Annotated in this window: 196 protein-coding genes, 4 tRNA genes, 2 pseudogenes and 1 riboswitch (2 of these 203 only partly in view); of the genes and pseudogenes, 57 read left to right on the forward strand and 145 right to left on the reverse strand. The window is 73.1% G+C overall.

Going from position 1 to position 226,410, the window contains the following annotated elements; translation table 11 throughout:
- Positions 1–500, reverse strand: partial view of a GNAT family N-acetyltransferase gene (locus AC3X7Z_RS01125; protein WP_489974722.1) — the 5' portion only. 154 nt of this gene lie to the left of the window's left edge; 500 of the gene's 654 nt are visible here — the first part of the coding sequence; it begins with the start codon at positions 498–500; its stop codon lies off the left edge, out of view.
- 82 nt (positions 501–582) lie between these two features.
- Between AC3X7Z_RS01125 and AC3X7Z_RS01130 the strand changes: the two genes are divergently transcribed.
- Entirely contained in the window at positions 583–1,482 is a 900-nt protein-coding gene (locus AC3X7Z_RS01130; RefSeq protein WP_489974723.1) for a VanW family protein, read from the forward strand.
- Here the strand turns inward: AC3X7Z_RS01130 and AC3X7Z_RS01135 are convergent.
- From AC3X7Z_RS01135 to AC3X7Z_RS01160, 6 genes are all read right to left on the reverse strand, one after another.
- Positions 1,466–2,554 carry an amidohydrolase family protein gene (locus AC3X7Z_RS01135; RefSeq protein WP_489974724.1) on the reverse strand — a complete coding sequence of 363 codons (1,089 nt, stop codon included), beginning with the start codon at positions 2,552–2,554 and terminating at the stop codon, positions 1,466–1,468. The two genes, AC3X7Z_RS01130 and AC3X7Z_RS01135, sit on opposite strands and share 17 nt — an antisense overlap.
- Before the next feature lie 10 nt (positions 2,555–2,564).
- Positions 2,565–2,924 carry a hypothetical protein gene (locus AC3X7Z_RS01140; protein ID WP_489974725.1) on the reverse strand — a complete coding sequence of 120 codons (360 nt, stop codon included), beginning with the start codon at positions 2,922–2,924 and terminating at the stop codon, positions 2,565–2,567.
- Positions 2,921–4,498 carry a signal recognition particle protein gene (gene ffh, locus AC3X7Z_RS01145; protein ID WP_186340925.1) on the reverse strand — a complete coding sequence of 526 codons (1,578 nt, stop codon included), beginning with the start codon at positions 4,496–4,498 and terminating at the stop codon, positions 2,921–2,923. The genes AC3X7Z_RS01140 and ffh overlap by 4 nt, the downstream gene beginning before the upstream one ends.
- 91 nt (positions 4,499–4,589) lie before the next feature.
- Positions 4,590–6,812 carry a [protein-PII] uridylyltransferase gene (locus AC3X7Z_RS01150; protein WP_489974726.1) on the reverse strand — a complete coding sequence of 741 codons (2,223 nt, stop codon included), beginning with the start codon at positions 6,810–6,812 and terminating at the stop codon, positions 4,590–4,592.
- A gap of 28 nt (positions 6,813–6,840) precedes the next feature.
- The gene (locus AC3X7Z_RS01155) at positions 6,841–7,179 is read right to left on the reverse strand and encodes a P-II family nitrogen regulator (protein WP_489974727.1); all 339 of its coding nucleotides are present in this window, start codon (positions 7,177–7,179) and stop codon (positions 6,841–6,843) included.
- Positions 7,176–8,465 carry an ammonium transporter gene (locus AC3X7Z_RS01160; RefSeq protein ID WP_186340922.1) on the reverse strand — a complete coding sequence of 430 codons (1,290 nt, stop codon included), beginning with the start codon at positions 8,463–8,465 and terminating at the stop codon, positions 7,176–7,178. The genes AC3X7Z_RS01155 and AC3X7Z_RS01160 overlap by 4 nt, the downstream gene beginning before the upstream one ends.
- A 233-nt stretch (positions 8,466–8,698) precedes the next feature.
- Here AC3X7Z_RS01160 and AC3X7Z_RS01165 point away from each other — a divergent pair, with 233 nt between their 5' ends.
- Together AC3X7Z_RS01165 and AC3X7Z_RS01170 are read left to right on the forward strand one after the other, a co-directional pair.
- Complete coding sequence (locus AC3X7Z_RS01165; protein WP_186340921.1) at positions 8,699–9,643, forward strand: rhamnan synthesis F family protein; 945 nt, start codon at positions 8,699–8,701, stop codon at positions 9,641–9,643.
- A complete protein-coding gene (locus tag AC3X7Z_RS01170; protein ID WP_489974728.1) occupies positions 9,633–12,623 on the forward strand; it encodes a glycosyltransferase family protein in 2,991 nt (996 codons plus the stop codon). Before AC3X7Z_RS01165 ends, AC3X7Z_RS01170 begins: the two co-directional genes overlap by 11 nt.
- A gap of 224 nt (positions 12,624–12,847) precedes the next feature.
- Here the strand turns inward: AC3X7Z_RS01170 and ftsY are convergent, their stop codons facing one another.
- The 6 genes from ftsY to AC3X7Z_RS01200 form a co-directional block, all read right to left on the reverse strand.
- Positions 12,848–14,011 (reverse strand): signal recognition particle-docking protein FtsY, encoded by a 1,164-nt coding sequence (gene ftsY, locus AC3X7Z_RS01175; protein WP_489974729.1) that lies wholly within the window; start codon positions 14,009–14,011, stop codon positions 12,848–12,850.
- Positions 14,012–14,083: 72 nt separating this feature from the next.
- Entirely contained in the window at positions 14,084–14,260 is a 177-nt protein-coding gene (locus AC3X7Z_RS01180; RefSeq protein ID WP_186340918.1) for a hypothetical protein, read from the reverse strand.
- A 106-nt stretch (positions 14,261–14,366) separates the two neighbouring features.
- Positions 14,367–14,870 carry an acyl-CoA thioesterase gene (locus tag AC3X7Z_RS01185; protein WP_186340917.1) on the reverse strand — a complete coding sequence of 168 codons (504 nt, stop codon included), beginning with the start codon at positions 14,868–14,870 and terminating at the stop codon, positions 14,367–14,369.
- The gene (gene smc, locus AC3X7Z_RS01190; protein WP_489974730.1) at positions 14,867–18,421 is read right to left on the reverse strand and encodes a chromosome segregation protein SMC; all 3,555 of its coding nucleotides are present in this window, start codon (positions 18,419–18,421) and stop codon (positions 14,867–14,869) included. Before smc ends, AC3X7Z_RS01185 begins: the two co-directional genes overlap by 4 nt.
- 145 nt (positions 18,422–18,566) lie before the next feature.
- The gene (locus tag AC3X7Z_RS01195; RefSeq protein ID WP_489974731.1) at positions 18,567–19,658 is read right to left on the reverse strand and encodes a pyridoxal-phosphate-dependent aminotransferase family protein; all 1,092 of its coding nucleotides are present in this window, start codon (positions 19,656–19,658) and stop codon (positions 18,567–18,569) included.
- Positions 19,659–19,686: 28 nt separating this feature from the next.
- Positions 19,687–21,048, reverse strand: a complete 1,362-nt coding sequence (locus AC3X7Z_RS01200) for an FAD-binding oxidoreductase (protein ID WP_489974732.1) — start codon at positions 21,046–21,048, stop codon at positions 19,687–19,689.
- Between the two features lie 88 nt (positions 21,049–21,136).
- On the opposite strand from AC3X7Z_RS01200, the gene AC3X7Z_RS01205 reads away from it, so the two are divergent.
- Complete coding sequence (locus AC3X7Z_RS01205; protein ID WP_489974733.1) at positions 21,137–22,396, forward strand: class I SAM-dependent methyltransferase; 1,260 nt, start codon at positions 21,137–21,139, stop codon at positions 22,394–22,396.
- Between the two features lies 1 nt (position 22,397).
- Here AC3X7Z_RS01205 and AC3X7Z_RS01210 read toward each other — a convergent pair whose 3' ends face one another.
- From AC3X7Z_RS01210 to AC3X7Z_RS01245, 8 genes are all read right to left on the reverse strand, one after another.
- Entirely contained in the window at positions 22,398–23,642 is a 1,245-nt protein-coding gene (locus AC3X7Z_RS01210; RefSeq protein WP_186340913.1) for an MFS transporter, read from the reverse strand.
- Positions 23,643–23,688: 46 nt separating this feature from the next.
- Complete coding sequence (locus AC3X7Z_RS01215; protein WP_186340912.1) at positions 23,689–23,883, reverse strand: hypothetical protein; 195 nt, start codon at positions 23,881–23,883, stop codon at positions 23,689–23,691.
- A gap of 77 nt (positions 23,884–23,960) precedes the next feature.
- Positions 23,961–24,833, reverse strand: coding sequence for a bifunctional DNA-formamidopyrimidine glycosylase/DNA-(apurinic or apyrimidinic site) lyase (mutM, locus tag AC3X7Z_RS01220; RefSeq protein WP_489974734.1), 873 nt, complete (start codon positions 24,831–24,833; stop codon positions 23,961–23,963).
- A 3-nt stretch (positions 24,834–24,836) separates the two neighbouring features.
- Positions 24,837–25,601, reverse strand: a complete 765-nt coding sequence (gene rnc / locus AC3X7Z_RS01225) for a ribonuclease III (RefSeq protein WP_489974735.1) — start codon at positions 25,599–25,601, stop codon at positions 24,837–24,839.
- Positions 25,556–25,741 (reverse strand): 50S ribosomal protein L32, encoded by a 186-nt coding sequence (gene rpmF / locus AC3X7Z_RS01230; protein WP_056906555.1) that lies wholly within the window; start codon positions 25,739–25,741, stop codon positions 25,556–25,558. The genes rnc and rpmF overlap by 46 nt, the downstream gene beginning before the upstream one ends.
- A gap of 52 nt (positions 25,742–25,793) precedes the next feature.
- Entirely contained in the window at positions 25,794–26,393 is a 600-nt protein-coding gene (locus AC3X7Z_RS01235; protein ID WP_489974736.1) for a YceD family protein, read from the reverse strand.
- 113 nt (positions 26,394–26,506) lie between these two features.
- Complete coding sequence (locus tag AC3X7Z_RS01240; RefSeq protein ID WP_489974737.1) at positions 26,507–27,214, reverse strand: response regulator; 708 nt, start codon at positions 27,212–27,214, stop codon at positions 26,507–26,509.
- Complete coding sequence (locus tag AC3X7Z_RS01245; RefSeq protein ID WP_206054387.1) at positions 27,211–28,365, reverse strand: sensor histidine kinase; 1,155 nt, start codon at positions 28,363–28,365, stop codon at positions 27,211–27,213. Before AC3X7Z_RS01245 ends, AC3X7Z_RS01240 begins: the two co-directional genes overlap by 4 nt.
- Before the next feature lie 156 nt (positions 28,366–28,521).
- On the opposite strand from AC3X7Z_RS01245, the gene AC3X7Z_RS01250 reads away from it, so the two are divergent.
- Entirely contained in the window at positions 28,522–29,190 is a 669-nt protein-coding gene (locus AC3X7Z_RS01250) for a hypothetical protein (RefSeq protein WP_186340908.1), read from the forward strand.
- 26 nt (positions 29,191–29,216) lie between these two features.
- On the opposite strand, the gene coaD is transcribed toward AC3X7Z_RS01250, so the two are convergent.
- Genes coaD through AC3X7Z_RS01270 form a run of 4 tightly spaced genes read right to left on the reverse strand, consistent with a single transcriptional unit; the run spans position 29,217 to position 34,211 of the window.
- Positions 29,217–29,705, reverse strand: coding sequence for a pantetheine-phosphate adenylyltransferase (gene coaD / locus AC3X7Z_RS01255; RefSeq protein ID WP_489974738.1), 489 nt, complete (start codon positions 29,703–29,705; stop codon positions 29,217–29,219).
- A gap of 52 nt (positions 29,706–29,757) precedes the next feature.
- Positions 29,758–30,327, reverse strand: coding sequence for a 16S rRNA (guanine(966)-N(2))-methyltransferase RsmD (gene rsmD, locus AC3X7Z_RS01260; RefSeq protein WP_186340906.1), 570 nt, complete (start codon positions 30,325–30,327; stop codon positions 29,758–29,760).
- 10 nt (positions 30,328–30,337) lie between these two features.
- Positions 30,338–32,545, reverse strand: coding sequence for an ATP-dependent DNA helicase RecG (locus AC3X7Z_RS01265; protein WP_489974739.1), 2,208 nt, complete (start codon positions 32,543–32,545; stop codon positions 30,338–30,340).
- A 16-nt stretch (positions 32,546–32,561) separates the two neighbouring features.
- On the reverse strand, positions 32,562–34,211 hold the full coding sequence (locus AC3X7Z_RS01270; RefSeq protein ID WP_489974740.1) for a DAK2 domain-containing protein: 1,650 nt from the start codon (positions 34,209–34,211) through the stop codon (positions 32,562–32,564).
- 232 nt (positions 34,212–34,443) lie between these two features.
- Between AC3X7Z_RS01270 and rpmB the strand changes: the two genes are divergently transcribed.
- Positions 34,444–34,629, forward strand: coding sequence for a 50S ribosomal protein L28 (gene rpmB, locus AC3X7Z_RS01275; RefSeq protein WP_056602600.1), 186 nt, complete (start codon positions 34,444–34,446; stop codon positions 34,627–34,629).
- Between the two features lie 258 nt (positions 34,630–34,887).
- Here the strand turns inward: rpmB and AC3X7Z_RS01280 are convergent, their stop codons facing one another.
- Entirely contained in the window at positions 34,888–35,850 is a 963-nt protein-coding gene (locus tag AC3X7Z_RS01280; protein WP_489974741.1) for a thiamine-phosphate kinase, read from the reverse strand.
- A gap of 117 nt (positions 35,851–35,967) precedes the next feature.
- Here AC3X7Z_RS01280 and AC3X7Z_RS01285 point away from each other — a divergent pair, with 117 nt between their 5' ends.
- Positions 35,968–36,204 (forward strand): Lrp/AsnC family transcriptional regulator, encoded by a 237-nt coding sequence (locus AC3X7Z_RS01285; protein WP_090972075.1) that lies wholly within the window; start codon positions 35,968–35,970, stop codon positions 36,202–36,204.
- Positions 36,205–36,218: 14 nt separating this feature from the next.
- The gene (locus AC3X7Z_RS01290) at positions 36,219–36,734 is read left to right on the forward strand and encodes a DUF3515 domain-containing protein (protein WP_489974742.1); all 516 of its coding nucleotides are present in this window, start codon (positions 36,219–36,221) and stop codon (positions 36,732–36,734) included.
- A 40-nt stretch (positions 36,735–36,774) separates the two neighbouring features.
- On the opposite strand, the gene AC3X7Z_RS01295 is transcribed toward AC3X7Z_RS01290, so the two are convergent.
- Complete coding sequence (locus AC3X7Z_RS01295) at positions 36,775–37,968, reverse strand: D-alanine--D-alanine ligase family protein (RefSeq protein WP_489974743.1); 1,194 nt, start codon at positions 37,966–37,968, stop codon at positions 36,775–36,777.
- Between the two features lie 32 nt (positions 37,969–38,000).
- Here AC3X7Z_RS01295 and AC3X7Z_RS01300 point away from each other — a divergent pair, with 32 nt between their 5' ends.
- From AC3X7Z_RS01300 to AC3X7Z_RS01310, 3 genes are read left to right on the forward strand one after another with little or no spacing between them, the layout of a single operon-like run.
- Entirely contained in the window at positions 38,001–39,074 is a 1,074-nt protein-coding gene (locus AC3X7Z_RS01300; RefSeq protein WP_489974744.1) for a trans-sulfuration enzyme family protein, read from the forward strand.
- A gap of 52 nt (positions 39,075–39,126) precedes the next feature.
- On the forward strand, positions 39,127–39,693 hold the full coding sequence (locus AC3X7Z_RS01305; RefSeq protein WP_489974745.1) for an RNA polymerase sigma factor: 567 nt from the start codon (positions 39,127–39,129) through the stop codon (positions 39,691–39,693).
- On the forward strand, positions 39,690–40,307 hold the full coding sequence (locus tag AC3X7Z_RS01310; protein WP_489974746.1) for a hypothetical protein: 618 nt from the start codon (positions 39,690–39,692) through the stop codon (positions 40,305–40,307). Before AC3X7Z_RS01305 ends, AC3X7Z_RS01310 begins: the two co-directional genes overlap by 4 nt.
- 180 nt (positions 40,308–40,487) lie before the next feature.
- On the opposite strand, the gene AC3X7Z_RS01315 is transcribed toward AC3X7Z_RS01310, so the two are convergent.
- On the reverse strand, positions 40,488–41,489 hold the full coding sequence (locus AC3X7Z_RS01315) for an NAD(P)H-dependent glycerol-3-phosphate dehydrogenase (protein ID WP_489974747.1): 1,002 nt from the start codon (positions 41,487–41,489) through the stop codon (positions 40,488–40,490).
- Positions 41,486–42,283 (reverse strand): lysophospholipid acyltransferase family protein, encoded by a 798-nt coding sequence (locus tag AC3X7Z_RS01320; protein ID WP_489974748.1) that lies wholly within the window; start codon positions 42,281–42,283, stop codon positions 41,486–41,488. Before AC3X7Z_RS01320 ends, AC3X7Z_RS01315 begins: the two co-directional genes overlap by 4 nt.
- A gap of 125 nt (positions 42,284–42,408) precedes the next feature.
- On the opposite strand from AC3X7Z_RS01320, the gene cofC reads away from it, so the two are divergent.
- Positions 42,409–43,071, forward strand: a complete 663-nt coding sequence (gene cofC / locus AC3X7Z_RS01325; RefSeq protein WP_489974749.1) for a 2-phospho-L-lactate guanylyltransferase — start codon at positions 42,409–42,411, stop codon at positions 43,069–43,071.
- 35 nt (positions 43,072–43,106) lie between these two features.
- Here cofC and AC3X7Z_RS01330 read toward each other — a convergent pair whose 3' ends face one another.
- From AC3X7Z_RS01330 to leuC, 3 genes are all read right to left on the reverse strand, one after another.
- On the reverse strand, positions 43,107–43,781 hold the full coding sequence (locus tag AC3X7Z_RS01330) for an HU family DNA-binding protein (RefSeq protein ID WP_489974750.1): 675 nt from the start codon (positions 43,779–43,781) through the stop codon (positions 43,107–43,109).
- Positions 43,782–43,895: 114 nt separating this feature from the next.
- Positions 43,896–44,495, reverse strand: coding sequence for a 3-isopropylmalate dehydratase small subunit (leuD, locus tag AC3X7Z_RS01335; RefSeq protein WP_186340897.1), 600 nt, complete (start codon positions 44,493–44,495; stop codon positions 43,896–43,898).
- A 3-nt stretch (positions 44,496–44,498) separates the two neighbouring features.
- The gene (gene leuC / locus AC3X7Z_RS01340; protein ID WP_186340896.1) at positions 44,499–45,923 is read right to left on the reverse strand and encodes a 3-isopropylmalate dehydratase large subunit; all 1,425 of its coding nucleotides are present in this window, start codon (positions 45,921–45,923) and stop codon (positions 44,499–44,501) included.
- A 78-nt stretch (positions 45,924–46,001) separates the two neighbouring features.
- Here leuC and AC3X7Z_RS01345 point away from each other — a divergent pair, with 78 nt between their 5' ends.
- Positions 46,002–46,724: an IclR family transcriptional regulator gene (locus AC3X7Z_RS01345; protein WP_186340895.1), complete on the forward strand. Its 723-nt coding sequence runs from the start codon at positions 46,002–46,004 to the stop codon at positions 46,722–46,724.
- Positions 46,725–46,807: 83 nt separating this feature from the next.
- On the forward strand, positions 46,808–47,392 hold the full coding sequence (locus AC3X7Z_RS01350) for a TIGR03086 family metal-binding protein (RefSeq protein ID WP_489974751.1): 585 nt from the start codon (positions 46,808–46,810) through the stop codon (positions 47,390–47,392).
- Between the two features lie 57 nt (positions 47,393–47,449).
- On the opposite strand, the pseudogene AC3X7Z_RS01355 reads toward AC3X7Z_RS01350, so the two are convergent.
- The 5 genes and pseudogenes from AC3X7Z_RS01355 to AC3X7Z_RS01375 all read right to left on the reverse strand — a co-directional run.
- A pseudogene (locus AC3X7Z_RS01355) lies at positions 47,450–47,698 on the reverse strand (alpha/beta fold hydrolase); the annotation flags it as partial.
- A gap of 44 nt (positions 47,699–47,742) precedes the next feature.
- Complete coding sequence (locus tag AC3X7Z_RS01360; RefSeq protein ID WP_186340893.1) at positions 47,743–48,225, reverse strand: methylated-DNA--[protein]-cysteine S-methyltransferase; 483 nt, start codon at positions 48,223–48,225, stop codon at positions 47,743–47,745.
- A gap of 1 nt (position 48,226) precedes the next feature.
- A complete protein-coding gene (locus AC3X7Z_RS01365) occupies positions 48,227–49,732 on the reverse strand; it encodes an AlkA N-terminal domain-containing protein (RefSeq protein ID WP_489974752.1) in 1,506 nt (501 codons plus the stop codon).
- 74 nt (positions 49,733–49,806) lie between these two features.
- Positions 49,807–50,529: a response regulator gene (locus tag AC3X7Z_RS01370; protein WP_489974753.1), complete on the reverse strand. Its 723-nt coding sequence runs from the start codon at positions 50,527–50,529 to the stop codon at positions 49,807–49,809.
- Positions 50,526–52,130: a sensor histidine kinase gene (locus AC3X7Z_RS01375; protein WP_489974754.1), complete on the reverse strand. Its 1,605-nt coding sequence runs from the start codon at positions 52,128–52,130 to the stop codon at positions 50,526–50,528. The genes AC3X7Z_RS01370 and AC3X7Z_RS01375 overlap by 4 nt, the downstream gene beginning before the upstream one ends.
- Positions 52,131–52,223: 93 nt before the next feature.
- On the opposite strand from AC3X7Z_RS01375, the gene AC3X7Z_RS01380 reads away from it, so the two are divergent.
- From AC3X7Z_RS01380 to AC3X7Z_RS01395, 4 genes are read left to right on the forward strand one after another with little or no spacing between them, the layout of a single operon-like run.
- Positions 52,224–53,219 carry a Bug family tripartite tricarboxylate transporter substrate binding protein gene (locus AC3X7Z_RS01380; protein ID WP_186340889.1) on the forward strand — a complete coding sequence of 332 codons (996 nt, stop codon included), beginning with the start codon at positions 52,224–52,226 and terminating at the stop codon, positions 53,217–53,219.
- A complete protein-coding gene (locus AC3X7Z_RS01385) occupies positions 53,216–53,752 on the forward strand; it encodes a tripartite tricarboxylate transporter TctB family protein (RefSeq protein WP_489974755.1) in 537 nt (178 codons plus the stop codon). Before AC3X7Z_RS01380 ends, AC3X7Z_RS01385 begins: the two co-directional genes overlap by 4 nt.
- Positions 53,752–55,311 (forward strand): tripartite tricarboxylate transporter permease, encoded by a 1,560-nt coding sequence (locus AC3X7Z_RS01390; RefSeq protein WP_186340887.1) that lies wholly within the window; start codon positions 53,752–53,754, stop codon positions 55,309–55,311. The genes AC3X7Z_RS01385 and AC3X7Z_RS01390 overlap by 1 nt, the downstream gene beginning before the upstream one ends.
- Positions 55,308–55,703 carry a universal stress protein gene (locus tag AC3X7Z_RS01395; protein WP_186340886.1) on the forward strand — a complete coding sequence of 132 codons (396 nt, stop codon included), beginning with the start codon at positions 55,308–55,310 and terminating at the stop codon, positions 55,701–55,703. Before AC3X7Z_RS01390 ends, AC3X7Z_RS01395 begins: the two co-directional genes overlap by 4 nt.
- On the opposite strand, the gene AC3X7Z_RS01400 is transcribed toward AC3X7Z_RS01395, so the two are convergent.
- From AC3X7Z_RS01400 to AC3X7Z_RS01475, 16 genes are all read right to left on the reverse strand, one after another.
- Positions 55,700–56,239: a copper resistance CopC family protein gene (locus AC3X7Z_RS01400; RefSeq protein ID WP_489974756.1), complete on the reverse strand. Its 540-nt coding sequence runs from the start codon at positions 56,237–56,239 to the stop codon at positions 55,700–55,702. The two genes, AC3X7Z_RS01395 and AC3X7Z_RS01400, sit on opposite strands and share 4 nt — an antisense overlap.
- Positions 56,240–56,395: 156 nt before the next feature.
- Positions 56,396–57,403 (reverse strand): sugar phosphate isomerase/epimerase family protein, encoded by a 1,008-nt coding sequence (locus AC3X7Z_RS01405; RefSeq protein WP_489974757.1) that lies wholly within the window; start codon positions 57,401–57,403, stop codon positions 56,396–56,398.
- 355 nt (positions 57,404–57,758) lie between these two features.
- The gene (locus AC3X7Z_RS01410) at positions 57,759–64,094 is read right to left on the reverse strand and encodes a ThuA domain-containing protein (protein ID WP_489974758.1); all 6,336 of its coding nucleotides are present in this window, start codon (positions 64,092–64,094) and stop codon (positions 57,759–57,761) included.
- Between the two features lie 168 nt (positions 64,095–64,262).
- Positions 64,263–65,423, reverse strand: coding sequence for a xylose isomerase (gene xylA / locus AC3X7Z_RS01415; RefSeq protein ID WP_186340881.1), 1,161 nt, complete (start codon positions 65,421–65,423; stop codon positions 64,263–64,265).
- A complete protein-coding gene (locus tag AC3X7Z_RS01420; RefSeq protein ID WP_489974759.1) occupies positions 65,420–66,613 on the reverse strand; it encodes a Gfo/Idh/MocA family protein in 1,194 nt (397 codons plus the stop codon). Before AC3X7Z_RS01420 ends, xylA begins: the two co-directional genes overlap by 4 nt.
- A gap of 163 nt (positions 66,614–66,776) precedes the next feature.
- The gene (locus AC3X7Z_RS01425) at positions 66,777–67,856 is read right to left on the reverse strand and encodes a substrate-binding domain-containing protein (RefSeq protein WP_489974760.1); all 1,080 of its coding nucleotides are present in this window, start codon (positions 67,854–67,856) and stop codon (positions 66,777–66,779) included.
- Between the two features lie 140 nt (positions 67,857–67,996).
- Positions 67,997–69,073: an ABC transporter permease gene (locus tag AC3X7Z_RS01430; RefSeq protein WP_489974761.1), complete on the reverse strand. Its 1,077-nt coding sequence runs from the start codon at positions 69,071–69,073 to the stop codon at positions 67,997–67,999.
- Positions 69,070–70,581 carry a sugar ABC transporter ATP-binding protein gene (locus AC3X7Z_RS01435; RefSeq protein WP_489974762.1) on the reverse strand — a complete coding sequence of 504 codons (1,512 nt, stop codon included), beginning with the start codon at positions 70,579–70,581 and terminating at the stop codon, positions 69,070–69,072. The genes AC3X7Z_RS01430 and AC3X7Z_RS01435 overlap by 4 nt, the downstream gene beginning before the upstream one ends.
- Positions 70,578–71,882 (reverse strand): ROK family transcriptional regulator, encoded by a 1,305-nt coding sequence (locus tag AC3X7Z_RS01440; protein WP_489974763.1) that lies wholly within the window; start codon positions 71,880–71,882, stop codon positions 70,578–70,580. The genes AC3X7Z_RS01435 and AC3X7Z_RS01440 overlap by 4 nt, the downstream gene beginning before the upstream one ends.
- 70 nt (positions 71,883–71,952) lie before the next feature.
- Positions 71,953–73,392 (reverse strand): xylulokinase, encoded by a 1,440-nt coding sequence (gene xylB, locus AC3X7Z_RS01445; protein WP_489974764.1) that lies wholly within the window; start codon positions 73,390–73,392, stop codon positions 71,953–71,955.
- Between the two features lie 99 nt (positions 73,393–73,491).
- Positions 73,492–73,564, reverse strand: a tRNA-Glu gene (locus tag AC3X7Z_RS01450).
- An 89-nt stretch (positions 73,565–73,653) separates the two neighbouring features.
- Positions 73,654–73,725, reverse strand: a tRNA-Gln gene (locus AC3X7Z_RS01455).
- 85 nt (positions 73,726–73,810) lie between these two features.
- Positions 73,811–74,818, reverse strand: coding sequence for a CPBP family intramembrane glutamic endopeptidase (locus tag AC3X7Z_RS01460; protein WP_489974765.1), 1,008 nt, complete (start codon positions 74,816–74,818; stop codon positions 73,811–73,813).
- 4 nt (positions 74,819–74,822) lie between these two features.
- Positions 74,823–76,292, reverse strand: a complete 1,470-nt coding sequence (gene gltX / locus AC3X7Z_RS01465; protein ID WP_186340875.1) for a glutamate--tRNA ligase — start codon at positions 76,290–76,292, stop codon at positions 74,823–74,825.
- 25 nt (positions 76,293–76,317) lie between these two features.
- Positions 76,318–77,130, reverse strand: a complete 813-nt coding sequence (locus tag AC3X7Z_RS01470; protein WP_186340874.1) for a fumarylacetoacetate hydrolase family protein — start codon at positions 77,128–77,130, stop codon at positions 76,318–76,320.
- A gap of 99 nt (positions 77,131–77,229) precedes the next feature.
- Positions 77,230–78,591, reverse strand: coding sequence for a pyridoxal phosphate-dependent decarboxylase family protein (locus AC3X7Z_RS01475; RefSeq protein ID WP_489974766.1), 1,362 nt, complete (start codon positions 78,589–78,591; stop codon positions 77,230–77,232).
- Positions 78,592–78,674: 83 nt separating this feature from the next.
- Here AC3X7Z_RS01475 and AC3X7Z_RS01480 point away from each other — a divergent pair, with 83 nt between their 5' ends.
- Positions 78,675–79,544: a 3-methyladenine DNA glycosylase gene (locus AC3X7Z_RS01480; RefSeq protein ID WP_489974767.1), complete on the forward strand. Its 870-nt coding sequence runs from the start codon at positions 78,675–78,677 to the stop codon at positions 79,542–79,544.
- A gap of 10 nt (positions 79,545–79,554) precedes the next feature.
- Here the strand turns inward: AC3X7Z_RS01480 and AC3X7Z_RS01485 are convergent, their stop codons facing one another.
- Both AC3X7Z_RS01485 and AC3X7Z_RS01490 read right to left on the reverse strand, forming a co-directional pair.
- A complete protein-coding gene (locus AC3X7Z_RS01485) occupies positions 79,555–79,989 on the reverse strand; it encodes a hypothetical protein (protein ID WP_489974768.1) in 435 nt (144 codons plus the stop codon).
- A gap of 8 nt (positions 79,990–79,997) precedes the next feature.
- Positions 79,998–80,639: a sulfotransferase family 2 domain-containing protein gene (locus AC3X7Z_RS01490; protein WP_186340870.1), complete on the reverse strand. Its 642-nt coding sequence runs from the start codon at positions 80,637–80,639 to the stop codon at positions 79,998–80,000.
- 90 nt (positions 80,640–80,729) lie between these two features.
- On the opposite strand from AC3X7Z_RS01490, the gene AC3X7Z_RS01495 reads away from it, so the two are divergent.
- Positions 80,730–81,338 carry a pentapeptide repeat-containing protein gene (locus tag AC3X7Z_RS01495; protein WP_489974769.1) on the forward strand — a complete coding sequence of 203 codons (609 nt, stop codon included), beginning with the start codon at positions 80,730–80,732 and terminating at the stop codon, positions 81,336–81,338.
- Positions 81,339–81,549: 211 nt separating this feature from the next.
- Here AC3X7Z_RS01495 and AC3X7Z_RS01500 read toward each other — a convergent pair whose 3' ends face one another.
- Entirely contained in the window at positions 81,550–82,110 is a 561-nt protein-coding gene (locus tag AC3X7Z_RS01500; RefSeq protein WP_186340868.1) for a TetR/AcrR family transcriptional regulator, read from the reverse strand.
- A gap of 110 nt (positions 82,111–82,220) precedes the next feature.
- Between AC3X7Z_RS01500 and AC3X7Z_RS01505 the strand changes: the two genes are divergently transcribed.
- Genes AC3X7Z_RS01505 through AC3X7Z_RS01515 form a run of 3 tightly spaced genes read left to right on the forward strand, consistent with a single transcriptional unit; the run spans position 82,221 to position 84,197 of the window.
- A complete protein-coding gene (locus AC3X7Z_RS01505; RefSeq protein ID WP_489974770.1) occupies positions 82,221–82,850 on the forward strand; it encodes a biotin transporter BioY in 630 nt (209 codons plus the stop codon).
- Positions 82,851–82,884: 34 nt separating this feature from the next.
- Positions 82,885–83,583 carry an energy-coupling factor ABC transporter ATP-binding protein gene (locus AC3X7Z_RS01510; protein WP_489974771.1) on the forward strand — a complete coding sequence of 233 codons (699 nt, stop codon included), beginning with the start codon at positions 82,885–82,887 and terminating at the stop codon, positions 83,581–83,583.
- On the forward strand, positions 83,580–84,197 hold the full coding sequence (locus tag AC3X7Z_RS01515; RefSeq protein ID WP_241005144.1) for an energy-coupling factor transporter transmembrane component T family protein: 618 nt from the start codon (positions 83,580–83,582) through the stop codon (positions 84,195–84,197). The genes AC3X7Z_RS01510 and AC3X7Z_RS01515 overlap by 4 nt, the downstream gene beginning before the upstream one ends.
- Here the strand turns inward: AC3X7Z_RS01515 and AC3X7Z_RS01520 are convergent, their stop codons facing one another.
- The 3 genes from AC3X7Z_RS01520 to AC3X7Z_RS01530 are packed head-to-tail and all read right to left on the reverse strand — an operon-like array spanning position 84,198 to position 86,574.
- The gene (locus AC3X7Z_RS01520; protein ID WP_489974772.1) at positions 84,198–84,581 is read right to left on the reverse strand and encodes a VOC family protein; all 384 of its coding nucleotides are present in this window, start codon (positions 84,579–84,581) and stop codon (positions 84,198–84,200) included.
- A 10-nt stretch (positions 84,582–84,591) separates the two neighbouring features.
- Positions 84,592–85,983, reverse strand: a complete 1,392-nt coding sequence (locus AC3X7Z_RS01525; protein WP_489974773.1) for an amidase — start codon at positions 85,981–85,983, stop codon at positions 84,592–84,594.
- Between the two features lie 33 nt (positions 85,984–86,016).
- Positions 86,017–86,574, reverse strand: a complete 558-nt coding sequence (locus AC3X7Z_RS01530) for an NAD(P)H-dependent oxidoreductase (protein ID WP_186340864.1) — start codon at positions 86,572–86,574, stop codon at positions 86,017–86,019.
- Between the two features lie 72 nt (positions 86,575–86,646).
- Here AC3X7Z_RS01530 and AC3X7Z_RS01535 point away from each other — a divergent pair, with 72 nt between their 5' ends.
- Positions 86,647–87,234: a TetR/AcrR family transcriptional regulator gene (locus AC3X7Z_RS01535; protein ID WP_241005145.1), complete on the forward strand. Its 588-nt coding sequence runs from the start codon at positions 86,647–86,649 to the stop codon at positions 87,232–87,234.
- Positions 87,235–87,253: 19 nt separating this feature from the next.
- On the opposite strand, the gene AC3X7Z_RS01540 is transcribed toward AC3X7Z_RS01535, so the two are convergent.
- Positions 87,254–87,976 (reverse strand): DUF305 domain-containing protein, encoded by a 723-nt coding sequence (locus tag AC3X7Z_RS01540; protein ID WP_489974774.1) that lies wholly within the window; start codon positions 87,974–87,976, stop codon positions 87,254–87,256.
- Positions 87,977–88,126: 150 nt separating this feature from the next.
- Between AC3X7Z_RS01540 and AC3X7Z_RS01545 the strand changes: the two genes are divergently transcribed.
- A complete protein-coding gene (locus AC3X7Z_RS01545; protein WP_489974775.1) occupies positions 88,127–90,556 on the forward strand; it encodes an Ig-like domain repeat protein in 2,430 nt (809 codons plus the stop codon).
- 89 nt (positions 90,557–90,645) lie between these two features.
- On the opposite strand, the gene cimA is transcribed toward AC3X7Z_RS01545, so the two are convergent.
- From cimA to AC3X7Z_RS01560, 3 genes are all read right to left on the reverse strand, one after another.
- The gene (gene cimA / locus AC3X7Z_RS01550) at positions 90,646–92,238 is read right to left on the reverse strand and encodes a citramalate synthase (protein ID WP_489974776.1); all 1,593 of its coding nucleotides are present in this window, start codon (positions 92,236–92,238) and stop codon (positions 90,646–90,648) included.
- 269 nt (positions 92,239–92,507) lie between these two features.
- Positions 92,508–93,131, reverse strand: a complete 624-nt coding sequence (locus AC3X7Z_RS01555; protein ID WP_489974777.1) for a DUF5709 domain-containing protein — start codon at positions 93,129–93,131, stop codon at positions 92,508–92,510.
- Between the two features lie 70 nt (positions 93,132–93,201).
- Entirely contained in the window at positions 93,202–94,947 is a 1,746-nt protein-coding gene (locus AC3X7Z_RS01560; RefSeq protein WP_489974778.1) for a serine/threonine-protein kinase, read from the reverse strand.
- Between the two features lie 108 nt (positions 94,948–95,055).
- Between AC3X7Z_RS01560 and AC3X7Z_RS01565 the strand changes: the two genes are divergently transcribed.
- Positions 95,056–95,409, forward strand: a complete 354-nt coding sequence (locus tag AC3X7Z_RS01565) for a TraR/DksA family transcriptional regulator (RefSeq protein ID WP_186340858.1) — start codon at positions 95,056–95,058, stop codon at positions 95,407–95,409.
- Positions 95,410–95,902: 493 nt separating this feature from the next.
- Here the strand turns inward: AC3X7Z_RS01565 and nhaA are convergent, their stop codons facing one another.
- The 4 genes from nhaA to AC3X7Z_RS01585 are packed head-to-tail and all read right to left on the reverse strand — an operon-like array spanning position 95,903 to position 100,174.
- The gene (gene nhaA, locus AC3X7Z_RS01570) at positions 95,903–97,789 is read right to left on the reverse strand and encodes a Na+/H+ antiporter NhaA (protein ID WP_489974779.1); all 1,887 of its coding nucleotides are present in this window, start codon (positions 97,787–97,789) and stop codon (positions 95,903–95,905) included.
- A gap of 37 nt (positions 97,790–97,826) precedes the next feature.
- Positions 97,827–98,900 (reverse strand): branched-chain amino acid aminotransferase, encoded by a 1,074-nt coding sequence (locus AC3X7Z_RS01575; RefSeq protein WP_186340857.1) that lies wholly within the window; start codon positions 98,898–98,900, stop codon positions 97,827–97,829.
- A gap of 25 nt (positions 98,901–98,925) precedes the next feature.
- Complete coding sequence (locus AC3X7Z_RS01580; protein ID WP_186340856.1) at positions 98,926–100,014, reverse strand: 3-isopropylmalate dehydrogenase; 1,089 nt, start codon at positions 100,012–100,014, stop codon at positions 98,926–98,928.
- Between the two features lie 10 nt (positions 100,015–100,024).
- The gene (locus AC3X7Z_RS01585; RefSeq protein ID WP_186340855.1) at positions 100,025–100,174 is read right to left on the reverse strand and encodes a hypothetical protein; all 150 of its coding nucleotides are present in this window, start codon (positions 100,172–100,174) and stop codon (positions 100,025–100,027) included.
- Positions 100,175–100,593: 419 nt separating this feature from the next.
- On the opposite strand from AC3X7Z_RS01585, the gene AC3X7Z_RS01590 reads away from it, so the two are divergent.
- Complete coding sequence (locus AC3X7Z_RS01590; protein WP_186340854.1) at positions 100,594–101,160, forward strand: O-methyltransferase; 567 nt, start codon at positions 100,594–100,596, stop codon at positions 101,158–101,160.
- 30 nt (positions 101,161–101,190) lie between these two features.
- Here the strand turns inward: AC3X7Z_RS01590 and AC3X7Z_RS01595 are convergent, their stop codons facing one another.
- Positions 101,191–102,822, reverse strand: a complete 1,632-nt coding sequence (locus tag AC3X7Z_RS01595; protein WP_186340853.1) for a hypothetical protein — start codon at positions 102,820–102,822, stop codon at positions 101,191–101,193.
- A gap of 93 nt (positions 102,823–102,915) precedes the next feature.
- Between AC3X7Z_RS01595 and AC3X7Z_RS01600 the strand changes: the two genes are divergently transcribed.
- Both AC3X7Z_RS01600 and AC3X7Z_RS01605 read left to right on the forward strand, forming a co-directional pair.
- Positions 102,916–103,584: an ABC transporter ATP-binding protein gene (locus AC3X7Z_RS01600; protein WP_489974780.1), complete on the forward strand. Its 669-nt coding sequence runs from the start codon at positions 102,916–102,918 to the stop codon at positions 103,582–103,584.
- Entirely contained in the window at positions 103,574–105,067 is a 1,494-nt protein-coding gene (locus AC3X7Z_RS01605) for a DUF6297 family protein (RefSeq protein WP_489974781.1), read from the forward strand. Before AC3X7Z_RS01600 ends, AC3X7Z_RS01605 begins: the two co-directional genes overlap by 11 nt.
- Positions 105,068–105,076: 9 nt before the next feature.
- Here the strand turns inward: AC3X7Z_RS01605 and yczE are convergent, their stop codons facing one another.
- Positions 105,077–105,793, reverse strand: a complete 717-nt coding sequence (yczE, locus tag AC3X7Z_RS01610; protein ID WP_489974782.1) for a membrane protein YczE — start codon at positions 105,791–105,793, stop codon at positions 105,077–105,079.
- A 61-nt stretch (positions 105,794–105,854) separates the two neighbouring features.
- Here yczE and yczR point away from each other — a divergent pair, with 61 nt between their 5' ends.
- Positions 105,855–107,306, forward strand: coding sequence for a MocR-like transcription factor YczR (gene yczR / locus AC3X7Z_RS01615; RefSeq protein WP_489974783.1), 1,452 nt, complete (start codon positions 105,855–105,857; stop codon positions 107,304–107,306).
- Positions 107,307–107,393: 87 nt separating this feature from the next.
- Here the strand turns inward: yczR and serA are convergent, their stop codons facing one another.
- A complete protein-coding gene (serA, locus tag AC3X7Z_RS01620; protein ID WP_186340849.1) occupies positions 107,394–108,989 on the reverse strand; it encodes a phosphoglycerate dehydrogenase in 1,596 nt (531 codons plus the stop codon).
- A 135-nt stretch (positions 108,990–109,124) separates the two neighbouring features.
- Here serA and AC3X7Z_RS01625 point away from each other — a divergent pair, with 135 nt between their 5' ends.
- Positions 109,125–109,697, forward strand: a complete 573-nt coding sequence (locus tag AC3X7Z_RS01625) for a YdeI/OmpD-associated family protein (protein ID WP_186340848.1) — start codon at positions 109,125–109,127, stop codon at positions 109,695–109,697.
- Positions 109,698–109,712: 15 nt separating this feature from the next.
- On the opposite strand, the gene AC3X7Z_RS01630 is transcribed toward AC3X7Z_RS01625, so the two are convergent.
- The 8 genes from AC3X7Z_RS01630 to AC3X7Z_RS01665 all read right to left on the reverse strand — a co-directional run bounded on the left by AC3X7Z_RS01630 (position 109,713) and on the right by AC3X7Z_RS01665 (position 118,262).
- Positions 109,713–110,426: a DsbA family oxidoreductase gene (locus tag AC3X7Z_RS01630; RefSeq protein ID WP_489974784.1), complete on the reverse strand. Its 714-nt coding sequence runs from the start codon at positions 110,424–110,426 to the stop codon at positions 109,713–109,715.
- A gap of 37 nt (positions 110,427–110,463) precedes the next feature.
- Entirely contained in the window at positions 110,464–111,984 is a 1,521-nt protein-coding gene (locus tag AC3X7Z_RS01635) for a purine-cytosine permease family protein (protein ID WP_489974785.1), read from the reverse strand.
- 48 nt (positions 111,985–112,032) lie between these two features.
- On the reverse strand, positions 112,033–112,833 hold the full coding sequence (locus tag AC3X7Z_RS01640; RefSeq protein ID WP_489974786.1) for a class I SAM-dependent methyltransferase: 801 nt from the start codon (positions 112,831–112,833) through the stop codon (positions 112,033–112,035).
- Between the two features lie 19 nt (positions 112,834–112,852).
- On the reverse strand, positions 112,853–113,881 hold the full coding sequence (ilvC, locus tag AC3X7Z_RS01645) for a ketol-acid reductoisomerase (protein ID WP_277395297.1): 1,029 nt from the start codon (positions 113,879–113,881) through the stop codon (positions 112,853–112,855).
- Positions 113,882–113,949: 68 nt separating this feature from the next.
- On the reverse strand, positions 113,950–114,504 hold the full coding sequence (gene ilvN, locus AC3X7Z_RS01650) for an acetolactate synthase small subunit (RefSeq protein WP_186340844.1): 555 nt from the start codon (positions 114,502–114,504) through the stop codon (positions 113,950–113,952).
- Positions 114,501–116,318, reverse strand: a complete 1,818-nt coding sequence (locus AC3X7Z_RS01655) for an acetolactate synthase large subunit (protein ID WP_489974787.1) — start codon at positions 116,316–116,318, stop codon at positions 114,501–114,503. The genes ilvN and AC3X7Z_RS01655 overlap by 4 nt, the downstream gene beginning before the upstream one ends.
- A 205-nt stretch (positions 116,319–116,523) precedes the next feature.
- The gene (locus tag AC3X7Z_RS01660; RefSeq protein ID WP_489974788.1) at positions 116,524–117,198 is read right to left on the reverse strand and encodes a 4a-hydroxytetrahydrobiopterin dehydratase; all 675 of its coding nucleotides are present in this window, start codon (positions 117,196–117,198) and stop codon (positions 116,524–116,526) included.
- Positions 117,199–117,245: 47 nt separating this feature from the next.
- Positions 117,246–118,262, reverse strand: coding sequence for a S66 family peptidase (locus AC3X7Z_RS01665; RefSeq protein WP_489974789.1), 1,017 nt, complete (start codon positions 118,260–118,262; stop codon positions 117,246–117,248).
- A gap of 25 nt (positions 118,263–118,287) precedes the next feature.
- Between AC3X7Z_RS01665 and AC3X7Z_RS01670 the strand changes: the two genes are divergently transcribed.
- Positions 118,288–118,728: a DUF6973 domain-containing protein gene (locus AC3X7Z_RS01670; RefSeq protein ID WP_186340840.1), complete on the forward strand. Its 441-nt coding sequence runs from the start codon at positions 118,288–118,290 to the stop codon at positions 118,726–118,728.
- Here the strand turns inward: AC3X7Z_RS01670 and AC3X7Z_RS01675 are convergent.
- Entirely contained in the window at positions 118,715–119,332 is a 618-nt protein-coding gene (locus AC3X7Z_RS01675) for a TetR/AcrR family transcriptional regulator (protein ID WP_489974790.1), read from the reverse strand. The genes AC3X7Z_RS01670 and AC3X7Z_RS01675 overlap by 14 nt on opposite strands.
- A gap of 47 nt (positions 119,333–119,379) precedes the next feature.
- Here AC3X7Z_RS01675 and AC3X7Z_RS01680 point away from each other — a divergent pair, with 47 nt between their 5' ends.
- Entirely contained in the window at positions 119,380–120,159 is a 780-nt protein-coding gene (locus AC3X7Z_RS01680) for a hypothetical protein (protein ID WP_489974791.1), read from the forward strand.
- Here the strand turns inward: AC3X7Z_RS01680 and AC3X7Z_RS01685 are convergent.
- The 7 genes from AC3X7Z_RS01685 to AC3X7Z_RS01715 form a co-directional block, all read right to left on the reverse strand.
- The gene (locus AC3X7Z_RS01685) at positions 120,140–120,604 is read right to left on the reverse strand and encodes a deoxycytidylate deaminase (RefSeq protein WP_186340838.1); all 465 of its coding nucleotides are present in this window, start codon (positions 120,602–120,604) and stop codon (positions 120,140–120,142) included. The two genes, AC3X7Z_RS01680 and AC3X7Z_RS01685, sit on opposite strands and share 20 nt — an antisense overlap.
- On the reverse strand, positions 120,601–121,017 hold the full coding sequence (locus AC3X7Z_RS01690; protein ID WP_186340837.1) for a VOC family protein: 417 nt from the start codon (positions 121,015–121,017) through the stop codon (positions 120,601–120,603). The genes AC3X7Z_RS01685 and AC3X7Z_RS01690 overlap by 4 nt, the downstream gene beginning before the upstream one ends.
- Position 121,018: 1 nt before the next feature.
- The gene (locus AC3X7Z_RS01695) at positions 121,019–121,753 is read right to left on the reverse strand and encodes a GNAT family N-acetyltransferase (RefSeq protein ID WP_489974792.1); all 735 of its coding nucleotides are present in this window, start codon (positions 121,751–121,753) and stop codon (positions 121,019–121,021) included.
- Positions 121,750–122,964, reverse strand: a complete 1,215-nt coding sequence (kynU, locus tag AC3X7Z_RS01700) for a kynureninase (protein WP_186341238.1) — start codon at positions 122,962–122,964, stop codon at positions 121,750–121,752. The genes AC3X7Z_RS01695 and kynU overlap by 4 nt, the downstream gene beginning before the upstream one ends.
- A 40-nt stretch (positions 122,965–123,004) precedes the next feature.
- Positions 123,005–124,696: a dihydroxy-acid dehydratase gene (gene ilvD / locus AC3X7Z_RS01705; RefSeq protein ID WP_186340835.1), complete on the reverse strand. Its 1,692-nt coding sequence runs from the start codon at positions 124,694–124,696 to the stop codon at positions 123,005–123,007.
- Positions 124,693–125,361 carry a helix-turn-helix domain-containing protein gene (locus AC3X7Z_RS01710; RefSeq protein WP_186340834.1) on the reverse strand — a complete coding sequence of 223 codons (669 nt, stop codon included), beginning with the start codon at positions 125,359–125,361 and terminating at the stop codon, positions 124,693–124,695. Before AC3X7Z_RS01710 ends, ilvD begins: the two co-directional genes overlap by 4 nt.
- 339 nt (positions 125,362–125,700) lie before the next feature.
- Positions 125,701–126,804, reverse strand: a complete 1,104-nt coding sequence (locus tag AC3X7Z_RS01715) for a WD40/YVTN/BNR-like repeat-containing protein (protein ID WP_489974793.1) — start codon at positions 126,802–126,804, stop codon at positions 125,701–125,703.
- A 61-nt stretch (positions 126,805–126,865) separates the two neighbouring features.
- Between AC3X7Z_RS01715 and AC3X7Z_RS01720 the strand changes: the two genes are divergently transcribed.
- Genes AC3X7Z_RS01720 through AC3X7Z_RS01730 form a run of 3 tightly spaced genes read left to right on the forward strand, consistent with a single transcriptional unit; the run spans position 126,866 to position 129,527 of the window.
- Positions 126,866–127,432 carry a PadR family transcriptional regulator gene (locus tag AC3X7Z_RS01720; protein WP_489974794.1) on the forward strand — a complete coding sequence of 189 codons (567 nt, stop codon included), beginning with the start codon at positions 126,866–126,868 and terminating at the stop codon, positions 127,430–127,432.
- A 23-nt stretch (positions 127,433–127,455) separates the two neighbouring features.
- The gene (locus AC3X7Z_RS01725; RefSeq protein WP_489974795.1) at positions 127,456–128,376 is read left to right on the forward strand and encodes an EamA family transporter; all 921 of its coding nucleotides are present in this window, start codon (positions 127,456–127,458) and stop codon (positions 128,374–128,376) included.
- Entirely contained in the window at positions 128,373–129,527 is a 1,155-nt protein-coding gene (locus AC3X7Z_RS01730) for a PQQ-dependent sugar dehydrogenase (RefSeq protein ID WP_489974796.1), read from the forward strand. Before AC3X7Z_RS01725 ends, AC3X7Z_RS01730 begins: the two co-directional genes overlap by 4 nt.
- Positions 129,528–129,563: 36 nt before the next feature.
- Here AC3X7Z_RS01730 and AC3X7Z_RS01735 read toward each other — a convergent pair whose 3' ends face one another.
- From AC3X7Z_RS01735 to ligA, 11 genes are all read right to left on the reverse strand, one after another.
- The gene (locus AC3X7Z_RS01735) at positions 129,564–130,388 is read right to left on the reverse strand and encodes an ECF transporter S component family protein (RefSeq protein ID WP_241005150.1); all 825 of its coding nucleotides are present in this window, start codon (positions 130,386–130,388) and stop codon (positions 129,564–129,566) included.
- Positions 130,385–132,034, reverse strand: a complete 1,650-nt coding sequence (locus AC3X7Z_RS01740) for an ABC transporter ATP-binding protein (RefSeq protein WP_489974797.1) — start codon at positions 132,032–132,034, stop codon at positions 130,385–130,387. The genes AC3X7Z_RS01735 and AC3X7Z_RS01740 overlap by 4 nt, the downstream gene beginning before the upstream one ends.
- Positions 132,031–133,131 carry an energy-coupling factor transporter transmembrane component T gene (locus AC3X7Z_RS01745; protein ID WP_489974798.1) on the reverse strand — a complete coding sequence of 367 codons (1,101 nt, stop codon included), beginning with the start codon at positions 133,129–133,131 and terminating at the stop codon, positions 132,031–132,033. The genes AC3X7Z_RS01740 and AC3X7Z_RS01745 overlap by 4 nt, the downstream gene beginning before the upstream one ends.
- A 5-nt stretch (positions 133,132–133,136) precedes the next feature.
- Positions 133,137–134,243 (reverse strand): hypothetical protein, encoded by a 1,107-nt coding sequence (locus tag AC3X7Z_RS01750; protein ID WP_489974799.1) that lies wholly within the window; start codon positions 134,241–134,243, stop codon positions 133,137–133,139.
- On the reverse strand, positions 134,240–136,114 hold the full coding sequence (locus AC3X7Z_RS01755) for a prenyltransferase/squalene oxidase repeat-containing protein (protein WP_489974800.1): 1,875 nt from the start codon (positions 136,112–136,114) through the stop codon (positions 134,240–134,242). The genes AC3X7Z_RS01750 and AC3X7Z_RS01755 overlap by 4 nt, the downstream gene beginning before the upstream one ends.
- Before the next feature lie 77 nt (positions 136,115–136,191).
- Positions 136,192–136,330, reverse strand: a riboswitch (cobalamin riboswitch).
- 103 nt (positions 136,331–136,433) lie between these two features.
- A complete protein-coding gene (locus AC3X7Z_RS01760) occupies positions 136,434–137,843 on the reverse strand; it encodes a prenyltransferase/squalene oxidase repeat-containing protein (RefSeq protein WP_489974801.1) in 1,410 nt (469 codons plus the stop codon).
- A gap of 162 nt (positions 137,844–138,005) precedes the next feature.
- Positions 138,006–139,514, reverse strand: coding sequence for an Asp-tRNA(Asn)/Glu-tRNA(Gln) amidotransferase subunit GatB (gatB, locus tag AC3X7Z_RS01765; protein ID WP_489974802.1), 1,509 nt, complete (start codon positions 139,512–139,514; stop codon positions 138,006–138,008).
- A gap of 1 nt (position 139,515) precedes the next feature.
- Entirely contained in the window at positions 139,516–141,060 is a 1,545-nt protein-coding gene (gatA, locus tag AC3X7Z_RS01770; RefSeq protein ID WP_489974803.1) for an Asp-tRNA(Asn)/Glu-tRNA(Gln) amidotransferase subunit GatA, read from the reverse strand.
- Positions 141,060–141,359, reverse strand: coding sequence for an Asp-tRNA(Asn)/Glu-tRNA(Gln) amidotransferase subunit GatC (gene gatC, locus AC3X7Z_RS01775; protein WP_489974804.1), 300 nt, complete (start codon positions 141,357–141,359; stop codon positions 141,060–141,062). The genes gatA and gatC overlap by 1 nt, the downstream gene beginning before the upstream one ends.
- Before the next feature lie 117 nt (positions 141,360–141,476).
- Positions 141,477–142,724 (reverse strand): calcium-binding protein, encoded by a 1,248-nt coding sequence (locus AC3X7Z_RS01780; RefSeq protein WP_489974805.1) that lies wholly within the window; start codon positions 142,722–142,724, stop codon positions 141,477–141,479.
- A gap of 80 nt (positions 142,725–142,804) precedes the next feature.
- Positions 142,805–144,946, reverse strand: a complete 2,142-nt coding sequence (gene ligA / locus AC3X7Z_RS01785; RefSeq protein WP_489974806.1) for an NAD-dependent DNA ligase LigA — start codon at positions 144,944–144,946, stop codon at positions 142,805–142,807.
- A gap of 180 nt (positions 144,947–145,126) precedes the next feature.
- On the opposite strand from ligA, the gene AC3X7Z_RS01790 reads away from it, so the two are divergent.
- A complete protein-coding gene (locus AC3X7Z_RS01790; RefSeq protein WP_489974807.1) occupies positions 145,127–145,729 on the forward strand; it encodes a TetR/AcrR family transcriptional regulator in 603 nt (200 codons plus the stop codon).
- 90 nt (positions 145,730–145,819) lie between these two features.
- A complete protein-coding gene (locus AC3X7Z_RS01795) occupies positions 145,820–147,439 on the forward strand; it encodes an MFS transporter (RefSeq protein ID WP_489974808.1) in 1,620 nt (539 codons plus the stop codon).
- Positions 147,440–147,448: 9 nt separating this feature from the next.
- Here the strand turns inward: AC3X7Z_RS01795 and AC3X7Z_RS01800 are convergent, their stop codons facing one another.
- From AC3X7Z_RS01800 to AC3X7Z_RS01845, 10 genes and pseudogenes are all read right to left on the reverse strand, one after another.
- Entirely contained in the window at positions 147,449–148,438 is a 990-nt protein-coding gene (locus AC3X7Z_RS01800) for a uroporphyrinogen decarboxylase/cobalamine-independent methonine synthase family protein (protein ID WP_489974809.1), read from the reverse strand.
- A complete protein-coding gene (locus tag AC3X7Z_RS01805) occupies positions 148,435–149,388 on the reverse strand; it encodes a serine hydrolase domain-containing protein (RefSeq protein WP_489974810.1) in 954 nt (317 codons plus the stop codon). Before AC3X7Z_RS01805 ends, AC3X7Z_RS01800 begins: the two co-directional genes overlap by 4 nt.
- Positions 149,385–150,512 carry a tRNA 2-thiouridine(34) synthase MnmA gene (mnmA, locus tag AC3X7Z_RS01810; RefSeq protein ID WP_489974811.1) on the reverse strand — a complete coding sequence of 376 codons (1,128 nt, stop codon included), beginning with the start codon at positions 150,510–150,512 and terminating at the stop codon, positions 149,385–149,387. The genes AC3X7Z_RS01805 and mnmA overlap by 4 nt, the downstream gene beginning before the upstream one ends.
- Positions 150,509–151,690: a cysteine desulfurase family protein gene (locus tag AC3X7Z_RS01815; RefSeq protein WP_489974812.1), complete on the reverse strand. Its 1,182-nt coding sequence runs from the start codon at positions 151,688–151,690 to the stop codon at positions 150,509–150,511. The genes mnmA and AC3X7Z_RS01815 overlap by 4 nt, the downstream gene beginning before the upstream one ends.
- A gap of 144 nt (positions 151,691–151,834) precedes the next feature.
- Positions 151,835–152,956, reverse strand: coding sequence for a glutamate 5-kinase (proB, locus tag AC3X7Z_RS01820; RefSeq protein WP_489974813.1), 1,122 nt, complete (start codon positions 152,954–152,956; stop codon positions 151,835–151,837).
- Entirely contained in the window at positions 152,946–154,514 is a 1,569-nt protein-coding gene (gene obgE / locus AC3X7Z_RS01825; RefSeq protein ID WP_489974814.1) for a GTPase ObgE, read from the reverse strand. The genes proB and obgE overlap by 11 nt, the downstream gene beginning before the upstream one ends.
- 86 nt (positions 154,515–154,600) lie before the next feature.
- Positions 154,601–154,855 (reverse strand): 50S ribosomal protein L27, encoded by a 255-nt coding sequence (gene rpmA / locus AC3X7Z_RS01830; RefSeq protein WP_135840891.1) that lies wholly within the window; start codon positions 154,853–154,855, stop codon positions 154,601–154,603.
- 45 nt (positions 154,856–154,900) lie between these two features.
- Complete coding sequence (gene rplU, locus AC3X7Z_RS01835; protein WP_056908626.1) at positions 154,901–155,200, reverse strand: 50S ribosomal protein L21; 300 nt, start codon at positions 155,198–155,200, stop codon at positions 154,901–154,903.
- A 776-nt stretch (positions 155,201–155,976) separates the two neighbouring features.
- A pseudogene (locus tag AC3X7Z_RS01840) lies at positions 155,977–158,856 on the reverse strand (Rne/Rng family ribonuclease); the annotation flags it as partial.
- A 322-nt stretch (positions 158,857–159,178) separates the two neighbouring features.
- A complete protein-coding gene (locus tag AC3X7Z_RS01845) occupies positions 159,179–159,901 on the reverse strand; it encodes a TIGR03936 family radical SAM-associated protein (protein ID WP_489974815.1) in 723 nt (240 codons plus the stop codon).
- Positions 159,902–159,964: 63 nt separating this feature from the next.
- Here AC3X7Z_RS01845 and AC3X7Z_RS01850 point away from each other — a divergent pair, with 63 nt between their 5' ends.
- The 4 genes from AC3X7Z_RS01850 to AC3X7Z_RS01865 are packed head-to-tail and all read left to right on the forward strand — an operon-like array spanning position 159,965 to position 164,004.
- Positions 159,965–161,887, forward strand: a complete 1,923-nt coding sequence (locus AC3X7Z_RS01850) for a DUF7657 domain-containing protein (RefSeq protein ID WP_489974816.1) — start codon at positions 159,965–159,967, stop codon at positions 161,885–161,887.
- Between the two features lie 10 nt (positions 161,888–161,897).
- Positions 161,898–162,743, forward strand: a complete 846-nt coding sequence (locus AC3X7Z_RS01855) for a glycosyltransferase family 2 protein (protein ID WP_489974817.1) — start codon at positions 161,898–161,900, stop codon at positions 162,741–162,743.
- Positions 162,740–163,117 (forward strand): DUF2304 domain-containing protein, encoded by a 378-nt coding sequence (locus AC3X7Z_RS01860; protein ID WP_489974818.1) that lies wholly within the window; start codon positions 162,740–162,742, stop codon positions 163,115–163,117. Before AC3X7Z_RS01855 ends, AC3X7Z_RS01860 begins: the two co-directional genes overlap by 4 nt.
- Positions 163,114–164,004 carry a glycosyltransferase gene (locus AC3X7Z_RS01865; RefSeq protein ID WP_489974819.1) on the forward strand — a complete coding sequence of 297 codons (891 nt, stop codon included), beginning with the start codon at positions 163,114–163,116 and terminating at the stop codon, positions 164,002–164,004. The genes AC3X7Z_RS01860 and AC3X7Z_RS01865 overlap by 4 nt, the downstream gene beginning before the upstream one ends.
- A gap of 7 nt (positions 164,005–164,011) precedes the next feature.
- Here the strand turns inward: AC3X7Z_RS01865 and AC3X7Z_RS01870 are convergent, their stop codons facing one another.
- Positions 164,012–164,785 carry a glycosyltransferase gene (locus AC3X7Z_RS01870; protein ID WP_489974820.1) on the reverse strand — a complete coding sequence of 258 codons (774 nt, stop codon included), beginning with the start codon at positions 164,783–164,785 and terminating at the stop codon, positions 164,012–164,014.
- Entirely contained in the window at positions 164,772–166,067 is a 1,296-nt protein-coding gene (locus tag AC3X7Z_RS01875; protein ID WP_489974821.1) for a polysaccharide biosynthesis protein, read from the reverse strand. Before AC3X7Z_RS01875 ends, AC3X7Z_RS01870 begins: the two co-directional genes overlap by 14 nt.
- A 22-nt stretch (positions 166,068–166,089) precedes the next feature.
- On the opposite strand from AC3X7Z_RS01875, the gene AC3X7Z_RS01880 reads away from it, so the two are divergent.
- Positions 166,090–166,989 carry a glycosyltransferase gene (locus tag AC3X7Z_RS01880; protein WP_489974822.1) on the forward strand — a complete coding sequence of 300 codons (900 nt, stop codon included), beginning with the start codon at positions 166,090–166,092 and terminating at the stop codon, positions 166,987–166,989.
- On the opposite strand, the gene AC3X7Z_RS01885 is transcribed toward AC3X7Z_RS01880, so the two are convergent.
- From AC3X7Z_RS01885 to AC3X7Z_RS01950, 14 genes are all read right to left on the reverse strand, one after another.
- Positions 166,986–168,650 (reverse strand): glycosyltransferase family 2 protein, encoded by a 1,665-nt coding sequence (locus AC3X7Z_RS01885; protein ID WP_489974823.1) that lies wholly within the window; start codon positions 168,648–168,650, stop codon positions 166,986–166,988. The two genes, AC3X7Z_RS01880 and AC3X7Z_RS01885, sit on opposite strands and share 4 nt — an antisense overlap.
- Positions 168,647–169,771 (reverse strand): class I SAM-dependent methyltransferase, encoded by a 1,125-nt coding sequence (locus AC3X7Z_RS01890; RefSeq protein ID WP_489974824.1) that lies wholly within the window; start codon positions 169,769–169,771, stop codon positions 168,647–168,649. The genes AC3X7Z_RS01885 and AC3X7Z_RS01890 overlap by 4 nt, the downstream gene beginning before the upstream one ends.
- A 102-nt stretch (positions 169,772–169,873) precedes the next feature.
- Positions 169,874–170,926 carry a glycosyltransferase domain-containing protein gene (locus tag AC3X7Z_RS01895; RefSeq protein WP_489974825.1) on the reverse strand — a complete coding sequence of 351 codons (1,053 nt, stop codon included), beginning with the start codon at positions 170,924–170,926 and terminating at the stop codon, positions 169,874–169,876.
- Entirely contained in the window at positions 170,923–171,672 is a 750-nt protein-coding gene (locus AC3X7Z_RS01900) for an FkbM family methyltransferase (protein WP_489974826.1), read from the reverse strand. The genes AC3X7Z_RS01895 and AC3X7Z_RS01900 overlap by 4 nt, the downstream gene beginning before the upstream one ends.
- 253 nt (positions 171,673–171,925) lie before the next feature.
- Positions 171,926–173,899 (reverse strand): TIGR03960 family B12-binding radical SAM protein, encoded by a 1,974-nt coding sequence (locus AC3X7Z_RS01905; RefSeq protein ID WP_489974827.1) that lies wholly within the window; start codon positions 173,897–173,899, stop codon positions 171,926–171,928.
- A 132-nt stretch (positions 173,900–174,031) separates the two neighbouring features.
- Positions 174,032–175,216: a rod shape-determining protein RodA gene (rodA, locus tag AC3X7Z_RS01910; protein WP_186340794.1), complete on the reverse strand. Its 1,185-nt coding sequence runs from the start codon at positions 175,214–175,216 to the stop codon at positions 174,032–174,034.
- Between the two features lie 4 nt (positions 175,217–175,220).
- Positions 175,221–177,353, reverse strand: a complete 2,133-nt coding sequence (gene mrdA / locus AC3X7Z_RS01915) for a penicillin-binding protein 2 (protein ID WP_186340793.1) — start codon at positions 177,351–177,353, stop codon at positions 175,221–175,223.
- The gene (gene mreD / locus AC3X7Z_RS01920; protein ID WP_489974828.1) at positions 177,350–177,862 is read right to left on the reverse strand and encodes a rod shape-determining protein MreD; all 513 of its coding nucleotides are present in this window, start codon (positions 177,860–177,862) and stop codon (positions 177,350–177,352) included. Before mreD ends, mrdA begins: the two co-directional genes overlap by 4 nt.
- Positions 177,859–178,797, reverse strand: coding sequence for a rod shape-determining protein MreC (gene mreC / locus AC3X7Z_RS01925; RefSeq protein WP_186340791.1), 939 nt, complete (start codon positions 178,795–178,797; stop codon positions 177,859–177,861). The genes mreD and mreC overlap by 4 nt, the downstream gene beginning before the upstream one ends.
- The gene (locus tag AC3X7Z_RS01930; protein WP_186340790.1) at positions 178,797–179,825 is read right to left on the reverse strand and encodes a rod shape-determining protein; all 1,029 of its coding nucleotides are present in this window, start codon (positions 179,823–179,825) and stop codon (positions 178,797–178,799) included. Before AC3X7Z_RS01930 ends, mreC begins: the two co-directional genes overlap by 1 nt.
- A 466-nt stretch (positions 179,826–180,291) precedes the next feature.
- Positions 180,292–180,723, reverse strand: a complete 432-nt coding sequence (gene ndk, locus AC3X7Z_RS01935) for a nucleoside-diphosphate kinase (RefSeq protein WP_186340789.1) — start codon at positions 180,721–180,723, stop codon at positions 180,292–180,294.
- 22 nt (positions 180,724–180,745) lie between these two features.
- On the reverse strand, positions 180,746–181,144 hold the full coding sequence (locus tag AC3X7Z_RS01940; protein WP_489974829.1) for a DUF4233 domain-containing protein: 399 nt from the start codon (positions 181,142–181,144) through the stop codon (positions 180,746–180,748).
- Positions 181,141–182,508 (reverse strand): bifunctional tetrahydrofolate synthase/dihydrofolate synthase, encoded by a 1,368-nt coding sequence (gene folC / locus AC3X7Z_RS01945; protein WP_489974830.1) that lies wholly within the window; start codon positions 182,506–182,508, stop codon positions 181,141–181,143. The genes AC3X7Z_RS01940 and folC overlap by 4 nt, the downstream gene beginning before the upstream one ends.
- 12 nt (positions 182,509–182,520) lie before the next feature.
- Entirely contained in the window at positions 182,521–183,474 is a 954-nt protein-coding gene (locus tag AC3X7Z_RS01950; protein WP_489974831.1) for a GNAT family N-acetyltransferase, read from the reverse strand.
- Positions 183,475–183,550: 76 nt separating this feature from the next.
- Between AC3X7Z_RS01950 and valS the strand changes: the two genes are divergently transcribed.
- Entirely contained in the window at positions 183,551–186,184 is a 2,634-nt protein-coding gene (gene valS / locus AC3X7Z_RS01955) for a valine--tRNA ligase (RefSeq protein ID WP_489974832.1), read from the forward strand.
- Positions 186,185–186,422: 238 nt separating this feature from the next.
- Here valS and clpX read toward each other — a convergent pair whose 3' ends face one another.
- The 3 genes from clpX to AC3X7Z_RS01970 form a co-directional block, all read right to left on the reverse strand.
- Complete coding sequence (clpX, locus tag AC3X7Z_RS01960) at positions 186,423–187,703, reverse strand: ATP-dependent Clp protease ATP-binding subunit ClpX (protein ID WP_489974833.1); 1,281 nt, start codon at positions 187,701–187,703, stop codon at positions 186,423–186,425.
- Positions 187,704–187,858: 155 nt separating this feature from the next.
- Positions 187,859–188,467: an ATP-dependent Clp protease proteolytic subunit gene (locus AC3X7Z_RS01965; RefSeq protein ID WP_186340784.1), complete on the reverse strand. Its 609-nt coding sequence runs from the start codon at positions 188,465–188,467 to the stop codon at positions 187,859–187,861.
- 5 nt (positions 188,468–188,472) lie between these two features.
- A complete protein-coding gene (locus tag AC3X7Z_RS01970) occupies positions 188,473–189,078 on the reverse strand; it encodes an ATP-dependent Clp protease proteolytic subunit (protein ID WP_056908601.1) in 606 nt (201 codons plus the stop codon).
- A gap of 147 nt (positions 189,079–189,225) precedes the next feature.
- Between AC3X7Z_RS01970 and AC3X7Z_RS01975 the strand changes: the two genes are divergently transcribed.
- The 5 genes from AC3X7Z_RS01975 (at position 189,226) to AC3X7Z_RS01995 (ending at position 197,276) form a co-directional block, all read left to right on the forward strand.
- Positions 189,226–190,077, forward strand: coding sequence for a hypothetical protein (locus tag AC3X7Z_RS01975; protein ID WP_489974834.1), 852 nt, complete (start codon positions 189,226–189,228; stop codon positions 190,075–190,077).
- Positions 190,078–190,193: 116 nt separating this feature from the next.
- Positions 190,194–192,890 carry a fibronectin type III domain-containing protein gene (locus AC3X7Z_RS01980; protein ID WP_489974835.1) on the forward strand — a complete coding sequence of 899 codons (2,697 nt, stop codon included), beginning with the start codon at positions 190,194–190,196 and terminating at the stop codon, positions 192,888–192,890.
- Positions 192,891–192,956: 66 nt separating this feature from the next.
- The gene (locus AC3X7Z_RS01985; RefSeq protein ID WP_489974836.1) at positions 192,957–193,946 is read left to right on the forward strand and encodes an AAA family ATPase; all 990 of its coding nucleotides are present in this window, start codon (positions 192,957–192,959) and stop codon (positions 193,944–193,946) included.
- A gap of 10 nt (positions 193,947–193,956) precedes the next feature.
- Positions 193,957–195,099, forward strand: a complete 1,143-nt coding sequence (locus AC3X7Z_RS01990; protein ID WP_489974837.1) for a DUF58 domain-containing protein — start codon at positions 193,957–193,959, stop codon at positions 195,097–195,099.
- Between the two features lie 119 nt (positions 195,100–195,218).
- Complete coding sequence (locus AC3X7Z_RS01995) at positions 195,219–197,276, forward strand: transglutaminase TgpA family protein (RefSeq protein WP_489974838.1); 2,058 nt, start codon at positions 195,219–195,221, stop codon at positions 197,274–197,276.
- Here AC3X7Z_RS01995 and AC3X7Z_RS02000 read toward each other — a convergent pair.
- From AC3X7Z_RS02000 to AC3X7Z_RS02050, 11 genes are all read right to left on the reverse strand, one after another.
- Complete coding sequence (locus tag AC3X7Z_RS02000; RefSeq protein ID WP_489974839.1) at positions 197,263–198,870, reverse strand: serine/threonine-protein kinase; 1,608 nt, start codon at positions 198,868–198,870, stop codon at positions 197,263–197,265. The two genes, AC3X7Z_RS01995 and AC3X7Z_RS02000, sit on opposite strands and share 14 nt — an antisense overlap.
- Before the next feature lie 138 nt (positions 198,871–199,008).
- Positions 199,009–200,427 carry a trigger factor gene (gene tig, locus AC3X7Z_RS02005; protein WP_489974840.1) on the reverse strand — a complete coding sequence of 473 codons (1,419 nt, stop codon included), beginning with the start codon at positions 200,425–200,427 and terminating at the stop codon, positions 199,009–199,011.
- A gap of 129 nt (positions 200,428–200,556) precedes the next feature.
- Positions 200,557–200,629, reverse strand: a tRNA-Pro gene (locus tag AC3X7Z_RS02010).
- Between the two features lie 46 nt (positions 200,630–200,675).
- Positions 200,676–200,749, reverse strand: a tRNA-Gly gene (locus AC3X7Z_RS02015).
- A gap of 93 nt (positions 200,750–200,842) precedes the next feature.
- Positions 200,843–201,898, reverse strand: coding sequence for a PP2C family protein-serine/threonine phosphatase (locus tag AC3X7Z_RS02020; RefSeq protein ID WP_489974841.1), 1,056 nt, complete (start codon positions 201,896–201,898; stop codon positions 200,843–200,845).
- On the reverse strand, positions 201,895–202,830 hold the full coding sequence (locus AC3X7Z_RS02025) for an Fpg/Nei family DNA glycosylase (RefSeq protein ID WP_489974842.1): 936 nt from the start codon (positions 202,828–202,830) through the stop codon (positions 201,895–201,897). Before AC3X7Z_RS02025 ends, AC3X7Z_RS02020 begins: the two co-directional genes overlap by 4 nt.
- Positions 202,823–203,356, reverse strand: a complete 534-nt coding sequence (locus tag AC3X7Z_RS02030; protein WP_489974843.1) for a ribose-5-phosphate isomerase — start codon at positions 203,354–203,356, stop codon at positions 202,823–202,825. The genes AC3X7Z_RS02025 and AC3X7Z_RS02030 overlap by 8 nt, the downstream gene beginning before the upstream one ends.
- A 70-nt stretch (positions 203,357–203,426) precedes the next feature.
- The gene (locus AC3X7Z_RS02035) at positions 203,427–204,296 is read right to left on the reverse strand and encodes an alpha/beta hydrolase (RefSeq protein WP_489975375.1); all 870 of its coding nucleotides are present in this window, start codon (positions 204,294–204,296) and stop codon (positions 203,427–203,429) included.
- Positions 204,297–204,340: 44 nt separating this feature from the next.
- The gene (locus AC3X7Z_RS02040; RefSeq protein WP_241005157.1) at positions 204,341–204,916 is read right to left on the reverse strand and encodes an LURP-one-related family protein; all 576 of its coding nucleotides are present in this window, start codon (positions 204,914–204,916) and stop codon (positions 204,341–204,343) included.
- Positions 204,917–204,926: 10 nt separating this feature from the next.
- Positions 204,927–206,729, reverse strand: a complete 1,803-nt coding sequence (gene metG, locus AC3X7Z_RS02045; RefSeq protein WP_186340773.1) for a methionine--tRNA ligase — start codon at positions 206,727–206,729, stop codon at positions 204,927–204,929.
- Positions 206,730–206,807: 78 nt separating this feature from the next.
- Entirely contained in the window at positions 206,808–207,407 is a 600-nt protein-coding gene (locus AC3X7Z_RS02050; RefSeq protein WP_489974844.1) for a mycothiol-dependent nitroreductase Rv2466c family protein, read from the reverse strand.
- A gap of 133 nt (positions 207,408–207,540) precedes the next feature.
- On the opposite strand from AC3X7Z_RS02050, the gene pepN reads away from it, so the two are divergent.
- Positions 207,541–210,108, forward strand: a complete 2,568-nt coding sequence (gene pepN / locus AC3X7Z_RS02055; RefSeq protein ID WP_186340771.1) for an aminopeptidase N — start codon at positions 207,541–207,543, stop codon at positions 210,106–210,108.
- A gap of 229 nt (positions 210,109–210,337) precedes the next feature.
- Here the strand turns inward: pepN and AC3X7Z_RS02060 are convergent, their stop codons facing one another.
- Both AC3X7Z_RS02060 and AC3X7Z_RS02065 read right to left on the reverse strand, forming a co-directional pair.
- Positions 210,338–210,721, reverse strand: coding sequence for a DUF5130 family protein (locus tag AC3X7Z_RS02060; RefSeq protein WP_186340770.1), 384 nt, complete (start codon positions 210,719–210,721; stop codon positions 210,338–210,340).
- Complete coding sequence (locus AC3X7Z_RS02065; protein ID WP_186340769.1) at positions 210,708–211,097, reverse strand: hypothetical protein; 390 nt, start codon at positions 211,095–211,097, stop codon at positions 210,708–210,710. Before AC3X7Z_RS02065 ends, AC3X7Z_RS02060 begins: the two co-directional genes overlap by 14 nt.
- A gap of 31 nt (positions 211,098–211,128) precedes the next feature.
- On the opposite strand from AC3X7Z_RS02065, the gene AC3X7Z_RS02070 reads away from it, so the two are divergent.
- Together AC3X7Z_RS02070 and AC3X7Z_RS02075 are read left to right on the forward strand one after the other, a co-directional pair.
- Positions 211,129–212,250, forward strand: coding sequence for a mechanosensitive ion channel family protein (locus AC3X7Z_RS02070; protein ID WP_241005158.1), 1,122 nt, complete (start codon positions 211,129–211,131; stop codon positions 212,248–212,250).
- Between the two features lie 31 nt (positions 212,251–212,281).
- Complete coding sequence (locus AC3X7Z_RS02075) at positions 212,282–212,659, forward strand: globin (protein WP_186340768.1); 378 nt, start codon at positions 212,282–212,284, stop codon at positions 212,657–212,659.
- Here the strand turns inward: AC3X7Z_RS02075 and AC3X7Z_RS02080 are convergent.
- Entirely contained in the window at positions 212,643–213,503 is an 861-nt protein-coding gene (locus AC3X7Z_RS02080) for an acyl-CoA thioesterase (RefSeq protein ID WP_489974845.1), read from the reverse strand. The two genes, AC3X7Z_RS02075 and AC3X7Z_RS02080, sit on opposite strands and share 17 nt — an antisense overlap.
- 119 nt (positions 213,504–213,622) lie before the next feature.
- Here AC3X7Z_RS02080 and AC3X7Z_RS02085 point away from each other — a divergent pair, with 119 nt between their 5' ends.
- Together AC3X7Z_RS02085 and AC3X7Z_RS02090 are read left to right on the forward strand one after the other, a co-directional pair.
- On the forward strand, positions 213,623–214,837 hold the full coding sequence (locus AC3X7Z_RS02085) for an acetyl-CoA C-acetyltransferase (RefSeq protein ID WP_489974846.1): 1,215 nt from the start codon (positions 213,623–213,625) through the stop codon (positions 214,835–214,837).
- A 35-nt stretch (positions 214,838–214,872) separates the two neighbouring features.
- Positions 214,873–215,367: a MarR family winged helix-turn-helix transcriptional regulator gene (locus tag AC3X7Z_RS02090; RefSeq protein ID WP_186340765.1), complete on the forward strand. Its 495-nt coding sequence runs from the start codon at positions 214,873–214,875 to the stop codon at positions 215,365–215,367.
- A 90-nt stretch (positions 215,368–215,457) separates the two neighbouring features.
- Here the strand turns inward: AC3X7Z_RS02090 and ettA are convergent, their stop codons facing one another.
- From ettA to AC3X7Z_RS02115, 5 genes are all read right to left on the reverse strand, one after another.
- Positions 215,458–217,140 (reverse strand): energy-dependent translational throttle protein EttA, encoded by a 1,683-nt coding sequence (gene ettA, locus AC3X7Z_RS02095; RefSeq protein ID WP_186340764.1) that lies wholly within the window; start codon positions 217,138–217,140, stop codon positions 215,458–215,460.
- 63 nt (positions 217,141–217,203) lie between these two features.
- A complete protein-coding gene (locus AC3X7Z_RS02100; RefSeq protein WP_489974847.1) occupies positions 217,204–217,677 on the reverse strand; it encodes a single-stranded DNA-binding protein in 474 nt (157 codons plus the stop codon).
- 146 nt (positions 217,678–217,823) lie between these two features.
- Positions 217,824–219,479 (reverse strand): YfjP family GTPase, encoded by a 1,656-nt coding sequence (locus AC3X7Z_RS02105; protein ID WP_489974848.1) that lies wholly within the window; start codon positions 219,477–219,479, stop codon positions 217,824–217,826.
- Positions 219,480–219,521: 42 nt separating this feature from the next.
- Entirely contained in the window at positions 219,522–221,345 is a 1,824-nt protein-coding gene (locus AC3X7Z_RS02110; RefSeq protein WP_489974849.1) for a dynamin family protein, read from the reverse strand.
- Positions 221,342–222,460, reverse strand: a complete 1,119-nt coding sequence (locus AC3X7Z_RS02115) for a PrsW family intramembrane metalloprotease (protein WP_186340761.1) — start codon at positions 222,458–222,460, stop codon at positions 221,342–221,344. Before AC3X7Z_RS02115 ends, AC3X7Z_RS02110 begins: the two co-directional genes overlap by 4 nt.
- A gap of 106 nt (positions 222,461–222,566) precedes the next feature.
- Between AC3X7Z_RS02115 and AC3X7Z_RS02120 the strand changes: the two genes are divergently transcribed.
- The 3 genes from AC3X7Z_RS02120 to AC3X7Z_RS02130 all read left to right on the forward strand — a co-directional run.
- Positions 222,567–223,973 (forward strand): aminopeptidase P family protein, encoded by a 1,407-nt coding sequence (locus AC3X7Z_RS02120; protein WP_489974850.1) that lies wholly within the window; start codon positions 222,567–222,569, stop codon positions 223,971–223,973.
- Positions 223,966–225,129 carry a 23S rRNA (uracil(747)-C(5))-methyltransferase RlmC gene (gene rlmC, locus AC3X7Z_RS02125; protein WP_489974851.1) on the forward strand — a complete coding sequence of 388 codons (1,164 nt, stop codon included), beginning with the start codon at positions 223,966–223,968 and terminating at the stop codon, positions 225,127–225,129. Before AC3X7Z_RS02120 ends, rlmC begins: the two co-directional genes overlap by 8 nt.
- A 265-nt stretch (positions 225,130–225,394) precedes the next feature.
- Positions 225,395–226,410, forward strand: the 5' portion of a protein-coding gene (locus tag AC3X7Z_RS02130; RefSeq protein ID WP_489974852.1) for a dicarboxylate/amino acid:cation symporter. The gene runs 379 nt beyond the window's last position; the window shows 1,016 of its 1,395 coding nt (coding positions 1–1,016); the start codon lies at positions 225,395–225,397; its stop codon lies off the right edge, out of view.

Consider the following 226,410-nt stretch of genomic DNA (forward strand, 5'->3'; position numbering starts at 1 on the left):
CGGTAGCCGACCTTGCGCGAGACGCCCAGCGAGGCGGGGTTGTCGAGGAACGCCGCGGAGGTGATCTCCTCGAACCCGAGGTGGTCGAAGAGCAGGGCGCACATCGCCTGCCGCATGGCGGTGCCCAGGCCGCGACCCTGGTGCTCGCGCCCCAGCCACGAGCCGGTCTCACCGGTCCGGGTCACCGGGAAGTGCTTCGCGGCGACGCCCTGGCAGCCGATCACCCGGCCGTCGAGCAGCACGGCGAGGTCGAGGCAGAAGTCGTCCGGGGAGAACGTCGCCCGCTTGCCCCAGTGGTAGGCGGCGGTGTTGCGGGCCAGCTGGCCCGGAGGGGCGGCCGTCCACGGGAAGTAGAACGGCATCTCCTCGGGGTCGTGGATGCCGGCCTCGGCGAGGTCGCACACCTCGAGGATCAGCTCGTCGGTGAGTCCGCGCAGCTCGAGCGGGCCGGCCACCACGTGGAGGCCGAGGGGCGGGAAGAGGTCGACGAGGGTGCTCACGAGCCCGATCCTCGCCGAGCCGTCGCGGCGGGCACAAACCAGTTCCCGGCAACCTCCTCGCCCCCTGGTGCGTCTACCTGGCATGACCAGCGCGCACGCCGGGCACCTGCAGCCGCCCGAGCCGCTCGACCTCCCCGCGCGGTTGACCGCTCCCCCACGCCTGACGCAGCGTCACCCCTGGCTGCTTCCCGCCGCGATGGCGGTGCACCGCGCCCGCCGGCGTACGCGCTGGGTGCGGGACGCGTGGTCGGGCCGGGTCGTGTGGGCGCGTACGCGCGACGCGGTCGACCTGCCGGTGCGGCTCGAGCAGCACGGGTCGCTGCTGCTGCGCGAGCTCGACCCCGACCAGATGCACCTGCAGCACAACAAGGTGACCAACCTCCGGCTCGCGGCCGAGCGGATGGACGGGACGCTCATCCGGCCCGGCGAGAGCGTGTCGTTCAACCGCGTCGTGGGCAACTGCACCCGCCGCAAGGGGTACGTCGACGGGATGCGGCTGTCGAACGGGGCGGCCGAGGCAGGCGTCGGTGGCGGGATCTGCCAGCTGGCCAACCTCGTGCACTGGATGGTGCTGCACTCGCCGCTGACCGTCGTGGAGCGCTCGGAGCACTCCTTCGACCCGTTCCCCGACCGCGGGCGGGTGCTGCCGTGGGGCGTGGGGTGCTCGATCGTCTACAACTACGTCGACCTCGTGGTGCGCAACGACACGGCGTACACCTTCCAGCTCCGGACGTGGGTCGGCGAGCGCTTCCTGCACGGCCAGCTGCGCACCGACGAGCGCCCGGACCACTCCTACCGGGTCGAGGCCCGGCACGAGCAGTTCCTGCGCCGCGACGGTGACGTGTTCCGCCGCAACCAGATCTGGCGCCGGGTCATCGACCGCCGCACCGGCGAGCAGGTCGGCGAGGAGCTGGTGAAGCGCAACTGCGCGCTCGTGGTCTACGAGCCCGGCCCGGACGTGCAGGTCATCGACCTGGACTGACCAGCGCGCCGCGGAGCACGACCGCGGTCGGGGTGCGGAGCACCGACAGGTCCTCGACCGGGTTGCGGTCGTAGACGACGAAGTCGGCCGACGCGCCCTCGACGAGGCCGTCGACCCCGAGCCACTCCCGGGCGCTCCAGCTCGCCGCACCCAGCGCGTCGTGGGCGGGCATCCCGATGCGCACGAGGGCCTCGACCTCGCCGGCGATGTTGCCGTGGCGGCTGATGCCACCGCCGTCGGAGCCGGCGTAGATCGGCACGCCCGCCTCCCAGGCCGCCATGATCGTCGCGGGCATCCGGGCGTAGAGGTCGGTCATCGTCGCGGCGTAGGCGGGGAACCTCTCCTGCCCGGCCGCCGCGTGCTGGGGGAACTTGTCGAGCTGCATGACGGTCGGCACCAGCCGGGTGCCGTGCTCGACCATCGCGTCGATCAGGTCCTCGGTGAGCCCGGTGCCGTGCTCGATGCAGTCGATGCCCGCCTCGATCAGGCCGGGCAGGACGCCGTGGCCGAAGCAGTGGGCGGTCACCTTGGCGCCCTCGGCGTGCGCGGCGGCGATCGCGTCGGCGAAGGCCTCCGCGGGGAACGACGGCGCGAGGTCGCCCTCCTCGCGGGAGATCCAGTCGCCCACGAGCTTGATCCACCCGTCGCCGTTGCGGGCCTCCTGGGCGGCGTAGGTCGCCAGGTCGGCGGGCTCGACCTCGTGGGCGTAGCCGCGGATGTAGCGCCGGGTCGCCGCGATGTGGCGCCCGCACCGGATCAGGCGGGGCAGGTCGTCGCGGTCGTGGATCCAGCGCGTGTCGGAGGCCGAGCCGGCGTCGCGGATGAGCAGCGCCCCGCCGTCGCGGTCGGCGATCGCCTGCTGCTCGGTGGCCTCGTCGTCGGTGGCGCCGAAGTCGTCGAGCCCGAGGTGGCAGTGGGCGTCGACGAGGCCCGGCACGATCCAGCCCTCGGCGACCGTGTCGGCGCCGGCCTGCGGCTCGAACGTGATCCGGCCGTCGACGACGTAGAGGTCAGTGGGCTCGCCGTCGGGGAGGACGGGCCCGCGGAAGCGCTGCGCTGGCTCAGGTGGCATGCGGCGGAGGCTACAGGCGCTCGAGCAGCCACGACGGACTGACCACCTGGGCGGGCGAGACGTTGGCCGCCAGCGCCCGGTCGGCGGTCGCCACCGTCACCTGCGCGCCCGCCTCCGCGGCACGACGGGCCTGCTCGCGGATCGCGGCGTCGCCGTCACGTGGCGCGTGGACGGTGCGTACGTGGGCGTCCCGGCCCGCGGGCACGCCGGCCTTGGCCTGGCCCTCCAGCACGAGGACGACCTCGTCGAAGGACGTGTCGGCGACCAGCAGCCGCTCGTGGAGCCGGCGCGCCGCCCCCGCACGGTCCTTCCACCAGCCGTCGGGCACGGACCCGACGACGTTGGCGCCGTCGACGACGAGGACCCTCACTTGAGGAACTGCGAGAAGTCCTTGGGGAGGTTGAGCTGCTCGGCCGCCTTCTCGTAGTCGATGTCGGCGCCGTCGGGGTTGCCGAAGGGGTTGGCGCCCTTGTCGGCCGCGGCGGCCTTCTGCTGGGCCTTCTGCTGGGCGGCCTTGGCGGGGTTGCCCGAGACCCGCTTCTTGCCCTTCTTGCCCTTCGCCTGGGCCTGCCGCGCACCCGCGCGCTTGCCCCCGCCCAGCCCCGGCATGCCGGGCATCCCGGGCATCCCGGGCACGCCGCCCCCGCGGGCCATCTGCTCCATCATCTTGCGCGCCTCGAAGAAGCGGTCGACGAGCTGGTTGACGTCGGAGACCTGGCGCCCGGAGCCGGCGGCGATGCGGGCGCGGCGCGAGCCGTCGATGATCTTGGGGTTGTCGCGCTCGGCGGGCGTCATCGACTGGATGATCGCCTGGATGCGGTCGATCTCGCGCTCGTCGAAGTTCTCGAGCTGGTCGCGGAACTGCCCCATGCCGGGGAGCATCCCCATGATCTTGGTCATCGAGCCGAGCTTGCGGATCTGCATCATCTGCTGGAGGAAGTCCTCCAGCGTGAAGCCGCCCTTGGTGGCGAGCTTCTCGGCCGCCTTGAGCGACTGCTCGGAGTCGAAGGCCTTCTCGGCCTGCTCGATCAGGGTGAGCATGTCGCCCATGTCGAGGATGCGCGAGGCCATCCGGTCGGGGTGGAAGAGGTCGAAGTCGGTCATCTTCTCGCCGCTGGAGGCGAACATGACCGGCTTGCCCGTGATCGAGCGGATCGAGAGGGCCGCACCACCGCGGGCGTCGCCGTCGAGCTTGGTGAGCACCACGCCGTCGTAGCCGACGCCGTCGAGGAAGGCCTGCGCGGTGGTCACGGCGTCCTGGCCGATCATCGCGTCGACCACGAACAGCACCTCGTCGGGCTGCACGGCGTCGCGGATGTCGGCGGCCTGCCGCATGAGGGTCTCGTCGACACCGAGGCGGCCGGCCGTGTCGATGATGACGACGTCGTGCACCTTGCGCCGGGCCTCCTCGAGGGAGGCGCGGGCGACGTCGACCGGGTCGCCGGTGCCGTTGCCGGGCTCGGGGGCGAAGACGGGCACGCCGACCCGCTCGCCGTTGACCTGGAGCTGCTGGACCGCGTTGGGCCGCTGCAGGTCGGCCGCGACGAGCATGGGCGTCTTGCCCTGCTCCTTCAGCCACAGGGCGAGCTTGGCCGCCAGCGTGGTCTTGCCGGCGCCCTGGAGGCCGGCGAGCATGATGACGGTCGGCCCGCTCTTGGCGTAGCGCAGGCGGCGGGTCTCGCCGCCGAGGATCGTGACGAGCTCCTCGTGGACGATCTTGATGATCTGCTGGGCCGGGTTGAGCGCACCGCTGACCTCCTCGGAGCGGGCGCGCTCCTTGACCGCGCCGACGAACTCCTTGACGACCGGCAGGGCGACGTCGGCCTCGAGCAGCGCGATGCGGATCTCGCGCGCGGTGGCGTCGATGTCGGCCTCGGAGAGCCGACCCTTGCCCCGCAGGTTCTTGAAGGTGTCGGCAAGGCGGTCGGAGAGTGTGGCGAACACGGTGTGGGTCTGTCCCTCGCATCGGTGGTGGATCAGGGGCGGATCGGTGGTGGTACGACGCCCAAGACTAGCCGCCGGACCCGCGCGAGGCTCAGCCGCCGAGCGCGGTGCGCACCGCGTGTGCCGCCGCGGCCGCACGCTCGTCGGTCGGGCGCACCCCGCCGAGCTCCTGCACGTAGAACACGTCGACGGCCTGCGGACCCAGGGTCGAGACGTGGGCCGAGGCCACTGTCAGCCCGAGCCGGGCGAGGGTGGTGAGGACGCGGTGGACGACCCCGGGCCGGTCGGACGTGCGGATCTCCAGCACCAGCGACGCGCGTGAGGCGTCGGGGCGCACCTCCACGATGGGCGGCAGCTCGCCGTCGGGGCGGGCCGGCAGGTCGGGCAGCCGCTCGGTGCCCTCGACGACCCGACGGATCCGCTCGCGGACGACGGCGGGGTCGAGGTAGGCGTCGGGGACCTCCCACGCGCTGATGCCCCACTCGCCGTCGGCGTCGACCTGTCCCCAGGCGCGGGCCGCGTGCACGGGCGCGCGCAGCGCCGCGAGCCCCCCGGCCACGTCGGCGAGCAGGCCGACCCGGTCGGCGGCGATCACGGTGACGGTGGCGCCGACCTCGTGCGGGGCGACCTCCACCGACACGGCGCTCGGGTCACGTCGTACGACGTCGGGCACCGGCACCGTCCCGGGGGCGGCGACGTCGGCGACCTGCGCGCCCAGCGCGTGCCGGGCCCGCGAGACCAGTCGGTCGACCAGCGAGGCGCGCCACGTCGTCCACGCGGCCGGGGAGGCGGCGCGGGCGTCGGCCTCGGTGAGGGCGCGCAGCAGCTCGAGGCTCGCCGCGTCGGGGACGTGGGCGAGCAGCTCGGCGGTGGTGGCCGGGTCGTCGGGGTCGCGGGTGGTCGCGAGGTCGGCCAGCAGCAGGTGCCAGCGCACCAGCGAGGCGACCACCTCGGCGTCGAGGTCGGTGAAGCCCATGCGGGCCACGACCTTGCGCGCCAGCGGCTCGCCGGCGACGGAGTGGTCGTGCAGCGAGCCCTTGCCGATGTCGTGCAGGAGCGCCGCCACCAGCAGCAGGTCGGGACGCCGGACGGTGCGGATCAGCGCCGCCGCCTCCGCGCAGGTCTCCACGACGTGTCGGTCGACGGTGAAGCGGTGGATGGCCGAGGCGTGCGGCAGCAGCCGGATCTGCTCCCACTCGGGGAGGAACGTGTCGATGCCCTCGACCTCGTCGAGGGTCTCCCACACCGGCAGCAGGCCCGGCCCGCTCGCCAGCAGGCGGACCAGGGCGTCACGGGCCGCGGCCGGCCACGGCACCGGGAGGACGACCCCCTCCCGCACCAGCCGGGCGGCGGTGGTGGGCGCGAGCACGGCGTCGCGGCTCGCTGCCTCCGCCGCCGCGCGCAGCAGGAGGGTGGGGTCGTCGGCGGGACGGGTGCCCGCGTCGAGGACGACCTCGCCGCGCGAGAGCGCGATGCCGGGCGCGATGCGCTCCAGCGCGGGCGTCCGACGGCTGCGCTCCCCCGTCGGGCGCGCCGTCACGGCGTCGGCGCGGCGCCACGCCAGGCGGGACAGGTGCGCGATGCGCCGGCCGAGCGCGCGGACGTGGCGCTGGGCGGCCTCGGCGTCGTCGAGACCGAGCCGGTCCGCGAGCGGGCCCCACGCCTCGGGGGCGATGCGGTCGCTGGGGCGCCCGGCCAGGTCCTGCACCTCGTCGCGGACGTCGAGGAGCATCTGCCGCGCCGCCTCCAGCGCCGGGGTCGACGCGTCGACCAGCCAGGTGGCCTCGATCGCGCGCAGCACGCCGGCGTCGCGCAGGCCGCCCTCCGCCTCCTTGACGTCGGGGACCGAGACGTGGGCGAGCTCGCCGGTGACGCCGTGCCGCCTGAGCGTCATCGCCTTCAGCTCCGGCAGCCGGATCCGGGCCCGGCGCCGCCAGTCGGCGAGCATCGTCGTGCGCAGCCGCAGGCTCAGGCCCGGGTCGCCGGCGAGGTGCCGGACGTCGAGCAGCCCGAGCGCGACCCGCAGGTCGCACGCGGCCTCGAGGACCTCGCCCATCGACCGGACCGCGTGGTCCAGGCGCCTCCCGGAGTCCCACAGCGGGTACCACAGGGCCGTGCCGAGGTCGCCCAGGTCGACCCCGTCGTCGTGGACGAGGACGACGTCGAGGTCGGAGTGGGGGGCCAGCTCGCCCCGCCCGTAGCCCCCGACCGCGACCAGGGCCACCCCCGTGGCGGGCCCTGCCGAGGCGGCGTACGCCTCCCGGCAGAGCTCGTCGGCGGAGGTGGTCCTGGTGCGTCGGTCTGCTGCGCTCATGCGGTCACGTCCCGAGAAGCCGGATCCATCAGAGAGCGGACGCGTCCTGCTCGCCGGTCCGGACGCGGACGACGCTCTCGACCGGGCTCACCCAGACCTTGCCGTCGCCGATCCTGCCGGTCTGCGCGGTCTTGACGACGATCCCGACGACGTCCTCGGCGTCGGCGTCGTCGACCACGATCTCGATGCGGATCTTGGGCACGAGCGCGATGTCGTACTCCGCGCCCCGGTAGACCTCGGTGTGGCCCTTCTGGCGGCCGTAGCCGCTGACCTCGGACACCGTCATCCCGGCGACCCCGAAGGTCTCGAGGGCCTCGCGGACGTCCTCCCACTTGTGCGGCTTGATCACCGCGGTCACGAGCTTCATGCGCTTGCTCCTTCGGTCTTGGTGGTGGCGGCCGGGGCCGCGGTGGACGAGGCGAGGACACTGCTCGCGCCGCCGCTGGTGCCGCTGTGCAGGTCGTACGCCGACTCGCCGTGGGCGGCCAGGTCGATGCCGTTGACCTCGTCCTCCTCGTCGAGGCGCAGACCCATCGTGTACTTGATCGCGAGGGCGATGACCGCGGTCAGCACGCCGGAGTAGATGACCGCCACGACGACGCCCAGGGACTGGTCGGCCAGCGAGCCGAAGCCACCGCCGTAGAGGAGGCCGTCGATCCCGCCGGCGCCCTCGGCCGTGGAGAACACGCCGATCAGGACGGTGCCGATGATGCCGCCGACCAGGTGCACGCCGACCACGTCGAGCGAGTCGTCGTAGCCGAGCTTGTACTTCAGGCCGACGGCCCAGGCGCAGACGCCACCGGCGACGAGGCCGATCGCGACCGCACCGGAGAGGTTGACCGCACCGGCGGCGGGGGTGATCGCGACCAGGCCGGCGACGATGCCCGAGGCGGCACCGAGGGAGGTGGCCTTCTTGTGGATCAGGCGCTCGACGGCGAGCCAGCCGAGGATGGCCGCCATGGTGGCCAGCGTGGTGTTGGCGAAGGTGCGGCCGGTCTCGAGCGGGAACTGGGTCGCCGGGTCGTCGCCGAAGACGATCGAGCCGACGTTGAAGCCGTACCAGCCCATCCAGAGCAGGCCGGCGCCGAGCATGGTGAGCGTCAGGTTGTGCGGGCGCATCTGCTCGCGCGGCCAGCCGATCCGCTTGCCGAGCAGCACCACGAGCACGAGGGCCGCGACGCCGGCGTTGATGTGGACGGCGGTGCCGCCGGCGTAGTCCTGGGCGCCGATCCGACCGCAGATGAGCGAGTCGTCGGTGCAGCTGAAGACCATGTGGGCCATCGGGAAGTAGACGATGAGGGCCCACAGCGGCACGAAGACGACCCAGGCGGAGAACTTGAGCCGGTCGGCGACGGCGCCGCTGATCAGCGCGGCGGTGATGATCGCGAAGGTCATCTGGAACATCACGAAGATGTAGTCGCCGGTCGAGACACCGTCGAGCCAGAGCAGCTCGAAGGGGTTGGCGAAGAACGTGCCGTCACCTCCGAAGCCCATCGACCAGCCGACGGCGACGTAGAGGATGCCGACGATGGCGGCAGCCACGTAGGACATCATCATCATGTTGAGCACGGACTTCGAGCGCGACATGCCGCCGTAGAACAGCGCCAGCGCGGGCACCGTCATCATCAGGACGAAGGCAGTCGCCACCAGCATGAAGGCGTAATAGCCGTCCACAGGACCTCCAGGAGTTGAGCGCGTACGGAACGGGGTTGGTCACCCGGGCCATGACGCCGCTGTCATGCCGGTGCCCACGTGATGACCCGCAGCCTGCGCTGACGACGTTTCACCGGGCCGCGACGGATGTTGCGCGCACGCAACGGAATGGGTGCCCGTGTTACGGGTGTGTGAACGGATCGACGTCCGGCACCACCTTGTAGTGTTCGGCCGTGTCCAGACTGGCCGTGATGGCGCACTACGACGTCGCCGGGGAGCTGCGGCCCCACGTGCGGGGCCAGGTCGAGGCGCTGGCCGCGTCGGTCGACACGCTCCTGGTGTGCACCACGGCCAGCCTGCAGGACTCCGCGCGCGCCTGGCTCAGCGAGCGGTCCGTGCTCGTCGAGCGGGCCAACTACGGCTACGACTTCTTCAGCTACAAGGTCGGCCTCGACGCCGCCGGTGACCTCACGGCCTACGACGAGGTGGTGGTCTGCAACGACACCTACGTCTTCGCCCTCGACTCCTACGACCCGGTCTTCGACGAGATGGCCACGAGGCCGTGCGACTTCTGGGGCCTGACCGGGGCCGAGCGCGTCGCGCCGCACATCCAGTCGTTCTTCATCGCCTTCCGCCCGTGGGTGGTCGGCTCCCGGGCGTTCACGACGTTCTGGGAGGAGATGGAGCCGATCTCCAAGCGGCGCCAGGTCATCCGCCGCTACGAGGTGGGCATGTCGCGACGGCTCTACGACGCGGGGTTCGCCTCCGACACCTACTTCGTGGAGACGCCCGAGGACCGCCGCATCGCCCGCGAGCGGATGCGTTGGTGGGCCGCCCACCGCTCCCACTTCCCCCGCACCCGCGCCGAGATCCGGGAGTGGCGCGAGCGCGCCAACGAGCCGTGGAACCCCGCCCGCAGCCTCGCCGACCGGGTGCTCGACGACGCCCGCCTCCCCTACGTCAAGATCGACACCCTGCGCTACGACCCCTACAACCTCGACGCCCGGCGCCTGCTCGAGCTGTGCGAGCGCCGCTTCCCCCAGCGCTTCGAGGGGGTGCGCGAGTTCCTCGAGGAGACCGCCCAGTACTACCCGCTGCGCGACACCGAGCGGCTGCTGCCCACCCCGCTCGCCCTCGAGCCCCTCTTCCCGCGGGTGAGGTACTCCGATGCGCGGTGACCGCCGCCGGCACCAGGTGAGGCTCGACGACGCCGCCGACGTGATGGTCGACTCGGGCCTCGTCGACGTCGACTACGTCGCCGCCCAGCTCGGCACGACGTTCGACTCCCCCGCGGAGGCCGCGCGCGCGGTCGTCGAGGCGGGCGACGTCTCCCCCCACCCGCTCTTCGAGGCGCAGTGGATCGGGCGCCGCCGCTCGTGGCAGCGCGCCGGCCAGCACCCCGTGCTCTGGTACGTCTCCGAGCGCCGGCGCCGCAACCGGATCGCCCCGCACCCCCTGGTCGACCCGCGCATCGTCTTCGCCGCCTACCCCGAGGCCCGGCACCACCCCTACGGCGCGCTGTCCTACTGGCTGTCGGTCTCCGGGCCGGCCACCCCGCTGCCCACGCGCACCCTTCCCCGCAAGGTCTCCTGGTCCACCTACCGCGCGGCCGCCATCGCCGCCGCTGCCCAGTGGCGCGACGAGGTCGTGCGCGAGCGCCCCCCGCTGGTCGGGCCGACACCCGAGCTCCCGGCCCTGACGGGCGCCTCCCCCGCCGTGACCGTCGTGATGGCGGCCCAGGACGACGGGCCGCTGGTGCGTCGGACGGTGGCGTCGCTGCAGGCGCAGTCGTTCACCGACTGGCACCTCGTCGCGGTCGACCGGGGGTCCCTCGACGACACGGCGGCGGTGCTCCAGGGCGTGGCGGCCTTCGACGACCGGATCACGCTCGTGCGCGAGTCGCGGTGCAGCCGCGCCCGGGCGCTCAACGTGGCCCTCGAGCACGGCACCGCCGAGCACGTCGCCTTCCTCCCGCTCGGGCGCGAGTGGCTCCCCGACATGCTCCGCGACCTGCTCACCCACGCCCACGCGAGCGGCGCGGCCGCCGTGCTGGCCGGCGCCGGTGCCGTCGGCCGCTCGCGGCACGAGCTCCTCGCGGGACGCCCGGTCGACCTCGCCACCGCCCTGCTGCGGCGCGACGCCGTCAAGGACGTCGGGGGCTTCGACGAGGGCCTCGGCGGCGCGGTCGAGCGCGACCTGGTGCTCCGGCTCACCCGCGACCACGAGCCGCTCGCCGTCGACGTACCCGTGCTCCGGCGACCCGAGGCACCGCCGGCCGGCTTCGCCGACGACTGGGACTCCGCGGTCCTCGAGCGCCAGCTCGTCGACTGGGAGGAGGCCGCGGCGCGCGAGACCGACGAGGCGCTGGTCAGCCACGTCATGCCCGTCGGCCCGGAGCCTCGTCGCACCGTCGAGTGGCTGGGCTCGGTGCCGCGCGAGGGCTCCGAGCTCGTGCTCGTCGGCGTCCGCCTGCGCCGCGCGCACCACGTGCTGGCCGCGTCGATCGCCGCGGTCATCGCCGGGGCCCGCTTCGTCTCGGTCCCGGCCAACGTCTCGATGTCGGTGGCCACCAACGTCGGCATCTCCCAGGCCGCAGGCAGCACGGTGGTGCTGGTGCGGCCGGAGGCGATGCCCCCGCGGCGGCCGATCGCCGAGCGGCTCGCGGGCGTTCTCCGCGAGCCGGGGGTCGGGCTGGCGCAACCCCTGGTCGTCGACCTCGACGGCGTGATCCTCAGCGCCGGGGCACGCTTCGCTCCCGACAACCCCCACCCCGAGCTGTTCCTCGCCGGCCTGCCCACCAGCGACGCGTTGCGGATCGGCACGACCACGGTCGCAGCGCCCGCCGCGCCCCTGGTGGCGCTGCGCACCGCCAGTGCCGTGGCCCTGCGCGGGCTCGGGGCGCGGTTCCGCACGGTGCTCGCCGAGACCGACCTCGGGCTCCGCGTCGCGCGGGCCGGTCTGGGCCGCACGGTCCTCGTGCCCGACGCCGTGATCACCTCCCGCACCGCCTACGCCGACACCGAGGAGCTCATCGGCGCCCTGTCGTCGCTGCGCTCCACCGTGCTGGAGGTGCCGCCCCCGTCCCCCGACGACTCCCACGAGCAGCTGCGCACCGCCGGGCTCGAGGCGACCGACGAGCGCAACCGCCGGATCACCGCCGACCCCGACGACCCGGCCGCGCCCGCGGTGCTGGTGCCCGAGCTGGTGGTGCGCGCCGTCGAGGGCATCCGCGAGTCGCCCCCGCGCCTGCGGTGGGCCGTCGACATCGCCGCACCGGCCGCCCAGCGCGGCGACCGGTGGGGCGACACCTACTTCGCGCGGTCACTGGCCGACGCCCTCGAACGACGCGGCCAGCACGTCGCGATCGACCGGCGCGACGCCCGGCACCGCGACTCGCGCGACCACGACGACGTCCTGCTGGTGCTCCGCGGCCTCGACCGCGTGACGCCGCGGCCGGGGCTGCTCAACGTCGAGTGGATCATCAGCCACCCCGACATGATCACGCCCGACGAGGTGGCCGGCTTCGACCTCGTCTACGCCGCCAGCACCAGCTGGTCCGAGCGCGTGAGCCGCGAGTGGGGCACGCCCGTCACGCCGTTGCTCCAGTGCACCGACACGCGTTGGTTCCACCCCGACCGGGCCCAGCCCGACACCGGCCCGGCGCTGCTGTTCGTCGGCAACTCGCGCGGCATCTACCGCTATGCCGTGCGCAGCGCGCTGGCCATCGGAGCCGACCTCACCCTGCACGGCAACGACTGGACCGACTTCGTCGAACGCGACCAGATCGCCTCCGGCGGCATCGACAACCGGGAGGTCGGCGTGCTCTACGCCTCCGCCGGCATCGTGCTCAACGACCACCACCTCGACATGCGCCGCGACAGCTTCGCCTCCAACCGGCTCTTCGACGCGGCGGCGTGCGGGGCGAGGATCCTCAGCGACCGCATCGACGGGCTGGAGGAGATCTTCTCCGGCCTGGTGCTCCCCTTCGACAACGAGCACGAGCTGGCCCGCCTCGTGCAGCCGCCCTACGACGCCTTCCCCGACGACGCGACCCGTCGCGAGATCGCGATGCGCATCATCGCCGAGCACAGCTTCGACAAGCGCGCGGAGACGCTGATCGACGACGCCGTGCGGACCCTGCTCGCCCGGCGGCGCTGACCGTCGAGTCGGCGCATCCTGACGGCCCAGCCCGGTCGAGTCGGCCCGTCCTGACCGCCCAGCCCCGCGAGTCGGCCCGTCCTGACCGCCCAGACCCGTCGAGTCGGCCCGTCCTGACCGGTGCAGCGTCAGAACGCGCCCACTCGACCCCCCAACGGCGTCAGAACGCGCCCACTCGACCCCCCAACGGCGTCAGAACGCGCCCACTCGACCCCCCAGCGGCGTCAGCCGAGCAGCGCGTCGACGAAGGCCGCGGCGTCGAACGGGGCCATGTCGTCCGGGCCCTCGCCGAGGCCGACGAGCTTGACCGGAACGCCGAGCTCGCGCTGCACCTGCACCACGATGCCGCCCTTGGCGGAGCCGTCGAGCTTGGTGAGCACGATGCCGGTGACGTCGACGATCTCGCTGAAGACGCGGGCCTGGATGAGGCCGTTCTGCCCGGTGGTGGCGTCGAGGACGAGGAGCACCTCGGTGACCTCGGCCTGCTTCTCGATGACCCGCTTGATCTTGCCGAGCTCGTCCATCAGGCCGGCCTTGTTCTGCAGGCGGCCGGCGGTGTCGACGAGCACGGTGTCGACGCCGTTGTCGATGCCGTGCTTGACGGCCTCGAACGCCACGCTCGCCGGGTCGCCGCCCTCGGGTCCGCGGACCACCTCGACGCCCACCCGCTCGCCCCACGTGGCGAGCTGGTCGACGGCCGCCGCGCGGAACGTGTCGGCGGCACCGAGCGTGACCGACAGGTCCTCGGCGACGAGGATGCGGGCGATCTTGCCGACGGTCGTGGTCTTGCCGGCGCCGTTGACGCCGACGACCAGCACCACCCCGGGCTTGCCGTCCGTGCCGGTCACCTGCACCCGGCGGTCGAGGTCGGTGCCGACGAGCTCGATCAGCTCCTCGCGCAGCACCTCGCGGGCGTCGGGCGCCTGTCCGCCCTCGACCCGCAGCCGGGTGCGCAGCCGCTCCACGAGGGCCTGGGTGGGCGCGACGCCGACGTCGGCGGTGAGGAGGGTGTCCTCGATCGCCTCCCAGGTGTCCTCGTCGAGGCGGTCACGGCTGAGGAGGGCCAGGATGCCCTTGCCGAGCCCACCCTGGGAGCGGGACAGGCGCTGGCGCAGCCGCACCAGCCGCGACGCCGTGCTCTCGGGCTTCTCGACCGTCGGAGCGGCAGGAGCCTCCGGGGCTGCGGGGGCTGTCCTGTCGGCGGTGCCGACCGCGGGCTCGGGCGGCGCCTCGGTCGCGACGTCCGTCTCGGTCGGAGGCGGAGCGATGACGTCGGTGCCGCCGCTCGGGGGCGCCGACGTGCGCCGGCGTCCCGAGGTCAGCAGCGCGCCGAGCGTGAGGACGCCGACGACTGCGATGGCGATGATCAGATAGAGCCAGTCACCCATGGGCCCAATCCAACCACCCTCGTCCGGCGCCCCGGTCGGGCGGTGCGCCGCCGGCGTGGGACGCCGCGCGGCTCAGGAGCGCGACTCGGAGTCCTCGAGGGTGGGCAGCGAGTCGACGCCCTTGCGCATGGCGGTGCCGAGCTGGGGGGCGACCGGCAGCTTCTCGCCACGGTGGGGGTAGGCGACGTAGACCGCAACGGCGGCGGCGACGAGCACGCCGAGGGACATCATCAGGATGATCGCGAGCACGGGGGTTCCTCCGAGGTGGGGCCGGTCGGGTCCACTCCACCGTGACACACCGGGGCGGACCCTCCCGCATCGAGGTGGGCCGGGCGCGTCGCGGGCGTGGCGCGCCTCACGCGCCCGGTCGCAGGAGCGGCACGACCGCGGCGCGCACCACGTCGGGCACGGGCACCACGGGCCGGTCACCGGTGCCGCGCGCGTTGTCGACGTAGACGTGGACGAAGCGGCCCTCGGCCGCCGCCTCGTCCGAGGGCCCCTGGAACAGCCCGATGCGGTAGACGATCGAGCTGGTGCCGACCCTGTCGACGACCAGGCCCATCTCGATCGGCTCGGGGAAGCCGATCTCGCGGAAGTAGTGGCAGCCGGTCTCGGCGACCACGCCGATCTGGGGCAGCGCACGGACGTCGACGCCGGTGGCCTCGTAGAGGTGGGCGTTGACGGCCGTGTCGAACAGCTCGTAGTAGGTCGCGTTGTTGAGGTGGCCGTAGGCGTCGTCGTCGCGCCACCGCGTCGTCGCGGTGCGCCAGGCGACGTAGTCGGCGCGGGTCGGCCGGCGCCGACGCGTGCTGGCCCCTGCGACGCTCGCGGCGGGTTGCGCGCTCGACTGCTCGCTCATGCGCTCTCGGCGTCGCGCAGGCGCTGGCTGATGACGGCGGACACGCCGTCGCCGCGCATGGTCACGCCGTAGAGGGCGTCGCCGACCTCCATCGTGCGCTTCTGGTGGGTGATGACGAGCAGCTGGGAGTTCTCGCGCAGCTCCTCGTAGATCTCCAGCAGCCGCCCGAGGTTGGTGTCGTCGAGGGCCGCCTCGACCTCGTCGAGGATGTAGAACGGCGAGGGCCGGGCCTTGAACAGGGCGACCAGGAAGGCGACGGCGACCAGGGAGCGCTCGCCGCCGGAGAGCAGCGAGAGCCGCTTGACCTTCTTGCCCGCCGGGCGGGCCTCGACCTCGATGCCGGTGTTGAGCATGTCACCGGGGTCGGTGAGGACGAGCCGTCCCTCGCCGCCGGGGAACAGCCGGGCGAACGTCTGGTCGAAGGCCTTCTCCACGTCGGCGTAGGCCTCGGTGAAGACCTGCTCGACCCGGGTGTCGACCTCGCGCACGATGTCGAGGAGGTCCTTGCGGGTGCGCTTGAGGTCCTCGAGCTGCTCGGTGAGGAACTTGTGCCGCTCCTCCATCGCGGAGAACTCCTCCAGCGCGAGCGGGTTGACCCGGCCCAGCATCGACAGCGCCCGCTCCGCCGCGCGCAGCCGCTTGACCTGCTCCTCGCGGACGTAGGCCGTCGGCGCGGGCGGCTCCTCCCCCTCCGGCACCTCGCCGGTGAACGGGATCGGGGCGTCCGGGCCGTAGTCGGCGACCAGGCCGTCGGGGTCGAGCCCGAGCTCCTCCAGCGCGCGCTCCTCGAGCTGCTCGATGCGCATCCGCTGCTGGGTGCGGGCCATCTCGTCGCGGTGCACCGAGCTGACCAGTTCGTCGTGCTCGCGGGCGAGGTCGCGCAGCCGGGTGCGCACGGCCATGAGCTCCTGCTCGCTGCCCTGCCGCGACTCCTCCACTGCGGCCCGCTCGTCAGCGGCGAGCATGACCGAGCGCTCGAGCTGGTGCAGCACGACGCGCACGGCGGACGACACCGCCTCGGCGGCGCGTCCCTCGCGGATCAGCCGCTCGCGTCGCTCGGCGGCGCGGGCGCGGGACTCGCGCTCGGCCTGCGCGGCGCGGAGCAGGGAGTCGGCGCGGCCGTGCAGCGCGCGGGCACGCTCCTCGGCCGTGCGCAGCGCGAGCCGGGCGTCCATCTCGGCCTGACGGGCCTCGCGGGCGGCCTCGGCCAGCCGCTCGCGCTCGGTCGTGTCGGGCTCCTCGTCGGTGACGTCCTCGGCGGCGGCGAGGCGGGCCTCGAGGTCGACCAGTCCGGCCAACGCGGTCTCGCGGGCCTCGCGGGCCGCGGCGATCGCGCGCTCGAGCCGATCAGCCTCACCCTTGGCGGCCCGGGCCTGCGATCCGTACTGCCCGAGCTCCTCCGCGACCGCGGCGAGGGTCGCGTCGGACTCGTGCAGCTTGGCGAGCGCGACGTCGACGCGCTTGACGGCGTCGTGGCGCGCGGCCTCGAGCCGCGAGATCTCGAAGCCGAGGCGCTCGGCAGTCGCGGTCGCGTCGGCGAGGCGGGTGCCGGCCTCGTCGACGGCCGCCTGGATCTCGATCAGGCTCGGCTGGCTGGACGAGCCGCCGGCGGCGAAGTGCGTGCCGAGCAGGTCGCCGTCGCGGGTCACCGCGACGACCTCGGGGTGGTCGGCGACCAGGCGCCGGGCGGCCGCCAGGTCGTCGACGACGGCCACGCGGTCGAGGAGACGCACCAGCGCGGGACGCACGTCGTCGGGCGCGGCGACGACGTCGACGGCGTAGGTCGCGCCGTCGGGCAGGGCCGGCCAGTCGCGGTCGGTGGCGGGCGCGCCCCCGAGCAGCATCCCCGCGCGGCCGAGGTCGTCGGCCTTGAGGTGGCCGATCGCGTCGAGGGCCGACGCGGCGTCGGAGACCACGACGGCGTCGGCGGCGGAGCCGAGCGCGGCGGCCAGCGCCGTCTCGTAGCCCTGGTCGACGTCGAGGAGCGCGGCGACGGAGCCGAGGAGCCCACCCACCTCGTCGGTCGCGGCGAGCAGCGCCCCGGCGCCGTCCTTGCGGTTGAGCCCGAGCTCGAGCGCGTCGCGACGCGCGACCAGCCCGGTGCGCTCCCGCTCGGCCTCCTGGGCGTCCTCGCGGGCCCGGGCGAGCTGCTCGTCGATCTCGTCGAGGGCCGCCACGGCGTCCTCGTGCTCGGTGTCGAGGCCCTCCTCCCCGGCGTCGAGGCCCGCGACGCGGGTCTCGAGCGCGGTGAAGTCGCGCTGCGCGCGCTCGGCGCGGGCGACGGCGTCCTCCCGGGCCTCGGTGAGCCGTTGGATCTCCGCATCGGCCGCCTCGGAGCGCGACTTGAGCGCGTTGACCTGGCCGGTCAGCCGGGCCAGGCCCTCGCGGCGGTCGGCGGCGGCGCGCTGGAGGGCCGCGATGCGCTTGTCCTCGGCGACCGCGGCCTCCTCGGCCGCCCGCTTGGCGACGACGGCGGCGTCGAGGGCGGCCCGCTGCTGCTCGACCTGCTCGGCGATCTCCGCCTCCTGCCGGCGCACCCGCTCGGCCTGGGCCTCGAGGTCGTCGGGGTCGCGACCGGAGTCGACGCCGTCGCCCTCGCTCGCCCCGGCGGCGTTGCGGATCCGCTCGTCGGCCAGCGACGCGGTGCCGCGCAGTCGCTCCTTGAGCCCGGACAGGGCGAACCACGTCTCCTGCGCTGCGGCCAGGCGGGGCAGGTCGTCGCGCAGGGCCGCCTCGAGGCCGGCCTCCTTCTCGCGTCCGGCGGCGATCTCCGCCTCGACCTGCTCGCGCCGCTGCACCAGCAGCGTCTCGTCGGCCATCTCGGACTCGAGGGCGGTGCGGGCGCTGACGAGGTCGTCGGCCAGCAGGCGCGCGCGGGCGTCGCGCACGTCGGCCTGCACGGTCTGCGCCTGCCGCGCCACCTCGGCCTGCCGGCCGAGCGGCTTGAGCTGGCGGCGGATCTCGGAGAGCAGGTCGGCCAGGCGGGCGAGGTTGCCGTCGGTGGCGTCGAGCTTGCGGAGCGCCTTCTCCTTGCGCTTGCGGTGCTTGAGGACGCCGGCCGCCTCCTCGATGAAGCCGCGGCGGTCCTCGGGGGTGGCGTGCAGGATCGAGTCGAGCTGGCCCTGGCCGACGATGACGTGCATCTCGCGGCCGATGCCGGAGTCGCTCAGCAGCTCCTGCACGTCGAGCAGGCGGCAGCTGCTGCCGTTGATGGCGTACTCCGAGCCGCCGTTGCGGAACATCGTGCGGCTGATCGTGACCTCGGCGTAGTCGATCGGCAGAGCGCCGTCGGAGTTGTCGATGGTCAGCTGCACCTCGGCCCGCCCCAACGGCGGGCGCCCCGACGTGCCGGCGAAGATGACGTCCTCCATCTTGCCGCCGCGCAGGCTCTTGGCGCCCTGCTCGCCCATCACCCACGCGAGGGCGTCGACGACGTTGGACTTGCCGGAGCCGTTGGGGCCGACGATGCAGGTGATGCCCGGCTCGAGCTGCAGCGTCGTCGAGGAGGCGAAGGACTTGAACCCCTTGAGGGTCAGGCTCTTCAGGTACAACGCGGGCTCCTCACCGGATCAGACCGCTCCCACCGTCCTCGGGGAGGCTGAAGACTGGGGACGCTCAGCGCGGCTCACCCTACGGCACGGGCGCCCGCCGGAGCCGGTTGCACGCGGCGTGGCACGAGGCCCGTCAGGAGGCCGCTCAGCGACCCAGTACGTCCCGGAGCGCGGCCAGCACCAGCTGGACGGCGTCGGGGCGGGCGTTGCGGCCCATCAGCCCGATCCGCCACACGCTGGCGGCGTAGGCCCCCGCACCCGCGCCGATCTCGATGCCGTAGGTCTCGAGGAGCTGCGCGCGCACCGCGGCGGAGTCGACGCCCTCGGGCACCTTGACGGTCGTGAGCTCGGGCAGCCTGCTGCCCTCCTCGGCGAACAGCTCCAGGCCCAGGTCCTGCAGCCCCGCCTGCAGGGCGTCGCCTGCGGCCTGGTGCCGCGCCCAGACGGCCTCGAGGCCCTCCTCCAGGATCCGGGTCAGGCCACCGTGGAGGCTGGCGACCATCGCCGTGGGCGCGGTGTGGTGGTAGGTCCGCTGGCCGCCCCTGGACGCGGCCTCGCCGACGTAGCCGCCGAGCATGCCGAGGTCGAGGTACCACGAGCGCGGCGTCTCGACGCGGCGCTCGAAGGCGCGGTCGTTGATCGTGAACGGCGCGAGGCCGGGCGCCACGCCGAGGCACTTCTGGGTGCCGGCGTAGCCGATGTCGACCCCCCAGTCGTCGGCGCGCAGCTCGATGCCGCCGATCGAGGTCACGGCGTCGGCGAGCAGGAGGGCGTCGCCCTTGCCGGCGCCGAGCGCGGCGATGTCGGAGCGCGCGCCCGTCGAGGTCTCGGCGTGGACCGCGGCGATGATCGCCGGCGAGTCGTGCGCCGACAGGACGCGGTCGACGTCGACCGGCTGCCCCCACTCGTGCTCGACCGCCACGACCTCGGCCCCGCACCGCGCGGCGACGTCCGTCATCCGCTGGCCGAAGAGGCCGTTGACCGCCACCACGACGACGTCGCCGGGGTGGACGGTGTTGACGAACGCCGCCTCCATGCCGGCCGAGCCCGTGGCGCTGAGCGGCAGCGTGCGGGCGTTGTCGGTGCCCCAGACGGTGCGGAGCATGTCGCAGGTCTCGTCCATGATCCGGAGGAACTCGGGGTCGAGGTGGCCCAGCAGCGGCTCGGCGAGCGCGCGGGTGGCCTCGGGGTAGGGGTTGGACGGGCCGGGGCCGAAGAGGTGCCGCTCGCGGATCATGGGACCGACCGTAGCGAAGCTCCGGTGCTCACAGCACCGCCCCGGGGTTGAGGATGCCGGCCGGGTCGAGGGCGTCCTTGATCCGCCGGGTCAGGGCCATCACGTCCTCGCCGAGCTGGTCGGGGAGCGCCGACTTCTTCGTGCGTCCGACGCCGTGCTCGCCGGTGATCGTGCCGCCGAGCGCGATCGCCGCCTGCAGGATGTCGTCGAAGGCGGCGCGTGCCCGACGCTCCGAGGCGGGGTCGGCCGGGTCGTAGACGATGATCGGGTGGGTGTTGCCGTCGCCAGCGTGGGCGACGGTCGGGATCTCGACGTCGTGGAGCGCGGCGATCCCGGCGACCGCGGCCAGCAGGTCGGGGAGCAGTGGCACCGCGGCCCCGACGTCCTCGAGCAGCAGCGCACCGCGCGCCTCGATCGCCGGGAAGGCCATCCGCCGCGCCTCGACGAACATCTCCCCCTCGGCCGGGTCGTCGGTGAGCACGACCTCGCTCGCCCCTGCGGCGACGCAGGCCGCCTCCACGACCGCGATCTCGGCCACCCGGGCCTCCCCCGGCGCGTCGGACTGGACGAGGAGCAGGGCGCCCGCGGTGCGGTCCAGGCCGCGCGGGGCGTGGTCCTCGACCGCGTTGATCGTGGCCCGGTCCATCAGCTCCATCATCGAGGGCCGCAGCGTGCGGCGCACGGCGACGACGGCCTCGGCAGCGGCGACGACCGAGGGGAACGACGCCACCAGCGTCGCGGGTGGCAGCGGCACCGGCACCAGCCGCAGGATCGCCCGGGTGACGATGCCGAGCGTGCCCTCGGAGCCGACGAAGAGCTTGAGCAGCGACAGGCCCGCGACGTCCTTGATCCGTTTCCCGCCCAGGGTGATCAGCGTGCCGTCGGCGAGGACGACGTCGAGGCCCAGGACGTAGTCGGTGGTGACGCCGTACTTCACGCAGCACAGACCACCGGCGTTGGTCGCGACGTTGCCGCCGATCGAGCAGATCTCGAAGGACGACGGGTCGGGCGGGTACCAGAGCCCGTGCTCGCGCGAGGCGGCCTTGACCTCCGCGTTGAGCGCGCCGGGCTCCACGACGGCGACCTGGCAGTCGGTGTCGATCTCGACGCCGCGCATCCGCTCCAGGCTGAGCACGATCCCGCCGTCGACGGCGCTGGCCCCGCCCGACAGTCCGGACCCAGCGCCGCGCGGCACGACCGGGACACCGTGGCCGGCCGCCCAGCGCACCGCGGCCTGCACCTGGGCGGCGTCCTCGGCGCGCACCACGGCGAGCGGCGTGCCGGCGCCGACGTCGCGTGACCAGTCGTAGCGGTAGGTGTCGAGTGTCGCCGGGTCGGTCGCGACGACACCCGCCGGCAGCGAGCGGACTAGACCGGGGAGTGCTTCCATCCGACCATCGAACCACTCGTCGCGCGCGAGAGGACCGGATCGAGCCTCGACGCGCATCGGTCCGCGGGCAGCCCCTAGGCTCCCCGGCATGAGCGAGATCACGTACGACGACTCGACGGCCGAGCGAGCCGCCGCGTCGGACGCTCCGCCGCGGGCAGCACCTGACGTCCCGCCGGACGCCCCGCAGCTCGACATCCTGACGTTGCGGCGGTCGTTGCTCCTGGCCGACGTCGACCTCGGCGCCGGACGCAGCCTGGAGGTCGGTCCGCTCGCCGCTGCGATCATCACCCGCGACATGGCCGACGTGCGCTACGTCGACGTGGTGGACCGCGACGGCCTGGTCGCGCACTACGGCACCGACCCGTCCGTCGACATCGAGCTGATCCCCGACATCGACTTCTGGCTCACGCGCGAGGACGGCTCGGTCGGCACGCTCGCCGAGGCCGTGGCGCCGGCCGCTCCCTTCCACCACGTGCTGGCCAGCCACGTCATCGAGCACGTGCCCGACATGATCGGGTGGCTGCACGACGTGGCGGACGTGCTCGTCGACGGCGGCGACCTCCTGCTCGCCGTGCCGGACATGCGGTTCTGCTTCGACGTGCGGCGCTCGCCCGCGACCGTGGGACAGGTCGTCCAGGCCCACCTCGACGGCGACCGCATCCCGTCCTACCGAGCCGTCTACGACCACGCTCGCACCGCCGTGCACTTCCCCGCCCACGAGGCGTGGGCAGGGGCGTGGCCGGAGCAGCGGACCAACCCGATGTCCACGGTCCGCCCCGCCGTCGAGCGCCAGCAGCGAGGCGACTACGTCGACAGCCACGTGTGGCCGATGACGCCGGTGCGGTTCACCGACATCGTCGCCGACCTCCTCGAGCTCGGGCTGGTCGACTTCGCGGTGGAGCGGGTCACCGCGACGCTTCCCGGACACCTCGAGTTCTACGTCACCCTGCGCCGCCTCCCGCGCGAGGGACGGAACGAGGCCGTCGCGACGGCGCTCGCGCAGCTCGCCACGATCCGCGACGCGTTGCCCGACGAGGAGCGGACCTGGCCGCACCAGGTGCGCGAGCGCGAGCTGGTCGCGCTCAACGACGACCTCCAGCGCCGTCTCGCGCGCGCGGAGGAGCAGGTCGCCGAGCTGGTCGGCGTCCGTGACAGCGCACGTGCCCAGCGCGACCGTGTGCGTGCGCGGCTCGAGAAGACCCAGGCCAGGCTCGCGAAGACCCAGGCCAGGCTCCAGCGAGCGCGCTCCCGCGGCGATCGGCTCGCGGCGAGCCTGGAGAAGGAGCGGAGCCGGTGGACCGCGCGGCTGTCGCGTCGCCTGAGGCGCCTGGCCCGGGTCGATCGCTGAGTCAGGCGGCGGCTGCGGCGACCTCGTCGTTGTGGGCGATGTGTCCCAGCGAGCGCCACACGAGCGCGAGCGTCACGCCCGAGCCCACGAAGGCGAACCACCACGGCGCGGTCAGCCCCCACGCGCCGGCGATGAGCCCGCCGAGCAGCGAGCCGAGGAGCATGCCGCCCATCACGCAGATCATGTAGACCGAGCCGACGCGGCCCTGCAGCTCGGCCGGCACCGCGCGCTGGCGGACCGCCTGCGACAACGTGCCCCAGACGAAGGCGTACGCCCCGAAGAAGAGCATCAGGGGGTACGCCGCCCACGGCGAGGTGGTGAGCGCCATGGCGAGGTGGAAGACGACCTCCGCCAGCAGCACCGCCCGCATGAGCGTGGCCAGCGGCACCAGCCGCTCGAGGCGTCCGTAGGAGAAGGTGGCCAGCAGGCCGCCGATCGCCGAGGACGTGGTGAGCAGGCCGAAGCCCGCCTCGCCGATCCCCACCCGCTCCAGCGCCCACAGCACCAGGACCGACCACGGGGCCGCCCAGGTGACGTTGAAGACGACGATGATGATCGCCAGCGTGCGCACCGGCGGGTTGCCCACCAGCCAGCGCACCCCGTCGGCGATGTCCTGCCGGAGGTGGGTGTCGACGTCGCCGCGGACCGCCCCCGGAGGGGTGCCGATGCGCGAGACGAGCACCACGCCCACGACGATGCAGGCGACCGTGACGGCGAACGGCCAGACCATGCCCACCGAGAACAGCAGCGCGCCGACGGCCGGACCGACGAGCTGGTTGCCCGTGATCATGCCGGCCATCAGCCGCGAGTTCGCGATGCCGAGGTCGCTCTTGTCCACCAGCATCGGGGTCAGCGTGCCGGCGGTGGCGTCGACGAAGGTCTCGGCCGTGCCGAGCGCGAGCAGGGCCGCGAGCACGAGGGCGATGTTGACGTGGCCGGTCGCGATGACGACGCACAGCCCGGCCAGGACGAGTCCGCGCACCGAGTTGGCGACCATCATCACCAGCCGCCGGTCGAGCCGGTCGGCCAGCGCGCCGGCGAACAGCCCCACCAGCAGCCACGGTGCCTGGAGGGCGATCATGGCGGACGCGACCAGGATCGGGTTGCGGGTCTGCGACGCGACCAGCAGCGGGCCAGCCGCGATGAGCGCCCCGTCGCCGAGGTTGGTCACCCAGGACGACCCGACGAGCCACCGGAAGCCCGTCCCGAGGCGCGCCGGGAAGACGGTCTCGACGATGCGACTCACAAGCAGGTGAGCCTACGGGGGCGGCACCGCCCGCGCACCGCGGTTTTCAGGCGGGCTGGAGGTCCTCGACGACGCGCTCGCCGACCAGGGCCGCCGCGGCCAGCCGGTCGTTGTCGGCCTCCAGCCGCAGCACCAGTGCCTCCAGGTCGGCGACCCTGCGGCGGAGCCGATGGTTCTCGGCGGCGAGGACGGACGTGGTCCGCACGTCGCTGTGCACATGACCCAACAGCGCCTTGGCCATGGGGAGCCTTTCGAAAGGTCGAGTCGTCCGGCCGACGTTCCGGCCGTCTCCTAGAGTCCCACCGCGCGGGGCACCGGTCAATGCGCCCGGGCGCTCCGGGCACGGGGCGGTCGCTGGCACCGCGGGCAGAAGAACGACGACCGGTTCATGAACGAGATCCGGCGGATCGGCGTGCCGCAGCGCCGGCACGGCTCGCCCTCGCGCCCGTAGGCGTCGAGGGAGCGGTCGAAGTAGCCGGACTCGCCGTTGACGTTGACGTAGAGGGCGTCGAAGGACGTGCCCCCCTGCGCCAGCGCCTCGCCCATCACCTCGCGCACGTAGCCGAGCAGGTCGCGCAGCACCGTGCCGGTGAGCCGGGCCCCCGGCCGCTCGCCGTGCAGGCGGGCGCGCCACAGGGCCTCGTCGGCGTAGATGTTGCCGACGCCGGAGACCAATCCCTGGTCGAGCAGCAGCCGCTTGATCGCGGACGTGCGACGGCGCGCGCGCCGGACGAACTCGTCGTCGTCGAACTCGGGGTCGATCGGGTCGCGGGCGATGTGCGCGATCTCGGTCGGCAGCTGCGCCCCGCCGGCCGAGACGACCAGCCCGCCGAACATCCGCTGGTCGACGAAGCGCATCTCGAGTGGCCGCCCGTCGGCGGCGGCGAGACGGAAGCGGACCCGCAGGTGGCGCTCGTCGAGCGCGCCCGGCTCGTGGAGGAGCATCTGCCCGCTCATGCCGAGGTGGCCCAGGAGCGCGTCGTCGTTGTCGAGCGCGAGCCAGAAGTACTTGCCGCGGCGGCGGACGGCCTCGATGCGCCGGCCCCGCAGGGCGGCGACGAACCCGGTCGACCCGCGGTGGTCACGACGGACGGGCCGCGGGTGGAGCACCTCGACGGCGTCGATGCGAGCCCCCACGACGTGGCGCTCGAGGCCAGCCCGGACGACCTCGACCTCGGGGAGCTCGGGCACGGCTCAGGCGTCGGCGCCGGCCGGCTCGGCCATGCGGCCCGCGGGGTCGGCCGCCTTGATCTCGCGGTAGGCGGTCTCGGCGGCGCCCTGCTCGGCCTCCTTCTTGGAGCGGCCGGTGCCGTTGCCGAGGACCTGCTCGCCCACGCGTACGCGGGCCACGAAGGTCTTCATGTGGTCGGGGCCGTCGTCCTCGATGAGGTACTCGGGCACGCCGAGGCCCCGGTCGGCGGCGAGCTCCTGCAGGGAGGTCTTCCAGTCCAGGCCCGCGCCCATCGACGCCGCGGCCTCCATGACCGGGTCGAAGAGCAGGTGGACGACCTTGGCGGCCTCGTCGATGCCACCGCTGAGGTGGATCGCGCCGATGACCGCCTCGACGGTGTCGGAGAGGATGGAGGCCTTGTCGCGGCCGCCGGTGGTCTCCTCGCCGCGCCCCAGCTTGATGTGCTCGCCCAGCCCGATCTGGCGGGCGACGTCGGCCAGGGCGCGCGCGTTGACCACCGCGGCACGCAGCTTGGCCAGCCGGCCCTCCGAGAAGTCGGGGTGGGCGCGGTAGAGCGACTCGGTGACCACGACCCCGAGGACGGAGTCACCGAGGAACTCCAGTCGCTCGTTGGTCGGGATCTGGCCGTTCTCGTAGGCGTACGAGCGGTGCGTCAGGGCACGCTGCAGCAGCTCGGGATCCAGGACCGGATCACCGAGCGCTGCGCGGAGCTCGTCGCTGGTCAGAGGACCTGGCGACGGTCGGCCCGGGCGCCGTACTGGCCGCACTGGCCGCACGCACGGTGCGGGAGGTGCTTGGCGCCGCAGGCGGGGTTGGCGCACGTGACGAGGGTCGGCGCGACGGCCTTCCACTGCGAACGGCGGTGACGCGTGTTGCTGCGCGACATCTTCCGCTTCGGAACAGCCATGGTGGTCTCCTGTTGCTTGCGTTGCTCTGCCGGGGATTCCCGGCGAGATGGTTCAGTCCTGGGGGTGGTGCTGGGGGTCGTGCTCGCTGTCCTGCTCGGTCTGCGCCAGCTGCTGGAGCCCGGCCCAGCGGGGGTCGATCGGCGCGTCGTGCGTGTGGTCCGGGTCGTCCGCGAGCCGGGCACCGCACTCGGTGCACAACCCGGGGCAATCGTCCATGCACAGCGGCTGGAAGGGTAGTGCGAGCACCACCGCGTCCCGCAGCAGGGGCTCGAGGTCGAGCAGGTCGTCCTCGAGCCGGCTGGTCTCGTCGTCGAGGTCGCGGTCGTCGTGCTCCGCGGCCCTGTCGTGCTGGTCGGGGTAGACGTAGAGCTCCTGCAGCGTCACGTGGACCTCGTCCTCGATCGGCTCCAGGCAGCGTACGCACTCCCCCTCGAGCGCGGCCGTGGCCGTGCCCGTGAGCAGCACGCCCTCCATGACCGCCTCGAGTCGCAGGTCGAGCTCGACCGGCGATCCCTCGGGGACACGGAGGACTTCGATGCCAAGCTGTGCCGGCGCCGGAACGGAGAGCTCGAGCTCACGCTGGGACCCCGGACGGCGCCCGAGCTCGCGTGTATCGAGCACGAGCGGCGACCTCGGGTCCAGGCTGCTCACGTCGAACTCCCACATCTGGACACCAACACAACCTCGGAATCGTATCCGCCGCCCCACCGGCGGGGCAAAACGAGTGACACGCGACGAGTCTGGTGCGGCCCCGGACGAGGGTCTCACGGCCGGGGGCCGCCGCCCGCGTCGCCGGGGGCGACGAGGCCGGACTCGTAGGCGAGCACGACGACCTGGGTGCGGTCGCGCAGCCCGTGGCGCACGAGCACCTCGCTGAGGTAGCCCTTGACCGTCGACTCGGCCAGGTGCAGCCGCGCAGCCACCTCGGCGTTGGACAGCCCGCGCGCGACGAGGCGCACGACGTCGGCCTGGCGCGGCGTCAGGCCGAGCGAGGAGCCGTCGCCGACCGGAGGACGCGCGAGGTGCTGCTCGACGAGCCGGCGCGTGACGTCGGGGGCCAGCAGGGTGTCGCCGGCGTGGACGGCGCGTACGGCCGCCCAGAGCTGCTCGCGGCGCACGCTCTTGAGCAGGAAGCCGCTCGCACCCTCGCGCAGCGCCGCGGCCACGACCGCGTCGTCGTGCACGGTGGTGAGCACCAGGACGCGGGAGGCCAGGCCCGCACCGACGATCCGCCGGGTCGCCCCGACCCCGTCGAGCCGCGGCATCCGGACGTCCATCAGCACGACGTCGGGCAGCAACGCCTGCGCCGCGGCGACCGCCTCCTCACCGTCGGCGGCCGTGCCGACGACGTCGAGATCGGGTGCCGCGGCGACGATGGCCACCAGCCCGTCGCGCACGAGCGTCTCGTCCTCGGCGACGACCACCCGCAGCGGCGCGGGGGGCGGCGCGGAGGGCAGCGCGGGCGCGCTCACCGGGCCCCGTCCCGCTCGGGCGCGGTGGCCCGACGCTCGCGCGCGAGAGGCAGCCGCGCCTCGACCACGAACCCGCCCTCGCGCGGACCGGCAGCCAGCTCGCCGCCGAGCGCCTCCACGCGCTCGCGGAGGCCGGCCAGGCCGCGCCCGCTCCCGCCGTACGACGACGCGTGCCGCCGGCCGGTGCTGTCGACCACGACCCGCAGCTCCTCGGCGACGACGTCGATGCGCACCTCGGCCAGCTCGCCGCTGGAGTGCCTCAGGGCGTTGGTGAGGCCCTCCTGCACCACGCGGTGCACGCAGCGCCCGACGTCGGGCGGCAGCACCGGGAGCGGCGCGAGGTCGGTGCGCACCGCGAGCCCGGCGGCCCGCACGCCGGCCGCGAGCGCCTCCAGCGAGCCGGGGCCCAGGTCGTCCGGCGCGGCGCCGGTCTCGTCCTCGGTGGACAGCAGCCCCAGCAGGCGGTGCAGCTCCTCGAGCGCCTCGCGGCTGACGTCACCGATGGCCAGCAGCGACCTCCGGGCCGCCGCGGGATCGCCCTCGGCGACGGTCGCCCCCGCCTCGGCCTGCACTGCGATGAGCGTCACGGCGTGCGCCACCACGTCGTGCAGCTCGCGGGCGATCCGCGCGCGCTCGCGCTGGACCGCTGCGGCAGTGGCCTCGCGCTGCTCGCGCTCGAGCTCGTCGATGCGGCGTTGTCGTCGCCCCACGGCCAGGCCGAGCGCCGCCGGCACGGCGAGGAAGAGCATGAGGGTGGGCAGGATGTTGACCGGCGAGTCGGACGGGTCCAGCGCGATGGCCATCGCCAGGGCCATCGCGAGGAGCACCCCGCCGACGACGCCGTCACGACGCGTCGCGTAGGCCGCGAGCGAGTACGACGCCACCACGGTGGCGAGCAGGACGCCCACCTCGTCGGGCGACTCGAGCGCCACCGACTCGACCGCGAGACCGACCGAGACCGCCGTCGCCGTGCCCAGCGGGTGGCGGCGCCGGAACGCGAGCGCGCCGCACGTCGCCACGGCCAGCGCGGCGCGGGCCGGCGCGTGGTCGGCCTGCGACACCAGCAGGGTCTCGACGGCCGCACCCAGGGCGAGCAGCGCCGCGAGCGCGACGTCGCCACCGCTCGTGTGTCGCCCCGGGCACCTCACCACAGGCACGACGCTACTGCCGCGACGAGGCGTCCGGCCCCGTCCACAGGAGGGTGCGGACCCGCCCGCAGGAGGGTCGGGTCGGTCGTCGCGAGGGTGCCGAGGGCCCCGCGGCCGTTCCTAGCGTCGGAGCCCCACGCACCCGACCAGGAGGAAGCCATGTCCACCACCACCCTCGCCACGCACGACGCGCCCGCTCCCCCGCGGCCCGACGCCCCCTCACGATCGTGGTGGCTGCTGCTCAGCGGCTTCCTGCTGGTCGCCGTCAGCGAGGTCGTCGCGCCGCACCAGGCGATGTCGGCCGCGGACGACCCGCAGGCACGGGCCGCGTTCGTGGTCGCGCACGAGGGGCCGTTGCTCGTCAGCTACGTGATGTCGTTCCTCGCGGCGCCGGTGATCGGCGCCCTCTTCGTCCGGCTCGGCTGCCTGCCCGACGGCCGCGGGCGGGTGGTCGGCAGGATCGCGGCGGGCCTCGGGCTCCTCGGGACGGCCGGCCTGGCCGGGCTGCGGACCGCGGAGCTGATCGCGCGCGACCTCTACCTCGTCGACCCCGGTACGGCACCGGTGATGGAACGCATCGGCGAGTCCGGCGCCGCGGGTGGCGTCACGTTCCTGGCCCTGATCCCGGGCTTGATGCTCGGCCTGCTGCTGCTGGCGTGCGCCGGCGCGCGGGCGGGCTGGGTCGGGTGGTGGGTCGTGCTGCCGGCACTCGCCGCCGTGGTCTGCGACTTCCTGCCCTTCGCGTGGAAGACCGTGGCGTTCGGCGTGCTCGCCTCGATCACCTGCGGCGTGCTGATCGCCGGCGCGGCGCGACGCGCACGGTCGTGAGACCGGCGCCGGCCGGCGCGCGGGGGCTAGGCCTGCGCGCGCTCGGCGAGGCGGGCGAGGAGGCGAGCGTGCACGGCGTCGGGCACGAAGCCGCGCACGTCGCCGCCGAGCGCCGCGACCTCCTTGATCAGGCTGGAGGAGACGAACGCGTTGCCGACCGCACCGGGCAGGAAGACCGTCTCCACCGCGGTGAGGTGGGAGTTCATCTGGGCCATCGGCAGCTCGTACTCGTAGTCACCGGCCCCGCGCAGGCCCTTGACGATGGCGACCGCCTCGATCTCGCGGCAGAAGTCGACGATGAGGCCGTCCAACCCGGCGACGCGCACGTTGGCGATGCCGGCGGTGGCCTCCTCGAGCATCGCGATGCGCTCGTCGGGGGTGAAGAGCCGGTTCTTGCTCATGTTGGTGCCGACGGCGACGACGACCTCGTCGAAGAGGGTGGCGGCGCGCCCGACGATGTCGAGGTGGCCGTTGGTCACCGGGTCGAAGGACCCGGGGCAGACAGCGCGACGCACGGGCGTCCTTCCTTCGCAGGGACGGCTCTGCTCCCGCGGGTGGTCGGCGGGCTCAGGGGGCCACGGTGGCGTGACCGTACCAAAGGGCGGTCTCGCCGTAGCGGCGCGTGCGGTCCTCCTCGATGCCCGGCGGCCAGGTCAGCACCGTGCGCTTCGCGGCCCGCTCGACCACCACCAGGGCGCCCGGCACGAGCCAGCCCTGCGCGACCAGCGCGACCAGGTCGGCGTCGACCGCGGCGTCGGGGGTCGGGTAGGGCGGGTCGGAGAACACCACGTCGTAGGGCGCCGCGGGGGGCGAGGCGAGGAACGCCGCGACCGATGCCGCCACCACCCGGGCGCGCGAGAAGCCGAGGGTGGCCGCGTTGCGGGAGATCAGGGCGGCCGTGCGGCGGTCCTGCTCGACCATGGTCACCACGCCCGCGCCCCGCGACCACGCCTCGAGGCCCACGGCGCCGGAGCCGGCGTACAGGTCGAGGAACCGCAGCCCGTCGAGCGACCCGGTGCGCGACTCGATCGCCGAGAACAGGGCCTCGCGCACCCGGTCACTCGTCGGACGGGTCGTCTGGCCGCGAGGCGTCTCAAGCCGTCGACCTCCGGCCGTTCCCCCGATGATGCGAGTCATGTCCCCGTGCTCAGCCCTTCTCCATGAATCCCGACACCGCCGAGAGCTCGACCTCGGCAACCGCGGCGGCCAGGTCGGGCGCCTGCCCGAGCGCGAAGTCCTCGGAGAGTAGCGCCTCCGCGGCCTCGCGGGCCCGGACGATCGTCTTCTCGTCGCGGAGTACCCGAAGTGTGACGAGGCTGGAGTGGAAGCCCGACTGGTTGGCGCCGAGCACGTCGCCCTCGCGCCGCTGCTCGAGGTCGACGCGGCTCAGCTCGAAGCCGTCCGTGGTCGAGGCGACGGCGTCGAGGCGCTCGCGCGCCGGGCTGCCGGCGTCGGCGTGCGAGACGAGCAGGCACAGCCCGGGCAGGCCGCCACGACCGACCCGGCCGCGCAGCTGGTGGAGCTGGGAGACGCCGAACCGGTCGGCGTCGAGGAGCACCATCGTGGTGGCGTTGTGGACGTCGACGCCGACCTCGATGACCGTCGTGGACACCAGGACGTCGATCTCCCCGGCGGCGAAGGCGCGCATCGTGCGGTCCTTGTCGTCGGGCGCCATCCGCCCGTGCAGGACGGCGGTGCGGAGCCCGGCGAGAGCGCCGGCCGCCAGCTCGGCGTGGACCTCCTCGACCGCCGCGAGCGACCGCTTGGGCGCGATCTCGGCCCCCTCGTCGTCGAAGTCGAGCTGGTCGGTCTCGCCCTCCTCCCCCGCGTCGCCGGAGATGCGGGGGCACACCACGTACGCCTGGTGCCCCTGCTCGACCTCCTCACGCACCCGCTGCCACACCCGCTCGATCCAGGTGGGCTGCTCGGCCAGCGGCACGACGTTGGTCTGGATCGGCGCGCGGCCCGCGGGCAGCTCGGCGAGGACGGACGTCTCGAGGTCGCCGAAGACCGTCATCGCGACCGTGCGCGGGATCGGCGTCGCCGTCATCACGAGCACGTGCGGAGGCGAGCCGGCCTTGTCGGTCAGCGCCGCGCGCTGCTCCACGCCGAAGCGGTGCTGCTCGTCGACCACCACGAGGCCGAGGTCGGCGAACTCCACCCGGTCCTCGAGCAGCGCGTGGGTGCCGATGACGATGCCGGCCTCGCCGGTCACGATCCGCAGCATCGCCTCCTGGCGGGCCGCCTTGCCCATCGAGCCGGTGAGCATCACGACCTGGGTGGCGCGCGGGTCGCCGCCGAGCATGCCGCCCTGGGCGAGGTCGCCGAGCATGGCGGAGACGGAGCGGTGGTGCTGCTGGGCCAGGACCTCGGTCGGGGCGAGGAGGGCGGCCTGTCCCCCGGCGTCGACCACCTGGAGCATCGCGCGCAGGGCGACCAGGGTCTTGCCCGAGCCCACCTCGCCCTGGAGCAGGCGGTTCATCGGGTGGTCGCGGCCGAGCTCCTCGGCGACGAGGTCGCCGATCTCGCGCTGACCGCCGGTGAGCTCGAACGGCAGCCGCTCGTCGAAGGCGGCCAGCAACCCGTCGCCGCGGCGCACGCGGGCCCGCGCGCCCTGGGCCCGGTGGGCGGCGCGCCGGCGGGCGAGGACGAGCTGGAGCACCAGCGCCTCCTCGAAGCGGAACCGCTTCTGCGCGGCGCCGACCTGCGTCCAGTCGTCCGGGGCGTGGATCCAGCGCAGCGCCTGCATCACGTCGAGCACGCCGAAGCGCTCGCGCAGCTCGGGAGTCAGCACGTCCGGGACGTCGGTGACGAGGTCGAGCGCCGTCGCCACGACCTTCTGGATGTCCCAGGTGTAGAGCTTGGCGGTCAGCGGATAGACCGGCATCAGCTTGCTCAACCGCGGTGCGTCCGGGCCGTCGAGCGCGAACCCGTGGGGCTGCTCGAGCTGCCAGCTGCCGCGGAACTGCTTGGCCCTGCCGGTGAAGACGGCCCGCGCCCCGGGGCGGAACTCGGCCTCGTGGCGCTCGACCATGGTGGCGTAGGGGCTGAACAGGGTGACGGAGAAGTCGGGGCCGTCGGTCCGCAGCCGCACCGTCGTCCGGAACTGGCGGCGGTTGCCGCTGAAGAAGGACGCGCTCTCGCACGAGCGCACCTCCCCCACGATCGTGAGCTGGTCGCCGACGACGGGCGTGGCGACCTCCGAGAGCTCGGTGGCCGCGACGTAGCGGCGCGGGAAGTGGCGCAGCAGGTCGCCGACCGTCTCGAGCCCGAGGCCCTCCTCGGCCAGCTTGCGCTTCTTGTGGTGGTTGCCGAACACCGCCCCGATGGGGCTGTCCGGGGTGATCGCGACCATGCGTGAATCCTGCCGCTCACTCCACGCTGACCAGCAGGGGGTAGCGCGACTGGCCGCCGTCGTGGACCGCCACGTCGACGTGGGGGTGGCGCTGCTCGACGTGGGCGGCGATCTGGCGGGCGAGCTCCTCGCCTCCGTCGCCCGACACGATCGTCACCAGCTCGCCACCGCCGGCGAGGAGGCGCTCCAGCACGTCGGTGGCGACCTCGCCCAGGTCGGAGCCGACCACCGCGAAGTCGCCCGCGATGACGCCGAGCGCGTCGCCGGGCTCGCACGGGCCGGCCATCGTGATGGCCCGGCGGGCGGCGACGGTCACCGCGCCGTGGCGCACGTGGCGGGCGGTCGCGGTCATCTCGCGGACGTCGGCGTCGAAGGCACGACCGGGCTCATGGACCGAGATGGCGGCCAGGCCCTGCACCTGCGCGTGCGTCGGGATCACCTCGACGGTGACGTCGTGCTCCGCCTCGGCCGTACGCGCCGCGATCTCCGCGGCCCGCACGCTGTCGGCGTCGTTGGGGAGCACCACGACCTCGTGCGCGCCGCACTGGACGACCGCCTCGAGGAGCTGGCCGGTCGACGGGCGACGGCCGGGCCCGCCGGGCACGACGACCGCGCCGGCCGACGCGAACAGCTCGGCCAGTCCGTCGCCGGCGGCGACCGCGACGACGCGACGGCCCGAACGGGTCGAGGCCCTCTGCCGGCCGGCGACCAGGTCGGCGAAGTGGGTGACCCGGATGCGGTGCGGCCGGCCGGCGGCGATCCCGGCCTCGATGGCGGCGCCGACGTCGTCGACGTGCACGTGCACGTTCCACAGGCCCTCGCCCCCGACGACCACCAGGCTGTCGCCGAGCGGTCCGAGCCGCGCACGGAGCTCGACGACCCGCTCCTGCTCCCTCTCGGGGTCGACGTCGAGCAGGTACATCACCTCGTAGCCGGGGCCGTCCTCGGTCAGGTCGTCACCCGGGGCCAGCGTGGCCACGGGGATGTGGTGCGTGCCGAGGGGGGCCGAGGACGGCGTGGGCCGGCGTCCGGTGGCGGTGGTCTCGACCGCGTCGAGCACGACGCAGAGCCCGCGGCCGCCGGCGTCGACGACCCCGGCCTGGGCCAGCACGTCGAGCTGCTCGGGCGTGCGCAGCAGGGCCGCGCGGGCGGCGGCCGCCGCTGCGGTGAACACGTCGCGGGTGCGCGCCCCGCCCGCCGCCGCCTCGACCGCCGCGTCCGAGGCGGCCCGGGCGACGGTGAGGATGGTGCCCTCGACGGGGACGCCGACGGCGGCGTAGCTGGCCTCGGTCGCCTCGGCCATCGCCGCGGCGATCGTCTCGGCCGGCCGGTCGGCGACCGCGGCGCCGGCGAGGTGACGTACGTAGGCACGCAGCATCTGGCTGAGGATCACCCCGGAGTTGCCGCGAGCGCCCATGAGCGCGGCCCGGGCGAGCACGGCCATCCCGTCGCCGAGCGCGAGCCCGGGGTCGTCCGCCATCGCCTCGCGCAGCGCGTCGCGGGCCGCGGAGACGGTGAGGAACATGTTGGTGCCGGTGTCGCCGTCGGGCACCGGGTAGACGTTGAGCGCGTCGATCTCCTCGCGCGCCGACGAGAGCGCGTCCGTCGCGATGTCGACGAACCGCGCGACACCGTCGAGGGTGATGCCGTGGGTGACGTGCTCCATCGGGTCGGTCTGCTCCGGGTTCTCGTGGGTTGTCAGGGGTTCCGGCGGGTTCTCATCGCGCAAGGTGGGGCGATGTGGTGCGCGCCACAGGCTAGTGCCCGCATTGCGCGGGGCTACGATTTCATCCCGCCCCGGGTCCTCGGCTACTCTTGCGCGGTTGCCTGCTGCCGCTTCATGCGGGGTGCGGGCCTCACGAACATCTCTATCAACCTCGAACGGATCGGAGTGCACGGTGGCTGCCGTCTGCGACATCTGCGCCAAGAAGCCGGGCTTCGGAAACAACCGTCCCTGGTCGCGCAAGATCACCAAGCGTCGTTTCAACCCCAACATCCAGCGCGTCCGGGCGACCGTCAACGGCACGCCCAAGCGCCTCAACGTCTGCACCGGCTGCCTCAAGGCCGGCAAGGTCTCCCGCTGACCTGACGTCGTCGATCGAAGCCCCCGCCGCTCTGCGCCGGGGGCTTCGTCGTGCGTGGGTGGTGTCCGCGGCTTCTGGCGGCTTGTCGGAGTCCCCGCTCGAGCGGGGACTCCGACACCTGGAGGCCGTTGCAACCCCCTCGAAGTGTCAGACTCCCCCTCCAGGTCGGCACCGATCGCCGCCGATCGGCGCCGGGCGAGCCCGCCCGGCGCGGTCAGGTCGGCGTTGAGTCTCCAGGAGACTCAGGGGCCAGGAGACTCAGAAGTGGGTCCAGCCGGTGGGGCCGTCGTACGCCCCGCCGTCGACGGTGACGCCCTCCCCCTCGAGCACCTCGCCGATCACCTGCCACCCGGCGGGCACCGACGCCACGTCGGGGAAGGTGGCCAGCAGGGAGTGGTCGTCACCGCCGCCGAGGATGAACTGCATCGGGTCGGCGCCGAGGGCCGCGCCCACGGCCTGGAGCGGCTCGGGGATCTCGAACGCCCCGGTGCGGACGTCGATCGCCACACCGCTCGCGTCGGCGATGTGCCCGGCCTCGGCCAGCAGGCCGTCGGAGATGTCGATGAGCGAGGTCGCCCCCGCTTCGGCGGCCACCCGGCCTGCTGCGTACGGCGGCTCGGGGCGGCGGTAGGCCTCCACCAGCACCCGCGGCGAGCGGAACCCGCGGCCGAGGACGGCCAGCCCTCCGGCTGCCCAGCCCTGGCGGCCGGTCAGCGCGAGCACGTCGCCCGGCCGGGCGCCCGAGCGCAGGACCGGCGCCTGGGCGCACTCGCCGAGGACGGTGACCGCGATCGTCAGCTGGTCGGCGCGGGTCAGGTCGCCGCCGACGACGGTCGCGCCGATGCCGGCACACTCCTCGGCGACGCCCCGGGCGAAGTCGAGCGCCCACGCCACCGGGAGGTCCGCGGGCGCGGCCAGGCCGAGGGTGAGGTGGCGGGCGACCCCGCCCATGGCGTTGACGTCCGAGAGGTTCTGCGCCGCGGCCCGGTGGCCCACGTCGGCGGCGCTGGCCCAGTCGCGGCGGAAGTGGCGGCCCTCGACCATCAGGTCGGTGGAGACCACGACGTGGCCGCGCTTGACCCGCAGCACGGCGGCGTCGTCGCCGGGGCCGACGAGCACGTGCTCGTCGGGATCGGTGGCATCGCCGAGCTGGGCGATGAGCTCGGCGATGAGGCCGAACTCGCCGGCCTCACCGAGGGTTGCGTCCGCTGCCAGTGCCATGGGCCCATCCCACCAGACGGCAGGCCGCCCGGGTCGCACCCGTCCCCTGTCGGGGCCGGCTCGCCGCGCGATAGGTTGTGTCCGTCACACCCGATGAACGAGACCGAGGAGTCCACGATGGTCGTCCAGGCCTACATCCTGATCCAGACCGACGTCGGCAAGGCCGCCGAGGTCGCCCGCGAGATCGCGCAGGTCAACGGCGTCACGCTCGCCGAGGACGTCACCGGTCCCTACGACGTGATCGTCCGCGCCGAGGCCAAGAACGTCGACGAGCTGGGCAAGCTCGTCGTGTCCAAGGTGCAGAACCTCGACGGCATCACCCGCACGCTCACCTGCCCGGTCGTCCACATCTGAGCGACCCGGCCCCCGTGCAGCCGCCTCGACGCCTCGGCCCCACCACGGGCCGGGGCGTCGTCACGTCCGTCGCCCTCGGCGTCCTCGTCCTGTGGGCGGGCACCGGGTGCTCGGGCGCGCCGAGGATCGACGACGTCGACCTGTCCGAGCGCGACCGCGCCGCGTGCGAGGCGCTGGTCGCCGACCTCCCCGACACGCTCGCCGGCCAGGAGCGGCGCGACGTGGAGCCCGCCGGGGCGCTCGGCGCGGCCTGGGGCGATCCGGCCTACGTCCTGTCCTGCGGCGTGGAGCGGCCCGACGACTACGAGCCCACGGCGGAGTGCAGCGTCATCGCGGGCGTCGGCTGGTACGTCACCCCGGACCAGCTCACCGACATCTCGGAGACCGCGACGCCGGTGGCCCTCACCCTCGACCCGCTCGTCGAGCTCACGGTGCCCGCCGACTACCGCACCGAGGGGATCGACCGCGCGCTCGCCGACCTGGCGCCGGCGCTGAAGGAGCACCTGCGCGAGGGCCTCCCCTGCCTGTGACCCTGGCTGGGATCCTGCCGGTGATCCTGCCTGTGACCGCTCAGCGCAGGCCGGTGTCGCGGCGCAGCGCCAGCTGGACGAGCCGGTCGACGAGGTCGGGGTAGGACATGCCGGTGGCCGCCCAGAGCTGCGGGTACATCGAGGTGGGCGTGAAGCCGGGCATCGTGTTGAGCTCGTTGATCACCAGCGACCCGTCGGGCATGAGGAAGAAGTCGACCCGGGCGAGCCCCTCGCACGACAGCGCCTGGAACGCCCGCACCGCCATCGCGCGCAACTCCTGCTCGGTCTCGGCGGAGACGTGGGCGGGGATGTCGATCTCGGTGTGCTGGTCGGGGAGGTACTTGGCCTCGAAGTCGTAGAACTCGTGGTCTCCGCCGGTGCGCACCTCGCCGGGGCGCGAGGTCTCGGGCGGTCCCTCGAACGTGCCGAGCACGCCGCACTCCACCTCGCGGGCACCCTCCATCGAGTGCTCGACGAGCACCTTGGGGTCGTGGCGGAACGCCTCCTCGAGCGCGTCCGCGACCTCGGTGGCGTCGTGGACCTTGCTGATGCCCATGCTCGAGCCGGCGCGGGCCGGCTTGGCGAACGACGGGAACCCGAGCTCCTCGATCCGGGCGCGGCAGCCGAGGGGGTCCTGCTCCCACTCGGTGCGGGTCACGACGATGCCGGGCGTGACCGGCAGCCCGGCGGCCTGCAGGACCACCTTCATGTAGGCCTTGTCCATGCCGATCGCCGAGGCGAGCACGCCGGAGCCGACGTAGCGCACGCCGGCCATCTCGAGCATGCCCTGGAGGGTGCCGTCCTCGCCCCACGGCCCGTGGAGCAGCGGGAACACCACGTCGACCTCGCCGATGACCGACGGGACGCTGGACGCCTCGGTGACGACGAGGTCGGTGCCCGTGGTCGCGCCCCGCAGCGCGACGGGCGACCGGTCGGCGTCGACCTGCGGGAGGTCGCTGCCCCGGATCGCAAGACGCGCCGGCTCGTCGCGCTCGAGCACCCACCGCCCGTCGGTGGCGATCCCGACCGGCACCACGTCGTAGGCCTCCCGGTCGATCGCGGCCAGCACGCTGCCTGCGGTGACGCAGGAGATGCCGTGCTCGGAGGAGCGGCCCCCGAAGACGACGGCGACGCGCGGCTTGCGCGCACCGCCGACCGCCGAGAAGGCCGCCGAGAAGTCTGGCGAGGAGTCGGGGGTGGGGGCTGTGGGCGTGCCGGGGGGAGTGTCGTTCATCGCCTCGACCCTATCCACCTACGCTGGCGCGTATGGCTGCAGACTCACCGCTCAGGCCCGCGACGATCGCCGTCACGGCCGGTCGGCCCGACAAGGTCCCCGACGCGCCGCTCAACACCCCGATCACGATGGCGGCGACCTACGTCGCCGGCGGCGAGGTGGAGTACGGGCGCTACGGCAACCCGACGTGGACGGCGCTGGAGGACGCGCTCGGCGCCCTGGAGGGCGGCCGCTGCCTGACCTTCGCCTCCGGCCTGGCCGCGGTCGCCACCGTGCTCGACCTGGTGGGCGCGGAGGGAAAGGTCGTCGCGCCACGGCACGGCTACACCGGCACGATCATGCAGCTCGCCGACCTGGAGGCCCGGGGCCGGCTCAGGGCGGAGCTGGTCGACGTCACCGACACCGACGCGGTGGTGGCGGCCTGCGACGGCGCCGCGCTGGTGTGGCTGGAGTCGCCCACCAACCCGGCCCTGGAGGTCGCCGACATCCCCACGATCACGAAGGCGGCGCACGAGGCCGGGGCGTACGTCGTGGTCGACAACACCTTCGCCACTCCCCTGCTCCAGCGGCCCCTCGACGACGACGTCGACATCGTCGTGCACTCCGCCACCAAGTACCTCGCCGGGCACTCCGACGTGCAGATGGGCGCGATCGTCACCCGCGACGACGAGCTCCACGGCGTGCTCAAGGGACGTCGCGACCTCGTCGGGGCGATCCCCGGCCCGTTCGAGGCGTGGCTGACCCTGCGCGGCCTGCGCACCCTGCACCTGCGCGTCGAGCGCGCGCAGGCCAACGCCCAGGAGCTGGCCCGCCGGCTCGCCGAGCACCCCGCGCTGTCGGAGGTGCGCTACCCCGGCTTCGGCGCGATCGTCAGCATCGTGCTCGCCCAGGGCGAGGTGGCCGCCGACCTGCTCAGCCGCAAGACCCGCCTGTGGATCCACGCCACGTCGCTCGGCGGCGTCGAGTCGAGCCTGGAGCGCCGCCGGCGGTGGAAGGCCGAGGCGGCCACCATCCCCGACGGCCTGGTGCGGCTCTCCGTCGGCATCGAGGACGTCGAGGACCTCTGGGACGACCTGCGCACCGCGCTCGACGGGTGCGTCGGCTGACGGCTGCGCAGCGCGCGTGTAACGCTTCAGCCCCATGGGGCGAAGTACGGGCATGGAGCCACCAACCGATGTCGCCGACATCTCCGGCATCGGGCGCGACCCCGACGCCTTCGAGGCGTTCTACCGCGCGCACCTGGCCTGGGTACGCCGTTTCGTGGCGCGCCGGGTCGACGACCCGCACACCGCGGCCGACCTGACGGCCGACATCTTCCTCGCCGTCATCGACAGCGCAGCACGCTACGACGCCACCGCCGGCACCGCCAGCGCTTGGCTGGCCGGCATCGCCCGGCACGTCGTCGCCGACGACGTCCGTCGCCGGGTGCGGGAGTCGCGGGCGCACGGCCGGCTGTCCGGGCGGGCGCTCCTCGACGAGCAGTCCGCCGAACGCATCGCCGATCGCATCGACGGGGAGCGGATGGCACGTCAGCTCCACCGCTCGCTCGCGTCCCTGCCGGACAAGCAGCGAGCCGTCGTCGAGCTCGTGGCCGTCGACGGGCTCAGCCTCACCGAGGCGGCGCACGCCCTCGGCATCTCCGCCGGCAATGCCCGCGTCCGCTACCACCGGGCTCGGACCCGGCTCCAGGACGTCCTTCCCAGCCCCTTCGAGGTGACCGCATGAGCACGCACACCCCTCCCCCGCCCGAGCTCGACACCTTCGAGTCCCGCCTCCTCATCGGCCTGCGCCGCGAGGTGGCGACGGCGCCGGCCGTCGCCCCCGCCCCACGTCGTACGCGTCGTCGTGCCCTCGCCGTCGCGGCAGGCGTCGCCGCCACCGCGGTCGTGGGAGTCGTCCTCGTGCCGGGGCTCGGGACGACGCGTGCGTACTCGGTGCAGGAGGGCAACGCAGGCACCATCGAGGTCCAGATCAACCGCCCCCAGGACGCCGCCGGTCTCGAGCGCGCGTTGGAGGAGCACGGGATCGCGGCGGACATCACCTATCTCCCCGACCTCCAGGGGTGCGCACCTGGCCGCTACGCCGAGGTGGGCCGCGAGGTGGGCATGTCCCTCCAGATCGGCCAGGAGATGGTCAAGGTGACCCTCCCGCCGGGCGCGGTCCGTGACGGCGAGACCTTCGTGATGGTCCTGTCCGTCGAGGCCATGACCCAGCACGAGCTGTCCGACATCGAGGAGCGCGACGGACAGCGGGTCGTCGAGGGCACGAAGTCCTCCGTGACCGCCGAGGTCGCCAGCGGCCCGGTCGGGGCGTGCGACGTCGTGGCGGGGCGGGGCTGAGCAGCTGGGTCGCAGTTCACTCGTACCTGGTACGAGTGATGTTCGAGTCAGGCTCTGGAAGTCGTGTCCCGGCCGACCGGATCTCGAGGCGCTCGTGCGACTTCGCTCCTCAGTCGCGTCGCTTGCTCGATCTGCCCGCCCCCACGTCCCGACCTCGTACCTCGGTCAGAACCGGGCGTCTCAGTGCAGCTCGGGCTTGGTGTCGCGGGCGATGAACGAGTTCATCATGTCGAGCGCGGTCATCTTGCCGTCGACGACGGCGTCGACGGCCTCGGCGATCGGGGCGTCCACGCCGGTGCGCCGGGCCAGCTCGAGCAGCGACTTGCAGGACTTGGCACCCTCGGCGACCTGGCGCGTCGTGGCGTAGATGTCGGCGGTCGTCATGCCCTGGCCGAGGCGCTCGCCGAAGGTGCGGTTGCGCGAGAGCGGCGAGGAACACGTGGCGACCAGGTCGCCGAGGCCGGCGAGCCCCATGAGGGTCAGCGGGTTGGCGCCCTGGGCGGTGGCGAGGCGGGCGGTCTCGGCGAGACCGCGGGTGATCACCGACGCGGTCGTGTTGTCGCCGAAGCCCAGGCCGACCGCCATCCCGACGGCGAGACCCACGACGTTCTTGTAGGCGCCGCCGATCTCGCACCCGAGGACGTCGACGGAGGTGTAGGGACGCCACGACGGGCCGTGGGTGAGGGCCTGGAGGTGCTTGGCCCGGTCCTCGTCGACGCAGGCGACGACCGAGGCGGCGGGCTCGCGGCGGGCGATCTCGCGCGCCAGGTTGGGGCCGCTGATGACCGCGATCCGGTCGCCCGGCCCGTCGGTGACCTCCTGGATGACCTCGCTCATCCGCATCAGGGAGCCGAGCTCGACGCCCTTCATCAGCGAGACCAGGGTGGCCTGCTCCGGCAGGACCGGGGCCCACTCCGTGAGGTTCTCGCGGAGGCTCTGGGACGGCACGGCCAGCACGACGACGTCGGCGTGGGCGGCGACCTTCTCTGGGTCGGTCGACGCCGTGATCGACGGCGCCAGCTCGACGCCCGGCAGGTAGTCGGTGTTCTCGCGGCGATCGTTGATCGCCTCCACGACCTCCTCGCGCCGCGCCCAGATGGCCACGTCGTTGCCGGCGTCGGCCAGCACGAGCGAGAAGGCGGTGCCCCACGACCCGGCACCGAACACTGCGATCTTCGTCATCGGGTGCGCTTCCTGTTCGTGCGGTGGCCCCGGACGGGTGCCTCGTCGCGGGGGTTGCCGATCTCGCGTACGCCGCTGGCGCGCGGGTCGAAGCGCTGCTCCGGGGCGTCCTCGCCACGGATGTCGGCGACGAGGGCGGTGATCGCGGCCATGATGCGCTCGGTCGCGGCGGCGATGGTCTCCGCCGACTGCGGCCGCGCGAGGAGGTCGTCGAGCGGGACGGGGTCGCCGGCCTTCATCACGATGGTCTTGCGCGGCACGAGGTGCGGCCGCTTGGTGTAGGGCGGGAGCACGTCCTGGGCACCCCACTGCCCGACCGGGATCACGGGACAGCCGGTCGCCAGCGCGATCCGCGCCGCCCCGGTCTTGCCCTTCATCGGCCACAGGTCGGGGTCGCGGGTCAGCGTGCCCTCGGGGTAGACGATGAGGCACTCGCCGTCGTTGATCGCCTGCACCGCGGCGTCGTAGGCGCCGATCGCGTTGCGGCTGAGCCGCTCGACGGGGATCTGGCCGGCAGCGGTGAGGAAGGCGCCGAGGTACTTGTTGGTGAACAGCCCGGACTTCGCGAGGTAGCGCGGCAGCCGGCCGTGGTCGTAGACGAAGTGCGCCGAGAGCAGCGGGTCGACGTGCGAGAGGTGGTTGATCGCCACGATGCAACCGCCCGTGGCCGGGATCTTCTCGCCGTCGATCCAGGTCCGCGAGGTGGCGGTGAGCAGGGTCGGCTTGAGGATCGACGCGGCGACGGTCATCGCCCAGCCACGCTTCCGCTCCAGCTTCCTGACGCGCACCGTCACCCCTCCCGATCCTGCTGTGCTCGCGGGCCCGGCCCGGATGCTCCTGTGTGTCGCGAGCAGGCTATCCGGTCGGCGCGGCGCAGGGACCACACCGGCACGCTGGACCCGGGTGGCAGGATCTCCGGGTGTCCGTCGTCGCCCCCACCGACCGCTACGTGGTCGTCGTGCCCGTCAAGCCGCCCGCCCACGGCAAGTCCCGGCTGACGGGGCTCGGCGACGACGAACGCCGTGCCCTCGCCGAGGCGTTCGCGCTCGACACCGTGCAGGCCGCCGCCGCGACGCCGGGCGTGGACGCGGTCCTCGTCGTGACCGACGACCACCGCCTCGCCGCCGCCGTGCGCACCCTCGGGTGCGCGGTGATCCCCGACGGCGTGAGCGACGACCTCAACGCCACCCTCGTGCAGGCCGCGGCGGAGGTGACGCGCCGCTGGCCGGGCGCCGTTCCGGTGGCCCTGTGCGCCGACCTGCCGGGACTTCGGCCCGTGGAGCTCGCGGGGGTGCTCGCCGAGGTGCGCGAGCAGGTCGCGGCCGGCCGCAGCGCCTTCGTGCGCGACCGCTCCGGTGCGGGCACCACGTTGTACGCCGCCGCTGCAGGGCGGTTCGACCCGGCGTTCGGGCCCTCGTCCGCGTCACGGCACGAGCAGGCCGGCGCGGCGGAGGTCGGCTCCCGCGCGACCAGCGTGCGCACCGACGTCGACGACGCGGACGACCTGGAGACCGTGCTGCTGGCCGGCGTCGGCCCGCACACGACGCGGGCATGCGACGGGCGGGCCACCCGCTCGGGGTGACCCGCCCGTGTCGGCGCGGCAGCAGGGCTGCGGCGTCAGGACTTCTTCGCGGTGCTCTTCTTGGCCGTGGTCTTCTTGGTGGTGGTCTTCTTGGCCGGTGCCTTCTTGGCCGTCGAGGAGCTGGTGGACTTGCTCGCGGTCGACTTCGTGGCCGTCTTCTTCGCAGGCGCCTTGGAGGCGGTGGTCTTGGACGCGGTCTTGGACGCGGTCTTGGCGGTGGAGCTGCCGGCCTTCTTGGCGGTCGACTTCTTGGCGGTCGTGGTCTTGGACGCCGTGGACTTGGCGGTGCTGGACTTCTTGGCCGCGGTGGACTTCGAGGTCGTGGTCTTGGCCGGTGCCGACTTCTTGGTGGCAGCTCCCGTGACGGCTGACGCGGCGGCCCGGACACCGGGCGGCTTGGGCATCGTCGCGGCCGTCAGCCTCGGAAGCTTCTTCGACCCCGAGATGACGTCCTTGAGCTCCTTGCCGGCGGAGAACTTCGGCACGGACTTCTTCTTCGACTTCATCCGCTCGCCGGTCTGCGGGTTGCGGACCCAGCGCGCGTTGCGGACGGCCTTCTCGAAGGAGCCGAAGCCCGTGATCGCGACCTTCTCCCCCTTCGCGACCTCGCGGGTGATGGTGTCGAGCACGGACTCCAGTGCGTGGGCCGCCTGCTTGCGGTTCCCCTCGTAACGCGCGGCGAGCGCGTCGATGAGCTCTGACTTGTTCACTAGCTTCCCTTCCCAATGAACCTCGGACGCCGAGCTCGTGCTCGACCCTCTCTAGCACGCTAGGGACATGGGAGGGTGAGGACAATCACCATCGCCCTTGTTTGCAGGGGTTTTTCAGGCCGTGACGGGCTTCCAGCTCGGTCGCCCCGCCTCGAAGGCGGTGATCTCGGCGTCGTGCGACAGCGTGATGCCGATGTCGTCGAGGCCCTCGAGCAGCCGCCAGCGCGTGTAGTCGTCGATGTCGAAGGAGTCCTCGACGGCGTCCTCGCCGACGCCCGCGCGGATGGTGCGGCTCTCCAGGTCGACGGTGATCTCGCCGCCGGGGTTGTCGTCGAGCCAGTCCCACAGCCGCTGCACGACCTTCTCGTCGACCTGCGCCGCGACCAGCCCGGCCTTGCCGGAGTTGCCGCGGAAGATGTCGGCGAAGCGCGAGGAGATGACGACCTTGAAGCCGTAGTTCTGCAGCGCCCAGACGGCGTGCTCGCGCGAGCTCCCGGTGCCGAAGTCGGGACCGGCGACGAGCACCGACCCCGTGGCGTAGGTGGGGTCGTTGAGCACGAAGTCGGGATCGTTGCGCCACGCCGCGAAGAGTCCGTCCTCGAAGCCGGTGCGCGTGACGCGCTTGAGGTAGACGGCCGGGATGATCTGGTCGGTGTCGACGTTGCTGCGCTTGAGCGGCACGCCGACGCCGGTGTGGGTGGTGAACTTGTCCATGGGTCAGACCTCCTGCAGGTCGGCGACGGGAGCCAGGTCGGCGGGCGAGGAGAGGGTGCCGCGCACGGCGGTGGCCGCGGCGACGGGCACCGAGACGAGGTGCGTACGACCGCCCTTGCCCTGGCGGCCCTCGAAGTTGCGGTTGGACGTCGACGCGCTCCGCTCGCCGGGGGCGAGCTGGTCGGGGTTCATCCCCAGGCACATCGAGCAGCCGGCGCCACGCCACTCGGCGCCCGCGGCGACGAAGACCCGGTCGAGGCCCTCGGCCTCGGCCTGGAGGCGTACGCGCACCGACCCGGGCACCACCAGCATGCGGGTGTCGTCGGCGACCCGGCGGCCGTCGAGGATCGAGGCGGCGAGCCGCAGGTCCTCGATGCGACCGTTGGTGCAGGAGCCCACGAACACCGTGTCGACCTTGACCTCGCGCAGCGGAGTGCCGGCCTCGAGGCCCATGTACTGCAGGGCCTTCTCGGTCGCGACCTTGTCGTTGGGCTCGTCGAAGTCGTCGGGGCTCGGGACGCTCGCGCCCAGGGGCGCACCCTGGCCGGGGTTGGTGCCCCACGTGACGAACGGCGTCATCGTGGACGCGTCGAGCACGATCTCCTTGTCGAAGACGGCGTCGTCGTCGGTGCGCAGCGTCTTCCAGTGCGCGACGGCGGCGTCCCAGTCGGCGCCCTGGGGCGCCTCCGGCTTGCCCTCGATGTAGTCGAAGGTGGTCTGGTCGGGAGCGATGAGGCCGGCCTTGGCCCCCCACTCGATCGACATGTTGCACACCGTCATGCGGCCCTCCATCGAGAGCTCCTCGATGGCCTGGCCGCGGTACTCCACGATGTAGCCCTGGCCGCCGCCGGTGCCGGTGTGCGTGATCAGGGTCAGCACGAGGTCCTTGGCGGTGACCCCCTCGGGCAGGCTGCCGTTGACGGTGACCGCCATGGTCTTCGGACGCGCCTGGGTGAGGGTCTGCGTGGCGAGGACGTGCTCGACCTCGGAGGTGCCGATGCCGAAGGCGATGGCGCCGAAGGCCCCGTGAGTGGAGGTGTGCGAGTCGCCGCACACGATCGTCATGCCCGGCTGGGTCAGGCCCAGCTGGGGGCCGACGACGTGGACGATGCCCTGCTCGACGTCGCCGAGCGGGTGGAGCCGCACGCCGAACTCGGCGGCGTTCTTGCGCAGCGCCTCGACCTGGGTGCGGCTCACCGGGTCGGCGATCGGCTTGTCCCAGTCGAGGGTGGGGACGTTGTGGTCCTCGGTCGCGAGGGTGAGGTCGGGACGGCGCACCGGGCGATTGGCCAGTCGGAGCCCGTCGAACGCCTGCGGCGAGGTCACCTCGTGGAGCAGGTGGAGGTCGATGTAGAGGAGGTCGGGCTCCCCGGGGGCGCTCCGGACGACGTGCTCGTCCCAGACCTTCTCGGACAGGGTCTTGCCCATGACTCGATCTCCTTCTTTGCGTGCGGTGGAACGACGCTACATCTTGCATCCCACTCCCTGAGATGACAATATCGGCATATGGACAACGGATCTGGCGTCGGCGTTCTCGACAAGGCGGCGCTCGTGCTCGCAGCGCTGGAGGCCGGACCGGCCACCCTCGCCGGCCTGGTCGCCGGCACCGGGCTGGCCCGCCCGACTGCGCACCGCCTCGCGGTGGCCCTGGAGCACCACCGCCTCGTCGCGCGCGACATGCAGGGCCGGTTCGTGCTCGGCCCGCGGCTCGCCGAGCTCTCCGCCGCCGCCGGCGAGGACCGCCTGCTCGCCTCCGCAGGCCCGGTCCTGGCCCGGCTGCGCGACATCACCGGCGAGTCCGCGCAGCTGTGGCGCCGCCAAGGCGAGCACCGCGTGTGCGTGGCCGCTGCCGAGCGCCCCTCCGGACTCCGCGACACCATCCCGGTCGGTTCACAGCTGACCATGAACGCCGGCTCGGCCGCGCAGATCCTGCTTGCCTGGGAGGACCCCGAGCGCATGCACCGCGGCCTGCAGAACGCCGCGTTCTCCGCCACGGCGCTGTCGGGGATCCGCCGGCGCGGGTGGTCGCAGTCGGTGGGCGAGCGCGAGCAGGGCGTCGCCTCGGTGTCGGCCCCGGTCCGCTCCCCCGGCGGCAAGGTGATCGCCGCGGTCTCGGTCTCCGGTCCCCTCGAGCGCCTCTCGCGCCAGCCCGGGCGGATGCACGCGCCCGCCGTCCTCGCCGCGGCCGACCGGCTCTCGGAGTCGTTGCGCCGCGCCGCCGCCGAGTAGCCCCCGGAGCAGCCCCCGGAGCGGCCCCCTGGAGTAGCCCCGAGGGCTTCTCAGCACCGCCGACCCTCGGGCAGGGTGGACGCATGACCGAGCTCGTGGACCTCGCCCCCGCTGCCGAGCAGCTCGCCGACGTCGTCGTGGACGTCACCGACGACCAGCTGTCCGCGCCGACTCCCTGCGAGGGCAGGACCGTCGGGCAGCTCCTCCAGCACCTCGTGGGGCTGACGCTCGCCTTCCGCGCGGCCGCCGACAAGGAGGTCGGCCCGCTCACCGACACCAGTCCCGACGAGGCGGGGTGGCCGGACGCCGAGCCCGGCTGGCGCGAGGCGCTCGCCCACCAGCTGCCGGCGCTGGCCGCCGCCTGGCGCGACCCGGCTGCGTGGGAGGGGATGACCCGCGCGGGTGGTGTCGACCTGCCCGGCCAGGTGGCCGGCCTCGTCGCCCTCGACGAGATCGTCCTGCACGGCTGGGACCTCGCCAGCGCCACCGGCCGGGGCTTCGACTGCGACGACGCGACGGCCGGGGCGCTCGCGGAGTTCGTGGACGGCTTCGACACCGACGGCACACCGGGCATGTTCGGCCCCGCCGTGACCGTGGGCGCCGACGCGACGCCGTTCGAGCGCGTGCTGGCCGCCTCGGGTCGCGACCCGGAGTGGGCTCCGGCCTGAGCAGGGGCAGGGGCTCCCCGGGAGTCGTGGACGGGCGCCCTCGTGCTCGCTGAGCCAGTCGACGACGGTCGCCGACAGCCAGGCGGCGTGTGACACGTGGACGTCGTGGCCGGCTCCCGCTGCCTCGCGGTAGGCGCCGTGGGTGATGGCGTCGGCCATCTGCCGCACCAGGTCCGGTGGGCAGACCGGGTCGTGTGCCCCGGCGATCAACAGCGTCGGACACGTGATGAGCGACGCCCGCGACAGGCTCACGTCTCCGCCCTCGGCCACGATCCCCGCCAGGGCCTGGGCCCAGCTGGACGTCATGGTCCGCGCGACCCGCCTCGGCGCGGTGGCCCGGAGACCGCCCGTCAGAACAGCGCGTCCTGCTCGAGCTCGAGCAGCTGCTGCTTGCGGAGCAGGCCTCCGGCGTAGCCGGTCAGGGTGCCGTTGGCGCCGATGACGCGGTGGCACGGCACCACGATGGGGATCGGGTTGCGGCCGTTGGCGAGTCCGACGGCACGCGAGGCGGCGTTGGTCATCCCGAGCCGGCCGGCGATCTCGCCGTACGACGCGGTGCGGCCGTAGCCGATCAGCTCGAGCTGCGACCACACGCGCCGCTGGAAGTCGGTGCCGACCGGGGCGAGCGGAAGGTCGAAGTCGGTGAGCTCGCGGTCGAAGTAGGCCGTCAGCTGCCGCACGGCCTCGGCGAGCACCGGGTGCTCGTCGGAGCGCGCGCCCAGCGGCCGGCCGTCGGCCGGCTGGCGGAACGGCGAGAACTCGATCGCCACGATCGACCCGTCGCGCTCGACGACGCGCAGGTCGCCCACGGGCGAGGGCATCACGGTCCACATGTCAGGTCTCCTCGGGTGGGGCGGCGGGTGCGGCGATGGGTGCAGCGGTGGGTGCGGTGGCGGGCATGAGGGTGTTCCAGAGGTGCATCAGGGCGTACGAGCGCCAGGGTCTCCAGCTCTCGGGATCCGGATCGCCGCCCAGGTCGGCCAGCAGCCGGCGCACCGCGAGGTCGGTGGGGAGGAAGACGTCGGGGTGCCCGAGGGCGCGCATCGCCACGTAGTCGGCGGTCCACGGCCCGATGCCGGGCAGCTCGAGCAGCGCCCGTCGTACGTCGTCGCGGTCGGGACCGCGGTCGAGCACGACGCGTCCCTCGGCGAGCGCGGCGGCGAGCCCGACGAGCGCTCGGCCCCGCGCGCGCGGCATCGGCAGCGTCGCGGGGTCGGCCGTCGCGAGGGTCGCGGCGTCGGGGAAGAGGTGGGTCAGGCCCGGCACCTCCGACTCGATGCGGCACCCGTGGGCCTCGACGAGGCGGCCCGCGACCGTGCGGGCGCCGGCGACGCTGACCTGCTGGCCGATGACGGTGCGGATCGCGGTCTCGTCGCCGTCGACCTGCCCGGGGACGCGCAGGCCCGGGGTGGCGCGCACGAGGTGGCCCAGGACGGGATCGGCGCCCAGGTGGCCGTCGACGGCACGCGGGTCGCAGTCGGCGTCGAGCAGGCGGCGTACGCGCTCGCTCGCGGCGGCCGTGTCACGCAGGTCCTCGAGCAGGAACTCGGCGGTGACGAAGCCGGTGCCGCCCGCCGGGAGGTCGGCCAGCTCGAGCCGCACCGTGCCACTGCCGTGCGGCAGGTCGAGGGTGCGCGCGTAGCAGCCGGGTCCGGCGACCTCGACGCCCGGCACCACGTGGTGGGCCAGGAAGTCGAGCAGGCGCTGCCCGGCGAAGGGAGTGCGGACGGGCAGGCGCATGGTCACCGCGCCGGCGCTCGGGGCACGGTGGCGGCGGCCGCGTAGCTGGCTGGGCGAGGCGGCGTAGATCTCACGCAGCGTCTCGTTGAACTGCCGCACGCTGGCGAACCCGGCCGCGAAGGCCACGTCGGTCAGCGGAAGGTCGGTCGTCTCGATGAGCACCCGTGCGCTCTGGGCCCGTCGGGCCCGCGCCAGTGCCAGCGGCCCGGCGCCGAGCTCCTGGGTCAGCAGCCGGCCGAGGTGGCGCGGGGTGTAGCCGACGCGGCGCGCCAGCCCGTCGACGCCCTCGCGGTCGACGAGGCCGTCGGCGATCAGGCGCATCGCCCGGCCGGCGACGTCGGCCGCGACGTCCCACTCGGGGCTGCCGGGCGTCGCGTCGGGCAGGCAGCGCTTGCAGGCGCGGTAGCCTGCCGCATGCGCGCTGGCGGCCGTGGGGTGGAAGGTGACGTTGCCCTCGGCGGGCGTGCGCGCCGGGCACGACGGGCGGCAGTAGATCCCGGTGGTGCGCACTGCGGTGTAGAAGACCCCGTCGAAGCGGCGATCCCTGCTGCGGACCGCGCGGTAGCAGGCCTCGGCGTCAAGGTGCCCGGTCGGTGTCATGGCTCCATCCTGACCCCCGAGCTGTCCCCCCACCAGCGGGAAACGGACACGGGGGTGGGACGCGCAGGCGTGTCTCAGGAGCCCACCGAGCGGTAGCGGCGCTCCGGTCGCCCCGCCCCGCCGTACTGCAGCCGCACCTCCGCCCGACCTCGGGCCACGAAGTGCTCGAGGTAGCGCCGGGCGGAGACCCGGGAGATGCCGACCCGCTCGGCGCACTCCCCCGCGGAGAGCTCGTCAGTGTCGCGGAGCGCCTCCGCCACGACCTCGGCCGTCTCCGGGCTCAGGCCCTTGGGCAGCCTCCCCGGGCCGGGGGACGCGCCGACGGCGGCCGCGCCGAACACCGCGTCGATGTCGTCCTGGGCGGGCGCTCCCGAGCCCGCGAGCGCCAGCAGCGCGGCGCGGAACGACTCGAGCCGCACCCGCAGGTCGTCGTAGTCGAACGGCTTCACCAGGTAGTGGACCGCCCCGCCGGACGCGGCGGCGCGCACCGTGTCGGCCTCCCGGGCCGCCGTGACCACCAGCACGCCGACGTCGTCGCCGCCCGCCCGGAGCCGTCGCAGCACCTCGATGCCGGTCATGTCGGGCAGGTGCACGTCGAGCAGCACCAGGTCGGGGCGCAGACGTGCCACCTCGTCGAGCGCCGCCTGCCCGCTGCTGGCGACCCCGACGACCGTGAAGCCCTCCGTGCGCTCGACGAACTGCGTGTGGATGCGCGCGACCATGAAGTCGTCGTCGACGACCAGCACCGTGACGTCGTGCGTCGTGTTGCTCGGCGGACGGTGCGTGCGCGTGCTCATCCGACCTCCGCTCCCGGCAGCCGCACCTCGAAGACCGCGCCGGTGCCGTCGACCCCGGCGCGGACCGCGACCGCGCCGCCCCGACGTTCGCAGACGACCTGCACCAGCGCCAGCCCGACCCCCCGTCCCTCGGTGGTGGGTGCCTTCGAGCTCCAGCCGCGGCGGAAGATCCTGCCCACCTCGTCCGGGGGCACGCCGGGCCCGGTGTCGGTCACGGCCAGGTGCACGACGTCGCCGACGAGGCGCAGGTCGACCTCGACCGCCGTGCCGCCGACCGACACCGAGGCGTCGACGGCGTTGTCGACGAGGTTGCCCACGACAGTGCCCACGTCGGTGGACGTCTCGGGGTCGAGGCGGGGCAGGCTGCTGGTCGCCGACACGCGCAGGTCGACCCCGCGCTCGGCCGCCAGGCTGGTCTTGGCGATCAGCAGGGCGGCGACGGCGGGGTCGGCCACGTGCGCGAGCACGGCGTCGGAGATCTCGCGGCGCCGCCGGCTGAGGGTCCCCACGAGCCGTGACACCTCGTCGTACTCGCCGAGCTGCACCAGCCCGGAGATCGTGTGCAGCTGGTTGTGGAACTCGTGGGTCTGGGCGCGCAGCGTGTTGGTGATCGACTCCCGCGCGCTGAGCTCGCTCTGCAGGGCGAGCAGCTCGGTGCGGTCGCGGAGCGTGGTCACCGACGCGACCCGCCTGCCGCCCTCCACGACCGGGTTGCGGTTGACGACCAGCACGCGCTCGCCCAGCACGACCACGTGGTCGCGGATCGCGGCGCCGTCGGCGAGCAGGTCGCGGACGGCGGGGTCGAGGTCGAGGTCGTCGACGGCGCGCCCCTGCACATCGCCCTCGAGCCCGATGAGCTCGCGGGCGCTGTCACTCACCACGGTGATGGTGCCGTCCTCCCCGACCGCGACGACGCCCTCGCGGATCGAGTGGAGCAGGGCCTCGCGCTGGTCGGCGAGCGCGGCGATCGCCGCCGGCTCGAGCCCGCGCGTGCGGCGGCGCACCAGCCGGGAGAGCAGGAACGAGCCGGCGACGCCCAGGCCGAGCCCGAGACCGGCGACGGCGAGCAGGTCGGGCAGCACGCCGCGTGCCCGTTCGGCCAGGGACGGGTAGGACTGCGCCACCATCGAGATCCCGACGAGGGCACCCCGGTCGTCGATGATCGGCACCTGCGCCGCGATGGCCCGATCGCCGAAGTCGTCGACGTCGCCGGTCCACGTCCGCAGCTGCTGGACGGTGCTGCCGCCGAGGTCGACCTGCCGGCCCCGGCCGGCGAAGTCGCTGCTGACGAGCACGACCCCGTCCGGGTCGGCGAGGTAGACGCCCCCGGCCTGGTAGTTGTTGCGCACCCGCTGGGTGTACGACGTCAGCGACGCTCGACGGCGTTCGACCAGGCCCTGCACGAACGGGTCACGCACCGCCGCGATGTTGGCCATCGACTCGGCGGCGGCCCGCATCCGGGCGCCTCGGGTGTCGCGGAAGTCGGCGTCGCTCTGCTGCACCGACACCACGCTCGCCACGGCGACCACGACGAGCAGCACCGTCAGCTGGAGCACCAGGACCTGGCCGGCGAGCGTCGCCGGCCGCCAGCGCGACCACAAGTTCCACAACCTCCATTGCTTTGCCAATCGTGACGTCCGCCACAGGAGTCTTGCACCATCGGGGGGTCGGCACGATCGAGCGAGGGAGACCACATGCTGCGCCAACGGACCAGGCGGGTCGCGGCCACGGCGACGGCACTCGCCACCGTCGTGCTGCTCGCGACGGGCTGTGGGGTCACCCGGGGCGACGCCAGCGACGACATGACGATGCTCATCCCCAACAGCCCGGGCGGCGGCTACGACCAGACCGGGCGCGCTGCCGTGGCCGTGATGGAGAACGGCGACATCACCGGCGGCTCGTTCGAGGTGACCAACGTGATCGGGGCCGGAGGGTCGGTGGCGATGACCCGGCTGATGAACGCCGAGGGCGACGAGCGCACGATGATGACCGCCGGCCTCGGCGTGGTGGGCTCCCTCTACTCCTTCGGCGCGCCCTACCGGCTCGACGACGCCACCCCGCTGGCCCAGCTCATCGCGGACCAGGAGGGCGTCCTGGTGCCGGCGGACTCCCCCTTCGAGACCATCGACGACCTGGTGGCGGCCTGGCAGGACGACCCGGGCTCCGTCGTCGTCGGCGGCGGCTCGTCACCGGGCGGACCCGACCACCTGTTCCCGATGCAGCTCGCCGGGGCGGTCGACGTCGACCCGCGCGAGCTGCGCTACGTCGCCTACGACGGCGGCGGCCCGCTGACGAGCGCGCTGCTCGGCAACAAGATCGACGTCGGCTTCTCCGGCGTCGGGGAGTTCGTCGGCCAGCTCTCCTCCGGCGAGCTGCGGCTGCTGGCCGTCTCCGGCGAGGAGCGGCTCGACGGCGAGGGCATCAGCGAGGCACCCACCCTCACCGAGTCCGGCATCGACCTGGTCTTCACCAACTGGCGCGGCGTCTTCGCGCCCCCCGGCATCAGCGAGGAGCGGCGCCAGGACCTGATCGCCGACCTGGAGGCGATGCACGCGACCCCCGAGTGGCAGCGGGCCCTCGAGGAGAACGGCTGGATCGACGAGTTCAAGACCGGCGACGACTTCGCGACGTTCCTCCGGGAGCAGGACGAGCGGGTCGCCACCACCCTCGAGGAGCTGGACCTGCTGTGAGCACATCAGTCGACACCCCCACCCCCGCCGAGGCACCGCGGACCGCACCTGGCCGCGACCGCGACCTCCCCCAGCTCGGCCTCGCGGCGCTGCTCGTCGTGGTCGGTGCCTACACCTTCTACGACGCGACGACCCTGCGGATCGGCTTCGGCGACCCGGTCGGGCCGCGGATCTTCCCCTACGTGATCGGAGCGGTCACCGTGGTGCTCGGCCTCCTGCTGGTCGTGGCGACGCTGCGCGGAGACGTGCCGCAGGCCGAGGGCGGGGAGGACGTCGACCTGCGGCACCCCGCCGACTGGGTCACCGTCCTCAAGCTGGTGGGCGTGCTGCTGTTCACCGCGCTCACCGTCTCCTTCCTCGGCTGGGCCGTCAGCGGTGCGCTGCTCTTCACCGGCGCCGCGTGGTCGCTGGGCAGCCGGACGCTGCTGCGCGACGCCATCGTCGGCACCGTGCTGTCGGTGAGCAGCTGGTACTTCTTCCACGAGGTGCTGGGCGTGATCCTCCCCGCCGGGATCCTGGACGGGGTGCTCTGATGGACAACCTCACCCTCCTGATGGACGGCTTCGGCTCCGTCCTCACCCCGCAGAACCTGCTCTTCGCCGCCATCGGCGTGCTGCTCGGCACGTTCGTGGGCGTGCTGCCCGGCATCGGGCCGGCGATGGCGGTGGCGCTGCTGCTGCCGGTCACCTTCGGCATGGACCCGATCCCCGCGTTCATCATGTTCGCCGGCATCTACTACGGCGGGATGTACGGCGGCTCGACGACGGCCATCCTGCTCAACACGCCCGGTGAGTCGGCGTCGGTGATGACCGCGCTCGAGGGCAACCTGATGGCGAAGGCCGGACGCGCCTCCCAGGCCCTGGCCACCGCCGCGATCGGGTCGTTCATCGCCGGCACCATCGGCACGCTGCTCGTCGTCTTCTTCGCCCCGGCCCTGGCGTCGGTCGCCAACGACATCGGCGCGCCGTCCTACTTCGCCCTGATGGTCCTCACGATGGTGATGGTCACGAGCGTGCTGGGCGGGTCGTGGCTGCGCGGGTTCATCGCCCTGTTCCTCGGCCTCACCATCGGCCTCGTCGGCCTCGACCTCAACACCGGCCAGACCCGGCTGAGCTTCGACCAGCCCCTCCTCGCCGAGCGCATCGACGTGGTGGTGGTCGCGGTCGCGATCTTCGCCCTGGGCGAGGCGTTCTGGGTCGCCGCCCACCTGCGCCGCACGCCCGCGCACGTGATCCCGGTCGGCCAGCCGTGGCTGAGCGGCACCGACCTCAGGCGCTCCTGGGGGCCGTGGATGCGCGGCACGGCCTACGGCTTCCCGTTCGGCGCGCTGCCCGCGGGCGGCGCCGAGATCCCGACCTTCCTGTCCTACATCACCGAGAAGCGACTCGCCGCGCGGCGGGGACGCGACGAGTTCGGCCGCGGTGCCATCGAGGGCGTCGCCGGACCGGAGGCGGCCAACAACGCCTCGGCCGCCGGCACGTTCGTCCCGCTGCTCGCGCTCGGCCTGCCCGTGACGGCGACGTCGGCGGTCATGCTCGCGGCGCTCTCGGGCTACGGCATCGATCCGGGACCGCAGCTGATGACCGAGCAGCCCGAGCTGGTGTGGGCCCTGCTGGCGAGCCTGCTCGTCGGCAACGCCCTGCTGCTCGTGCTCAACCTGCCGCTCGCGCCGGTGTGGGCCAAGCTGCTGCGGATCCCGCGACCGCAGCTCTACGCCGGCATCCTGTTCTTCGCCACGCTGGGGGCCTACGCGGCCAACCTGCAGGCGTTCGACCTGCTCCTGCTGCTGGCGCTCGGCCTGCTCGGGCTGCTGATGCGCCGCTTCGCCCTGCCGGTCCTGCCGTTGATCCTGGGGGTCATCCTCGGGCCGCTGATGGAGTTCCGACTGCGCGAGGCGATGGCGATCTCGGGCGGCGACGTCTCGGCGCTGTGGAGCGAGCCGCTGGCCGTGGTGATCTACGTGATCGTGGTGGTCGTCGTGGTGGCGCCGCTCGTGCTGCGCGCCGTGCGCCCGGCGCGCGTGGCGCTCACCGACGACGGCACTCCACCAGACGACAGCGACGCGGACCGGAGCGAGGAGAAGGTGCGATGACGACCATCGTGGTGGGCTGGACCCCCGACGAGTTCGGCGAGGCGGCGCTGCGCCGCGGCGTCGAGGAGGCGCGGCTGCGCGAGGGGCGGATCGTGGTGGTCAACGCCACCCGCGGCGACGCCCTCGTCGACGAGCGCTATGCCGACGACGACCAGCTGGCCGCGCTGACGACCGAGCTGGGCGGGGCCGGCGTCGAGGTCGAGGTGCGCCGCTCGATGGGCGCCGACGTCGGCGACCAGGTGCTGGCGGTGGCCGAGGACGTCGCGGCCGACCTGGTGGTGATCGGGCTGCGCCGACGCTCCCCCGTCGGCAAGCTGCTGATGGGCAGCGTCGCGCAGCGCATCCTGCTCGGTGCGGACTGCGCCGTGCTGGCGGTGAAGCCTGTCGGCTAGGTGGTGCGGCGGCGGTGCCAGAGGGCGAGCGCGAAGGCGCCGGACAGCAGCACCACACCCGCCGGCACCACGACCCCGCGGAGCGAGCTGCCCGACCCGTCGTCGTCAGTGGGCGGGGATGATCCCGTGCCCTCCTCGCCGGAGGCGGACCCACCGACGTCGAACGTGATCTCGCCGGCCATCTCGTGGCCGTCGGAGGACACCACGTCGTAGGTCAGGGTGTAGGTGCCGTCGGGCCCGGCCCAGAGGTTCTGCCGGACCTCGGGGCCGGTGGCGGTCGGGGCGCCGTTGGTCACGCTCCCGTCCGGACCGGTCACGCTCACCTCGTGGACCTCCGCGACGGGTCCGGTGAAGGTGAGGATGGCCCGCGAGGGCAGGGCTGCGAGCACCCCCGCCTCGGACGGGTCGGAGAAGAGCAGCTCGTCGTGGGCGGCGGCCGGCGGCACCGGCCCCCATGCCGCGAGCGCGGCGAGCGCGGCGAGGACGGCGAGGGCGGTCGTCGCGACCGCGCGGCGCAGCGCGGAGCGGGCGCTCACGGGGCCAGGCCGTCGGGATGCAGCTCGGGCCGCTCGCTCACCGAGCCCCGCGCACCGACGAACCACACGCCGGTCCCGGCCGTCAGGTCGGGCCGGTGGGTCATGTCGTCCTCCTCGGACGCGTCGGGCGGGGGCACGGTGGGCGTCAGGCGGGGATCACGACGACGTCGAGAACGCGGCGTCGAAGGCCGCGGTCGGCGCGTCGAAGGCCAGGCGCCGCACGAACTCGAGGGCCTCGGGTGCACCGACGAGGCGGTCCATGCCGGCGTCCTCCCACTCCACGGAGATGGGACCGTCGTAGCCGATGGTGTTGAGCATCCGGAACGACGCCTCCCACGGCACGTCGCCGTGGCCGGTGGACACGAAGTCCCAGCCGCGGCGGGGGTCGGCCCAGGCGAGGTGCGAGCCCATCCGACCGTTGCGGCCGTTGCCGACCTGGCGCTTCGCGTCCTTGCAGTCGACGTGGTAGATCCGGTCCTTGAAGTCCCACAGGAACCCGACCGGGTCGAGGTCCTGCCACACGAAGTGCGAGGGGTCCCAGTTGAGGCCGAACGCCTCGCGGTGGTCGATCGCCTCGAGCGCCGCGACCGTGGTCCAGTAGTCGTAGGCGATCTCGGAGGGGTGGACCTCGTGGGCGAACCGGACCCCCTCGCTGTCGAAGACGTCGAGGATCGGGTTCCAGCGGTCGGCGAAGTCCTGGTAGCCGGCGTCGACGAGGGCCTGGGAGGCCGGCGGGAACATCGCGACGTACTTCCAGATCGAGGAGCCGGTGAAGCCGACGACGACGTCGACGCCCAGCTTGCGGGCCGCGCGGGCCGTCATCTTCATCTCCTCGGCCGCGCGCTGGCGCACGCCCTCGGCGTCGCCGTCGCCCCAGATGCGGTCCGGCAGGATGTCGCGGTGGCGCGCGTCGATCGGGTCGTCGCAGACCGCCTGGCCCTTGAGATGGTTGCTGATCGCAAAGACCTGCAGATCGTGCTTCTTGAGCATCTCCAGCTTGGCCGGGACGTAGGACTCGTCCTCCACCGCCGCCCACGGGTCGAAGTGGTCGCCCCAGCAGGCGAGCTCGAGGCCGTCGTAGCCCCAGCCCGAGGCGAGCTTGCACACCTCCCCGAACGGGAGGTCGGCCCACTGGCCGGTGAACAGGGTGATGGGGCGTGGCATGTGTGCTCCTCGTGTGGTGGTGGTGGTGCGTTCGGCTGGTGCTGCCGCGGCAGCGGGGTGGTGCTGGGTGGTGCTGGGGGTGGTGCTGGTGGGTGGTGGTGCTGGGGGTGGCGGTCGCTCGGGTGGACCTGCCCGGCCGGCTGGGCGCCGGCGCGGACCGGTGCCGGGACGGAGCGCCGTGTCCCGGCACCGGCCGCTGAAGGTGGCGCCTTGCGACGCCACCCCCGCCCGTGCCGGGGGCCCGGCCACCGACTCGCACGCAGGGCCGATCCTGCATGCGCGCCGGCTCACGCACCCGGAGGTGACGTGCTGGCCGAGCCGCCCGACCACGGACGCTCTGTGCTCGGACCGGCGCCTACAGCTGCGACTTCAGCGTGCGCGACAGGCGCTTGAGAGCGAGCCTCACCTCCTTGTCCTTCACCCGCGATGCGAGCCTCTCGAACCGCTTGAGGGACTTCAGGGCCTTGCCCACCTGGTTGCGCTTGTCAGCGCGCTCGGCGGCCTTCAGCTCCTGCTTCAGCCTCACCGCGAGCTTCGGGCCGACGACGCCCTCCTCGGCGAGGCGCTCGACGAGCTTCTTGCCCGCCTTGAAGGACACGACGACCTTGAAGGTGATCGTCTGCACGGTCTGGTTGCCGGCCGCGTCGTAGGCGGTGACCTTCAACCGGTGCTTGCCCGGCCGCAGCGACATGGCGTCGATGCGAGCCGGTCCGGTGACGGCCTTGCCGTCGAGACGGACGACCTGCTCGGCGGCCCCGGACGTGGCGTCCGTGACCGTGATCCGAGCCGTGCGGACCGCCGAGACGTCGAGCTTGGCGCCGTCGGCGATGCCGGCGACGGCCAGGGTGGGCGCCGTGCCGTCCTTCTTGATGGTGGTCGTCTCCACGGCCGAGGTCTTCCCGGCCGCGTCGGTCGCCCTGGCCTGGACCAGGGTCACGCCGTCGTCGGACACCGTGATCGGCGCGGTGTACGCCGTCCACGGACCGTTGCCGATGCGGTACTCCACGCTCAGCTTCCCCTCGCCGCCGGCACCCGCGAGGGTGACGGTGACCGGCGAGGTGAACCAGTTGCTGCGACCGTTGGCTGCGGCCGGCGACGTGGTGAGCGTGACGGTCGGCTTCGGGCCGGGCTCCGGGTCGGGACCCGGGTCCGCCTCCGGTACCACGACCGTGAACTCGCCGGTCGTCTCGTTGCCGGCTGCGTCGGTCGCCGTGTAGGCCACCGTGTGCTCACCCGGCTCGGTGATCTCGAACGGACCCTCGTAGTCGGTCTCGGCTCCACCGTCCACGGTGTAGGTGAACGAGGTGACCTCGACGTCGTCCGTGGCGTCGAGCACCACGGTGCCCGCTCCGGTCAGCTCCAGGTCGACGCAACCGATGATCGCGCCGTCCCGGTGCAGGGCCAGGATGCCGCCCTCGATGCGCGGCGCCCACGGGACCGTGGCCGTCGCGAACGACGTGCCGTCAGCGGCGGGCTTGATCCTCGGGTCGCCCGAGCCGGCGGTCCAACCCGGGTTGGTCGGCCACAGCTCGTTGGGCGGCGTGCCGGCCCCGTCGGGGTCGTCACGGTAGTGACCCTCGAAGCCACCGCACGTCGTGCCGACGTGCAGGTGCGACTCGTAGCCCTCCTGGGGGTCGAGACCCTCGAGCGACAGCTCGATGGTCGTGGTGTAGCCGTTGCCCTCGGCCGCCGAGACCATGGTGGCCTCGCCGGTGATGCCGGTGCTGGCCTGGTCGACCAGCTCCCCGGCGTAGGAGCCGAGGACCGTGGCAGCGACCTCCGGATCGGTGGTGTCGACCGGCGGCTCCCCGCCGGGCTCGCACGTGGCGTCCTCGCCCAGGGTGAACCAGTCGAAGGTGGCCGTGATGCCGGCACCCGCGGTCTGGTTGGCCGCCGACAGCAGGCCGATCCGCGGTTCGTCGATGCCGGTGAGGTCGTAGCCCTCCGACATGTCGGTCCACGTCTCGCCGTCGGTGCTGTAGCTGCCGAGCACCTCCTCACCGTCGGTGCTGGTCAGGCGTAGCCACACGGTGGTCGGGAAGTCCGCCCCGAGCCCTGGCGTGTTGGTCTCGACTGCTGCTGCGTCGGTCTCCTTCGCGGTCTGGACGATGTTCTGCGCGGCGTTGGCACCGTTGGTGCTGCGGCCCTGGAAGACGTGCTTGATGTAGTTGTCGTCGTCTCCGTAGATCAGCAGGCCCGCGGACTGATAGGCCTGGTTGATGGGTGCGGTGACCTTGGTGGTGGCCACGAACGGGCCGTCGGGGAGGTCGGTGAGGACCAGGTCCCGCGCGGTGTTCGTGGTCTGGTAGAGGTCGGTCGCCTCCATCGGGATCGTGAGCGCACCACCCGACACCGTCAGGTTGCCGCTCGGTCGGACCGTCGACCAGTCCGAGGTGAGCGTCGAGCCGTTGAACTCCTCCACGAAGCACCCGTTGTTGCACGGCTCGGCCGTGTCGTCGGGGGTGAGGGTGAAGTGGTCGAACTTCGCGGTGAGGTTGTCCGCCGCGCCGGCCGCCGTCGCACCGAGGGCCAGCAGGCCCACCTTGGGCGCGGTGATGCCGCTCAGGTCGCGCGGCGCCGCCGGCGTCCCGTTGCTCGTGGCGAGCGGCACCCAGGTGTCGCCGTCACTGCTGTAGGAGGCGGTGACGGAGCTGCCGTCGGTGCTCGACATCCGCAGCCACACGGTGTCGGGGAAGTCCGCGCCCAGGTTGGCGGAGTTGGACTCCGTCGCCGTGCCGTTGGCCTCCTTCGCGAACTGGATGACGTTGGCCGCCTTGCTGCCCGCCGCGGCCGTCGAGCGGCCCGAGTAGACGAGCTTCAGGTAGTTGTCGTCGTTGCCGTAGACGATCAGACCGGCCTGCTGGTAGCCCTTGGTCGCGTTGAGCGTGACCTGGGTCGTGGCCTCGAACGCCCCGCCCGGCAGGTCCTGGAGGACGATGTTGGGCGTGGTGTTGGTGGTCTGGTAGAGATCGGAGTTGGTCAACGGGATGTTGAGCGTCCCGTCGGCGACCGTCAGCGACTGGTTGACCCGCACGCTGCGGTTCCACCGGTCGGTGTCGAGCTCGTTGCCCAGGAAGTCGTCCGAACGCCCGCTGAAGCAGGTGTCCGACGGTCTCCTCACCGTGATCTCCGTCGTGCTGGTGGCCTCGGCCCCCCGCGCGTCGGTGGCGGTCAGCGAGACGACGTACCTGCCCGGCGTGGTGTAGGTGTGGCTCGGGTCGGCCTGGGTGGAGGTCGCGCCGTCGCCGAAGTCCCACGCGTAGGTGACGGGGGTGTTCCCGTCGGGGTCGGTCACCGTGCTGTCGAACGACACCGGCAGGGGCGCCTCACCGCTGGTGGTGCTGGCGGTGAACGCCACCGTCGGCGGCTGGTTGTCGGTGATACCGCGGCCGTTGAACTGCAGCCAGTTGACGTTGGCCCCACCGGTCGTGGCGACGAAGTACAGCGGCTGGCTGGTCGTCGTCGCGTTGGTGAAGGTCGTCGTCACGGTCTGGTAGGTCTGCGCGCCACCGGTGTTCGGCACCGTCAGCGTGCCGATCGCGGTGCCCGTCGCCGATCCCTGGCGCACCTCGAACGTCGCGCCTGCCGTGGTCGACGCGGCCCGCATCGAGACGCCGGTGATCCCGGTCAGGTTCATCACGTCCCAGCGGAACCAGTCGCCGGTCTCGACGCCGGTCACGTTCTGGCCGCCGCCGCTGTCGGTGGTGGCCTGCGTGGTCACTCCGGGCGAGCCGGCGGTGTTGTCACCGGTGCGGCCGGTGGAGTCGTAGAACTCCGCCTCCTTCTTCTTGGTGTGCAGCACGATGCCGTCGACGCTGGTCAGCGCCCCGGCGGCGCCGCTGCCCTTGTCGGTGTAGGTGGCCTTGATGGTGCCGAAGATGTTGGCACCGGTATGGCCGGCGTCCCCGGGCAGTGCCAGGGTGCCGGAGCACCCCCTGTACTGCTCGTAGTCGTGGGAGTGCTGGTCGTGGCCCAGGCCCGGCTGCACGACGACGTCGTCGCAGTCGATGGTGCCGTCCTCGGGATCGGTGACGACGACCTCGTAGGCCACGTAGTCGCCGAACTCGAAGAAGCCGCCGTCCTTGGGCAGCACCAGCTCGACGGTCGGGGCCGTGTTGCCGGCCGTGATGTCGATGTTGGTCGTGCCGCTGCGACCGTCGACGTCGGTCACCGTCAGCCGGGCGGTGTAGTTGCCCGCCGTGCTGTAGGTGAAGCTCGCCGTCGGGGTGGTCGCGTCGGTGGAGCCGTCGCCGGTGAAGTCCCACGCGTAGGTGAGGCCTGTGTTGTCACCGGTGTCCGGGTCGAAGGACCCGGTGCCGTCGAACTCGACGGTGAGCGGCGCCGGACCGGAGGTCCGGTCGGTCGTCGCCCGGGCCACGGGGGCGCGGTTGCCCTCGACGTAGTCGATGCGGTAGACGCCCGAGTCGGTGTTGTTGCCGTTGAACCCGCTGCCCCACTCGATCATGTAGAGGGCGCCGTCGGGGCCGAACTGCAGGGCGTGCGGGCGCTGCATGGGCAGGTTGGACAGGAACCGGTTGATGTCGGTGTAGTTGGTCCCGGCCTGGTTCATCTGCACGGTGAACAGGCGGTTGTTGTTCCAGTCGGCCCAGATCGCCTTGCTGTCGAAGTACTCCGGCCACTTGCGGTCGGAGACCAGGTCGGGGTCGTAGTCGTAGGTGCCCGACGTCATCGGCGCACCGCTGGCGCCGATCTCCGGGGTCCCGGTGATCGTGCCGTTGTTGCTCTGCCAGATCACCGCCGGCTTCGCGGGCGGCAGGTTGGTCAGGCCCGTGTTGTTGGGCGAGTCGTTGACCGGGGCGGCGCAGTCGAACGTCGCGCCGGCGGTGCTGTTGGCGAAGTTGTAGTCGTTGTAGGGGGTGTTGTTGCCCACGCAGTAGGGCCAGCCGTAGTTGCCGGGCTCGTCGAGGATGTTCCACTCCACGCGACCGTTGGGTCCGCGGGTCGCACTGGTCGAGCCGGCGTCGGGACCGTAGTCGGCGACCAGGATGTTGTTGTTCTGCTCGTCCAGGCCGATGCGGAACGGGTTGCGGAAGCCCATCGCGTAGATCTCGGGGCGGGTCTTCTGCTGGGTGTCGGCGGCCTCGTCGAAGAGGTTGCCGGCGGGGACGGTGTAGCCACCCTCAGCCTTCGGCCTGATGCGCAGCACCTTGCCGTTGAGGCTGTTGGTGTTGCCCGAGGTGCGCTGGGCGTCCCAGGCGGCGCGGTTGGGCCGCTCGTCGATCGGGGTGTAGCCGCCGGAGTCGAACGGGTTGGTGTTGTCACCGGTGGCGAGGTAGAGGTTGCCGTCGTTGTCGAACTCCATCGACCCGCCCGCGTGGCAGCACTCGTTGCGCTGCGTCGGGACGTCGAGGATCGTCGTCGCCGTGCCGAGCTGGAGCGTGTCGCCCGCCATCGTGAAGCGCGAGATCCGGTCGATCGACTCCGAGCCGTTCGGCGAGTAGTAGAGGTAGACCCAGTTGTTGGTCGCGAAGTCGGGGTCGAGGGCGATGCCCAGCAGGCCGAACTCCTGGCCCGTGTAGACCGGGACGGTGCCCGCGGTCAGCACGCTGCCGTCCTCCTTGATGATGCGCACGGCGCCGTTGCGGTCGATGTAGAACACCCGGCCGTCGTCGGCGATGGCGAGCTCCATCGGGTTGGAGGTGTTCTCGTCGAGCGCGACCTTCTCGAAGCTCGGCGTCAGCGTCGCCTTGCAGTCGGCGTCGAGGGCGCCGGCAGCGGTCTGGATGCCGCCGAGGACGTGCTCGAGGAACTTCGCGTCGGTGAAGGCCGCCGCGGTGTGGCCCATGCCGGTGTACCAGCTGCGGCCGCCGTCGTAGTCCTGGCACCACGCGATCGGGTGCTCGGCACCCATCGAGCCGTTGCCGGGCGTGTAGGTGGTCTCGTCGACCGACGCCAGCACGTGCAGCTTGGTGCGGGGGTTGGCGGCGGGGTTGGTGCGGAAGTTGTACCACTCGTCGTTGCGCGTCCAGCGGCGCTCGAGCGTCCTGGTGGACGGGTGGGCGGGGTCCTCGACCTTGACGGTCGCCTGCGGCGTGCCCGGCGGGTGGTTGTTGAAGTAGGCCCCGACCAGCTGGCCGTACCAGGGCCAGTCGTACTCGGTGTCGGAGGCCGCGTGGATGCCCGCGTAGCCGCCGCCGGCCTGGATGTAGCGCTCGAACGCGGCCTGCTCGGCCGGGTTGAGCACGTCACCGGTGGTGGACAGGAAGATGACGACCTCGTAGTTCGCGAGGTTGGCGTCGTTGAACGCGCTGGCGTCCTCGGTGGCCGTCACGGTGAAGTTGTTGGAGGCGGCGAGCGCCTGGATCGCGGTCGTCGCCGCTCCGATGTTGTCGTGGCGGAACGCCGCGGTCCTGGAGAACAGCAGCGCGTCGAACGACTCGTCGGCCGCAGCCGCCGCGGAGGCGTCCGCGTCGGCGGTCCACGGGACCGCCTCACCGAGGGTGCTCTCCTGCGCGGGGGTCAGGTCGGCCTTCTTCGTGGCCTTCTTCGTGGCCTTGTTCGCCTTCTCGGCGGGGGCGGACGCACGATCAGGTGCCGCGTCGGGCACCGCCGCACTCGCCGTGGAAGCCAGGCCGATCGTCGCACCGAGTGGTAGCGAGACGATCAGGGCCATGGTGGAGCCGACTGCGGCACGGGAGTGCTTCTGCAGTCGCGTGATGAGTCTGTTCATCACGATCCCTTCTGTGGTGACGGATGTGCGCTCCATCGGTTCCGGGGCGGGTCCCCGGGCGTTCGGCCCCTGTCATGCGGTGTCGTGCGGGTCAGTCGGGTCGTGCCGGTCGTGCGTCCGAGATGGTGTGCCCGGCGGGTTCGGCGCCCGCCGGGCCACGGTGTCGGGTCAGCGCACCCCCATCAGGTGCTCGAGGGCGAGTTGGTCGAGGGCCTCCATCCCGACGCTGCGCGTGGCGAGACCCTCCACGTCATACGACGCCGCGCGGAGGTCGGCGAGCGACTCCCCCTCGCCGAGGGTCGGGGTGCGCAGCGTCTCGACCTCGGAGGCCGCGAGGGCGGCCTGGACGTCCGGGTCGGCCCGGAACGCCTGCACCCGGTCGCGGAGGATGAGGTAGTTGCGCATGCACCCGCGCGCGGACTCCCACACCCCGTCCTCGGCCTCGGCCCGCGGGGGCTTGAAGTCGAAGTGGACGTAGCCGTCGTAGGCCTTGCCCGTCCCGGCGCCCAGCAGCGCGTCGACGGCCCAGAACGCGCCCCGCAGGTTGCCCGCGCCGAAGCGCAGGTCCTGGTCGAAGCGGGGGCCGTGCTGGCCGTTGAGGTCGACGTGGAACAGCTTGTCGTGCCACAGCGCCTGGCTGATGCCCTGGGCGAAGTTGAGCCCGGCCATCTCCTCGTGGCCCACCTCGGGGTTGAGACCGACCATCTCCGACTGGTCGAGCTCGGCGATGAGCGCCAGCGCGTGACCGATCGTCGGCAGCAGGATGTCGCCGCGCGGCTCGTTGGGCTTGGGCTCGAGGGCGAAGCGGATGTCGTAGCCCTGCTCCTTGACGTAGGCGCACAGCAGGTTGAGCGACTCGGCGTAGCGGTCGAGCGCCGCCTGCACGTCCTTGGCCGCACCGTGCTCGGCGCCCTCGCGGCCGCCCCAGAGCACGAAGGTCTTCGCGCCCAGCGACGCGGCCAGGTCGACGTTGCGCAGCACCTTGGCGAGGGCGTAGCGACGCACCTCGCGGTTGTTGGCGGTGAGCGCGCCCTCCTTGAACACCGGGTGCCCGAAGAGGTTGGTGGTCACCATCTCGACGGCGAGGCCGGTGTCGCCCAGCGCCTTCTCGAAGCGCTCCAGCACGGAGTCGCGGGCGTCGTCGTCGGGGACGAGGTCGTCGTCGTGGAACGTCACGGCGGCCGCGCCGAGCTCGGCGAGCTTGTAGGTCGCGTCCACCGGGTCGAGGAGGGCGCGGGAGCTGGGACCGAACACGTCGGTGCCCTGCCAGCCCACCGTCCAGAGGCCGAACGAGAACTTGTCCTCAGGGGTCGGGGTGTAGTCGGTCATGCGGGGATCTCCTGCCACGAGTCGTTGTCAGAGCTGGTCTCGACCGCGGCCAGGACGCGTTGCACCTGGAGTCCGTCGGCAAAGGATGGGGAGGGGTCGGTGCCGGCCGCGATGTCGCGGACCAGGTCGACCGCCTGGTGCACGAAGCCGTGCTCGTAGCCGATGACGTGGCCGGGTGGCCACCACGCACCGACGTAGGGGTGCTCGGCCTCGGTCACGAGGATGCGGCGGAAGCCCGCGGTGCGGGAGTCTTCGGTGCCGTCGAAGAAGTGCAGGACGTTCATGTCCTCGAAGTCGAAGGCGAGGCTGCCGTCGGAGCCGTTGATCTCGATGCGGATCGCGTTCTTGCGACCCGACGCGAAGCGGGTCGCCTCGAACACGCCCATCGCTCCCCCGCGGAAGTCGGCGAGGAAGGTGGCGGCGTCGTCGACGGTCACCTTGCCGGTGCCGGAGCCGGCCGTGCCGGACAGACCGGCGTGCTCGCTGGGCAGGGGGCGCTCGTCGACGAAGGTGCGCAGCCGGCCGGCGACCCGGGCGATGGTGTCGCCGGTGATGTACTGCGTCATGTCGACGATGTGCGCGCCGATGTCACCCAGGGCGCCCGAGCCTGCCTTGTCCTTCTCCAGGCGCCACGACAGCGGCGCCTGCGGGTCGACGATCCAGTCCTGGAGGTACTGGGCACGCACGTGGTGCAGGGTGCCGAGGCGGCCGTCGGCGACGAGCTGGCGGGCCAGCGCGATGGCGGGCACGCGGCGGTAGGTGAAGCCGACCATCGCGCGTACGCCGTCGGCGGCGGCGCGCTCGGCGGCCCGGGTCATCGCCTCGGCCTCCTCGACGCTGTTGGCGAGCGGCTTCTCGCACAGCACGTGCTTGCCGGCCTCGAGGGCCGCGATGACGATCTCGGCGTGGGTGTGGCCCGGCGTGCAGACGTCGACGAGGTCGATGTCGTCACGCGCGACCAGCGCCTGCCACGACGCCTCGGTGGACTCCCACCCGAGCCGCTCGGCGGCGGCCGCGACGCCCTGGGGGTCACGGCCGGCCACGGCCCGCATGCGGGGCCGGAGCGGGAGGTCGAAGAAGCGGGGCGCGGTGCGCCAGGCGTGCGAGTGCGCAGCGCCCATGAAGGCGTACCCGACCATGCCGACCGACAGGTCGCTCCGGTCGTCGGGGACGTCGGAAGTGGTGGTCATCGGACCTCCTCGTGTGGGGGGCTGGAGCGGGGCGTCGTGGCATGCGGAGGGGGCGTGCGGAGGCATGCCTGGTAGCGCCCCTGTCGCCGGACGGGTGCCGGCGCGGGTCGTGAGCGGGGGTGGAGCCGCGGCGGCTCCGGGTCGGGAGCCGCCGCGGGACCGATCAGGACTCGAAGGCCGAGTCGAGGTACTGGTCGACGTTGTCGGCGGTGACGACCGGCGCGTAGAGCTGCACCGTGCGGGGCACCTGGACCTCGACGAGGTCGCTCATCGCCTTGTCCTGCAGCAGCAGGCGGGCGAGCTTGACGCCGTCGGCTCCCTGGGTGGACGGGTAGATGACGGTCGCCTTGAGCACGCCGTCGCCCTCCTGGATGGCGCGCATCGCGTTGGCCGAGCCGGCGCCGCCGATCATCGCGAACTCGTCGCGGCCGGCGTTCTCGATCGCCGCCAGCACGCCGACGCCCTGGTCGTCGTCGTGGTTCCACAGGTAGTCGATCTTCGGCTCGGCCTGCAGCAGGTTGGCCGCGACCTCCTCGCCGCTCTCGACGGTGAACTCGGCGGCCTGGCGGGCGTCGACGTCGAGACCGCACTCGGACAGCGCGTCCTCGAAGCCCTGGCTGCGGTCCTGGGTCAGGGGCAGCGAGTCGATGCCGGCAATCTCGGCGACGACGACGTCCTTGTCGCCGCCTGCCTGCTCGCAGACGTACTGACCGGCCGAGACGCCCATGCCGTAGTTGTCACCGAGCACGGTGACGCGCGCGGCGTTGGGGTCGTCGAACTCACGGTCGACGTTGACGACCGGGATGCCGGCCTCCATCGCCTTGAGAGCGATCGGCGTCATCGCCGCGCCGTCGAACGGCAGCAGCACGATGGCGTCGACCTTGTCGTTGATGAAGGTCTCGACCTGGCTGATCTGCAGGTTGACGTCGTTGGTGCCCTCCGCGATCTGGAGGTCGACGTCGGGGTACTGCTCCTGCAGGTCGCGGACGTTGTTGGTGATGGCGGCCATCCAGCCGTGGTCCGCGGCGGGCGCCGAGAAGCCGATGGTGACCTGGTCGCCCTCCTCGTCGTTGCTGCCGGCGGCCGCGGCGGGGGCGCTGTCCGAGCTGCCGTTGTCGTCGTCGTTGGCCGCATCCTCGGCACTGCCGGTGCAGGCGACGAGGGACAGGACGGCGACCGCGCCGACCACGAGGCCGGGGTAGCGGCGGCTCTGCTGCCGTCGGAGGGGGGTGCGCAGTCGCATGGGTGGTGCTCCTTGTGTTGTCTCGATGGGTGCGGTGGTGCGGCCGACGCTGCGTGACGTGCCGGCGTGGTGGTGCGGGGTGGTGGTGAGGGGTGGTGGTGCGGTGGTGCGGGGGTGTTCGAGTCGGGAGGGCCCGATCGCTAGGTCGAGGTCGCGTTGCGGGCCAGGCGCTGCTGGAGCAGCACGGCGACCACGATGATCAGGCCCTTGGCGACCGCCTGGGTCGAGGTGTCCTGGTTGTTGAGGGTGAACACGTTGCTGAGGGTGGCGAAGATCAGCACCCCGACGACGGTGCCGACGATCGTGCCGCGGCCGCCCGTGAGCAGCGTGCCGCCGATGACGACCGCGGCGATCGCGTCGAGCTCCCACAGGGTGCCGTGGGTGGAGCTGCCCGTGGTGGTGCGGCTGACCAGCATCAGGGCGGCGAGCCCGCAGCACAGGCCGACGAGGACGTAGAGCATCACGGTGTGGCGGTTGACGTTGATGCCGGCCAGGCGGGCGGCCTCGGGGTTGCCGCCGACGGCGAGCGTGCGCCGGCCGAACGTCGTGCGGTTGAACAGCACCCAGCCGGCGATCGCGACCAGCGCGAAGATGATGACGAGGAGCGGCACGCCGAGGACGTCGGCGGAGAAGAAGTCCTTGAACCCGTCGACCGTGACGATCTGCGTGCGCCGCTCGGAGATGATCTCGGCCAGGCCACGGGCGGCGGCGAGCATCGCCAGCGTCGTGATGAACGGGACCACCTTGCCGTAGGCGATGATGATCCCGTTGACCAGACCGGCTCCCGCTCCCACGGCCAGCGCGGCGAACACCATGACCAGCCAGTGGGTGTCCTCGGCCATCGTCTGGGTGGCGAACGTCGTCGCCCAGACCGAGCACAGCGCCGCGATGGCGCCGACGGAGAGGTCGATGCCGCCACCGGTGATGACGAAGGTCATCCCGATGCTGACCACGCCGATCGTGGAGGCGAAGCGCAGGATCGTGAGGGTGTTGTCGACGCTCGCGAACCGGTCGCCCGCGGTGATGATCCCGGCCGCACAGATCAGGAGCAGGGCGACCACGAGGCCGAGGTTGCGCCCGAACGGGCCGCTCATCAGCCCTCCGCCGCTGTCGCGCTCGCTCTCGGCGGCGGCGCGCTCCACCGTGACCGTGTCGGTCGAGGGCGTGACGGTGTTCTCCACCGTGCCCCCGTCCCGGTTCGTGCTCTGCTCGCTCATGCGACCTTTCCTTCCATGACCAGGTCCAGGACGCGGGACTCGTCGATCTCGCCCGCCGGACCTTCGTGAACGACACGGCCCTCGCGGACCACGAGGACCCGGTCCGCGAGCCCGAGCACCTCCTCGACCTCGCTGGACACGACCACGACGGCGACGCCGGAGTCGGCCAGCGAGCGGACGAGGGCGTAGATCTCGGCGCGAGCGCCGACGTCCACCCCTCGGGTCGGCTCGTCCAGGAGCAGCACGCGGCACTCGCGCAGTAGCCACCTGGCCAGGACGACCTTCTGCTGGTTGCCGCCCGACAGGAGGCGCACGAGGCGATCGACCCCTGCCGGACGGACGTCCAGGGACTCCGCCACCTCGGCGGAGCTCGTGCGCTCGGCACGCCGGTCGAGCAGCCCGAACCGGCTGAATCGTCGGAGCGTGGAGACGGTGATGTTGCTGTAGACGGCCTGGTCGAGGAGCAGCCCCTGGCTCTTGCGCTCCTCCGGAGCCAGACCGACTCCGGCCTTCACCGCGGCGGGCACCGACCCGCGGCGCAGCTCGCGTCCCGCCACCCGCACCGTGCCGGCCGAGGGCCGGCGCGCGCCGTAGAGGGTCTCGAGGATCTCCGAACGCCCCGCGCCCACGAGCCCTGCGAGACCGACGATCTCGCCCGCGTGCACCGTGAGGTCCACCCCGGTGAAGACACCCGGCAGCGCCAGGCCGGTGACCTCGAGGACCGGCTCGCCGGTGGGGGCGACGGCCTCGCCGCGCGGCGGGAACACGTACTCGATCGAACGGCCGGTCATCAGCTTGATCAGCTCGCTCGTCGGCGTCTGGTCGACGGCGAGGCCGGTGGCGACGCTGCTGCCGTCCTTGAGGACGGTGATCCGGTCGCCGATCTGGCGGATCTCCTCGAGGCGGTGGGAGATGTAGACGACGGCGACGCCCTCGGAGGTGAGGTCGCGGATCACGCGGAACAGGTTGTTGACCTCGCCCTGGTCGAGGACGGCGGACGGCTCGTCGAGCACCAGCAGCCGGGTGTCCTGGGAGAGCGCGCGGGCCATGCTGACGATCTGCTGGGCCGCAGGGGAGAGCCGGCCGACCGAGCGGGTGGCCGGGATCTCGCTGTGCCCGAGCCGGGCAAGCAGCTCGCGGGTGCGCCGGAGCGTCTCGGCGCGCTGGCTGAAGCCGGCCGTGCTGAGCTCGTGGCCGAGGAAGATGTTCTCCGCGACGGTGAGGTCGGGCACCAGGTCGAGCTCCTGGTAGATGGTGGAGATGCCGAGGCCCATCGCCGCCTGGGGCGTCGGCAGCGTGACCGGCGCGCCCTCCCACAGGATCTCGCCCTCGTCGGGCTGGTAGCTCGCGGACAGGATCTTGATCAGCGTGGACTTGCCGGCGCCGTTCTGACCGAGCAGGCAGTGCACCTCGCCGGCGCGCACCTCGAGCTCGACGCCACCGAGCGCGAGCACGCCGGGGAACCGCTTGACGATGCCGCGCATGGCCAGCAGCGGGGTGTCGTTCATGACATCACCTCCAGGGTGGGGACCACCCGAGGCACCAGGGTCGGGTCGTCGTAGACGTGGTCGATGGCGACGGCGGCGGCCCCGTGCACCGCTGCGGAGAAGCCGAGGGCCGAGAGGGCGATGCGGGTGCCGCCGGCGTCGGGGGCGAGCACACCCGCGGCGAGCTCGGCCTCGGCCTCGGCGCGGAACCACTCGCCGATCTCGCCGAGGTAGCCCGAGAGCACGATCATGCCGGGGTTGAGCACGTTGGTGAGCAACGCGGCGCCGATGCCGACCCAGTGGCCGATCTCGCGCAGCGCGGTCAGGGTCTGCTCGTCACCGGCGGCGGCGCGGCGGCCGATCTCCTCGACCTTGCCCTCCAGGTCGAGGATCGGCGAGCGCAGCAGGTCGTCGTCGTCGCCGGCGGCGAGGTCGATGAGGTGGCTGAGGCCGATGACGGTCTCCCAGCAGCCGGTGCGACCGCACCCGCAGCGGTTGCCGTCGCGGTCGACCACCATGTGCCCGAACTCCCCGGCGTAGCCGCGCCGGCCGGCGAACGGCCGCCCGTCGGCGATGATCCCGCCGCCGATGCCGACCTCGCCGTGGACGACGAGGATGTCGCGCCGGTCGGGCTCACCGGGGGTGGCCTCGGCGACGGCAGCGAGGTTGGCCTCGTTGTCGACCTTGATCAGGTAGTCGGGGTCGCCGAGCGCGGCGCGCAGCAGGCTGGCGAGCCCGACGTCCTGCCAGCCGAGGTTGGCCGCGACCGAGACGGTGCCGGCGTCGTGGTCGACGAGGCCCGCGACGCCGACGACCGCCGAGACGGGCACGGCGCCGAGGGCGGCCAGGTCGTCGAGCGTGGCGTGCAGCAGCTCGCCGAGCCGGTCGACGACCGCCGCGGGCTCGAGCCCGCGGGTGTCCATCGAGGTGCGGTGCTCGCTCACGACGGTGCCGGCGAGGTCGACCGCGCGGGTCGAGACGTGGTGGACGTTGATCTCCGCGCCGACGCCGTAGGCGCCCGCACCGTCGATCTCGACGATCGTGCCGGGCCGGCCGACGGCGCCGCGCTCGGCGCTGCCCTCGCGGACCAGGCCACGCTCGAGGAGCTCGGTCACCAGGCTCGAGACCGTCGCCTTGTTGAGGCCGAGGTCGGCGGCGAGGCGGGCGCGGCTGCGGCCGCCGTCCTCGCGGAGGCTGCGCAGGACCAGCGACAGGTTCGCGCGGCGGACGGTGCCCTGGTCGGCACCTCCCGAGCCGGTCGACGACCAGCCGTCTCGCACCTGCGACATCGCGCCCTCGATCTGCTGTGTGACTGGCGTCACCAGTTAGTTTGGTGGACCGCCAAACTAAGTCGTGACGATGGTCACGTCAAGGGGGCTCGTCGCAAGATCTTCAGGTGGTCCGGTCCAGGTGTCGCGAGCGGCCCTCGGCGTAGCGCGCGCGCACCTGCGGAGCCGGGTCGGCGGCGTAGCGCCGGGTGCCCTCACGCACCCATTCCGGGGCGGTGTCGGCGCCGGTGAGCGCCCAGACCGCCTGCCGGGCGGCGCCGTCGGCGACGTACTCCCCCGGCGGGGGAACGTCGACCGGCACGCCCAGCACCTCGGCGGCGACCGTGCGCACGGCCTCGGACGCGGCCGCACCGCCGACGAGCAGCACCCGCGACGGAGCGACCCCGGTGGCGGCCACCGCGTCGAGGCCGTCGGCGAGGCTGCAGACCAGGCCCTCCACCGTCGCGCGGGCGAAGGCCGGCCGGGTGGCCGTGGCGAGGGTGAGGCCGTGCAGCGACCCCGTCGCGTCGGGAAGGTTGGGGGTGCGCTCGCCCTCCAGGTAGGGCACCAGCACCAGTCCCCCGGCGCCCGCCGGGGCCTCCATCGCCAGGCTCGAGAAGGTCTCGTGGTCGACGTCGAGCAGGCGCGCGGCGGCGTCGAGCACGCGGGCGCCGTTGAGGGTCGCGACCAGCGGGAGGAACAGCCCCGTGGCGTCGGCGAAGCCCGCGACCGACCCGGTGGGGTCGACGGCCGGGGCGCTGGTGACGGCCGTGACGACTCCGGACGTGCCGATCGAGACGACCACGTCGCCCTCGCCCGCACCCAGGCCCAGGGCCGCGGCCGCGTTGTCGCCGGCACCGGCGCCGAGGACGGTGCCGGCGCGGACGACGGTGCCGGCCGACCGCGCCGCGACCTCGCCGGGCGCGACCACCCGCGGCAGGTGCGGCACGGCGCCGAAGGCGCGCTCGAGCAGGTCGGGGCGGTAGTGCCCGGTCGCCGCCGACCAGTAGCCGGTGCCGCTGGCGTCGCTCCGGTCGGTCGTGAGGTCGACCAGCTCGCCGCTGCCCGAGAGCTTCCAGGTCAGCCAGTCGTGGGGCAGGCACACCGCTGCCGTGCGCCGCGCGTTGTCCGGCTCGTGCTCGGCGAGCCAGCGCAGCTTGGTCACGGTGAACGAGGCCACCGGGACGACGCCGACCGCCTCGGCCCAGGCCCGTCCGCCCTCCTCGAGCCCGCCCAGCTCGTCGACGAGGTCGCGGGCGGCCCCGGCCGAGCGGGTGTCGTTCCACAGCAGCGCGGGGCGCACGACCGCGCCGTCCTCGTCGAGGCAGACCATGCCGTGCTGCTGGCCGCCGACGCTGACGGCGGCCACGTCGTCGAGCCCGCCGGCCTCGGCGACGGCGGCCTGCAGGGCGGCCCACCAGTGGTCGGGGTGGACCTCGGTGCCGTCGGGATGGCTCGCGCGCCCCTGGCGCACCAGGGCGCCCGTCTCGGCGTCGCGGACGACGACCTTGCAGGACTGGGTGGAGGAGTCGATGCCGGCGACCAGCCGGGGCCCGTCAGTCATGGCCGCGGATGCTAGCCCACGGCCTCCGCGCGACCCCGGCGCGACGACTCGCCCCGACGACGAAGGGCCCGGTCTGGCGACCGGGCCCTTCGGGTGCCGTACCCCCGACCGGATTCGAACCGGCGCTACCGCCTTGAGAGGGCGGCGTGCTAGGCCGCTACACAACGGGGGCTTGCAGATGTTGCTCCGAGGAGCAACGGAGCTGAACTCTAGCGGGGCCGGAGTGACGCTCCAAATCCGGGCCCGAGGGCCTGGATCTTGCTGGGGTACTAGGACTCGAACCTAGAACAACTGAACCAGAATCAGCCGTGTTGCCAATTACACCATACCCCATGGGGGTATCGGATCGCTGTCCGACCACCCACGTGGTCCGGGCGTGGAATCCCTCGTGGAACGCCTCCCGAACCGACCCCGAACATTACATGCGGGGTGGCGGCGGGGCCAAAACGGGGTCGCGCTGCCCGGGCGGCAACGCCGCTCCCCCGACGGGCGGTCCGACGTCGGCCAGCCCTATCGCCTTCGCCACCCACGAGGCGAGGAAGAGGTAGACCAGCGACTGGGTCATGGTGGAGAGGATGGTCCACCAGCTGCTGCCGCCCTCGGCGTTGAGCGCCGTGGTCAGGTCGCCGAACGCGAGCGCCAGCCCGAAGGCCAGGAAGTTGTTGAGCACGTGCATGGCGATGGGCGCCTCGAGGCCGCCGGTGCGGATGACGAGGATGCCGGCGACGACACCGAAGGCGAAGCGGTCGAAGAACACCGGCCAGTCCTGGGACAGGCCGTGGAAGAGCGCGAAGATCAGGGCAGGCCCGAGCACCGCCAGCGCCTGCGAGACGCGCCTGCCCCACACGAGCGAGCCGAACGCCTGGGTGAGGTAGCCGCGGAACAGGTACTCCTCCCCGGCCGCCTGCAGCGGGGTCAGGAGCAGGATCACGATGATGAAGTCGCGGGTCTGCGTGGTGAAGTCGTTGACGGTCCCGGCCGGCACGTCCCCGACCGAGATCGGCAGCAGCATCGCGACGCCGAGCGACGCCATCAGGGCCACCAGCGACAGGCCCAGGCACACCAGCAGGTAGCCCCATCGCAGTCGGGGCGCGACCGAGGAGACCCACCGCGGCTTGAGCCGGTGGAGCCACCAGGTGACCAGGAACGTCAGCGGGATCGCCGCAGCGATGATCGCGTTGAGCAGCGCCAGCCCGGCGGGCGTCGCCTCCTGCGTCACGTCGAGCAGCGCGGCGGCCTCCTCCGCGGTGTCGCCGGTCGCGAGGAGCAGCACGAGGGCGAGGGCCCCGGCGGCCAGCGGCACCACGCCGAAGACGAGCACCAGCAGGAGCAGGCCGCCCACGACCGAGCGCCACGCGCCGGGGCGCCCGACCCGGTGCAGCTCGTGGTAGCGCGGCCGGAAGTCGGGCGACAGCGATCGGGCCACGACGTCAGGCCAGGGCCGACTGCAGCCGCGCCAGGCTGCGGTCGCGGCCGAGCAGCTCCATCGACTCGAACAGCGGCGGGCTCACCCGCCGGCCGGTCACGGCCACCCGGACAGGACCGAAGGCCACGCGCGGCTTGAGCTCCATGCCCTCGATCAGCGCCACCCGCAGCGCCTCCTCGATGGCCGCGGTCGACCACGTCTCGACGCCGACCAGGGCGTCGTACGCTGCCTGGACGACGCCGCGGCCGGTCTCGTCGAGCACCTTCGCGACGTCGTCGGCGTCGCGCTCGAACGCTGCCTCGTCGACGAAGAGGAAGCCGAGCATCGGCGCGGCCTCGGTGAGCTTGTTGATCCGCTCGGCGACCAGCGGCATCGCCAGCTCGAGCAGCTGGGCGTCGGCATCGGCGACGGGGTCGCCGACGACGCCCGCCGACTTGAGGAAGGGCAGCGCCCGGTGGGTGATCTCGTCGATCGGCAGCAGCCGCATCTGCGAGGTGTTGATCGCCTCGGCCTTCTTGAGGTCGAAGCGGGCCGGGTTGGGGTTGACGTCCTTGATGTCGAACGCCTCGACCATCTCGGCCATCGAGAACACGTCGCGGTCGGCCGCGATCGACCAGCCCAGCAGGGCCAGGTAGTTGAGCAGGCCCTCGGGCAGGAAGCCCTGCTCGCGGTAGGCCAGGGCGTGTGCCTCGGGGTCGCGCTTGGAGAGCTTCTTGTTGCCCTGGCCCATCACGTACGGCAGGTGGCCGTAGGCCGGGACCTGCTCGGCGATGCCGAGCTCCACCAGCGCCTCGAACAGCGCGAGCTGGCGCGGCGTGCTGGAGAGCAGGTCCTCGCCGCGCAGGACGTGGGTGATCTGCATCAGGGCGTCGTCGACGGGGTTGACCAGCGTGTAGAGCGGGTCGCCGTTGGCACGCGAGAGCGCGAAGTCGGGCACGTTCTCGGTCGCGAAGGTGATCTCGCCGCGCACCAGGTCGTCCCAGCCGATGGAGCCGTCGGGCATCCGGAACCGGACGACGGGGCGGCGCCCCTCGGCCTCGAACGCGGCGCGCTGCTCGTCGGTGAGGTCGCGGCAGAACCCGTCGTAGCCCTGCATCTTCGAGCCCGACGCCTTGCGGCGGGCGTCGACCTCCTCGGTCGTGCAGAAGCAGTCGTAGGTGTAGGACGACTCGCGCAGCCGGGCGAGGACGTCGCGGTAGACGTCGCCGCGCTCGCTCTGCAGGTAGGGCCCGTGGGGTCCGCCGACCTCGATGCCCTCGTCCCAGTCGAGGCCGAGCCAGCGCCACAGCTCGAGGATGGCGTCGTAGGACTCCTGCGTGCTCCGCTCGCGGTCGGTGTCCTCCATCCGGAAGACGATCTGCCCTCCGTGGTGGCGCGCGAAGGCCCAGTTGAACAGGGCCGTGCGGACCAGGCCGACGTGCGGCGAGCCCGTGGGCGAGGGACAGAAGCGGACGCGGACGGGGCTGCTGCTCATGGGGATGGCTCTCTCGTGTGGCCGGTCAGCTGCGCCGGGCGACGGGGTTGGTCAGGGCGCCGATGCCGGCGATCGAGATCTCCACCTCGTCGCCGACCTGCATGGGGCCGACACCCTCGGGGGTCCCGGTCAGGATCACGTCGCCGGGCAGCAGCGTCATGACGGACGAGACGTGCGCGACGAGGGTCGGCACGTCGAAGATCATGTCGGCCGTCGAGCCGTCCTGGACGACGTCGCCGTTGAGGTGCGTCTGCACCGCGCGGCCGTCGATGAACGCCTGCGGGTCGAGGTCGGTCTCGATCCACGGGCCGATCGGGCAGAAGGAGTCGAAGCCCTTGGCCCGGGTGAACTGCACGTCGGAGCGCTGGAGGTCGCGTGCGGTGACGTCGTTGGCGATCGTGTAGCCGAAGATCACGTCGGTCGCCTGCTCGGCGGGCACGTCGCGGCAGATGCGGCCGATCACCACGGCCAGCTCGCCCTCGTACTGCAGGTTGCTGGTCTGCGTCGGGTAGAAGATCGGGTCGCCCGGGCCGACCACCGTGGTGTTGGGCTTGAGGAACATCAGCGGCTCGGCCGGGAGGTCGTTGCCCAGCTCGGCGGCGTGGGCGGCGTAGTTGCGGCCGATGCCGACGACCTTGCTGCGCGGGATGATCGGCGCGAGGAGCCGTACGTCGGCGAGACGGTGCTGCTCGTCGAGGGGCTTGACCCCGGCGTAGAGCGGGTCGCCCGCGAGGGCCACCACCACGGAGTCCTCGTCGGGCTGGCCGAACTCGTCGACCTCCCCGGTGACGACCCCGAACCGCGGCTCCTCGCCCGTGCTGAACCGACAGATGCGCATGGGTCGAGGCTATCCAACCGCGGTCTGCCCGGCCCACGTCGGGCGGCTCCCGCGGTCGGTCCGGCTGCTGCCCCGGCTGCTACCCCGGCTGCTGCCCGGCTACTGCCCGGCCGCGCGGTGCAGTGCGGCCAGGGTCGCCGCGACGTCCTCGACGGTCGTCGACCAGTTGCTCACGCTGACCCGCAGCACCGCGCGGCCGTGCCAGGTCGACCCGGTGGTCCACGCCGTCCCCTCCGCGAGCATCGCCTCGACCACGGCGCGGGTGCGGTCGTCGTCGCCGAACGTGGCGCAGACCTGGGTGAAGTCCACGTCGTTGAGCACCGCGGCGCCCTCGATGGCGGCGATCCCCTCGGCGAACGCCTCCGCGTGGTCGCAGAAGCCGTCGACCAGGTCGGCCACGCCGTCGCGTCCCAGCGCCCGGAGCACCGCCCACACCGGGAACGCCCGGCCCCGGCGGCTGATCTCCGGCACCTTGTCGAACGGCTCCCCCGTCGCGTCGTGGACCAGGTAGTCGCCGTGCATGCCCATCGCCGCCCGCAGCGCGGCCCGGTCGCGGACGATCGCCAGCCCGCAGTCGTAGGGGACGTTGAGGGTCTTGTGGGCGTCGGTGGCCCAGGAGTCGGCACGATCGGCGCCCGCCAGGAGGTGGCGCCGGCGCGGCGACGCGCCCGCGAAGAGCCCGAACGCGCCGTCGACGTGGACCCACGCCCCGGCGTCGTGGGCAGCGGTGACCGTGGCGTCGAAGGGGTCGAACGCCCCGGAGTGGACGTTGCCGGCCTGCAGGCACACCACGGTCGGGCGCCCGTCGCCCGCGTCCAGCGCGCTGGCGAGCGCCGCGGGCTCGATGCGCCCCTGGTCGTCGACCGCGACCGCCTCGGGCGCACCGAGGCCGAGGTAGCGCAGGGCCAGGTCGATCGTGTCGTGCCGCTCGGCGCCGACGAGGACGCGGACGCCGGGCGACGCGGCGAGCCCGCGCTCGGCGACGTCCCAGTCGGCGCGCCGCAGCACCTCGTCGCGCGCTGCGGCGAGGCAGGTGAAGTTGGCCATCGTGCCGCCGGTGACGAAGCCGACCGCGCTGCCGGCGGGGAGGCCGAGCAGGTCGAGCACCCACGCCTCGGCCACGTCCTCGACGGCCGAGTGCGCGGGAGTGAGCAGCCGCAGGCCGGCGTTCTGGTCCCACGCGCTGACCAGCCAGTCCACGGCCAGGGCGGCCGGGTGGGTGCCGCCGATGACGAACCCGAAGAAGCGCCCGCCCGGCATCGCCGTCAGCCCGGGGTCGCAGGCGCGGGCCAGCTCGTCGACCACCGCGACCGGGTCGGTGGGACCGTCGGGGAGCTGCGGGTCGAGCCGGCCGAGCACCTCTTCGGCGCCCAGCCGCGGCGGCACCGGGCGGTCGGCGAGCGAGGTGAGCCACTCGACCGCGTGCTCGTGGGCACGGTCGAGACCGGCGGTGCGGTCCATCCCGGCAGTGTCCCCCCGGCGCCACCCCACGTCGAGAGCCCTCGAAGCGGCCGGCACGGGGTTGCGGCACTAGCCTCGGTTCGGTGCACGTGCTGTCTGCCGCCGAGTGGCGCCCCCTCGCCGAGGCGCACGCCGCCCGGGTCGACGACCTCGTCGCGCCGCACCTCGCGCGTCGTGCCGGCCAGGTCCGGCATCCGGTGCACGACTTCCTGTTCACCTACTACTCCCAGCGGCCCGCCCAGCTGCGGCGCTGGCACCCCGGCCACGGCGTCGCGCTGGAGGACGCGACGGAGCACGCCGGCCTGAAGGGCTACGGGGGCGACCCGGTCGCCGTCACCGAGGCGTACGTCGCCTCCCAGCGCCCGCTGCTCGACCAGCTGCACACCCTGCTGGCCGCGACCGCCGCCCGGGCCCCGCAGCTGGGCTGCTTCGGGCTGCACGAGTGGGCGATGGTGCACCGCGCCGACCGGGTCCCCGGCGGCACCCGCCACGACCGGCCGCTGCGGCTCGGGCAGGAGGGCACCGACGCGGTCGTCGAGTCGCACCGCATCGCCTGCTCCCACTTCGACGCCTATCGCTTCTTCACCCCCAGCGCGCGCCCGCTCAACCAGCTGCGGCCGGGCCGCGACGACCGCCCCGCCTTCGAGCAGCCGGGCTGCCTGCACGCCGGGATGGACCTCTACAAGCACGCCTTCCGGCTCACGCCGATGATCCCCAGCGAGCTGGTCGCCGACTGCTTCGAGCTCGCGCGCGACATCCGGGTGCTCGACATGCGCGCGGCGCCCTACGACCTGACCGACCTGGGCTACTCCCCCGTCAGGATCGAGACCGCCGAGGGCAAGCGCGAGTACGTCGAGGCGCAGCGCGCGTTCGCCGAGCGCGGCGCGCCGCTGCGCGCGCGACTCCTCGCGGAGTGCGAGCGGCTCCTGGCGCTCGTGCCCGAGCCGGTCTGACCCGCGCCCCTCACGTCGTCGGGGCGACGGTGAGGTCGACGACCTCGAGGTCGGGATCGGCCGGCGGCTCGTCGAGGTCGACGCAGGCCCACGCGGTGATGTCGCCGTGGTGGTTGGACGTCCGCACGCACGGGCGTTCGGGCGCCTCGGCGCGCACCTCGACCACCACGCCGGACGACGACGTGAACCGCTCGCCGGCGAGCTCGACCGACTCACCCGGCGCGAGCTCGAGGGGCTCGGCCCGACCCGCGGTGAGCACGGTCTGGTACTGCAGCCACTCCATCCGGCTCCGGTCGTCGTACATCGGCCGGGTGCGGTCGAAGCGGGAGTCCACCTCGAGCACGACCGGGACGAGGGCGGCGAAGAGCGCGGCGATCGCGAGCAGGCCGGCGGCCGCAGGGCCGAACCGGCGGGTGCGAGCGGTCGGCGACGTCTGGCTGGTCATCCTCGCCCTCAGAACTCGTAGCCGAAGGCCTCGATGGTGTCGGCGAACACCGTCGCCACGCGCTCCCTCGAGGCAGGGGTGTAGAGCTCGCGGTAGTGCCCGGCCGGCCGGGCGTTGCCCTTGGCCCGCGGCAGGTCGGGCTCGCCGGGCAGCCCGAGGTGCTCCCAGACCTCGCGCAGCTCGGCGTCGAGGCGCTCGTAGCGCAGGACCCGGTCGAGCGCCATCTTGCCGCGGATGCGGTAGAGCCGGCGGTTGTTGGCCAGCTGCTCGATCCAGACCTCCCGCACGTAGGTCTCGAAGTCGGGCAGCTCGGGACGGTCCTTGTACTTCCAGAAGTAGAGCGAGACCACGGCGTCCCACGGGTTGCGCTCGATCGCGAAGGTGAAGTAGTCGTCGAACACCTCGGCGCCGACGAGGTCGCGGGTGGCCTTGGCGCCCATGTGGTTGTAGGCCTTGCGCGGCAGGGGCGGGGACTGGAAGTTCTGCGGTGCACGACCGCCGGCCGCCTGGCGCAGCTTCTCGTCCTCGGGGCTGATCTCGGTGATGATGTCGTCGGGACCACACACCTTCGACAACGCGATCTCCACGCTCGTCCCCGCCGTCTTGCGGGTCTTGAGGAAGATGAAGCGGTGCTGGTGGGACGCGATCACGGGCACGACCTTATCCGTCGGGCCCATCCGTCGGGCCCGTCCGTCGGGCCATCCGTCGAGTCGGACCGACCCCACGGCTACGGTGGCGCCGTGACCGAGCCGAGGACAGCCACCGGGACCCATCTGCGCGGTGAGGACTGGTACGGCGAGGACCTCGGCGCGGCCCGCTTCGTCGAGTGCACCTTCACCGACGTGGACCTCTCCGAGGCGACGTCGTCGGGTGCCACGTTCGAGCGGTGCACCTTCCACGGCACCCGGTTCAACGACTCGGTGCACACCGCGACGGCGTTCGTCGGCTGCGACTTCCGCCGCGCGTCGTTCTTCGGCGCGACGCTCGACGGGTGCAAGCTCGTCGGGTCGGTCTTCTCCGAGTGCACGATGCGCCCCCTCACGGTCCTCGGCGGGTCGTGGCTCGGGGTGACGATCCGCGGCACCAACCTCTCCCGCCTCGACCTGACCGGCGTCGACCTGCGCGAGGCCGACCTGTCCCAGTCGGACCTCACCCTCACCGTGCTCGCCCGCGCCCGCCTCGACCGCGCCGTGCTCCGACAGGCCAAGCTCGACCGCACCGACCTCCGCGGCGCCGCCCTCGACGGCGTCGACCTGGCCGCCGCCGACCTCCGGCGTACGCGCCTCGACCTCGCGGGCGCCGTCCTCCTCGCCGAGCTCCACGGCGCGGACGTCGACGGCTCCCCCTGACCGCTCAACCCGCCCCCTCCCCGCTAGGACACCCGGATCCGGGCCGTTGAGCGGGGATCTCCCCGCTCGAGCACCGCAGCGCAGCTCCCAGCTCCCAGCTCCCAGCTCCCAGCTCCCAGCTCCCAGCTCCCAGCTCCCAGCATGAGCACTAGACACGTCCCGTCCTCGCTAGGACACCCGGATCCGGGCCGTTGAGCGGGGACGTCCCCGCTCAAGCACCCCCGCGCAGCCGCGCCCGCAGGCCGTCGAGGAGCAGGTCGAGCCCGAGGTCGAAGTCGGGCAGCGAGTCGAGGGGGCGTTCGACCGCACCGAGGCTGACGGCCTGGCGGGCGGTCTGCTCCTCGAAGGCGTGGCCGAACACGTAGTGCACGAGCGCGTGGGAGGCGACGGGCACCAGCTCGGACGGGACGTCGGCGTCGGTGAGGACCTTCTCGAGCTCGGCGACCGGCGCCGCGGCGCCGAGGCCGAAGGCCCACACGGTCGCGACCACGTCGGCGCCGTCGGTGCAGGCGAGCATCGCCTCGCGCAGCTCGGAGCAGATCTCGCGCACCCGGTCGGGCCACTCCGAGGCGGTACGCGCTCGCGCACCGCGGGCGAGGATCTCGTCGGCCACCGCCGCCAGCAGCGCCTGCTTGCTCGGGAAGTGGTGGTAGATCGCGCTGGGCTGGACGTCGAGCTCGGCGCCGAGGCGCCGCATCGTGAGCGCCGCGAGCCCGTGGGCGTCGAGCAGGGCGACGGCGTGGTCGAGCACGTCGCTGCGCCTGTGGGCCACGCACCCTCCCGGTCCTGGACGTCGTTGACGGGCCGTCGGCGCCACCCTAGCCTGAACACCGTTCAGCCTGAACACCGTTCAGGTCCCCCGTCCAGCCGCCGAGGACCACCGTGCCCGCCTCCACCCCCGCCTCCACCCCCGACGCCGCGCCCGACATCGCGGTCCACGAGCGGCACGCCCGCTCCTCCCCCACCCGCGACATCGCGCTCGTCGCCGCGTTCGGGGCACTGATCTGCGCGAGTGCCTACATCGGCGCAGTCCCCGTCGGGAGCGCCGGCGTGCCGATCACCCTCCAGACGCTCACGGTGATGCTGGCCGGCTGCGTCCTCGGCCCGCTGCGCGGCTTCTCCGCCGTGATGCTCTACCTCGCACTGGGAGCCGTCGGCCTGCCGGTCTTCGCCGAGCACTCGTCGGGCATCGGCGTGTTCAGCGGCCCGAGCGGCGGCTACCTGATCGCGTTCCCGCTCGCCGCGGCGCTCGCCGGCTTCCTGGTGGAGTACGTCGCGCGCGAGCGCCGCACCCGGGCGATCGTCGTCTTCGCGTGCTCGTTCACCGCCGGCGCGCTGGTCGTCCACCTCCTCGGGATCCTCGGCATGATGCGCTTCTTCGACATCTCCTTCGCCGAGGCGGCCGCCTACGACGCGCCGTTCTGGATCGGTGACGTGGTGAAGACGTCACTGGTCGCGATGATCGCCGCCGAGGTGCACCGGGCGTTCCCGCAGCTGCTGCAGCGCGACTGACCGCGGACATCGGGACAGGACACCGGGACACGGCATGGCAACGATCCACTTCGACCGCGCGGGGGCGCGCGTGCCCCTGCCGGGGCGCGGCGAGCGCGAGATCCTGGCGCCGACGACCCTCGTGCTCACCGAGCGGCGGGTCGCCGTCATCGGGGCCAACGGCTCGGGCAAGTCCACGCTGGCACGCATGGTCAACGGGCTGGTCCGGCCCACCACCGGCCGGGTCACGGTCGACGGCCGCGACGTGGCACGCGAGGGCGCCGCCGTGCGGCGGCGGGTGGGGTTCTGCTTCACCGACCCGGCGGCCCAGCTGGTGATGCCGACGTGCGTGGAGGACGTCGAGCTGTCGCTGCGGCGCACCCTCAAGGACGCCGGCGCCCGGCGCGAGCGTGCGATGGTGGTGCTCGCGGCCAACGGCCTCGAGGCGCATGCGCACGACTCGGTCCACTCGCTCTCCGGCGGGCAGCGCCAGCTGCTCGCCCTCGCCGGGGTGCTCGCCCTCGAGCCGGCGGTGGTGGTCGCGGACGAGCCGACCACGCTGCTCGACCGCGCCAACACCCGGCGCGTCGGCGACGCCCTCCTCGCACTCGACCAGCAGCTGCTGCTCGTCACCCACGACCTCGATCTGGCCGCCAGGTGCGACCGGGTGCTGGTCGTCGACGCCGCTCGCGTGGTCGCCGACGGGGCGCCGCGCGAGGCCATCGCCCACTACACGGGCCTGGTCGACGCGTGAGCGACCTGATGGCCGGGCTGCACCAGCCCGGCGACACGTTCCTGCACCGGCTGCCCGTCGGGGCCAAGGTGCTGGGGCTCGCCGTGCTCAGTCTCGCCGTCGTCGCGGTGCGCGACGTCCGTGCCGCGCCGGTGTTCCTCGCCGTGACGCTCCTGCTCGCCGTCGTGGCGCGGGTGCCGCTGCGCTCGGTGTGGCGCGCGGCCCGGGGCGTGCTGCTGATCGCGGCGGTGGCCAGCGCGTTCCAGTGGTGGTGGTACGGCCCGGGCAAGGCCGTCGAGACCTTCCTCGACCTGCTGACGCTCGGTCTCGCCGCCCTCTCGCTGACCGCGACGACGACCGTCGACGCGATGGTCGACGCGCTCTCGCGGTGGGCACGGCCGCTGCGCGTCGTCGGCGTCGACCCCGACCGCGTCGCGCTCACCGTCGCGCTGACGATCGGCGCCCTTCCCGGCACGATCGCCGTCGCCCGCGAGACCCGGGACGCGGCGCGGGCGCGCGGCCTGGACCGCAGCCCCCGGGCCTACCTGTCCCCGTTCGTGATCCGCGTCGTCGCCCGCGCCCACGAGTCGGGCGACGCGCTGCACGCGCGCGGCATCGGCGACGAGCAGTCCTGATCAGGACCGCTGGTTGACGAACCAGCGGTGGCCGAAGGGATCGCGGAAGACGGCCACGCGGCCGGCCGGCGGACTGTCCTCGGGTCCGCGGTCGAGGGTCACGCCCGACCCGGTCACCCGTCGGCACAGCGCGTCGACGTCGTCGACCTCGAGGTGCAGCGAGACGGCAGCGCCGCGGGACGTGTCGGGCGCCGCGACGCCGGCCGAGTCGAACTCGTCCGACATCATCCAGCGACCGCCCCCGACGGCGAGCTCGACGTGGCCGACCCGCCCGTCCTCCATGACGATCGGCTCGACGACGACCTCCGAGCCCAGCACGTCGACGTACCACTGGATCGCGCGGCGTGCGTCGGCGACGCAGATGTACGGCGTCAGCTCACCCATACGCATCACTTCACCATCCGGGCGGACGCCTGTCCACCCATGGCGCGGCCGCCTCCACCTGGGCCGCGACCGCGAGGAGCAGCTCCTCCTCGGCGGGGCGCGCTGCCAGCATCACGCCGATCGGCAGCCCGTCGTCGGTCCAGTGCAGCGGCAGCGAGACGGCCGGCATGCCGGTCACGTTCCACGCGCTCGTCCACGGCGTGAACGCCTTCTGCCGGGCGAAGTCGCGCGCCGGGTCGGCGTCGTCGCGCAGCTCGCCGACCAGCGCCGGCGGCCGGGCGAGGGTGGGCGTGAGGACGACGTCGTACGGCGCGAGGGCCGCCAGCGCGGCGGCGGCGTGGCGACGCATCCGCCCGATCGCGAGGGCGAACTCGGGCCCGCTGACCGCGCGGCCGAGACCGGCAAGCCACCGTGTCAGCGGGCGCAGCCGGTCCTCGCGGCCGGGTGGGACGGGCGACAGGGCGGTGAGCACCGACCAGCAGGTCTCGAAGGCGGCCGTCGCCTCGAGCGGGATCGGCACCGGCACGTCCTCGACGTCGTGGCCCAGCGACGCCAGCAACCGCGAGGCGCCCTCCCAGGCCGCGACGCTCGCAGCGTGGACGTCGGTCTCCGCGATGACAGGGGTGATGAAGCGCGCGACCCGCAGCCGGCCGGGCTCACGGTCGCAGGCGTCGAGGAAGCTCCCGGACGGCGCGGGTGCCCAGTACGGGTCGCCGACCCGGCGACCCGCGAGCACGTCCAGCAGGGCGGCGGTGTCGCGGACGGTGCGCCCGAGGGTGCCGGGCGTGGCGAGCCCGGTGGGATCGCCGTAGTTCGGGGCGCCGCTGATGCGTCCCCGCGTCGGCTTGAGGCCCACGAGCCCGCAGCACGAGGCGGGGGTGCGGATCGAGCCGCCCCCGTCGGACCCCGGCGCGACGGGCAGCAGTCCGGCAGCCACCGCGGCGGCCGCACCCCCGGACGAGCCGCCGGCCGTGCGCGTGGGGTCCCACGGCGTCACGGCGGGCGGGGCGACGTCGGGCTCGGTGTAGCAGGGCGAGCCGAACTCCGGCGTGCTCGTCTTGCCCAGGCTCGGCATGCCGGCCGCCTCGACGGTGAGCACCAGGTCGTCGGAGGCGTCGGGCACGTGGTCGTCGTACGCCGCCGACCCGAAGGTGGTGCGCACACCCGCGGTGGGGTGCAGGTCCTTGATGCCGGTGGGCACGCCCCAGAGCGGGCCGGCGTCGGCGGGCCGGCCCTGCTCGGTCAGCCGGCGGGCGTGGTCGCGCGCCTGCTCGTGGGTGGGCGTGATGAAGGCGCCGACCCGATCGGCGCGTCCGGCGTAGTGCTCGACCAGCTCCAGCGGCGACACGTCACCCGTGCGTACGGCATCGCCCTGCTCGAGCGCGGTCAGGTCGTGCAGCACACCGTCGACCGTACCTGCGAGGCGCGGTCCGGGTCAGGCCGCGACCTCGACCTCGTGGGCGACGAGCGCGTCGAGGGCACCGAGGAAGCGCTGCACGGCGGCCTCGTCCTCCAGCGGGTCACCGTCGAGGGCGGGCTCGTCGACGACGATGCCCTCCACGACGACAGCGCCGGCGATGGTGGCGGAGTGGCGGGCGTGCTCGTGCGACCACTTGCCGCCGTAGGGCGTCGGGGTCGCGCCGATGGCGGCGAAGGGCTTGCCGACGATGGCGCCCTGGCCGTAGGGGCGCGAGAGCCAGTCGATGGCGTTGTTGAGCACGGCCGGCATCGTGCCGTTGTACTCCGGCGTCACGGCGAGCACGCGGTCGGCGCTGGCCACCGACTCGCGGAGCGCGGCGGCCGCGGCCGGGACCGAGTCGCCGTCGAGCTCCTCGTTGTAGAACGGGACGTCGGCGAGGCCCTCGACGACGTCGACGGTGACGCCGGCCGGGGCATGGTCGCGGAGGTGCTCGGCGATACGGCGGTTGAGGCTCCCGGCGCGGTAGGAGCCGAGGAGGACAGCGACGCGGGTCTGGGTGTCAGCGGTAGTCATACCGTCGTAAACGGACCACGGTCCGCTTACATTCCCGCCTGGCCGGACTTTCTCCGGTCCTAGGCTGTCGGGGTGACCCGCCCCCTGCCGATGGCCGACGCCCCGGTCCCCGAGCGGGCCGACGCGGCGCGCAACAGGCAGGCCATCCTCGCAGCGGCCCTGCGACTGGTGCGGACCCGGGGGGTCGAAGCCGTGACGATGGACACGGTCGCGGCGGAGGCGGGAGTCGGCAAGGGCACGCTGTTCCGGCGCTTCGAGAGCCGCGAGGGCCTGATGGGAGCGGTGCTCAACGAGTCGGAGACGGCCTGGCAGGCGAGCGTGATCTCCGGGCCTCCCCCGTTGGGTCCGGGCGCTCCCCCGATGGACCGGCTCATCGCGTTCGGCCACTCACGGCTGCGCGCCAACCTCGCCCACGCCGACCTCATCGCGGCGGCCGGCCAGCCGGGCGCCCGCTCGGCTGCGGCGATGTCCTTCGCCAACCTGCACGTGCGCCACCTGCTGCGCGAGCTCGGCGTCTCCGGCGACCTCCTGATGCTCGCCACGGCGCTCCTCGCCCCGCTGGAGATGGTGGTGCTCGACCAGCAGGTCGTGCGCGACAACATCTCGGTCGAACGCGTCGAGGCGGGCTGGGACGACCTGGTGCGCCGGGTCGTGGGCTGACGCCGCACGCCGGCCGCGCTCAGCCGTCGAGGGACGTCAGCTGGCGCTTCATCGACGCGACCTCGACGGCCTGGTCGGAGGCGATGTGGGTGGCCAGCTGGAACACCTCGGACTCCTGACCGCCGCTGCCATCGGCGAGGAGCGTCTCCACCATCACGATGGCGCCCTCGTGGTGGCGGATCATCAGCTGCAGGAAGAGCCGGTCGAAGTCGCGCCCCCGCGCATCGGCGAGCCGCTCCATCTGCTCGGGCGTGGCCATCCCCGGCATGCCGGCGTGGGTCGCGACCGCCCCATCGGCCTCGTCGCCGTGGTCGTCGTGCTGCTCGTCGTCCCCCGACCCGTGGTCGTCGGGGGTCTCGCCCGCTCCTTCGCCCCGGCGGGTCAGCCACCCCTCGAGCTGGGCGAGCTCCTCGACCTGTGAGACCTCGATGCGCTCGGCGAGGGTGAGGATGGCGCGCGTGCCGGTCCGGTCCGCCACCAGCGCGGTCATCTCGAGGGCCTGCGTGTGGTGCGGGACCATCTCCTCCACGAACGCCACGTCGGACGCGGTGTACGTCGGCACGGCGAGGCTCTCGACCTCCTCCGGCGACATGGTCTTCCCGGCCTCGCCCGGCGCGCCGAGCTGGACGACGGGCGCGCCCTGCTCGGTGTCGCGCGACGGCTCCTCGCCGGTGCATCCCGAGACACCCAGCGCCACCGCGACCGACACGACGACGGCTCCCACCCTGACCAGCGCGCTCATGTGGACTCCAGTTCCCCTCGAAAATGTCCGACCAAGGGATGGTGCGGCCGGCGCCGGTCGTCGCTACGTTTCTCGACATACTAGGTCGACCGGCCACGGCGCACGCCGCGGCCATCCGGGGCGACCGTCGTCGGAAGAAGGTCGCCACCCATGACGCCACCCATGACGCCGCCACGTCGCCCTCGTCGATTCCGCCGCCCGGCCCTCGCGGCGAGCCTCGCCGCGCTGGTCGCGGCGCTGCTGCCCGCCGCGGCCCAGGCAGCCGACGACCCCCGCATCGGGCTGGCTCCGGGCTACCTCCCCTGGAGCGAGGCCAGCAGCAACATCGAGCTGCTCGACAACAACCCCCGGGTCGCGCCGTTCGACGGAGCTCCGGGCGGTTCGAGCATCAACTCCGACCTCGCCTTCACCGGCGACCACGCCATCGTCGGCAACTACCTGGGCTTCCAGGTCTACGACGTGTCCGACCCCGCCGACCCCACCCTGAGCGGCTCGTTCGTGTGCCCCGGTGGGCAGGGTGACGTGAGCGTCTTCGGCGACCTGCTGTTCTTCTCGGTCGAGCAGACCTCGGCCCGCGTCGACTGCGGCTCCCAGGGAGTGACGGGCTCGGTGAGCCCCGAGCGGTTCCGCGGCGTCCGGATCTTCGACATCTCCGACCTCGCCGCCCCCGTCCAGGTGGGCGGCGTGCAGACCTGCCGCGGCTCGCACACGCACACGGTGGTCACCGACCCGGACGATCCCGACAACGTCTACCTCTACAACTCGGGCACCGCCGGCGTGCGGTCGGGCGATGAGCTCGCCGGCTGCGAGAGCGTCAACCCCAACACCACCACCGGCCCCGTCACGACCGGCAACCCGGCGCAGTGGCGCATCGACGTCATCAAGGTGCCGCTGGCCGCGCCCGAGGACGCCGCCATCGTCAGCCAGCCGCGGATCTTCACCGACCCCGCGACCGGCGCCTTCAACGGCCTGCAGAACACGCTCCCCGGCACCCCGCACCCGTCCGGCACCAACTACTCGCCGCTGCCCAACACCAACACCTGCCACGACATCACCGCCTACCCCGAGCTCGGCCTCGCGGCCGGCGCGTGCCAGGGCAACGGCATCCTGCTCGACATCACCGACCCGGTGAACCCCGAGCGCATCGACGCGGTGTCCGACCCCAACTTCGCCTACTGGCACTCGGCCACGATCAACAACGACGGCACCAAGGTGATCTTCACCGACGAGTGGGGCGGCGGCTCGGGCGCACGCTGCCGCGAGAGCGACAAGCCCGAGTGGGGTGCCGACGCGATCTTCGACATCGTCGACGGGAAGATGGCGTTCCGCAGCTACTACAAGCTGCCGGCGCCGCAGACCGCGCAGGAGAACTGCGTGGCCCACAACGGCTCGCTCGTCCCGGTCCCGGGCCGCGACATCATGGTCCAGGCCTGGTACCAGGGCGGCCTGTCGGTCATCGACTTCACCGACTCAGCCAACCCGGTCGAGCTCGCCTTCTACGACCGCGGGCCGGTCAACACCCCCAACCCCACCGGCCTCAACCTCGCCGGCTACTGGTCGACCTACTGGTACAACGGCCACGTCTTCGGCTCGGAGATCGGGCGCGGCTTCGACGCCCTGGCGTTCACCCCGAGCGACCTGCTCTCGGCCAACGAGATCGCCGCCGCCGGCGAATCGGTCGTCGAGGAGTTCAACGCCCAGCACCAGACGCCGCTGCGCTGGGCCCCGAGCTTCAACGTGGCCGGCTCCTACCTCGACCAGGCCGCCCGGTCGGGCGCGCTGGCCGGGGAGACCCTGACGGCCGTCACCGAGAGCTTCGGCACCGCCCGTGAGCTGTCCGCGCAGGGGGCCTCCTCGGCGCCCCTGGTCCGCTACCACCTCGACGCGGCGCGCCGGTCTCTCGGCGACAACGTCGAGCAGGTCCGGGCCCGGCGTGCCATCACCGAGCTGCGCGACAGCCTGCCGTGCGACGCCGGTTGCAAGCTGCCCACCAAGGTCGGCGCCGCCCACTCCCCCGAGCCGTCCAGCTTCGGACAGGCGTCGACGACGACGGTCACGGTCGACCGCGTCGGCACCGAGGGCGCCCTGCCCACGGGCAGCGTCGTGGTGACCGACAAGGCCGGCAAGCAGCTCGGCAAGGCCACCCTGGCTCGGGGCACCGCGGCCGTGGGCCTGCCCGCCGACCTCCCGGTGGGCACCCACACCCTGACCGCGGCCTACGCGGGCGACGACACCAACGCCGCCTCGTCGGCGACGTTCACCGCCACCGTCACCGCCGCGACGCCGACCGGGAAGGTCGCCTCCCGGACGAAGGTCACGGTCAAGCCGAAGAAGCCGCGCGTCAAGCGGGACTTCAGCGTCGTGGTGACGGTGAAGTCCCGCGGTGCCGATGCGACCGGGAAGGTGGTGGTCCGGGTCGACGGCACGTTGGTGAAGACCGCCCGGCTCTCCGACGGTCGGGTCGTCGTCAAGGTGAGGAAGAACCTCGCGGTCGGCGCGCACACGGTGTCGGCGAGCTTCGGCGGGTCCGACGCCGTGAGGAAGAGCCGCAACACCGTGAGGTTCCGGGTCGTGCGCTGACCCGGACGCGCAGCTGACGCACCAGCACGAGGCCCCGGCGGAGGAATCCGCCGGGGCCTCGTGCGTGCGGGCAGGTGCCCGCGGCCTGATCAGCGGTGGTGCCGGCGCAGACCGAAGGTGAGCCCGTCGACCAGCGCGCCCCACGACGCCTCGATGACGTTGGCACCGACGCCGACGGTGACCCACGACGACTCGCCGTCGGTGGTCTCGATGAGCACCCGCGTGATCGCGTCGGTGCCGTGGCCTTGGTCGAGGATGCGCACCTTGTAGTCGATCAGCTCGAACTTCGCGACCTCCGGGAAGGCTTGCCCGATCGCCTCGCGCAGGGCGGCGTCGAGGGCGTTGACCGGACCGTTGCCCTCGCCCGTGACGACGTATCGCACCCCCTCCGAGCACAGCTTGACCGTCGCCTCCGAGATCGCCTCGCCGTCGGTGCGGGTCTCGGTGATGACGCGCCACGACTCGACGTCGAAGTAGGACGGGCGTGCGCCCTCGACCTCCTCGGCGAGCAGCAGCTCGAAGGACGCGTCGGCGGCCTCGAAGGTGTAGCCGCGCTGCTCGAGCTGCTTGACCCGGTCGGTGACGCGGGTGACCAGCTCCCTCATCTCCGGCGAGCCGTCGGACAGGTCGTAGCCGAGCTCGCGCCCCTTGAGCTCGATGGACGCGCGCCCGGCCATGTCGGAGACGAGCAGGCGCATGTCGTTGCCGACGACCATCGGGTCGAGGTGCTGGTAGAGGTCGGGGTCGACCTTGATCGCGCTGGCGTGCAGCCCTGCCTTGTGCGCGAACGCCGACGTGCCGACGTAGGGCTGGCGCGAGGCCGGCGGCACGTTGGTGACCTCGGCGACCGCGTGCGCGATGCGGGTGGCCTCGCGCAGCAGGCCCTGGGGCAGCACGGCGCGGTCCAGCTTGAGCTCGAGGTTGGCCACGACGGTGACGAGGTCGGCGTTGCCGGTGCGCTCGCCGTAGCCGTTGATGCAGCCCTGCACGTGCGTCGCGCCGGCCGCGACCGCCGCGAGCGAGTTGGCCACGGCGCAGCCGCTGTCGTTGTGGGCGTGGATGCCGACGCGCGCACCGGTGGTCTCGATGACGTCGAGCACCACGTCGGAGACCCAGTCGGGCAGCATGCCGCCGTTGGTGTCGCACAGCGCGACCACCTCGGCGCCCGCCTCGGCGGCCGTGCGCAGCACCTCGAGGGCGTAGTCGCGGTTGGCGCGGTAGCCGTCGAAGAAGTGCTCGGCGTCGAGGAACACCGTCTGGCCCTCGGCGCGCAGGTGGCTGACCGTGTCGCGCACCATCGCGAGGTTCTCCTCGAGCGTGGTGCGCAGGGCGAGCTCGACGTGCCGGTCGTGCGACTTCGCGACCAGGGTGACCACGCCCGCGCCCGAGTCGCGCAGGGCCGCGACGAGCGGGTCGTCGGCGGCGCGTACGCCCGCCCGGCGGGTGGCGCCGAACGCCGCGAGCCGCGCGTGGCGCAGGTCGAGCTCCTCGCGGGCCCGGCGGAAGAACTCGGTGTCCTTGGGGTTGGCGCCCGGCCAGCCGCCCTCGATGTACCCCACGCCCAGGCCGTCGAGCTGCTTGGCGATGCTCAGCTTGTCGGCGACGGAGAGGTTGAGGCCCTCCTGCTGGGCGCCGTCGCGCAGGGTGGTGTCGTAGACGTGGAACGAGCCGTGCAGGTCCATCGGAGGTCTCTCGGTCGGTGCGGTCGGGGCAGAAAAAAACCTCCTGGGGTGCAGGAGGTGGGCGCGGCGGGTGTTCCCGTCGCGCTAGGCAATGATGATGGTGCGGGTGCTCATGCCGCCATGGTGCCACCGATGCCCGGGCGTGAGAACGGCGTCTCGGCATCCGGCCCATCGCGAGGGCAGGGCCGAGATCGCGACGCCGAATGCGGGCGTGCGAGAGCCCCGGACCGCCGGGTCCGGGGCTCTCGGGGTCGTTCACCCGGGGTCGCTCACTCGGGGCGGGTGAGCTCCTCGTCCACGACCTCGCCGTCGAGCAGGTCCGAGTCGGCGGCGGCCGGGTCGTCTATGACCGGGTCGATGACGTGGACCGCGGCCTCCTCGGCACCGGCCGCGGCACCGTCGATGCCCACGTCCTCGGCGCCGAGGTCCTTCTCCGTGTCCGTACGCACGCCCTCGTCCTCGGCCACGAGACGTCCCGCCCGCTCCCCCGTCGCCGTCTCCACGTCGGCCTGGACGGCCTCGCCGTCGGTCGAGTCCTCCGCCACGAGCGGCGCCAGCTCGCCCCGCTCGGCCTCCTCGGCTGCCTGCTCGTACGGGTCGGGCTCGACGACCTCCTGCTCCACCCGCTGGTCCAGCGACTCGCCCATGCTCTCCTCGAGCGGGGTGTTGCCGTAGCCCTGCGCCGCGGACCACTTCTCCGGCGGCGAGTAGCCCTCGTCCAGCGGCTCGGCCAGGCCCCGGTCGTCGACCAGGCTGTCGCCCTCACCCTGCGGCTGGTTCTCGTCGTCGACGCTGTAGCCGTGGTAGCTCTCGTTGTCGGTGGTGTCCCCGGTGACGTCGACCGCGGGATCGGTGCCGATCTCGGTGCCGATGTCGGGCTGGTCGGAGCTCATCAGTCCTCCTGCTGTCGGTGGGTGAACCCGCTAGGTACCCCCGACGCCCGCTGCTACACGGCGAGGTCCGTCACAACCAGGCGGGCAGGCGTACGCCGGAGAACGGCGCGGCGTCGTCGGGCGCCCAGTCGGTGCCCTGCGCGGTCGCGGCCGCGGCCAGGCCGGACCCGGCCGCCGCGACGAGCAGGGTCGCGAGCAGCCACGGCACACCGCGGCGGGCGAGGGGGTCGACCAGGCGGTGGACCGGCGAGCGGAGCCGCTCGGACCCCGGCCCCCACCAGGTCGAGACGGCGAAGACGACGCCGATCGCGGCGAGCGAGGTGGTCATCGACAGCGACGCCGCGAAGCAGATCAGGGCCACGGCGCACGCGATGCCCGCGCTCCAGAGGAACAGCACGAGCGAGCCGCCCATGCCGGCCACCACGTGCCACGGCGCGGCCAGCAGCACCTGGATGCCGTCGTACCAGCGCGCACCGCGTCGGTCGCGGCGGCTGCCGGCGGACGCCGCGGCGAGCGAGCCGCTGCGCAGCAGCCACACCACGACGAAGAGGACCCCGAGCGCGACGTAGGGGGCGAGGGTGATGGCGCCGGCCACGACGCCGCCGAGGGCAAGCAGCGTGAGCGAGCGACGCACGCGCTCACCAGTGGGCACCTGCTCGCGCTGGGGCGGCCCGTAGTCGGAGACGTACTCGACCGAGCCGTCGGGCAGGACGCGGGTGTGGCGGTGCGGCGCGGTGGCGGCGTCGCCCCACCCGACCGTCACGTCGGCGTCGTGCCACGCGTCCGTGCGGTCGTCGTCGTGCCAGTCGGCGCGCTCGTCGGCGCGGTCGTCGGTGCGGTCGTTCCCGGGGTGGTCCCAGTCGTCGGACCAGTGCACCGGCTCCGCAGCGGCGCCCTGCGCGAACGTGCCGAGGCGGGTGGGGGCATCGAGGTCCTGGCGGACGCCCGCGACGTAGGGCAGCGTGATCGGTCCGGGCGTGCGGTGGGCGTGCTCCGTGCCCACCGGGGAGGCGAGGTCCTCGAGCCAGTCGCGCACCTCGGTCAGGGAGGGCCGGTCGGCGGGCTCGGGGGCGAGCGCCTGCTCCACCAGCTCGCGCATGTCGGGGTCGAGGCCGTCGAGGTCGTGCTCGCCGCGGCGCACGCGGTCCATCACCGCCACCGACGGCCCGCGCCCGAACGGCGCACGCCCGGTGCCGGCGTACGCCACGGTCGCGGCCCAGGCGTGCACGTCGGAGGCGGCGGTGGCGTCGTCGCCGTAGAGGATCTCGGGGGCGAGGTAGCCCGGCGTGCCGAGCAGCCATCCGTTCATGGTGATGCGCGAGTCCTCCGCCACCCGGGCCAGGCCGAAGTCGATGAGGATCGGCGTGCGGCCCTCCATGATCACGTTGGACGGCTTGATGTCGCGGTGCAGCACGCCGACGGAGTGGACCGCCTCGAGCGCCTCGGCGAGGCAGTCGGCGAACCAGACCAGGTCGTCGCCCTCCAGCGCCCCCTCCTCCTGCACGTGGTCGTGGAGCGAGAGGCCAGGGACGTAGCGTGTGGCGACGTAGGGGATCTCGCCGAAGGGGTCGGCGTCGACGATCTCGGCGATGCGGCGACTGCGGACGCGGCTGAGCGAGCTGACCTCACGGGCGAGCCTGCGACGCGCCTCGTCGTCGCCGACCACGTGCGGGCGCAGCACCTTGATCGCCACGGGGCGCTCCCCCGGCCGCTGGCCGAGGTGCACGACTCCCATGCCGCCCTCGCCGAGGCGGGCACGCAGGGCGTAGCCGCCCACGGTCAGGCCGGGCGGCGGCGCCTTCGGGGACGTCGTCACGGCACGAGGATAGTGCCGTAGGCATCGGATCCCCCTGACCACGGCTGCTCGGCGCAGCCGGTGGCGGCGCACAGGCGCGTTGTCGGTGCCGTCGGCGACCATGGGGCGGTGGACGAGACACGGCGACGGCTGGCCGACGAGCGTGACCAGGCCCTCACGCGCCTGGCCGGCCTGACCGGCGACTACGACGCAGTCGTCGCGGCGTCCCTCGACACCAACGCCGACGACGAGCACGACCCCGAGGGCGCCACCATCGCCTTCGAGCGCTCGCAGATCGGAGCCCTCGTCCGGCAGGTGCGCGGCCGCGTGGCCGAGGTGGACGCCGCGCTCGAGCGGGTCGACGCCGGGACCTACGGTGTGTGCGAGTCGTGCGGGCGGCCCATCGGCGACGCCCGACTCGAGGCGCTCCCGGCAGCGCGCACCTGCATCCGGTGCGCGGGACGCGACCCGGGCTCGCGCTGACCTCACGGGTGTGCTCTGGGTGGTCTCCCGCCCTGCCGATGCGGTACGTCGTGGAGGTGCCGGGTGTCCGGTCCCCGCCGCGAGCCGCGCCCGGGCGTCACCCCTCCGCAGATTCGGCGACGGCGGGCGTCCTTGAGCGGTCACGTCCCCGCTCAACCGGTCGGATCCGGGTGTCCCAGCGGGGACGAGACTGTCCTAGTGGGGCTGCTCGGGTGGTGGAAAGGCAGCGGCTGGTGCTGCTCGACCACATCCGCGGCTGGTGTGCCGACTCGCGCACCAAGGTCACCGCCAGCCCGGTCATCGACCTCAACACCCAGCCTGCACGCCGCGGCGCTACGAGACCACCGCGCCCGGCACGTACGAGTGGACCAGCCCCCACGGCGGCCACGGGCACGAAGGTCAGGCCCAGCAGGCTCGCGGGAATCCACCACTCGCGGCGGGGACGGCGCCGCGCCGCGGTCGTACGACGCATCGGCCCGCAGGCCGGCGCGGGTCAGCCGATCGGCCGGGGCGAGCCCTCCGACCGCTCCAGCGCCGCGATCAGCGTCCGCGCGTCGTGGGGGCCGACGTGGCGGGTCCGGCCGATGAAGAAGGTGGGGGTGCCGCGCACGCCGCTCGCCTCGGCCGACGCGACGTCCTGGGCGACGTGGCGGGCCAGCTCCTCGTCGTCGAGGTCACGGAGGAACTGCTCGACGTCGAGGTCGAGGTCGGCGGCGTAGCCGGCCAGGTCCTCCAGCTCGAGCTCGTCCTGGTGGGCGAAGAGCAGCTCGTGCATCTCCCAGTAGCGGCCCTGCCGCGCCGCCGCCTCCGCCGCGAGCGCGGCCAGCTCGGCGTGCGGGTGGACCGGGAGCGGCAGGTGACGGGCGACGTAGCGCAACCGGTCGCCGAAGTGCGCGCGCAGCTCGTTGCCGACCCCGCTGACGCGGGCACAGAACGGGCACTCGTAGTCGAGGTACTCCACGAGCGTCAGCGGCGCGTCGACCGGTCCGAGGACGTGGTCGCGCGCGGGGTCGACCGGCCGGCTCAGGGTCGTCGGCAGGGCGGCGTCGCCCTGGCCGAGGAAGCGGGCGGCGAAGCGGAACGCGAGCCATCCCGCCAGGCTCGCGAGCACAGCGGCGAGCAGGACGCCCACGCGGGCCTCGTCCTGGAGCCGGGACGACTCGAAGGCCAGGCTGATGATCAGCAATGACACCGTGAACCCGATCCCGGAGAGCGCGCCGCCGGCCAGCGTGTGCCCGAGTCCCACGCCCTGCGGCAGGCGTCCCCAGCCGAGCCGCACGCTGGCCCAGGCGCCGGCGAAGATGCCGACCGACTTGCCTACCACCAGTCCGAGCACGATGCCCCACATCACCCGTGAGCCAAGCGCGTCGCCGAGGACTCCGTCGCGCAGGTCGACGCCGGCGTTGGCCAGCGCGAAGACCGGTACGACGACGTTGCTGGTCGGGGCGTGCAACGCCTCCTGGAGCCGCTCGTTGACCGAGATGGCCCGCGTCAGCGACCGCCGCGCCACCCGCTGCACGCCGGGCATCGGCGACTGCCGGAACGCGCGGAAGCTGCGCGCCGCGTCCTCCACGTCGGAGCGCCGCGGGTCGAGCGCGGGGACCAGCAGGCCGCTCAGCATGCCGGCGATCGAGGCGTGCACGCCCGACTCCAGCGTGGCCACCCAGAGGACGACCACCACCAGCACGTAGGGCGCCGCCTGCCACACGCCCGCGCGGCCGAGCCCGACCAGCACGAGCAGGCACGCCGCGGCGACCGCGAGCGCCCCGAGCGAGAGGTGGTCGGAGTAGACGACCCCGATGACGCTGACGGCGACGATGTCGTCGATGACGGTGAGGGTCAGCAGGAAGATCCGCAGCTGCGTCGAGACCGCCGGCCCGACGAGCGCCATCACCCCGAGCAGGAAGGCGGTGTCGGTGCCGATCACCGCGCCCCAGCCGGCCGCGGCCTCCCCGGAGGGGTTGAGGGCCAGGAAGATCGCGGCCGGGACGAGCATGCCGGTCGTGCCGGCGACCAGCGGCACGACCACCCGGCTGCGGTCGACGAGCTCGCCGATCGCGAACTCCTTGCGGACCTCGAGGCCGATGACGAAGAAGAAGACGACCATCAGGCCGTCGTTGATCCAGTGGTGCAGGTCCATCGTGAGCCCGCCGTCGCCGAAGCGCACGGACACCTCGGTGCGCCACAGGTCGACGTAGGACTGCGACCAGGGCGAGTTGGCCCAGACCAGGGCGACCAGCGCGGCGACGACGAGCAGGCCCGCCGAGCCCGACTCGGTACGGATGAAGTCGCGCAGCGAGCGTGGGCTCTGCGCCTCGAACGCGCTCGCCCCCCGGCAGGACGACTGGTCGGGGTCGCGGTCCGACGGCGCCGTGCTCACCCGGACGAGGCTAGCGGGCGGGTCGCCGCTGCGCGGCTCAGCAGACCCGGTGCATCCAGCCGAAGGTGTCCTCGGCGCGACCGAACTGCATGCCGACGAGGGCCTCGCGGATCTGCATGGTGAGCCCGGTGCTCGCCGGCGCCGGGGTCACGCCGCTGGGCGAGCGCAGCTCGCCGACCGGGGTGACGACCGCGGCCGTGCCGCACGCGAAGACCTCGGTGATGTCGCCGGACGCGATCCCCTCGCGCCACTCGTCGATGGAGACCTTGCGCTCCTCGACCGCGTGGCCGAGCTTGCCCGCCAGCTCGATGATCGAGGCGCGGGTGATGCCCTCGAGGATCGTGCCGGTCTCGGGGGTGACGACCCGGCCGTCGGCATGGACGAAGAACAGGTTCATCCCGCCGAGCTCCTCGATGTAGCGGAACTCCTGGTCGTCGAGGAACACCACCTGGTCGCAGCCCTGCTCGATCGCCTCGCGCTGGGCGGCCAGCGAGGCGGCGTAGTTGCCGCCGGTCTTGGCCGCGCCCATCCCGCCGCGCCCGGCGCGGGTGAAGGACTCCGACAGCCACAGGTTGACCGGCTTGATGCCGCCCTTGAAGTAGGCGCCGGCGGGCGAGGCGATCACCATGAACGTGACGTGCTCGGCCGGGCGCACGCCGAGGAAGGACTCCGAGGCGAACATGAAGGGCCGCAGGTAGAGCGACTTCTCCCCCTCGCTCTCGGGCACCCAGCGCTGGTCGACCCGCACCAGGGCGTCCACGGCCGCGACGAAGTCGTCGACGGGGAGCTCGGGGAACGCCAGGCGCCGCGAGGAGCGCACCATCCGCTCCGCGTTCTGGTCGGGCCGGAAGGTCCAGATCGAGCCGTCGTCGTGCCGGTAGGCCTTCATCCCCTCGAAGGTCTCCTGCGCGTAGTGCAGCACCGCGGTCGCCGGGTCGAGGGTCAGCGGGCCGTAGGGCTCGATCCGACCGGCGTGCCAGCCGTCGGCGGGCGTCCACTCGAGCGTGAGCATGTGGTCGGTGAAGTGCGTGCCGAAGCCCGGGTTGGCGAGGATCTCCGCGAGGCGGGCGTCGTCGACGGGTGCGGGGTTGGCGGTGGTGCTGATCTGCATGGGGTCAAACCTACTCAGGTGTGGCTCAGAGGCGAGCGGCGATGGCGTCCCCGACCTCGCTCGTACGACGGCTCGTGCCCGGCGCGCGCTCGGTGAGGTCGGCCAGGACGGCCGCCTCGATCCGCGCGGCCGCCTCGGCGTGGCCGAGGTGGTCGAGCAGGAGGGCGCCGGACAGGATCGCGGCGGTCGGGTCGGCCTTCTGCTGGCCGGCGATGTCGGGGGCGGAGCCGTGGACCGGCTCGAACATGGACGGGGCGGTGCGGTCGGGGTTGACGTTGCCGGAGGCGGCGAGCCCGATGCCACCGGTGACGGCGGCGGCGAGGTCGGTGATGATGTCGCCGAAGAGGTTGTCGGTCACGATCACGTCGAAGCGGGCCGGGTCGGTGGCCATGAAGATCATCGCCGCGTCGATGTGGATGTAGTCGGTGGTGACGTCGGGGTACTCGGCCCCGACCTGCTCGAAGAGCCGCCACCAGAGCGAGCCGGCGTTGACGAGCACGTTGGTCTTGTGGACCAGCGTGAGCTTCTTGCGTGCCCGACCCTGTGCCCGGGCGAAGGCGTCGCGGACCACCCGCTCCACGCCGTAGGCGGTGTTGACCGAGACCTCGGTCGCCACCTCGGCCGGGGTGCCGACCCGCAGCGCGCCGCCGTTGCCGGTGTAGGGACCCTCGGTGCCCTCGCGGACCACCACGAAGTCGATGTCGCCCTTCTCCAGCACCGACTCCGCCAGGGGTGAGGTGGAGCCGGGGAAGAGCCGCGACGGGCGCAGGTTGACGTAGTGGTCGAGCTCGAAGCGCAGCCGCAGCAGCAGCCCGCGCTCGAGGATGCCCTGGGGCAGGTGGGGGTCGTTGGGCCTGCCGCCGACCGCCCCGAGCAGGATCGCGTCGTGCTCACGGATCTCCGCGAGCACCGAGTCGGGCAGCACCTCTCCGGTGGCGAGGTAGCGCTCGGCGCCGAGGTCGTAGCGCGTCGACTCGAAGGTCACGGGGGCCGCGGCCTCGAGGACCTTCAACGCCTCCGCCGTGACCTCGGGGCCGATGCCGTCGCCGGGGATGACGGCGAGGGTCGGGTTGCCGGTGGCGCGGGCGGTGGCGGGCTGCGGGGTCTCGGACATGCCGCGAAGGCTAGTTGTCGTCCGGACGCTGGCCGCCACCGTCTCGCAGGTCAAGCGCCCGCTGGACGGCGACGGCGGTGTTCTCGGCGCTGCGCGGGTTGTCGGGGTCGTGGGCCGCGGGGCCCCAGGTCTCGGGGTACATCTGGTACATCTCGCTCACTCCTGCGTGGTGCGTCGCTATGGGGGTGAGCCCGAAGCCGCCGACACCGCGGCGGGTGGGGAAGCAGGGGGTTCGGGGATCGCCCGGGCCCGGCTGCCGGCCGACGAGCGTGCGGATCGCGCGGTTGCTGCGCAGGACCCGCCGCGAAGGCGGAGGCTTCGAGCTCGGCTGGGCTGCTGCCCAGCGGAGGGGCGAAAGGCCGGTGGCGGAACCTCGTCAACGCCGAACACCGCGACGAGGTGGCCTCTCTGTCAGGCCCCGCCGCGGCGATCGATGAGTACGAAGACGCTCCGCATGATGGGGAGACCATACGACCGGCCGGGCGGTCGGCGCAGCAACGATCCCTCCATGTGTCAGATCGTGAGACGTCAGCCCGCGCACCGGGATCGCGGGTGCGGGGTGACAGACTCGGCGACCTCATGTCTGCTCCCCCCGACCTCCCCCACATCGTCCAGCGTGCCTTCGACGTGTGCCGCCAGGCCGGCTACGTCGCGTTCTGCCGCAACGAGACCGGTCGCCTGCTCGCGACCCTCGCGGCGACGCGCGGCGGCACCATGGCCGAGTTCGGCACCGGCTGCGGGGTCGGCACCGCCTGGCTCCGCAGCGGCGTGCGCAACGGCGCCCGGATCCTGACCGCGGAGCTCGACGAGTCGCTGGCCGGCGCCGCGGCGAAGATCTTCGACGACGACGAGAAGGTCGAGGTGCTCGCCGCCGACTGGAGCGTGCTGCGCGAGCACGGCCCCTTCTCCCTGCTCTTCCTCGACTCGGGCACCCCGTCGGAGGTCGGCGTCGACGCGATCGTCGACCTCGTCGAGCCCGGCGGCATCGTGGTCCTCGACGACTTCGCGCCGTGCGAGTCCTGGCCCCCGATCACCTACGGCCGGGTCGACACGCTGCGCGAGCAGTGGCTCACCGACGAGCGGTTCACCGCCGTCGAGGTCATGGTCGCCGCGGACGCCTCGGCCGTCATCGCGACCCGACGCTGAGGCCCCGCGCGCCTGCCCGGCCGGCGCCGATCAGTCGTAGAAGTTGGTCTCGCCCAGCAGGACCCCCGCCACGGCCGGGTTGGGCTTGCCCCGCGGGTCGTGCTGGATGCCGATCACCTGCCGCGTGCGCGTGCCGTCGGCGTACGTCATCTCGATCACGCCGGTGGACACCACCCGGTAGGTGCCGCGCTGGTCGGCCGGAGCGGTGGCCCAGCTGCTGCCCAGGCCCGGCCAGCTGCCGACCGAGTAGCCGCCCTCCACGAAGCGCCCGGCGCGGTCCATCGTGAGGTAGTCGGTGTAGGCGGTGCACGAGATCGTGCAGAAGCCGGACCAGTTCTGGTGGTAGAGGTCCACGGCCAGCTTGGTGCCCTTCGTGGGCAGCGTCAGCGGCTCGACGCGCAGCTTCTCGCCGTAGCCGGGGTGCGTGAACGCGAAGCCCGCGGAGGTCACCTTGACCTTCTCCCTGCCGATCTTCAGCCGACCGGTGCGCGCGTCGTAGGAGTAGCGGCGGCACTCCTTGACCTTGGCCGAGCACCGCGGCTTCCGGCCGTCGGCCCACCCCGTGTAGGCCCACTTCCGGTCGACGAACCACACCGCGTGGTTGATCCAGCCGGCCGACGACTGGAGGTTGGTGTCCTCCCAGCCCCACCAGTAGGTGCCGGCGAGGTTGCGGAGCCGGGTCGGCTTCGGGGTGACCACGACGGTCGTCCTCGCGGTCGCCGTGGCGGCAGCGGGGTCGGTGACGGTGAGCGTGAGGGTGCGCGGCTTGAGCGCCTTCGACCTCTTCTTCTTGCCGGTGGGGCGCTTGAGCCTGACCTTGAGGTCGACGTACTCGGTGCTCCGCTGGTCGACCACGCCGACGTCGACGACCTTCTGTGCGATCTCGATTCCCTTGCCCGAGGCCGTGAGGCGCACGCTCGATGCCGGCCCGCGCGCGGTGTTGCGGACCTCGACGCCGACGTCGACCCACCGGCCGGCCTTGGCGCCGACCATCTGCTCGTCGGGCTCGACCTCGAGCACCGGCACGTAGACCGCGGCGAGGTCGGCGGGATAGGCGATGCTGAGCAGCTGACCGTTCGGGACGTTCTGCGCCACCGCTGCGTAGGCGCACGCGAGCTCGGTGTCGCGCAGCACCGGGTGCGGAGCCGTGGCGATGGTCACCGTGGCGCCCTGCAGGCTGGCACTCGCGCCGATCACGGACCCGTCGGGCACCTGCCCCTGCGCCGAGGAGGCGTCGCCCGTCGCGACGGCGGCGAGCGCCGGCGTGCAGGTGCTGCCCTGCCACGTCCCGACCACGACGGCGACCGCGGCGCTGGCGTCGGTGGGCGCCGCGTTGAGGGCCGCGGTGCCGGTGAGGGTGCCGGCCTGCACGTCGACCACGACGTCGACAGCCGCGAGCTGCTGCTGCGGGGTGGTGCCGGGGACGTGCTCGATCTCGGTGAGCCGGGCGGTGCGCCGGACCGCACCGTCGGCCGCCTTGGCGTGCCGCTGGACACGCGTGCCCGGCGCCGCGTCCTGCCCGCGACGGTCGAGCCGGAGCTCGATCCCGTGGCCGGGGTCGGCGGGACCGCCGGGACCGCCGGTGGTGGCGACGGCGGGTGTGCCCGCGACGGCGACACCGAGCAGGACCGGGACCGACACGAGCAGACGTCGACGACGCATGGCTTCCCCCCACGTTTGGACCAAGGTGGCTATCCCTACCACGGCCATGCCGGTCGGGTCACCAGTCGAAAGGTCGATGCTGCGCCTGCTTGGATGACGCACGTGGCCGCCGACGAGTCTCCCCCGCTGCTCCGGGCACGGGGGATCTCCCGCCGCTTCGCCGACCGGACGATCCTGTCGGAGGTCGACCTGGACGTCGCCTCGGGCGAGGCGGTCGGGGTGGTGGGTCCCAACGGCAGCGGCAAGTCGACGCTGCTGCGCTGCCTCATCGGCGCCGACCGCGCCGATGCCGGCGAGACGACGCTGGACGGGCGCGTCCTCGACGAACGGGAGCCCGGGATCCGGGCCGACCTGGCCGTGGTGATGGACGACATCGACTTCTTCCCCGACCTGTCCGTGGTCGAGCACCTCGACCTGGTCGCGCGGGCGCACGCGCAGCCGGACGCCCAGGAGGTCGTCGACGCGGTGCTCGCCGAGACCGGGCTGATGGAGGTCTCGGGCCAGCTCCCCTCGACGCTGTCGTCCGGACAGCGACGGCGGCTGGCCCTCGCGAGCGCGTTCGTACGCCCGCGCCGGCTGTTGGTGCTCGACGAGCCGGAGGCGCGGCTCGACGTCGCGGGCGTGCAGTGGCTCGGCGCGAAGCTCCTCGCCGAGAAGACCGCCGGGCGGGCCGTGCTGCTGGTGAGCCACGACCCCGACCTCGTCGCGCGGGTCTGCGACCGGGTGGTCCGCCTCGGGGACGAGCCCGACGATGGCGACTGACCCGGCGGCCCTCGCGGAGGTCCCGTCCGCCCGGGAGCTGCGCGCGGAGATCCGCCACTGGCGCCGGGGCCGCGCCGAGCTGTCGTGGGGCGAGGTCCTCTCGGACGCCTACGTCGCCCTCTTCTGCGTGGTGATGATCGCCGCGATGGCCGGCAACGTCGTGCTCAGCCTGCGCCGGCTCGCCGACGACGCGTGCCTCGCCGCGTGCGCCGAGGTCCGGTCGGCGGTCCCCTGGCTGGCGACCCTCGCGGTCGCGTTGCTGGCGCTCGGCATGGCCCGGCTGCTCGGTCCGGTCTTCAGCCCGCCCGCGGCCAACGCGTGGCTGCTCGGCTCGCCCGTCGACCGCGGCGCGCTGCTGCGTCCCGGCTGGCTGCGGACCGTCGCGACCACCGGCCTCGGCACCGTGCTCCTGCTGCTGGCACCGGCCGTGCTGGGCGGCTTCTCGTGGCACGAGTCGGTGCTCTACCTGGCAGCGGGCGGTGCCACCGCGTGCGCCTGCGTGGGGGTGGCGGCGTTGTCCCAGGTGCGGGAGGACCCGGTCGCGCGGTGGCTCACGTGGTGCGTCACCGGTGCGCTCTGGCTGGCGCTCGCGCTGGCCGCGACCCACCGGCTCGAGGTCGTGCCGGAGGTCCCGGCGGCGACCGGGATCGTCGCGGCCGCCCTGCTCGTCGTGGTCGCCGGCACGCTCGCCTGGCGCGCGGCGATCGCCGTCGGCCGCGTGTCGCGCCGCGTGCTCGGCTACACCGAGCACCTCTCCCCCAGCCTGTCGGGAGCGCTGTCGTCGGTCGACCTCGGCCTGATGTACGACGTGCTGCTCGCCCGCCGCTGGGGTCGCGGCGCGCGCGTCAGATCGCGCACCGGCGGTCCGCTCGGCTGGCGCGCGCTGGTCCACCGCGACCTGCTGCGGGCGGCCCGGGCACCCCAGCCGTACGTCCTGCTCGCCGGTCTCGTGCTCGTCCCGTACGCCGCGGCGGAGGCCGGCGCCGGCCGGGCGGTCGTGCTCGCGACGACCCTGGCGGGGCTGCTCGGCGGTCCGGCGCTCTGCTCCGGCCTCCGCGTGGTCGTGCGCACCCGCAGCATCGCCCGGATGCTGCCTCTGCGCCGGCGGACGCTGGTGCTCGCGCACCTGGTCGTGCCCGCGACGGCGCTGATGGCGTTCGCCCTGGCGACGACCTGGACGCTGCTGCCGGTCGTCGGCGAGGACGGCGGAGCGGTCAACCTCGCCGTCGCGTGCGGGCTGTCGTCGATCGCAGCGACCGTGCGGTGGGTGAGCGGCAAGCCGCCGAACTACGCCGCGCCCCTGGTCAGCACCCCCGCCGGGGGCGTGCCGTCCGGCGTGTTCCTCAGCGCCGCCCGGGGCTTCGACGTGTGGGCGATCACCGCCCTGCCGCTGATGTTCGGGACGGGCGGCATGCTCGTCTCGAGCGTGGTCAGCGTCGGCGTGATCGCCTACCTCGTCTCCGGCGACGCCGGCCCGGGCTGACGGCCGCGCTCAGCCGGCGGGCCGGTCCGTCGGCGACGGCGTGAGCTCGACGGTCACCCAGGGCAGCATCAGCTGGGTGAGCGGGCCGATGGCGAGGGCGTAGACGACCGTGCCCACGCCGAGCACCCCGCCGAGGAGCAGCCCCAGGACCACGACGGTGACCTCGAGACCCGTACGGACCAGGCGGAGGGACAGCCCGGCGCGACGGGCCAGACCCGTCATCAGTCCGTCGCGCGGACCGCGGCCGAGCTGGGCGCCGATGTAGAGCGCGCCGGCCGCGCCGCAGAGCACGACGCCGCCGAGCATCAGCGCCACTCGCCCGGCCATCGCGTCGGGAGGCGTGAGGACGCCGAGCGTCGCGTCGGCCGCGAGGCCGACCACGACCGCGTTGCTGATCGTGCCGAGACCCGGCATCTCGCGCAGTGGGATCCACAGCACCAGCACGACGAAGCTGAAGAGGACGACCGCCTGGCCGAGCGTCATCGGCACGTGCCGCACGAAGCCGGAGTGCAGCACGTCCCACGGCGCGAGGCCGAGCGCCCCGCGGACCATCATCGCCAGCGAGACGCCGTAGAGGAACAGGCCCACGTAGAGCTGCGGGAGGCGACGGGCGAGGCGTCCCGCGCGCAGCTGGGCGACCGGGCCGAGGTCGACGAGGGCGGGGCGCGAGACGACGGTGCCGACGGACGTGCTGGCGGACGTGCTGGCGGACGTGCTGTCGAACATGGCACCAGCCTGACCCGGATTGGCCTTGCTCGAAATAGCCAATCCTGTGACAGTGGCCTGCATGAGCCGCGTCGTCAACGCCCATCGGGTGGCCACCCTCGTGGCCGACTTCCCCCGCTCCCCCGCCTACCTCGGCCTTGCCGACAGCCTGCGGGTGCTCATCGGCGACGGTCGGGTGGGCGTCGACGTGCGGCTGCCGAGCGAGCGCGACCTCTCCGCGGCACTCGACGTCTCGCGCACCACGATCACCCGCGCCTACGAGGTGCTGCGCGAGTCCGGCTACGCCGAGTCGCGCCGCGGGTCGGGCACCTTCACGACCGTGCCCGGCGGGCGCAGGCGGGCCCACGACCGGTCGCTGATGCCGGGCACGGGCGGCGAGGACGCCATCGACCTCAACTGCGCGGCCAGCTCCGCCCCGCCCGGCCTCGTCGAGGCCTACCAGCGTGCCGGCGAGCAGCTGCCGGCCTACCTCAGCGGGCCGGGCTACTTCCCGCTCGGGATGCCGGCCCTGCAGGCGCGCATCGCCGCGTCGTACGAGGCGCGCGGACTGCCCACCGTCCCCGAGCAGGTGATGGTGACCGCGGGCGCCCTGGCGGCCGCCTCGGTGGTGGCCCGGGCCTTCACCACCCCGGGGGCACGGGTCGTCGTGGAGTCACCGACCTACCCCAACGCGACCCGGGCGGTGCGGCACGCCGGCGCCCGGCTGGTCGCTGCGACCGTCGACCCCGACGGCTGGGACCTCGACGCGCTGGCCGCCACGCTGCGCCGGACCTCGCCCCGGCTGGCCTACCTGATCCCCGACTTCCAGAACCCCACCGGGCAGCTGATGGGCGACGACCAGCGCGAGCAGCTCGCCGGCGCCCTGGCCCGCACCCGCACCACCGTCGTCGCCGACGAGGCCCACCAGGCACTCGCCCTGCGCCCCGGGCTGGCCGACGACATGCCCAGCCCGCTCGCGGCCCACGCGCCGGGCGCGATCACGATCGGCAGCGCCAGCAAGTCGTTCTGGGGCGGGCTGCGGCTGGGGTGGGTGCGCGCCCCGCTGGCCGACATGGACCGGCTCCTGCAGGCACGCATCGGCCTCGACCTCGGGGCGCCGGTGTTCGAGCAGCTGGTGCTGGCCGACCTGCTGGACCACGCCGACGAGGTGCTGCCTGCCCACCGCGCACGGCTGCTGGCCGGCCGCGACACGCTGGTGGCCGCGATCGGCCAGCACCTGCCGGCGTGGCGCTTCCGGGTGCCCGACGGCGGGCTCGCCCTGTGGTGCGAGCTCCCCGAGGCGCTCGCCACGGCGACGACGGCCGAGGCGGAGCGTCGCGGCGTGGTGCTGGCGCCGGGGCCGGTCTTCGCGGTGGAGGGCGGTCTCGACCGGTTCGTGCGGATCCCGTGGACGGCGGAGCCCGACCGTCTCGAGGAGGCGGTACGACGCCTGGCCGCGGCATGGGAGCACGTGACGTCCGACGCCGCCCGGGCGCCCACGCGCCGTCAGGCCGGGCGCGTCATGGTCGCGTGAGGCGGACGCGACAGGACCCGCGTCGCGCGCACGACGAGAACGCCCCGGCGAGCAGTGCTCGCCGGGGCGTTCGCCGTCTCTGGGCCGTCAGGACAGGTCGACGGCCCGCACCGACGCCGCCTGCATGGCGGCCTCGATCTCATCCAGCGTCGCGGCGGGGATCGCCGAGTCGACACTGAGCGCGACGAGGGCGGCGCCGCCCTTGTCCTGCCGCGAGACCTGCATTCCGGCGATGTTGACGGCCGCGTCGCCGAGGATGCCGCCCACGGTGCCGACCATGCCCGGACGGTCCTCGTAGGTGAGGAACGCGAGGTGGGTGGTGGGCTCGATGTCGACGTCGAAGCCGTTGACCTCGACGAGCCGCTCCTTCTGGGCGATCCCGACGAGCGTGCCGCTGACGGAGACCTGGGTCCCGTCGGCCAGGGTGCCCCGCAGCGTGATCAGGTTGCGGTGGTCAGGGCTCTCCGCCTCGGTCACCAGGCGGACCTCGGTGCCGCGCTCGGCGGCCAGCAGCGGCGCGTTGACGTAGGACACCTGCTCCTCGACGATGTCGGCGAAGACGCCCTTGAGCGCCGCGAGCTCGAGCACCTTGACGTCGTACTCGGTGATCTCGCCGCGCACCTCGACGTCGAGCTGCTGGGCGACCTCGCCGGCGAGCGCGGTGAAGACCCGGCCGAGCTTCTCGGTGAGCGGGATGCCGGGGCGTACGTCCTCGGCGATGACGCCGCCCTGCACGTTGACCGCGTCGGGCACGAGCTCGCCGCCCAGCGCGAGCCGCACGGAGCGGGCGACCGCGATGCCGGCCTTCTCCTGCGCCTCGTCGGTCGACGCGCCCAGGTGGGGCGTGGCGACGACGTTCTCGAGCTCGAACAGCGGGCTGTCGGTGCAGGGCTCGCTGGCGAAGACGTCGAGGCCGGCGGCCGCGATCTGGCCGGTCTTGAGGGCGTCGTAGAGCGCCGCCTCGTCGACGATCCCGCCGCGGGCCGCGTTGACCAGGACCAGGCTGTCCTTCGCGCGGGCGAGCTGGTCGGCGCCGATGAGGCCGAGCGTCTCGGGCGTCTTGGGCAGGTGGACGCTCATGAAGTCCGACTCGTCGAGCAGCGTGTCGAGGTCGACCAGGCGTACGCCCATCTGCGCGGCGCGGCCGGCCTGCACGTAGGGGTCGTAGGCGATGACCTTCATGCCGAAGGCGCTCAGCCGCTGCGCGACGAGCACCCCGATGCGGCCCAGGCCGACGATGCCGACGGTCTTCTCGTAGAGCTCGATGCCGGTGTACTTCGAGCGCTTCCACTCGCCACCGCGCAGGGCCGCGTGGGCGGGGCTGATGTGGCGGGCGGCGGCGAGCATCAGTGCGACGGCGAGCTCGGCGGCGCTGACGATGTTGGACGTGGGCGCGTTGACGACCATCACACCGGCCTGCGTCGCGGCCTTGACGTCGACGTTGTCGAGGCCGACGCCGGCGCGGGCCACGATCTTGAGCCGGTCGGCGGCCGCGAGCGCCTCGGCGTCCACCTTGGTGGCGGAGCGGACGAGGATCGCGTCGACGCCGACGATCGCGGGCAGGAGCTCGGCGCGATCGGCACCGTTGCAGTGCCGGATCTCGAAGTCGGGGCCCAGCGCGTCGATGGTGGCGGGGCTGAGCTCTTCGGCGATGAGTACGACGGGCTTGACGGGTGCGCTCACAGCGTGGGTCCTCTGGGTGGGTCGAGGGTGTCCGGGACTGCACGACGCTGTGCGGTGACCACCCTACCCGCGAGTGGATCGGGAGTCCCAATGCGTCAGCATCCGGACGTCGTACCCGGCCCCTACGATCGGTCCATGGGTGCGATGGACGACGCCGAGCGGCTGGAGCCGCGGACGGTCGAGGAGTGGAGCGCGTGGCTGGTCGAGCACCACCGGCAGCCCGACGGCGTGTGGCTGGTGAGCCCGCGCCGGGCCACGGAGCGGCCCTTCACCTACGAGGTGGCGGTCCTCGAGGCGCTGCGCTACGGCTGGGTCGACTCGACGGTGAAGCCGCTCGACGAGCAGCGCTCGATGCAGTGGTTCGCCCCGCGGCGCCGGGGCAGCATGTGGACCCGGATCAACAAGGGCCGGATCGCGCGCCTGCAGGAGGCCGGCCTGCTGGAGCCGGCGGGGGCCGCGGCGGTGGCCGTCGCGAAGGAGACGGGCATGTGGACGCTCATGGACGCGGTCGAGGACCTCGTCGTGCCCGACGACCTCGCTGCCGCCTTCGAGCGGCACCCGGGCGCGCGCGAGCACTGGGAGTCGTGGTCGGCGTCGGCGCAGAAGCTGATCCTGACGTGGATCGTGCTGGCCAAGCGACCCGAGACGCGGGCGGCGCGCGTGGAGACGACCGCGGAGAAGGCCGGGCGCGGCGAGAGGTCCCGGTAGGCCGGTCGCAGGCGGTCAGATGGCGCAGCCGTCGGGGCCGCACGCGTCCCCGCCGTCGGCGCCCGCCAGCACCTCGATGGCCGGGTGCGACTCCGACCACGCGCGCTCGAGCACCTGGGTGAGCACCTCGGTCGGCTGGGCGCCGGAGACGCCGTACTTCTCGTCCACGACGAAGAACGGGACGCCGCTGGCTCCGTAGGCCTGGGCCTGCGCCATGTCGGCGTGCACGTCCTGCTCGAGCTCGCGCGAGGACAGCACCTCCTCGACCCGGGTCGCGTCGAGCCCGGCCGCGACCGCGATCTCACGCAGCACGTCGTGGTCGGCGACGTTGCGGGCCTGGGTGAAGTAGGCCTCGAGCAGCGCCTCCTTGACGCGGCCCTGCAGCGCGGGTCCGCCCTGCCGGTCGGCGAGGTGGATCACGCGGTGGGCGTCGACGGTGTTGAGGTGCATCGTCTCGGAGAGCCGGTAGACCAGCCCCTCCTCGGCCGCGACGGCCTCGACGCGCTCCTGCATCTGCTGCGCGCCGCTCGGCGACTGCCCGTACGTGCGCTGCAGCATCGTCGTCGTCGTCTCGGTCGGCTCGGTCGGCGCCCCGGGGTCGAGCTGGTAGGAGCGCCAGCGCACCTCCACCTCGTCGGCGTGGGCGAACTGCGCCAGGGCGCTCTCGATGCGGCGCTTGCCGATGTAGCACCACGGGCAGACGACGTCGGACCAGATCTCGATCTTCACGCGGGCCCAACGCCGTCCGGGCGGCGGTTTGTTCCGGTCAGCCGGCGACGCGCGGGGCGTCGGCCTCCTGGGCCCGCACCTTCGCGCGGCGGGCCACGTAGCTCACGGCGAACCCGAGGACGAGGGCGAGCAGCACGCCGAGGTTGGCGTAGGGCCAGTTGCCGTCCCAGTAGGGACCGGCGGGGTCGTCGACGTAGGTGCCCAGGCCGAGGGGGTGGAGCAGGAATCCCTGCCAGTTGTTCCAGGTGGCGTCGGCGGCGAAGTTGTTGACCACCAGGCCCCACCCGACGACCGAGGCGCCCGCCATCGTGGCGATGGAGGTCCAGTCGACGCTGCCGTAGCGGCCGCTGCTGTCGAACAGCGCCTCGTCGTCGTAGTCGCGCTTGCGCAGCGCGATGTCGGCGATCATGATCCCCGCCCACGCGGCCAGGGGCACACCGAGGGTGATCAGGAAGCTCTGGAACGGCCCGAGGAAGTCCTCGGCGAAGAAGACCACCCAGATCGTGCCGGCGGTCAGGATGAGGCCGTCGACGAACGCCGCCGCGGGCCGCGGGATCCGCACGCCCAGCGAGAGGAGCGTCAGGCCCGAGGAGTAGATGCCGAGGACGGCGCCGCTGACCAGCGCGAGGATCGCGGCCAGGAGGAACGGCACGAGGAACCAGGTCGGCAGCAGCGTGCCGAGGGTGCCGATCGGGTCGTCGACGATGCCGGCGCTCAGCTCGGCGGACGAGCCCGCCAGCAGCAGCCCGAAGACGACGAGCAGCACCGGGGCGACGGCGCCGCCGAAGGTGTTCCAGGCGACGATGGCCGACCCCTTGGCCTCGCGCCGCTGGTAGCGCGACCAGTCGGCGGCGATGTTGATCCAGCCCAGCCCGAAGCCGGTCATCACCATGACCAGCGCCCCGACCATCTGCTGGGCGCTGCCGCTGGGGATGTCGCTCACGGCCGTCCAGTCGATCTCGTCGAGGGTGAGGCCGACGTAGACCAGCGTCGCGATGCCGGTCAGCCAGGTGAGCACCGACTGCATCCGCATGATCACGTGGTAGCCGGCGACACTCGCCGCGACGATCAGGGCCGCGACGACGACGGTCGCCACGACCTGGGTCGTGGTGCCGCCCGACCAGCCGAGCTGCTCGAAGATCGTCGCCGTCGCGAGCACGGCGAGGATCGCGAGGAAGGTCTCCCACCCGATGGAGACCAGCCACGACACGACGCCGGGCACCTTCTGCCCGTCGACGCCGAACGCCGCGCGGCTGAGCACCATCGTGGGCGCGGAGCCCCGCTTGCCGGCGATGGCGATGATCCCGCACAGCGCGAACGACACCACGATGCCGACCACCGAGACCACCAGGGCCTGGAGGAACGAGATCCCGAAGCCCAGCACGAACGAGCCGTAGCTGATGCCGAAGACCGAGACGTTGGCCGCGAACCACGGCCAGAACAGGTCGCGCGGTCGCGCCGTGCGCGCGGACTCCTCGATGATCTCGATGCCGGTGGTCTCGACGCCGAGGCGGCGGGTCTGCTCCAGGCCCGACGCCGGGGTTGTGGTGTGGCTCATGACCGCATCGTCGCGCACCGGTGGCCCGGTATCCAGCACCGACGTGCGTCAGGCACGGACGAGCACCTCACCGTGCAGGACGGAGAACCAGCCGTCGGGGTCGGTCGCCCAGGCGCGCCAGGCGGCGGCGACCTGCTCGAGCTCCTCGACCGAGGCGCGGCGCTCGGCGACGAGTTGGCGGGCCAGCGCGGTCGAGGTGATGCGGTCGGCCCAGAGGCCGCCCCACCAGTCGCGGTCGGCCGGGGAGGCGTAGCACCAGGTGGACGACCCGGCGACCACGTCGGTGGCGCCGGCGGCGTGCGCCCAGGCGAGGAGCATCCGGCCCGCGTGGGGCTCGCCCCCGTTGGCGCGCGCGGCGGCCTCGTAGAGCTCGAGCCACCGGTCGAGGCCGCCCGACGCGGGATGCCAGGAGAAGTGGCCGTAGTCGCTGTCGCGGACGGCGACCACGCCACCCGGTCGGGTCGCCCGCAGCATCTCGCGGAGCGCCCCGACCGGGTCGGTGACGTGCTGGAGCACCTGGTGGGCGTGGACGACGTCGAACGCCCCGCCGAGGACACCGTCGACGTCGAGGGCATGGACGTCGCCCACCACCACCGTCGCGTTGGTGACGCCCTGGCGCTCGAGCTCGGTGCGCGTCAGCGCCGCCGCCTCCTCGTCGATCTCGACGGCCACGACCTCCCGCACGAGCCGGGCCAGGTCAGCGGTGATGGTGCCGGGACCCGACCCGACGTCGAGCAGGCGCTGCCCGTCGTGCAGGTGCGGCAGGAGGTGGGCCGCCGAGTTGGCCGCCGTGCGCCACCGGTGGGAGCGCAGGACGGCCTCGGCGTGCCCGTGGGTGTAGGTGCTCACTGACGTGCTGACTGGCGGATCAGCGCGCCGAGCTGCCCTCGGTGTAGTCGGCGTCGTGCGACTTGACCCAGGACATCAGCTTGCGCAGCTCGCGACCGGTCTGCTCGATCGGGTGGCTCTCGGCCGTCTCGCGGAACGCGGTGAACTCGGGCGACCCGTTGTCCATGTCGGTGATGAAGCGCTCGGCGAACGCGCCGTTCTTGATGTCGGCGAGCACGTCCTCCATGTTCTTCTTCACCTCGGGGGTGATCACCCGCGGGCCGGAGACGTAGTCGCCGAACTCGGCGGTGTCGGAGACCGACCAGCGCTGCTTGGCGATGCCGCCCTCGTACATCAGGTCGACGATGAGCTTGAGCTCGTGGAGGCACTCGAAGTAGGCCACCTCCGGCTGGTAGCCGGCCTCGGTGAGCACCTCGAAGCCGTACTGCACGAGCTGGGAGGCGCCACCGCAGAGCACCGCCTGCTCGCCGAAGAGGTCGGTCTCGGTCTCCTCGGTGAAGGTGGTCCTGATGCCGCCGGCGCGCAGGCCGCCGATGGCCTTGGCGTAGGACAGCGCGAGGTCCCACGCCTTGCCCGACTCGTCCTTCTCGACCGCGACGAGCACCGGCACGCCGCGCCCGTCGACGTACTCGCGGCGCACGAGGTGGCCCGGGCCCTTGGGGGCGACCATGATGACGTCGACGCCGTCGGGCGGGGTGATGTAGCCGAAGCGGATGTTGAAGCCGTGCCCGAAGACGAGGGTGTCGCCCGGGGTGAGCGCCGGCTCGATCTCCTGGGCGTAGAGCGTGCGCTGGTGCTGGTCGGGAGCCAGGATCACGATCACGTCGGACTCCTCCGCCGCCTCGCGGGGGGTGAGCACGCGCAGGCCCTCGGCCTCGGCCTTGTCGCGGCTCTTGGAGCCGGGCTGCAGCCCGATCCGGACGTCGACGCCGGAGTCGCGGAGCGACAGGGCGTGGGCGTGGCCCTGGCTGCCGTAGCCGATCACCGCGACGTTCTTGCCCTGGATCAGGCTCAGGTCGGCGTCGTCGTCGTAGAACATCTCAGCCACTGGGGGCTCTCCTTCGTCGGTGTGTTGCTCGGGGTGGATCAGTTGGGTGGGATCAGGTGGGGGGTGGATCAGGTGGCGATGGCGGACACGGGTGCGGGCACGGCGACGGGGCGCTGGGTGCGCTCGCTGATCGAGCGCGAGCCGCGCCCGATGGCCACCATGCCGGACTGCACGAGCTCGCGGATGCCGAAGGGCTCGAGCACCCGCAGCAGGTCGGCGAGCTTGTCGGAGTTGCCGACGGCCTGGACCGTGACGGCGTCGGGCGCCACGTCGACGACCTTGGCGCGGAAGAGCTGGACGGCGTCGAGCACCGCACCGCGGGTGGCGGCGTCGGCACGGACCTTGACCAGGAGCAGCTCGCGGTTGACCGACCCGGGGCCGTCGAGCTCGACGATCTTGATGACCTCGACGAGCTTGTTGAGCTGCTTGGTCACCTGCTCGAGCGGCGACTCGTCGACGTTGACCACGATGGTCATCCGCGAGACCTCCGGGTGCTCGGTCGGGCCGACCGCCAGGCTGTCGATGTTGAAGCCGCGGCGGGAGAACAGGCTCGCGATGCGGGCCAGGACGCCCGGCTGGTTCTCGACCAGGACGCTCAGCGTGTGCTTGTTGGCGGCGCTCATGCCCGGACCTCCCAGTCGTCCTGCACGTCCTCGAACTGCGGCGCGAGGTCGCGTGCGTACTTGATCTCGTCGTTGCTGGTGCCGGCGGCCACCATCGGCCACACCATCGCGTCGCGGTGGACGCGGAAGTCGACGACGACCGGCTGGTCGTCGATCGCCATGGCCTTCTCGATCGTGGCGTCGACCTCGTCGGGCGACTCGCACGCCATGCCCACGCAGCCGTAGGCGTCGGCCAGCTTGACGAAGTCGGGGATCCGCTTGGAGTGCAGGTCGGTGTTGGAGTAGCGCTCGTTGTAGAACAGCGTCTGCCACTGGCGCACCATGCCGAGCGACTCGTTGTTGATGATCGCGACCTTGATCGGGATGTCGTTGATCGCGCAGGTGGCGAGCTCCTGGTTGGTCATCTGGAAGCAGCCGTCGCCGTCGATCGCCCAGACGGTGCTGTCGGGCATGCCGACCTTGGCGCCCATCGCGGCGGGGACGGCGTAGCCCATCGTGCCGAGGCCGCCGGAGTTGAGCCACGTGTTGGGGTTCTCGTAGCCCACGAAGTGGGTCGCCCACATCTGGTGCTGGCCGACGCCGGAGCAGTAGATCGCCTCGGGGCCGGCGATGGCGCCGAGCCGCTCGAGGACGTACTGCGGCGCGAGCGAGCCGTCGGTGGGGGCGTCGTAGCCGAGCGGGTACTTCTGCTTGACCCCGGCGAGGAACGCCACCCACGCCTCGTAGTCGCCGTCGGCGCCCTCGGCCTGCAGGAGCTCGACGAGCTGGGAGATGACCTCGCGGCAGTCGCCGACGATCGGGACGTCGGCGTGGCGGTTCTTCCCGATCTCGGCCGGGTCGATGTCGGCGTGGATCACCAGCGCGCCCGGGGCGAAGGAGTCGAGGTTGCCGGTGACCCGGTCGTCGAAGCGCGCACCCAGGCTGATGATCAGGTCGCTCTTCTGCAGCCCCGCGACCGCGGCCACGGTGCCGTGCATGCCGGGCATGCCGAGGTGCTGGGGGTGGCTGTCGGGGAACGCGCCGCGCGCCATCAGCGTGGTCACGACGGGGATGCCGGTCAGGGCGGCGAGCTGGGCGAGCTCGCGCGACGCGCGGGCCCGGATCACGCCACCGCCGACGTAGAGGACGGGACGCTTGGCCTCGCGGATGAGGCGCACCGCCTCCTTGATCTGCTTGGGGTGCGGGATGGTCACCGGGCGGTAGCCCGGCAGGTGGAGCTCGTCGGGCCAGGCGAACGTCGTCGGGGCCTGCAGCGCCGACTTGGCCACGTCGACCAGCACCGGGCCGGGCCGACCGGTCGAGGCGATGTGGAACGCCTCGGCGACGGTGCGCGGGATGTCGGCGGGGTCGGTCACCAGGAAGTTGTGCTTGGTGATCGGCATCGTGATGCCCCGGATGTCGGCCTCCTGGAAGGCATCGGTGCCGATCATCGAGGCACCCACCTGCCCGGTCACCGCGACCATCGGCACCGAGTCCATGTAGGCGTCGGCGAGGGGCGTGACCAGGTTGGTCGCGCCCGGACCCGAGGTCGCCATGCACACGCCCACCCGGCCGGTGGCCGCGGCGTAGCCCTGCGCGGCGTGGCCGGCGCCCTGCTCGTGCCGGACCAGGATGTGCCGGATGCGGGTGGAGTCCATGAGCGGGTCGTAGGCCGGGAGGATCGCACCGCCCGGGATGCCGAAGATGTCGGTCACGCCGGCCGCCTCGAGGGACGTCACCAGGCTCTGTGCGCCCGTGACCGGTCCGCTTCCCTGTCCGCCCTGCTGCGTCATGTCCTTCTCTCTCCTGCTGCGTCTACGTCGGCTCTGGGCCATGAAAAAACCCCTCGGCCCGGTGGGCGACGAGGGGTGACGCGCGTGCGTTGGGCCGGTGGCCGTCAGCTCACGCGTCGCGTGCGTACAAGAATCTCGGTGCGCATGCGACATACCGTCGTCGCCGGGGTGGTCCGGCGTCAAGCAAGTGTGACAGGCGTCCCACCATTCGGAACGCGAGTCTCGCGATGTGGAGAACAGGCGTCGTTCAGCCGCGCTCCAGCGGCGTGCAGATGCACGACCGGTTGCCGTCGGCGTCCTCCACGACCCAGAACGCCGGGGCGTCGGCGTCGCTCACGAGGCGCCCGCCGGCGTCGAGCACGGCCTGAAGCCGCCGCTCGGCCTCGTCGTGCGGCACCCACACGTCGAGGTGCCAGCGCTGCTCGTGGTCGCGCTCGGGCAGTGGCGCCCCGCCATCCCCGTCGGGCGTCTGGAACCACACCCCGGGCACCTGCCCGCTCGGGTCGACGACCCCACCGGGGCCGGCCTGCGCGCCGAGCAGGGCGGCGTAGAAGTCGCCGAGCCGCTCGGCGGAGGCCGTGTCGAGCGCCGGCTCGATCTCGGTGAGCCCGGAGACGTCGGCCACCGCTCCGAGCTCGGCGGCCAGCTCGCTGATCCGCCCGGCCAGGTCGAGGTCACGGCTGGTGATGCCTCCGACGTCGTGGCTGCTCAGCGTCACGACGACCTCCGGATAGGTCAGCGTGACGTCGGGGTGGTGGCCGGCCTCCTCGGCGGCCGCACCGATCCGGTCGACCAGCTCGAGGCCGGTGGCGAAGTCGCCGGTGCGGAAGCGTGCCTTGATGCGGTGGAGGACCTTGCGCCAGTCGTCGAGGCCGGCGGCGAGGATGTCGTCGTGGCTGAGTCGTGCCTTCGGATCGCTCATGGGCCCGACCCTGCCACTCGGCACCGACGGCGACCACCCCCGTCGGCTCAGGCCAGGGTCTGGGTGATCTCGTGGGTGGCGTCGTCGACGACGACGCGCGCCAGGGCGCCGTTGACCAGGGGCAGGTGGGGCGGCACGTGCCCGATCTCGAGGTCCCACACGATCGGCAGGTCGAGACGGCCCAGGGCATCGAGCACGGCCTCGCGCTGGGTGAGGTCGGGGTGGTCGGGCGCGCCCGTGCGGCCGACGAGCACCGCGGCCGCCCGGTCGAACCAGCCCGCCAGCCGGAGGCCGTGGAGGAAGCGGCAGATGTCGACAGCGTGGTCCTCGCACGCCTCGAGGTAGACGATCGTCGGCTCGTCGAGGCCCTCGGCCCAGGCCCGCACGTCGCCGTACGGCGTGCCGGCGAGGTTGGCGACCGTCTCGATGCAGCCGCCGATCAGCCGCCCGGACACGTCGAGCGATCCGCCGCCCTCGACCTGCCACGACCCGGTGCCCACGTGGGTCCACTCGGTCGCCCGGGGGTCCTGCTCGAAGCGCACCCAGTCGGTGACCAGCCCGGAGTCGCGCTGCACGAACGGACCGGGCCCGCCGGCCAGGTCGAGCCAGTGCAGCAGCCCGTCGGGGACGGCGTACGGCGTGTCGGCGAGGTTGTCGCCGTGGATCGTGGCCCAGCCCAGGCGGGTGGTCAGCGGGACGAGGACGGTCGAGAGGTCGGAGTAGCCGACGAGCCAGGTCGGCTCGGCCGCGGCGAGCGCGTCCCAGTCGAGCAGGTCGACGAGGTCGATCGCGGTCTCGCCGCCCCACGGCGGGATGACGCACGCGATGTCGGGATCGGCCAGCATCCGGGTGAGCTCGTCGGCGCGCTGCTGGGCCGGGCCGGCGGTCAGCCCGCCCCCGACCAGGAACTCGCCGACCTCCACCTCGTAGCCGCGCCCGCGCAGCCAGTCGACGCAGAAGTCCATCCGCGCCACGCCGTCGCCCTCGACGCCCGCCGACGGGGCGGTCACCCCGATCCGGTCGCCGGGGCGCAGCGGGCGTGGGAAGAGGGGTGCTCGGGCCATGGCACCAGTCTGGCACTGTGTGTCCATGGCTTTGGGCGACATCGCGCGGCAGGCGATCCATGCCGGCACCGTGGTGCCGCGGCTCTACGTGGCGGCGGTGCAGGCCGGCCTCGGACCCGCCGGCGCGCTCGAGGTGCTGCGGCTCTCCCGGGCCGCCCTGCAGATCGCGGCGGCTCAGGGCCGTGGCGTGCCGGGCCGCGCCAACGCGATGCGCCACTTCATGTGGCAGGCGGTGCTGACGGCACGGTTCGGGGTGGAGACCGCCCGGGCGATCGCCACGGCGCAGGAGTCCGGCTCGTCCGCCCGCCACGACTCGCGGGTCGACGAGCACAACAACGCCGTGGGGCAGGAGTACGGCGCCACCAACGCCGCCGAGCTCGGGGGCACGGACGCGATGCGGCGCCTCGTGCCGGTCGCCCTGGCGAAGTGGGACTCCGGCGAGCTGGTCTGGGTCACCCGGCGCTGACGGGGTCGTGACCCGGCGCGAGGAGGCGGCGGACGGTGTCGATGAGCACCTCGCGCTGCCCCGCCGCCGTGAACGACTCATCCACCGCGAGGCGCCCCAGGAAGCCGTCGACCACGACGAGCAGCCAGGCGGTGAGGTCGGCTGCCGACAGGTCGGTGCGGGCCTGGCCCGCGGCCTGGGCGCGGGCGACCCAGGGGCCGAGACCCTCCTCCAGCACGCGGGTGTCGCGGGCGAGCGCCGCCTCGACCTCGCGCTCCCCCATCACCGCCCCGACCGCCCGGACGAAGCCCGCGAGCCGGGGGTCGGCCATCTCGTCGGCGGTGTGCGCGAGGTGCGCCTCGATGACGGCCATCGGGTCCTCGTCGGCCGGCCGGGCGGCGAACCACTCCCGCGTCTCCTCGGTGCCGAGCTCCAGGATCGCCAGGAGCAGCGACTGCTTGGTCGGGAAGTAGTGGAAGAAGGTGCCCGAGCCGATGCCGGCCTCCCGGCAGATGGCGGCGGTCGAGGTGCCGGCGTACCCCGTGGCCGCGAAGCAGGTCAGCGCAGCGTCGATGATCAGCAGCCGGCGAGCCAGGTGCTTCTCCGGGTCTACGGTGCGGGCCACCGGTCACCTCTCCCTTTCATGGAGTGCATGCTCTAGTATTCCATCCCATGGGGGACATCGAACGCTGGCACCTCGTCGAGGGCGGCCACGAGCACGTCGTCACTGTGGAGCAGCATGCCTTCACCCGCGAGGTGGCGTGGACCCGCGACGGCACCGAGGTGGGGCGCACGAAGACCTCCGACGACACGATCGTCCTGGCGCCGACGGGCGCGGACGGTGCCGTGCGCCTGCGGTGCGCGATCGTCGGCCCCACCCGCCGGGTCACCCTCCACGACGGAGAGGCCGAGGCGCACACGGGCCTCGGCGGCACCGACCTCGAGCCCGCGGCCGGGTCACGAGCGGCCAGGCGCGCCGAATGGATCGGTGCCCACCCCCACCTCCACACCGCACGGCAGACGGCGATCGCGGCCGCCGGCGTCGGGGTGCCGGTCCTGCTGGTCTGGCTGCTGAGCCTGGTGCCCTGGCCGAGCCTGGACATCCCCTGGCCCGACATCTCGCTGCCGTCGATCCCCTGGCCCGACCTGCCGTCGATCCCCTGGCCCGACATCACCCTGCCGTCGATCCCGTGGCCCGACATCGACCTCCCGTCGCTGCCGTCGCTGCCGGCGTGGACCGAGCCGGTCCGCCAGGTGCTGGTGCCGGTGCTCATCGCGTTCTTCCTCGCCCGCGGCGAGGTGAAGCGCCGGCGCCGGGCCGAGGAGAAGGCCAGGGCGGAGGCCAGGGAGAAGGCCGCGGAGGAGTCCACGGAGGAGGCCAGGGAGGAGTCCCTCGACCTTGAGTCTCCTGGAGACTCAAGGCCCAGCGCCGTCACCGACCCCAGGCCGTGAGGCCCTCGCGGTCGTGCTCGCCGCCTGGCCACACCGCGCGCACCACGCCCGCCGCGGCGAGCGCCTTGCGGCAGCCCGGGCACGGCGGATCGGTGATGTAGGCGGTCGCCCCCTTGGTGTCCCTGGTCGCGAAGAGCAGGGCGTTGACCTCGGCGTGGATGGCGATGCAGAAGCCGGGCGTGCCGGGGCGGTCGTAGTCCCCGAGGCCGGGCACGTCGTCGTAGCCCAGTTGGCCGCGCGGGCAGGCCCCGCCCAGGCAGTCGTCCTCCCCCGGCGCCGCGCCGTTGTAGCCGGTGGCGATGATGCGGTGCTCGATGGTCAGGACGGCGCCGACGCGGCGGCGCGTGCACTTGGCCCGAGCGGCCACTGCGTCGGCGATGCCGAGGAAGTAGTCGTCCCAGCCGGGGACGGCGTGGTCCGGGGTCGCGGTGGTGGGTGCGCTCACGGGAGCACCGACTGCCCGATCGCGCCGGGGTTGTAGGCGACCTCCCAGCGGAATCCGTCGGGGTCGGCGAAGTAGCCGGAGTAGCCGCCCCACTCGCGCTCGGTGGCCTCCCGTACGTGCGCCGCTCCGGCCGTGCGTGCCTGCTCCAGCACGGTGTCCACGCCCGCCCTGGTGGCGAGGTTGTGGGCCAGGGTGATCGGCGGCACGCCACCGCGCGTCGGCGTCTTGCCCACCTCCTCGACGAAGAACGACTCGGCCCAGAGGCTCAGCACGACCTTGTCGGCGACCCGGAACATCAGCACCTCACCGACCTCGTGGAGCTCGGGCTCCCAGCCGAGGCCGTCGACGTAGAACTTTCGGGTCACCTCGAGGTCGCCCACGACGAGGGTGATGAAGCTGAGGCGCTGGTCCATGTCACTGCTCCTGGGGGGCGGCGGGCTCGGGCGGACGGGCGGCCAGGCGGACGCGCTGGCGCCCCATGGCGTCGAAGTTGCGGTCGTCGAGCCAGTCGGCGAGGGCCTGGCGCACACGCGGCCACTCGCGGTCGGTGATCGAGAACCAGTCGGTGTCGCGGTTGCGTCCCTTGACGACCACGGCGTTGCGGAACCGGCCCTCCCAGATGAACCCCAGCCGGATGGCGGCCCGGCGCGAGGGGGCGTTCAGGCTGTCGCACTTCCACTCGTAGCGGCGGTAGCCGAGGTCGTCGAACGCGTGGCGCATGAGGAGCGCCATCGCCTCGGTGGCGGCGCGGCTGCGCTGGAGCTGGCGGCCGAACGCGATGGCGCCCACCTCGATCGTGCCCATCGCGGGGTCGATGCGCATCAGGGAGCAGAATCCCGCTGCCCGGCCGGTCTCGACGGGGACGATCGCGTACATCACCCGGCCCGGGTCGGCGCCGCCCTCCGCGACGATGGCGGCGAGCTCGTCGCGGTCGCGCGGGCGCTCCCACGCCAGGTAGGTCCAGATCGGCTCGTCGGCCTCGCCGCACAAGGACGCGTAGAGGTCGTCGACGTGCTGGGGGCCGGCGGGCTCGAGGCGCACGCCCTGTCCCGCGAGCACCACGGCGGGGTCGGGCGGGGCGGCGGGGGCCCACTCGACCGGTCGACCGATGCGCTGGCCGTGGGCGTTGGTCCTCGGGGTGCCGCTCATCGCGCGGTCTCCCGCAGGGCCTCGGCGACCGCGGCGACGCCGCGCTCGACCTCCTCGAAGGACGTCGACAGGGGCGAGAGCCCGATGCGCAGCCCGCCCGGGTCGCGGTAGTCGGGGATGACGTCGCGCTGCCACAGCAGCGCGGTGACCTCGCGCATCCGGTCGTGGTGCAGGGTCACGTGGCCGCCGCGGCGGGCCGGGTCGCGGGGCGAGGCGAGGGTGACCTCGGGCAGGGACGCGTCGGCCAGCTCGACGGCGTACGACGTCAGCGCGACGGACTTGGCGCGGACCGCCTCGATGCCGGCGTCCTCGACGAGCTCGAGCATGCTCTGCATCGCGACCATGCCCAGGATCGGCGGGGTGCCGGAGATGAACCTGCGGATCCCGGGTGCCGGGGTGTAGCCGGGGCCCATCAGGAACGGGTCGGCGTGGCCCATCCAGCCCTGGATCGGCTGGGTGAGCTCGTCGTGGAGACGGGCGTTGACGTAGCCGAACGCGGGCGAGCCGGGCCCGCCGTTGAGGTACTTGTAGGTGCAGCCGACGGCCAGGTCGACGTCCCACGCGTCGAGGGCCACGGGCACGGCGCCGGCCGAGTGGCACAGGTCCCACAGCACCAGCGCGCCGGCGTCGTGGCTGATGCGGGTGAGCTCGGCGGCGTCGGCCAGCCAGGCCGAGCGGTAGGCGACGTGGTTGAGCACGACCAGCGCGGTGCGCTCACCGACCGCCTCGCGGAGCTGGTCGGCGGTGACGCCCTCGGCGGTGTCGACCTCGATCCAGCGCAGGGTCAGCCCGCGCTCGGCGGCGATGCCCTCGGCGACGTAGCGGTCGGTCGGGAAGTTGTCGGTGTCGACGACGATCTCCGTGCGAGCCGGGTCGGTGCGCACGGCGTGGTCGACCGCGGCCCGCATCAGCTTGTAGAGCCACACCGTGGTGGAGTCACCGATGGCGGTCTGGCCGGCGCCCGCGCCCAGGCAGGTGCGGGCCAGGTCGTCGCCTAGGGTCGTCGGCAGCTGCATCCACTGCTCGTCCCAGCCGCGGATCAGGCGCCCGCCCCAGTCCTGCTCCACGAAGGAGACCAGCCGGTCGGCCGTGGCGGCGACGGGACGCCCCAGGGAGTTGCCGTCGAAGTAGACGAGGTCGCTCGCGGCACCGACGAACCGGTCCCGGAAGCGGGCGAGCGGGTCGGCGGCGTCGAGCTCTGCTGCGGTCATCACGCCCGCAACCTATCCGCCGCCCCCGCCCGTCTCGACGTCAGTAGCAGACCGCCCCGTGCGCGGCGCTCTGGACCACCTTGCGGTACTTGCCGAGCACCCCGCGGGTGTACTTCGGCGGCAGCGGCTCCCAGCCCTCGGCGCGCGCCGCCAGCTCGGTCTCGTCGACGTGCACGTCGAGGGTCATGTTGGCCACGTCGAGTGTGATCTGGTCGCCGTCGCGCAGGAACGCGATCGGTCCGCCGTCGCTGGCCTCCGGCGCGATGTGGCCCACGCAGAGCCCGGTGGTGCCGCCGGAGAACCGGCCGTCGGTGATCAGCAGGACGTCCTTGCCGAGGCCGGCGCCCTTGATCGCGCCGGTGATGGCGAGCATCTCGCGCATGCCCGGGCCGCCCTTGGGACCTTCGTAGCGGATCACCACGACGTCGCCGGCGGTGATCGTGCCCTCGGCGAGCGCGTCGAGTGCCTTGCGCTCGCCGTCGAAGACCCGGGCCGTGCCGGTGAAGGTGGAGTCGTCGAAGCCTGCGCTCTTGACGACCGCCCCCTCGGGCGCGAGCGAGCCCTTGAGGATGGTCAGGCCGCCGGTGGCGTGGATCGGGCGGTCGAGCTGGCGCAGGATCTCGCCGTCGAGCGGCTTGGGGTCGAGGTCGGCGAGGTTCTCCGCCATCGTCTTGCCGGTGCAGGTGAGGACGTCGCCGTGCAGGTGCCCGGCGTCGAGCAGCGCGCGCAGCAGCACCGGGATGCCGCCGACGCGGTCGAAGTCGGTCCACACGAAGCGGCCGAACGGCTTCATGTCGGCCAGGTGCGGGACGTTGCGGCCGATGCGGGTGAAGTCGTCGAGGGTCAGGTCGACCTCGGCCTCGCGGGCGATCGCGAGGAGGTGGAGCACGGCGTTGGTGGAGCCGCCGAGCGCCATGGCCATCGCGATGGCGTTCTCGAAGGCCGGGCGGGTCATGATCTGGCGGGCGGTGATGCCCTGTCGCAGCATGTTGACCACGGCCTCGCCGGACTTGTGGGCGAAGCCGTCGCGGCGGCGGTCGACGGCCGGCGGGCTCGAGCTGCCCGGCAGCGACATGCCGAGCGCCTCGGCGACGCTGGCCATCGTGTTGGCGGTGTAGGCGCCTCCGCACGCGCCCTCGCCGGGACAGATGGCCCGCTCGATCTCGTCGACCTTCTCGCGGCTGATCTTGCCGGCCAGGCACGCGCCGACCGCCTCGAAGGCGTCGATGATGGTGACGTCCTTGCCGTCGACCTGCCCGGGCATGATCGTCCCGGCGTAGAGGAAGACGCTGGCCAGGTCGAGGCGCGCGGCAGCCATCAGCATGCCCGGCAGCGACTTGTCGCACCCGGCGAGCAGGACGGAGCCGTCGAGGCGCTCGGCCATCATCACGGTCTCCACGGAGTCGGCGATGACCTCGCGGCTCACCAGCGAGAAGTGCATGCCCTCGTGGCCCATCGAGATGCCGTCGGACACCGAGATCGTGCCGAACTCCAGCGGGAAGCCGCCCGCCGCGTGCACCCCGTTCTTGACCGCCTTGGCCAGCCGGTCGAGGGAGAGGTTGCAGGGGGTGATCTCGTTCCAGCTGGACGCGACGCCGATCTGGGGCTTCTCCCAGTCGTCGTCGCCCATGCCGACCGCCCGCAGCATGCCCCGGGCCGCGGCCTTCTCGAGCCCGTCTGTGACGTCGCGACTGCGGGGCTTGATGTCGGGTCCGTCGGCTGCGTGCGTCATGCCGTCAGGCTAGTAGCCCTCTCTCGGGGCCGTGCACGGTGTCTCACCGGGACGCCGAGGCGCTCCTCACGACGTTCGTCGAGATGCTCGGCCTCGGCGGCCAGCTGCCACACCGACGGGTGGTCGTCCGGGGTGCCGTGGACCAAGCGCAGGAGGCGTCGCCAGAACGGGCACGTCGTGGCTCGGATCGACGGGTCCCGCCGCGCCCGCGAGCGGTCGCGCGCACGGTGGTACTCGACCATCGTCGTCATCAGCGGTCGCGGGGTCCACCACCCGGTCGCCCTCAGGTCGGCGTGGGCGGGGAACCGGCTCCCGCCGTGCGTGCGGGCTCCGTCGTCCCGCATCGGCGTCACCTCCTCCCCCGTCTCCTCGTCGCGATAGGTCACGGTGAGGCCGGCCATCCTGAGCAGCTCGTGCAGCACGCACGCCCGCGGACTGGTGCGCCCGGTCTCCCACCGCGCCACCACCGACTGCGAGACGTCGATCAGCGCGGCCAGCCCGCGCTGGGAGACCTCCAGGATCCGCCTGACCCGGCGGACCAGGCCGGGTATCCCGCCGTCGAACGGCCCCATCTCGAACCACTCCCACTCCTGCTCGGTCCACTCCGCCATCTCCGCGCTGGACGCGTCGTCGCGCCACGTCGTGCTCCCGCTCCCCATTCCCATCCCCGGCCTCCTGGTCGTGATCGCCTCGTCGCTCCATCACACGGCCGGCGACCGACAGGACCGGCGCGCCCTCCACAGCGGCCCCCGAACTGGCCCGAACGCCCGCCCCTGTGGACGTTCCCCGGCCCACCCCGGGCGACCGCCCACAGTCCGCCTCGGCCGGACTGGACCCTGAGTCTCTGACGGACTCACGGCGCAGCGGCGCGTTCGGCGCGCGCCGCGGAACGCGCCTTGAGCCTTGAGTCGCTCAGAGACTCAATGCCCAGTGCGGCGTGGGAGAGGGCCGGGGCGGGCGTGGGTGGGACGGCCTGCGCGTGCCCGGCAGAGGGCGCGGCTGCGTCAGGGGAGCTTCGCGGCGCGGACCACGAGCACGTCCGGCAGGTCCTTGTGGATCTCCAGCCAGGATGCTCCCTCGTCGGGCGAGGCCCAGACGCCGCCGTTGCGGCCGCCGAAGTAGAGACCCGGGACGTCGTGGTCGTCGACGCACATGGCGTCGCGCATGACGGCGGTGTAGTAGCCGTCGGGCAGGACGCCGTCGCCCAGCGGCTCCCACGACGAGCCGGCATCGGTGGTGCGGTAGACCCGGGCGCGCCCGTCGACGGGCCACCGGGCCTCGGCGGCGGTGATGGGGAAGTTGTAGGCGGTGTCGCCGCGGTGCGGGTGGGCGACCATGGCGAAGCCGAACTCCGTGGGCAGCCCCGGGGCGATGTCCTGCCACGAGGCGCCGCCGTCGTCGGAGCGGTAGACGCCACCGTGGTTCTGCAGGTAGAGCCGCTCGTGGTCGGCGGCGTCCCGGGCGACCTTGTGCACGCACTGGCCGAACTCGGGGTAGTTGCGCTCGCCGGGGAAGAACTCTGCCTTCACCCCGGTGTTGGAGGGCTGCCAGGTCTCGCCGCCGTCGGCGCTCGCGTAGACACCGCCGGTGGACAGTGCGGCCAGCACGCGCGAGGGGTCGTCCGGGTGCGGCAGGATCGTGTGGAAGGCCTGACCGCCGAAGCCCGCGTTCCACTCCGCGCGGTGCGGGTGGTCCCACAGACCGCGCACCAGCGAGAACGTCTCGCCGCGGTCCTCGGAACGGAAGATCGCACCGGGCTCGGTGCCCGCCCACACCACGTCGTCGCCGCCGTCGCGGGAGGGTCCAGGCTGCAGCTGCCACACCCGGGCCACGGTGGCGCCCGTGTCCTCCGGGAAGCGGACGGCCCCGTTGGGCGTCTCGTCCCACGTCTCGCCGAGGTCGTCGGAGCGCCAGACCTGCGGTCCGAGCCAGCTCGACGAGGCCCCTGCCAGCAACCGCGGCGCACTCCCCCGGGTGTCGGCCATGACGGAATAGACCTCCTCCATCGGGAAGTGCGGGCCCGTCCAGTCCCACGACTGTCGGGACTCGTCCGAGGTCCCGAGCCACATGCCCTTGCGGGTTCCGACCATGAGCAGGGTGCGCGACACGGTGAACCTCCGGGTGCGGGACGATGACTATTCCGATTAGGAACACTACTCTCGGAGCATCATGAGTCAAGACCTTCCGGTGACCGGCTACGCGATCCTCGGCCTCCTCACGTTCGGCGACGAGCTGACGGGCTACGAGATCAAGCAGCGCGCAGACATCACGCTGCGCTTCTACTGGGTCTCGCCGGCGATGAGCCAGATCTACACCGAGCTGCACCGCCTCACCGACCGGGGCCTCGTCCGCGCCGACGTCCGCCCCGAAGGCGGACGGGAGGTGACGTCGTACGCGATCACCGACGCCGGGCGGACGGCGCTGCGCACCTGGATGGACCAGACGCCCGCCGGCTTCCCGGTCCTCAAGCACACGGTCCTGCTGCGCCTGCTCATCGGCCACGTGAGCGAGCCGCACCAGACCAGGCAGATGCTGCGCGACTACATCGACGAGCTGCAGCAGGCCGCGTGGGACCTCGCCCACGTACGCGCGGCGCTGAGGGGCTCCGACGGGCCCGGCGAGCCGTTCCGGTTCCCCTCGCTCGTGGCCGACTGGGGCCTGGACTACTTCGCCGCCGAGCAGCGGCACGCGCGCCGGGCCCTCGCCAGCCTCGCGGCCGACGAGCCCACTGAATGACGACGGCTGAATAGGGTGGCCGGGTGACCCGGCGACCCAGCAGCGCCCTGCTCGGGCCGGTCGGCCTGGTGCTCGTGGGCATCCTGTCCGTGCAGCTCGGCGCGGCGATCGCCAAGGGGCTGTTCGACGAGATCTCGCCGACCTCGATGGTGTGGCTGCGCCTGGTCACCAGCGCGCTGGTGCTCGGCGCCATCACCCGCCCCCGGCTCACCGGCCGCACGCGCCGGGACTGGCTGGTCGTGCTCGGGTTCGGCGCCAGCCTCGCCACGATGAACTGGGCGATCTACCAGTCCATGTCCCGGATCCCGCTGGGGATCGCGGTGACGATCGAGTTCATCGGGCCGTTGTCGCTCGCCATCCTCGGGTCGCGGCGCGCCCGCGACCTCGTCTGGGTCGGCCTGGCCGGTGCCGGGGTCGCGCTCCTCGGCATCGAGCGCACGGGCCTCGACCTGCTCGGCGTGGCCTGCGCCCTGCTCGCCGGCGCGGCCTGGGCGGCGTACATCCTGCTCAGCGCGAGCACCGGCCGCCGGTGGGACGGGCTCGACGGGCTCGCCGTGGCCAGCGTCGTCGCCGCCGCGGGGATGGCCCTGCCCGCCCTGATGAGCGCCGGTACGTCACTGTGGGACGGCCGTCTGCTGCTCCTCGGAGCGCTGGTGGGACTGCTCAGCTCGGTCATCCCCTACAGCTGCGAGCTGATCGCGCTGCGCAGCCTGCGTCCCGCGGTCTTCGGGATCCTGATGAGCCTCGAGCCCGCAGCCGCGGCCCTCGCAGCGATCGTGGTGCTGCAGGAGCACCTCTCGCCGCTCCAGTGGCTGGCCATCGCCTGCGTGGTGGCGGCATCTGTCGGAGCCACCCGGTCCGGGTCCGCCCCCAGCGGGACGCCCGGCCGCCGCGACGGTGGCGGCGGTGAGCATTGGACAGCACCCGGCACACTGGCGACATGACGAGCAGCCCCCTGAGATCGCGACTGCTCCTCAGCTCGCTGGTCCTGGCGCTCGGCGTCACCGCGGGCTGCGCGAGCACCGAGCCCGACCCGATGCCGCGCACCACCCAGCCGACGGACCTGCCCGAGCAGCCGACGCCCACCGAGGCGCCCGGCTCGGAGTCCACGTCCGGGGCGTCGTCGGGCCGGCCCGAGGTCGTCGACACCCTGGTGGAGGACCTGGAAGTGCCGTGGGGGGCTGACTTCCTGCCCGACGGCACCGCCGTGGTCACCGAGCGCATCTCCGGCCGGGTCCTCGGCATCGACGAGGGCGGCGAGGTCACCACGCTCGGAACGATCGCGGACGCCGCCCCCCAGGGCGAGGCCGGGCTGCTCGGCGTCGCCGTGTCGCCGGACTTCGACTCCGACCACACGCTCTTCCTCTACCTGACCACCGCCACCGACAACCGCGTCGTCAAGGCCCGGCTCGACGGCACCCGGCTCGGCAGCCCGACGGTCGTCCTCGACGGCATCCCGGCCGGGTTCATCCACGACGGCGGCCGGATCGCGTTCGGCCCCGACGGCCACCTCTACGTGACGACCGGCGAGACGGGTGACCCCGACCTCGCCCAGGACCCCGAGAGCCTGGCCGGCAAGATCCTCCGGATCACTCCCGACGGCGACCCGGCGCCGGGCAACCCCGACCCCGACTCCCCCGTCTGGTCGCTGGGCCACCGCAACGTCCAGGGCCTGGCCTGGGACGACGAGGGCCGGCTGTGGGCCTCGGAGTTCGGCGACTCGGAGTGGGACGAGCTCAACCTCGTCGAGAAGGGCGGCAACTACGGCTGGCCCCGCATCGAGGGGGCCGGCGACGACCCGGACTACGTCGACCCGCAGGTGGTCTGGCCCGTCGACCAGGCCTCGCCGAGCGGCTTGGCGTTCGCCGATGGGCACCTCTGGATGGCCGGTCTCCGCGGCCAGCGCCTGTGGCGCATCGCGGTCGCCGAGGACGGCGAGGCGGCCAAGCCCCGCGCGTTCCTCACCGAGGAGTTCGGCCGGCTGCGCACCGTCGCCGCGGCGCCCGACGGCCTGCTCTGGGTCACCACCTCCAACCGCGACGGGCGGGGCCAGCCGACCCCGGCCGACGACCGCATCGTCCGCGTCCGACCCTGACCCAGCACTGACCCGGCGCTGACCCGGCCGCGCTGCTCAGCCCGGACGTACGACGGCGCGGCGAGCCGCCCGGCGCAGCGTGGTGAGGATCGCCGGGCCCAGCACCACGATCGCGATGCCGGTCGTGATGGCGCGACCGGTGTCCCAGCTGCCGGTGGAGGTGAGGAGCGTGTAGACGAGGAACCGGTGGGCGTTCTCGAGCAGTGGCGCGCCGGCGACGTAGGCGAGCGAGCCCTCGTGGCCGGGGACGACGATGCCGAGCGCGAACGGCCAGAAGCTGAGGTTCATCAGCATGCCGAAGAGGTAGGACGCGACGACCGCGTAGACCACCAGCATCGCGATCTCGGCACGACCGCCGACCCGGCGGGGCAGCAGGCCCGCGCCCATGCCGACCCAGGCCGAGCAGATCATCTGGAACGGCAGCCACGGGCCGACCCCGGCGGTCAGCAGCGCCGAAGCGAAGATCGAGGTGCACCCGAGCACGAACCCGAACCCCGGCCCGAACACCCGTCCACCCAGCACCAGCAGGAAGAACACCAGCTCGATGCCGCCCGTCCCCGCGCCGAGCGCCCGCATCACGGCGTTGATGGCGGACAGCACGCCCAGAACGGCGAGGACGCGCGCGTCCATGCCGCCCTCCCCCATCTCCGCGAGGACGACGACCATCACGAGCGGGAGCAGCGCGAGGAAGAGGAACGGCGGCTCGACCCGCTCCCCGGGCTGCACCTCCAGCAGCAGTGGCCAGCACAGCATCATCAGCCCCGCGACGGAGGCCAGGATCAGCACGGCCGCCGTGCGCGGCCCGATGGGCAGGGCGACCCCGGACGCGACGTCGGACCGGGGCCGGTCGACGGTGCTCACGGGCCCTCCCCCATGCCGTCGCGCGTGGCCGCGCGGTCGGCCAGGGCGGCCGCGACCTCCTCGACGACCAGCCACGGCGGGCCGAGCACCTTGGTGACCTGCGGGGCGAACGACGGTGACTCGGCCAGCACCCGGCGCGGCGGACCGCTCGACACGACCTCCCCCTCGGCCATCACGACCACCTTGTCGGCGACGTGCGCGGCGAACTCCACGTCGTGCGTCGCCAGCAGGACGGCGTGGCCGTCGGCGGCGAGGCCCGCGACGATGCGGGCCAACTCGGACTTGCCGGCGTAGTCGAGGCCGCGGGTCGGCTCGTCGAGCAGCACGACGGGCGGCCGCGCGGCGAGCACGACGGCGAGCGCGAGCGCGAGACGCTGCCCCTCCGACAGGTCACGGGGGTGGATCGTCTCGTCGATCCCCGGGGCGAGGCGGTCGAGGAGCGCGCGGCAGGTGCCGGGACCGGCGTCGGCACCGGTGTCTGCCGCCGCGCACTCCTCGGCGACGGTCTCCAGGTAGAGCAGGTCGGCGGCGGTCTGCGGCACCAGCCCGACGTGGGTACGCCGCGCCGCGGGCGCGAGCGTGGCGGGGTCCTCGCCCGCGACGTCCACCGAGCCCGCCCGTCGCTTGCCGGAGCCCTGGAGCGCCCAGATCAGACTGGACTTGCCCGACCCGTTGCGCCCCATGAGGACGGTGACCCGGCCCGAGGACAGCGTCAGGTCCACCTCGCGCACGGCGACGTGGGAGCCGTGGACGACGGTGACCCCGCGCGCGACGAGGAGGGGGTCGGCGGCGGGCTGCGGCACTGGCACGGCGGGGGTGAGCTCGGGGAGCGAGCGGGCACGCCGCCGCGCGTCGCGCACGGTGAGCGGGAGGGGTTCCCAGCCGGCCAGGCGGCCGAGCTCCACCAGCGGTGGTGCGACCGGCGAGTCGGCGAGCACCACCTGGGGGTCGTCGACGCGGATGCCTCCGTCCCCCGTCACCAGGCAGATCCGGTCGGCGAAGGGCACGACCCGCTCGAGCCGGTGCTCGGCCAGTAGGACCGTCAGGCCCAGGTCGTGCACGAGCCGGGTGATCGTCGCGAGGACGTCCTCGGCGGCGGTCGGGTCGAGCGCGGAGGTCGGCTCGTCGAGGACCAGCACCCGCGGGCTGGTGGTGAGGACCGCGCCGATCGCGACCCGCTGCTGCTGGCCACCGGAGAGCGTACGGAGGTCGCGGGCCCGGAGGTCGGCGATCCCCAGCAGGTCGAGGGTCTCCTCCACGCGGCGTCGCATCGTCTCGGGAGCGGTGCCGAGCTGCTCCATGCCGTAGGCGAGCTCCTCCTCGACGGTGTCGGCGACGAACCCGGCGAGCGGGTCCTGCCCGACGTAGCCGACGAGGTGCGCCCGCTCGCGCGGCGGCTGCTCGACGATGCTGCGTCCGTCGAGCAGGACGTCCCCGGTGAGCACCCCGCCGGTGAAGCGCGGGACCAGCCCCGTGACGACGCCCAGGAGCGTCGACTTGCCCACCCCCGTGCGCCCCGAGACGAGCACCAGCTCGCCCTCCTCGAGGCTCAGGTCGACGCCGGCCAGCACCTGGCGCCGGTCGTAGCGGAAGCCGACGTCGCGCAGCTCGATGACCCCGGCACCAGGGGTGCGTGGCGCGCTCATGCGGCCGCCTCGCGTCGTACGGGGGCCGTGGCAGGCACCGGGGTGGTCACGGCCGGGAGCGTGCCGAGGACGCCGAGCACCAAGGCGAGCGGCGAGAGGTAGGGCGCGACGTCCACACCGGGGTAGGCGACCGCGACCTCCGTGCGGCTCACGTACCAGGCCAGCACGGCGACGGCGACGCCCACGCCCGCGGTGACGAGCTCGGGCCCGCGCCACGGGTCGGGGCGGTAGCGGGTGCGGTGCACGCGGCGCCCGGAGCTGACCATGCCGAGCACCGCGACGCTCGCGCCCGCCGCCAGCATCGGGAGCGCGAGGACGCGGGGCGCGGTGGGGTCGAGCCAGGCGTACGTGCCGACGCAGATGCCGGTGAGGGCGAACAGGAGCAGGGAGCCGGTCGTCCATCGCTCCCGGGCCGTCGCGCCGCCCGAGCGGCCGTAGCCGCGGGCGTCCATCCCGGCGGCCAGGGCAAGGGAGCGTTCGAGAGCGTCCTCGAGCACCGGCACCAGGAAGCGGCGGAGCCGCCCGACGCCCGAGGTCGCGCCGCCGCGGAGCGCCTGCGCGGCGCGGACGCGGCGGGCGCTGTCGGCGAGCTGGGGGAAGATCGTCACCGCGACGACGAGGGCGGTGCCGATCTCGTAGAGCGCGGGCGGCACCGACGCGAGCAGGCGCTTGGGGTTGGCCAGCGAGTTCGCGGCGCCGACGCACAGGATGATCGTGGCCAGCCGGAGCCCGTCGTAGAGGCCGGCGAGGAGGGCCTCGCTGGTCACCGGCCCGAGCAGCCGGACGCCCGCCGCCCAGTCGGGCAGCGGCACCTCCGGCAGGTCGAGCAGGACGTGGCCGACCTCCTGCCCGCCGAAGACGATGCGGAAGACGACGCGCAGCACCACGGTCAGCAGCGCCAGGAGGACGTAGAGCCGGAACGATCGACCGAAGGGATGACCGGATCGGCGCGCCATCACGACCACCGTCGCCGACCCCATGACGAGGAGCAGCAGCAGCGGGTTGGTGGTGAGCGAGGCAGCAGTGGCCAGCCCGATCGCCCAGGTCCACCAGGCGAGCGGGTGCAGGTCACGCGGCAGCGCCGCCGATCCGGTCACAGGTGTCAGACCCCCCGTCGGCGGCGCGTCACGATTGCACCGACCGCGATCGCGACCCCGAGCAAGCCGAGCACGCCCCAGGTGAGGGCGGCCGGCACCCGCGTGGGCGCGTCGGCGCTGGGCGTGGCCGCCTCGGAGGACGCACCCGGCGCCTGGCCGTCGGAGGCCTCGCCGTCGGCGCTGGACGTTGAGTCTCCGGGAGACTCACCGCGCCCGGACCCCTTCGCCCCCTTGGCCGACTCCTTGTCGGACAACGTGTCGGAGTCCTTGTCCGACCCCTTGTCCGACCCCTTGTCCGACCCCTCGCCCGATCCGTCGCCGGCACCGTCGGGACCCTCGCTGCGCCGTGAGTCTCCTGGAGACTCACTGTCCAGTGCGGGCGCGGAGGGGTCGCCGGACGCGCTCGGGGACGATGACGCCGACGGGCTCGAGCCACCCCCGGAGCCACCGGAGTTGGTGGCGGGGCCGCTGGGCTGCGAGCCGCCGCCCGAGGCGCCGGATCCACCCGATCCGCCGCCGGACCCGGCGGAGCCGCCGGTGCTGGGCGAGGCGCTCGGGGAGGTGCCCTGCGAGGGCGACGGCGTCGGGGACGACGGGGACGGGGAGGGCGACGGGGTCGCGGTCTTCGTCACCGGGGGCGCGATGCCCGGCGGGACGTTGGAGCCGGCCGAGCGGTCCTGCTGCCACGACCACGCCACCGAGCCGCCCGCCGGCACCGTCTGCGAGCCGACGCCGGAGGAGGAGTAGGTCCACGCCGCCTTCGACCCGTCGGCCCACCACATGCCCCAGTAGGCGTTGGGCGGGGAGGTGTTGACGCACGGGTCGCTCGCGGGGACGCCGTTGATCCGGCACACGAAGCCGGGCTGACGGGTGGCGTAGGTGATGCCGACCCCGACCGAGGCGAAGATCGCCGCGGCGCTCTTGCCGCCCCCGTCCGCTGCACAGGCGGTGACCATGCTGCCGCCGAGCTCGCGATAGTCGACGACCACGCTCACCCCGCCCGCGGAGGCGCAGGTCGCGGCGCCGGCCGGGGACGCCGCCCCGAGGGCGACCGCGGGAGCGAGGACCAGCAGCAGCGCGACGAGCACGCGGTGCACGGCGCGGGCCGTCATCGCGACGCCACCGTCGTCGAGCCGGAGCGCAGGGCGGCGAACTGCCCGACGGCCCGGATCCGGACCTTACCCCGCCCCCCGGGCAGCGCGACGCGGGCGAGGAACCTGCCCTTGGCGTCGGCGCGACCCGTGGCGACCGTCGTGCCGGCGATCCGCAGGCGCACCTTCTCCCCTGCGGCGAGACGACGGACCAGCACCCGCGTGCGGGGGCCGTCGCTGGCGAGCGTGGACACGGCGAGGGTCCGCTTGCCGAGCACGCGGACCCGGCCGGTGGCCCGGCCGTCCGAGCCGGTCAGGACGTACGTCGCCGCACCGGTCGTGCGCGGCAGCCGCACCACGCGGGCCAGCACGCCGTCGGAGCCGACGACGACGGTGGCGCCCGAGATCCCGGGACCACGGAGGGCGAAGCGGGCGCCCGGAGCCGCGCCGATCACCTCCAATGCCACCTTGCTGCCGCCCTTGCGGAAGCCGGCCGGCCCGGCGAGGCGGACGCCGGCGACCGACCCGCGCGCGGACTCGGCCGCCCCGACGAGGACGGTGTGGGTGGTGGCGCCGTCGCGGCCGGTGAGCGTGTAGGTCGCCGCGCCGGCGGCAGCGGGAAGGACGACCAGGGCGGTCAGGATGCCGTCGGAGCCCACGACGGCGGTGCGGGTGCCGTCGATGCCGGGCCCGGTGAGGCAGAAGCGGTCCCCCGGCGCCCCGCCGGTCGCGGTGAGGGTGGCGGTCGATCCCGGCTCGCTCCCGGTGGAGGTCGCGGTGAGCGCCTTCGCCGAGCCGCGGGCGTGGGTGAGACCGGCGACGGCCTGCACGGTCGCGCGCCACCACTGGTCGCGGCCGGCTCCGATGCCGGCCGTCGCGGCGCCGTCCAGCGCCGCCCGGTCGTAGGCGAGGGCCCCCTCCTCGTCGGCGAGCGGCGAGCCGTCCGGCTGGGCGCCGACCTGGAGCGTGGCGACCCAGTCGGCCGCGCGTCCGGACCGCTCGCAGGCGCCCGTGACGGCGAACGCGCTCGCGGCGAGCCCGGTGCTGTTGGTGTTGGGGTCTGGGGTGAAGGGGCTGCCGCCGAACGAGCCGTCGGCGCGCTGGGTGGTCGCGAGCCACTCGACGGCCCGGGTGATCGCCCGGTCGACGGCCGCGGGCCGCGGCGAGACCTTCGCGAGCTGGACGACCGCGAAGGCGGTGGCGTCGGTGTCGGCCGGGTCGGTGCCGTCCACGCATGACTGGTCCGCCGCGGTGGCGTCGGGCGTGAAGAGCACGCGGAAGTAGCCGGACGCGCACTGCTGCTGCAGCAGGAAGTCGGTGGTGGCGGCGGCCTTGGCGGACCCCGCGACCGACAGAGCCCGTGCGGCCAGCGCCTGGCCGAAGAGGTTGGCGTAGTCGCCGTAGGCCGACTCGTCACGCAGGCGGCCTGCGCTCGGACCGCTCGCGACGACTCGCGCCTCCGTCTGGGCGACGAGGTCGACCCCGCCGTAGGTGCGCGGGTCGGCGCCCGAGACCTGCGCGAAGACCATCGACTTGGCCAGCGAGCCGGCGTAGCGCTCGGTCGCGGACGGCGCGGCGTACTCCTCGACCCGGCCGGCGAGCGAGGACCGGATCTGGCGCACCATGGCCTGGTCGCCGCCGACCTCGTCCATGCTGAGCCCGATGTCCATGGTCAGGCCGAGGTCGTCGAAGTCGTAGGTGTCGTTGTGGATGACACCGCCGGTGAGCTGTGTCGCCAGCCAGCCGGTGGCCGCGCGCGCGGCCCCGGATGCCGGGGCACCGGCGGCGCCTGCCGCGTGGGCGGACGGGGCGAGGAGCGGCTGCGCGGACGTGGCAGCGGCCAGGGTGAGAGCGAGACCCGACAGGGCGGATCCCGACGCGGAGAACTTCATGGTTCCTTCCCTCGCTGCAACAACGAGGGAGGGGGCAACGGCCGGTCCGCCCTCGCTGCATTCCTCGACAGCGATGGTGATCAAGACGCGTCGAGGCAGGTGTTCCGGCTCGCACGGGATCGCTCCCGTGCCCACGGTTGCGGGTCAGCGCCGGTTTCGGACCGGCTTTCCCCAGCTCGGGCGTGTGTGGTGCCGACCCGGACGGGACGGCCCGTGCAGCGTATCCCCCGCCGCTGCCCGGACGCACCTCGGCCCGGCGTCGTGGGACGCCGGGCCGAGGTGGTGGTGCCGTGCAGCTGGTGGTGCCTTCAGGAGTGCGTCAGTTGCGCACTCGCAGCGACGTACGCGCCTCGTCGTCCGCGGTCTTCACGAGAGCCACGCGGCGCTGGTTGCCGGTCGGCAGCAGGAGCTTGCGCACGATCTTGCCGCCGTTCTTCTTGCCCGTCAGGTGCAGGAAGTCGCCCTTGACCTGCAGGCAGGCGCTCTCGCTGGGAGCGAGGCCGAAGACCCGGAACTGGACGCGGTCACCGGCGCGGGCCTGCTTGCGCACCGAGACGATCCGCAGCTTCTCCGTGCTCGCCGGGGCGAACTGGAGACCGAGGATCGCCTGTGCGGTGGCCCGACGCCACTCGTCGCGGGCCGTGGCGGGGATGCCGGTGGTCTCGGCGGGAGCGATCTCCTGCGGGCGGTAGGCCACCGCCCCCGTGTCCTTGGTCAGCGCGGTGCGGCACTTGAACTTGTCGACCGGCTGGTTCTTGCGCACCCACAGCGCGGCCTTGAGCGCCGCGTCGCGGTTCTTCAGCAGGCCGAGGGCGTAGCCGCCGAGGGCCGTGGTGTTGGTGTTGATCTTGCTGACGGGCGCGGCGGCGCGGAACGCTCCGCTCCCCCTCTGGCGCTTGGCGAGCCACGTGCCGGCCTTGGCCAGCGCGCCCACGACGGCGGGGCTGGTGTCGCCCGACTCGACCAGGTTGATCACCGCGAGGGCGGTGGCGTCCGGGTCGGCCGCGCTGCCGGCCGCGCCCTCGGTGCACGACTGGTTGGGCACGTCGGCGTTGGCGAAGGCGACACGGAAGTAGCCCGACGAGCACTGCTGCTTGAGCAGGAAGTCACGCGCCGCGGCGGCCTCGGTCGACTGGGCCAGCGTGAGGACACGCACGGCGTAGGACTGGCCGATCACGTTGGCGTAGTTGCCGGACGCCGACTTGTCGAAGATCCGGCCGGCGATGGCGGCGGCCTGCGGCTGGGCGGCGGGGTCCGCCGGCACGTCGGCGGTGCGCTCCTGGAGGCGGGCGATCAGGTTGACCCCGCCGTAGCTGGTCGGGTTCTGCTTGGCGGTCCAGGCGAACACGGCGGCCTTGGCGAGCGGACCGGCGTAGGACTCCGTGGTGCCGTCGCCGACGTAGTCGGCGATGCGCGGCTCGAGGGAGTTGTTGATCGCCGTGATGGTGCCGCCCTGGTTGGCGACGGTCGAGAGGCCGAGGCCCGTGTCGACGGTGAGGCCGAGGTCCGGGCCGGACTGGCCGACGATCAGCCCGTTGCTGAGCTCTCCGGCGAGCCATTGGGCGGCGATCGTGGACGGGGTGCTGTCGGTGTTGACTGCGGCCTTGGCGGCGCGCAGGGCAGGCGTGGGCTCCGCCGACGCGGGCGGAGCGGCGAGTACGCCGACCCCCAGGGCTGCGGTCGACAGGGCGACCAGAGCCGTGCGGACGGGTCGAATGCGATGGTGCATGACTTCCTTCCCGCTCGCAGAGGTCGTCACGGCCGCAGGCCGCGGCCGACCACTCCCCCGGTGCTGCGAGCGTTGGTTGGTGATGTGACCAATGTGACTCGCCATCACCCTAACAAGTTGTCTAGACCTGGCGGTCAACACCGAATCCGCCGAAAGTCGCCCTCAGGTGAGCTTCTCCAGGATCAGCTCGCGGACCCGTCCGGCGTCCGCCTGCCCGCGCATCTCCTTCATCACCGCGCCGATGAGGGCACCTGCCGCGGCGACCTTGCCGTCGCGGATCTTGTCGGCCACGTCGGGGTTGGCGGCGATCGCGTTGTCCACCGCCGCGCCGAGCGCGCCGTCGTCGGAGACCACGGCCAGGCCGCGCTTCTCCACGACCTCGTCGGGCGTGCCCTCGCCCGCGAGGACGCCCTCGAAGACCTGGCGCGCGAGCTTGTCGTTGACGACCTTCTCGTCGACGAGCGCCTGGATGCGCGCCACGTCGGCGGGGGTGATGGGCAGGTCGACGAGGTCGACGCCGTCCTCGTTGCTGCGGCGGGCCAGCTCACCGAGCCACCACTTGCGGGCGGCCTGGGGGGCGGCGCCCTCGGCGATGGTCTGCTCCACGAGCCCCAGCGCGCCGGCACCGACGGTGTCGCGCATCTCGAGGTCGCTGAAGCCCCACTCGGCCTGCAGTCGCGCCCGGCGCACCGTGGGGTTCTCCGGCAGCGTCCCGCGCAGCTCGTCGACCCACTCGCGGCTCGGGGCCACGGGCACCAGGTCGGGCTCGGGGAAGTAGCGGTAGTCCTCCGCGTCGGACTTCTCGCGGCCGCTCGTGGTGATGCCGGTGTCCTCGTGCCAGTGGCGGGTCTCCTGCAGGATCGTCCCTCCGCTGCTGAGGATCGCGGCGTGCCGCTGCATCTCGAAGCGCACGGCTCGCTCGACGGAGCGGAACGAGTTGACGTTCTTGGTCTCGGTGCGGGTGCCGAGCGTGCCGCTGCCCTTGGGCGCGAGCGACAGGTTGACGTCGGCGCGCAGGTTGCCCTGGTCCATCCGGGCCTCGGACACGCCGAGCGCGACGATCAGCTCGCGCAGCTGGGCGACGTAGGCCCGGGCCACCTCGGGCGCCCTGGCCCCGGCGCCCATGATCGGGCGGGTGACGATCTCGATGAGCGGGATCCCCGCGCGGTTGTAGTCGACCAGCGAGTAGTCGGCGCCGTGGATCCGCCCGGTCGAGCCGCCGACGTGCAGCGACTTCCCGGTGTCCTCCTCCATGTGGGCGCGCTCGATCTCGACGCGGAAGGTCTCGTCGTCGCCCCCCTCGACCGGCACCGTGACGTCCATCCAGCCGTCGAAGCAGATCGGCTCGTCGTACTGCGAGGTCTGGAAGTTCTTCGGCATGTCCGGGTAGAAGTAGTTCTTCCGGGCGAAGCGGCACCACTCGGCGATGTCGCAGTTGAGCGCGAGGCCGATGCGGATCGCGGACTCGACGGCCTTGCGGTTGACCACGGGCATCGCCCCGGGCAGGCCGAGGCAGGTCGGGCAGACACCCGCGTTGGGCTCGCCGCCGAAGACGGCCGGGCAGCCGCAGAACATCTTGGAGGCCGTGTTGAGCTCCACGTGGACCTCGAGGCCGAGGGCGGGGTCGTAGGCCGCCAGCACGTCGTCGAAGGGCATCAGGGTCTCGGTCACGTCAGTTCACCTCGGCGGTCGGGGCGCCGGCCAGCGCCGGAGCCTTGTCGAGCAGCGGGCCGCCCCACTGGTCGGCGTGCAGGGCCTCCAGGGCGGCACCGACGCGGTAGACGCGGTCGTCGGCCAAGGCGGGGGCGAGCACCTGGAACCCGGTCGGCAGGCCGTCCTCGTCGGCGAGGCCGTTGGGCACCGAGATGCCCGGGACGCCGGCGAGGTTGGCGGGGATGGTGGCGAGGTCGTTGAGGTACATCGCCATCGGGTCGTCGAGCTTCTCGCCCAGCCGGAACGCGGTCGTCGGGGCGGTCGGCGACACCAGCACGTCGACCTCGCCGAACGCCGCGTCGAAGTCGCGGCTGATGAGCGTGCGGATCTTCTGCGCCTGCCCGTAGTAGGCGTCGTAGTAGCCGCTGGACAGGGCGTAGGTGCCGAGGATGATGCGGCGCTTGACCTCGTCGCCGAAGCCGGCGTCGCGGGTCGCGCGCATCACCTCCTCGGCGCTCGGCGGTGTTCCGTTGGGGGCAGCCTCGGGGGTCACCCGGAGGCCGTAGCGCATCGCGTCGAACTTCGCGAGGTTGCTCGAGGCCTCGGCGGGGAGGATGAGGTAGTAGGCGGCGAGGGCGTGCACGAAGGACGGGCACGACACCTCCACGACCTCGGCGCCGGCCTCGACCAGCAGGTCGACCGACTCCTGGAAGCGCGCCATCACGCCCGGCTGCCAGCCGTCGCCGGCCAGCTCGGTGATCACGCCGACCTTGACGCCGCTCATGTCGCCGGCGGCACCGGCCCGCGCGGCCTCGGTGAACGAGGGCCAGTCCTGCTGGATCGAGGTGGAGTCGCGCGGGTCGTGACCACCGATCACGTCGTGGAGCATCGCCGCGTCGAGCACCGTGCGGGTGACCGGCCCGGCCTGGTCGAGGCTGTTGGCCAGCGCGACGAGGCCGTAGCGCGACACCCCGCCGTAGGTCGGCTTCACGCCGACGGTGCCGGTGACGGCGCCGGGCTGGCGGATCGAGCCGCCGGTGTCGGTGCCGATGGCGAGGGGCGCCTCGAACGCCGCGACCGCGGCGGCCGAGCCGCCGCCGGACCCGCCCGGGATCCGGTCGAGGTCCCACGGGTTGCGGGTGGGTCCGTAGGCCGAGTGCTCGGTCGAGGAGCCCATCGCGAACTCGTCCATGTTGGTCTTGCCCAGGATCGGCAGGCCGGCCTCGCGCAGGCGGGCCACGACCGTGGCGTCGTAGGGCGGCACCCAGCCCTCGAGGATCTTCGAGCCACAGGTGGTGGGCAGGCCGCGGGCGGTCAGCACGTCCTTGACGGCGATCGGTACGCCGTCGAGCGGGCCACGCGCCTCGCCGCGGGCGCGACGGGCGTCGGACTCGGCGGCCTCGGCGAGGGCCCCGTCGCGGTCCACGTGCAGGAAGGCGTGCACGGCCCCGTCGACGGCCTCGATGCGGTCGAGGTGGGCCTCGGTGAGCTCGACCGAGGTGACCTCGCCGGCGGCGAGGCCCTCGGCGAGGGCGGCAGCGGTGCTGCGGGTGACGTCGTTCATCAGGCCTCCTCGCCCAGGATGCGCGGGACGGAGAAGCGGTGGCCCTCGACCGCGGGGGCGCCGGACAGCGCCTCCTCCGCGGTCAGGCCGGGCACCACCACGTCGTCGCGGAAGACGTTGGTCAGCGGGAGCGCGTGCGAGGTGGGTGGCACGTCGTCACCCGCGACCCCGTTGATGGAGGCGACCGAGTCGAGGATGACGCTCAGCTGGGGGGCCAGGTGGTCGAGCTCGGCGTCGGAGAGGTCGATGCGGGCGAGCATGGCCAGGTGGGCCACCTCGTCCCGGGAAATCTCGGGCATGGAGTGAATCCTAGGTCCACCCCCGGTGCGCGCCCGCCCCCGGTCGGGGCACGCGGACGGATCGTCCCGACCGTGTCGACGATCGCCTCCGCGTGCGAGGACGGGCGCGCGAGTCACTCAGCAGCTGGACCGCTTCTCCGCTGCCTTGCAGGTGTCGTTGCCGCCGCGGCCGCGCGCGATGTCGAAGCCCTTGCCGCCGTCGAGCCGGTCGGGCTGCGAGGAGCCGGTCATCACGTCGGCGCCGCCGCGGCCGTAGATCTTCACGCGGTGGTCGGGGTCGGCGGTGATGACCTCGGAGTCGTTGCTGCCCTTGAAGATCGACAGCGTCCGGGCCGGCAGCACGATGTCGCTGAACCCGTTGATCCTGCCCTCGACGGTGGCGGGGATCAGGCCGCGGATGGTGGTCCTCTTGAGCTGGTCGATGCGCACCGTGGGCTTGACGGCCAGGTTGGAGCTCGGCAGCAGCCGCAGCTTGTCCTGCCCGCCGTTGCCCCGCGCGGAGAAGCCCGACTCGGTGGGGAGCGGGAAGGTGACGGTGTCGACGCCGCTGCCGCCACGGAGCTGCTGGGGCAGCTCGGAGGTGGACGTCAGGGCGTCGGAGCCGCCGCCGCCGACGAAGGAGTCGGAGCCGGACGTGCCGCTCAGGGTGTCGTCGCCGGCGTCGCCGTAGAGGCGGTCGTTGCCCACGGCGTCGGACGCGTCGGCGAGGATCGTGTCGTCGCCGCCCCGGCCGAAGATCGTGTCGTCGCCCCCGCGGCCGTGGATGACGTCGTCGGAGTTGGTGCCCTTGACGGTGTCGGCGTGCGGGGAGCCGATCAGGCGGACGCCGCCGCCGACGCCGGTCACGGTGTCGTTGCCGTCCGCGGTGATCGGGACGGTCGCGGCCGCGCCGAAGTCGACCACCACCGGCGCGGGTGCGTGGACGTAGGTCACGCCGTCGGGTGTCACGGTGGTGCCGTCGCTGGCCGGGCGCGGGTCGTGACCGAGGTCGATGGCGTCGTCGCCGGCTCCGCCGGAGAGGGTGTCGCCCGTCTTCACCACGCGCCCGAACTGGTCGGTCCGGACCAGGTCGGCCTCGCCGTAGAGGCGGTCGTTGCCGTCGCCGCCCATGATCGTGTCGGCGCCCTCTCCCCCGCAGATCACGTCGTTGCCGCCGAGCCCGCGGATGGTGTCGTTGCCGCCGCGGCCCACGATGACATCACGCTGCGGGGTGCCGGTGAGCGAGTTGGCCTTGTCGTCGCCCACGATGGTGGCCCGCAGGCCGCCGCAGCTCGGCGCGGCGTGCGCGTGGGGGGCCACGGCGAGCGGCGCGATGAGACCGGCCGCCGCGACGACGGCGGGGACGAGGTGACGGGCGAGGCGCATGCTGACTCCAAGACGTAGGTGGGTGCAGGGTTATTGACCCCGGTGCGGGCTCGCCAAACCTCGCGGGCGCCACGAAGTGCTCAGGAGAGGCCCTCGGGCCCCTTCTCCAGCAGCACGGTGAACTGGTCCTCGTCGAGCACGGCCACGCCCAGCTGCTCGGCCTTGTCGGCCTTGGAGCCGGCGTTGTCGCCCACCACGACGTAGTCGGTCTTCTTCGACACCGACCCCGACGCCTTGCCGCCGCGGCTGATGATCGCCTCCTTGACCGAGTCGCGGGTGTAGTGCTCCAGCGAGCCCGTCGCCACGATGGTGAGGCCCTCCAGGGTGCGCGGCACCGACTCGTCGCGCTCGTCGGCCAGGGCGAGGTGGCGCGACCACTTCTCGACGATGTCGCGGTGCCACGGGACCTCGCGCCACTCCACGACGGCGGCGGCGATCGTCGGGCCCACCCCCTCGGTGGCCGAGAGCTCCTCCTCGCTGGCGGCGTCGATCGCCTCCCACGAGCCGAACTCCTGGGCCAGCGCGCGGGCGGCGGTCGGCCCGACGTGGCGGATGGAGAGCGCCACCAGCACGCGCCACAACGGCGCGGCGTGGGCCTTGTCGAGGTTGTCGAGGAGGCGCTGGCCGTTGGCGGAGAGCTGCGGGCCCTCCTCGCCCTTCTTGGGCGCCCTGGTGAACAGCGAGGTGGTGCGGAGCTTGTCGGCGTCGAGGTCGAACACGTCGCCCTCGTTGGTGATCGCCCCCGACGAGAGCAGGGCGCTGGCCGCCTCGTAGCCGAGCCCTTCGATGTCGAACGCCCCGCGACCGGCGACGTGGAAGACGCGCTCGCGCACCTGGGCCGGGCACTTCTCGTGGTTGGGGCAGCGCAGGTCCTTGTCGCCCTCCTTCTGCTGCGCGAGGGTCGAGCCGCAGGCCGGGCACTCGGTGGGCATGACCCACTCGGCCAGGCCCTCGGGCCGCAGCGCGAGCACGGGGCCGACGATCTCGGGGATCACGTCGCCGGCCTTGCGCAGCACGACGGTGTCGCCGGGCCGGACGTCCTTGCGCCGCACCTCGTGCGCGTTGTGCAGCGTGGCGCGCTCCACGGTCGACCCGGCGACCCTGGTCGGCTCCATCACCCCGAACGGCGAGACCCGTCCGGTGCGCCCGACCTGCACCTGGATGTCGAGCAGCCGGGCGTTGACCTCCTCGGGCGGGTACTTGAACGCGATCGCCCAGCGCGGGGCTCGGGAGGTGGAGCCCATCCGGCGCTGCTGCGCCACGTCGTCGACCTTGACCACGACCCCGTCGATCTCGTAGGGGACGATCGAGTGACGGTGCTCGCCGGCGTGCTCGATGTAGGCCTGCACGTCGGTCAGCGTCGGCACCACGCGCACCTGGTCGGACGTCGGGAGCCCCCACGCCGCGAGCGCCTCGTAGGCGTGGGACTGGGCCTTCGGCTCGAAGCCACGCCGCTCGCCGACGCCGTGGCAGACCATCCCGAGGGCCCGGCCGGCCGTGACGCGGGGGTCCTTCTGCCGCAGCGACCCCGCGGCGGCGTTGCGCGGGTTGGCGAAGGCGGGGCGGCCGGCCTCGGTCATCGTCAGGTTGAGCCGCTCGAACGCCTCGACGGGCAGGAAGACCTCGCCGCGCACCTCGAGCAGCTCGGGGACGGGGAAGCCGTCGGCGGCGGTGAGCCGGTGGGGCACCGAGTCGATGGTCTTGACGTTGGGCGTGACGTCCTCACCGGTGCGCCCGTCGCCGCGGGTGAGGGCCCGCACCAGCCGCCCGTCCTCGTAGAGCAGGTTGATGGCCAGGCCGTCGACCTTGAGCTCACACAGCAGGTCGGGCTGCGTGAGCCCCTCGCGCCCGAGGCGGGCGTACCACCCCTCGAGCTCCTCGTAGGTGAAGGCGTTGTCGAGGCTCTCCATCCGCTGGAGGTGGTCGACGGCGGTGAACTCGGTCGACACCGCCCCGCCGACCTTCTGGGTGGGCGAGTCGGGGGTGCGCAGCTCGGGGAACCGCTCCTCCAGCTCCTCGAGCTCGCGCAGCCGCACGTCGAAGTCGGCGTCGGAGAGCGTGGGGTCGTCGAGCACGAAGTAGCGCCAGCGGGCGTCCTCGACCTGCTCGCTGAGCTCGCGGTGGCGCTCACGCGCCTCGGGCGGGGCGGACGCGACCGTGACGTCGGAGGAGGTGGCCGGGGCGTCGCCGGCCTCGGGGCCGGTCTGCTGCGACGTGCTCATGGGCACAGTCTGCCGGTCGGGACCGACAGGGCGCGCGGGGTGGCGGCCGTGGCCCCGGGCGCACGGCGGCAGCGGTGGTGGTCTGGACCGGATGAAACGGACTTGTTCCATCGGGGAGGACGTGCCTAGGCTCGGTGAAACGAAACCGTACCGTTTCACTTCGACGCAGGGAGGTGTGCAGTGATCCCGACCGCGGCCTGCATCCGCCCGCGCGTGAAGGGCCAGCGCGAGCTCGAGATCCTCGAGGCGACGCTGGAGGTGCTCGACGAGGTCGGCTACGACCTGCTGACCATGGATGCCGTCGCGAGCCGCGCCAAGGCGTCCAAGGCCACGCTCTACCGCCGCTGGAAGGGCAAGCCCGAGCTCGTCGTGGCGGCGATCATGGCGCACAAGGGCCAGAACGTCGTCCCCGACACCGGCACCCTGCGCGGCGACCTGATGGCCGCCTACTGCGGTGCCGGCGGGCTCAACGACCCGCTGGCGCAGACCGTGCTGACGGCCGTGGTCACCGCGATGGGTCGCGACCCCGAGTTCGCCGAGATCTACCGTCGCGACCTCATCGGACCCAAGATCGCCATCTCGCGGGTGATCTACGAGCGGGCGCGCGAGCGCGGCGAGGTCCACCCCGACACCGACCTCACCATCCTCGCGCCCTCGCTCGCCGGCATCGTCCTGCACCGGGCGTTCCTCCTCGGCGAGGCCGTCACTCCCGAGCTCGTCGGGCGGGTGCTCGACGAGGTCATCCTCCCCGCGGCCCTCTGCGGACCAGCGCCCACGGCCTAGCCCGTCCTCGGGCCACGCCCACACCACGTCCGGCGCCGCTGTCGGACCCTCCTGCTCCACTCGACTGCACGACCGTTCGAAGGACGTCCCATGACCGACAGCACCCTGGTCGCCGACGAGGTGACCCCCGAGCAGCAGCACCGACTGCGGTGGGCCCTCGTGCTCATCTCCCTCGCGCAGCTGATGGTGGTGCTCGACAGCACCATCGCCAACATCGCCCTGCCCTACATCGGCACCGACCTGTCGATCGACCAGGCCAACCTCCAGTGGATCGTCACGGGCTACGCCCTGACCTTCGGCGGCTTCCTGCTGCTCGGCGGCCGGCTCGCCGACCTCTACGGCCGACGGCTGGTCTTCATCGCCGGCGTCCTCGTGTTCGCCGTCGCCTCGCTGGTGGGCGGCTTCGCGCAGAACGAGGTCATGCTGCTCAGCGCACGTGGCCTGCAGGGCCTCGGCGCCGCGATGGCCTCCCCCGCCGCGCTGGCGCTGATCACGACGACGTTCCCGGCGGGTCGTGAGCGCAACCGCGCCTTCGCGGTCTACGCCGCCATGGCGGGCATCGGCGCCGCCGTGGGCCTGATCCTCGGCGGCTGGCTGACCGGTCTCGACCCGATCCTGGGCCTCGAGGGGTGGCGCTACACGTTCCTCATCGTCGTGCCCATCGGGCTGACCGCGGCCCTGCTCGCGCCCCGGTTCTTCGACGAGTCCGAGCGCCACACCGGGTGGCTCGACGTGCCCGGCGCGATCACCGGCACCGGAGCGCTCCTCGCCATCGTCTACGGCCTGTCCCGGGCCGGCGACGAGCGCTACGGGTGGAGCGACACGACGACCGTCGCGAGCCTCGCCGTGGGCGTCGCGCTGCTGGGCGCCTTCCTGCTCGTGGAGTCCCGCGTCCAGCACCCGCTGATGCCGTTCCGCATCTTCCGCAGCAAGAACCGCGCCGCCGCGTTCGCCGTGATGATGATCGTGCCGGCCGCGATGTTCGCGATGTTCTTCTTCCTCTCGCTCTTCATCCAGCTCGTGGTGGGCTACTCCCCGCTCCACACCGGCGTGGCGTTCCTGCCGTTCTCGGTCGCGATGATCATCTCGGCCACCGCCGCCTCGAGACTGATCAGCCACGTCGACCCCCGGCTGCTCTCCGGGGTCGGCACCCTGTTGTCGGCCGCGGCGCTCTACGGCTTCAGCCGGATCACGGTCCCCGAGGACCCGGGCTCGATCCTGGCGACCCTGCCGCAGTCCATGGGTGGCCAGGGCGTCGCGCTGGGCGACGGCGTCAACTACTGGACCGAGCTGCTGCCCTTCATCGTCTTGATGGCGTTCGGCATGGGGCTCAACTTCGTGCCGCTCACCCTGGTCGCCGTGCACCACCTGCGCGCGCAGGACACCGGCATCGGCTCCGGGGTGCTCAACACGATGCAGCAGGTGGGCGGCGCGCTCGGCCTGGCGACGCTCAGCACCGTCTCGCTCCACTTCGCCCAGTCGCGCGCCGACGACATCGCGCCGGCCATCGCCGCCGCGTCGCCCCGGCTCGACGAGTCGGCGCTCGGCCAGCTGGCCTCGCTCGGCTCGTTCACCGAGGGCGCCACGATGGCGTTCTTCGTGGGCTCGCTGATGATGCTCGCCGCCTCGGCGATCGTGTGGCTGTTCCTCGACGTCAAGCACGAGGAGCTCGCCACCGAGGCGGCTCCCGAGGGCGTCGGCGCGCACTGATCGGCGGCGTCAGAGGTTGCGGGCCACCGCGGCCGAGAGGCGTACGGCCCTGCCGGCCCACTCCGGGGTGGCGCCGGCGAGGCCGCACGCCGGCGTGACCACCAGGTGCTCGCCGACGGCGTCCGGGTCGAGGCCCAGCATCTCGAGCCAGCGCTGCACCCGCTCGGTGGTGCGCACCTCCGAGGCCTCACCCGTGGGGTCGGTGGACGGCACCACGCCCAGCGCGGCGGTGCGGCCCGACTCCAGCGCCTCCGCGAACGTGTCGAGGTCGGCCGGGCCGAGCGTGTCGAGGTCGGCCGACAGCCCCCGCGCCCCGGTGCCCGCCACGAGCGACCACGGCGTCTGCGCGGCGCACGAGTGCACCCACGCCTCTCCCCCGGCCTCCTCCACCGCCGCGACCAGCCACTCGAGGTGGGCCGAGGCCTCGGGCAGGTCGACCGTGCGGTGTCGGCCGAAGCCGCTGGCGGTCGGCACCCGGCCGCCCACGACGGCGGCGAGGGAGGGCTCGTCGACCTGCACGATCCAGCGCTCGACCCCACGGATGCGTCGCTGGAGGTCGGCCAGGTGGGCGCGCACGCCCTCGGCGAGCGCCTGGGCGAGGTCGCGCCGGGCGCCGTGGTCGCTGAGCACCTTGTCGCCGCGGGGCTTCTCGACCGTGGCGGCGAGCGTCCACGGGCCGACGACCTGGGTCTTGAAGGCGCCTGCGTAGTCCTGTGCCTGCTCCTCGACGGTGTCGAGGTCCTGGGCGAGGAGCGACCGCGCCCGCCGGTGGTCGACGCCGTCCGCGTCGGTGAGCCGCCAGCCGGCCGGCTGGAGGTCGGCGCCCAGCCCGTCGACGACCGCGAGCCCGCGCCCGATCATCCCGGCCGTGACGCCCCGACCCGGCACCTCGGGCACGTGCGCGAGGTCGGACAGCTCGCCCAGCACGAGACGGGTCGCCTCGGCGTGGTCGGCGTCGGTGGTGCCCGGCATCGAGCCCACCCCGGTCGCGCGCGTCACGAGTCGCCTGCCTCGGCCAGCAGCCGTGCGGCGGCGCCGTCGACGGAGCGGGTCGAGGCGCTCACCAGGGCCACCCCGGTGCCGCTCTCGCGGTCGACGCCGACGAACGACCGGAAGCCGCCCGTCCCGCCGTTGTGCCACGTCACCGTGCTGCCCAGCAGCGGTCCGGTCAGCCAGCCGGCGCCGATGCGCATCCTGCCGGCGAGGGGGGCGACCGGGTCCATCGCGTCCGCGCCGACCACGGTCCGGTCGAGCATCGCCCGCAGGAGCAGCGCGAGGTCCGTGGCGGACGACCGCACACCCCCGGCGGGCGCGAGGGACTCGTTGGCCCACGGCTCGGTCTCGCGGCCGCTCCGGCCGCGCGGTACGACGGCCCCGGCTCGCAGGTGCTCGGTCGCGGTGGGCACGTAGGTGTCGGTGAGCCCGAGCGGCCCGGCGAGCCGCTCCGCGACCAGGTCGGCGTAGGGCCGTCCCGCCGCAGCCGCGACCGCGTGGCCGAGCAGCTCGAAGCCGAGGTTGGAGTAGGAGGGCCGCGACGAGCGGCGCACCTTCACGGAGCCGAGCAGGGCCAGCAGGTCGTCGAGGTCCTCGCGGTAGGGGTTGCGACCGTGACGCCAGAGGTCCCAGGTGCGGCGCGCCATGTCGGGCCCGACGACCCGCGGCAGCCCCGAGCTGTGCGTGGCGAGGGCCGTGAGCGGGATCCGCGCCAGCCGGGGCGGGACGTCGAGGTGGTCGCCGAGCAGCGCGTCCTGCGCGAGCTCGCCCCGTGCGATCGCATCGCGCCAGAGGAAGCCGGTGACGCCCTTGCTCACCGAGCCGAGCTCGACGTCGGCGTGGTCGTCGGCGCCGACGGCGCCCACCTCCACGCTGCCCGGGCGCACCAGCGCGACGACGTACGTCGTGTGGCGCGGACCGAGCACCCGCCCGGCGCGCGCGGCGAGATCGCTCATCGGGCCACTCCCGCGGGCCGCGTCGCGGCGATCGTCGCCGAGCCGACGACGCGGGTGCCGTCGTAGATCACCGCGGCCTGGCCGGGGGCGATGCCCTCGGCCGGGTCGATCAGGTCGATGTCCACCCGGTCGCCCGCCACCGTGACGACCGCACGGTGCTCGGCGCCGTGGGCGCGCAGCTGCACGGTGCCGTCCACGCGCTCGGGCACCGTGCCGCACCAGCGGGGCCGGGTGCCGGAGACGTGGTCGACGGCGAGCCGCTCGCGCGGCCCGACGGTGACGGTGCCGCTGACCGGCTCGATGTCGAGGACGAACCGCGGCTTGCCGTCGACCGCGGGCACGCCGAGCCGCAGGCCGCGGCGCTGGCCGATCGTGAACCCGTAGGTGCCGGTGTGGGTGCCGACCGTCTCCCCCGTCGTCGCATCGACGATGGCGCCGCCGTGGTTGGGCGCGCGGTCGCCGAGCTTCTCGCGCAGCCAGCCGGCGTTGTCACCGTCGGCGACGAAGCAGATGTCGTGGGAGTCGGGCTTGTCGGCCACCAGCAACCCGCGCGCCTCGGCCTCGCGGCGCACGGCCGGCTTGTCGGTGTCGCCGAGCGGGAAGAGGGAGTGCCGCAGCTGCTGCTGGTCGAGCACGCCGAGGACGTAGGACTGGTCCTTGGCGTGGTCGGCGCCGCGGTGCATCTCGATCAGGCCGTCGGCACCGGTGCGCAGCTGGGCGTAGTGACCGGTGGCGACGGCGTCGAATCCCAGCGCCAGCGCCCGGTCGAGCACGGCGGCGAACTTGATCTTCTCGTTGCAGCGCAGGCAGGGGTTGGGCGTGCGGCCGGCGGCGTACTCGTCCATGAAGTCCTCCACGACGTCCTCGTGGAAGCGGTCGGAGAGGTCCCAGACGTAGAACGGGATGCCGATCACGTCCGCGGCGCGGCGCGCGTCGTTGCTGTCCTCGATGGTGCAGCACCCCCGTGCGCCCGTGCGGTAGGACGCCGGGTTGCGGCTCAGGGCCAGGTGCACGCCGGTCACGTCGTGGCCGGCCTCGACCGCGCGGGCGGCCGCGACGGCGGAGTCGACGCCGCCGGACATCGCGGCGACGACCCGCAGCGGACCGGTCGCCGGTGCTGTCATCGGGCCCGGGCGGCCCGCGCCCGCTCCACGACCGGGCCGATCGCCTCGACGAGGGCGTCGACGTCGGCAGAGGTGGACGTGTGGCCGAGGGTGAAGCGGAGCGAGTGCCGAGCCTGGTCGTCGTCACATCCCATGGCGAGCAGGACGTGCGAGGGCTGCGGGACGCCCGCGGAGCAGGCCGACCCGGTGGAGCACTCGATGCCCCGGGCGTCGAGCAGCATCAGGAGCGAGTCGCCCTCGCAGCCGGGGAAGCCGATGTGGGCGTTGCCGGGCAGCCGGCGCGACCCGGGAGGGGTGCCGTGCAGGTGCGCGTCGGGCACCACCTCGATCACGCGGCGCACCAGGTCGTCGCGCAGGGCGGCGACGCGCAGGGCGTGCTCGGGCTGCTGCTTGACCGACGCCTCGACGGCAGCGGCCAGGCTGGCGATGGCCGGCACGTCGAGGGTGCCGCTGCGGATGTCGCGCTCCTGCCCGCCGCCGTGCACGAGAGGGCTCACGGCCAGGTCACGTCGTACGACGAGGGCCCCCACGCCGATGGGCCCGCCGAGCTTGTGCCCGGTGAAGGTGAGCGCGTCCACCCCGCTCGCGCCGAAGTCGAGGGGCACGTGGCCCACCGCCTGGACGGCGTCCGTGTGCACGGGGATGCCGTGCTCGGCGGCGACGGCGACGACCTCGTCGATCGGCTGCATGGAGCCGACCTCGTTGTTGGCCCACATCACCGAGACCAGGGCCACGGACGCCGGGTCCCGGGCGATGGACTCGCGGAGGGCGTCGACGTCGAGGACACCCTCGGACGTCACCGGCAGCAGCTCGACGTCGGCCCCGTCGGTCTCGGCGAGCCAGTGGAGCGGGTCGAGCACGGCGTGGTGCTCGATGGCGGTGGCCAGGATGCGGGTGCGCCGCGGGTCGTCGGCGCGGCGCGCCCAGAAGACCCCCTTGACGCCGAGGTTGTCGGACTCGGTGCCACCGGAGGTGAAGACGACGTCGCCCGGCCGGGCGCCGATCACGCCCGCGATGGTCTCGCGAGACTCCTCGACCACCCGCCTCGCGCCGCGTCCCGAGGCGTGCAGCGAGCTGGCGTTGCCCACGTCGCCGAGGTGGCGGGTCAGTGCCTCGACCGCGACCGGCAGCATCGGCGTGGTCGCAGCGTGGTCGAGGTAGACGCGCGGCTGGTTCATGTCCAGCCAAGCGTACGCGGCGACCCGCGCCGCCCGGCCACCGTCCCCGTAGCCGCGCGGACGTTGCTCGCGCCCGGACCGCGTGGTCCGCGGTGCCCGATCACGCCCGGCGGACCAATGTCCGCGCGCCTGCGTCGTGGCGGGTCAGAGCAGGACGAGGTCGTCGCGGTGGACGACCTCGCGCTCGTAGGCCGCGCCGAGCGCCGCCTTGAGCTCGCTGGTGGAGCGGCCGAGGAGGGCGGGCAGCTCGTCGGCGTCGAAGTTGACCAGGCCGCGGCCCACGAGCGCGCCGGACGGGTCGAGGAGGTCGACGGCGTCGCCGGCGACGAAGCTGCCGTCGACGGCCGTGATGCCGGCGGCCAGCAGGGAGGCGCGACGCTCGACCACCGCGCGCACCGCGCCGGCGTCGAGGCTGAGGGTGCCCTGCCCCGACGTGGCGTGGGCCAGCCAGAGCAGACGGGTGGGCCGGCGCTTGCCGGTGGCCTCGAAGTGCGTGCCCACCTCAGCGCCGGTGAGCGCGGCAGCGGCCTGCTCGGCGGAGGTGAGGAGCACGTCGATGCCGGCACCCGTCGCGATGCGTGCCGCGTCGACCTTGGTGGTCATGCCGCCCGTGCCGACACCCGCCGCGCCGGTCGACCCGATGGTGACCGTGGCGAGGTCGTCCTCGGAGCGCACGACGGGCACCAGGCGGGACCCGGCGCGCGACGGCGGGCCGTCGTAGAGGCCGTCGACGTCGGAGAGCAGCACGAGCAGGTCGGCGTGCACGAGGTGCGCGACCAGGGCGGCGAGGCGGTCGTTGTCACCGAAGCGGATCTCCGAGGTGGCGACGGTGTCGTTCTCGTTGACGATCGGCACGACACCCAGCTCGAGCAGCTTGGCGAAGGTCTGGTGGGCGTTGCGATAGTGGGCGCGGCGGGTGACGTCGTCGACGGTCAGCAGCACCTGGCCGGTGACGATGCCGTGGCGAGCGAACTCCTCCTGGTAGCGGTGGGCCAGGAGCCCCTGCCCCACCGACGCGGCCGCCTGCTGCGCGGCGAGGCCACGCGGACGCCGCTTCAAGCCGAGCGGCGCCAGGCCCGCGGCGATCGCGCCGGACGACACCAGCACGACCTCGGCGCCGCGGTCACGTACGGCGGCGAGCACCTCGACCAGCTGGCGCACCCGAGCGGGGTCGATGCCACCGGCGGCGGTGGTCAGCGACGACGAGCCGACCTTGACGACGATGCGGCGGGCGCCGTCGACCAGGGTCGAGCGGTCAGTCGTCACTGCCGTCCCAGTCGGGGTCGTCCTTGCTGCCGATCTCGTAGGCCATCGGGCCGACGCCGGAGCTGCCCGTGCTGCGGGAGCGGCCCTTCGCCTTGCGCTCCTCGTCGAGTCGGCGGGCCACGTCGGCGCGGGCCTCCTCCTCGGACTTGGTCTCCATCGCCTCGGCGATGTCGCGGCGCCGCTCGCGGGCCGGGCGGTTCTCGCGGAGCCGCTCGTCCTCGCCACGGCGGCCGAGCATCTCCGCGCCCGCGGCCTCGATGCTGGGCTTGAAGTCGAAGACGACCGAGTTGTCCTCGGGGCCGATTAGGACCGTGTCGCCCTCCTGCGCGCCCATCTTGGCGAGCTTGAGCTCGACCCCGAGCCGGTTGAGGCGGTCGGCGAGGAATCCCACGGCCTCCTCGTTGCTGAAGTCGGTCTGGCGCACCCAGCGCTCGGGCTTGGGACCGCGCACCCGCCAGCCCTCCTCGGTCTGCACGACCGTGAAGTCGCCGCCGCCGTCGGCCGCGGGAGGACGCAGCACGATGCGCTGCGGCTCGACGGACGGCTTCTCGGCGCGGGCGGCCTGGACGATCTCGGCCATCGCGAACGTCAGCTCGCGCAGGCCGGCACCGGACGCCGCGCTGACCTGGAAGACCCGGTGCCCACGCTCGCGCAGGTCGTCGGCGACCATGTCGGCGATGTCCTGGCCGTCGGGCACGTCGACCTTGTTGAGGGCGACCAGCCGCGGCCGGTCCTCGAGCCCGCCGTAGCGGGCCAGCTCGTTCTCGATCACCTCGAGGTCGTCGAGCGGGTTGCGCCCCGGCTCGATGGAGGCGGTGTCGACCACGTGCACCAGCGCGGCGCACCGCTCGATGTGGCGCAGGAAGTCGTGGCCGAGGCCGCGGCCCTCCGCGGCGCCCTCGATCAGGCCGGGCACGTCGGCGACGGTGAAGGTGGTCTCCCCCGCCGTCACGACGCCGAGGTTGGGCACGAGGGTGGTGAACGGGTAGTCGGCGATCTTGGGCCGCGCCCGCGAGATCGCGGCGATCAGCGACGACTTGCCGGCGCTCGGGAACCCGACGAGACCGATGTCGGCGACGACCTTCAGCTCGAGGCGTACGTCGAGCTCGTCGCCGGGCTCGCCCAGCAGCGCGAAGCCGGGGGCCTTGCGCTTGGACGAGGCGAGGGCGGCGTTGCCGAGCCCGCCACGACCGCCTTGGGCCACGACCAGCGTCGTGCCGGCACCGACCAGGTCGGCGAGCACGTTGCCGTCGCCGTCCTTGACCAGGGTGCCGTCGGGGACCGCGAGGACCAGGTCCTTGCCGTGGGCGCCGTTGCGGTGCCCGCCCGCCCCGTGGCCGCCGTGCTCGGCGCGGCGCCGGGGGCTGTGGTGGTAGTCGACGAGCGTGGTGACGCTGGGGTCGACCTCGAGGATCACCGACCCGCCGGGGCCGCCGTTGCCGCCGTCGGGGCCGCCGAGGGGCTTGAACTTCTCGCGGTGGACCGAGGCCACACCGTTGCCACCTCGTCCCGCTGCGACGTGCAGCGTCACGTGGTCGACGAACGTGGGGAGGGCCATGGGTGTCCTAACGGGGGGTGGTGAAGCACGAAGGGCGCCCCCAGACAGGGACGCCCTTCGCAGGAATGCTCAGTGTCGCGGTGACGTCACTCGCCGGGGACGATGTTGACGACCTTGCGACCGCGGCGGGTGCCGAACTCGACGGCGCCGGCCTGCAGGGCGAAGAGGGTGTCGTCGCCACCGCGGCCCACGCCGGTGCCCGGGTGGAAGTGGGTGCCGCGCTGGCGCACGATGATCTCGCCGGCGCCGACGACCTGACCGCCGAAGCGCTTCACGCCGAGGCGCTGGGAGTTGGAGTCACGGCCGTTCTTGGTGCTCGCAGCACCCTTCTTGTGAGCCATTGTTCAGTCCTTCTGGCGAGTGGGTGGTCGACCTCGAGCGCGAGCTCAGAGGGAGATGTCGGTGACCTTGACCTGGGTGTACTTCTGGCGGTGACCCTGGCGCTTCTTGTAGCCGGTCTTGTTCTTGTACTTCTGGATGATGATCTTCGGGCCCTTGGTGCGGCCGGTGACCTCGACGGTCACGCTCGCCTTGTCGAGGCCGGTGGCGGTGACCTTGTCACCGTCGACGACCATCACCACGGGCAGGGTGAGGGTGTCGCCGGCGGCGGCCATCGCGTCGATCTCGATGACGTCGCCCACGGCAACCTTCTGCTGCTTGCTGCCACTGCGCACGACTGCGTACACGGCGAGTCACTCTCCTCGATACGAACTTCAGGATGAAAAACTGTCGGACTGCGCACGACACCGCCTGGTGGGCGGGTACGCCGCGGGGCGGGCGCGCAGAATCGGTGTGTCGAGCACCGAGGGTCAAGACTACGGGATCGGGTGCCGACCGGGCAAAACGAGGCCCGGTCGGCGCCCACCCGGGCTCAGCGCTTGCGCGAGCCCTTCTTCTTGATCGGGACGTGCCCGACGACCGGGAGCTCCCCGGGACCGCCGCCCGCGGCGTCGGGGGCACCGTCCACGGCAGCATCCGCGGCACCGTCCGCCGCCGCCTGAGCGCCGGCGGCGGGGGCCACTCCGGGCGCAGCCTCGGCACCAGTCGCGGCCGCCGAGCCGGCACCTGCCGGCGGACCGGCAGGACGACTCGCGGAGCGGCGGCGCGTACGCGTCACCACGCGCGGCTTCTCGACCTCGACCGGCGCCGCCTCCACGGGGGCGGCGGTCTCGGCGGGGGGAGCCGTGATCTCGGTGATCTCGGCCGCCGTCTCGGGCTCGGCCGCCGTCTCGGGCTCGGCCGCCGTCTCGGGCTCGGCCGCCGTCTCGGGCTCGGCCGCGGTCTCGGGCTCGGCCGCGGTCTCGGGCTCGGCCGCGGGAGCCTCCGTGGACCCGGTGGGCTCCTCGGCGTCCGACGACTCGGACCCGGCCTCGTCCGCGGGACGCTCCTGACGCGCCATGGCGGCCACGTCCTTGGGCGAGGGCGCGTGGGAGGTCTCGGTGGGCTTCGCGCCGGCGTCGCCGTTGCCGGAGTCGTCGCCGGCTGCACCGCGGCGCCCGCCGCGGCGCCGCCCGCCGCGGCGGCCCTCGCCGCCGTCGTCGGAGCGGGCGTCGGGGTCGACGGGCTGGTCCTTGATGACCACCCCGCGTCCGTGGCACTGCTCACAGGGCTCGCTGAACGCCTCGAGCAGGCCGGTGCCGATCCGCTTGCGGGTCATCTGCACCAGGCCGAGCGAGGTCACCTCGGCGACCTGGTGGCGGGTGCGGTCGCGGCCCAGGCACTCGACGAGGCGGCGCACCACGAGGTCGCGGTTGGACTCCAGCACCATGTCGATGAAGTCGACGACGATGATGCCGCCGATGTCGCGCAGCCGGAGCTGGCGCACGATCTCCTCGGCCGCCTCGAGGTTGTTCTTGGTGACCGTCTCCTCGAGGTTGCCCCCGGAGCCGGTGAACTTGCCCGTGTTGACGTCGACCACGGTCATGGCCTCGGTGCGGTCGATGACCAGCGAGCCGCCCGAGGGCAGCCAGACCTTGCGGTCGAGGCCCTTCTGGATCTGCTCGTCGATGCGGTAGGTCGCGAACACGTCTCCGCCGGTCGCACCCCGCTCGAACCGCTCGAGCCGCGACGCGAGGTCGGGAGCGACCGACTCCACGTAGTCGTGGACGGTGTCCCACGCGTCGTCACCCTCGATGACGAGCTTGGAGAAGTCCTCGGTGAAGAGGTCGCGCACCACCTTGAGGGTCAGGTCGGGCTCGCCGTAGAGCATCTGAGGACCGGAGCCCTTGTTGGTCGCCTTCTTCTCGATGGACTCCCAGCGGGCCTTGAGCCGCTCGACGTCGCGCGTCAGCTCCTCCTCGCTGGCGCCCTCCGCCGCGGTGCGCACGATCACGCCGGCGGTGTCGGGGACGATCTCCTTGAGCAGCGACTTCAGCCGGCTGCGCTCGGTGTCGGGGAGCTTGCGCGAGATGCCGGAGGTGGTGCCGTCGGGGACGTAGACCAGGAAGCGCCCCGCGAGGCTGACCTGGCTGGTCAGGCGCGCGCCCTTGTGGCCGACCGGGTCCTTGGTGACCTGCACCAGCACCATCTGGCCGCTGGAGAGCACCGACTCGATCTTGCGCGGCTGGCCCTCCTTGTGCCCGAGGGACTGCCAGTTGACCTCACCGGCGTAGAGGACCGCGTTGCGGCCCTTGCCGATGTCGATGAAGGCGGCCTCCATCGACGGGAGCACGTTCTGCACCCGGCCGAGGTAGACGTTGCCGATGAGCGAGGTCTGCGACTTGCGCGCGACGTAGTGCTCGACGAGGACCTTGTCCTCCAGCACGGCGATCTGCGTGAGGTCCTCGCGCTGGCGCACCACCATCACGCGCTCGACCGACTCGCGCCGGGCGAGGAACTCCGCCTCGCTGACGATCGGGGCGCGGCGACGGCCGGCCTCGCGGCCCTCGCGGCGGCGCTGCTTCTTGGCCTCGAGGCGGGTGGAGCCCGAGACGGCGGTGATCTGGTCCTCCGCGGAGCGGGCCTTGCGGACCCGCGTCACGGTGTTGGCGTCGCCGTCGTCGGATGAGCCCTCGTCGCCGGAGCGGCGGCGGCGGCGACGCCGCCGCGAGCTGCCCTCGCCACCCTCGCCCGAGTCCGAGTCCGAGTCCGAGTCGCCCTGGCCGGTCGACCCGCCGCTGCTGCCGGCGTCCTCGGGCGCCTCGGCCGAGCCGGTGTCACCGGGCTCGTCGCCGGAGTCGGCAGTCGTCTCGCCGCTGCCCTCACCGGACTTGCGGCGGCGACGACCGCCGCGGCGGCGGCGACGGCGACCGCCACCCTCGCCGTCGGACTCGTCGCTGTCGTCGGTGTCGTCACTGCCCTCGGTGGGGGCCTCGGCGCTGGCCTCGGCGCTGGCCTCGGTGGTCGCCTCGTCCGTCGCCTCGTCGGCGTCCTCGTCCTCGTCGGCGGTCAGCGACGCGTCGACGTCCGGCTCGACCGGGGCTGCGGCGGCCGCCTTCCTGCCGGACCGGCGAGCAGACTTCCGCGGGGCCCTCTCGGCGCCCTCGGCCGAGACCTCGGCGACGTCCTCGGAGGTCGCCTCGCCGGCGGCAGCGTCGGCGGGACTGCCGGCAGCCTTCTTCGCGGTCGACCTGCGGGTGGTGGACCTCTTGGCCGGGGCAGGAGCCTCGGCGGTCCCGGTGTCCGCCGTCGGCGTCGCGGCGTCGGTGGGCTCCTCGGCGACCTCGGCCGGAGCCGGCTTCTTGCGCGTGCGGCGGGTGGTGGTGGTCACGACCGGCGGCTGGAACAGCACGGCGTGGCCGGTGGCGGCGTCGGTGCCCTCGTCGGTGGTCTCAGGGGCGGCGGTGGTCCCGGCCGGCGCGCCGGCGTCCTCGGCGGCGGGGACGGCTGCGGCCTTCTTGGCGCCGGTCCGCCTGGCGGGTGCCTTCTTGGCCGGGGTCTTGGCCGCGGTCTTGCGTGCCCCCCGCCTGGCGGGAGCCGCAGGCGCCTCGGAGGTGCCCTCGGCCACCGCGGGCGCGTCGGGGGCGTCGGTAGTGCTCGGAAGGTCGGCGGTCACCGGCTCGGGAGCGTCGGACTCCGGAGCCTGGGCGGTCTTCTTGGCGGCGCTCTTGCGCGCCGGCGCCTTCTTGGCGGGCGCGCGGCGCGTGGCCGTCTTGCGCACCGCGGGTGCGTCACCGGCCTGCTCACCGCTCGGCTCACCGGCTGCGGGCTGCGCGGCGGTGCTCTCGGCGGTGCTCTGGACGGGGTGGTCCGCGGCGGGCGCGGAGGCGGGCGCCGCCTTCTTGGCGGGTGCCTTGCGCGTGCGGCGCGTCACGACGGGCGCGGCCGGCTCGGTCGCGGCCTCCGGAGCCGGGGTCCCCGACTCGGTGCGGCCGGGCTGGGCGTTCTGGTCATCACTGAGCATGTGGCGCTCCTCGGGCACCGTCGCGGTGCCGATACGGCGTCCGCCGCTCACGCGGGACGATCACGGGGACGCAAAGCTTCTGTGGCGGCGACCCCCTCCGCGGGTGCGTCTCCGAGCGAGGCGGGGCGCCACCCGCCGCGGTCGCCGGGCCACCCGAGTCGCTGTCACCGACTCTTGTGACCGCGTCGCGGTCCGGTGACGTCCATCCCGCTCGGGGTGCCGACCACGGGTGCGGCCGGCGAGAACGTCGTCGGCTCGACGGATCCCGACGGTGATCGGGGCGTCGAACGTGGCGAGTATCGCACACCGGGCCCGGGGAGACCTACGCGCGAGCCGCCAGCGGGTCGCCGATCTCTCCGGACGGGAGCAACGGGCCCTGGGCCAGCCGGGTCATCAACGGCGCCTCGCCGACCGAGAGACCAGCGACGGCCTCCAGGGCGCGGAGCACGTCGTCGGGGCGCACCGACGGCGTGCCGTGCCGCAGCACCACGTCGAGCGTGGTCCGGCCCTCCCCGTCGTCGGGCAGCACGACCAGCGACGCCACGGCGTCGCGCGCGTCGAACTCGCGCATCCCCTTCTTGGTCATCCGCTCCACCAGGACCTCGTCGGCGGCGAGGAAGCGCGCGACGGCGTCGACGACGGTGGCCCGGTCTGCCACGACCGCGATGCGCCAGCGGCTCGCCTCCAGCAGGTCGGCCAGCGACCCGCCCGTCGACTCGACGACATCCAGGACGTCGAGGCCGGGCGGCAGCGCCTCGTCGAGCACCGCGTGCACCTCCGCGGGGACGAGCACCTCGGCGAGCGCCAGCTCGAGGTACTCCGCCTCGCTCGCCGAGCCGGTCGGAGCCGCGCCGGCGTAGGAGATCCGCGGGTGCGGGTTGAACCCCGAGGAGTAGGCCATCGGGATCCGGGCTCGGAACACCGCGCGCTCGAACGCGCGGCTGAAGTCGCGGTGGCTGGTGAATCGCAACCGGCCCCGCTTGGCGTAGCGGACGCGGAGCCGCTGCACGGGCGGAGCTTGCTGCTGGGGCTGGTCCTTGGGCACGGCGCAACGGTAGGGCACCCGTATAGTGCGGCCGGTCCCACCGCTGAGCTGGAAGGTCCCGACGTGCGTTCTGTGCGCGACAGGCTGCGCGACGCGCGCTGGCCGGTCATCATCCCGCTCCTGGTCTACTCGGTCCTCACCCTGACCGGCTCGAGCTACTCGAGCATCGGCATCGACCAGCTCCGCGAGACCCCCGGCGAGCACTCCGGCATCATGCTGGGCACGCCTCTCACGGTGCGCTCCGACGAGTGGGCCACCTCGACGCCGGCGCTCCTCCGCGTCCTCGCGACCGGGTCGACCGACGACCTCAACCCCCTGACCGCAGACGACGAGTTCCTCAACTCGCTGCCCAACGGACCCGTCAGCACGGTCGTGCTCATCGACCGGTCCCTGCTGCAGCTCGGCCCGTGGCTCCCGGACCGCATCCTCTACTCCGCCACCCTGTGGTTCCCCCTGCTGCTCCTGGCCCTCGCGCTTCCGGCGTGGTTCCGCCGGATCACGGGCAACCCACGGGTCGGCTGGCTGGCCCTGGCGCTCCTCGTCCTGTCCCCGCTCGCGGCCTGGTGGTCGTTCGGCCCGATCGCGACGCTCGGCCCCCTGTTCGCCGGCTGCGCCGCACTCCTGTGCGCGCACGGTGCCGCCCTCGACGGGCGCCGCGCCGCCGCGGTCGGGTGGGGGGTGGGGGCAGCCCTGCTGCTCACCCGCACCGTCTACGGCTACCAGCCGTGGAGCGTCGTGCTGGGGAGCGCGATCCTCGCCGCCACGGTCGCCCACCTGGTCGTCGCTCGCCGGCGCCGGCGGCTGTCGATCACCGTGGTGGCGGCGACGGGTGCCGCGACCCTGGCGACGCTGGCGGGGGTGCTCCTCGAGAACAGGGCCACCCTGGCGGTCCTCACCGAGACCGTCTATCCCGGCCAGCGCCGGACGACCGAGCTGCCCAGCCCGCTGCAGGACATCTTCGCGGCGCCCGTGCTGGGCGTCCTTCAGGACAACCCCGTCATCAACGGGTCCAACGCCAGCGAGATCTCCTCGTCGTTCGGCTTCTCCCTGGTGTGGTTCGCCATCCTGGCCGCAGCCGTCTGGCGACCGGCGCCCGTGCGGCACCGCGCCGCCATCGTCGTGCTCGCCGCGATCACCGCCCTGTGGTTCGCCTGGTCGACGTTCGCACTCGGCACGCTCGCCGGCAGCGTCCCGCTGCTCAGCATGGTCCCGCAGGCCCGCGCGGCGGACGTGGTGGGGATGCTGGGCGTCGTCCTCGTGTGCCTGGTCCTGCCGTTGCTGCCCGACCTCGGTCCACGGCGCGTCGCCGTCGTCGCCGCGGTGGCGACCGGCGCGACGACGGCGTACGCCGCCTCGCTGCTGCGCGTGACCAACATCCCCGAGCTCTCGCTGACCACCATCTACGTGGCCTCGGCCGTCGTGGCGGTCGCGGTCTTCGCGATCACCTTCCGCCCGCGCCGTCCGTACGGCTACGTGGTGGCCGTGGCCGGGGCGGCCCTGCTGGTGTGGAACGTCAACCCGTTCCTCGTCGGGCTGGGCGACCTGCGGGGCAGCACGGTCGCCGACGACCTCCTCGACGAGGCGCCGGAGGTCCGCTCGAGCGACGGAGTGTGGGCAGCCGACGCGTACGCCGTGGACAGCCTGCTCGCGGCGACCGGGGTGCCCAGCCTCACGGGGCGCCAGCTCGCCGGACCGGACGAGGACGCGTGGTCGCAGCTCGCGCCCGAAGCGGACCCGTCGTTGTGGAACCGCGGCGGCGCCTTCGTGTGGTTCCAGTGGAAGGACGACCCAGGCATCGAGATCTCCAACCCGAGCGCCGACGTCATCCTGGTGGCGGCGTCACCGTGCACGCTCGCTCGGCGTCTGCCCGAGGTGGACACCATCGTCGCGACCCGCGAGCTGTCCCTCCCGTGCCTGAAGGAGGCGGACCGCTTCGACTGGGGTGGCACACCCCGCATCGTCTACGACGTCGATGTGGAGCGATAGCATGCCTGCCATGTCAGCCGCCGCGGTGTCGGGCCGTCGTGTCCTGATCATCGTCCCCGCGTGGAACGAGCAGGCATCGATCGGCGCCACCGTCACCGAGATCCGCGCCTGCGTGCCCGAGGCCGACCTCCTCGTGGTCGACGACGGGTCCGCCGACCAGACCCGCCAGCGGGCGGTGGAGGCCGGCGCCACCGTGTGCAGCCTGCCCTACAACCTCGGCGTGGGAGGCGCGATGCGGGCGGGCTACCGGTTCGCCCTGCGCCACGGCTACGACGTGGCGGTCCAGATCGATGCCGACGGCCAGCACGACCCGCGCTACGTCCAGCAGCTGGTGGACCGCCTCACCGACGCCGACGTCGTCATCGGCGCACGATTCGCGACGGCCGACGACCCCTACAAGGTGCGCGGACCGCGGCGATGGGCGATGGTGCTGCTCGCCGCGGTCCTCTCGCGGCTCGCCCACACGCGCCTGACCGACGTCACGTCGGGCTTCCGCGTCAGCAACCGGCGGGCCATCTCGCTGTTCGCCCGCCACTACCCGGCCGAGTACCTCGGCGACACGGTCGAGTCGCTGGTGATCGGGGCCCGGGCCGGTTGCGTGATCCGCCAGGAGCCCGTGGTGATGCGTCCCCGGATGGCCGGGCGCGCCTCCCACTCCCCCATCAAGGCCGCGGTCTACCTGCTCCGGGCCGTGTTCGCGCTCTTCCTCGCGCTGGTGCGCGACTGGCCGGCGCAGCTCGACGACTCGGCCGGTGCCCCCGCGGCCCCTGACGTCCCGTCCCCCGCGTCCGAGTCCGAGCCGGTGCGAGCGACGCCGGCCGACGCGGACCTGGCCAGCGGGAAGGTCGAGCCATGAGCGGCGTCAGCATCCTGGGAGTGACCGGCTCGATCGTCATCCTGGTGTCCCTCTTCGAGATGCTGCGGCGTCACCGGCTGCGCGAGAAGTACGCCCTGATCTGGGGCGTCGTGGCGCTCGGCGCCCTCACGGTGGCGGCCTTCCCCGGCCTGCTCTCCTGGGCGACGACGGTGATCGGCCTGCAGGTGCCGGCCAACCTGCTGTTCTTCGTCGCCTCGCTGGTGATCATGGTGCTCACGCTCCAGCACAGCTCCGAGCTCGGCCGGCTCGAGGAGCGCACCCGCACGCTGGCGGAGGACGTCGCGCTGCTCCAGGTGGAGCTCGAGCGCCGCACGCTGCACGGCGACGAGCCGTCGCGCGAGGACAGTGCGTGAGCGACACCCTCGAGGTGTTCGTCCCGTTCTGGGGCGATCCCGCGCTGCTGGACGCCACCGTCGCCAGCGTGCGCGCCCAGACCGACCCCCAGTGGACGATGACGATCGTCGACGACTGCTATCCCGACCCGTCGGTGGCCCAGCGCTTCGCGCAGCAGGACGACCCCCGGATCACCTACATCCGCAACGAGACCAACCTGGGCATCGCAGCCAACTTCGAGAAGTGCCGCCGCCTGGCCACCCAGGACCTCGTGATGTTCCTCGGCTGCGACGACCTGCTCCACGCCGACTTCGTGTCTCGCGCCCGCGCGCTGATGAGGAGGTACGACGACGCCGCCTTCCTCCAGATGGGGGTGCAGGTGATCGACGAGTCGGGCGCCCCCTGCGCGCCGCTGGGCGACCGCATCAAGGCCGTGCTGCGCCCGCGCGCCGCCTCGACCCGAGTGCTGTCGGGCGAGGGCCTCGCCGTGAGCCTGCTCCGCGGCAACTGGCTCTACTGGCCCTCCCTGGTCTTCCGCCGCTCGTGGCTCACCGACCGTCCGTTCCGTGCGGACCTGCCGATCGTCCTCGACCTCGCCATGGTGCTGGGCATCGTGCGAGACGGCGGCTCCCTCGTGCTCGATCCCCACGAGGCCTTCTCCTACCGGCGTCACTCCGAGAGCCTCTCCTCCTCGGCCGCACTCGACGGGTCGCGGTTCGCCGACGACCGGCGCTTCTTCCGCGAGGTCGGCGGGGCTCTCGAGGCCCACGGCTGGTCCCGCGCGGCGCGCGCCGCTCGTCACCGGTGGACCTCACGGCTGCACGCAGTGACGCTCCTGCCGCAGGCGTTGCGCGCTCCCGGCCGGCTGCGCTCCCTGCGCCAGATCTGGACGCACGCGACCGACTGAGCTGCGCTCAGCGACGCCGCAGGCGGCGGACGATCTCGCCGACGCTGCGCAGCAGCATCGTCCGCGAGCGGAGCGCGGGCAGCACTCCGCGAGGTCGATCGGGACTGGCGTTGGACTCGTGGACGCGGCGCAGCACGACCACGTCGTCCACGTGGGCGGTGCTCCGCCGGAGGTTGCCGACGAGGGCGAGCCACAGGTCGTGCGACTCGACGAGGAACGGCGGGAAGGGCAGCGCGGTCTCCAGCGCTGCACGGCGCAGCCCCATCGCGCACCCGTAGTAGGGACGCATCCCGGCGAGCACGCCACCCACGTTGCGCGCGTGGCGGGTGGAGTCGTCGGAGCGGAGGAGCCAACCCTCGGCGCCGAAGGGCGAGCTGAGGGCCTTCCCGGAGCCGAGCAGCGCCACGTTGCCCGCCACGACGTCTGCCCCGGCGAGCGCTCGGACCATGACGTCGACCCGCCCGTCGGGCCACACGTCGTCCTGGTCGGCGAGCAGGAGCAGGTCGTGCCGGCAGGCGAGCAGCGCCTGCTCGAACGTCGCCACGTAGCCCCGGTTGACCGGCGACTCGATCAGCTTGACCCGCTCGTCGGCGAAGGAGCCGACCACCGTCGGCGTGTCGTCGGTCGACGCGTCGTCGACGACGACGAGCTCGTCACGCGGTCCGAGCTGGGCCAGGATGCTGGCGACCTGCTCCCCGACGTAGAACGCGCCGTTGTAGGTGGCCATGGCCACCGAGACCGGCGGTCGCTCCCCCACCGCACCCTGCTCACGCGTCGACACGGACCGGCCCCCTCTCCGCGTTGCGATGGCCGGCGATGCCCCGGATCAACGAGGCGACGTGCACGGCGAGCCCCACGGTGGGCCCGACCAGCAGCGCCGTCACGCTGCGCTGCTCGAGCGAGCCGGGAAGCAGGAGCAGGAGCGCCGTGGACACGGTCGCGACCACCCATCCCCCGAGGAACACGGCATGCCGGTTGGTGGCCTGGCAGGTCGCGCCGGTGACCGTGAGGACGGCGAGCAGCGTGGCGGAGAGCGTCAGCAGCCCCAGCACCCAGCCCTCGACGCGATAGTCGGCGCCGAAGAGCGTGGACATCAGCCACGGACCGATCGCCCACGCGAGCAGGCTGCCGACAGCGCCGACGGCCGTGAGGATCCCGACGACGACCGCGAGGGCACGCCCGAAGCGGCGGCCGGCGTGGACGAGGTAGGACACCGCGATGCCCTGGACGGCATTGAGGGGGACGAGCAGAGGTGCCCGCGTCAAGGAGATCGCGAGGATCAGAGGTGCGGCGTGCCGGTAGGCGGCCGGCGTGGTGGTCGAGGCCAGCAGGACCGGGAACCCCACGATCACCGCGGCCGCGGAGGCCTGGGCCAGCATGGACTGGGCGATGCGCCATCCGAGCACCCGCCCGGAGCAGTCGGTGGCGGTGGACATCGCCCGACGGACGGTCGCAGCAGTCGCAAGGACGGCGAAGACCGCCAGCGCCGCCACCGCGGAGCCGGCCACCATGCCCAGGAGGCTCGCTCCGAGCGCGACTGCGGCCGCGGTCAGCACCAGGCGCGCGGCGGCCTCGGCGCCGATGACGGTCGCGGACCCCGACCACTGCCGCCGCCCGGTCAGCGCGCCGACGGCGGTCGAGTGGAAGGCGTAGCCCGCGACGCCGAGCCCCATGAGCAGGGCGACGGGCCACGCGTCGCCGAGGTCGGCCTCCGGGCCGAGCAGCCGACCGTGCCACACGACGACGAAGACCACCATGGCGACGGAGCACGCGACGGAGACGACCCCGGCGACCTTCCACAGGCTGGGCCCGACAGCCCGCGCGTCGCGCACGGCTGCCGCTGCGGACCGGGTGACCTCGGTCGCCAGGCCGGAGAGCAGGCCGTAGGAGAAGAACAGGACGGACAAGATGGTGAGGAAGGTGGTCGCGTCGGCGGTCGAGAGCGACCGGGCTGCCAGCCACATCACCGCATAGCTCACCAGTGCGGACGCACCCGCTGCGAGGGCGACCAGCACGGCGGCGCGGCCCCGCTCACGGCCTGCCGCCGCCTCCTCACGCTCCATCGCCGCCTACTCTAGTCCGGACATGACGCACACCCCTCGCGTGGCTGCCGTGGTGACGGCCTACCACCCCGACGCCTCCCTGCCGCGTGCCGTGCGGTCCGTGGTCGACCAGGTCGAGCGGGTGGTCGTCGTCGACGACGGGTCGCCCGCGGCGGTGCCGGAGCTGGACGAGTGCGCTGCGCTCGGAGCGATCGTCGTGCGCCACGGGACCAACCGCGGCATCGGCGCCGCGCTCAACACGGGCATCCGGGCGGCGCGCAGCAGCGAGCCGTTGCTGACCCACGTCCTCACCCTCGACCAGGACTCCGAGCTCCCCGCCGACCTCGTCGCCGCCCTGCTCGCCGCCGAGCACGACGCCCGGGCCGTCGGGGTGCCTGTCGGCATGTCGTCGCCGGGCTCGGTCGCGACCGTCACCCGCGGGAGCACGACGCGAGCCGACACCTACGCCGAGGGCGGCGAGCCGATCCAGTCCGGCCTGCTGCTGCCCGTGGCTACGCTCGACCTGGTCGGCGAGTTCGACGAGTCGCTCGTGATCGACGGCGTGGACACCGACTACTGGCTCCGCTCGCTCGACCACGGTCTGGTGGCGATCGTCGCCCCCGGCGCCGTCCTCGAGCACCGGCTCGGGCAGCCCATCGTGCTGCCCAGCGGTCGCCGGCTGCCCCTGGTGGTGGCGAGCGACTTCCGATACTTCTACCAGTGGCGCAACCTGGTCCGGCTGCTGAGCCGCCACGCCCGGCGCCATCGCAGCTGGGCCGTCGGGGCGGTCGCCCGCGCCACGCGCCACCTGGTGATCGTCACCGTGCTCGCGCCCGGCCGGGCCGCCCGGCTGCGCCTGGCCGCCGCGGGCCTGCGTGCGGGACTGCGCGGCGAGGCCGGGGTGATGCCGGAGCAGCGTGCCGGGGACCGACGCGGCCTCTAGGCCGTGGCGTTGTCGCGGCCCTTCGCCCTGGTCGTGCGCTTGCGCCGCACGGGCGCGGCGATCTGGGCATCGAGCAGCCGGTGGGGGTCCATCATCGGCGCGGCGATCGACGCCGGCGTGTAGAGGTCCTTGTCGGGGATCCCCCAGCGACGCACCACGAAGTGCCGCTCCCACGCCTGCACCGTGCCGTCGCGGGTCTGCGACTCGAAGTGGAACAGCTCGCAGTTGGCGACCCAGACGGTGCGATAGCCGTGGCGGGCGACCTTGTAGCAGAAGTCGACGTCGTTGAAGTTGGACGGCAGGGCCTCGGTGAACCCGCCGACGCCGAGGAACACCTCACGTCGGATCGCGGCACACGCCGCGGTGACACCGGTGACCTCGCGGTTGACCGCCAGCTCCCCGAACGGGCCGGGGTCCTCGCGGGTGCGGAACCGGAAGGGGTGGTGGTAGTGCCGGCCCCAGTAGCCGTGCCCGGCGTGCTGGATCGAGCTGTCGCTGAAGTAGAGCTTGGCCCCCGTCAGGCCCACGTCGGGCTCGTCCAGCGGGCCGACGAGGTTCTCCAGCCAGCGGTCGCTGATGACCTCGACGTCGTCGTTGAGGAAGACCAGCCGCTCCCCCGTCGCCCGCAGCGCGCCCACGTTGCACTTCTCGGAGAAGTTGAAGGGCTTGGTGAACCGCTCGAGGACCAGCTTGTCGCCGGCGATCTCGCGCAGGCGCCGGAGCACCTTCTTGGGCGTCGGCTTGTCGTAGACCACGACGATCTCGACGTTGTCGTGCTCGGTCCTGGCCAACGCCGTCCGCACGGTCTCCTCGACCAGCACCCGGCGCTCGCCGAACACCAGCGCCGAGCTGCCGAGCGTCGGGATGACGATGGACACCTTCACGGCGGGCTCGAGGTCGCGCTGGATGACGTAGCGACCCGCCTCGCGCCCCTGCTCCACCCGCCCCTTGATCCCGAGCCGGTCGAGCTGGTCCTGGACGGCCCGCTGGCCGGCGATGGTGGCGTAGGGCTTGGCGTCGATGTCGGCCGCCGCGGACCCGGGGATCGCCCGCCAGTGGTAGAGCACCTGCGGCACGTGGACCACCCGGCGCGCGAGCTCGCTGACCCGCAGGGCGAGGTCGTGGTCCTGCGAGCCGTCGTAGCCCTCGCGGAAGGCACCCACCTCGCGCACCAGCGACGTGCGCATCACCGAGAGGTGGGAGGTGTACATCTGCCCGCGCAACCGCTCCGGCGACCAGCGCGGCTTGCGGAACTCCGAGTGGAGGTTGCCGTCCTCGTCGGCCTTGTCCTCGTCGGAGTAGAGATAGTCGACGTCGTCGTGCGCGCCGATGTGGCGCGCCATGGCCTTGAGGGCGTTGACGGCCAGCAGGTCGTCGTGGTCGAGGAAGGCGAGGAACTCGCCGCGGGCGACCTCCACGCCGTCGTTGGACGCCTTGACGATGTGGCCGTTCTCGGTGCGCTCGACGAGCCTGATCCGCGAGTCGAGCGCCGCCTGCTCGCGGACGAAGTCGCGCACGTCCGGCGACGGCGAGCAGTCGTCGACGAGCACCCACTCCCAGTCGGTGAACTCCTGGGCCAGCACGGAGGCGAACGTCTCCCGGAAGACGTCGAGCGGCGGCTCGTAGACGGGCGTGACGATCGAGAACAGCGGCGCGCTCATCGGCCCGCGCCCCGCAGCCGTCGGACGGCCCGACGCGCGAGGGAGGGTGGCGCGACGCTCGACTCCAGCTCCGCTACCCGCCGGGCGAGCGCAGCGTTGCGCTTCCTGGCGTTCTGGAGCTTGGTCGTGAGCCCGGCGATGCGCTTGGCCTGGGCCCTCTTGCGCTCGGTCAGCCGGGTCTCACGGCCCTGGAGTCGACGCAAGGCGCCGTGGAGTCGGAGGATCTCGTCGTTCTGGCGTCCGATCTCCGCCTCGATCCCGACGACGTGGTCACGGTTGAGCAGCTGCGCGTGCCGCGCCTCCATGACCTCCTTCTCGAACTCCTTCACGAGGGCGACCTGCTCGGCGAGCGCCTGCTCGGCGCGCTCCTTGTCGGCGAGCGCCGTGCCGCCGTCGGGACCGTCGCGCAGCTCGGTGATGTTGCGATGCGCGGCCAGCAACGCGGTCCGCTTGTCCAGCACCTCCGCGTTGAGTGCGGCGAGCTGCGCCTCGTAGGCGCCCACGACGTCGCGGACCGTGCGGTCGGCGCGCTCGAACAGCACGGCCCACGGGGAGAGGAAGGTGAGGTCGACGTCGGTGCGCCGGAAGAAGCCACGCTCGGCGAACCAGGCCGCCCAGGTGGCGGTGGACTTGGTGTTGACGTGGGTCGGCTCGTCGTGGTCACCGGGACTCGAGGAGAACAGCACCCGGTCCGTCACGGCCGTCACCTGGTCGATCGCGCGCTGGGCGTCCTGGGGCGCCATGTGCTCGATCATCTCGATCATGCTGACCAGGTCGTAGCGCCCCTCGATCGGGTCGACCGCCGACGCCACCCACAGGTGCTCGCGCACGTCGGGGTGCGCTGCCTCGATGGCGTGCTGCGAGATGTCGAAGCCTCGTGCGTCGGCCCCCTTCTCGCGGAGGGCCTGGACCAGCAGCCCCTTCGCGCAGCCGACGTCGAGCATGCGGCCGCGCCCGGCGATCGCCACGATGCGGTCGGCGACCAGCTGGAAGAAGCCGCGCCACTGGTCGTTGTCCCAGGCGTAGTTGTCGTAGCCGCCCAGGTGTGCGTCGTTGTAGTAGCAGCTGCCGTAGTCGGAGGCCACGGTCCCACTCTGCGGGGCCTGCTGGTCGTCACCCATGAAGTTCCTGTTCCTGTCGTCCGGCGCGGGGCCGGGCGAACGATCGGTTCGGCGATGGAGGCTACCGCAGGTGCACCCCTGGGCCGCGCCTTCGGACTGTGCTCAGCGTTCGGTGCGGCTCACGCGTCGGACTGCCTTCGACAGTGGCGAGCGCCGTGGGGCCTTCTGGTCGCGCCGCGCCTGCCGCAGCCGGCGCCGCAGCCTGCGCACGCGTCGCCCGGCCTCGGCCAGGCGAGCCTCTGCTGCCGTGAGGTCGAGGTGCGCGAGGTTGCGCTCGTGCCGCACGCGGTCGAGCTCCTCGCGGGTGGCGACCGTCTCGGCACGCGCCTGGGCGAGCTGGGCGTCGAGGGAGGCGATGACCTCCTCGCGGTGGGCCACCGCCGTCTGCATCGCGTGCGTGGTCTGGCCGAGGCTCTCCTCCAGGACGCCGATCTGGGCGGCCGGCGGACGCAGGAGCTCCCTCAGGCGCGAGCCCTCCGAGCGGGGGGCGCGGCCGGAGGCGCGCGGCCACTGGTGCCAGGGGGACTCGTGCGTGTCCAGGCGGACCGACCGCAGCCGCACGTCGTACGCCCGCATGACGGGGATGAAGGACAGCTGGTCGCGCCGGGAGTGGCGCAGCGCCTGCTCCCACCACGCCGTCATCGCGGCGTCGATCTGCGGCGTGTGCCGGCGGGCCAGCATGCCGGTCCAGTGCGGGTTCTCCTCCAGCGCCTCGCTGCCGTCGAGCAGGTAGTGCGTCAGCTGCTCGTAGACCCGCGCGAAGTCGTCGAGCCCCCCTTCGAGGACGGCCTCGGCCTCGGCGAGGATCGAGGAGCGGTAGGAGTGCAGGGGGGCCGCGACGTCGGCGTCCGACAGCCAGTCGTCGAACAGGTCGTCGGGGGGCGTGGTCAGCGCGACGGTGTTGTCCACCCACAGCGTCTCGTCGTAGTCGTCGAGGACCGGGTGGCCGAGGATCTTCAGGGCCCTCGCGCTCCGGGTGAGGTCGTGCGGCAGGCGGCGCTCGACCACGACCACCTCCCAGGTGTCGCTGGTCAGCTCGGGGTCGTCGGTCAGGCAGATGAACGGCAGGTCGGAGTCGCGTGCGACCTCCTCCTCGCGCAGCTGCTCGTAGCCTCCGATGAGCGCTCGGTAGACGGCGCGCCGGGGGCGGCTCATGCGGCGTGCCTCGCCGTCAGCACGACGTCCTGCCCGTGGAGCCAGCCGCCGCGCAGCAGCTCGTCGACACGCCTCGCGCTCACCGGCGGGATCGTCACCAGCTCGCCCCCGCGCCGATCCAGCGTCCTCATCGTGAACTCCTCGGCCAGCCGTGCCTTCTCGAAACCGTCCATGTGCAGCACCTCCACCAAGATCGCCCAGGGCTCCGCACGTCGCACCAGCTCGCGGGCGCCGTCCAGCACGTCGAACTCGGCTCCCTCGACGTCGACCTTGACGCACACGCGCTCGCCGGGGCGCAGCGCGAGCTCGGAGTCGAGCGTGCGCACCGGCACGCTGAACTCCTCGAGGCGGTGCTCGGCATCGGTGCGGTGGGTCTCTGCCAGCCCTGAGCGACCCGACCACTCGGTGTCGGCGACGAACGCCGCCTCACCGTCCGCGGCGCCCACCGCGATCTCCCTGAGGTCGATGTCGATCCCGGACTCCTCGATCGACCTGCGGAGGTAGGGCAGCACGCGCGGGTTGGGCTCGAAGCACACCTTCCTCGCGTCGGGCCGCACCGGGGCGCCCAGCATCATCTCCCCGTAGTTGGCGCCCACGTCGACCACGACGTCCCATTCGTCCAGCCCGAGTGCCGTGTCCCACAGCAGCGACGAGCCCCGGCTCAGCGCCCCGCCGGCCCGGGCCAGCTCACGAGCACGATCATCGTCCGGGTCGACGTACATCCGGTGCCCCGTGGGGCTCGTCACGTAGGGCTCGTCGTCGGTTCGGTCCGTTCTCGGCACCCAGCCTCCTCCACATTTGGGTAACAAAACCGTATCGGGCCCCCGCGGGCCGACCCACAGCGCCTCGGGCGGGCGACGGGGACAGGCACGGGCACCGCGCTCGTACGGCGGGTGGAGAGCAGCGGGTCGCGAGCTCGCGGTGGAGCTACGGTGGAGGTCTCGTCGCTCGCGCTCGAAGCCGCACGACCGATCCCGGCGGCCCTGCCGCCGCCGGGTCTCAGACGACGCTGAGCGGCAGGAGCGTCTGCCCGGTCGGGCCGACCTGGATCTCGGTGCCCATCTCCGGGCACACGCCGCAGTCGTAGCAGGGCGTCCAGCGACAGTCCTCGACCTCGATGTCGGCGCCGTCGGCGGCCGCGAGGGCGTCCTCCCAGTCGCTCCAGAGCCAGTCCTTGTCGAGCCCGGAGTCGAGGTGCTCCCAGGGCAGCACCTCGTCGTAGTCGCGCTCGCGGGTGGTGTACCAGTCGACGTCGACGCCCGTGCCGGCCAGCGCCCTCTCGGCCGACGCCATCCAGCGGTCGTAGGAGAAGTGCTCGCTCCAGCCGTCGAAGCGGCCGCCGTCGCGCCACACCTCCTCGATGACCCGCCCGACGCGCCGGTCGCCGCGCGAGAGCAGGCCCTCGACGATGCCGGGCTTGCCGTCGTGGTAGCGGAAGCCGATGGCCCGGGCGTACTTCTTGTCCTCGCGCACGACCTCGCGCAGCAGCCGCAGCCGCTCGTCGGTCGCGACGTGGTCGAGCTGGGCGGCCCACTGGAACGGCGTGTGCGGCTTGGGCACGAAGCCGCCGATGGAGACCGTGCAGCGGATGTCGTTGCGCCCGGAGACCTCGCGACCGGTCTTGATGACGCGCTTGGCGAGGTCGGCGATGGCGAGCACGTCCTCGTCGGTCTCCTGCGGCAGGCCGCACATGAAGTAGAGCTTCACCTGGCGCCAGCCGTGGGAGTAGGCCGCGGCGACGGTGCGGATCAGGTCGTCCTCACTGACCATCTTGTTGATGACCTTGCGCATCCGCTCCGAGCCGCCCTCGGGGGCGAACGTCAGGCCGGAGCGCCGGCCGTTGCGGGAGAACTCGTTGGCCAGGGTGATGTTGAACGCGTCGACGCGCGTGCTCGGCAGGGACAGGGAGACGTTGGAGCCCTCGTAGCGGTCGGCGAGGCCCTTGGCCACGTCGCCGATCTCGGTGTGGTCGGCGCTGGACAGCGACAGCAGGCCGACCTCCTCGAAGCCGGTCTTGCGGATGCCGTTCTCGACCATGTCGCCGATGGTCTTGATCGAGCGCTCGCGCACCGGGCGGGTGATCATGCCGGCCTGGCAGAAGCGGCACCCGCGCGTGCAGCCGCGGAAGATCTCGACGGAGAACCGCTCGTGGACGGTCTCGGCGAGCGGCACCAGCGGGTTGGCCGGGTAGGGCCACTGGTCCAGGTCCATCAGCGTGTGCTTGCGGACCCGGAACGGGATGCCGGGGCGGTTGGGCACGACGGCCTCGATCGCGCCGTCGGCGCCATAGGCCACGTCGTAGAAGCGCGGCACGTAGATGTTGCCGGTGACGGCCAGGCGGCGCAGCAGCTCCTCGCGTCCGCCGGGACGCCCCTGCGCCTTCCACTCGCGGACGACCTCGGAGATCGCCAGCACGACCTCCTCGCCGTCACCGAGCACGGCGGCGTCGACGAAGTCGGCGATCGGCTCGGGGTTGAAGGCGGCGTGCCCGCCGGCGATGACGATCGGGGCGTCCTCGCCGCGGTCGGCGGCGTGGATCGGGATGCCGGCCAGGTCGAGCGCGTTGAGCATGTTGGTGTAGCCGAGCTCGGTCGAGAAGCTCAGGCCGAAGAGGTCGAACGCGCCGACAGGGCGGTGGCTGTCGACGGTGAACTGCGGGATCGGGCCGTGCTCGTCACCCTCGCGCATCACCCGCTCCATGTCGGGCCACACCGAGTAGGTGCGCTCGGCGAGGATCCAGTCGCGCTCGTTGAGCACCTCGTAGAGGATCTGCACGCCCTGGTTGGGCAGGCCGACCTCGTAGGCGTCGGGATACATCAGCGCCCACCGCACGGTGGGTCCGCCGGACTCCGAGGCGTCCGCGCAGTCCCAGTCCTTGACGACGGAGTTGAGCTCGCCGCCGACGTACTGGATCGGCTTCTGCACCGAGGGAAGCCTGGCCTCCAGGCGCGGGAAGACCGACGCGACGGACATGCTGCGAACACCTCGACTGAGCTCGGGGAAAGGGAGGACGGGGCGGGGCACGACACACGACCCGCGGCCGACCACCAAGACTACGTCGCGCCAGGTGGCACGGCCTACTCAGCGGCCTACTCAGCGACCTGCTCAGCGGCGGACGGGTCCGGCCGAGCGGAGGTGGATGTTCTGGAGCAGGCCGAGGGCCAGCATGCCGGCGAAGAGCGAGCTGCCGCCGTAGGACACGAACGGCAGCGGCACGCCGGTGACCGGCATGATGCCCAGGCACATGCCGATGTTCTGGAAGGCCTGGAAGCCCCACCAGCAGGCGATGCCGGCCGCCGCGACCCGGCCGAAGAGGTCGTCGGCGCGCGCGGAGATCGCCAGGGCGCGCCAGATGACGACGGCGACCAGCAGGATCAGCAGCCCGGCACCCACGAGGCCGAGCTCCTCACCGGCGACGGTGAAGATGAAGTCGGTGTGCTGCTCGGGCACGAAGCCGGAGCGCGTCTGCGAGCCGTCGAAGAGCCCCTGGCCGAACAGGCCGCCGTTGCCCACCGCGATGCGCGCCTGCTCGGTGTTGTAGCCGGCCCCGCGCGGGTCGAGGCCGGGATCGGTGAAGGCGAGGAAGCGGTCGACCTGGTAGGGCTTCAGCACCCCCAACGACACCGCCGCGACCGCGCCGACCACCCCGCCGAGGGTGAGCCCGGCCAGCCACAGCCGGCCGGCTCCCGCGACCGCCAGCACGCCGAAGACGGTCGCGGCCAGCACGAGCATCGTGCCCAGGTCGGGCTGCAGCAGGATGAGCGCGGCCGGGACGGCGGCGATGGCGAGCATCGCGACGACCTCCAGGCTGCCCACGCCCCTGCCCCACCGGCGTTCGGTGCGCTCGGCCACCACCAGCGCCATGCCCACCACCACCGCCAGCTTGGCGAACTCGGCGGGCTGGATGGACATGCCGCCGAGCTGGATCCACGACCGGGAACCGTTGATCGTGCTGCCGGCCACGAGCACCATCACCAGCCCGCCGACGCTCGCGAGGTAGGCCAGCGGCGCGAGGATGCGCACCCACCGGTGGTCGGTGGCGATCACCGAGACCATCAGCACCAGGCCGATGGCGACGTTGACCAGCTGCTTGCGCAGGTAGGCGTTGGGGTCACCGCCGGTCAGGTCCGTCCGCGTCGAGGTGGCGGACCACACGAGCAGGGTGCCGAGGACCACCAGCAGCCCGGCAGCGAGCATCAGGGACCAGTCGAGGCCGGGGGCGCGCAGGCTCGACCCGCGCAGGGGACGCTGTCCCGGTCGGGTGGCGGGACGGGTCGACAGGACGGTCATCGCATCACTTCCGTGCCTTCTCGGGGACCGGCGGCATGATCGATCCGTCCTCCAGGAACTGCGGCAGCCGGGCGGGCGGGACCGTGCCGGGGATCGCCGCCCGCGCCGGGCGTACGGCCTCGCCCTCGATGCCGTAGAGCGCCTCCCAGATGGCGCGGATGCCGTCACCGGTGGAGCCGGAGCCGGTGCCGCCCTGGCTGATCATCATCACCACGACGTAGTCCTCGGAGTAGGACGCCACCCACCCCGTCGACTGCTTGCCGTAGACCTCGGCGGAGCCGGTCTTGGCGCGGATGGTCACCTCGTCGATCGGGAAGCCGCCGAGCTTCCAGGCCATGGTGCCGACCCGGGAGACGTTCTCCAGCGCGCCGTCGATGTAGTCGAGGTACTTCCTCGGCACGTCGACCCGGCCGATCCTGCGCGGTGCGATGCGGCGCAGCACCTTGCCCTCGGGGCTCACGATGGCCTTGGCCACGGTGGGCGCCCAGAGCGTGCCGCCGTTGCTCAGCGCGGCATAGCCGCGGGCGAGCTGCAGCGGCGTGACGATCGTGTCGCCCTGGCCGATGGAGAAGTTGACGGCGTCGCCGGCGCGGTAGAGGTTGCCCTCGAGGCAGAACTCGCGGGCGAACCGGTAGACGAAGTCGCTCGTGTCGGCGGTCTGCGGCTTGTCGCTCAGCTCGCAGTAGTAGTCCTTCTGCGACTCGTAGTAGGCCTGCTTCCAGTGCCGGTCGGCGATGCGCCCGGGCGCCTCGCCCGGCAGGTCGATGCCGGTGCGCGAGCCGAACCCGAACTCCTTCGCCTCCTCGACCAGCGGGTCCTCCGCGTCGATGTCGGCCGGGTCGCTGCCGAGGCGCTGCCAGAAGTCGTAGCCGATGCGGTAGAAGAAGGTGTTGCAGGAGACCTCGAGCGCCTTGGCGAAGCCGATGTTGCCGTAGGCGCCCGACTCGTAGTTCTTGAACACGCGGTTGCCGACCTGCAACCCCGACGTGCACGGCAGCGTGGTGTCCATGGAGTAGCCGTGGGTGAGCGCGCCGGCGGTCATGAACGGCTTCCATGTCGACCCGGGCGCGAACTGGCCCTGGGTGGCGCGGGAGAGCAGCGGTGTGCCGGCCTTCTCCGAGTAGAGCCGGGTGAGCTGCGCCTCGCTGATGCCGCCGGTCCACACGTCGGGGTCGTACGTCGGCTGGCTCGCCATCGCGATCACCCGGCCGGTCTTCGCGTCGAGCACCACGGCAGCCCCGGAGTCGGCGGCGAACCGGCGCCCGGTCACCGTGTCGACCTGGGTGCGCTGGAAGGCGATGCGCTGGGCGAGCTGGCGCTCCACGACCGACTGCACCTTCGCGTCGATGGAGGTGACGAGCGTGTCGCCCGGGGTGCTCTCGACCAGGGAGTCGTCGCCCAGCACCCGGCCCATCGAGTCGACGGCCACGCGGCGGTAGCCGGGCAGGCCCCGCAGCCACTCGTCGTACTGCTTCTCCACGCCGGCGCGGCCCACGACCGAGGCGCCGTTGAGGGACCGGTCGTCGCGCTCGGCGGCGAGGTCGTACTCGTCCTCGGTCACCGGGCTCAGGTAGCCGAGCACGTGGGCGAGGTTGATGCCGAAGGGGCGCGGGTAGGAGCGGACGCTCTGCTGCTCGGCGAGGACGCCGGGATAGTCCTCGGACTGCTCGAGCACCCGCAGAGCGACGTCCTTGGGCACGTCGACGGCGACCGGCACGGGCTGGTAGGGCGAGCCGTTCCAGCAGACGTCGCGGACGCTGCCGGGGTCGCCGCAGGTGACGAGGCGGGCCTCGACGTCCTCGGGGGTCGCGTCGACGACGACCGCGACACGGCGCACCAGCTCGGTGCGCTGCTTGTCGCCGAGCTTGCCGAGCACCGTGCGGTCGAGCGAGATCACCCAGGAGGTGCGGTTGGCCACGAGCGGACGGCCCTGGCTGTCGACGATGAGCCCCCGCTGGGGCTGGACGACGATGTCGCGCACCGACTGGTCGGCCGCCTGCGCCTGGTAGGACTCGCCGCCGATGACCTGGAGGTAGTAGAGGCGGACGAACAGGGTGGCGAAGAGCGAGAACACCAGCGCCTGCACCACGACGAGGCGGAGCCGGCTCTTCGCGGCCCCGGACCCGGCAGCGGTCACGACGCCGCCCACTGCGGGCTCAGCCGGCCGAAGAGCCTCATCAGCGGCGGGAGCACGAACGGCGTGAGCAGCACGTCCCACACGACGGCGACCAGGACGACCTCGAGGAGCCCCACGACCGACATGGCGGGGTCCTGGAGGATGACGCCGGACAGCGCGAACAGCGAGGTGGCCACGAAGGACGCGGCGGCGACGGTGCCGATCACGGCGAGGGCGGTGGGCTTCTGGTCCTGGCGCACCCGGGCGGCGAGGAACGCCGCGATCGTGAGGGCGAGCGCCCAGCGTCCGGCGACGTGGTCGGCGGGCGGCGCGAGGTCGAGCGTCAGCCCCGCGACGAAGCCGAGGACGAGGGCGAACGGCGCCTCGACGGTCAGCGCGGCGGCCACGACGACCAGCAGGCACAGGTTGGGCACGATGCCGTGCCAGGCGACGTGCGGGAAGAACGTGACCTGGACGACGAGGGCGACGACGACGGCCGCCAGGGCGACGACCCAGCGCAGGCGGCTCATCGCAGGCTCCCGTCGGCCTCGATGACGGCCCGGTCGCTCCGTGAGCCGCTGGGCACCATCACCCCGACCACGTCGAGGGCCGAGAAGTCGACGAACGGCTTCACGACCGCCCGCTGGGAGGCCTCGCGCAGCGAGCTGTAGACCTCGGTGATCGTGCCGATCGGCACGCCCGGCGCGTAGGGGCCGGTGGAGCTGCCCCAGGTCACGACGGTGTCGTGGCGGGCGGGCACGGAGGCGTCGTCGACGAGGCGCAGGTCGAGCCCGGCCTTCTGGTCGAGCGAGCCGCTGCCGGTGACGAACCCGATCTCCATGCTCGAGCCGACCCGACCGCCGACGGTGGAGTCGGGGTCGATGACCAGCAGCACGGTCGCGGTGCTCCGCGTGACCCGCAGCACCCGGCCGACGAGTCCGTCGTTGTTGACCACCGTCATGTCGGGACCGACGCCCGACTCGGAGCCGGCGTCGATGGTGACGGTGAAGCTCTGGGACTGGCGCGGGCCCATCGCGACCACGCGGGCTGGCACGAGGGCGGACCCGAGGTCGGTCGCGGCGGTGGTGAGGCCGTCGTACTGCTCGAGGCGGTTGCGGTCGAAGCCGGCGAGCTCCACGCGGCCGCGCAGCTCGGCATTGCTGGCCTCGAGGTCGCGCACCCGGTCGGTGAGGTCGCCCTTGCTGCGGAACCACGCGGGCACGGCGGTGAAGGGGCGTACGGCGGCCGCAGCGCCCGCCTCGGCGGGCCCGAACGCCTCGCCCACCACGCGCCGCGCCGGCTCGACGGGAGAGTCGGCGCCGCCGGAGACGTCGAGGGTGATCAGGGTGACGCTGGCCAGGACCAGCGCCACGAGCAGCGACCGGGGCGTGCGGTTGCGCGACTCGAGCTTGTCGAGGCCGGTCCAGCGACGCTCGCGCACCTCGTGCCCCCCGAGGGCGCCCATCAGAAGCGCCTCGGGTCGGACACCAGGACCTGCTGGAGCGCCTCGAACTCCTCCACGCACCTGCCGGCGCCGAGGGCCACCGACGACAGCGGGTCCTCCGCGACATGGACGGGCATGCCGGTCTCGTGACGCAGCCGCTCGTCGAGGCCGCGCAGCATCGCGCCGCCCCCGGTGAGGACGATGCCGCGGTCCATGATGTCGCCGGCGAGCTCGGGAGGCGTCTGGTCGAGGGTGGTGCGGACGGCGTCGATGATGTTGTGGAGCGGCTCCTCGAGGGCCTGGCGCAGCTCGGAGCTGGAGACCACGACCGTGCGCGGCAGCCCGGAGACCATGTCGCGCCCGCGGACCTCGGCGTCGGGCTCGCTCGGGAGCGGGAAGGCCGACCCGAGGGTCATCTTCATCTCCTCGGCGGTGCGCTCCCCCAGCATGAGGGAGTACTCCTTCTTCATCCACGCGATGATCGCCTGGTCGAGGTCGTCGCCCGCGGTGCGCACCGACAGGCTGGTCACGATGCCACCGAGGCTGATCACCGCCACCTCGGTCGTGCCGCCGCCCACATCGACGACCATGTTGCCGGTGGCCTCGTGCACCGGCAGCCCGGCGCCGATCGCGGCCGCCATCGGCTCCTCGACGATGTAGACCCGGCGGGCGCCGGCCTGGTAGCCGGCCTCCTTGACCGCGCGCTGCTCGACCGCGGTGATGCCGCTCGGCACGCAGATGACCATCCGCGGCTTGGCGAAGTAGCGGCGGCGGTGGACCTGGTGGATGAAGTACCGCAGCATCTGCTCGGTCGCCTCGAAGTCGGCGATCACACCGTCCTTGAGCGGACGGATCGCCGCGATGCTGTCGGGGGTGCGCCCGATCATCCGCTTGGCCTCGTGGCCGACGGCGAGGACCTCCCCGGTGGCGGTGTTCATCGCCACGACGGACGGCTCGTCGAGCACCACGCCCCGGCCGCGGACATAGACCAGCGTGTTGGCGGTGCCGAGGTCGACGGCCATGTCTCGACCGATGAAGCTGTTTGCCATGCCGCTGCTGCCCTTGCAGGTCGGTCGTACCGGGAAGTGGGGACGACCGCTGCAGCCGACCCGCACTCAGGCTAAGGAGCGCGGCCCGGTGTTCTGGGGAGGACACGCGCGGGGCGGCGCAAGTCCGGCCGCGACGTACGCACCCGGGGCGCGCTTGTACGCCCGGGCCAGCGGGTTGACGTCACGCCACACTTGGTGAGCGAGTCCGACACTTCGAGGCCGTTGCAACCCCCTCCAAGTGACGAAGTCCCCGCTCGAGCGGGGACTCCGACAGCGGTGCCCGCTCCAGCCCCAGCGCCCGGCGCCGTCGTCGTCGTCGTCGTACGTTGGGGCGCGGGCTGACGTAACGCCACACTTGGTGAGCGAGTCCGACACCTGGAGGCCGTTGCAACCCCCTCCAAGTGACGGAGTCCCCGCTCGAGCGGGGACTCCGACAAACGAAGAAAGGCTCAGCCAGAACGCCCGCTCAGCGGGCGAGGGCGGGGAACCAGATGCCGATCTCGCGGGCGGCCGACTCCTCGGAGTCCGAGCCGTGGACGAGGTTCTGCTGGACGGCGAGGCCCCAGTCGCGGCCGAGGTCGCCACGGATGGTGCCGGGGGCGGCGACGGTGGGGTCGGTCGCGCCGGCGAGGGAGCGGAAGCCCTCGATGCAGCGCTCGCCCTCGATCACGACGGCGAGCACGGGGCCGGACAGCATGAACTCCACGAGCGGGGCGTAGAACGGCTTGCCCTCGTGCTCGGCGTAGTGCTCGGCGAGGAGCTCGGGCGTCGCGGAGCGCAGCTCGGCGGCGGCGAGGGTGTAGCCCTTGGCCTCGATCCGGCGCAGCACCTCGCCCGAGAGGCCGCGGCGTACGCCGTCGGGCTTGACGAGGACGAGGGAGCGCTGGACGTCGGTCATGCGGGCAGCCTAGCGAGGAGCCTCAGCCCTGCTCCGCGCGGTACGCCGCCCACGCGGCGGCGCGCTCCCGCTCGATCTTGCGCCCGAGGAGGTCGGCCGCCGTCCAGAGCGCGGCGAAGATCGCCCCGAGGGCGAACATCACCGGGACGACGAAGCCCAGCGCGATGGCGCCCACCTGCACGGCGTAGCCGGCGAGGTAGGCCCACTCGGCGCGCAGCATCCCGGCCAGCAGGAGGCACACGAGCGCCAGGCCGAGCCCCACCGTCAGCGCGGTGCCGGTCGGGACGCCGGCGATGGTGATCATCACGGGAGTGCTCAGACCGAGGGTGATCGCCTCCAGGCTCAGCACGGCCGCGGCCATGCCGCGCCGCGGCGAGCGCTCGGTGTTGGCCGGCACCTGCTCGGGAGTGTTCTCGCTCATCGGCGCCCCTTCAGCAGCGCGCGGGCCTCGCCCACGGTGACGACGGAGCCGGTGACGAGCACGGCGCCGGACCCGATCGAGACGTCGATGGCCTCGCCCGCCTCCGCGAGCGTCGCGGCGCGGTCGATCGCCTCGGCCAGGTCGGGCACGACGCTGACGCGGTCCTCGCCGAACACCTCGACCGCCGCGCGGCCCAGGGCGGCGGCCGACATCGAGCGCCGCGAGGAGTTCTGCGTGCAGACCAGGTAGGCCAGGTGCGGCTCGAAGGCGGACAGCAGTCCCTCGTGGTCCTTGTCCTCCATCACGCCCAGCACCCCGACCAGCGGGCTGAAGGAGAAGGAGTCCTCGAGCGCCTCGGCCACGGCCTCGGCCCCGTGCGGGTTGTGCGCGGCGTCGAGCACGATCGTGGGGCTGCGGCGGATGATCTCCAGCCGTCCCGGGGAGGTGACCTCGGCGAACGCGGCGCGCACGACCTCGTCGTCGAGGGCGCCCGTGCCGAACGCCTCGACGGCGGCGAGCGCGACGGCGGCGTTCTGGGCCTGGTGCGCGCCGTAGAGCGGCAGGAACACGTCGTCGTACTGCGCGCGCAGGCCCTTGAGCGTGAGCACCTGGCCGCCGACGGCGGGGGTGCGCGAGACGACGCCGAACTCCATGCCCTCGCGGGCGACGGTCGCCCCGACCTCGGCCGCGCGGTCGAGCAGCACGGCGGCGACCTCGGGCGTCTGCTCGGCCAGGACGGCGATGGAGCCGGGCTTGATGATCCCGGCCTTCTCGACGGCGATGGTGGCGGGGTCGTCGCCGAGGTACCTCGCGTGGTCGACCGCGATCGGCAGCACCACGGCCACGTCGGCGTCGACCACGTTGGTGGCGTCCCAGCCGCCGCCCATGCCGACCTCGACGACGGCCACGTCGACGGGGGCGTCGGCGAAGGCGGCGTAGGCCATGCCGACGATCGTCTCGAAGAAGCTCAGCGGGTGGTCCTGCTCGGCGTCGACGAGGTGGGTGTAGGGCGCCACGTCGTTGAACGCGCGCACGAACGCCTCGTCGTCGAGCGGCTCGCCGTCGATGCTGATCCGCTCGCTCATCCGCTCGAGGTGGGGAGAGGTGAACCGGCCGGTGCGCAGGTCGAGCGCGCGCAGCAGGGTCTCGATCATCCGGCTGGTGCTGGTCTTGCCGTTGGTGCCGGTGAGGTGGATCGTGCGGAAGGAGCGCTGCGGCTCGCCGAGGAGCTCGGTGAAGGCCGCGATGCGGTCGAGGCTGGGCTCGAGCCGGGTCTCGGGCCAGCGGGAGAGCAGCGCGTCCTCGACCTCGGCGTAGGTCTGGGCGAGGCGCGGTGCGTCGGCGGCGTCGTGGGGGTCTGTCATCTCCCCGCGAGTCTATTGACCCCGCTGCCCGGACGACGACTCGTGGCCGGGGAGCCCGACGACGTGCTCGGCCATGTCGACCGTCGGCTCGTAGCCCAGCGCGGCGTAGATCTTGTTGGAGGTCGGGTTGGCCCGGTCGGTGAACAGGCACATCCGGTGGCCCGCCTCGAGCCCGCGCCGGGTCAGCTCGCCGACGACGTACGACGCGATGCCGCGACCGCGGTGCTCCTTGGGCGTGTAGACGGGGCCGATCCGCGAGACGCCGTACGACGGCAGGCCGGCGCCGGTGAGGTGGGCGACCGTCCCGTCGGGGAGCTCCCACAGCCACTCGACGCCCTCGCGGATCCTGACCAGGACGCTGTCGAGCGTGTTGTGCTCACCGGAGTCCGGGTCGGGCTCGCGCCCGGCCTGCTCGTCGGCCTCCTCGTGGAACGCCCTGAACCACGCGAGCACGAGCTCGGCGTCGTCCTCGGTCGCGAGCCGCAGCCGACCGTCGGGCGCGGGCGGGGCCTCGACGGACGTGGCCTCCCACAGCCGCGTCCCCTTGTCGGCCACCACCTCTCCCCCGGTCAGCTCGGCGCTCACCCGCGCCAGCACCGCCGCCCCGGGCAGCGCGCCGTTGGCGCCGCCGAGGAGCTCCCCGCGCGCGTGCAGCGCCGTGGCCAGCGCCGTGGCGGCGCCGTCGTCCATCGGCATCGAGAACGTCGGGTGGGGCGCGAACGGAGCCGTGCGCATCGCCGCGCTGGCCACCGCCCCGGAGGCGTCGCGCACCACGACCCACCAGCGCTCGAACGGCGCCCCCACCTCGGCCCAGGAGTCGTGGCCGGCGGCCAGCTCGCGGGCCGTCCGCTCGCTCACGCTGGCGATCACGCTGCCCAGCACCGGCTCGGCGGCGAGCAGCCCTCCGGCCGCGTCGAGGAACGGCTGCGGGGTGTCGAAGAACTCCAGCGTGACGTCGGGATCCATGGCCGCACGGTAGGCCGTCGCCGCCCGTGTCCATACTCGTTTTCGCAGGCCGGAGGCCCGTCAATAGACTCAGAGCATGACTGAGAACCCCAGCACCCAGGCCCCGGAGGCCGGTCCGACGACACCGAGCACCGATCAGCGTGCCGTCGTCGTACCCGAGCGGCCGGCGCTGGAGGGCCTGGAGGACAAGTGGTCGCGGGTGTGGGCCGAGAACGACACCTACGCCTTCGACCGCACGCAGCCGCGCGAGAACGTCTACTCGATCGACACTCCCCCGCCGACCGTCAGCGGCTCGCTGCACGTCGGCCACGTCTACTCCTACAGCCACCCCGACCTGATCGCGCGCTACCAGCGCATGCAGGGCAAGGCCGTCTTCTACCCCATCGGCTGGGACGACAACGGCCTGCCGACCGAGCGCCGCGTCCAGAACTACTACGGCGTGCGCTGCGACCCCGCCCTGCCCTACGACCCCGACTTCACGCCGCCGGAGAAGCCCGACCCCAAGAAGCAGGTGCCGATCAGCCGGCCCAACTTCATCGAGCTGTGCGAGCAGCTCGTGGTCGAGGACGAGAAGGCGTTCGAGGCGCTCTGGCGCCAGCTCGGCCTGTCGGTCCAGTGGAACCCGACCTACACGACCATCGGCGACCACTCGCGCACCGTCAGCCAGCGCGCGTTCCTGCGCAACTACGCCCGCGGCGAGGCCTACCTGTCCGAGGCGCCCACGCTCTGGGACGTCACCTTCCAGACGGCGGTCGCGCAGGCCGAGCTCGAGGCCCGCGACTACCCCGGTGCCTACCACCGCGTCGCCTTCCACCGCCCCGACGGCTCGCCGATCCACATCGAGACCACCCGGCCGGAGCTGATCCCCAGCGTGGTCGCGCTGATCGCGCACCCCGACGACGAGCGCTACCAGGGGCTCTTCGGCACCACGGTCACCTCGCCGGTCTTCGGCGTGGAGATCCCGGTCCTGCCCCACCCCGCGGCCGAGCCCGACAAGGGCGCCGGCATCGCGATGTGCTGCACCTTCGGCGACCTCACCGACGTGACGTGGTGGCGCGAGCTCGACCTGCCGGTCCGCACGGTCGTCGGCCGCGACGGCCGGCTCCTCCGGGAGACGCCGGAGTGGCTCGCTGCCGAGCCCGCCGCGACGGCGTACGCCGAGCTGGCCGGCAAGACCACCTTCAGCGCCCGCGAGGCGATGGTCGCCCTGCTCCGCGAGTCCGGCGACCTCGACGGTGAGCCGCAGCCCACGCAGCGCATGGCCAACTTCTTCGAGAAGGGCGACAAGCCGCTCGAGATCGTCGCCACCCGCCAGTGGTACATCAAGAACGGCGGACGCGACGCCGCGCTGCGCAAGGAGATGCTCGCCCGCGGCGAGGAGATCACCTGGATCCCCGCGCACATGAAGCACCGCTACGACAACTGGGTCGGCGGCCTCAACGGTGACTGGCTCATCTCGCGCCAGCGCTTCTTCGGGATCCCGTTCCCCGTCTGGTACCCCCTCGACGCCGACGGCGAGCCCGACCACGACCACCCGCTCCTGCCGAGCGAGGACCGGCTCCCCGTCGACCCGTCGACGGAGGCCCCCGAGGGCTACACCGAGGACCAGCGCGGCAAGCCGGGCGGCTTCATCGGCGACCCCGACGTGATGGACACCTGGGCGACGTCGTCCCTGACCCCGCAGATCGCGGGCATGTGGGGCGTCGACGACGACCTGTTCTCGCGGGTCTTCCCCTACGACCTGGCCACCCACGCGCACGACATCATCCGCACCTGGCTGTTCTCGCGCGTCGTCCGCTCCGACTACGAGCACCAGGTCGCGCCGTGGACGCACGCGATGATCTCCGGCTTCATCGTCGACCCCGACCGCAAGAAGATGTCGAAGTCCAAGGGCAACGTGGTCGTCCCGACCGACATCCTCGACAAGTACGGCGCCGACGCCGTCCGCTGGCGCGCGGCCATCGGCCGCCCCGGCGCCGACTCGCCCTTCGACGAGTCGCAGATGAAGGTCGGGCGCCGCCTGGCGATGAAGGTGCTCAACGCCTCCAAGTTCGTCCTCGGCAACGTCGGCGCGACCGAGCTGGCTCCCAGCGCGGTCAGCGCACCGGTCGACTGCGCCCTGCTCGGACGCCTCGAGACCGTCGTCCGCAGGGCGACGGAGGGCTTCGACGCCTACGACTACACCACGGCGCTCGAGGTCACCGAGAAGTTCTTCTGGGAGTTCTGCGACGACTACCTCGAGCTGGTCAAGGAGCGCGCCTACGACGACGAGGGCGGCACCGGCACCGACTCGGCGCGGGCCACGCTGGCCATCGCGCTGCACGTCCAGCTGCGGCTGCTCGCGCCCTTCCTGCCCTACGTCACCGAGGAGGTCTGGTCGTGGTGGCAGGACGGCTCGATCCACCACGCCGCCTGGCCCACCGCGGCCGACCTCGGCGCCGCGGCCGCGGCCCCGCCCACCGTCCTCGATGCGGTGGCCGCCGCGCTCACTGGCATCCGGGGCGCCAAGTCGCAGGCCAAGGCCAAGATGCGGGCGCCGCTCTCCCGTGTGGAGATCACCGGTCCGGCGGCGCTGCTCGAGGCCGCCCAGCAGGCGCAGGACGACCTCCGTGCCGTCGGCACGATCGTCGGCGACCTCGACTTCGTCACCGACGAGTCGAGCGCCGAGCTGCGGGTCACCGCCGCCGAGCTCGCGCCCACCGAGGACTGACGCGGACTACCGCCGGCTCGTACGCCCTGGGGTCCCCCGCCGGGGGGCTCCCGGGGCCGCCCCGGGCGTCGGGCCGCGGGTTCATCACGGTATGCAGGCCAACCCGCACTTCCCATGGTGAGCTGATCGTGGGGAGTGCGGGTTGAGCGACATACCTTGATGAACCGTCACCGCGGCGGCGGCGACGCACCGGGGCCGGACCGGCCGTTGCCGACCCGGGCCAGAGCCCGAGCCAGGGTCAGGCGGACTTCTTCTTGCGGCCCTCGGCCTCGCGCAGGACCAGGGTGGGCTCGACGCCGTCCTCGACGACCTCACGGGTGACGATCACCTTGGCGACGTCGCCGCGCGACGGGACGTCGTACATCACGTAGAGGAGCACCTCCTCGATGATGGCTCGCAGCCCGCGGGCACCGGTGCCGCGCTCGAGCGCGGCCTCGGCGATCGAGTCGATCGCGTCGTCGGTGAACTCGAGCTCGACGCCGTCGAGGTCGAACAGCTTCTGGTACTGCTTGACGAGCGCGTTGCGCGGCTCGGTGAGGATCTGGACGAGCGCCTCGCGGTCGAGCTTGCTCACGCTGGCGATCAGCGGCAGGCGGCCGATGAACTCCGGGATCAGGCCGAACTTGGTGAGGTCCTCGGGACGGACCTGGGCGAGCAGGTCGTCGGCCTCGCGCTCGGCGGCGCCGCGCACGTCGGCGGTGAAGCCGAGGGACTTCTTGCCCACGCGCTGCTCGATGATCTGCTCGAGACCGGCGAAGGCACCACCCACGATGAAGAGGATGTTGGTGGTGTCGATCTGGATGAACTCCTGGTGCGGGTGCTTTCGCCCGCCCTGCGGGGGGACCGACGCGGTGGTGCCCTCGAGCATTTTGAGCAGCGCCTGCTGGACGCCCTCGCCGGAGACGTCGCGGGTGATCGAGGGGTTCTCCGCCTTGCGGGCCACCTTGTCGATCTCGTCGATGTAGATGATGCCCGTCTCGGCCTTCTTGACGTCGTAGTCGGCGGCCTGGATGAGCTTGAGGAGGATGTTCTCGACGTCCTCGCCGACGTAGCCGGCCTCGGTCAGCGCGGTCGCGTCGGCGATCGCGAAGGGGACGTTGAGCATCCGCGCGAGCGTCTGGGCCAGGTAGGTCTTGCCGCAGCCGGTGGGGCCGATCACCAGGATGTTGGACTTGGCCACCTCGACGGCGTCCTCCTTGGCCTTGCCGCTGACGGGCTGCAGGCCGGACTGGACACGCTTGTAGTGGTTGTAGACCGCGACGGCGAGGGACTTCTTCGCGTGCTCCTGGCCGATGACGTAGGAGTTGAGGAACTCGAAGATCTCGCGCGGCTTGGGCAGCTCCTCGAGGCTGACCTCGGCGCCCTCGGCGAGCTCCTCCTCGATGATCTCGTTGCACAGCTCGATGCACTCATCGCAGATGTAGACGTTGGGGCCAGCGATGAGCTTCTTGACCTGCTTCTGGCTCTTTCCGCAGAAGTTGCACTTGAGCAGGTCGCCGCCGTCACCGATTCGTGCCACGAGTCGTGTCCTCCAGTCGTGCCGGATGGGGGTTCCGGCTCCTCACACCTTGCAACAGGCCGTACGACGGTACCCCGAGCCGGCCCCCGTCGGGGGCCGGACACGGGATGTCGACGACCATGATTTCGAGCCTCGCCACCAGCCTCGGCTCACCCTCAGGTGAGGGCCGGGGCACCCTTGCGGGACTCGATGACGGCATCGATGAGGCCGTACTCGACGGCCTGCTCGGCCGTCAGGATCTTGTCGCGCTCGATGTCGCGGCTGACCTGGTCGATGTCCTTGCCGCTGGAGTCGGCGATCATCCGCTCGAGGAGCTCGCGCATCCGCAGGATCTCGTTGGCCTGGATCTCGATGTCGGAGGTCTGGCCGAACGTGCCCTCGGTGTAGGGCTGGTGGATCAGGATCCGGCTGTTGGGCAGCGCCATCCGCTTGCCCTTGGCTCCGGCGCCGAGCAGGATCGCGGCCGCCGAGGCCGCCTGGCCCAGGCACACCGTCTGCACGTCGGGCTTGATGAAGCGCATCGTGTCGTAGATCGCGGTGAGCGCGGTGAACGAGCCGCCGGGGCTGTTGATGTAGATGCTGATGTCGGTGTCGGGGTTCATCGTCTCCAGGCACATGAGCTGGGCGATGACCGCGTTGGCGACGTCGTCGCTGATCGGCGTCCCGAGGTAGATGATGCGCTCCTCGAAGAGCTTGGCGTAGGGGTCGATGCGGCGGAAGCCGTAGGACGTGCGCTCTTCCCACTGCGGGATGTAGTAGTTCATGGCTGTCAGTCCTTGGTCCGGGCCGGGCGGCCCTCGTCGGCGGCTTCGCGGGCACTGGTGATGACCTGGTCGACGAGGCCGTACTCGACGGCCTGGTCGGCGGTGAACCACCGGTCACGGTCGGCGTCGGCGACCACCTGCTCGACGCTCTGGCCCGTGTGCTCGGCGATCAGGTCGAGCAGCACCTTCTTGATGTGCAGCGACTGCTGGGCCTGGATCTTGATGTCGGAGGCGGAGCCACCCATGCCCGAGGAGGGCTGGTGCATCATGATGCGGGCGTGGGGCAGGGCGTAGCGCTTGCCCTTGGTGCCGGCGCACAGCAGGAACTGGCCCATCGACGCCGCGAGCCCCATGCCGACGGTCGCCACGTCGTTGGGGATGTAGTTCATCGTGTCGTAGATGGCCATGCCGGCGTCGACCGAGCCGCCGGGGCTGTTGATGTGGAGGAAGATGTCGGCCTCCGGGTCCTCCGCGGACAGCAGCAGGAGCTGGGCGCAGATCGCGTTGGCGTTCTGGTCGCGCACCTCCGAGCCGAGGAAGACGATGCGCTCACGGAGGAGGCGCTGGTAGATGTGGTCGTCGAGGCCATACATCCCACCGGCACCGTTCATCTCGGGCGAGAGGGCTGGGCTGGAGTTCTGGTTCACGCTGGCGACACTAGCCGGAAGGACGGACACTTCCACGCGGGACCGGCCCTTGTTCGCCCACAGCGGATCGAAGCGCGTCGCGGGGCCTGCGCGTGTGGTCTACTCGGGCCCATGTTGCGGGTCACGCTTCGGGGGGCAGACCTGCCCACCGCCACGCTCGGCAGCGGCGAACGGCTGCTCTTCGGTCGCGCGCCCCACCAGGCGCTGCGCACCGAGGAGCCCGACAGGGCCCTCGACGTCACCGTCCTCGTGCTCCCGCACTGCGCCCCGCACGTGTCGCGCCTGCTGGGCGAGCTCGAGATCGGCGAGGAGATCGCCCGGCTGCGCTGGCACGGCGCGGGCGAGACCCAGGTGGCGAGCCTGTTCGACGCCCCGGGCGGGGCACGACGGGTGACGCTCGTCGAGGGCATGTCGCTGCTGCTCGACGAGGGGGAGAACCACCTCGTCGTGATGCGCGGGCGCGAGCTCGACCCCGAGGTCTACGACGACCTGACGATCGTCGTGGAGGTGACGACCCCCGGGGAGGAGGCGGCGCCCCGGCCCGCCGTCGCCGACAGCGGCGTCGACCGCGACTCCTCGGCCACCGCCCCGTCGCCGGGGCTGGTCCGGCACTCCCGTGAGTGGTACGTCGCCCTCGCCCTCGCCGAGCCCTGGCTGGTCGGCACCGACGACTACCCGCGTCCCCCGACCAACCGCGAGATCTACGAGCGCGTCCTGCGGTGGCACGGCTACGCCTGGAACCTCGAGCGCTCCCAGCGGGTCGACGACGCGATCAAGGCGATCTCGTCCCTGGCCTTCAGCGTCCGCGACGACCCGTTCCGGGCCAGCAGCGGGCGTGCCAGCAACGTGCGCTTCGCCGTGGGTCGGCGTACGGCCGAGGTCCGCCTGGTCACCGTCGACGACCTCGCGGGCGTCGAGGCGGCCGCCCGCGAGCGCGTCGCGGGAGCCCCGCACCCGGGCTGAGCCCCGCCTGGAGCGGAACCGAGCGGCGGACGGGACGGAACGTTCCGCCGCGCGAACGGTGGTGCCGTGCGGTCCGGTTCTGTGAGACTTGCCGCGCACCGCGACGAGGGGGATCCATGGGGGCAGGTCGGGCGACGACGCACGCCGGGGGCACCGACGCGCCCCGCACCGCGCGGCTGCGCAGGCTCGCGTCGAAGCGCCAGTCGAAGGGCGCGGCCGAGCTCTCCGTCGTCCTGGTCGTGGCCTCGCTCGTCGCCGGGGTGCTGTTCGGCAACGGCCTCTCCCGCACCGCGGTCGAGCTCGCCGACGGACTCACCTGGCTGGCCGACGACCCGAGCGGCGACGTCATCCAGGTCAACCCCGCCCTCGGGCGCGCCGAGGTGCGGCGCTCGGTCGCCGCGGCCGGCAACGACCTGACCCTCGCCCAGTACGCCGGCTTCCTCTACGTCATCGACAACACCGATGGCGTGCTCTCGACCATCGACGTCACCACGCTGGAGCAGTCCGGTCGCCGGAGCGTGCCCGGCGACGGCTCCGCGGAGACCCTGAGCGACGGCACGACCGTCTTCCTCGTCGACCGCACGGCCCACAGCCTCGCGGCGATCGACCCCATCACCACCGACGAGATCGGCCGGGTGTGGGTCGAGCGGCGGGGCCTGTCCGACGTGGCCGTCGACGGGCAGGGGACGGTGTGGTCCCTCGACCGCACGGGCCGGCTCACCGCGCTGAGGTGGTCCGCGACGTCGGCGGAGTTCCTCGAGCAGGACACCCACCAGCTCGACGTCCGGGGGGACGCCGTGGTCGTGGCGCACGAGCGAGGTGTCACCGTCACCGACGCCGAGCCCGGCCTGGTGCAGCAGGTCGCCACCGAGCGCGAGGTGCGTACGCCCACCTCCGCGCTGAGCGGCGAGCTGCTCGCGCCACTGCGCACGCCGAGCGAGCTGACGGCCGCCGCGGCTCCGGACTCCTCGACCGTCGTCATCCTCGCCGCGGGCCGGCTGGCCGAGGTGGCCGTGGCCGCCTCCGGCTGCGACTCCCCCGGACGCCCCGAGGTGTTCGCGGGACGCGTCTACGTGCCCTGCGCCGGCCGGGCGAAGGTCCTCCAGCTCGACCCCACGGGCGAGATGGCCGGGCCGCCCATCCTCACGCCCCGCGGCAGGGACCCCGAGCTCGTCCTCGACGACGACACGCTCCTGATCAACGTGCCCGGTGCGCGCACCGGGATCTCGGTGGGGGCCGACGGCTCCCTCTCGGAGTTCTCCCGCGGGAGCGGCGGCGACGCCGTCACCGACCCGCAGGAGATCGCCATCCCCGAAACGCAGCCTGAGACCGAGGACCAGACGGAGGAGACGCGCGACGAGCAGTCGGGCGAGTCCGGGTCCCAGGCGACCCGGGGCGGGCGCGACCCGGGCCGCAACGGCGACCAGGGCCCCCGCGGGAGCGACAACAACGGCGGCGGAGGCGGTCGCGACGACGAGGACGAGGACGACGACCCGGTCGCGACGATCTCGCCCACCCCCACCCCGACCGCCACTCCCACGACCACCCCCACTTCCACCCCCACCTCCACCCCCACTGCCACCCCGACCACCACGCCCACCGTGACGCCGAGCACGCCCACCGACGTGAGCGCCACGGTGCTCGGCAGCACGCAGGTGCAGGTCGACTGGTCCTACAGCGGGGAGACTCCGGACGACTTCGTGGTGGCCCAGCCCGGCGGCCCGACCCTGGCGACGGTCGGCGGCACCAGCCGCCGCGCGGTCGTGGACGTCACCCCCGGCGCGAGCGTCGCCCTCGTCGTGACCGCCCGGCTCGGCGGCCGGACGGCCACCTCGACGGTGTCCAACACGGTGACCACGCAGCCCGACCCCGTCCTCGGCACCCCCACCTCGGTCCGGGCCTCGGTCGTCTCGAGCACCCAGGTCCAGCTCGGCTGGGACTACACCGGCGACGTGCCCGACGAGTTCGTCCTCACCACCACCGGGGGCAGCCAGGTCGGGCGGGTCGGCGGCGACCAGCGCCAGGCGGTCGTCACGGTCCCGGCGGGCCAGCAGGTCGCGTTCCGGGTCACGGCCTTCCTCGGCAGCGACTCGAGCGCCTCCGCCGCGTCCAACGCCGTGACCCCCGCCGGCGTGCCCGGCCAGGCGCCCGGCGTCGCCGCCACCGGCGTCTACGGCGGCAGCTGGCAGGGGCCGACCTACGCCGTCACCCTCCGCTGGGACCCCGCTCCGGACAACGGCTCGCCCATCACCGGCTACCGGGTGACCGTGTCCACCGGCACGAGGTCGGAGACCGTCACGCTGGGCGCCTCGGCGCGCTCGCACACCCTGGTCAGCAGCTGCGACCGCACCCGGGACGCCTCCTGCTCCCCCGGCGGCAACGGCACCGCCTCGGTCATCGCGATCAACGGCGAGGGCGCCGGCCCCCAGGCCTCCGCCGGCGCCAGTGACTCCGGGAGCATCCCGGTCGAGCCCTTGCCGGGAGGCGGGCGCCAGCACGTCACGGGCCAGTCGGGGGGCGACCTCAACCTCGAGGGCATGGGCACCTCCCAGCTGCAGCTCGCGCCCGCGGACTGGGCGGGCTTCGGCGGGACGTGCGCCTACGACGACGGGTCCGGCTGGTCGCCCATCAGCTGCGGCGCGACCTCGCTGGTGATCCAGCACGACGGCACCTACATCTGGCAGCCCAACTCGGGCGTGCGATCGCACTCCGTGCAGTTCCGGGCCACCAACAGCTCGGGGAGCGTGCTGAGTGCCCGCTACTCCTGGCAGACCAGGCAGCCCACCCTCTGCGAGGGCTGCGACATCCCCTGAGCCGCCGACCGCTTCCCGACGTCTCGACGCCACTCTCGACCCCTCCCCGACCCCAGGAGCCAGCCCGTGACCACCCTCGCCCCGAGCCCCGCCACCACCGAGCAGGAGGTCGTCGAGTTCCGCCGGGTGCACCAGCGCCTCGGCGACGCGGTCGAGGTCGCGGTGCGCGGCAAGCGCGGCGTGATCGACCTCGTGCTGGTGGCGACCTTCGCGCGCGGCCACGTGCTCGTCGAGGACCTGCCCGGCACGGGCAAGACCACGCTGGCGAGGGCGCTGGCGAAGGCGCTGGGCGGGGAGATGCACCGGGTCCAGTTCACCCCCGACCTGCTGCCCAGCGACGTGACCGGCACCAGCGTGTTCGACCCGCGCGACGGCCAGGTGCGGTTCCGCCCCGGACCCGTCTTCGCCAACGTCGTGCTCGCCGACGAGATCAACCGGGCGGCCGCCAAGACCCAGTCGGCCCTCCTCGAGGTGATGGAGGAGCACACCGTCAGCGTCGACGGCACCGCACACCCCGTGCCCGAGCCGTTCACGGTCGTCGCCACGCAGAACCCCATCGACCTCGACGGCACCTACCGGTTGCCGGAGGCACAGCTCGACCGGTTCATGGTGCGCACCAGCCTGGGCTTCCCCGACCTCGAGCACGAGCTCGACGTGCTGCGCCCCGGCAGCACCGCCGGCCGCATCGACGACGTGCCCACCGTCAGCGACCCCACCGAGATGGCCCGACACTCCGCCGTCGTCGAGCGGCTGCACGTCGCCGACCCGATCCTCACCTACGCGCGCGAGGTCGGGGTCGCGATCCGCGACGACCGGCGCGTCCGCCTGGGCGCGAGCACGCGCGGGCTGCGCTCCCTCGTGCGCGCCGTGCAGGCCCACGCCGCCTCGCGCGGTCGCCACTACGCGATCCCCGACGACGTACGCCGCCTCGCCGAGCCCGTCCTGGCCCACCGCACGGTGCTCACCCGCGAAGCGCTCCTGGAGGGCCACACGTCGACCGGGGTCGTGCACCAGGCCCTCGAGCGGGTCGCCCCTCCCCAGCCGGACCGGGTGTGAGGCTGCCGCGATGACGCCGTGGCGTGCCACCGCGCCCCGGGGCAGGTGGATGCTCGGCACCGGCCTGCTGCTGGCCGCGAGCGGAGCCCTGCTCCGCTATCCCGTGGTCGCCGCGCTCGGCGCGTTCCTGGTCGTGCTGGTGGTCGTCGAGGTGGTCGCCGTGCTCCGCCGCCCCGACGTGGTCGTGCGCCGCACCGTCGACCCGCTCGTGGTCGTCCGGCAGGACCCCTGCTCGGGCCACCTGCGGCTGGCGGGCAGGCGCGCCGCCCTGGTGCGCACGCTCGCGCAGGACAGTGTCGACGGCCGGCTGACGGCCCCGGTCGAGGTCGACCCTCGTGGCGCCGAGACGACCTACGACATCGCGACCAACCGCCGCGGGGTGGTCGACGTCGGCCCGCTCCGGCTACGGCGGGTCTCGCTCTTCGGCCTGGCAGCGACCACCACCGACGCCGGCGACGTGGTCCGGCTGCGCGTGCTGCCGCGCCGGATCCCGCTGGGCTCGCTGCCTGCCGGCCACCGACGTGCGGCCGTCGGCGGCGGCGACAGCCTCGAGCTCGGCGGCACCGACCTGGTCGGCCTGCACGAGTACGCCGTCGGCGACGACCTGCGTCGGCTGCACTGGGCCACCAGCGCGCGCACGGGGACGCTGATGGTCCGTGAGGACGCCGACCCGGCCCAGCCCCACGTCTGCGTCCTGCTCGACGACCGGCAGGAGAGCTACGCCGGGGGGGACGACGTCGAGGAGGCCCTCGAGCTCGCCGCCGCCCTGTGCCGGGTCGCGGTCGAGAGCGGCGACCCGCTGTGGTTCGCCACGTCGAGCGGGCGCCACGACGTCACGGTGCCCGGATCGACCACCCGGCAGGTCCCACGGGAGGCCCACGAGCTGGAGCTCCTGCTCGCGGAGATCGCCGCCGGCCCCGACCGCGGGCTGCAGCACGGGCACCACCGCGGGCTCGACGTCGCGGCGGTGGTGACCGGGAGCGCCGCCGACCTCGGCGTGCTGGCGCTCGCCGTCGGTGGGGCCCTCGACGCCACGCTGTGCGTGGTCGACCCGCAGCCCGCGACACCCTCGGGCGTGCTCGGCGGCGCGACCGTGCTCCGCGCTCCCGGCTCGCGGGCGCTGGCGCGGCTGTGGGACGGGCGGACTCCGTGACGACCCTCGCCCCACCTGCTCCGCACGCGCCTCCACCCTCCCCCGATGCCGCGGCGCCGACCGCGACGACCCCTGCCTCCCCGGGACTCCGGCCGGCTGCGTGGGCGGGCGCGCTCCTGGTGCTCGGGAGCCTGTCGCTCGCGACGGCGTGGAGCGGCCCGCTCCCCGTGCTGTCCCTGGCGGCCGCCGCGGTGGTGCCGCTGGCGGTGTGCCGGGCGGTCGTCCGCCTCGGCGTCTCACCCTGGGCGAGCGCGGCCGTCCTGGTGTCGCTGCTGGTGCTCGGGGCCTACGTCCTCGCCGCCGACGCCGGGACGGCGTTCTCCGACACGGTCACCGACGCCGTGCCGCGCCTGCTCACCACCCCCCGGCCGCTCCCGGCCCGGGCCGACGTCCTCGTGGGGCCGCTGCTGCTGACCTCGCTGGTGTCGCTGCTGGTCGCGATCCGGCTCAGCTCCCACCGGCTGGTCGCGCCGGTCGTGGGAGCGCTCGCTCTCTACGTCGCCGGGGCGCTGCTCACCACGGGTGAGGGTGACCGCCGCGGACTCCTGGCCTCGGTGCTCGTGGCGTGCACCCTGCTCGGTTGGGTCGTGCTCGACGAGCACCGCCACCGGACTGGGCGGCGGAGCGCGCTCGCCCTGGTCGTGGCGCTGGCGGCCACCGGCCTGCTGGTGGCCTCGACGACCGTGCGGTGGTCCGCGCCCTTCGAGCCCCGCACCCTGGTCGACCCGCCGACGGTCGACGTGGTCGCCAGCAACCCCCTCGCCCAGCTCGGGGCGTGGACGAGCGACCCCGACCGTGAGCTGCTCGAGGTGTCCGGACCGGTCGGGCCGCTCCGCCTGGTCACCCTCGACCGCTACGACGGGGCGCAGTGGAGCGCCGGCACGCGCTACTCGCCCGTCGGCGAGACCTACGACGTCGCGCCGCTGCTCGGCAGCAGCACCCGCGCCTCGACGGTCCGGGTCGAGATGGTCGACATCGAGGAACGCTGGCTGCCGAGCCCGGGCTGGCCGACCGAGGTGTCGACCGACGACGCCGTGGTCGAGCCGGTCTCCGGCAACCTGTGGCTCACGAGCTCCGACGGCCTGGTGCGCAGTGGCACCGACGCCGCCACCACCCGTGGAGTCGCCTACACCGTCACCGGGCTCGCCGACGACCCCGACGACGCCCGGCTGGCGAGCGCGACCGTGCCCACCGGCGGCGGGCTCGCGCCCTACCTCGCGCTGCCGCCGCTGCCCCAGCAGCTGAGCACCTTCGCCGAGCAGACGGTGGCGGGTGCGGTCACTCCCTACGACCGCGCCGTGGCGATCGAGACGATGCTGCACGACCGGGCCCGGCTGTCCCCCACGGCGGTCTCCGGGTCGCAGCTGTGGCGGATCACCACGTTCCTGCTTGCCGAGCCGGGCACCGTCGGCGCCCGTGTCGGCACGGCCGAGCAGTTCGCGACGTCGTTCGCGGTGCTCGCGCGCCACAACGGGCTGCCGACCCGGGTGGTGGTGGGCTTCCGGCCCGACCCGGAGACCCGCCGATCGGCGACGGACGGCTGGTCGGTGCGCGGTCGGCACGCCACCGCCTGGCCGGAGGTCTTCTTCCAGGACCTCGGCTGGGTGCCGTTCTCCCCCACCGACGCCCGTGAGGCGCCGCGGCCGGAGGAGGAGACCGTCGAGCGCGGCGACGGCGACGACCCGGGCCCCGGGGCCACCCCGGACGACTCCGGGACCGGCACCGGCCAGGCCGACGGCACCGGCCAGGCGGCGCCGTCGCGGCCCGGCGGTCCGGGAGGGTGGGCCGTCCCGGCCGCAGCGGGCGCAGGCGGCCTGGCCGGGCTGCTGGCGCTCCTGCTCGCGGCCCGGCGGATCCGGTCGTGGCGACACCTGCGGCGCGGCCCGCGCGGAGCATGGGCCGAGGCGCGCGACGTGCTGCGCCTCGCCGGCCTCCCGGTCACGGCGCACCACAGCGCCGACGACGTCGCGACCATGGCGAGCCGGCGCCTCGGCACCGACGCGGTCAAGGTGCTCGCCGCCACGTCGCAGCGAGCAGCCTTCGCCCCGCCCGGCACCGACGCCGACGACCCGGGGCCGGCGCTGGGCGACGTACGCCGGGCCGCGCGCCGCGCCGTGCCCCGCTGGCGTCGCTGGTGGTGGCCCTTCGACCCCTCGGTCTTCCTCAGCCGAGGCTGACGCACCGCTGGTCGGAGCGTCCGAGCGAGCCGTCGGGCATGTGCAGGACCATCACGAAGCAGGGCCGGCCGGGCGGCTGCGACAGGGTGAACGTCGCCTCGGTCACGCCGGTGTCGAACTCCTGGACCGGCCGCGCCTCGGGGCTGGTCTGGGAGATGTGGAACCAGCCGATCCCCTCGCTCGGGTCGTTCCACTCCACGGTGACCTCCCCCGCATCGGCGCGCAGGTCCTCGATGCGGAAGGCGAGCGCGGGGTCGAAGGCGCTCTGGGGCTGCTCGACCGGGCCCGGGTCGTCCTCCTCCGCTGCGGTCGTGCCGAGACCCGCCTGCTCCTGCGAGGACCCCTGGGGGTCGTCGAGGTCGTCGTCGCGGAGCAGTGCCCCGGCGAGGCCGAGGGCTGATCCCACGACCAGCGCGAGCACCCCCAGCAGCGCGACGGCGCGACGCCGCCGGGGCGGCCGGGCGTCACCGCCGTCGAGCGAACCGCCGGGGTCGGGCTCGTCGTCGGGGCGGGGGCGGAGGTGGGTGTGCTCGTGCGGCGCCGGCGGATGCGCGGGCGGAGCACCGTCCGCCTCGACGCTCCGTCCGACAGGCACCGCGGGCCGCGGCGCGAGCGGGGCCGGGTCGTCGGCGCCACGGCGACGCGTCGCCTCCGGGAGTGGCGGCGCGGCCAGCTGCCCGATGGGCCCGGGGACGGGCGCTGGAACGGGCCAGGCAGCGCCCGGCTCCCAGGCGCCGTGGCGCATCCGGAGCAGGGCGTGGTGGACGTCCTTGACGCTGGCCCACCGCTGCGTCACGTCCTTGACCAGGCACCGGCTGATCACCTCACCGAGGGCACCGGCGTCGGTCGAGAACGGCCGGTGCGGCTCGGTGCGGGCCCGGCGCAGGTAGGCCAGGGCGGAGTCGTCGTCGGGGTCGTCGCTGGCGAACGGCGCGCGCCCCTCGAGGAGGGTGTAGAGGGTGGACCCGAGCGACCAGATGTCGTCGGCGGGGGTCGGAGGGTGGCCGTCGAGGATCTGCGGCGAGGCGTGGCGGTAGGTGAACGCCTCGACCGACGAGGTGTACTCCGCGTCGACGAGGCGCGCGATCCCGAAGTCGGCCAGCACCCACGAGGTGGGCAGGACGAGCACGTTCTGCGGCTTGACGTCGCGGTGGAGGAAGCCCTGGTCGTGGGCGAAGGCGAGGGCGTCGGAGAGCACCAGGCCGATGCGCACGACCTCCTCGGGCGGGAACGGCCCCTGCTCGCGGAGCCGGTCGTTGAGCGTGCCGCCGTCGTAGTACTCCATCACGATCGCGGGTCGGCCGGACTCCGTCGTGCCGGTGTCGAGCACCGTGACGATGTTGGGGTGCTGGCGGCCCAGGCCGACGGTGATCTCGATCTCACGGGCGAACCGGGCCGAGCTCTCGGCGTCGTCGACCAGCAGCACCTTGACCGCGACGTCACGGCCCAGACGCGGCTCGCGGGCCCGGTAGACGACCGACTCCCCGCCGCGCCCGACCACCACGAGGTCGGTGTAGCCCGCGAGGGCCTCGGTCGGCGGCGGTCCGTCGGCAGGCGGGCGCCACGCGTGGTGCTCGCTCGCGCTGTCGACCATCCGTGCCCCCCTGTACGCCCCGTCGGACAGCGGCGATCGTACCCGGACACGAGCGGGTCCGCCGGGGTCCGCGGTGGAGCCGGAAATGCGGACCGGCGCCCACCCGAGGGTGGACGCCGGTCGCGGGAGCCGGGCGGGTCAGGCCTTGCCGGACTCGTCGGTGCTCTCGTCGGTGCTCTCCGCCGCGGAGTCCTCGGTGCTCTCGGCGGCCGTCTCCTCGACGGGCTCGCCGATGGTGCCGTCGGGGCGCAGGTTCTTGAGCTCGACCACGTTGCCCGAGGCGTCCTTGACGGTGGCGGCCTCCACGATGGTGGCCAGCGCCTTGCCGCGCAGGATCTCCTGCACGAGCTCGGGGATGTGGTTGTGCTCGAACATGTGGTTGGCGAACTCCTGCGGGTCCTGTCCGGACTGCTGGGCACGCCGCACGAGGTGCTCGGAGAGCTCGGCCTGGTCGATGCCGAACTCCTCCTTCTTGGCGATCTTGTCGAGGACGAACTGGGCGGCGACGGCGTCGCGGACCCGGCGCTCGAGGTCGGCCTCGAACTCCTCCTGGGTCTGGCCCTCGTCCTCGAGGTACTTCTCCATCGCGATGCCGGCCATGGCGAGCTGCTGCTCGATGTTCTGGCGGCGCGCGTTGAGCTCGTCGGTGACCATCACCTCGGGCAGCGGGACCGAGACCTTCTCGAGGAGGGCCTCGAGGACCGCGTCGCGGGCGGCGGCGGCCTGCTCGAGGCGCTTGCCGCGGCCGAGGCGCTCGCGCACGTCGGCGGTGAGCTCGTCGACGGTGTCGAACTCGGAGGCCAGCTGGGCGAACTCGTCGTCGTACTCGGGGAGCTGCTGCTCCTGCACGGCCGAGACCTTGACGGTGACCTGGACCGGCTCGCCGACCAGGTCGCCACCGACCAGCTCGGAGTCGAAGGTCTTCTCCTCGCCGGCGGACAGGCCGGCCAGGGCCTCGTCGAGGCCGTCGATCATGCCGCCGCGGCCGACCTTGTAGGACATCCCGGTGACCTCGCCACCCTCGACGGTCTCGCCGTCGCGGGCCGCGACCAGGTCGATGGTCACGAAGTCGCCCTCGGCGGCCGCGCGCTCGACCGGGACGAGGGTGCCGAAGCGCTCACGCAGCGCCTCGACCTGCTCGTCGACGTCGGCGTCGGTGATCTCGACGTCCTCCACGCTGGCCTCGAGGCCCTCGTAGTCGGGGAGCTCGAAGTCGGGCTTGACGTCGACCTCGGCGGTGAACTCGAGGGACTCGTTGTCCTCGAACTTCGTCACCTCGATCTCCGGCTGGGCCAGCGGCTCGAGGTCGTGCTCCTGCAGCGCGGCCATGTACTGCTGCGGGACCACGGCGTTGATGGCCTCGTCGAGGACCGGGCCACGGCCGATCTGGCGGTCGATGACCGCCGGCGGGACCTTGCCGCGGCGGAAGCCGGGGACGTTGATCTGCTTCGCGATCTTCTGGTACGCCGCGTCGAGGCTCGGCTTGAGCTCCTCGAAGGGCACCTCGACGGTCAGCTTGGCCCGGGTGGGGCTCAAGGTCTCGACGGCGCTCTTCACAAATGTCTCCTGATGCTGAAGGTCATGGGTACGCATGCGGACGAGCCGGGGGAACCGCGGGGAAGAGGCGTCCGCAAACCATGGAAGTCTATCGGCGCAGCGGGCGCAGGCCGAATCAGCCACCAGCGGTCGGGGCGACAGGACTCGAACCTGCGATCTCCTGCTCCCAAAGCAGGCGCGCTAGCCACTACGCTACGCCCCGCCAAACCGACCCCGGAACGCTCCTGACGGAGGCGCCGCGGCCTGCTTGGAGCGGATGACGGGAATCGAACCCGCGTAGCCAGTTTGGAAGACTGGGGCTCTACCATTGAGCTACATCCGCGCGCGTCCGACGGCGTCCTCGCCGCCGGTGCGGGAGTCATGGTGCCACACCCGCGGTCCGGCACCCCAACCGGCTCGCGGGGCCACACCGGCGTCAGCGCCGGTGCACCAGCAGCAGCGCGCGGTCGTCGTTGCGGGAGCCGAGCGCCTCGACGAGCCGCTTGGCGCCGCCCTCGAACTGGCCGCGCAGCAGCCGCTCGGCCTGGCCGAGCATCCGGTCGATGCCCAGGGCGATGTCGCGGTTGCGGGTCTCGACCATCCCGTCGGTGTAGAGCAGCAGCGCGTCGCCGTGGCGCATCACCCCGGAGACGGCGGGGAAGGTCGCGTCGTCGATCAGCCCGAGGATCGGGCCCTCCGACTCCAGCACCTCCCAGCGTCCGGACCCGGCATGGCGCAGTGCGGCAGGCGGATGCCCGGCGCTGCGGATGTCGTAGCGGCCGGTCGTCAGGTCGAGCGAGAGGTGGATGGCCGTCGCGAACCCCTCGTCCCAGTCCTGCTGGAGCAGGAACCGGTTGGCGCTGTCGAGGAACTCGCTGGGCGGGAGTGCGCTGAGCAGCCCGCCCAGGGCACCGCAGAGCAGCAGCGCGCGGGTGCCGGCGCCCTGGCCCTTGCCCGACACGTCGACCACCGCCACCTCGAGGCGCTCCGCGATGCGCGAGGCGACGACGAAGTCGCCCGCGAAGGGGGTGCCACCGGCCGAGCGCAGCTCGCTGGCGGCGTACCACTGCGCGGGGAGGTCGGGGATCCCGCCCTGCCGCAGGATCCGGTCGCGCAGGTCGACGAACATCGTCTCGCCCTGGATGCCCGCCACCCCCAGGCGCGTGCGGCGCAGGGACGAGGCCAGCACCACGAAGCCCAGGACGAACATGATGACCACGGTGAGCACGATGCGCAGGTCGATCCGGTCCTGGCTGGGCACGACGAGCGCGAGCACCAGCAGGACGAACACGACGAACCACGGCAGCTGGCGTGGGCCGAGCACCAGGCTCGAGGCCAGCAGCGGGACGAGCAGGCTGACGAGCGGGACGCTCTCGTGGAAGCGCCAGATGACCAGGCCGATGAGCACCGTGACGACGACGAGCAGGACGAGCATCCGCGACCCGCGGGGGACGAGCCGACTGGCGGCGGCGTTGAGCGATGGAGAACTCACCGACGAGCCCCTCCTGATCTCCCAGTCCCCTTGGTGGGAGATCGTAAGGCCCGCGAGCGGAACTTCGGCTGGCATCGGGGGCACCAGAACGTGTTGCGTCCGACGAGCTCACCCGTAAGCACGGGCGTGCCGCACACCAGGCACGGCAGCGACGTGCGGCGGTAGACGTAGACCTCGCCCCCGTGGTCGTCCTTGCGGGGCTCGCGGCCCATCGCCTCGGGGGTGTGCTCGGGGCGCACGGTGTCGATCCGGCCGGTGCGCACGCCCTCGGCCATGAGCTCGACGAGGTCGTCCCACATCGCGCGCCACTGCCCGACCCGCAGGGTGTTGCCGGGCCGGAGCGGGTGGATGCGGTGGCGGAAGAGGACCTCGGCGCGGTAGACGTTGCCGACACCTGCCAGCACCTTCTGGTCCATCAGCAGGTCGCCGATGGGGCGCTGGCTCGCCGAGATGCGGCGCCAGGCGCGATCGGGGTCGGCGTCGGGACGCAGCGGGTCGGGGCCGAGGCGCTCGATCACCTCGGCGCGGCGGGCGGGGCCCACCAGGTCGCACACGATCGCGCCGCGCAGGTCGGCGTACGCCGGGGGTCGCGGGCCGGCGCCGGACTCGGCGCCGGCAGCGGCGTCGGGGAGCGTGACCAGCCGCAGCCGGACGGCGCCCACCGGGTCGGGGACCGCCCCGAGCCCTCCCCCGATGTCGGCGTGCACGTCGAGCTGGCCGATCAGGCCGAGGTGCACGTGCACGAAGCGCTCGCCCTCGAGCTCGAGGAACAGGTGCTTGCCGGCGGAGTCGGCGCCGATCACCCGCGACCCGTCGAGCAGCGCCGCGTCGGCCGCGAACCGTCCCTGCGGCGACGTGACCCGCACCCGCCGTCCGGCGAAGGCCGCGGTGAGGTCGTCGGCGAGCTTGCGGAGCGTGTGCCCCTCAGGCATCCGGGCGATCGGGTGAGGAGTCGGGGACGGTGCCGCGCAGGGCCGACTCCGGCAGCGGCGGCAGCTCGCCCGTCTCGTCGTACGTCGTGAGCTGGCCGATGCGGCGCGCGTGGCGCTCGTCGCCCGAGAAGGGGGTGGTCAGGAAGATCTCGACGAAGCGGGTCATCTCGTCGACCGGGTGCATCCGGCCGCCGACGGAGACGACGTTGGCGTCGTTGTGCTCGCGCGCCAGCACCGCGGTCTCCTCCGACCAGGCCAGGGCGCACCGGATGCCCTCGACCTTGTTGGCCGCGATCTGCTCGCCGTTGCCCGAGCCCCCGATCACGACGCCCATGCTCTCCACGCCGTCGGCGCGGTCGGCGGCGACGCCCTCGGCCGCCCGCAGGCAGAAGCACGGGTAGTCGTCGAGGGCGTCGTAGACGAACGGCCCGTGGTCGACGACCTCGTAGTCGTGGTCGACCAGCCAGGTGGTCAGGTGGTCCTTCAGCTCGAGTCCGGCGTGGTCGGAGCCCAGGTGTACGCGCATGGGAGGAGTCTCCCAGAGCAGCCGGGCCGCGACACCACCCCCACGAGGTCGCGGGCGGGCTCCCCGCGCCTCAGGAGAGGTGCTGGTCGAGCCAGCCGGCGACCTGTCGCACCAGGGGCTCGGACGCCGTGAAGCCCGCGTGCCGCCAGAACCCGTGGGTCTGGCCGAGATAGCGCACGCCGACGGTCTCCACGCCGCTCTCGGCGACCCGCCGGGCCAGCTCCTCCCCCTCGTCGCGCAGCGGGTCGGCCTCGGCGGTGGCGACGAACGTGGGCGGCAGGGTGTGCAGCCGGTCGGAGAGCAGCGGCGCGAGGTCGGGGTCGTCGTAGTCGGCCTCGCTGCGGGCGTACTGCTCCCAGTACCAGCGCGCCTCGGCCGGGTCGAAGCCCGCCTCCGGCCCCTGCTCCCACGACGCGAACGCGTGGCGCGGGTCGAGGAACGGGTAGACGAGCGCCACGGCGCGGAAGAAGCCGGGGTTGCGCAGGGCGGCGACCAGGGCGAGGTTGGCGCCCGCGGAGTCGCCGTGAGCGGCGTACGCGCCCGGCGGGCCCTCGCGCCGCAGCCAGCCGACCACGGTGTCGAGGTCGTTGGGCGCCGCGGGGAACCGGTGCTCCGGCGGGCGGCGGTAGCCGACGCTCAGCACCGGGCGGCCCAGCCGGTTGGCGAAGCGGCGGCAGATGGGGTCGTGGACGTCGACGTCGTTGAGCACGAACCCGCCGCCGTGGGCGTGCACGACGAGGCCTGGCCGGGCGCCGGCGGGCGTGTAGAGGCGGCAGCGCACCCCGTCGGCGTCGACCTCTTCGACCGCGGCGACGTCCTCGCGCGGCTCGAGGAGGCTGGCGCGGCGTGCGTCCTCGCGGTGGGCGGCGAGGTCGAAGCCGGGCGCGCGGAGGTCGGGACTGTCGTCCCCGGCGAGTGCCGCGCGCACCTCGGGATACATCACGACGACCTCCTGGTCTGTGGGAGTCGGGGTCCAGCGCTCGATCAGCGCGACATCAGTGCGTCGAGGCCGACGGCGACCGCGGCCGCGACCCGGAAGTCGACCCGCCGGTCGGGCACCGTGACGCGGTAGTGGTCACGGATCGACATCCTGCGCTCGACGGAGAAGAGCGGGGCGCCGGTGGTGTCGACGAAGTCGAAGTTGACCGGGATGAAGTCGACGTCGGTGAAGCGGCGCAGCAGCGCGACGAGCTGGTTGCGCTCGCGACCGGAGCCGGCGTAGCCGGGCCCCTCGACCAGGAAGGTCGAGCGGAGCAGCGACGCGCCGAACTCCTTCTTGAAGTAGCCGATCTGCGCCCCGGACTCGTCGGTGATGTCGTAGCCGGCGTTGAGGTCGATCGCACGGCGCGCCTTGAAGCCGAAGACCGGACGCGACTTGCTCGCGTCGGCGAAGAAGGTGACCTGCTCCTTGAACGCCATCCGCTTCTGCTCGGCGAGCGCCATCAGCCGGGTGGGGTTGCCCGCCTCGTCCGACTCCGAGATCTCGTAGCGGTTGATCATCATGGTCAGCTTCTGCCTGACCACGAAGTGCGGCAGGTACATCTCGGCGGTGTCGGGCATGGGGCGGAGCCTAGCCACCCACCCGGGCGAGCTCCTCCTCGACGACCGACGGGTCGAGCTTGGTGAACACCGGCGTCGGCTTGGCCACCTTCGCACCCACCGGCACCGGGCGCGACGCCCACGCGGGCGTCGCGGAGTAGTCGCCGGTGATGATCGTGTACGACGTGTGGCCGGCGCCGTTGTCGGGCTCGAGCTCCTCGACCTGCTCGATGCGCGGCATCGGCATCAGCTCGCCCTCGCCGCCCAGCACCGCGTGCACCTTGTTGGCCGCGTGGGGCAGGAACGGCGACAGCAGCGTGTTGCAGTCGCTCACGCACTGCGCGGCCACGTGCAGCACCGTCGCGAGGCGCTCGCGCTGGGACTCGTCCTTCATCTTGTAGGGCTCGGTGACCGTGAGGTACTTGTTGACCTCGCCGACCACCCGCATCGCCTCGGCGACGGCGGCTCGCAGCCGGTGCTTCTCGATCAGGTCGCCGACGCTCGTGAAGCCCCCGCGCACGGTGGCGAGCACCTGCTCGTCGACCTCCTCGAGCGGCCCCGCCGCCGGGATCTCGCCGAAGCTCTTGGCGACCATCGTGGCGGTGCGGTTGACCAGGTTGCCCCAGCCCGCGACCAGCTCGGAGTTGTTGCGGGTGACGAAGTCGGCCCACGTGAAGGCGGCGTCGGAGGTCTCCGGCCCGGCCGCGCAGATGTAGTAGCGCAGCGCGTCGGGGCCGTAGCGGGCGAGGAAGTCGCCGACGTAGATGACGTTGCCGCGGCTGGTCGAGAACTGCGAGTCGCCGAAGGTCAGGAACTCGCTGGAGACCACCTCGGTCGGCAGGTTGAGCGTGCCGTACGCGCCGGGCTCGCCGCCCTTGTCGCCCTCGCCGTTGTAGGCCAGCAGCTCGGCCGGCCAGATCTGGGAGTGGAAGACGATGTTGTCCTTGCCCATGAAGTAGTAGGACTCGGCGTCGGCGTCGTTCCACCATTCGCGCCACTTGTCCGGCTCGCCCAGCCGACGGGCCCACTCGATGGAGGCCGACAGGTAGCCGATGACCGCGTCGAACCACACGTAGAGCCGCTTGGTCGGCTGGTCCTCCCAGCCCGGGACCGGGATGCCCCAGTCGATGTCGCGGGTCATCGCGCGCGGACGGATCTCCTTGAGGATGTTCTGGCTGAACTTGATCACGTTGGGGCGCCACAGGCCGGTCGCCTCGCGCTCGTCGAGCCACGCCCCCAGCGCGTCGGCGAGGGCCGGCAGGTCGAGGAACCAGTGCTGGGTGTCGCGGAACTCCGGGGTCTCGCCGTTGATCCTCGAGCGCGGGTCGATGAGGTCGGTCGGGTCGAGCTGGTTGCCGCAGTTGTCGCACTGGTCGCCGCGCGCCTCGGCGTACTTGCAGATCGGGCAGGTGCCCTCGATGTAGCGGTCGGGCAGCGTGCGGCCCGTGGACGGGCTGATCGCGGTCTTCGTCGTCTCCTCGACCATGTAGCCGTTGCGGCGACACGTCTCGAACATCTCCTGCACCACCGCGTAGTGGTTGCCGGTGGTGGTGCGGGTGAAGAGGTCGTACGACAGCCCGAGGCCGCAGAGGTCGTCGACGATCACCTGGTTGTACTTGTCGACCAGCTCGCGGGCGGGCAGGCCCTCGTTGTCGGCGAGCACCAGGATCGGCGTGCCGTGCTCGTCGGTGCCGCTCACCATCAGCACGTCGTGGCCCGCCATCCGCATGTAGCGGCTGAACACGTCGGAGGGCACGCCGAAACCGGCCACGTGGCCGATGTGGCGCGGGCCGTTGGTGTAGGGCCAGGCGACGGCGGACAGGACACGAGTCATGGACGCAAGCCTAGTGACCGGGTGCCACCCGCCCTGCCCCGGTGGCGTCCCCGGGCACGGGCGGGCGGCAGCGCGGGGTCAGGAGAAGTCGAGGTCGCCCGTGCGCGAGCGCTTGAGCTCGTAGAAGTAGGGGAACTTCGCGACGGCCACGGCGCCGTCCCAGAGCTCGCCGGCCTCCTCGCCGCGGGGGATCTTGGACAGGACCGGGCCGAAGAACGCCGAGCCGTCGATGTGGATGGTGGGCGTGCCGACGTCGTCGCCGACGGGGTCCATTCCCTCGTGGTGGCTCTTCGCGACCGCGTCGTCGAGCGACGCGTCGTCCCAGGCCTCGATCAGGTCGGCGGGCAGGCCCGCGTCCGCCAGCGACGCGGCGACCGTCTCCCTGGTCAGCTCCTCGCCGTGGTTGTGGTGGCGGGTGCCGACCGCGGTGTACCAGTCGCCCAGCGCCTTGTTGTCACGCTCCTGCGCGATCTTGATCGCGACGCGCACCGGCTTCTCGGTGCCTGCCAGCATCTCCCGGTACTCGTCGGGGATGTCCTTGTCCTTGTTGAGGTAGGCCAGCGACATCACGTGCCACTGCACGTCGATGTCGCGCACCTGCTCGACCTCGCGGATCCAGCGCGAGGTGATCCAGGCGAACGGGCAGAGCGGGTCGAACCAGAGGTCAGCGGTAGCCATGTCCACCACAAGACCCCGCCACGGCCACCTATTCCCCACCCCTCCCCCACCGGCCGCCCACCGGGCGCCCGCCGGCCGCCCACCGGCCCCCTCCGGCATGGGCCGGCGATGCACCCGGTGGCAGGATGCGAGCATGCCTGGAACCAACCTCACCCGGGACGAGGCCGCCACCCGCGCCGCCCTCCTGGACGTCACGGCGTACACCGTCGACCTGGACCTCACGTCAGCCACCCAGCCCGAGGAGACCACCTTCGTCTCCACCACGACGCTCGAGTTCACCTGCCGCGAGCCAGGAGCCGCCACGTTCGCCGACCTCGTCGCGCCCAGCGTCCGCGAGATCACGCTCAACGGACGCAGCCTCGACCCGGCCACCGCGTACGCCGACCACCGCATCGCGCTCGACGGGCTCGAGGCGAGCAACACGCTGGTGGTGACGGCCGACTGCGCCTACTCCAACACCGGCGAGGGGCTGCACCGCTTCGTCGACCCCGCCGACGACCGGGTCTACCTCTACAGCCAGTTCGAGGTGCCCGATGCCCGGCGCGTCTTCACCACCTTCGAGCAGCCCGACCTCAAGGCCGTGTTCACCTTCAACGTCACCGCCCCCTCGCACTGGGTCGTGGTGTCCAACGCCGCGACCCCCGAGCCGGTCGAGGCGGGCGACGGCGCCTCGCTGTGGCGCTTCCCCACCACCAAGCGGATGTCGACCTACATCACCGCGATCGTCGCCGGCGAGTACCACGGCGAGTTCGACACCTACGAGGGCAAGTTCGGCACCATCCCGCTGGGCCACTACTGCCGCCAGTCGCTCAAGGACCACATGGACACCGCCGAGCTGGTCAAGCTGACCAAGCAGAGCTTCGAGTGGTTCGAGGAGCAGTTCGACTACCCCTACCCGTTCGGCAAGTACGACCAGCTCTACGTGCCGGAGTACAACGCCGGAGCGATGGAGAACGCCGGCTGCGTGACCCTGCGCGACGAGTACCTCCCCCGCAGCCGCCAGCCCCGCTCGTTCTTCGAGTTCCGCGCCTCGGTCATCACCCACGAGATGGCGCACATGTGGTTCGGCGACCTGGTGACCATGAAGTGGTGGGACGACCTCTGGCTCAACGAGTCGTTCGCGGAGTGGGCCTGCTACTGGTGCGAGGCCAACGCCACCGAGTTCACCGACGCGTGGACCGGCTTCGCCAACGCCCGCAAGCAGACCGGCTACCGCGCCGACCAGCTGCCGTCCACCCACCCGATCGCGGCCGACAACGTCGACCTGCACGCGGTCGAGGTCAATTTCGACATGATCACCTACGCCAAGGGCGCGTCGGTGCTCAAGCAGCTCGTCGCGTGGGTCGGCATCGAGCCGTTCCTGAAGGGCCTGCGGTCCTACTTCAAGGAGTGGGAGTACGGCAACCCGGAGTTCAAGGACCTGCTCGCCACGCTCGAGAAGTCCTCGGGCCGCGAGCTGCAGGGCTGGGCGCAGGAGTGGCTCCAGACGGCCGGCGTCAACACGCTCGCGCCGGTCTTCGAGCTCGACGCCGACGGCGCCTACTCGTCGTTCGCCGTCGCCCAGTCGGCCCACCCCGACTGGCCGACGCTGCGCCGGCACCGCCTCGGCATCGGCCTCTACGACACGGTGACCGACGAGGAGGGCGCCGGGCGCCTCGTGCGTCGCGACTACCTCGAGATCGACGTCGACGGCGCCAGCACCGACGTCCCCGAGCTCGTCGGCGTGCGGCAGCCCGCGCTGCTGCTGCTCAACGACGAGGACCACGCCTACGCCAAGATCCGCCTCGACGAGCGCTCCCTCGCGACCGCCATCTCGGCCCTGTCGACGTTCGAGGACTCGCTGCCCCGCGCGCTCGTGTGGGGTGCGGCGTGGGACATGACGCGTGACGCCGAGATGCGCACCCGCGACTGGGTCGACCTGGTGCTCGCCAACATCGGCCAGGAGAGCGACGCGTGGGCGGTGACCCGGATCCCGGCGTCGACCGCGCTCGCCGTCAACTTCTACTCCGACCCCGCGCACCGACCCGAGCTCAGGGCGCAGTGGGAGACCGGCCTGCGCGAGCTGCTGCTCGCGGCCGAGCCCGGCAGCGACCACCAGCTCACCTTCGCCCGCTCCTACGCCGGGGCCGCCCACAGCGACGCGGCGCTCGACGACCTCATCGGCCTGCTCGACGGGTCGTTCGAGGTCGAGGGGCTGGCGATCGACCAGGACATGCGGTGGGTGCTCATCACCGCGCTGGCCAAGCAGGGTCGTTTCGGCGACGCGGAGATCGACGCCGAGCTCGAGGTCGACCGGACCATCTCGGGCAAGGAGCAGGCGGCCGCCGCCCGGGCCGCCCAGCCGACCGCGGAGGCCAAGGCCGCGGCCTGGGACGCGCTGCTCGACCCGTCGACGCCCAACGAGACCTCGCGCGAGATCGCGTTCTCGATCTTCCGCTTCGGGCAGGAGGACGTGCTCGAGCCCTACCTCGAGAAGTTCCTCACCGCGTCGCAGACGCTCGTCGACACGCTGGGCTTCCACAAGGCCTCGACGATCCTCGAGTACGGCTTCCCGCGCCCTCTCGGCTCCGCCGCCACCCTCGCGCGGCTCGACGAGTGGCTGGCCGACGGCTCGGCGCCCAAGCAGGCGCAGCGCTACGTCGGCGAGGCGCGCGCCGAGATCGCCCGCGCCCTGGCCGCGCAGGAGTGCGACGCCCGGTAGCAGTCGAGGCAGCAGTCGAGGCAGCAGTCGAGGCAGCAGTCGAGTCGGCAGTCGAGTCGGCGCGTCCTGACACCCCACCAGGGTCGAGTCGGCGCGTCCTGACACCCCACCAGGGTCGAGGCGGCGCGTCCTGACATCATCGAGGTCAGGACGCGCCGACTCGGCGCTGTTTCGGAGTCAGGACGAGCCGACTCGACCCGACTTCGGCGTCAGGACGAGCCGCCTCGGCTCAGGCCTGGGGGGAGCCCTGGGGCTGGGTGCGCTCGGCCAGCAGGGCGATGCCCCGCTGGAGGCCGGCGAGCAGGTGGCCGGCGGCGAAGTCCGACGTCATGGCCTCGACGGCGCGCTCGACCTCGGCGTCGGTCAGGACGCGGCGTACGTCGCCGCCGGTGACGACCTCGACCACCCGACGGCGGGGGTCGACGAGGATCAGCACGCTGCGCGCCGGGACCACCAGGCGGTTGTGCAGGCGGGTGGCCCAGGTGCGGGCGTCGTCGCCCTCGACCGGGCCGACGTAGACGGAGAACTCGAAGCGGGAGGCCTGCTCGGCGAGCCGGATGGACTTGTCGAGGGCCAGCCGGTCGGTGTCGCTCAGGGCCTCACCAGCGGCCACTTGCGCCACCTGCTCGGGAGTCCTCGCCGTCGGGGGCGGGGAGCTCGGCGACGCCCTGTCGCGGACCGCCGATCCACTGGGGCTCACCGGCCGAGTGGTCGGGCAGGAGCCGCTCGCCGCGGATCATCGGCGGTAGGTAGACCGCGACCGCGATCACCACGAAGGCCAGGAGCGGGAATCCGACGAACAGCGCCAGGGAGTGCAGCGAGTCGAGCTGGAGGCGCTCGGTCTGGCCACCCCAGCCCTCGGGGACGTCGGCGTGGGCCGGCGCGGCAAGCAGGGCGAGGGCCGTGCCCCCGGCGAGGGCTGCGGCACGGCCGCCCCAGCGGGCGCGGGCGCGTCGGGGTGAGCGGGACGGGCTGACGTGCGTGGTCACGGGTCACAGCGTATCGCCCATACTGGCGGGCATGCCTCACCCCCTCACCACCCCGATCATGCTCATGACCGAGGCCTCCGGGAGCGAGACCAACCCCTGCGACGCCGACGCGCGGCTGTGCGACTGGACCTGGGAGCGCACCAGCGACGCGTCGCTGTCCACGGTGGTCGACTGGATCGTCGGCAAGCCGCTGGCCCTGGCCGGCCTGGTGATCATCGGGCTCGTGGTGCGGTGGGCGCTCCACCGGCTCGTCGACCGGATCGTCCGCAGGGCCGAGCACGGGATGCTGCCCGACCGCCTGAGCCGCGCCATCTCGGGCGGGCGCATGGGCGCGGCCCTCAACCTGCGTGAGGACCCGGGCTACACCAGGCGGGTGCAGCGTGCGGCGACGATGGGCTCGCTGCTCAAGAGCGTCATCACCGGTGTCGTCCTCACCGTGGTCTCACTGATGGTCATCGCCGAGCTCGGCTACGACATCGGCCCGCTGATCGCCAGCGCCGGCATCATCGGCGTCGCCATCGGGTTCGGCTCGCAGGCGCTGGTCAAGGACTTCCTGTCGGGCATCTTCATGATCTTCGAGGACCAGTACGGCGTCGGCGACGAGGTCGACCTGGGTGAGGCCTCCGGCACCGTGGAGGCGGTGGGCCTGCGCGTGACGCGGCTGCGCGACGTCAACGGCACCGTCTGGTACGTCCGCAACGGCGAGATCCTCCGGGTCGGCAACATGAGCCAGAACTGGGCACGCACCGTGCTCGACGTCGGGGTGGCCTACGGCGAGGACCTGGCCCGCGTGCAGCGCGTGCTGGCCGACGTCGCGCACGACCTCTGGCAGGACGAGGACTTCACCGGTCGGGTCATCGAGGAGCCGTCGGTGTGGGGCGTGCAGGAGCTCGGCCCGGACGGCGTGCTGGTGCGCGTCGCCCTGAAGACCGCGCCGCTGGAGCAGTGGGCCGTGGCCCGCGAGATGCGCCAGCGGATCAAGGCCCGGTTCGACCTGGAGGGCATCGAGATCCCGTTCGCCCAGCGCGTGCTGTGGATCCGCGACCAGCAGCGCCCCGAGGCCCCGTCCGCTCCCGACGACGCGCACCCGCCGGCGCGGGGTCCGGCGCAGACCGAGGCCGAGATCGCGCCCACCGGGGAGACCCCGTCCTGACGCGGCTGGGGTGGCACGGGAGGATGGTCGCGTGACGACGACCTTCTACGACGAGATCGGCGGCGAGGAGACGATCCGCCGGATCGTGCACCGCTTCTACGAGGGCGTCGCCGACGACGAGGTCCTGCGCCCGATGTACCCCGAGGAGGACCTCGGCCCCGCCGAGGACCGGTTCGCCCTGTTCCTCATCCAGTACTGGGGCGGCCCCACCACGTACGGCGACACGCGCGGCCACCCGCGGCTGAGGATGCGCCACGCGCCGTTCAGCGTGACGCCGGAGTCGGCGCAGCACTGGCTGCGGCACTTCCGCGCCGGTCTCGACGAGGCCGGCCTCACTCCCGAGCAGGACGAGCGGTTCTGGGACTACGTCACCCACGCCGCGCAGTTCATGGTCAACTCCCCGGACTGAGCTCCCCCGCGAGGTCGCGCAGCACGTCGGGCACGGGCGCCGGACGCCCGGTGGCGCTGTCCATGCACACCCCGACCACCCGCGCACGGGCCAGCACCTCCTCGCCGTCGCGCACCACCGAGTCGAAGACGACCGACGTGGTGCCGATCCGTGAGATCCAGGTGCGGCAGTCGTAGGGCTCGGGGCGGAACAGGATCGGGCGCCGGTAGTCGACGTCGACCTGGGCGACCACGAGGTGGTGCCCTTGCCCCAGCTCGGCGCCGCTGGCCATCATGAGCTGGATCCGCGCCTCCTGGAAGTACTCGAAGTACTTGACGTTGTTGACGTGGCCGTAGACGTCGACGTCGCTGAAGCGGAGGTGCACCGAGTAGCGCCCGCCGGGCACGTCGACGACGTCGGGCAGCCTCGGCGTACGCACGGGCTCGTCCGGCTCGAGCAGCCGCCCCAGCGACTCGCGCTCCTCGGCGTGCAGGCGCCGCGGTCGCTCGGTGGAGAAGACGTAGGGCGTGAGCACGGTCCGGGCGCGGACGTAGACCGTGCGCTCGCCCGACGCGTCCTCCTCGAAGACCTCGTAGGCCATCGTGAAGCTCGCGGCGCGGATCTCGGTCACCCAGCACTCGATCGAGACCGGCTCGGAGCCGAAGGTCAGCGACGAGAGGTAGGTGACCTCGTGCCGCACCACCACGACCCCCTCGGCCAGGTCGTCGGCCCGGCTCGCAGGGGCGTGGGTGCGGAACATGTCGACCCGCGCCTCCTGGAGGTAGTCGACGTAGGTGACGTTGTTGACGTGGCCGAGCAGGTCGAGGTCGGCCCACCTCAGGGGGCAGCGATAGAGATGACGCACGTGCCGATCGTCGCAGACGACGACCCCACCCTGCGCCGACCTGGCGCCCCGTGCCGCACTAAGGTGCGATGGCACACCCGCACGACCTCCCACCACCCACCGAGCCACCGGAGTCCTCCATGCCCGAGGCAGTGATCGTTTCCGCAGCCCGCTCCCCCATCGGACGCGCCAACAAGGGCTCGCTCAAGGACTTCCGCCCCGACGACCTCACCGCCCTCGTGGTGCAGGCCGCCCTGGAGAAGATCCCGGCGCTCGACCCCGCCGCGATCGAGGACCTGCTCCTCGGCTGCGGGCTCCCCGGTGGCGAGTCGGGCAACAACATGGCGCGGGTGGTCACCACGCTGCTCGGCCTCGAGGTCCCCGGCGCGACCGTGACCCGCTACTGCTCGTCGTCGGTGCAGACCACCCGGATGGCGTTCCACGCGATCAAGGCCGGCGAGGGCGACATCTTCGTCTCCGCCGGCGTGGAGACCGTGTCCCGCTTCGCCAAGGGCACCTCCGACCACATCCCCGACACGCGCAACCCGCGCTTCGAGGACGCCGCCGCACGCACCGCCGAGTACGCGAAGGGCGGGCGCGACTGGCACGACCCGCGCGAGGACGGCGAGCTGCCCGACATCTACATCGCGATGGGCCAGACGGCCGAGAACGTCGCCCGGCTGCGCGGCCTCGACCGCAAGGAGCTCGACGAGTTCGCCGTCCGCTCGCAGAACCTCGCCGAGAAGGCGATCGCCGACGGCTTCTGGGAGCGCGAGATCACCCCCGTCACCACGCCCGATGGCACCGTGGTCAGCAAGGACGACGGCCCCCGCGCCGGGGTGACCTACGAGGCCATCGCCGCCCTCGACCCGGTCTTCCGCCCCGACGGCGTGGTCACCGCCGGCAACTGCTGCGCGCTCAACGACGGCGCCGCCGCGGTGGTCGTCATGTCCGACACCAAGGCCGCCGAGCTCGGCCTGACGCCGCTGGCGCGCATCGTGTCGACCGGCGTCTCGGGCCTGTCCCCCGAGATCATGGGCCTCGGCCCCGTCGAGGCCACGAAGAACGCCCTCAAGCACGCCGGCATGAGCATCGGCGACATCGACCTCGTCGAGATCAACGAGGCCTTCGCCGCCCAGGTCGTCCCGTCCTACCAGGACCTCGGCATCGACCTCGACCGCCTCAACGTCAACGGCGGCGCGATCGCGGTCGGCCACCCCTTCGGCATGACCGGCGCCCGCCTGCAGAACACCATGCTCAACAGCCTCGACTGGCACGACAAGTCCACCGGCCTGATCACCATGTGCGTCGGCGGCGGCCAGGGCATGGCGATGATCCTCGAGCGGCTCTCCTGAGGAAGTCCCGCCCCCGCCAGCACTACGCTGGCCCCATGACCACGACGGGGGAGCCGCGCTGGCTCGACGACGACCAGCAGCACTCCTGGCGCGCCCTGATGATGGGCATGACGCTCCTCGAGGAGCGCCTCGACGACGACCTGCGGCGCGAGTTCGGCATGTCGCTGACCGAGTACGAGGTGCTGGTCCGGCTCTCCGAGCGCCCCGGGCGGGCGATGCGGATGGCCCAGCTCGCCGACGCGATGGCCCACTCGCGCAGCCGGGTGACGCACACCGTCGCCCGGATGGAGGCCGCGGGCTACGTCACCCGCGGCACCACCCCGGAGGACGGGCGCGGGGTGGTGGCGACCATGACCGACCAGGGCTACGAGCTGCTGGTGCGCGCGGCGCCGTGCCACGTCGAGAGCGTGCGGCGCAACATCGTCGACCTGGTGCCCGAAGAGGACTTCGCCGCCGTCGGGCGGGTGTTCAACCGCGTCGCCGACCACCTGGTCAACCGGCACCCGGAGTCGGAGATCCGGCCCGCCTGACCACTCCGCCGTACGCACGCCGGACGGCGGGCGAACGCGCGCCGGGTCGCCGGCCGGCGGGCGTCGCGCGCCGCCGGCCGACGGAGCCGGTCAGTCGCGGGTGAGCCGGCGGTGGGTGACGCGGTGCGGACGGGCCGCCTCGATGCCGAGCCGCTCGACCTTGTTCTGCTCGTAGGATGCGAAGTTGCCCTCGAACCAGAACCACTTGGCCGGGTCCTCGTCGTCGCCCTCCCACGCCAGGATGTGGGTCGCCACGCGGTCGAGGAACCACCGGTCGTGGGAGGTGACCACGGCGCAGCCCGGGAAGTCGAGCAGCGCGTCCTCGAGGGACGACAGGGTCTCGACGTCGAGGTCGTTGGTGGGCTCGTCGAGGAGCAGCAGGTTGCCGCCCATCTTCAGCGTCAGCGCCAGGTTGAGGCGGTTGCGCTCGCCGCCCGACAGGATGCCGGCCTTCTTCTGCTGGTCGGGGCCCTTGAAGCCGAAGGAGGCGACGTAGGCGCGGCTATTCATCTCGAAGTTGGCGACCTTGATGAAGTCGAGACCGTCGGAGACGACCTCCCAGACGTTCTTGTGCGGGTCGATGCCGCCGCGGGACTGGTCGACGTAGGACAGCTTGACCGTCTGGCCGACGGTGAGGGTGCCCTCGTCCGGCTGCTCCGAGCCCGTGATCATCCGGAAGAGCGTGGTCTTGCCGACGCCGTTGGGGCCGATGACGCCGACGATGCCCGCGCGGGGCAGCTTGAAGGACAGGTCGTGGATCAGCGTGCGGTCGTCGAAGCCCTTGCCGAGCCCCTCGGCCTCGAGCACGATGTCGCCCAGGCGCGGGCCGGCAGGGATGTTGATCTCGGAGGTGTCGATCTTGCGCATCCGGTCGGCCTCGGCCGCCATCTCCTCGTAGCGGGCCAGACGCGACTTGCTCTTGGCCTGGCGGGCCTTGGGATTGGAGCGGACCCACTCCAGCTCCTTCTCCAGCATCCGGGCGCGCTTGGCGTCCTTCTGGCCCTCGACCTTGAGCCGGTCCTTCTTGGTCTCGAGGTAGGTGGAGTAGTTGCCCTCGTAGGGGTGTGCCTTGCCGCGGTCGAGCTCGAGGATCCACTGCGCGACGTTGTCGAGGAAGTAGCGGTCGTGGGTGACGGCGAGGACGGCGCCGGGGTAGGAGGCGAGATGGCCCTCGAGCCACTGCACCGACTCGGCGTCGAGGTGGTTGGTGGGCTCGTCGAGCAGGAGCAGGTCGGGCTGCTGCAGGAGCAGCTTGCACAGCGCCACCCGGCGGCGCTCACCACCGGAGAGGTTGTCGACCAGGACGTCGGGCGGCGGGCAGCGCAGGGCGTCCATGGCCTGGTCGAGGCGGCTGTCGAGGTCCCACGCGCCGGCGTTGTCGAGCTCGGTCTGGAGGTCGCCCGTCTCCTTCATCAGGGCGTCCTGGTCGGCGTCGGGCTCCCCCATCTCCATGTAGGCCTCCTCGAGGCGCTTCATCTTCGCCTTGAGGTCGCCGACCGCCTCCTCCACGTTCTCCAGGACGGTCTTGCCCTCGGTGAGCGGCGGCTCCTGCTGGAGCATCCCGACCGTCGCCTCGGGGTCGAGGATGGCGTCGCCGTTGTTGGCGTGGTCGAGCCCCGCCATGATCTTGAGCAGCGAGGACTTGCCCGTGCCGTTGGGGCCGACGACTCCGATCTTGGCGCCGTGGAGGAACGACAAGGTGACGTTGTCGAGGACGACCTTGTCGCCGTGGGCCTTGCGCACATTGCGCAGTGTGAAGACGTACTCAGCCATGCGGCCGAGCCTACGGGGAAGCGACCCCCGGCCGACAATCGCACCGACGCGCAAGGCCCCCGGTCAAGCGGCCTGCTGGCCGCCCTGCTCCCCGCCCTGCTGCCCGCCCTGCTGCCCGCCCTGCTGCATGGCCTGCTCCCCGGCCTCCCCGCCGACCTGCGACGCCGAGTCTCGCGACTCGGCCGGCGCCGCCTTGGTGAAGCTGGTCGTGCCCTGGGAGAGGTCGTGGCCGACGGCGGAGGCCACCACCTCGAACGAGGTCTGCGGCGCACCGTCACGCTCCCACACGTCGGCCACCAGCCGCCCGTGGACGACGACCGGGTCGCCGCTGTGCAGCGAGGAGGCCGCGTGGCGGGCCAGCCGGTTCCACGCCTTGACGGTGTGCCACGACGTGGCGCCGTTGACCCACTCGCCGTCTCGGTAGCGGCTCGGCCTGCACGCCACACGGAACGTCGCGACGGCGCGACCGTCGGCGATCTCGCGCAGCGTCACGTCGCCGCCGACCCGGCCGGTCAGGGTGATCTGGGTGTCGTACATCGGTGCCTCCTGGCTCGGGCGACGGCCCTCCCGCCGCGATCACCCAAGGCTCGCCGCCCCGGCCGACAGGACGGGCCGCCCCGGCGCGAGGCTGGGGACAACCCGCCGTCGGCGCGGCCTGGGGACGTTCTCCGGCCCGCGAGTGGTCAGCGCAGGGCGGCGGCGAGGCCCTCGCGGACGGTCGCGTAGCAGGCCAGCTCGGCCTCGATCGGGGCGACGACCAGCTCGGCGGACACCTCCGAGATCGCATCGCGCAGCCGCTTGTCGGCCGTGCGCGCCCGCTTGCGCGCGGTCGCGGCCACCAGCCAGCGGCACACGAGGGCGAGGAGCAGGCCCAGCCCGATCCCGCCGAGCAGCAGCAGGGTGGGCAGCGGGAAGGCGCCGACCTCCGGCGTGGGCGGCTCGGGCAGCCGGGCGTAGGACCCGAGCGCGAGCAGGGCGAGCCAGCCGGCTCCGACGATCGCGGCGAGGATCAGGACGTACTGCAGGACGCGCACCAGCCCGGCCCACGCCGGGATCCTGGCGGCGCCGAGGTCGACGCCGGCCACGGCGCGGTCGAGGCGGTCGCCGAGGTCGGGCAGGCGCGACACCGACGCCGCGCGCACGGCCGCGGCCCACGGCGGCGCCATGCCCTCACCCACCTGGTCGGCCAGCGCGCGCACCTCGGTGTCGATCCGGGCACGCTGCACCCCGGTCGCCTTCGGGACGGAGGTGCGTGCGGTGCCGGTGAGCTCCTTGCCGGCCGCGCCGAGGTCGAGGTGGAGGCGCTTGAGGGGGTCGGGCTTGAGGCGCGAGAACCACGCCGTGACCGGCCAGCCGGTCGCCCGGTTGGCGCGGATGCGGGTGGAGTCGGCCACGGCCTTGACCACGGTCGGGACGCCGGCCGCGTCGGCGAACGCGTCGTCGAGCGCCGCGACCCGCTCCTTGGACAGCGACGGCACCTTGCCCGTGCCGGTGGCCTCCTCGAGGCGCTGGGCGGCCGAGCGGACGTCGGCCTCGAGCCGCGCCCGGGTGAGCTTCTTCTCCGCCACCCGCTTGGCGATCATGCCGCGGAGCTCCTCGATGCCCCAGCCCTGGCGGGCACTGACGGGCAGCACCGGGACGCCGGAGAGGCCGTCGGCCTCCAGCAGGCGCCGCACGTCGTCGACCATGCCGGCACGACGGTCCTCGGGCACGGTGTCGATGTGGTTGAGGACGACCAGCATCACGTCCTGGTGGCCGGCGAGGGGCTTGAGGAAGCGGTCGTGGATGGCGGCGTCGGCGTACTTCTGCGGGTCGAGCACCCAGACCAGCATGTCGGCGAGCTGCACCAGCCGCTCGACCTCGAGGTGGTGGGAGACCTCGGTGGAGTCGTGGTCGGGCAGGTCGAGCAGCACGACACCGCGCATCTCGGCGTCCTCCTCGCCCTGGGAGAGCATCGAGTCGCGGGTGACCTGGTGGCGCGGCGGGATGCCGAGCCACTCCAGCAGCTCCTCGGCGCCCTCCTTGCCCCACACGACGGCAGTGGCCCACGACGTGGTGGGACGGCGTACGCCGACCGCGGCGAGCTCGAGCCCGCTGAGGGCGTTGAACGTCGAGGACTTGCCCGAGCCGGTGGCGCCGCCCAGCGCGACGACCGTGTGGTCGGCCGACAGCTTGAGCCGGCTCGCGGCGCGCGCGGCGACCGCGGTGGCGTCGTCGACGACGTCGTCGTCGACCCGGCCGCGGGCCGCCTCGGCTGCGCGCTCGAGTCCGTCGACGCGTGCGCCGATGTCAGAGCTCCTGGTGACCAGCTTCTTGGCCCCTTCGAGCAACGACGTCATGTCTCCCTCACGGTCCGGGCTGCGGTGCTTGTGACCACAACCCTAGGGGGCGTCGTCACCACCACCCGACACCCGGGGAGGTCGCTGCGCCTCCGCGAAGCGCAGGTCGTCGACCTTGCGCGCCGCCGCCCGCATCCGCTCGGGCGACTCGGGGGCGATCTGGAGGCTGTCGAGCAGGTCGGTGTAGCGCCGGCGCTCGGAGTCGAGCAGGTCGTTGACCGAGGCCTCCAGACGCTGCCGGGCCCGCTCGGCGAGCGAGCGCACGGCCTGGTCGCCGAAGACGGCCTCGAGCAGCTTCTGCCCGAGGATCGCCGACCCACCGGCGATGCCCGCCTCGGCGCCGGTCACGCCGGCGGTGTGGGCGAACACCACGATCATCAGCGCGACAGAGAGGCCGTTGACGCCGAACGCGAGGAAGCGCGCGGTCGAGCGCTTCTCGGCGCCCTCCGTGCGGACCATGTCGAGGACGTCGGACTGCCAGTCGCGCACGGCGCGCTCGGCGCGGCGGCGGAAGTCGCGCGAGGCCCGGCCGAGGTCCTCCCCGGCGTCGCGCAGCAGGGCCTGCCCGGCGGCGGTGCCGTGCCACGAGGCCTCGGCCCGCTCAGCGGCCGCCTCGGCGTGCTCGAGGATGAGCGTCTCGAGGCCCGACTCGACGGCGACCGTGACCCGCTCGGCCTGCTGGGGCTTGCCCTTGACCGCGTTGACGACGCGGTCGCGGATCCAGCCGACCCGGGTCTCCAGCGTGCGCAGCAGCTCGCCGGTGCCGACGAACTCCTGCCAGCGCGCCAGCACCTCGCCGCGCAGCAGGGTGCCGTCGGCGGAGGCCTCCCCCACCGCCGTGACGGCACGGTCGTAGGCCTCGTTGGCGTCCTCGCGGAGGCGGCGGACGGCGTCGACCTGCTCGGTCGCCGCGTCGGCCACGGCGTGCGTACGACGCGCCAGCGTGCGGATCGCGCCGTCGAGGGTCTGCTGCACGACCGACTGGCGCGCCTCCTGGTCCTCGGCGAGCGCGCGCAGCCACTGCCGGATCTCCCTCACCGACGACGAGGCCAGCAGGCCCATGTCGGAGACCTCGCCCTCCTCGACGACGAAGAGCGGCGAGTCCTTCAGGCCGCGGCTCGCCAGCATCCGGGCCAGGTGCGTGGTGATGGTGTCCACGGCCTCGGGCGGGGTGCGGTCGAGCACGATCGCGACGGCCGCCGAGCGCTCGGCGGCCTTGCGCAGGAAGTCCCACGGCACCTGGTCGGCGTAGCGCGCGGCGGAGGTGACGAACAGCCACAGGTCGGCGGCGGCGAGCAGCTGGGCCGCCAGCACGCGGTTCTGCTCCTCGACCGAGTCGATGTCGGGGGCGTCGAGGATCGCCAGCCCGGGCGCCATCACGGGCGAGGGCACGAGCTGGAGCGCGGCGGGGTCGTTGGTCTGCCGGTCGACGCGCTCGAGCTCGGGCAGCAGCCGGTCCTGGCCGAACCACTTGGCGTCGGACGGGTGGTGCACGAGCACCGGCGAGCGGGTCGTGGGACGCAGGACGCCGGGGGTGGTCACCCGGGTGCCGACGAGGGAGTTGACGAGCGTGGACTTGCCTGCGCCGGTGGACCCGCCGACGACCGCGAGCAGTGGCGCGTCGAGGGTCATCAGCCGCGGGATCACGTAGTCCTCGAGCTGGTCGACCATCTCGGCCCGCGCGGCCCGCTGCTCCGCGGCGCCGGGGAGCTCGAGCGGCAGCCGGGCCTCCTGCAGCGCCCCGCGCAGCCGCACGAGCGCGGTCACCATGGCGGTCGTGGTGTCGTCGTCGCGGCGTCCCGGCGTCGGCTCGGCCGGCTGCTGGTCGGCGGGCTGACCAGGGGTCGCGTCGTCGTTGTCGTTCATCGGGTGGGGACCACCTGTCCGGGGAAGGAGATGTAGGGGCGGATCCGGCGGAGCTCGTCGACGTGCTCCTGTCCGCGCGCGGCGAAGTCGTCGGGCGCCGTGCCGCGCAGGTAGCGGTGGTGGAGGTAGCCGAGCTCGATGGCGGCGGCCTGGTAGTCGCGCATGGCGCGCTCGGCGAGCGGGCCGCCCTGCTGGCGTGCCCAGCGGCGGGCGTGGCGGCGGGCGCGCAGGTCGACCAGCCACGGGATGTCGGTGGCGGGGAGCAGCCCGCGGTCGGCGGCGTCCTGGAGGGCGAGCGCGAGCATCGGGCGCTCGGAGCGGCGGCGGTAGACGGCGAAGGCGACGACCCCGACGAACGCCGGGAACATCAAGGTGCCGTAGACGACGACGAAGTCGCCCGTGCCGGTGAGCGTCGAGGTGTTCCAGACCCCGTGGAGGAAGGCCGCGAGCAGCAGCCCCACGAGCGGCGCGAGGAGCCGCACCGACGTCCGCCGCGACGCGATGGCCAGGCCGACGCCGATGCCGATGAACGCCGTGAAGAACGGGTGGGCGAAGGGGCTGATCAGGCAGCGCACGACGAACGTCGCGGTGAGCGCCGTCGTGCCGCCGGGGCCGAGGCCGTCGGTGCCGTCGTAGGCGGCGGCGAGGAAGAGGATGTTCTCGGTGTAGGCGAAGCCGATGCCGACCATCCCGGCGTAGACGATGCCGTCGAGGACGCCGTCGAGCTCGTGGCGCCGCCACCAGAGCAGCAGGAAGAGGAAGGCGCCCTTGGCCAGCTCCTCGGTGACAGGGGCGACGACGCTGAGCGTCTCGGGCTCGCTCGCGCCGCCGGCGAAGCTGATGCCCTGGAAGACGATCGCCGCTCCCGTGGCGGCGAACGCGCCCCACAGCAGGCCGGCCAGGAGCAGGTTGCGCGGCTCGGGCTCGTAGCGGTCGAGCCACATGAAGCAGCCGACCAGCGGGCCGACCGGGATCGCGGCGAGGAGTGCCGCCAGCGCCAGCGACCCGGGAGCCCCGGAGAGTGCGATGACCGCGGCCATGAGGAGGCCCCCGAGGAGGACCAACGCAGCCACCACGACGGTGAACGCGACACTGTCGCGACGGCCTCGTTGCATGGACTCGACCCTAACGGAGCAGCGTCCGTCCGCCGGTGCTGGCGCACCCGTCGGGAGGGACGGCGCGCGGTCGGGTCGACGCCCCGGCCCGGCGTAGAGTGGCCGCGTGAGCGAGCCGACTGCCGAGATCCCCGCCGAGAGCGTCCAGACCCCCGACGCCGACGAGCACCCCCGCACCGAGTCGCACGACCCCGCGGTCCCCGCCGCCTACGCCGCCTTCATGCGCAAGGGCTGGGGCGACCGGGCGCTCGACATGCCGCGCCACCCGGTGGCCGACCTCGCCGCCGCCCGTCGCGCGCGGCTCGCCGACGCCTTCCCCGACGACCGGCTCGTGCTGCCCGCCGGCACCTACAAGGTCCGCGCCAACGACACCGACTACCGGTTCCGGCCCGACACCGCCCACACCTACTTCTCCGGCAACCAGACCTCCGACGCGGTCCTGGTGATCGAGGACGGCGGGTCGGTGCTCTATGCCCGGCCCCGCTCCGAGCGCGACACCGACGAGTTCTTCCGCGACCGCCAGTACGGCGAGCTCTGGGCGGGCCGCCGGCCGTCGGCGCAGGAGATCTCCGACTCCCTCGGCATCGAGGTCCGCCACGTCAAGGACCTGCCGTCCTTCGACGACGACCGCAAGACCCGCGACCTCACCCGCGACGAGGACCTCGCCCGCGTCGCCGACGAGCTGCGCCTGGTCAAGGACGACTGGGAGATCGGCGAGCTGCAGGAGGCGTGCGACATCACGGCCCTCGGCTTCGACGACTCGGTGCGCGAGTGGGACCGCGTCCTGGAGTTCGGCGAGCGCTGGATCGAGGGCACGTTCTTCCGCCGCGCCCGCGCGATGGGCAACGACATCGGCTACGACTCGATCTGCGCGGGCGGGTCCCACGCGACCACCCTGCACTGGATCGACAACACCGGCGCGATCGAGCCCGGCAAGCTCGTGCTGCTCGACATGGGCGTGGAGGGACGCAACCTCTACACCGCCGACGTCACCCGCACCCTGCCGGTCGACGGCCGCTTCACGCCGCTCCAGCGCGACCTCTACGACCTCGTGCAGCAGGCGCAGCAGGCCGGCATCGACGCCGTACGCCCGGGCGCGGCGTTCCTCGCCGCCCACCACGCCGCGATGGAGGTGCTCGCGCACGGCCTGGAGGACCTCCAACTCCTGCCGGTCTCCGCGGAGGAGGCGCTCGACCCGGAGTCCAAGCTCTACTCGCGGTGGACCCTCCACGGCACCTCGCACATGCTCGGCATGGACGTCCACGACTGCGGTCGCTCCTCGGCCGACATCTACCCCAAGGGCGACCTCGCCGAGGGCATGGTGCTGACCGTGGAGCCTGGTCTCTACTTCCAGGAGGACGACCTGCTCGTCCCCGAGGAGCTGCGCGGCATCGGCATCCGCATCGAGGACGACATCCTCGTCACCGCCGACGGTCACCGAAACCTCTCGGCCTCGCTCCCCCGCACCTCGGCCGACGTCGAGGAGTGGATGGGCTCCCGCATCGGTGGCTGACCCGCCGCCTGCGCCCAGCCTCCGCGTCGTCGACGGCGTGCCGCGCTGCCACCACTACGACGCCTTCCGCTGTCGCTCCTGCACCCTTCTCGGGATCCCGCGCGAGCGCCAGCTGTCCGACAAGGAGGCCCACGCGCGCTCGCTGGTCGACGCCGGGGCGTGGCTGCCGACCGTGGCCGGGGCGGACGTCGGCTTCCGCAACAAGGCCAAGATGGTGGTCGGGGGCACCGTCGAGGCGCCCACCCTCGGCATCCTCGACCGCGACCTGGCCGGCGTCGACCTGCGCGACTGCGGCCTGCACTCCGACGGCCTGCGCGCGAGCCTGCAGCGCGTCGCCGCCTGGATCGCCGAGGCCGGGCTGACGCCGTACGACGTCGCGACGCGCCGCGGCGAGCTCAAGCACGTGCTGCTGACCGAGTCGCCCGACGGCGAGACGATGCTCCGGCTCGTGATGCGGTCCACGGCACTGGAGGCACGCATCCGCTCCCGCCTGCCCACGCTGCTCGAGGCGGTGCCGGCGCTGCGGGTCGTGACGGTCAACGTCCAGCCGGAGCACAAGGCGGTGCTGGAGGGCGAGCGCGAGATCGTGCTGACCGACGCCGGGGTGCTGCCCATGCGGCTGGCCACCGGGGTGACGCTCCGGCTGGGGCCGCGGTCGTTCTTCCAGACCAACACCCCGGTCGCGGAGGCCCTGTACGACCAGGCCCGCGCCTGGGTGAGCGACCTGCCCGACGTCCGCACGGTCTGGGACCTCTACTGCGGCGTGGGCGGCTTTGCGCTCCACCTCGCTTCCGAGGGCCGCGAGGTGCTCGGCGTCGAGGCCTCCGCCGACGCGGTCGGGGCGGCGAGCGCCACTGCGGCCGCGTCGGGCGCCCCGGCCCGGTTCGTCGCGGCCGACGCGACGGCGTACGCACTCGCCGCCGGCACCGTGCCCGACCTGGTGGTCGTCAACCCTCCCCGGCGCGGCATCGGCGCCGAGCTCGCCGGATGGCTCGAGTCCTGCGGGGTGCGCCACGTCGTCTACTCCTCGTGCAACGCGCAGTCCCTGGCCCGCGACCTCGCCCTCATGCCGTCGCTGCGGCCCGTGGAGGCGCGGGTGCTCGACATGTTCCCGCACACCACGCACTACGAGGTCATCACGCTGCTGTCGCGGTGAGCGGGCGCGCTCAGGGCCCGGACGGACGGTGTGAGGCGGGTCACGGGAATCGACGGACGCCGGGCGGGGTTGTGCCTCTCGTGCGCCCATCCCTCCTCGTCCCCGCGACCGTCGGCGAGCTGCTGACGCAGCGTCGCGCGGTGGACCTGGCGCGCACCCAGAGCGCCCTCTGTCGCTGACCGCGCGCCCTCAGACCGTCTCCCGCACCACCCGGTCCCGGCGCCCGCGTCGACGGGCTGCCTCTCGGAAAGGCTATCTTTTCAGTATGACTACTTCTGTTACGGCCGACAAGAAGCGCACCCGCTTACGGCTCCCCTCGTTCGGCACCCAGGTCCTGATCGGACTGGTGCTCGGCGTGGTCCTCGGCCTCGTGGCCCGCAGCATGGGCGCCGACGGCGTCGACGCCGGCACCGGCGAGGTCGACCCCAACTGGCTGACCGAGACCCTCTCCACCGTGGGCGGCACGTTCGTGACCCTCCTGCGGGCGGTGGTGCCTCCGCTGGTCTTCCTCGCGATCGTCGCCTCGATCGCCAACCTCCGCGACGTCGCGGGCGCCGCCCGACTGGCGTGGCGCACCCTCATGTGGTTCGCCATCACCGCCCTCATCGCGGTCGTCATCGGCATCGTGCTGGGCCTGGTGCTGCAGCCCGGCGACCACACCAGCGTCACCTCCGAGGCGGCAGCGGCGCCGTCGAGCACGGGCTCGTGGCTCGACTTCCTGACCGGCCTGGTGCCGGCCAACGTGCTGGGTCTCGAGGGCTCGGCGTCCGACGACGGCTCGGTGGGGCTGTCGTTCAACGTGCTGCAGATCCTCGTGGTCTCCATCGCCGTCGGCATCGCGACCCTCAAGGTCGGCGAGGCAGCGGAGCCGTTCCTGGCCTTCGTCCGCTCCGCGCTGGCGGTCGTCCAGAAGGTGCTGTGGTGGATCATCCTGCTCGCCCCGATCGCGACCGTCGGCCTGCTCGGCAACGCCGTCGCCAGCTACGGCTGGGACGCCCTGGGCTCGCTCGGCATGTTCACCGTCGCGATCTACGCCGGGCTGGCGATCGTCATCGCCGGCGTCTACCCCGCCCTGCTGCGCCTCAACGGCCTCTCGGTCCGCCAGTTCTTCTCCGGCGCTTGGCCGGCGATCTCCCTCGCCTTCGTGTCCCGGTCCTCGATCGGCACCATGCCGGTGACCGAGTCGGTCACCGAGCGCAACCTCGGCGTGCCCCGCGCCTACGCGTCGTTCGCCGTGCCGCTGGGCGCGACCACCAAGATGGACGGCTGCGCCTCGATCTA

The sequence above is a fragment of the Nocardioides sp. Z24_21 genome (assembly GCF_058134345.1).

Bases quoted from the DNA above. Each gene is read 5' to 3' on its own strand.
- AC3X7Z_RS01130 (WP_489974723.1), top strand. From the start codon at position 583: ATGACCAGCGCGCACGCCGGGCACCTGCAGCCGCCCGAGCCGCTCGAC.
- AC3X7Z_RS01135 (WP_489974724.1), bottom strand. From the start codon at position 2,554: ATGCCACCTGAGCCAGCGCAGCGCTTCCGCGGGCCCGTCCTCCCCGAC.
- AC3X7Z_RS01150 (WP_489974726.1), bottom strand. From the start codon at position 6,812: ATGAGCGCAGCAGACCGACGCACCAGGACCACCTCCGCCGACGAGCTC.
- AC3X7Z_RS01155 (WP_489974727.1), bottom strand. From the start codon at position 7,179: ATGAAGCTCGTGACCGCGGTGATCAAGCCGCACAAGTGGGAGGACGTC.
- AC3X7Z_RS01160 (WP_186340922.1), bottom strand. From the start codon at position 8,465: ATGCTGGTGGCGACTGCCTTCGTCCTGATGATGACGGTGCCCGCGCTG.
- AC3X7Z_RS01170 (WP_489974728.1), top strand. From the start codon at position 9,633: ATGCGCGGTGACCGCCGCCGGCACCAGGTGAGGCTCGACGACGCCGCC.
- ftsY (WP_489974729.1), bottom strand. From the start codon at position 14,011: ATGGGTGACTGGCTCTATCTGATCATCGCCATCGCAGTCGTCGGCGTC.
- AC3X7Z_RS01185 (WP_186340917.1), bottom strand. From the start codon at position 14,870: ATGAGCGAGCAGTCGAGCGCGCAACCCGCCGCGAGCGTCGCAGGGGCC.
- AC3X7Z_RS01195 (WP_489974731.1), bottom strand. From the start codon at position 19,658: ATGATCCGCGAGCGGCACCTCTTCGGCCCCGGCCCGTCCAACCCCTAC.
- AC3X7Z_RS01200 (WP_489974732.1), bottom strand. From the start codon at position 21,048: ATGGAAGCACTCCCCGGTCTAGTCCGCTCGCTGCCGGCGGGTGTCGTC.
- AC3X7Z_RS01205 (WP_489974733.1), top strand. From the start codon at position 21,137: ATGAGCGAGATCACGTACGACGACTCGACGGCCGAGCGAGCCGCCGCG.
- AC3X7Z_RS01215 (WP_186340912.1), bottom strand. From the start codon at position 23,883: ATGGCCAAGGCGCTGTTGGGTCATGTGCACAGCGACGTGCGGACCACG.
- rpmF (WP_056906555.1), bottom strand. From the start codon at position 25,741: ATGGCTGTTCCGAAGCGGAAGATGTCGCGCAGCAACACGCGTCACCGC.
- AC3X7Z_RS01250 (WP_186340908.1), top strand. From the start codon at position 28,522: ATGTCCACCACCACCCTCGCCACGCACGACGCGCCCGCTCCCCCGCGG.
- rsmD (WP_186340906.1), bottom strand. From the start codon at position 30,327: ATGACTCGCATCATCGGGGGAACGGCCGGAGGTCGACGGCTTGAGACG.
- AC3X7Z_RS01265 (WP_489974739.1), bottom strand. From the start codon at position 32,545: ATGGTCGCGATCACCCCGGACAGCCCCATCGGGGCGGTGTTCGGCAAC.
- AC3X7Z_RS01270 (WP_489974740.1), bottom strand. From the start codon at position 34,211: ATGGAGCACGTCACCCACGGCATCACCCTCGACGGTGTCGCGCGGTTC.
- AC3X7Z_RS01280 (WP_489974741.1), bottom strand. From the start codon at position 35,850: ATGGCACTGGCAGCGGACGCAACCCTCGGTGAGGCCGGCGAGTTCGGC.
- AC3X7Z_RS01285 (WP_090972075.1), top strand. From the start codon at position 35,968: ATGGTCGTCCAGGCCTACATCCTGATCCAGACCGACGTCGGCAAGGCC.
- AC3X7Z_RS01295 (WP_489974743.1), bottom strand. From the start codon at position 37,968: ATGAACGACACTCCCCCCGGCACGCCCACAGCCCCCACCCCCGACTCC.
- AC3X7Z_RS01300 (WP_489974744.1), top strand. From the start codon at position 38,001: ATGGCTGCAGACTCACCGCTCAGGCCCGCGACGATCGCCGTCACGGCC.
- AC3X7Z_RS01305 (WP_489974745.1), top strand. From the start codon at position 39,127: ATGGAGCCACCAACCGATGTCGCCGACATCTCCGGCATCGGGCGCGAC.
- AC3X7Z_RS01310 (WP_489974746.1), top strand. From the start codon at position 39,690: ATGAGCACGCACACCCCTCCCCCGCCCGAGCTCGACACCTTCGAGTCC.
- AC3X7Z_RS01315 (WP_489974747.1), bottom strand. From the start codon at position 41,489: ATGACGAAGATCGCAGTGTTCGGTGCCGGGTCGTGGGGCACCGCCTTC.
- leuD (WP_186340897.1), bottom strand. From the start codon at position 44,495: ATGGACAAGTTCACCACCCACACCGGCGTCGGCGTGCCGCTCAAGCGC.
- leuC (WP_186340896.1), bottom strand. From the start codon at position 45,923: ATGGGCAAGACCCTGTCCGAGAAGGTCTGGGACGAGCACGTCGTCCGG.
- AC3X7Z_RS01345 (WP_186340895.1), top strand. From the start codon at position 46,002: ATGGACAACGGATCTGGCGTCGGCGTTCTCGACAAGGCGGCGCTCGTG.
- AC3X7Z_RS01350 (WP_489974751.1), top strand. From the start codon at position 46,808: ATGACCGAGCTCGTGGACCTCGCCCCCGCTGCCGAGCAGCTCGCCGAC.
- AC3X7Z_RS01360 (WP_186340893.1), bottom strand. From the start codon at position 48,225: ATGTGGACCGTGATGCCCTCGCCCGTGGGCGACCTGCGCGTCGTCGAG.
- AC3X7Z_RS01365 (WP_489974752.1), bottom strand. From the start codon at position 49,732: ATGACACCGACCGGGCACCTTGACGCCGAGGCCTGCTACCGCGCGGTC.
- AC3X7Z_RS01370 (WP_489974753.1), bottom strand. From the start codon at position 50,529: ATGAGCACGCGCACGCACCGTCCGCCGAGCAACACGACGCACGACGTC.
- AC3X7Z_RS01380 (WP_186340889.1), top strand. From the start codon at position 52,224: ATGCTGCGCCAACGGACCAGGCGGGTCGCGGCCACGGCGACGGCACTC.
- AC3X7Z_RS01390 (WP_186340887.1), top strand. From the start codon at position 53,752: ATGGACAACCTCACCCTCCTGATGGACGGCTTCGGCTCCGTCCTCACC.
- AC3X7Z_RS01395 (WP_186340886.1), top strand. From the start codon at position 55,308: ATGACGACCATCGTGGTGGGCTGGACCCCCGACGAGTTCGGCGAGGCG.
- AC3X7Z_RS01405 (WP_489974757.1), bottom strand. From the start codon at position 57,403: ATGCCACGCCCCATCACCCTGTTCACCGGCCAGTGGGCCGACCTCCCG.
- AC3X7Z_RS01410 (WP_489974758.1), bottom strand. From the start codon at position 64,094: ATGAACAGACTCATCACGCGACTGCAGAAGCACTCCCGTGCCGCAGTC.
- xylA (WP_186340881.1), bottom strand. From the start codon at position 65,423: ATGACCGACTACACCCCGACCCCTGAGGACAAGTTCTCGTTCGGCCTC.
- AC3X7Z_RS01420 (WP_489974759.1), bottom strand. From the start codon at position 66,613: ATGACCACCACTTCCGACGTCCCCGACGACCGGAGCGACCTGTCGGTC.
- AC3X7Z_RS01425 (WP_489974760.1), bottom strand. From the start codon at position 67,856: ATGCGACTGCGCACCCCCCTCCGACGGCAGCAGAGCCGCCGCTACCCC.
- AC3X7Z_RS01430 (WP_489974761.1), bottom strand. From the start codon at position 69,073: ATGAGCGAGCAGAGCACGAACCGGGACGGGGGCACGGTGGAGAACACC.
- AC3X7Z_RS01435 (WP_489974762.1), bottom strand. From the start codon at position 70,581: ATGAACGACACCCCGCTGCTGGCCATGCGCGGCATCGTCAAGCGGTTC.
- xylB (WP_489974764.1), bottom strand. From the start codon at position 73,392: ATGACTGACGGGCCCCGGCTGGTCGCCGGCATCGACTCCTCCACCCAG.
- gltX (WP_186340875.1), bottom strand. From the start codon at position 76,292: ATGAGCAGCAGCCCCGTCCGCGTCCGCTTCTGTCCCTCGCCCACGGGC.
- AC3X7Z_RS01470 (WP_186340874.1), bottom strand. From the start codon at position 77,130: ATGCGCATCTGTCGGTTCAGCACGGGCGAGGAGCCGCGGTTCGGGGTC.
- AC3X7Z_RS01475 (WP_489974766.1), bottom strand. From the start codon at position 78,591: ATGGACCGCACCGCCGGTCTCGACCGTGCCCACGAGCACGCGGTCGAG.
- AC3X7Z_RS01485 (WP_489974768.1), bottom strand. From the start codon at position 79,989: ATGACCAGCCAGACGTCGCCGACCGCTCGCACCCGCCGGTTCGGCCCT.
- AC3X7Z_RS01510 (WP_489974771.1), top strand. From the start codon at position 82,885: ATGGCAACGATCCACTTCGACCGCGCGGGGGCGCGCGTGCCCCTGCCG.
- AC3X7Z_RS01520 (WP_489974772.1), bottom strand. From the start codon at position 84,581: ATGGGTGAGCTGACGCCGTACATCTGCGTCGCCGACGCACGCCGCGCG.
- AC3X7Z_RS01530 (WP_186340864.1), bottom strand. From the start codon at position 86,574: ATGACTACCGCTGACACCCAGACCCGCGTCGCTGTCCTCCTCGGCTCC.
- AC3X7Z_RS01540 (WP_489974774.1), bottom strand. From the start codon at position 87,976: ATGAGCGCGCTGGTCAGGGTGGGAGCCGTCGTCGTGTCGGTCGCGGTG.
- AC3X7Z_RS01545 (WP_489974775.1), top strand. From the start codon at position 88,127: ATGACGCCACCCATGACGCCGCCACGTCGCCCTCGTCGATTCCGCCGC.
- cimA (WP_489974776.1), bottom strand. From the start codon at position 92,238: ATGGACCTGCACGGCTCGTTCCACGTCTACGACACCACCCTGCGCGAC.
- AC3X7Z_RS01555 (WP_489974777.1), bottom strand. From the start codon at position 93,131: ATGAGCTCCGACCAGCCCGACATCGGCACCGAGATCGGCACCGATCCC.
- AC3X7Z_RS01575 (WP_186340857.1), bottom strand. From the start codon at position 98,900: ATGCAGATCAGCACCACCGCCAACCCCGCACCCGTCGACGACGCCCGC.
- AC3X7Z_RS01580 (WP_186340856.1), bottom strand. From the start codon at position 100,014: ATGTCCGAGACCCCGCAGCCCGCCACCGCCCGCGCCACCGGCAACCCG.
- AC3X7Z_RS01590 (WP_186340854.1), top strand. From the start codon at position 100,594: ATGTCTGCTCCCCCCGACCTCCCCCACATCGTCCAGCGTGCCTTCGAC.
- AC3X7Z_RS01595 (WP_186340853.1), bottom strand. From the start codon at position 102,822: ATGCGTCGTCGACGTCTGCTCGTGTCGGTCCCGGTCCTGCTCGGTGTC.
- AC3X7Z_RS01600 (WP_489974780.1), top strand. From the start codon at position 102,916: ATGACGCACGTGGCCGCCGACGAGTCTCCCCCGCTGCTCCGGGCACGG.
- AC3X7Z_RS01605 (WP_489974781.1), top strand. From the start codon at position 103,574: ATGGCGACTGACCCGGCGGCCCTCGCGGAGGTCCCGTCCGCCCGGGAG.
- yczE (WP_489974782.1), bottom strand. From the start codon at position 105,793: ATGTTCGACAGCACGTCCGCCAGCACGTCCGCCAGCACGTCCGTCGGC.
- yczR (WP_489974783.1), top strand. From the start codon at position 105,855: ATGAGCCGCGTCGTCAACGCCCATCGGGTGGCCACCCTCGTGGCCGAC.
- AC3X7Z_RS01625 (WP_186340848.1), top strand. From the start codon at position 109,125: ATGGGTGCGATGGACGACGCCGAGCGGCTGGAGCCGCGGACGGTCGAG.
- AC3X7Z_RS01635 (WP_489974785.1), bottom strand. From the start codon at position 111,984: ATGAGCCACACCACAACCCCGGCGTCGGGCCTGGAGCAGACCCGCCGC.
- ilvN (WP_186340844.1), bottom strand. From the start codon at position 114,504: ATGAGCGCCGCCAACAAGCACACGCTGAGCGTCCTGGTCGAGAACCAG.
- AC3X7Z_RS01655 (WP_489974787.1), bottom strand. From the start codon at position 116,318: ATGGCCCAGAGCCGACGTAGACGCAGCAGGAGAGAGAAGGACATGACG.
- AC3X7Z_RS01660 (WP_489974788.1), bottom strand. From the start codon at position 117,198: ATGAGCGATCCGAAGGCACGACTCAGCCACGACGACATCCTCGCCGCC.
- AC3X7Z_RS01665 (WP_489974789.1), bottom strand. From the start codon at position 118,262: ATGGCCCGAGCACCCCTCTTCCCACGCCCGCTGCGCCCCGGCGACCGG.
- AC3X7Z_RS01670 (WP_186340840.1), top strand. From the start codon at position 118,288: ATGGCTTTGGGCGACATCGCGCGGCAGGCGATCCATGCCGGCACCGTG.
- AC3X7Z_RS01680 (WP_489974791.1), top strand. From the start codon at position 119,380: ATGGGGGACATCGAACGCTGGCACCTCGTCGAGGGCGGCCACGAGCAC.
- AC3X7Z_RS01690 (WP_186340837.1), bottom strand. From the start codon at position 121,017: ATGGACCAGCGCCTCAGCTTCATCACCCTCGTCGTGGGCGACCTCGAG.
- AC3X7Z_RS01695 (WP_489974792.1), bottom strand. From the start codon at position 121,753: ATGAGCGGCACCCCGAGGACCAACGCCCACGGCCAGCGCATCGGTCGA.
- kynU (WP_186341238.1), bottom strand. From the start codon at position 122,964: ATGACCGCAGCAGAGCTCGACGCCGCCGACCCGCTCGCCCGCTTCCGG.
- ilvD (WP_186340835.1), bottom strand. From the start codon at position 124,696: ATGACGCACGCAGCCGACGGACCCGACATCAAGCCCCGCAGTCGCGAC.
- AC3X7Z_RS01710 (WP_186340834.1), bottom strand. From the start codon at position 125,361: ATGGGAATGGGGAGCGGGAGCACGACGTGGCGCGACGACGCGTCCAGC.
- AC3X7Z_RS01720 (WP_489974794.1), top strand. From the start codon at position 126,866: ATGAGTCAAGACCTTCCGGTGACCGGCTACGCGATCCTCGGCCTCCTC.
- AC3X7Z_RS01730 (WP_489974796.1), top strand. From the start codon at position 128,373: ATGACGAGCAGCCCCCTGAGATCGCGACTGCTCCTCAGCTCGCTGGTC.
- AC3X7Z_RS01740 (WP_489974797.1), bottom strand. From the start codon at position 132,034: ATGAGCGCGCCACGCACCCCTGGTGCCGGGGTCATCGAGCTGCGCGAC.
- AC3X7Z_RS01750 (WP_489974799.1), bottom strand. From the start codon at position 134,243: ATGACGGCCCGCGCCGTGCACCGCGTGCTCGTCGCGCTGCTGCTGGTC.
- AC3X7Z_RS01755 (WP_489974800.1), bottom strand. From the start codon at position 136,114: ATGAAGTTCTCCGCGTCGGGATCCGCCCTGTCGGGTCTCGCTCTCACC.
- AC3X7Z_RS01760 (WP_489974801.1), bottom strand. From the start codon at position 137,843: ATGCACCATCGCATTCGACCCGTCCGCACGGCTCTGGTCGCCCTGTCG.
- gatA (WP_489974803.1), bottom strand. From the start codon at position 141,060: ATGAACGACGTCACCCGCAGCACCGCTGCCGCCCTCGCCGAGGGCCTC.
- gatC (WP_489974804.1), bottom strand. From the start codon at position 141,359: ATGCCCGAGATTTCCCGGGACGAGGTGGCCCACCTGGCCATGCTCGCC.
- AC3X7Z_RS01780 (WP_489974805.1), bottom strand. From the start codon at position 142,724: ATGCGCCTCGCCCGTCACCTCGTCCCCGCCGTCGTCGCGGCGGCCGGT.
- ligA (WP_489974806.1), bottom strand. From the start codon at position 144,946: ATGAGCACGTCGCAGCAGACCGGCCCCGAGGCCGGCGACGCCCCGGCC.
- AC3X7Z_RS01795 (WP_489974808.1), top strand. From the start codon at position 145,820: ATGACCGACAGCACCCTGGTCGCCGACGAGGTGACCCCCGAGCAGCAG.
- AC3X7Z_RS01805 (WP_489974810.1), bottom strand. From the start codon at position 149,388: ATGAGCGATCTCGCCGCGCGCGCCGGGCGGGTGCTCGGTCCGCGCCAC.
- mnmA (WP_489974811.1), bottom strand. From the start codon at position 150,512: ATGACAGCACCGGCGACCGGTCCGCTGCGGGTCGTCGCCGCGATGTCC.
- AC3X7Z_RS01815 (WP_489974812.1), bottom strand. From the start codon at position 151,690: ATGAACCAGCCGCGCGTCTACCTCGACCACGCTGCGACCACGCCGATG.
- obgE (WP_489974814.1), bottom strand. From the start codon at position 154,514: ATGGCCCTCCCCACGTTCGTCGACCACGTGACGCTGCACGTCGCAGCG.
- rpmA (WP_135840891.1), bottom strand. From the start codon at position 154,855: ATGGCTCACAAGAAGGGTGCTGCGAGCACCAAGAACGGCCGTGACTCC.
- AC3X7Z_RS01855 (WP_489974817.1), top strand. From the start codon at position 161,898: ATGTCAGCCGCCGCGGTGTCGGGCCGTCGTGTCCTGATCATCGTCCCC.
- AC3X7Z_RS01860 (WP_489974818.1), top strand. From the start codon at position 162,740: ATGAGCGGCGTCAGCATCCTGGGAGTGACCGGCTCGATCGTCATCCTG.
- AC3X7Z_RS01875 (WP_489974821.1), bottom strand. From the start codon at position 166,067: ATGGAGCGTGAGGAGGCGGCGGCAGGCCGTGAGCGGGGCCGCGCCGCC.
- AC3X7Z_RS01880 (WP_489974822.1), top strand. From the start codon at position 166,090: ATGACGCACACCCCTCGCGTGGCTGCCGTGGTGACGGCCTACCACCCC.
- AC3X7Z_RS01885 (WP_489974823.1), bottom strand. From the start codon at position 168,650: ATGAGCGCGCCGCTGTTCTCGATCGTCACGCCCGTCTACGAGCCGCCG.
- AC3X7Z_RS01890 (WP_489974824.1), bottom strand. From the start codon at position 169,771: ATGGGTGACGACCAGCAGGCCCCGCAGAGTGGGACCGTGGCCTCCGAC.
- AC3X7Z_RS01895 (WP_489974825.1), bottom strand. From the start codon at position 170,926: ATGAGCCGCCCCCGGCGCGCCGTCTACCGAGCGCTCATCGGAGGCTAC.
- AC3X7Z_RS01905 (WP_489974827.1), bottom strand. From the start codon at position 173,899: ATGTCCGTCGCGTCGGTCTTCCCGCGCCTGGAGGCCAGGCTTCCCTCG.
- rodA (WP_186340794.1), bottom strand. From the start codon at position 175,216: ATGACCGTCCTGTCGACCCGTCCCGCCACCCGACCGGGACAGCGTCCC.
- mreD (WP_489974828.1), bottom strand. From the start codon at position 177,862: ATGAGCCGCCTGCGCTGGGTCGTCGCCCTGGCGGCCGTCGTCGTCGCC.
- mreC (WP_186340791.1), bottom strand. From the start codon at position 178,797: ATGGGCGCCCTCGGGGGGCACGAGGTGCGCGAGCGTCGCTGGACCGGC.
- AC3X7Z_RS01930 (WP_186340790.1), bottom strand. From the start codon at position 179,825: ATGGCAAACAGCTTCATCGGTCGAGACATGGCCGTCGACCTCGGCACC.
- ndk (WP_186340789.1), bottom strand. From the start codon at position 180,723: ATGACCGACGTCCAGCGCTCCCTCGTCCTCGTCAAGCCCGACGGCGTA.
- AC3X7Z_RS01940 (WP_489974829.1), bottom strand. From the start codon at position 181,144: ATGAGCGAGAACACTCCCGAGCAGGTGCCGGCCAACACCGAGCGCTCG.
- folC (WP_489974830.1), bottom strand. From the start codon at position 182,508: ATGACAGACCCCCACGACGCCGCCGACGCACCGCGCCTCGCCCAGACC.
- AC3X7Z_RS01950 (WP_489974831.1), bottom strand. From the start codon at position 183,474: ATGGATCCCGACGTCACGCTGGAGTTCTTCGACACCCCGCAGCCGTTC.
- valS (WP_489974832.1), top strand. From the start codon at position 183,551: ATGACTGAGAACCCCAGCACCCAGGCCCCGGAGGCCGGTCCGACGACA.
- AC3X7Z_RS01965 (WP_186340784.1), bottom strand. From the start codon at position 188,467: ATGAACTACTACATCCCGCAGTGGGAAGAGCGCACGTCCTACGGCTTC.
- AC3X7Z_RS01970 (WP_056908601.1), bottom strand. From the start codon at position 189,078: ATGAACGGTGCCGGTGGGATGTATGGCCTCGACGACCACATCTACCAG.
- AC3X7Z_RS01975 (WP_489974834.1), top strand. From the start codon at position 189,226: ATGTTGCGGGTCACGCTTCGGGGGGCAGACCTGCCCACCGCCACGCTC.
- AC3X7Z_RS01980 (WP_489974835.1), top strand. From the start codon at position 190,194: ATGGGGGCAGGTCGGGCGACGACGCACGCCGGGGGCACCGACGCGCCC.
- AC3X7Z_RS01990 (WP_489974837.1), top strand. From the start codon at position 193,957: ATGACGCCGTGGCGTGCCACCGCGCCCCGGGGCAGGTGGATGCTCGGC.
- AC3X7Z_RS02000 (WP_489974839.1), bottom strand. From the start codon at position 198,870: ATGGTCGACAGCGCGAGCGAGCACCACGCGTGGCGCCCGCCTGCCGAC.
- AC3X7Z_RS02025 (WP_489974842.1), bottom strand. From the start codon at position 202,830: ATGCCTGAGGGGCACACGCTCCGCAAGCTCGCCGACGACCTCACCGCG.
- AC3X7Z_RS02030 (WP_489974843.1), bottom strand. From the start codon at position 203,356: ATGCGCGTACACCTGGGCTCCGACCACGCCGGACTCGAGCTGAAGGAC.
- AC3X7Z_RS02035 (WP_489975375.1), bottom strand. From the start codon at position 204,296: ATGTATCCCGAGGTGCGCGCGGCACTCGCCGGGGACGACAGTCCCGAC.
- AC3X7Z_RS02040 (WP_241005157.1), bottom strand. From the start codon at position 204,916: ATGCCCGACACCGCCGAGATGTACCTGCCGCACTTCGTGGTCAGGCAG.
- metG (WP_186340773.1), bottom strand. From the start codon at position 206,729: ATGACTCGTGTCCTGTCCGCCGTCGCCTGGCCCTACACCAACGGCCCG.
- AC3X7Z_RS02050 (WP_489974844.1), bottom strand. From the start codon at position 207,407: ATGGCTACCGCTGACCTCTGGTTCGACCCGCTCTGCCCGTTCGCCTGG.
- pepN (WP_186340771.1), top strand. From the start codon at position 207,541: ATGCCTGGAACCAACCTCACCCGGGACGAGGCCGCCACCCGCGCCGCC.
- AC3X7Z_RS02070 (WP_241005158.1), top strand. From the start codon at position 211,129: ATGCCTCACCCCCTCACCACCCCGATCATGCTCATGACCGAGGCCTCC.
- AC3X7Z_RS02085 (WP_489974846.1), top strand. From the start codon at position 213,623: ATGCCCGAGGCAGTGATCGTTTCCGCAGCCCGCTCCCCCATCGGACGC.
- AC3X7Z_RS02090 (WP_186340765.1), top strand. From the start codon at position 214,873: ATGACCACGACGGGGGAGCCGCGCTGGCTCGACGACGACCAGCAGCAC.
- ettA (WP_186340764.1), bottom strand. From the start codon at position 217,140: ATGGCTGAGTACGTCTTCACACTGCGCAATGTGCGCAAGGCCCACGGC.
- AC3X7Z_RS02100 (WP_489974847.1), bottom strand. From the start codon at position 217,677: ATGTACGACACCCAGATCACCCTGACCGGCCGGGTCGGCGGCGACGTG.
- AC3X7Z_RS02105 (WP_489974848.1), bottom strand. From the start codon at position 219,479: ATGACGTCGTTGCTCGAAGGGGCCAAGAAGCTGGTCACCAGGAGCTCT.
- AC3X7Z_RS02110 (WP_489974849.1), bottom strand. From the start codon at position 221,345: ATGAACGACAACGACGACGCGACCCCTGGTCAGCCCGCCGACCAGCAG.
- AC3X7Z_RS02115 (WP_186340761.1), bottom strand. From the start codon at position 222,460: ATGCAACGAGGCCGTCGCGACAGTGTCGCGTTCACCGTCGTGGTGGCT.